Origin of the sequence: Pseudarthrobacter sp. GA104, from assembly GCF_009741265.1 — a bacterium.
Lineage (GTDB): Bacteria > Actinomycetota > Actinomycetes > Actinomycetales > Micrococcaceae > Arthrobacter.
Map to the genome: position 1 here is coordinate 863,361 of NZ_WOWL01000001.1, position 225,698 is coordinate 1,089,058.

214 protein-coding genes, 1 tRNA gene and 2 pseudogenes (2 of these 217 cut by a window edge) are annotated in these 225,698 nt (G+C 65.1%); 101 read left to right on the top strand and 116 right to left on the bottom strand.

The genetic code is table 11. The features are described 5' to 3' along the window. Both GK109_RS03790 and GK109_RS03795 read right to left on the bottom strand, forming a co-directional pair. Positions 1-126: the 5' end (the start) of a glycosyltransferase family 2 protein gene (locus tag GK109_RS03790; protein ID WP_370460382.1), read on the bottom strand. The gene continues 3,243 nt to the left of window position 1, outside the view; the window shows 126 of its 3,369 coding nt (coding positions 1-126); its start codon is at positions 124-126; its stop codon lies beyond the left edge, outside the window. 29 nt (positions 127-155) lie between these two features. Continuing rightward, entirely contained in the window at positions 156-689 is a 534-nt protein-coding gene (locus GK109_RS03795; protein WP_157238719.1) for a WhiB family transcriptional regulator, read from the bottom strand. 406 nt (positions 690-1,095) lie between these two features. On the opposite strand from GK109_RS03795, the gene GK109_RS03800 reads away from it, so the two are divergent. Further along, positions 1,096-1,794 carry a TIGR03089 family protein gene (locus tag GK109_RS03800; protein WP_157238720.1) on the top strand — a complete coding sequence of 233 codons (699 nt, stop codon included), beginning with the start codon at positions 1,096-1,098 and terminating at the stop codon, positions 1,792-1,794. Positions 1,795-1,807: 13 nt separating this feature from the next. On the opposite strand, the gene GK109_RS03805 is transcribed toward GK109_RS03800, so the two are convergent. After that, positions 1,808-2,386: a GtrA family protein gene (locus GK109_RS03805; protein ID WP_157238721.1), complete on the bottom strand. Its 579-nt coding sequence runs from the start codon at positions 2,384-2,386 to the stop codon at positions 1,808-1,810. Between the two features lie 220 nt (positions 2,387-2,606). Here GK109_RS03805 and GK109_RS03810 point away from each other — a divergent pair, with 220 nt between their 5' ends. The 4 genes from GK109_RS03810 to manA are packed head-to-tail and all read left to right on the top strand — an operon-like array spanning position 2,607 to position 7,273. Beyond that, entirely contained in the window at positions 2,607-3,755 is a 1,149-nt protein-coding gene (locus GK109_RS03810) for a 5-(carboxyamino)imidazole ribonucleotide synthase (protein WP_157242612.1), read from the top strand. Further along, positions 3,752-4,336 (top strand): 5-(carboxyamino)imidazole ribonucleotide mutase, encoded by a 585-nt coding sequence (purE, locus tag GK109_RS03815; protein WP_157238722.1) that lies wholly within the window; start codon positions 3,752-3,754, stop codon positions 4,334-4,336. Before GK109_RS03810 ends, purE begins: the two co-directional genes overlap by 4 nt. A 10-nt stretch (positions 4,337-4,346) precedes the next feature. After that, entirely contained in the window at positions 4,347-5,993 is a 1,647-nt protein-coding gene (locus GK109_RS03820; protein WP_157238723.1) for an LCP family protein, read from the top strand. Positions 5,994-6,022: 29 nt separating this feature from the next. Next, positions 6,023-7,273 carry a mannose-6-phosphate isomerase, class I gene (gene manA, locus GK109_RS03825; RefSeq protein ID WP_157238724.1) on the top strand — a complete coding sequence of 417 codons (1,251 nt, stop codon included), beginning with the start codon at positions 6,023-6,025 and terminating at the stop codon, positions 7,271-7,273. A gap of 90 nt (positions 7,274-7,363) precedes the next feature. On the opposite strand, the gene GK109_RS03830 is transcribed toward manA, so the two are convergent. Next, positions 7,364-8,419 carry a peptidoglycan bridge formation glycyltransferase FemA/FemB family protein gene (locus tag GK109_RS03830; protein WP_157238725.1) on the bottom strand — a complete coding sequence of 352 codons (1,056 nt, stop codon included), beginning with the start codon at positions 8,417-8,419 and terminating at the stop codon, positions 7,364-7,366. A gap of 86 nt (positions 8,420-8,505) precedes the next feature. Continuing rightward, positions 8,506-9,528, bottom strand: coding sequence for a class II fructose-bisphosphatase (glpX, locus tag GK109_RS03835; protein ID WP_157242613.1), 1,023 nt, complete (start codon positions 9,526-9,528; stop codon positions 8,506-8,508). A 225-nt stretch (positions 9,529-9,753) separates the two neighbouring features. Between glpX and GK109_RS03840 the strand changes: the two genes are divergently transcribed. The 3 genes from GK109_RS03840 to GK109_RS03850 all read left to right on the top strand — a co-directional run bounded on the left by GK109_RS03840 (position 9,754) and on the right by GK109_RS03850 (position 12,573). After that, on the top strand, positions 9,754-10,434 hold the full coding sequence (locus GK109_RS03840; protein ID WP_157242614.1) for a DUF4245 domain-containing protein: 681 nt from the start codon (positions 9,754-9,756) through the stop codon (positions 10,432-10,434). 9 nt (positions 10,435-10,443) lie between these two features. Next, positions 10,444-11,058: a carbonic anhydrase gene (locus GK109_RS03845; RefSeq protein WP_321215736.1), complete on the top strand. Its 615-nt coding sequence runs from the start codon at positions 10,444-10,446 to the stop codon at positions 11,056-11,058. An 87-nt stretch (positions 11,059-11,145) separates the two neighbouring features. Next, positions 11,146-12,573 carry a class II fumarate hydratase gene (locus GK109_RS03850; protein ID WP_091418460.1) on the top strand — a complete coding sequence of 476 codons (1,428 nt, stop codon included), beginning with the start codon at positions 11,146-11,148 and terminating at the stop codon, positions 12,571-12,573. 156 nt (positions 12,574-12,729) lie between these two features. Here GK109_RS03850 and GK109_RS03855 read toward each other — a convergent pair whose 3' ends face one another. Next, positions 12,730-13,200 (bottom strand): NUDIX domain-containing protein, encoded by a 471-nt coding sequence (locus GK109_RS03855; RefSeq protein ID WP_157238726.1) that lies wholly within the window; start codon positions 13,198-13,200, stop codon positions 12,730-12,732. 72 nt (positions 13,201-13,272) lie between these two features. Continuing rightward, a complete protein-coding gene (locus GK109_RS03860) occupies positions 13,273-13,827 on the bottom strand; it encodes an A24 family peptidase (RefSeq protein ID WP_321215734.1) in 555 nt (184 codons plus the stop codon). 59 nt (positions 13,828-13,886) lie between these two features. Between GK109_RS03860 and GK109_RS03865 the strand changes: the two genes are divergently transcribed. Together GK109_RS03865 and GK109_RS03870 are read left to right on the top strand one after the other, a co-directional pair. After that, a complete protein-coding gene (locus GK109_RS03865) occupies positions 13,887-14,681 on the top strand; it encodes a hypothetical protein (protein ID WP_157238727.1) in 795 nt (264 codons plus the stop codon). Positions 14,682-14,724: 43 nt separating this feature from the next. Beyond that, positions 14,725-15,372 (top strand): GNAT family N-acetyltransferase, encoded by a 648-nt coding sequence (locus GK109_RS03870; RefSeq protein ID WP_157238728.1) that lies wholly within the window; start codon positions 14,725-14,727, stop codon positions 15,370-15,372. Positions 15,373-15,530: 158 nt separating this feature from the next. On the opposite strand, the gene GK109_RS03875 is transcribed toward GK109_RS03870, so the two are convergent. Then, positions 15,531-16,949 (bottom strand): PhoH family protein, encoded by a 1,419-nt coding sequence (locus GK109_RS03875; protein ID WP_370460383.1) that lies wholly within the window; start codon positions 16,947-16,949, stop codon positions 15,531-15,533. A 239-nt stretch (positions 16,950-17,188) separates the two neighbouring features. Then, positions 17,189-17,950 carry an isoprenyl transferase gene (locus GK109_RS03880; RefSeq protein WP_321216230.1) on the bottom strand — a complete coding sequence of 254 codons (762 nt, stop codon included), beginning with the start codon at positions 17,948-17,950 and terminating at the stop codon, positions 17,189-17,191. A 150-nt stretch (positions 17,951-18,100) separates the two neighbouring features. On the opposite strand from GK109_RS03880, the gene GK109_RS03885 reads away from it, so the two are divergent. Then, on the top strand, positions 18,101-18,844 hold the full coding sequence (locus tag GK109_RS03885) for a hemolysin III family protein (protein ID WP_370460384.1): 744 nt from the start codon (positions 18,101-18,103) through the stop codon (positions 18,842-18,844). Between the two features lie 58 nt (positions 18,845-18,902). Here GK109_RS03885 and GK109_RS03890 read toward each other — a convergent pair whose 3' ends face one another. Both GK109_RS03890 and mca read right to left on the bottom strand, forming a co-directional pair. After that, positions 18,903-19,247 carry a hypothetical protein gene (locus GK109_RS03890; protein ID WP_321215727.1) on the bottom strand — a complete coding sequence of 115 codons (345 nt, stop codon included), beginning with the start codon at positions 19,245-19,247 and terminating at the stop codon, positions 18,903-18,905. Positions 19,248-19,345: 98 nt separating this feature from the next. Beyond that, positions 19,346-20,251 carry a mycothiol conjugate amidase Mca gene (gene mca, locus GK109_RS03895; RefSeq protein WP_157238730.1) on the bottom strand — a complete coding sequence of 302 codons (906 nt, stop codon included), beginning with the start codon at positions 20,249-20,251 and terminating at the stop codon, positions 19,346-19,348. Positions 20,252-20,374: 123 nt separating this feature from the next. Here mca and GK109_RS03900 point away from each other — a divergent pair, with 123 nt between their 5' ends. Together GK109_RS03900 and greA are read left to right on the top strand one after the other, a co-directional pair. Then, entirely contained in the window at positions 20,375-20,827 is a 453-nt protein-coding gene (locus tag GK109_RS03900) for a DUF4307 domain-containing protein (RefSeq protein WP_370460385.1), read from the top strand. A 192-nt stretch (positions 20,828-21,019) separates the two neighbouring features. Next, positions 21,020-21,514 (top strand): transcription elongation factor GreA, encoded by a 495-nt coding sequence (greA, locus tag GK109_RS03905; RefSeq protein WP_321215725.1) that lies wholly within the window; start codon positions 21,020-21,022, stop codon positions 21,512-21,514. Positions 21,515-21,584: 70 nt separating this feature from the next. Here the strand turns inward: greA and GK109_RS03910 are convergent, their stop codons facing one another. From GK109_RS03910 to GK109_RS03925, 4 genes and pseudogenes are all read right to left on the bottom strand, one after another. Continuing rightward, positions 21,585-22,205 (bottom strand): rhomboid family intramembrane serine protease, encoded by a 621-nt coding sequence (locus GK109_RS03910; RefSeq protein ID WP_157238733.1) that lies wholly within the window; start codon positions 22,203-22,205, stop codon positions 21,585-21,587. A gap of 8 nt (positions 22,206-22,213) precedes the next feature. Next, a pseudogene (ilvA, locus tag GK109_RS03915) lies at positions 22,214-23,451 on the bottom strand (threonine ammonia-lyase). Between the two features lie 3 nt (positions 23,452-23,454). Continuing rightward, a complete protein-coding gene (locus GK109_RS03920; RefSeq protein ID WP_197432395.1) occupies positions 23,455-24,789 on the bottom strand; it encodes an AI-2E family transporter in 1,335 nt (444 codons plus the stop codon). A 39-nt stretch (positions 24,790-24,828) separates the two neighbouring features. Then, the gene (locus GK109_RS03925) at positions 24,829-25,788 is read right to left on the bottom strand and encodes an aldose 1-epimerase family protein (protein ID WP_157238734.1); all 960 of its coding nucleotides are present in this window, start codon (positions 25,786-25,788) and stop codon (positions 24,829-24,831) included. Positions 25,789-25,889: 101 nt separating this feature from the next. On the opposite strand from GK109_RS03925, the gene galT reads away from it, so the two are divergent. Together galT and galK are read left to right on the top strand one after the other, a co-directional pair. Then, positions 25,890-27,044, top strand: coding sequence for a galactose-1-phosphate uridylyltransferase (galT, locus tag GK109_RS03930; RefSeq protein ID WP_157238735.1), 1,155 nt, complete (start codon positions 25,890-25,892; stop codon positions 27,042-27,044). Next, positions 27,041-28,222, top strand: a complete 1,182-nt coding sequence (gene galK / locus GK109_RS03935; RefSeq protein WP_370460386.1) for a galactokinase — start codon at positions 27,041-27,043, stop codon at positions 28,220-28,222. Before galT ends, galK begins: the two co-directional genes overlap by 4 nt. A 94-nt stretch (positions 28,223-28,316) precedes the next feature. Here galK and GK109_RS03940 read toward each other — a convergent pair whose 3' ends face one another. Continuing rightward, positions 28,317-29,201, bottom strand: coding sequence for a Bax inhibitor-1/YccA family protein (locus GK109_RS03940; RefSeq protein WP_157238736.1), 885 nt, complete (start codon positions 29,199-29,201; stop codon positions 28,317-28,319). 360 nt (positions 29,202-29,561) lie between these two features. Here GK109_RS03940 and GK109_RS03945 point away from each other — a divergent pair, with 360 nt between their 5' ends. The 4 genes from GK109_RS03945 to GK109_RS03960 are packed head-to-tail and all read left to right on the top strand — an operon-like array spanning position 29,562 to position 33,660. Next, on the top strand, positions 29,562-30,845 hold the full coding sequence (locus GK109_RS03945; RefSeq protein WP_157238737.1) for a branched-chain amino acid ABC transporter permease: 1,284 nt from the start codon (positions 29,562-29,564) through the stop codon (positions 30,843-30,845). A 9-nt stretch (positions 30,846-30,854) separates the two neighbouring features. Next, complete coding sequence (locus GK109_RS03950; protein ID WP_157238738.1) at positions 30,855-31,823, top strand: branched-chain amino acid ABC transporter permease; 969 nt, start codon at positions 30,855-30,857, stop codon at positions 31,821-31,823. Then, positions 31,820-32,890, top strand: a complete 1,071-nt coding sequence (locus tag GK109_RS03955; RefSeq protein ID WP_157238739.1) for an ABC transporter ATP-binding protein — start codon at positions 31,820-31,822, stop codon at positions 32,888-32,890. Before GK109_RS03950 ends, GK109_RS03955 begins: the two co-directional genes overlap by 4 nt. Beyond that, entirely contained in the window at positions 32,887-33,660 is a 774-nt protein-coding gene (locus tag GK109_RS03960) for an ABC transporter ATP-binding protein (RefSeq protein ID WP_157238740.1), read from the top strand. The genes GK109_RS03955 and GK109_RS03960 overlap by 4 nt, the downstream gene beginning before the upstream one ends. A gap of 65 nt (positions 33,661-33,725) precedes the next feature. Here the strand turns inward: GK109_RS03960 and GK109_RS03965 are convergent, their stop codons facing one another. The 24 genes from GK109_RS03965 to GK109_RS04080 all read right to left on the bottom strand — a co-directional run bounded on the left by GK109_RS03965 (position 33,726) and on the right by GK109_RS04080 (position 58,605). After that, positions 33,726-35,081 (bottom strand): ABC transporter substrate-binding protein, encoded by a 1,356-nt coding sequence (locus tag GK109_RS03965; RefSeq protein ID WP_157238741.1) that lies wholly within the window; start codon positions 35,079-35,081, stop codon positions 33,726-33,728. 212 nt (positions 35,082-35,293) lie between these two features. Further along, positions 35,294-35,367: transfer RNA gene (locus GK109_RS03970), tRNA-Leu, on the bottom strand. Positions 35,368-35,387: 20 nt separating this feature from the next. Further along, a complete protein-coding gene (locus GK109_RS03975; protein WP_157238742.1) occupies positions 35,388-36,332 on the bottom strand; it encodes an N-acetyltransferase in 945 nt (314 codons plus the stop codon). A 145-nt stretch (positions 36,333-36,477) separates the two neighbouring features. Further along, positions 36,478-37,977, bottom strand: coding sequence for an NAD(P)/FAD-dependent oxidoreductase (locus tag GK109_RS03980; RefSeq protein ID WP_157238743.1), 1,500 nt, complete (start codon positions 37,975-37,977; stop codon positions 36,478-36,480). A 35-nt stretch (positions 37,978-38,012) separates the two neighbouring features. Then, positions 38,013-39,422, bottom strand: coding sequence for a S8 family serine peptidase (locus GK109_RS03985; RefSeq protein ID WP_157238744.1), 1,410 nt, complete (start codon positions 39,420-39,422; stop codon positions 38,013-38,015). A 4-nt stretch (positions 39,423-39,426) separates the two neighbouring features. Then, entirely contained in the window at positions 39,427-40,374 is a 948-nt protein-coding gene (locus GK109_RS03990) for an exopolyphosphatase (protein ID WP_370460387.1), read from the bottom strand. Continuing rightward, positions 40,371-41,042 carry a DUF501 domain-containing protein gene (locus GK109_RS03995; RefSeq protein ID WP_370460388.1) on the bottom strand — a complete coding sequence of 224 codons (672 nt, stop codon included), beginning with the start codon at positions 41,040-41,042 and terminating at the stop codon, positions 40,371-40,373. Before GK109_RS03995 ends, GK109_RS03990 begins: the two co-directional genes overlap by 4 nt. A 28-nt stretch (positions 41,043-41,070) precedes the next feature. Continuing rightward, complete coding sequence (locus tag GK109_RS04000) at positions 41,071-41,730, bottom strand: septum formation initiator family protein (protein WP_157238745.1); 660 nt, start codon at positions 41,728-41,730, stop codon at positions 41,071-41,073. Positions 41,731-41,854: 124 nt separating this feature from the next. Further along, complete coding sequence (gene eno, locus GK109_RS04005) at positions 41,855-43,135, bottom strand: phosphopyruvate hydratase (protein WP_157238746.1); 1,281 nt, start codon at positions 43,133-43,135, stop codon at positions 41,855-41,857. Between the two features lie 133 nt (positions 43,136-43,268). Then, positions 43,269-43,868, bottom strand: a complete 600-nt coding sequence (locus GK109_RS04010) for a MazG nucleotide pyrophosphohydrolase domain-containing protein (protein WP_157242625.1) — start codon at positions 43,866-43,868, stop codon at positions 43,269-43,271. Positions 43,869-43,926: 58 nt separating this feature from the next. Next, positions 43,927-45,057, bottom strand: a complete 1,131-nt coding sequence (locus GK109_RS04015; protein ID WP_370460389.1) for an adenosine deaminase — start codon at positions 45,055-45,057, stop codon at positions 43,927-43,929. A gap of 39 nt (positions 45,058-45,096) precedes the next feature. After that, the gene (locus tag GK109_RS04020) at positions 45,097-45,825 is read right to left on the bottom strand and encodes a DedA family protein (protein ID WP_323056237.1); all 729 of its coding nucleotides are present in this window, start codon (positions 45,823-45,825) and stop codon (positions 45,097-45,099) included. A gap of 127 nt (positions 45,826-45,952) precedes the next feature. Beyond that, a complete protein-coding gene (locus GK109_RS04025) occupies positions 45,953-46,582 on the bottom strand; it encodes a DedA family protein (RefSeq protein ID WP_157238748.1) in 630 nt (209 codons plus the stop codon). A 6-nt stretch (positions 46,583-46,588) separates the two neighbouring features. Continuing rightward, positions 46,589-47,932 (bottom strand): thymidine phosphorylase, encoded by a 1,344-nt coding sequence (locus GK109_RS04030; RefSeq protein ID WP_157238749.1) that lies wholly within the window; start codon positions 47,930-47,932, stop codon positions 46,589-46,591. Then, on the bottom strand, positions 47,932-48,348 hold the full coding sequence (locus GK109_RS04035; RefSeq protein ID WP_323056238.1) for a cytidine deaminase: 417 nt from the start codon (positions 48,346-48,348) through the stop codon (positions 47,932-47,934). The genes GK109_RS04030 and GK109_RS04035 overlap by 1 nt, the downstream gene beginning before the upstream one ends. Before the next feature lie 4 nt (positions 48,349-48,352). Further along, complete coding sequence (locus GK109_RS04040; protein WP_157238751.1) at positions 48,353-49,675, bottom strand: ABC transporter permease; 1,323 nt, start codon at positions 49,673-49,675, stop codon at positions 48,353-48,355. After that, positions 49,672-51,045 carry an ABC transporter permease gene (locus tag GK109_RS04045; RefSeq protein WP_157238752.1) on the bottom strand — a complete coding sequence of 458 codons (1,374 nt, stop codon included), beginning with the start codon at positions 51,043-51,045 and terminating at the stop codon, positions 49,672-49,674. Before GK109_RS04045 ends, GK109_RS04040 begins: the two co-directional genes overlap by 4 nt. Next, complete coding sequence (locus GK109_RS04050) at positions 51,038-52,624, bottom strand: ABC transporter ATP-binding protein (RefSeq protein WP_157238753.1); 1,587 nt, start codon at positions 52,622-52,624, stop codon at positions 51,038-51,040. Before GK109_RS04050 ends, GK109_RS04045 begins: the two co-directional genes overlap by 8 nt. Positions 52,625-52,801: 177 nt before the next feature. Next, on the bottom strand, positions 52,802-53,872 hold the full coding sequence (locus GK109_RS04055) for a BMP family protein (RefSeq protein WP_157242626.1): 1,071 nt from the start codon (positions 53,870-53,872) through the stop codon (positions 52,802-52,804). Between the two features lie 306 nt (positions 53,873-54,178). Then, positions 54,179-55,198 carry an NADP-dependent oxidoreductase gene (locus tag GK109_RS04060; protein ID WP_157238754.1) on the bottom strand — a complete coding sequence of 340 codons (1,020 nt, stop codon included), beginning with the start codon at positions 55,196-55,198 and terminating at the stop codon, positions 54,179-54,181. Continuing rightward, the gene (locus tag GK109_RS04065; protein ID WP_323056241.1) at positions 55,195-55,623 is read right to left on the bottom strand and encodes an organic hydroperoxide resistance protein; all 429 of its coding nucleotides are present in this window, start codon (positions 55,621-55,623) and stop codon (positions 55,195-55,197) included. The genes GK109_RS04060 and GK109_RS04065 overlap by 4 nt, the downstream gene beginning before the upstream one ends. A 49-nt stretch (positions 55,624-55,672) precedes the next feature. Beyond that, complete coding sequence (locus GK109_RS04070) at positions 55,673-56,107, bottom strand: MarR family winged helix-turn-helix transcriptional regulator (RefSeq protein WP_157238755.1); 435 nt, start codon at positions 56,105-56,107, stop codon at positions 55,673-55,675. Positions 56,108-56,215: 108 nt separating this feature from the next. Next, positions 56,216-57,415, bottom strand: coding sequence for an amidohydrolase (locus GK109_RS04075; protein ID WP_321215706.1), 1,200 nt, complete (start codon positions 57,413-57,415; stop codon positions 56,216-56,218). Between the two features lie 56 nt (positions 57,416-57,471). Further along, positions 57,472-58,605: a mannose-1-phosphate guanylyltransferase gene (locus GK109_RS04080; protein ID WP_157238756.1), complete on the bottom strand. Its 1,134-nt coding sequence runs from the start codon at positions 58,603-58,605 to the stop codon at positions 57,472-57,474. A gap of 284 nt (positions 58,606-58,889) precedes the next feature. Between GK109_RS04080 and sdhC the strand changes: the two genes are divergently transcribed. From sdhC to GK109_RS04105, 5 genes are all read left to right on the top strand, one after another. Then, complete coding sequence (sdhC, locus tag GK109_RS04085) at positions 58,890-59,270, top strand: succinate dehydrogenase, cytochrome b556 subunit (protein ID WP_104997177.1); 381 nt, start codon at positions 58,890-58,892, stop codon at positions 59,268-59,270. 3 nt (positions 59,271-59,273) lie between these two features. Further along, positions 59,274-59,735 carry a succinate dehydrogenase hydrophobic membrane anchor subunit gene (locus GK109_RS04090; protein ID WP_157238757.1) on the top strand — a complete coding sequence of 154 codons (462 nt, stop codon included), beginning with the start codon at positions 59,274-59,276 and terminating at the stop codon, positions 59,733-59,735. A 108-nt stretch (positions 59,736-59,843) separates the two neighbouring features. After that, positions 59,844-61,643: a succinate dehydrogenase flavoprotein subunit gene (gene sdhA / locus GK109_RS04095; RefSeq protein WP_157238758.1), complete on the top strand. Its 1,800-nt coding sequence runs from the start codon at positions 59,844-59,846 to the stop codon at positions 61,641-61,643. Positions 61,644-61,645: 2 nt separating this feature from the next. Then, positions 61,646-62,428 carry a succinate dehydrogenase iron-sulfur subunit gene (locus GK109_RS04100; protein WP_157238759.1) on the top strand — a complete coding sequence of 261 codons (783 nt, stop codon included), beginning with the start codon at positions 61,646-61,648 and terminating at the stop codon, positions 62,426-62,428. 94 nt (positions 62,429-62,522) lie between these two features. Continuing rightward, a complete protein-coding gene (locus GK109_RS04105; protein WP_321215705.1) occupies positions 62,523-63,293 on the top strand; it encodes an alpha/beta fold hydrolase in 771 nt (256 codons plus the stop codon). Here the strand turns inward: GK109_RS04105 and GK109_RS04110 are convergent. The 10 genes from GK109_RS04110 to glyA all read right to left on the bottom strand — a co-directional run bounded on the left by GK109_RS04110 (position 63,250) and on the right by glyA (position 72,698). Further along, entirely contained in the window at positions 63,250-64,299 is a 1,050-nt protein-coding gene (locus GK109_RS04110; RefSeq protein WP_157242630.1) for a YihY/virulence factor BrkB family protein, read from the bottom strand. The two genes, GK109_RS04105 and GK109_RS04110, sit on opposite strands and share 44 nt — an antisense overlap. 97 nt (positions 64,300-64,396) lie before the next feature. Further along, positions 64,397-65,059: a 2'-5' RNA ligase family protein gene (locus GK109_RS04115; protein WP_231754792.1), complete on the bottom strand. Its 663-nt coding sequence runs from the start codon at positions 65,057-65,059 to the stop codon at positions 64,397-64,399. A gap of 4 nt (positions 65,060-65,063) precedes the next feature. Then, positions 65,064-66,107 (bottom strand): tryptophan--tRNA ligase, encoded by a 1,044-nt coding sequence (trpS, locus tag GK109_RS04120; protein WP_157238760.1) that lies wholly within the window; start codon positions 66,105-66,107, stop codon positions 65,064-65,066. 21 nt (positions 66,108-66,128) lie between these two features. Next, the gene (locus GK109_RS04125; protein ID WP_321215704.1) at positions 66,129-66,962 is read right to left on the bottom strand and encodes an exodeoxyribonuclease III; all 834 of its coding nucleotides are present in this window, start codon (positions 66,960-66,962) and stop codon (positions 66,129-66,131) included. 10 nt (positions 66,963-66,972) lie between these two features. Then, entirely contained in the window at positions 66,973-67,533 is a 561-nt protein-coding gene (locus GK109_RS04130) for a hypothetical protein (protein ID WP_157238761.1), read from the bottom strand. Positions 67,534-67,672: 139 nt separating this feature from the next. Continuing rightward, entirely contained in the window at positions 67,673-68,506 is an 834-nt protein-coding gene (locus tag GK109_RS04135) for an ABC transporter permease (protein WP_370460390.1), read from the bottom strand. Next, on the bottom strand, positions 68,503-69,348 hold the full coding sequence (locus GK109_RS04140; protein WP_157238762.1) for an ABC transporter permease: 846 nt from the start codon (positions 69,346-69,348) through the stop codon (positions 68,503-68,505). Before GK109_RS04140 ends, GK109_RS04135 begins: the two co-directional genes overlap by 4 nt. Then, positions 69,341-70,342 (bottom strand): ABC transporter ATP-binding protein, encoded by a 1,002-nt coding sequence (locus tag GK109_RS04145; protein WP_370460391.1) that lies wholly within the window; start codon positions 70,340-70,342, stop codon positions 69,341-69,343. Before GK109_RS04145 ends, GK109_RS04140 begins: the two co-directional genes overlap by 8 nt. 136 nt (positions 70,343-70,478) lie before the next feature. Beyond that, on the bottom strand, positions 70,479-71,399 hold the full coding sequence (locus tag GK109_RS04150; protein WP_157238763.1) for a bifunctional methylenetetrahydrofolate dehydrogenase/methenyltetrahydrofolate cyclohydrolase: 921 nt from the start codon (positions 71,397-71,399) through the stop codon (positions 70,479-70,481). A gap of 3 nt (positions 71,400-71,402) precedes the next feature. After that, entirely contained in the window at positions 71,403-72,698 is a 1,296-nt protein-coding gene (glyA, locus tag GK109_RS04155; RefSeq protein WP_321215701.1) for a serine hydroxymethyltransferase, read from the bottom strand. Between the two features lie 279 nt (positions 72,699-72,977). On the opposite strand from glyA, the gene purU reads away from it, so the two are divergent. From purU to GK109_RS04170, 3 genes are all read left to right on the top strand, one after another. Next, positions 72,978-73,838 carry a formyltetrahydrofolate deformylase gene (gene purU / locus GK109_RS04160; RefSeq protein WP_321215700.1) on the top strand — a complete coding sequence of 287 codons (861 nt, stop codon included), beginning with the start codon at positions 72,978-72,980 and terminating at the stop codon, positions 73,836-73,838. Positions 73,839-73,868: 30 nt separating this feature from the next. Further along, entirely contained in the window at positions 73,869-74,531 is a 663-nt protein-coding gene (locus GK109_RS04165) for a class I SAM-dependent methyltransferase (protein WP_157238764.1), read from the top strand. Positions 74,532-74,633: 102 nt separating this feature from the next. Next, positions 74,634-75,152, top strand: coding sequence for a gamma carbonic anhydrase family protein (locus GK109_RS04170; protein WP_157238765.1), 519 nt, complete (start codon positions 74,634-74,636; stop codon positions 75,150-75,152). On the opposite strand, the gene GK109_RS04175 is transcribed toward GK109_RS04170, so the two are convergent. Further along, positions 75,149-76,882 carry an NAD(P)/FAD-dependent oxidoreductase gene (locus tag GK109_RS04175; protein ID WP_197432396.1) on the bottom strand — a complete coding sequence of 578 codons (1,734 nt, stop codon included), beginning with the start codon at positions 76,880-76,882 and terminating at the stop codon, positions 75,149-75,151. The genes GK109_RS04170 and GK109_RS04175 overlap by 4 nt on opposite strands. Then, complete coding sequence (locus GK109_RS04180) at positions 76,879-78,426, bottom strand: amino acid permease (RefSeq protein WP_157238766.1); 1,548 nt, start codon at positions 78,424-78,426, stop codon at positions 76,879-76,881. Before GK109_RS04180 ends, GK109_RS04175 begins: the two co-directional genes overlap by 4 nt. A gap of 109 nt (positions 78,427-78,535) precedes the next feature. Here GK109_RS04180 and GK109_RS04185 point away from each other — a divergent pair, with 109 nt between their 5' ends. Further along, the gene (locus GK109_RS04185) at positions 78,536-80,161 is read left to right on the top strand and encodes a PucR family transcriptional regulator (protein WP_157238767.1); all 1,626 of its coding nucleotides are present in this window, start codon (positions 78,536-78,538) and stop codon (positions 80,159-80,161) included. 13 nt (positions 80,162-80,174) lie between these two features. Here the strand turns inward: GK109_RS04185 and GK109_RS04190 are convergent, their stop codons facing one another. Continuing rightward, positions 80,175-80,969 carry a carbon-nitrogen hydrolase family protein gene (locus GK109_RS04190; protein WP_370460392.1) on the bottom strand — a complete coding sequence of 265 codons (795 nt, stop codon included), beginning with the start codon at positions 80,967-80,969 and terminating at the stop codon, positions 80,175-80,177. Positions 80,970-81,169: 200 nt separating this feature from the next. On the opposite strand from GK109_RS04190, the gene GK109_RS04195 reads away from it, so the two are divergent. From GK109_RS04195 to GK109_RS04235, 9 genes are all read left to right on the top strand, one after another. Then, complete coding sequence (locus GK109_RS04195; RefSeq protein ID WP_157238769.1) at positions 81,170-82,360, top strand: ROK family transcriptional regulator; 1,191 nt, start codon at positions 81,170-81,172, stop codon at positions 82,358-82,360. 131 nt (positions 82,361-82,491) lie between these two features. Then, positions 82,492-84,048 (top strand): multiple monosaccharide ABC transporter ATP-binding protein, encoded by a 1,557-nt coding sequence (mmsA, locus tag GK109_RS04200; protein WP_157238770.1) that lies wholly within the window; start codon positions 82,492-82,494, stop codon positions 84,046-84,048. 45 nt (positions 84,049-84,093) lie between these two features. Continuing rightward, complete coding sequence (mmsB, locus tag GK109_RS04205) at positions 84,094-85,377, top strand: multiple monosaccharide ABC transporter permease (protein WP_157238771.1); 1,284 nt, start codon at positions 84,094-84,096, stop codon at positions 85,375-85,377. Positions 85,378-85,425: 48 nt separating this feature from the next. Then, positions 85,426-86,523 (top strand): sugar-binding protein, encoded by a 1,098-nt coding sequence (locus tag GK109_RS04210; protein WP_157238772.1) that lies wholly within the window; start codon positions 85,426-85,428, stop codon positions 86,521-86,523. A 212-nt stretch (positions 86,524-86,735) separates the two neighbouring features. Then, a complete protein-coding gene (locus GK109_RS04215; protein ID WP_157238773.1) occupies positions 86,736-87,806 on the top strand; it encodes a Gfo/Idh/MocA family protein in 1,071 nt (356 codons plus the stop codon). Between the two features lie 184 nt (positions 87,807-87,990). After that, positions 87,991-88,905 (top strand): hypothetical protein, encoded by a 915-nt coding sequence (locus GK109_RS04220; RefSeq protein ID WP_157238774.1) that lies wholly within the window; start codon positions 87,991-87,993, stop codon positions 88,903-88,905. Positions 88,906-88,999: 94 nt separating this feature from the next. Then, positions 89,000-90,643: a hypothetical protein gene (locus GK109_RS04225; protein ID WP_157238775.1), complete on the top strand. Its 1,644-nt coding sequence runs from the start codon at positions 89,000-89,002 to the stop codon at positions 90,641-90,643. Between the two features lie 278 nt (positions 90,644-90,921). After that, positions 90,922-92,142, top strand: a complete 1,221-nt coding sequence (locus GK109_RS04230) for a serine/threonine-protein kinase (protein WP_157238776.1) — start codon at positions 90,922-90,924, stop codon at positions 92,140-92,142. Then, entirely contained in the window at positions 92,139-92,618 is a 480-nt protein-coding gene (locus GK109_RS04235; RefSeq protein ID WP_370460393.1) for a hypothetical protein, read from the top strand. Before GK109_RS04230 ends, GK109_RS04235 begins: the two co-directional genes overlap by 4 nt. A 36-nt stretch (positions 92,619-92,654) precedes the next feature. Here the strand turns inward: GK109_RS04235 and GK109_RS04240 are convergent, their stop codons facing one another. Further along, complete coding sequence (locus GK109_RS04240) at positions 92,655-93,578, bottom strand: LysR family transcriptional regulator (protein ID WP_157238777.1); 924 nt, start codon at positions 93,576-93,578, stop codon at positions 92,655-92,657. An 83-nt stretch (positions 93,579-93,661) separates the two neighbouring features. On the opposite strand from GK109_RS04240, the gene GK109_RS04245 reads away from it, so the two are divergent. After that, positions 93,662-94,585, top strand: a complete 924-nt coding sequence (locus GK109_RS04245; RefSeq protein ID WP_231754794.1) for a DMT family transporter — start codon at positions 93,662-93,664, stop codon at positions 94,583-94,585. A gap of 88 nt (positions 94,586-94,673) precedes the next feature. Here the strand turns inward: GK109_RS04245 and GK109_RS04250 are convergent, their stop codons facing one another. Continuing rightward, the gene (locus GK109_RS04250) at positions 94,674-96,893 is read right to left on the bottom strand and encodes an NADP-dependent isocitrate dehydrogenase (protein WP_157238778.1); all 2,220 of its coding nucleotides are present in this window, start codon (positions 96,891-96,893) and stop codon (positions 94,674-94,676) included. Positions 96,894-97,222: 329 nt separating this feature from the next. Between GK109_RS04250 and GK109_RS04255 the strand changes: the two genes are divergently transcribed. Continuing rightward, positions 97,223-98,188: a serine protease gene (locus GK109_RS04255; protein WP_157238779.1), complete on the top strand. Its 966-nt coding sequence runs from the start codon at positions 97,223-97,225 to the stop codon at positions 98,186-98,188. Then, on the top strand, positions 98,172-98,378 hold the full coding sequence (locus GK109_RS04260) for a hypothetical protein (RefSeq protein ID WP_157238780.1): 207 nt from the start codon (positions 98,172-98,174) through the stop codon (positions 98,376-98,378). Before GK109_RS04255 ends, GK109_RS04260 begins: the two co-directional genes overlap by 17 nt. A 130-nt stretch (positions 98,379-98,508) precedes the next feature. Here GK109_RS04260 and purH read toward each other — a convergent pair whose 3' ends face one another. Continuing rightward, positions 98,509-100,206: a bifunctional phosphoribosylaminoimidazolecarboxamide formyltransferase/IMP cyclohydrolase gene (gene purH / locus GK109_RS04265; protein WP_370460394.1), complete on the bottom strand. Its 1,698-nt coding sequence runs from the start codon at positions 100,204-100,206 to the stop codon at positions 98,509-98,511. 142 nt (positions 100,207-100,348) lie between these two features. On the opposite strand from purH, the gene GK109_RS04270 reads away from it, so the two are divergent. Next, positions 100,349-101,701 carry an MFS transporter gene (locus tag GK109_RS04270; RefSeq protein ID WP_157238782.1) on the top strand — a complete coding sequence of 451 codons (1,353 nt, stop codon included), beginning with the start codon at positions 100,349-100,351 and terminating at the stop codon, positions 101,699-101,701. Positions 101,702-101,771: 70 nt separating this feature from the next. Here GK109_RS04270 and GK109_RS04275 read toward each other — a convergent pair whose 3' ends face one another. Both GK109_RS04275 and purN read right to left on the bottom strand, forming a co-directional pair. Beyond that, positions 101,772-102,407, bottom strand: coding sequence for an endonuclease domain-containing protein (locus tag GK109_RS04275; protein ID WP_231754795.1), 636 nt, complete (start codon positions 102,405-102,407; stop codon positions 101,772-101,774). 429 nt (positions 102,408-102,836) lie between these two features. Further along, on the bottom strand, positions 102,837-103,427 hold the full coding sequence (gene purN / locus GK109_RS04280; RefSeq protein ID WP_157238784.1) for a phosphoribosylglycinamide formyltransferase: 591 nt from the start codon (positions 103,425-103,427) through the stop codon (positions 102,837-102,839). Between the two features lie 39 nt (positions 103,428-103,466). Here purN and GK109_RS04285 point away from each other — a divergent pair, with 39 nt between their 5' ends. Beyond that, a complete protein-coding gene (locus GK109_RS04285) occupies positions 103,467-103,898 on the top strand; it encodes a hypothetical protein (RefSeq protein ID WP_157238785.1) in 432 nt (143 codons plus the stop codon). A 22-nt stretch (positions 103,899-103,920) separates the two neighbouring features. On the opposite strand, the gene GK109_RS04290 is transcribed toward GK109_RS04285, so the two are convergent. Next, positions 103,921-105,234, bottom strand: a complete 1,314-nt coding sequence (locus tag GK109_RS04290; RefSeq protein WP_157238786.1) for a DUF6350 family protein — start codon at positions 105,232-105,234, stop codon at positions 103,921-103,923. Between the two features lie 155 nt (positions 105,235-105,389). Here GK109_RS04290 and GK109_RS04295 point away from each other — a divergent pair, with 155 nt between their 5' ends. Beyond that, positions 105,390-105,848 (top strand): DUF4383 domain-containing protein, encoded by a 459-nt coding sequence (locus GK109_RS04295; protein ID WP_157238787.1) that lies wholly within the window; start codon positions 105,390-105,392, stop codon positions 105,846-105,848. A gap of 241 nt (positions 105,849-106,089) precedes the next feature. On the opposite strand, the gene GK109_RS04300 is transcribed toward GK109_RS04295, so the two are convergent. Then, positions 106,090-106,926, bottom strand: coding sequence for a DUF2382 domain-containing protein (locus GK109_RS04300; RefSeq protein WP_157238788.1), 837 nt, complete (start codon positions 106,924-106,926; stop codon positions 106,090-106,092). Positions 106,927-107,185: 259 nt separating this feature from the next. Here GK109_RS04300 and GK109_RS04305 point away from each other — a divergent pair, with 259 nt between their 5' ends. Next, positions 107,186-108,343, top strand: a complete 1,158-nt coding sequence (locus tag GK109_RS04305) for a glycosyltransferase family 1 protein (RefSeq protein WP_321215674.1) — start codon at positions 107,186-107,188, stop codon at positions 108,341-108,343. Further along, positions 108,340-109,719 (top strand): UDP-glucose/GDP-mannose dehydrogenase family protein, encoded by a 1,380-nt coding sequence (locus tag GK109_RS04310; RefSeq protein WP_370460395.1) that lies wholly within the window; start codon positions 108,340-108,342, stop codon positions 109,717-109,719. The genes GK109_RS04305 and GK109_RS04310 overlap by 4 nt, the downstream gene beginning before the upstream one ends. On the opposite strand, the gene GK109_RS04315 is transcribed toward GK109_RS04310, so the two are convergent. Next, on the bottom strand, positions 109,716-110,582 hold the full coding sequence (locus GK109_RS04315; RefSeq protein WP_157238789.1) for an HAD family hydrolase: 867 nt from the start codon (positions 110,580-110,582) through the stop codon (positions 109,716-109,718). The two genes, GK109_RS04310 and GK109_RS04315, sit on opposite strands and share 4 nt — an antisense overlap. Positions 110,583-110,747: 165 nt before the next feature. Between GK109_RS04315 and GK109_RS04320 the strand changes: the two genes are divergently transcribed. The 4 genes from GK109_RS04320 (at position 110,748) to GK109_RS04335 (ending at position 117,454) form a co-directional block, all read left to right on the top strand. After that, entirely contained in the window at positions 110,748-111,017 is a 270-nt protein-coding gene (locus tag GK109_RS04320; RefSeq protein ID WP_104997136.1) for a GlsB/YeaQ/YmgE family stress response membrane protein, read from the top strand. A 183-nt stretch (positions 111,018-111,200) separates the two neighbouring features. After that, a complete protein-coding gene (locus tag GK109_RS04325) occupies positions 111,201-113,342 on the top strand; it encodes a bifunctional diguanylate cyclase/phosphodiesterase (protein ID WP_157238790.1) in 2,142 nt (713 codons plus the stop codon). A 144-nt stretch (positions 113,343-113,486) separates the two neighbouring features. Beyond that, the gene (locus GK109_RS04330; protein WP_370460396.1) at positions 113,487-116,540 is read left to right on the top strand and encodes a response regulator; all 3,054 of its coding nucleotides are present in this window, start codon (positions 113,487-113,489) and stop codon (positions 116,538-116,540) included. Next, a complete protein-coding gene (locus GK109_RS04335) occupies positions 116,537-117,454 on the top strand; it encodes a diguanylate cyclase (protein WP_321215669.1) in 918 nt (305 codons plus the stop codon). Before GK109_RS04330 ends, GK109_RS04335 begins: the two co-directional genes overlap by 4 nt. Here GK109_RS04335 and GK109_RS04340 read toward each other — a convergent pair. Beyond that, complete coding sequence (locus GK109_RS04340; protein ID WP_157238791.1) at positions 117,451-117,891, bottom strand: hypothetical protein; 441 nt, start codon at positions 117,889-117,891, stop codon at positions 117,451-117,453. The genes GK109_RS04335 and GK109_RS04340 overlap by 4 nt on opposite strands. Before the next feature lie 209 nt (positions 117,892-118,100). Between GK109_RS04340 and GK109_RS04345 the strand changes: the two genes are divergently transcribed. Both GK109_RS04345 and GK109_RS04350 read left to right on the top strand, forming a co-directional pair. After that, complete coding sequence (locus GK109_RS04345) at positions 118,101-118,652, top strand: dihydrofolate reductase family protein (RefSeq protein ID WP_157238792.1); 552 nt, start codon at positions 118,101-118,103, stop codon at positions 118,650-118,652. 39 nt (positions 118,653-118,691) lie between these two features. Continuing rightward, the gene (locus GK109_RS04350; protein WP_157238793.1) at positions 118,692-118,913 is read left to right on the top strand and encodes a hypothetical protein; all 222 of its coding nucleotides are present in this window, start codon (positions 118,692-118,694) and stop codon (positions 118,911-118,913) included. A gap of 36 nt (positions 118,914-118,949) precedes the next feature. On the opposite strand, the gene GK109_RS04355 is transcribed toward GK109_RS04350, so the two are convergent. Then, entirely contained in the window at positions 118,950-121,916 is a 2,967-nt protein-coding gene (locus GK109_RS04355) for a BTAD domain-containing putative transcriptional regulator (RefSeq protein WP_157238794.1), read from the bottom strand. A gap of 238 nt (positions 121,917-122,154) precedes the next feature. Here GK109_RS04355 and GK109_RS04360 point away from each other — a divergent pair, with 238 nt between their 5' ends. Beyond that, positions 122,155-122,667 (top strand): hypothetical protein, encoded by a 513-nt coding sequence (locus GK109_RS04360; protein ID WP_157238795.1) that lies wholly within the window; start codon positions 122,155-122,157, stop codon positions 122,665-122,667. A 3-nt stretch (positions 122,668-122,670) separates the two neighbouring features. Here the strand turns inward: GK109_RS04360 and GK109_RS04365 are convergent, their stop codons facing one another. Further along, the gene (locus GK109_RS04365) at positions 122,671-124,083 is read right to left on the bottom strand and encodes a PLP-dependent aminotransferase family protein (RefSeq protein ID WP_157238796.1); all 1,413 of its coding nucleotides are present in this window, start codon (positions 124,081-124,083) and stop codon (positions 122,671-122,673) included. Between GK109_RS04365 and GK109_RS04370 the strand changes: the two genes are divergently transcribed. Together GK109_RS04370 and GK109_RS04375 are read left to right on the top strand one after the other, a co-directional pair. Further along, positions 124,082-125,056, top strand: coding sequence for a DMT family transporter (locus GK109_RS04370; protein ID WP_157238797.1), 975 nt, complete (start codon positions 124,082-124,084; stop codon positions 125,054-125,056). The two genes, GK109_RS04365 and GK109_RS04370, sit on opposite strands and share 2 nt — an antisense overlap. 2 nt (positions 125,057-125,058) lie before the next feature. Continuing rightward, the gene (locus GK109_RS04375) at positions 125,059-125,676 is read left to right on the top strand and encodes an FMN-binding negative transcriptional regulator (RefSeq protein ID WP_157238798.1); all 618 of its coding nucleotides are present in this window, start codon (positions 125,059-125,061) and stop codon (positions 125,674-125,676) included. 118 nt (positions 125,677-125,794) lie between these two features. On the opposite strand, the gene GK109_RS04380 is transcribed toward GK109_RS04375, so the two are convergent. Further along, positions 125,795-126,613, bottom strand: a complete 819-nt coding sequence (locus tag GK109_RS04380) for an SDR family NAD(P)-dependent oxidoreductase (protein WP_157238799.1) — start codon at positions 126,611-126,613, stop codon at positions 125,795-125,797. A gap of 147 nt (positions 126,614-126,760) precedes the next feature. On the opposite strand from GK109_RS04380, the gene GK109_RS04385 reads away from it, so the two are divergent. Together GK109_RS04385 and GK109_RS04390 are read left to right on the top strand one after the other, a co-directional pair. Continuing rightward, on the top strand, positions 126,761-127,147 hold the full coding sequence (locus GK109_RS04385) for a TfoX/Sxy family protein (RefSeq protein ID WP_157238800.1): 387 nt from the start codon (positions 126,761-126,763) through the stop codon (positions 127,145-127,147). Positions 127,148-127,262: 115 nt separating this feature from the next. Continuing rightward, the gene (locus GK109_RS04390; protein WP_157238801.1) at positions 127,263-128,852 is read left to right on the top strand and encodes an alkaline phosphatase; all 1,590 of its coding nucleotides are present in this window, start codon (positions 127,263-127,265) and stop codon (positions 128,850-128,852) included. An 80-nt stretch (positions 128,853-128,932) separates the two neighbouring features. Here the strand turns inward: GK109_RS04390 and GK109_RS04395 are convergent, their stop codons facing one another. From GK109_RS04395 to GK109_RS04405, 3 genes are all read right to left on the bottom strand, one after another. After that, the gene (locus GK109_RS04395; RefSeq protein WP_157238802.1) at positions 128,933-129,670 is read right to left on the bottom strand and encodes a hypothetical protein; all 738 of its coding nucleotides are present in this window, start codon (positions 129,668-129,670) and stop codon (positions 128,933-128,935) included. A gap of 260 nt (positions 129,671-129,930) precedes the next feature. Beyond that, positions 129,931-131,334, bottom strand: a complete 1,404-nt coding sequence (locus tag GK109_RS04400) for a GntP family permease (RefSeq protein ID WP_157238803.1) — start codon at positions 131,332-131,334, stop codon at positions 129,931-129,933. Between the two features lie 41 nt (positions 131,335-131,375). Next, positions 131,376-131,921 (bottom strand): gluconokinase, encoded by a 546-nt coding sequence (locus GK109_RS04405; protein WP_157238804.1) that lies wholly within the window; start codon positions 131,919-131,921, stop codon positions 131,376-131,378. Between the two features lie 190 nt (positions 131,922-132,111). On the opposite strand from GK109_RS04405, the gene GK109_RS04410 reads away from it, so the two are divergent. Together GK109_RS04410 and ctaD are read left to right on the top strand one after the other, a co-directional pair. Continuing rightward, positions 132,112-132,846 carry a FadR/GntR family transcriptional regulator gene (locus GK109_RS04410; protein WP_157238805.1) on the top strand — a complete coding sequence of 245 codons (735 nt, stop codon included), beginning with the start codon at positions 132,112-132,114 and terminating at the stop codon, positions 132,844-132,846. Positions 132,847-132,960: 114 nt separating this feature from the next. Next, entirely contained in the window at positions 132,961-134,715 is a 1,755-nt protein-coding gene (ctaD, locus tag GK109_RS04415; protein WP_157238806.1) for a cytochrome c oxidase subunit I, read from the top strand. 19 nt (positions 134,716-134,734) lie between these two features. On the opposite strand, the gene GK109_RS04420 is transcribed toward ctaD, so the two are convergent. The 3 genes from GK109_RS04420 to GK109_RS04430 all read right to left on the bottom strand — a co-directional run bounded on the left by GK109_RS04420 (position 134,735) and on the right by GK109_RS04430 (position 137,490). Then, on the bottom strand, positions 134,735-135,583 hold the full coding sequence (locus tag GK109_RS04420) for a triacylglycerol lipase (RefSeq protein ID WP_157238807.1): 849 nt from the start codon (positions 135,581-135,583) through the stop codon (positions 134,735-134,737). Between the two features lie 290 nt (positions 135,584-135,873). Then, the gene (locus tag GK109_RS04425) at positions 135,874-137,145 is read right to left on the bottom strand and encodes a plasmid pRiA4b ORF-3 family protein (RefSeq protein WP_197432397.1); all 1,272 of its coding nucleotides are present in this window, start codon (positions 137,143-137,145) and stop codon (positions 135,874-135,876) included. Positions 137,146-137,286: 141 nt separating this feature from the next. Further along, positions 137,287-137,490: a cold-shock protein gene (locus GK109_RS04430; RefSeq protein ID WP_009372930.1), complete on the bottom strand. Its 204-nt coding sequence runs from the start codon at positions 137,488-137,490 to the stop codon at positions 137,287-137,289. Positions 137,491-137,737: 247 nt separating this feature from the next. Here GK109_RS04430 and GK109_RS04435 point away from each other — a divergent pair, with 247 nt between their 5' ends. Both GK109_RS04435 and GK109_RS04440 read left to right on the top strand, forming a co-directional pair. Beyond that, positions 137,738-138,994, top strand: a complete 1,257-nt coding sequence (locus GK109_RS04435; protein WP_157238809.1) for an NAD(P)/FAD-dependent oxidoreductase — start codon at positions 137,738-137,740, stop codon at positions 138,992-138,994. A 54-nt stretch (positions 138,995-139,048) separates the two neighbouring features. Next, a complete protein-coding gene (locus GK109_RS04440; protein WP_157238810.1) occupies positions 139,049-139,825 on the top strand; it encodes an alpha/beta fold hydrolase in 777 nt (258 codons plus the stop codon). Between the two features lie 27 nt (positions 139,826-139,852). Here GK109_RS04440 and mgtA read toward each other — a convergent pair whose 3' ends face one another. The 3 genes from mgtA to GK109_RS04455 all read right to left on the bottom strand — a co-directional run bounded on the left by mgtA (position 139,853) and on the right by GK109_RS04455 (position 144,571). Next, positions 139,853-142,552 carry a magnesium-translocating P-type ATPase gene (mgtA, locus tag GK109_RS04445; protein WP_157238811.1) on the bottom strand — a complete coding sequence of 900 codons (2,700 nt, stop codon included), beginning with the start codon at positions 142,550-142,552 and terminating at the stop codon, positions 139,853-139,855. A gap of 6 nt (positions 142,553-142,558) precedes the next feature. Beyond that, complete coding sequence (locus GK109_RS04450) at positions 142,559-143,239, bottom strand: hypothetical protein (protein WP_157238812.1); 681 nt, start codon at positions 143,237-143,239, stop codon at positions 142,559-142,561. An 81-nt stretch (positions 143,240-143,320) separates the two neighbouring features. Next, positions 143,321-144,571 carry a S8 family serine peptidase gene (locus GK109_RS04455; RefSeq protein ID WP_157238813.1) on the bottom strand — a complete coding sequence of 417 codons (1,251 nt, stop codon included), beginning with the start codon at positions 144,569-144,571 and terminating at the stop codon, positions 143,321-143,323. A 172-nt stretch (positions 144,572-144,743) separates the two neighbouring features. On the opposite strand from GK109_RS04455, the gene GK109_RS04460 reads away from it, so the two are divergent. Further along, positions 144,744-145,196: a DUF4383 domain-containing protein gene (locus GK109_RS04460; RefSeq protein WP_157238814.1), complete on the top strand. Its 453-nt coding sequence runs from the start codon at positions 144,744-144,746 to the stop codon at positions 145,194-145,196. A 102-nt stretch (positions 145,197-145,298) separates the two neighbouring features. Here the strand turns inward: GK109_RS04460 and GK109_RS21870 are convergent, their stop codons facing one another. Further along, entirely contained in the window at positions 145,299-145,967 is a 669-nt protein-coding gene (locus GK109_RS21870; RefSeq protein ID WP_197432398.1) for a hypothetical protein, read from the bottom strand. A 252-nt stretch (positions 145,968-146,219) separates the two neighbouring features. Between GK109_RS21870 and GK109_RS04470 the strand changes: the two genes are divergently transcribed. From GK109_RS04470 to GK109_RS04485, 4 genes are all read left to right on the top strand, one after another. Then, the gene (locus GK109_RS04470) at positions 146,220-146,723 is read left to right on the top strand and encodes a hypothetical protein (RefSeq protein WP_231754796.1); all 504 of its coding nucleotides are present in this window, start codon (positions 146,220-146,222) and stop codon (positions 146,721-146,723) included. 82 nt (positions 146,724-146,805) lie between these two features. After that, entirely contained in the window at positions 146,806-147,903 is a 1,098-nt protein-coding gene (locus tag GK109_RS04475) for a C2 family cysteine protease (protein ID WP_197432399.1), read from the top strand. 8 nt (positions 147,904-147,911) lie between these two features. After that, positions 147,912-148,199 (top strand): hypothetical protein, encoded by a 288-nt coding sequence (locus tag GK109_RS04480; protein ID WP_157238816.1) that lies wholly within the window; start codon positions 147,912-147,914, stop codon positions 148,197-148,199. A 117-nt stretch (positions 148,200-148,316) separates the two neighbouring features. Continuing rightward, entirely contained in the window at positions 148,317-149,042 is a 726-nt protein-coding gene (locus tag GK109_RS04485) for a hemerythrin domain-containing protein (protein WP_321215647.1), read from the top strand. Positions 149,043-149,065: 23 nt separating this feature from the next. Here GK109_RS04485 and GK109_RS04490 read toward each other — a convergent pair whose 3' ends face one another. Beyond that, the gene (locus GK109_RS04490; RefSeq protein ID WP_157238817.1) at positions 149,066-149,296 is read right to left on the bottom strand and encodes a hypothetical protein; all 231 of its coding nucleotides are present in this window, start codon (positions 149,294-149,296) and stop codon (positions 149,066-149,068) included. Positions 149,297-149,486: 190 nt separating this feature from the next. On the opposite strand from GK109_RS04490, the gene GK109_RS21875 reads away from it, so the two are divergent. Continuing rightward, on the top strand, positions 149,487-151,442 hold the full coding sequence (locus GK109_RS21875; RefSeq protein ID WP_197432400.1) for a S8 family serine peptidase: 1,956 nt from the start codon (positions 149,487-149,489) through the stop codon (positions 151,440-151,442). 36 nt (positions 151,443-151,478) lie between these two features. Here GK109_RS21875 and GK109_RS04500 read toward each other — a convergent pair whose 3' ends face one another. Beyond that, on the bottom strand, positions 151,479-152,495 hold the full coding sequence (locus GK109_RS04500; protein ID WP_157238818.1) for a hypothetical protein: 1,017 nt from the start codon (positions 152,493-152,495) through the stop codon (positions 151,479-151,481). Positions 152,496-152,623: 128 nt separating this feature from the next. Continuing rightward, positions 152,624-153,379 carry a FadR/GntR family transcriptional regulator gene (locus tag GK109_RS04505; RefSeq protein ID WP_157238819.1) on the bottom strand — a complete coding sequence of 252 codons (756 nt, stop codon included), beginning with the start codon at positions 153,377-153,379 and terminating at the stop codon, positions 152,624-152,626. Positions 153,380-153,571: 192 nt separating this feature from the next. Here GK109_RS04505 and eat point away from each other — a divergent pair, with 192 nt between their 5' ends. The 6 genes from eat to GK109_RS04535 all read left to right on the top strand — a co-directional run bounded on the left by eat (position 153,572) and on the right by GK109_RS04535 (position 159,933). Continuing rightward, the gene (gene eat, locus GK109_RS04510; RefSeq protein WP_157238820.1) at positions 153,572-155,011 is read left to right on the top strand and encodes an ethanolamine permease; all 1,440 of its coding nucleotides are present in this window, start codon (positions 153,572-153,574) and stop codon (positions 155,009-155,011) included. Between the two features lie 67 nt (positions 155,012-155,078). Further along, positions 155,079-156,461: a glutamine synthetase family protein gene (locus GK109_RS04515; RefSeq protein WP_157238821.1), complete on the top strand. Its 1,383-nt coding sequence runs from the start codon at positions 155,079-155,081 to the stop codon at positions 156,459-156,461. Then, positions 156,442-157,206 carry a gamma-glutamyl-gamma-aminobutyrate hydrolase family protein gene (locus GK109_RS04520; RefSeq protein ID WP_370460397.1) on the top strand — a complete coding sequence of 255 codons (765 nt, stop codon included), beginning with the start codon at positions 156,442-156,444 and terminating at the stop codon, positions 157,204-157,206. The genes GK109_RS04515 and GK109_RS04520 overlap by 20 nt, the downstream gene beginning before the upstream one ends. After that, a complete protein-coding gene (locus GK109_RS04525) occupies positions 157,187-158,554 on the top strand; it encodes an aldehyde dehydrogenase (RefSeq protein ID WP_157238822.1) in 1,368 nt (455 codons plus the stop codon). Before GK109_RS04520 ends, GK109_RS04525 begins: the two co-directional genes overlap by 20 nt. 24 nt (positions 158,555-158,578) lie before the next feature. Then, complete coding sequence (locus tag GK109_RS04530; RefSeq protein WP_157238823.1) at positions 158,579-159,358, top strand: 3-oxoacyl-ACP reductase; 780 nt, start codon at positions 158,579-158,581, stop codon at positions 159,356-159,358. 164 nt (positions 159,359-159,522) lie between these two features. Continuing rightward, on the top strand, positions 159,523-159,933 hold the full coding sequence (locus tag GK109_RS04535) for a hypothetical protein (RefSeq protein ID WP_157238824.1): 411 nt from the start codon (positions 159,523-159,525) through the stop codon (positions 159,931-159,933). Positions 159,934-159,977: 44 nt separating this feature from the next. On the opposite strand, the gene GK109_RS04540 is transcribed toward GK109_RS04535, so the two are convergent. Further along, entirely contained in the window at positions 159,978-162,218 is a 2,241-nt protein-coding gene (locus tag GK109_RS04540) for a bifunctional diguanylate cyclase/phosphodiesterase (protein ID WP_157238825.1), read from the bottom strand. A gap of 150 nt (positions 162,219-162,368) precedes the next feature. Between GK109_RS04540 and GK109_RS04545 the strand changes: the two genes are divergently transcribed. Beyond that, on the top strand, positions 162,369-163,151 hold the full coding sequence (locus GK109_RS04545) for a GntR family transcriptional regulator (RefSeq protein WP_104997112.1): 783 nt from the start codon (positions 162,369-162,371) through the stop codon (positions 163,149-163,151). 53 nt (positions 163,152-163,204) lie between these two features. Here GK109_RS04545 and GK109_RS04550 read toward each other — a convergent pair whose 3' ends face one another. From GK109_RS04550 to GK109_RS04565, 4 genes are all read right to left on the bottom strand, one after another. Then, the gene (locus GK109_RS04550) at positions 163,205-163,636 is read right to left on the bottom strand and encodes an SRPBCC family protein (protein ID WP_197432401.1); all 432 of its coding nucleotides are present in this window, start codon (positions 163,634-163,636) and stop codon (positions 163,205-163,207) included. 167 nt (positions 163,637-163,803) lie between these two features. After that, positions 163,804-164,115, bottom strand: coding sequence for a hypothetical protein (locus GK109_RS04555; RefSeq protein ID WP_157238827.1), 312 nt, complete (start codon positions 164,113-164,115; stop codon positions 163,804-163,806). Positions 164,116-164,342: 227 nt separating this feature from the next. Further along, the gene (locus GK109_RS04560) at positions 164,343-165,515 is read right to left on the bottom strand and encodes a Gfo/Idh/MocA family protein (protein ID WP_157238828.1); all 1,173 of its coding nucleotides are present in this window, start codon (positions 165,513-165,515) and stop codon (positions 164,343-164,345) included. Positions 165,516-165,582: 67 nt separating this feature from the next. Beyond that, a complete protein-coding gene (locus GK109_RS04565; RefSeq protein WP_157238829.1) occupies positions 165,583-166,398 on the bottom strand; it encodes a sugar phosphate isomerase/epimerase in 816 nt (271 codons plus the stop codon). Positions 166,399-166,518: 120 nt separating this feature from the next. Here GK109_RS04565 and pdxA point away from each other — a divergent pair, with 120 nt between their 5' ends. Further along, a complete protein-coding gene (gene pdxA, locus GK109_RS04570) occupies positions 166,519-168,822 on the top strand; it encodes a 4-hydroxythreonine-4-phosphate dehydrogenase PdxA (protein WP_370460398.1) in 2,304 nt (767 codons plus the stop codon). A gap of 70 nt (positions 168,823-168,892) precedes the next feature. Next, positions 168,893-169,681 carry a DeoR/GlpR family DNA-binding transcription regulator gene (locus tag GK109_RS04575; protein ID WP_157238831.1) on the top strand — a complete coding sequence of 263 codons (789 nt, stop codon included), beginning with the start codon at positions 168,893-168,895 and terminating at the stop codon, positions 169,679-169,681. Between the two features lie 62 nt (positions 169,682-169,743). Here the strand turns inward: GK109_RS04575 and GK109_RS04580 are convergent, their stop codons facing one another. After that, positions 169,744-170,532 carry an IclR family transcriptional regulator gene (locus GK109_RS04580; RefSeq protein ID WP_370460399.1) on the bottom strand — a complete coding sequence of 263 codons (789 nt, stop codon included), beginning with the start codon at positions 170,530-170,532 and terminating at the stop codon, positions 169,744-169,746. Positions 170,533-170,707: 175 nt separating this feature from the next. On the opposite strand from GK109_RS04580, the gene GK109_RS04585 reads away from it, so the two are divergent. Together GK109_RS04585 and GK109_RS04590 are read left to right on the top strand one after the other, a co-directional pair. Continuing rightward, a complete protein-coding gene (locus tag GK109_RS04585) occupies positions 170,708-171,526 on the top strand; it encodes an Asp/Glu racemase (protein ID WP_157238833.1) in 819 nt (272 codons plus the stop codon). Between the two features lie 12 nt (positions 171,527-171,538). Beyond that, positions 171,539-172,924 carry an SLC13 family permease gene (locus tag GK109_RS04590; protein ID WP_157238834.1) on the top strand — a complete coding sequence of 462 codons (1,386 nt, stop codon included), beginning with the start codon at positions 171,539-171,541 and terminating at the stop codon, positions 172,922-172,924. Between the two features lie 96 nt (positions 172,925-173,020). Here GK109_RS04590 and GK109_RS04595 read toward each other — a convergent pair whose 3' ends face one another. Then, entirely contained in the window at positions 173,021-173,641 is a 621-nt protein-coding gene (locus tag GK109_RS04595; protein WP_157238835.1) for a flavin reductase family protein, read from the bottom strand. A 44-nt stretch (positions 173,642-173,685) separates the two neighbouring features. On the opposite strand from GK109_RS04595, the gene GK109_RS04600 reads away from it, so the two are divergent. Next, positions 173,686-174,432 (top strand): haloacid dehalogenase type II, encoded by a 747-nt coding sequence (locus tag GK109_RS04600; protein ID WP_157238836.1) that lies wholly within the window; start codon positions 173,686-173,688, stop codon positions 174,430-174,432. Between the two features lie 46 nt (positions 174,433-174,478). Here GK109_RS04600 and GK109_RS04605 read toward each other — a convergent pair whose 3' ends face one another. After that, positions 174,479-174,856 carry a VOC family protein gene (locus GK109_RS04605; protein WP_157238837.1) on the bottom strand — a complete coding sequence of 126 codons (378 nt, stop codon included), beginning with the start codon at positions 174,854-174,856 and terminating at the stop codon, positions 174,479-174,481. 127 nt (positions 174,857-174,983) lie between these two features. Between GK109_RS04605 and GK109_RS04610 the strand changes: the two genes are divergently transcribed. Next, complete coding sequence (locus tag GK109_RS04610) at positions 174,984-175,349, top strand: hypothetical protein (protein WP_157238838.1); 366 nt, start codon at positions 174,984-174,986, stop codon at positions 175,347-175,349. A gap of 11 nt (positions 175,350-175,360) precedes the next feature. Here the strand turns inward: GK109_RS04610 and GK109_RS04615 are convergent, their stop codons facing one another. Then, entirely contained in the window at positions 175,361-175,693 is a 333-nt protein-coding gene (locus GK109_RS04615; RefSeq protein ID WP_157238839.1) for a hypothetical protein, read from the bottom strand. A 202-nt stretch (positions 175,694-175,895) separates the two neighbouring features. Here GK109_RS04615 and GK109_RS04620 point away from each other — a divergent pair, with 202 nt between their 5' ends. Then, positions 175,896-176,198, top strand: a complete 303-nt coding sequence (locus GK109_RS04620) for a YciI-like protein (RefSeq protein WP_157238840.1) — start codon at positions 175,896-175,898, stop codon at positions 176,196-176,198. 37 nt (positions 176,199-176,235) lie between these two features. Here GK109_RS04620 and GK109_RS04625 read toward each other — a convergent pair whose 3' ends face one another. From GK109_RS04625 to GK109_RS04635, 3 genes are read right to left on the bottom strand one after another with little or no spacing between them, the layout of a single operon-like run. After that, a complete protein-coding gene (locus tag GK109_RS04625) occupies positions 176,236-176,715 on the bottom strand; it encodes a nucleoside deaminase (RefSeq protein ID WP_157238841.1) in 480 nt (159 codons plus the stop codon). Positions 176,716-176,769: 54 nt separating this feature from the next. Further along, positions 176,770-177,270, bottom strand: coding sequence for an SRPBCC family protein (locus GK109_RS04630; RefSeq protein WP_157238842.1), 501 nt, complete (start codon positions 177,268-177,270; stop codon positions 176,770-176,772). A gap of 20 nt (positions 177,271-177,290) precedes the next feature. Further along, the gene (locus GK109_RS04635; protein ID WP_370460400.1) at positions 177,291-178,028 is read right to left on the bottom strand and encodes a hypothetical protein; all 738 of its coding nucleotides are present in this window, start codon (positions 178,026-178,028) and stop codon (positions 177,291-177,293) included. Positions 178,029-178,271: 243 nt separating this feature from the next. On the opposite strand from GK109_RS04635, the gene GK109_RS04640 reads away from it, so the two are divergent. Then, positions 178,272-178,844: an HNH endonuclease gene (locus GK109_RS04640; RefSeq protein WP_157238843.1), complete on the top strand. Its 573-nt coding sequence runs from the start codon at positions 178,272-178,274 to the stop codon at positions 178,842-178,844. Between the two features lie 16 nt (positions 178,845-178,860). On the opposite strand, the pseudogene GK109_RS04645 reads toward GK109_RS04640, so the two are convergent. From GK109_RS04645 to GK109_RS22315, 3 genes and pseudogenes are all read right to left on the bottom strand, one after another. Continuing rightward, positions 178,861-179,048: pseudogene (locus GK109_RS04645) on the bottom strand (2,3-butanediol dehydrogenase); the annotation flags it as partial. A gap of 486 nt (positions 179,049-179,534) precedes the next feature. After that, positions 179,535-180,710: a hypothetical protein gene (locus GK109_RS04650; protein WP_157238844.1), complete on the bottom strand. Its 1,176-nt coding sequence runs from the start codon at positions 180,708-180,710 to the stop codon at positions 179,535-179,537. A gap of 758 nt (positions 180,711-181,468) precedes the next feature. Then, positions 181,469-181,723 carry a hypothetical protein gene (locus GK109_RS22315; RefSeq protein ID WP_370460798.1) on the bottom strand — a complete coding sequence of 85 codons (255 nt, stop codon included), beginning with the start codon at positions 181,721-181,723 and terminating at the stop codon, positions 181,469-181,471. Here GK109_RS22315 and GK109_RS22320 point away from each other — a divergent pair. Further along, positions 181,659-181,871: a GNAT family N-acetyltransferase gene (locus GK109_RS22320; RefSeq protein WP_370460767.1), complete on the top strand. Its 213-nt coding sequence runs from the start codon at positions 181,659-181,661 to the stop codon at positions 181,869-181,871. The two genes, GK109_RS22315 and GK109_RS22320, sit on opposite strands and share 65 nt — an antisense overlap. Positions 181,872-182,405: 534 nt before the next feature. After that, a complete protein-coding gene (locus GK109_RS04660) occupies positions 182,406-184,478 on the top strand; it encodes a P-loop NTPase fold protein (protein ID WP_197432402.1) in 2,073 nt (690 codons plus the stop codon). Positions 184,479-185,357: 879 nt separating this feature from the next. On the opposite strand, the gene GK109_RS04665 is transcribed toward GK109_RS04660, so the two are convergent. The 3 genes from GK109_RS04665 to GK109_RS04675 all read right to left on the bottom strand — a co-directional run bounded on the left by GK109_RS04665 (position 185,358) and on the right by GK109_RS04675 (position 186,636). After that, positions 185,358-185,870: a hypothetical protein gene (locus GK109_RS04665; RefSeq protein ID WP_157238846.1), complete on the bottom strand. Its 513-nt coding sequence runs from the start codon at positions 185,868-185,870 to the stop codon at positions 185,358-185,360. Positions 185,871-186,047: 177 nt separating this feature from the next. Continuing rightward, positions 186,048-186,293 carry a helix-turn-helix domain-containing protein gene (locus tag GK109_RS04670; RefSeq protein ID WP_157242650.1) on the bottom strand — a complete coding sequence of 82 codons (246 nt, stop codon included), beginning with the start codon at positions 186,291-186,293 and terminating at the stop codon, positions 186,048-186,050. 163 nt (positions 186,294-186,456) lie between these two features. Further along, entirely contained in the window at positions 186,457-186,636 is a 180-nt protein-coding gene (locus GK109_RS04675; protein WP_157238847.1) for a helix-turn-helix domain-containing protein, read from the bottom strand. Positions 186,637-186,644: 8 nt separating this feature from the next. Between GK109_RS04675 and istA the strand changes: the two genes are divergently transcribed. The 3 genes from istA (at position 186,645) to GK109_RS22030 (ending at position 189,029) form a co-directional block, all read left to right on the top strand. Further along, the gene (gene istA / locus GK109_RS04680; protein WP_370460401.1) at positions 186,645-187,880 is read left to right on the top strand and encodes an IS21 family transposase; all 1,236 of its coding nucleotides are present in this window, start codon (positions 186,645-186,647) and stop codon (positions 187,878-187,880) included. Then, positions 187,877-188,698, top strand: coding sequence for an IS21-like element helper ATPase IstB (istB, locus tag GK109_RS04685; RefSeq protein ID WP_370460402.1), 822 nt, complete (start codon positions 187,877-187,879; stop codon positions 188,696-188,698). The genes istA and istB overlap by 4 nt, the downstream gene beginning before the upstream one ends. Before the next feature lie 184 nt (positions 188,699-188,882). Beyond that, the gene (locus GK109_RS22030; RefSeq protein ID WP_231754797.1) at positions 188,883-189,029 is read left to right on the top strand and encodes a hypothetical protein; all 147 of its coding nucleotides are present in this window, start codon (positions 188,883-188,885) and stop codon (positions 189,027-189,029) included. A gap of 369 nt (positions 189,030-189,398) precedes the next feature. Here GK109_RS22030 and GK109_RS04695 read toward each other — a convergent pair whose 3' ends face one another. From GK109_RS04695 to GK109_RS04725, 7 genes are all read right to left on the bottom strand, one after another. Continuing rightward, complete coding sequence (locus GK109_RS04695) at positions 189,399-190,814, bottom strand: AAA family ATPase (protein WP_157238849.1); 1,416 nt, start codon at positions 190,812-190,814, stop codon at positions 189,399-189,401. 1,099 nt (positions 190,815-191,913) lie between these two features. Next, on the bottom strand, positions 191,914-192,603 hold the full coding sequence (locus GK109_RS04705) for a helicase associated domain-containing protein (RefSeq protein ID WP_157238851.1): 690 nt from the start codon (positions 192,601-192,603) through the stop codon (positions 191,914-191,916). A gap of 16 nt (positions 192,604-192,619) precedes the next feature. Then, the gene (locus GK109_RS21880; RefSeq protein WP_197432403.1) at positions 192,620-192,787 is read right to left on the bottom strand and encodes a hypothetical protein; all 168 of its coding nucleotides are present in this window, start codon (positions 192,785-192,787) and stop codon (positions 192,620-192,622) included. 468 nt (positions 192,788-193,255) lie between these two features. Further along, positions 193,256-193,846, bottom strand: coding sequence for a hypothetical protein (locus tag GK109_RS04710; protein WP_157238852.1), 591 nt, complete (start codon positions 193,844-193,846; stop codon positions 193,256-193,258). A 14-nt stretch (positions 193,847-193,860) separates the two neighbouring features. Beyond that, entirely contained in the window at positions 193,861-195,723 is a 1,863-nt protein-coding gene (locus GK109_RS04715; protein WP_157238853.1) for a DEAD/DEAH box helicase family protein, read from the bottom strand. Then, on the bottom strand, positions 195,618-198,140 hold the full coding sequence (locus GK109_RS04720) for an ATP-binding protein (RefSeq protein WP_197432405.1): 2,523 nt from the start codon (positions 198,138-198,140) through the stop codon (positions 195,618-195,620). Before GK109_RS04720 ends, GK109_RS04715 begins: the two co-directional genes overlap by 106 nt. 277 nt (positions 198,141-198,417) lie before the next feature. Continuing rightward, on the bottom strand, positions 198,418-199,266 hold the full coding sequence (locus GK109_RS04725) for a DUF3883 domain-containing protein (RefSeq protein ID WP_157238855.1): 849 nt from the start codon (positions 199,264-199,266) through the stop codon (positions 198,418-198,420). A gap of 540 nt (positions 199,267-199,806) precedes the next feature. On the opposite strand from GK109_RS04725, the gene GK109_RS04730 reads away from it, so the two are divergent. Then, positions 199,807-200,532 carry a DNA (cytosine-5-)-methyltransferase gene (locus GK109_RS04730; RefSeq protein ID WP_197432406.1) on the top strand — a complete coding sequence of 242 codons (726 nt, stop codon included), beginning with the start codon at positions 199,807-199,809 and terminating at the stop codon, positions 200,530-200,532. A gap of 68 nt (positions 200,533-200,600) precedes the next feature. Continuing rightward, positions 200,601-200,699, top strand: a complete 99-nt coding sequence (locus tag GK109_RS21885) for a DNA cytosine methyltransferase (protein ID WP_231754798.1) — start codon at positions 200,601-200,603, stop codon at positions 200,697-200,699. Between the two features lie 358 nt (positions 200,700-201,057). On the opposite strand, the gene GK109_RS04735 is transcribed toward GK109_RS21885, so the two are convergent. From GK109_RS04735 to GK109_RS04745, 3 genes are read right to left on the bottom strand one after another with little or no spacing between them, the layout of a single operon-like run. Then, on the bottom strand, positions 201,058-201,837 hold the full coding sequence (locus GK109_RS04735) for a carbon-nitrogen hydrolase family protein (protein ID WP_370460403.1): 780 nt from the start codon (positions 201,835-201,837) through the stop codon (positions 201,058-201,060). A 47-nt stretch (positions 201,838-201,884) separates the two neighbouring features. Then, a complete protein-coding gene (locus GK109_RS04740) occupies positions 201,885-203,234 on the bottom strand; it encodes an APC family permease (protein ID WP_370460404.1) in 1,350 nt (449 codons plus the stop codon). A gap of 9 nt (positions 203,235-203,243) precedes the next feature. Next, positions 203,244-204,122 (bottom strand): carbon-nitrogen hydrolase family protein, encoded by an 879-nt coding sequence (locus GK109_RS04745; RefSeq protein ID WP_157238856.1) that lies wholly within the window; start codon positions 204,120-204,122, stop codon positions 203,244-203,246. A gap of 96 nt (positions 204,123-204,218) precedes the next feature. Between GK109_RS04745 and GK109_RS04750 the strand changes: the two genes are divergently transcribed. From GK109_RS04750 to GK109_RS04780, 7 genes are all read left to right on the top strand, one after another. Continuing rightward, on the top strand, positions 204,219-204,986 hold the full coding sequence (locus GK109_RS04750) for a FadR/GntR family transcriptional regulator (RefSeq protein ID WP_157238857.1): 768 nt from the start codon (positions 204,219-204,221) through the stop codon (positions 204,984-204,986). Positions 204,987-205,335: 349 nt separating this feature from the next. After that, positions 205,336-206,229 carry an Ltp family lipoprotein gene (locus tag GK109_RS04755; protein WP_157238858.1) on the top strand — a complete coding sequence of 298 codons (894 nt, stop codon included), beginning with the start codon at positions 205,336-205,338 and terminating at the stop codon, positions 206,227-206,229. A 259-nt stretch (positions 206,230-206,488) separates the two neighbouring features. After that, a complete protein-coding gene (locus GK109_RS04760) occupies positions 206,489-206,779 on the top strand; it encodes a hypothetical protein (protein ID WP_157238859.1) in 291 nt (96 codons plus the stop codon). A gap of 420 nt (positions 206,780-207,199) precedes the next feature. Continuing rightward, complete coding sequence (locus GK109_RS04765) at positions 207,200-208,378, top strand: ROK family protein (RefSeq protein WP_157238860.1); 1,179 nt, start codon at positions 207,200-207,202, stop codon at positions 208,376-208,378. Between the two features lie 113 nt (positions 208,379-208,491). Then, positions 208,492-208,950: a PTS sugar transporter subunit IIA gene (locus GK109_RS04770; RefSeq protein ID WP_370460405.1), complete on the top strand. Its 459-nt coding sequence runs from the start codon at positions 208,492-208,494 to the stop codon at positions 208,948-208,950. A 40-nt stretch (positions 208,951-208,990) separates the two neighbouring features. Further along, the gene (locus tag GK109_RS04775; protein ID WP_157238861.1) at positions 208,991-209,263 is read left to right on the top strand and encodes a PTS sugar transporter subunit IIB; all 273 of its coding nucleotides are present in this window, start codon (positions 208,991-208,993) and stop codon (positions 209,261-209,263) included. 75 nt (positions 209,264-209,338) lie between these two features. Beyond that, a complete protein-coding gene (locus GK109_RS04780) occupies positions 209,339-210,832 on the top strand; it encodes a PTS ascorbate transporter subunit IIC (RefSeq protein WP_157238862.1) in 1,494 nt (497 codons plus the stop codon). A gap of 234 nt (positions 210,833-211,066) precedes the next feature. Here GK109_RS04780 and GK109_RS04785 read toward each other — a convergent pair whose 3' ends face one another. The 8 genes from GK109_RS04785 to GK109_RS04820 form a co-directional block, all read right to left on the bottom strand. Next, a complete protein-coding gene (locus tag GK109_RS04785; protein WP_157242654.1) occupies positions 211,067-212,143 on the bottom strand; it encodes a class I SAM-dependent methyltransferase in 1,077 nt (358 codons plus the stop codon). Positions 212,144-212,523: 380 nt separating this feature from the next. Beyond that, positions 212,524-213,636, bottom strand: a complete 1,113-nt coding sequence (locus tag GK109_RS04790) for an NADH:flavin oxidoreductase (protein ID WP_157238863.1) — start codon at positions 213,634-213,636, stop codon at positions 212,524-212,526. Then, complete coding sequence (locus GK109_RS04795) at positions 213,629-213,946, bottom strand: hypothetical protein (RefSeq protein WP_157238864.1); 318 nt, start codon at positions 213,944-213,946, stop codon at positions 213,629-213,631. Before GK109_RS04795 ends, GK109_RS04790 begins: the two co-directional genes overlap by 8 nt. Before the next feature lie 75 nt (positions 213,947-214,021). Then, positions 214,022-214,768, bottom strand: a complete 747-nt coding sequence (locus GK109_RS04800) for an SDR family NAD(P)-dependent oxidoreductase (RefSeq protein WP_157238865.1) — start codon at positions 214,766-214,768, stop codon at positions 214,022-214,024. A 15-nt stretch (positions 214,769-214,783) separates the two neighbouring features. Next, positions 214,784-215,551, bottom strand: a complete 768-nt coding sequence (locus tag GK109_RS04805; protein ID WP_157238866.1) for an SDR family NAD(P)-dependent oxidoreductase — start codon at positions 215,549-215,551, stop codon at positions 214,784-214,786. Next, positions 215,538-216,929 carry an MFS transporter gene (locus tag GK109_RS04810; RefSeq protein ID WP_157238867.1) on the bottom strand — a complete coding sequence of 464 codons (1,392 nt, stop codon included), beginning with the start codon at positions 216,927-216,929 and terminating at the stop codon, positions 215,538-215,540. The genes GK109_RS04805 and GK109_RS04810 overlap by 14 nt, the downstream gene beginning before the upstream one ends. Then, entirely contained in the window at positions 216,926-217,816 is an 891-nt protein-coding gene (locus GK109_RS04815) for a polysaccharide deacetylase (RefSeq protein WP_157238868.1), read from the bottom strand. Before GK109_RS04815 ends, GK109_RS04810 begins: the two co-directional genes overlap by 4 nt. Positions 217,817-217,861: 45 nt before the next feature. Beyond that, complete coding sequence (locus GK109_RS04820; protein WP_157238869.1) at positions 217,862-218,881, bottom strand: asparaginase; 1,020 nt, start codon at positions 218,879-218,881, stop codon at positions 217,862-217,864. A 258-nt stretch (positions 218,882-219,139) separates the two neighbouring features. Between GK109_RS04820 and GK109_RS04825 the strand changes: the two genes are divergently transcribed. Beyond that, on the top strand, positions 219,140-220,195 hold the full coding sequence (locus GK109_RS04825; RefSeq protein WP_157238870.1) for a LacI family DNA-binding transcriptional regulator: 1,056 nt from the start codon (positions 219,140-219,142) through the stop codon (positions 220,193-220,195). On the opposite strand, the gene GK109_RS04830 is transcribed toward GK109_RS04825, so the two are convergent. Both GK109_RS04830 and GK109_RS04835 read right to left on the bottom strand, forming a co-directional pair. Then, the gene (locus tag GK109_RS04830) at positions 220,192-220,995 is read right to left on the bottom strand and encodes a PucR family transcriptional regulator (RefSeq protein ID WP_157238871.1); all 804 of its coding nucleotides are present in this window, start codon (positions 220,993-220,995) and stop codon (positions 220,192-220,194) included. The two genes, GK109_RS04825 and GK109_RS04830, sit on opposite strands and share 4 nt — an antisense overlap. A 59-nt stretch (positions 220,996-221,054) precedes the next feature. Beyond that, on the bottom strand, positions 221,055-221,636 hold the full coding sequence (locus GK109_RS04835) for a PucR family transcriptional regulator ligand-binding domain-containing protein (RefSeq protein ID WP_197432408.1): 582 nt from the start codon (positions 221,634-221,636) through the stop codon (positions 221,055-221,057). A 102-nt stretch (positions 221,637-221,738) separates the two neighbouring features. Here GK109_RS04835 and pxpA point away from each other — a divergent pair, with 102 nt between their 5' ends. The 5 genes in view from pxpA to GK109_RS04860 are tightly spaced (at most 13 nt apart) and all read left to right on the top strand, a layout consistent with a single transcriptional unit that may run on beyond the window. Then, a complete protein-coding gene (pxpA, locus tag GK109_RS04840; RefSeq protein ID WP_157238873.1) occupies positions 221,739-222,503 on the top strand; it encodes a 5-oxoprolinase subunit PxpA in 765 nt (254 codons plus the stop codon). Positions 222,504-222,516: 13 nt separating this feature from the next. Further along, positions 222,517-222,756, top strand: a complete 240-nt coding sequence (locus GK109_RS04845) for an acetyl-CoA carboxylase (protein WP_018770516.1) — start codon at positions 222,517-222,519, stop codon at positions 222,754-222,756. Between the two features lie 8 nt (positions 222,757-222,764). Next, positions 222,765-224,114, top strand: coding sequence for an acetyl/propionyl/methylcrotonyl-CoA carboxylase subunit alpha (locus GK109_RS04850; protein ID WP_157238874.1), 1,350 nt, complete (start codon positions 222,765-222,767; stop codon positions 224,112-224,114). After that, positions 224,111-225,016 carry an allophanate hydrolase subunit 1 gene (locus GK109_RS04855; RefSeq protein ID WP_157238875.1) on the top strand — a complete coding sequence of 302 codons (906 nt, stop codon included), beginning with the start codon at positions 224,111-224,113 and terminating at the stop codon, positions 225,014-225,016. The genes GK109_RS04850 and GK109_RS04855 overlap by 4 nt, the downstream gene beginning before the upstream one ends. Continuing rightward, a protein-coding gene (locus GK109_RS04860) for a biotin-dependent carboxyltransferase family protein (RefSeq protein WP_157238876.1) crosses the window boundary here: on the top strand, positions 225,006-225,698 show its 5' portion. Its footprint extends 294 nt past the window's final position; the window shows 693 of its 987 coding nt (coding positions 1-693); its start codon is at positions 225,006-225,008; its stop codon lies beyond the right edge, outside the window. Before GK109_RS04855 ends, GK109_RS04860 begins: the two co-directional genes overlap by 11 nt.

Genomic DNA, 225,698 nt, shown 5'->3' on the forward strand with positions numbered 1-225,698 from the left:
GAGAAGGGCCTTGGAATCATCCCGGGAGCCGGTGTCGACGCCAATGGCGTAGTCCACGGGCCGGGTCTGGTCCGCTAGGGCTGCGAGGGTTCTGGGCAGATAGGCACTGCCGTTGTGGGCGACCACAACGGCAGTGACATGGACATCCTGGTGAATTAGATTGCTCGCTTCCTAAGCCGCCGGCGCTCGCGCTCGGAAAGGCCTCCCCAAATGCCAAACCGTTCGTCGTTCGCCAACGCGTACTCCAGGCATTGCGAACGCACGTTGCAGGCCCCGCAAACCTTTTTTGCGTCGCGGGTGGAGCCGCCTTTTTCAGGGAAGAATGCCTCGGGGTCAGTTTGGGCGCACAACGCGTCTGTTTGCCAGCCCAGCTCGCCCTCGTCGTCGAAATCCTGCTGGAAAGGCAGTCCGATCCATACGGGCTGGGTGGCGCCTCCTGCGGCAAGCTCCATGGGAGGGTCGAGTTCATCCTCCGGCTCGGCGCCGCCGTCCAGCAGGGCCTCGTGCGCGGCGAGGAAGGCAGTGGCCTGGTCCTCAAGGGCGCCCCCGGCGTTCCTGTTGTACCGCTCGGCGGCATGGGGGTCGGCCGGGTCAACGTACCAGTCGCTCGGCACCCCCCGCGCGCGGTATTTTGCCGTTGCCTGGCCGGCCACGACGGCATCTTCCTGGATACGCTCTGCTTGCCCCATGGCGACCCTCCTGATGTTGCAGCCCCTGCCTGGATACGTGGCACTCGGTTGTGTGCCGGCATTTACGCAGTTGCCTTTAGTTATCTAATTACACGTGTGTAACTTGGGCGAGTCAAGCCGCTGCCGGATAGTAATCACTCTGGATCACGAATAAGGCGTACGCCACGCCCGGTAATTTATTACGAGCGCGCGGTGCAGAAGTCCGGCAGCCCGAACCGACGGCCCTGAACCCTCAAATTCACCGCCGTTTGCCGGAAAATAGCCGCAATCCCAAGAAATAGCAAGCACGCTGAGCATCTGGTGTGAGATATCTCACGCCGTGTTACGGGACGGGCCCTTGTGCGCTGCGCCGGCGGAGGCCGGCAAACCGTGGTCCAAAGACCTTCGCCGGTGGCAGGATGTAGCCATGACCAACCCGGCAGCCGACCTCATGGCAACCCTTCGTTCAGGCAACTCCACCGCCCCGCGCCTCACCTGGTACGGCCCCGGCGACGAGCGCGTCGAGTTATCCGGCCGGGTGCTGGACAACTGGGTTGCCAAGACCAGCAACCTGCTTCAGGACGAACTGGACGCCGCCCCCGGCATGCGGCTCGGCCTGGAACTGCCGGCGCACTGGAAGTCGATGGTCTGGGCACTTGCCGCCTGGCAGCTCGGGATGCAGACGGTCCTTGACGGCAGCTCGGCGGATTACCTGGTCACCGCCGATCCGGGAACAGTCGAGGGAAGGTACGACGCCGTCATCGCCGTCGCGCTGCCTGCGCTGGCCATGCGCTGGCCGGGTGAGCTGGGCACTGGCTATATCGACTACGCGGCGGAAGTCCGCTCCCACGGCGACGTGTTCATGGCCCACGCCGAAGCTGATCCTTCAGGCTGCGCGATCGTGGCCAGCGACGGCCGGCGCCACCTTCACCGGGACCTGCTCGACGGCTTCGCGGCACCCCATGAAGAGGGCGTGCGGCTGCACATCCCTGCCGGGAACGGCCTTGAGGCTGCCCTGTCAAACGCCCTCGGCGCCTGGCGGCGCGACGGCTCGGTGGTGGTAACCCACCCGGACGTGCAGCTGACGGACAAACTGCTCGCAGCGGAACGCATCCACGGCAGCTGAGCTGCCGGGCCGGCTAAGCCTTGCCCTGGCCTTCGGCCGAGGTTTCCCGCTCGACGGCGACGGCGTGCTCCGTGGTGCGGCGGTCGTGCTCCTTGGCGTGGTGGTGCAGCTCGATGAGCTCGTGGTCGTGGGAAAACTCCGGCTCCTGGTCCAGTTCCTGGTTGAACACCAGGAACCGGTAGGCGAAGAAGCGGACAACAGTGGCTACCAGGATGCCTACTATTCCAGCGAAGAACAGCATGTTCTTGTCCGTCACGCCCATACCGTACTTGGCGAGCGCCGTGAAGCCGGTGGAGATGCCGATGCCGATCCCGTTGATGAGGACGAACATCAGGAATTCCCGGAGCACGTTGGCCTGCCGGCGGTGCCGGAAGGTCCAGAGCCGGTTGGCAATCCAGGAGAACACCGTGGCCACCGAGGCGCCGACAAACCTTGCCTTGGCCTCGCTGTCGGTCATGGGGCCGTGCATGAGGTAGTAGGTCAGGCCGTTGTCGATGACGAACGCAACGCCGCCAACAGCTCCGAATTTGGCTACTTCACGCCAAAAAAGGGACGCGAGCCCCCGGATACGGTCTGCAAGTGCGGTAAACATGGCCCTCCATGGCTGTCTGAAATGTGGGCCATCGGGCCAGACGCCTATTTTAGCCCCCAAACCTGCGTGGCAGCCTCCCCAACCTGCGCCGGGGCCTTCGGCGGCCGAAACACTCCTGCCCGCCGCGGACCGGAAACGTGGGATACCGGGCGGTCTTCGGTAGGCTGGCAATGTGACTTTTCCAGTAATAGGCGTGGTGGGCGGCGGCCAGCTTGCCCGCATGATGGCCCCGGCCGCAACCGCACTTGGCTTTGAACTACGCGTCCTTGCCGAAGGTGACGATGTCTCCGCTGTCTCGGCGGTGCCGTCCTCGCCCGTGGGTGACTACAAGGACCTGCAGACCCTCCTGGACTTCGCAGAAGGCCTGGACGTCATGACCTTTGACCATGAGCACGTCCCAACGGCCCACCTTCGTGCCCTGCAGGATGCCGGCGTCAATATCCAGCCCGGACCCGACGCGCTCGTCAACGCCCAGGACAAGCTGGTAATGCGTGCAGCCATCGACCGGCTGGAACTTCCCAATCCTGCCTGGGCCGCCGTGAAGGATGTGGCCGGCCTCGTCAGCTTCGGGGAACAAACCGGCTGGCCGGTTGTGCTGAAGATGCCGCGCGGCGGCTACGACGGCAAGGGTGTCCGCATGGTGGGCTCGGCGGAAGAGGCTGCGGACACAGAGGAATGGTTTGACGCCATGAGCCCCCTCCTCGCCGAGGCCAAAGTCGAGTTCACGCGGGAACTGTCTGCGTTGGTGGCACGGACGCCCGACGGCGAGGCCCGGGCATGGCCCGTGGTGCACACCATCCAGGTGGACGGCGTGTGTGACGAGGTCATAGCGCCCGCGCTGGATATCCCCGTGGAGGTTGCCGCGGCAGCGGAAGACGCCGCACTGCGGATTGCCGGCGAGCTGGGAGTGACGGGCGTGCTGGCCGTTGAACTCTTCGAGACGCCGGGCTCCGGGGCAGGGTTCCTGATCAACGAACTCGCCATGCGCCCCCATAACACCGGCCACTGGACGCAGGACGGCTCGGTGACCAGCCAGTTCGAGCAGCACCTCCGGGCGGTACTGAACCTTCCCCTTGGCGCCACCGATGTCCTTGCACCGGTGGTGGTGATGAAGAACTTCCTGGGCGGCGAGAACCAGGACCTGTATTCCGCCTTCCCGCTGGCGCTTGCCAGCGAACCTGCCGCGAAGGTGCATTGCTACGGCAAGTCCGTCCGGCCCGGCCGCAAGATCGGCCACGTGAACCTGGTGGGTTCATCAACCGCGGACGTCGAGTCCGTTCGCCGCCGTGCCACCATGGTGGCCAACATCATCCGCGACGGGCGGGTGGCGGCGGAGGAAACGCCAAGCACTTTCGAGGAGAACGCATGAGCGCCCAAGCCACACCAGCCACCGCTTCGGAGACAGCGCCCCTGGTAGGCCTGGTCATGGGCTCCGACTCGGACTGGCCTGTCATGGAAGCCGCCGCGGACGCGCTGGCGGAGTTCGGCATTCCGTTCGAAGCCGACGTCGTGTCAGCCCACCGCATGCCTACGGAAATGATCCGCTACGGGCAGACGGCCCATGAGCGGGGCCTGAGGGTCATCATTGCCGGCGCCGGGGGCGCGGCCCACCTGCCGGGCATGCTGGCCAGCGTTACGCCGCTTCCGGTCATCGGCGTGCCTGTCCCCCTGAAAACCCTGGACGGCATGGACTCACTCCTGTCCATCGTCCAGATGCCGGCCGGCGTTCCGGTGGCTACCGTTTCAATCGCCGGGGCACGCAACGCGGGACTCCTGGCGGTGCGGATACTGGCAGCCGGCACGGACGAGCTTGCCGCATCGCTTCGCGCAGACCTCCTTGATTTCGCCGCGGACCTCAACGCCGTCGCAACCCGCAAGGGTGCGAACCTGCGGCAAAAGGTCAGCGAAGTCTTCGCCGAAGGCAACGGCGCCCTGCGGGGCAGCCGCTAGGGCGGCGCGTATGTCCAGCAGCAAGCTGCATGACTCCGCTCCCGGCGGCGCAATGACAGACCCCGTCCGGTACCCGGTCAGCGCCTCTCCGCACGTCCGCACCAAGCGGGCCTTCGTGCTTGTCCTCCTGACTCTCCTGGTCCCGGGCAGTGCCCAGATTGTGGCCGGCGACCGCAGGCTGGGCCGCGCCGCACTGGCCGTAACGCTCTCCGTCTGGGCAGTGCTGGCGCTCACCCTGCTCCTGCTGCTCCTCAACCGGCCCCTCCTGATCAACATCATCACCAACCCCTTCGCCTCCCTGGCGATCGTGATCCTGCTGGTAGCGCTGGCCGTCGGCTGGGCGGCACTGTTCATCAACACCCTGCGGCTGATCCGCCCCGTACTGCTGGAGCCCTCGGTACGGCCCGCCGTCGGGTTTGCCCTGGTACTGGCCCTGGTCCTCGGGAGCGGGTCGCTCGGCTACGCCGCCTACCTCCTCAATGTGGGCCGTAACGCGATCGGCAACATTTTTTCCGCCGGGCCCGCTATCGACCCCGTGGACGGGCGCTACAACTTCCTGATGATGGGCGGCGACGCCGGTGAGGACCGTACCGGACGGCGTCCGGACAGCCTCTCCGTGCTGAGCGTTGACGCCGAAACCGGCCAGACCGCCATCATTTCCGTCCCCCGCAACTTCCAGAACGCGCAGTTCAGCAAAGACTCGCCGATGCGGGAGATCTATCCCGACGGCTACAACTGCGGCGACGAATGCCTGATCAATGCCATTAACACCGAAGTCACCAACCAGCATGCGGACCTTTACCCGGGGGTGGCCGATCCAGGCGCGCAGGCAACCATGGAAGCCGTCTCCGGAACGCTGGGAATGACAATCCAGGCCTATGTCCTGGTGGACATGGAGGGCTTTGCCACGCTCATCGACGCCATGGGCGGCATCAAGATCAAGGCCGGCGGCTGGGTACCCATGAGCGGCTACTTCGACGATTACAGCCAAACCCACGGCATGCCCCTCGGGTGGATCCCGGCCGGAGAGCAGACACTCGACGGCAACCAGGCGCTCTGGTACGGACGGTCACGCGAGTATGTGGATGACTACGCCCGCATCCAGCGCCAGCAATGCGTCCAGCAGGCCATGCTGAAGCAACTGGACCCGGCCACGCTGCTGGCCAAGTTCGAAGACATCGCCAACGCGGGCACCCAGGTTGTGGAATCCAACATTTCCTCCTCCCAGCTTGGCAGCTTCCTGGACCTCGCGATCAAGGCGAAGGGCCAGGACGTCAAGCGGCTTACGATCGGCCCCCCGGACTTCGACGCCTCCTTCTCCACCGTCCCGGACTTCGACCAGATCCACCAGCGCGTGGACCAGTTGCTGGCGTCGGCCTCCGCCAAGGGCGCCCAGTCGGCAGGAATTCCCGACGACGCCATCGCCGTCCCGAAGGCGGGCGCCGGGCACATCCAGGCGGCCGGGGCCTCCCCCGCCGCCCTGCCGGCCGGCGGCCGCGCCCCGCAGCAGCCCACGCCGTCGGACTTCACCCCGGTGACCACAACCCCCGACGGCGAGCCGATCACCGAAGAGATGCTGAACCAGCTCAAGCGCAATGGCGATGAAGAAACCATCCGCCAGCTCGTGGCCACCAACGGCCAGTGCGCCCCGCTCTAGCGGCCAACCCACCAAGGAACGGAACGGTTTTGTACCAGATTGACAACGTCCTCCGGGATTACGCCTGGGGTTCGACGACGGCCATCGCCGCCCTCCTGGGACGCCCGGAATCCGGCGGCCCCGAAGCGGAACTGTGGATCGGCGCGCACCCCGATTCCCCGTCGGTTGCCCGCGTTCCCGAGGACGGTTCGGCGACTACGGGCCTGGACGCCCTGATCTCGCGCGATCCGGAGCATTTCCTTGGCGCGGACTCCGTGGCCCGCTTTGGTCCGCGGCTGCCGTTCCTGGCCAAGATCCTGGCGGCAGCCCAGCCACTGTCCCTGCAGGTCCATCCGAGCCTGGAGCAGGCACGGGCGGGGTTTGCGCGGGAAAACGCAGCGGGCCTGGCTCCGGATGCACCCAACCGGAACTACCGCGACGACAACCACAAGCCGGAGATGATTCTCGCCCTGACGCCGTTTGAGGCGCTGTGCGGTTTCCGTCCGGCAGCCCGGACCGTGGACATCCTGCAGCATGTTGCGGCCGCCTTCGACTCCGTGGAGGGCGGGGCTCCCGCGCTGGTCAATGGGCTGCTTGCGGACCTCCAGTCCCCCGGTGAAAGCACGGGCCTGCGGAAGGCCTTCGAGCGCCTGATCAGCGGCGGCCAGCCCGTGGCTGATGCTACTGCGCTGGTGGTGGCTGCGCTCCTCTCCGGAGCGCCCCTTGCCCCCTACGAGGCCGAACTCAACACAGTGATCAGCCTGAACGAAAAGTACCCCGGCGATCCCGGGGTCCTGATCTCCCTGCTGCTGAACCGCATTTCGCTGGCACCGGGTGAGGCGGTATACCTCCCCGCCGGAAACGTCCATGCCTACCTGCACGGCCTGGGCGTGGAGGTCATGGCATCCTCCGACAATGTCCTGCGCGGCGGCCTCACCCCCAAGTTCGTGGATGTGCCCGAACTCCTGCGGACTGTCGATTTCCAGCCAGTGGCCGTGCCCAGGCTCGCGGCCGAAAGGACGGTCCTGGACCAGGAACTGTTCCGCCCGCCGTTCGAGGAATTCCAGCTCCAGCGCATCGAGCTCTCACCCGGCGCGGGACCGGTACCGCTGGCACAGTCCGGCGCGGCCGTGGTCATTGTTGTGGCCGGCAACATCTACCTGGATTCGCCCAAGGGCGACCTGGAGCTCTCCCGGGGCGGCAGCGCCTTCCTGGCCGCAGCCGAGGCTCCGGTCAACGTTCACCCGGTGGCAGGGAGCACGGAACCTGCGCTTGCTTTCGCCGTGACCACGGGCCTTTAGCAGGCTGCGCCCCGCGGCTTACTGGCGGCATGGGCAAAGGGCGACGGCGGCACCCGGGCGGGTGCCGCCGTCGCCCTTTGCCTGCCGGGGCTAGCTGCCCGGGCGCAGCTTCTTGAGTACGGGCCGGACCCTGCCGGCAGCAGCCTTCAGCAGCCGCCGGCCGGTCTGCAGCCCGCGCCGCGCCAGTGGCATGGCCTGGGCATAGGCCGGGTAGAACGGCGAGAGCGGTTTTTCCCAGGTGCCCAGCAGCATGTTCTCGTGCTTGGCGAACTGCTTCTTGAAGTCGGAGATGCCGTCGTTGAGCAGCCCGTTGAAGTCGTAGCGGGAGCATCCGTCCTCGCGCATCGCCTGCAGCGCCGCCCATTTCACGCCGTAGTTGACGCGCTGCTTCTGCCCCTCGCCGGACACGCCGCCGTAGAGCTCGAAGGCGGTGGCGCCGCTCCTGGCGAGCCAGACAAACGCCAGCAGCTGCTCGCCGTCGAACGCCCCGATGATCGGCGAGCCGTCCGCCATGTTCCTGAAGATGTCCCGGTAGTACTGGTCCTCGTGGATCCCGAAACCGGCCCGGTCCGCGGTTTCGTGGTAGACGGCCAGTACCTGCTCAAGTTCGGCGTCGTTCTTCACTTTGCGGAACTCAACGTCGCTGCGCATGGCCTTGCGGATGTTGGCCCGGGTGGACTTGGACATGTCCGCCATGAGCTCGTCATCGGTCCTGGTGAGGTCAAGGATCAGGGTCCGCGGGATAAGCACCGTATTGCTGGATGACCGGAACCCGGCGGCCGCCACTGCACCGGCGAAAACTGAATCCTGGTCCCAGTCCGGTTCGATGCTCAGGGCCACTCCCCGGTGGCGGACGGCGGCATGGCGGGCCAGGCTGTTGAGGACCGCCTGCGCATTCTCCGGTGCGCACATGGGGCCACGGGGAATGTACACCAGCGCACGGAACGGAAGGGGAAGGCGCCGGACCAGCAGCTGGGCGCAGCCAATGGTGTTCCCGCCGTCATTGATGAGCACACGGTCCACGGACCAGCCGTGCATGGCCTTGGTCTCGCCCCACCCCCAGAGCTGTTGGGGATGTCCCTGGAACCGGTCAACGTGGTCGTCCCAGAGGGCGCGGTCAGTACAGGGCACAACAGCAGGAATCATGGCTTCAACCCTATACCAACGGCTTAAACGCCAGGCCCCCGGAACGCGGTGCGCTCCGGGGGCCTGGGATCACAACGCGGCCGGGGTCAGCTCTTGCGGGCGTAGCCTTCCCACTTGTCAGCCCGGTGCTCGCCGTCAACGAAGCGGATGGTGCCGGACTTGGAACGCATGACGATGGACTGGGTGAGGACCCTGTCCTTGGAGTAGCGGACGCCTTTCAGGAGGTCGCCGTCGGTGATGCCGGTGGCGGCAAAGTAGCAGTTGTCACTGGAGACGAGGTCGTTGGTGGACAGGACCCGCTCGAGGTCGTGGCCGGCGTCGATGGCCTTCTGCTTCTCTTCGTCGCTGGTGGGCCACAGGCGGCCCTGGATGACACCGCCGAGGGACTTGATGGCGCAGGCGGCCACGATGCCCTCCGGGGTCCCGCCGATGCCCATCAGTGCGTCGACGCCGGTGCCCGAGCGGGCGGCCGCGATGGCGCCTGCCACGTCGCCGTCCATGATGAACTTGGTGCGCGCGCCTGCCTGCCGGATTTCCTCTACCAGCGGCTTGTGGCGGTCACGGTCGAGGATCATGACGTTGAGCTGGTTGACCTTGACGCCCTTGGCCTTCGCGATCAGGTGGAGGTTCTGCTTGACCGGGAGGCGGAGGTCCACCATGTCAGCGGCTTCCGGGCCAGTGACGAGCTTCTCCATGTAGAACACGGCGGAGGGGTCGAACATGGAGCCGCGCTCTGCCACTGCCAGGACGGCGAGGGCGTTGTTGATGCCCAGCGCGGTCAGCCTGGTTCCATCGATGGGGTCAACGGCCACATCGCATTCGGGCCCCGTACCGTCACCGACGCGTTCGCCGTTGAAGAGCATGGGAGCTTCGTCTTTTTCGCCTTCACCGATGACCACGACACCGTTGAAGTGGACGGTCTGCAGGAAGGAGCGCATGGCGTCAACGGCGGCACCGTCAGCCTTGTTCTTGTCGCCGAAGCCAACCCAGTGGCCGCCGGCGATGGCGGCTGCTTCGGTGACGCGGACGAGCTCGAGGGCAAGGTTCCGGTCCGGCTCATCATTGCCCACCGCCAGGGACGGGGAGAGCGTGGAGTACTTCTGGGTCATGGACGCTGGTGACACGTGAACCTCTTCTTCGAGTGGCGATCATTGAACCCACCCCGCCGGTGCAGCAGGGCGGTGATTCCTCTGATATCGATCATAGTCGCGGCACCGCCTTCGGAGCGGCGGATGACGCAACACCGCAATGTGCCAGGAGGCCGTGCCAGGGAGCCCGCGGAGGCCAAATGGAAGTTGACTGCCGCGATGGGCGACTATAGAGGGGTGAATGACATGCAGGAAAAGACCACCCCCAGTCCCGAGCCGCACGGATCCGGAGGCAGCAGCGTGTCCGGCGCCACGGCAGGACAGGGGCAGGTTAAGCCCGTCATTCCGGCGGCAGCCGCCAAGCGCGCCAACGCCTCGGTGATTGGAATGGTCATCGCCCTGGTGGTGAGCATCGCCGCGTTCCTGCCCATCATCCTCATGAATCCGCTTCCCAAAAGCGAGGGCTACCGTCCGAACATCGATGTGGGAGCCACCGCACGCAACGCCACGGATGTGGCGGGATTCACACCCGTGGCCCCGGACACCGGCAATACTTTCCGGCCGAACTACGCCCGGTGGGAAGCCGGAACCGGCAGCGGTGTCCCCACCTGGGAAGTGGGCTACCTGACGCCCAGGGAGTCCTTCATCAGCCTGGTCCAGACCAGGAGCGCCAACCCCACCTGGCTTCTTCAGCAAACCAGGAACGCGCCCGTCACCGGATCCCGGAACGCCGGCGGGCAGGACTGGCAGCTTCGGGACACCGGCAAGGGCGAAAAGTCCCTGGTGCTGGACTACCGCGGCACCACCGTTGTCCTGTCCGGGGAGGCCCAGCTGGACGAGATCGCCGTGCTGGCGGACGCCGTCGTCAGGTCCCTGGAAAGCAACCCGGCTGTCACAGTTTCACCCTCCGCGCCCGCCGCACCGTAAGGTAGGCGCGTGGCTACCTATCTGACTCCTGCACTCGCCTGGCGCCGTCTGCGCGAAGGCAATGAACGATTTGTTAACGGTGAGACCTCGCACCCCAACCAGGATGCGTCACGGCGGTCGTCCCTCGTGGAGAACCAGCACCCCTTCGCCGTCATCTTCGGTTGCTCCGACTCGCGGCTCGCCGCAGAGATCATCTTCGATGTGGGTCTCGGCGACGTCTTCGTCGTCAGGACGGCCGGCCAGGTCATTGACGACGCCGTCCTGGGCTCGCTGGAATACAGCGTGGCAGTGCTGGGGGTGCCCTTGATCGTGATCCTGGGGCACGACAGCTGCGGGGCCGTCAGCGCCACGAAGTCCGCGGTGGAAACCGGAGAGATGCCGACAGGTTTCATCCGGGACCTGGTGGAACGGATTACGCCGTCGGTGCTCACCTCCCTGCGCAATGACGAAACCGAGGTCAATGACATGGTGGTGGAACACGTCAAGCAGACATCGCAGCGCCTCGTGGACAGCTCCCGTGTGATTTCCGACGCAATCGGCTCGGGCAAGACCGCGGTCATCGGCCTCTCGTACAGCCTGGCCGAAGGCCGCGCCAACCTGGTTTCCGGAATCGGCGAGCACTAGGAGCTTCCCAAAACTGCCGCGGCGGTGGGCCTGTAGCAAGCAGTTCACGGTTTTCGATGCGGCGCCCGTGCGTCCTAAGCTAGCCCCATGACTTCCACTGAAGAGTTCCGCATTGAACATGACACGATGGGCGAAGTCCGCGTCCCCGTGAACGCACTGTACCGCGCGCAGACGCAGCGGGCAGTGGAGAACTTCCCCATTTCCGGCAAGACCCTGGAACGTGCGCACATTGAAGCACTGGCCCGGGTCAAGAAGGCTGCCGCCCAGGCCAACGCTGAACTGGGTGTGCTCGACGGCGAGCTGGCCAAGGCGATCGCAGATGCAGCCGATGAGGTGGCCGCCGGCAAGTATGACGGCGACTTCCCCATCGACGTCTTCCAGACGGGCTCCGGCACGTCCTCGAACATGAACACCAACGAGGTCATCGCCGAGCTCGCCTCGCGCGCCCTCAAGGCCGCCGGCAGTGACAAGGTTGTCCACCCGAACGACCACGTCAACGCCTCACAGTCCTCCAACGACGTCTTCCCCACATCGGTCCATGTCGCCGCCACCTCGGCCCTGATCAACGACCTCATTCCGGCCCTCGGCTACCTTGCCGAGTCCCTGGAGCGGAAGGCTGTCGAGTTCAAGGACGTCGTCAAGTCCGGCCGCACCCACCTGATGGACGCCACCCCGGTGATGCTCGGCCAGGAGTTCGGCGGCTACGCCGCGCAGGTCCGCTACGGCATCGAGCGGATCAACGCCTCGCTCCCCCGCGTCGCTGAGGTTCCGCTCGGCGGCACGGCCGTGGGCACCGGCATCAACACCCCGGCGGGCTTCCCGGAGCGCGTCATCGAACTGCTTGCAACCGACACGGGGCTTCCCCTGACGGAGGCCCGCGACCACTTCGAGGCCCAGGCCAACCGCGACGGCCTGATCGAGGCGTCCAGCCAGCTGCGCAACATCGCCATCTCGTTCATGAAGATCAACAACGATCTCCGCTGGATGGGCTCGGGCCCCAACACGGGCCTTGGCGAAATCGCCATCCCGGACCTGCAGCCGGGTTCCTCGATCATGCCGGGCAAGGTCAACCCGGTCATCTGCGAGGCATCCATCATGGTGGCGGCACAGGTCATCGGCAACGACACCGCCATCGCCTGGTCCGGCACCAACGGCGCGTTCGAGCTTAACGTCGGCATCCCGGTCATGGCGTCCAACCTGCTGGAATCCATCCGCCTGCTCGCCAACACCAGCCGCGTCATGGCGGACAAGATGATTGACGGCATCACCGCGAACGTGGAGCGCGCCCGCTTCCTGGCCGAGGCCTCACCGTCCATCGTGACCCCGCTGAACAAGTACATCGGCTACGAGAACGCGGCCAAGATCGCCAAGACGGCCGTGGCTGAGGGCCTTACCGTGCGCCAGGCAACCGAGAAGCTGGGCTTCGTCGGGGACGGCGAGGGCAAGGTGTCCGAAGCCGATCTGGACAAGGCACTGGATGTCACCACCATGACGGCTCCGGCCCACAAGGCCTAGGTCCCCTTCCCCGCCAGGTCCGCCTGGCGGTGGCAAGCACGACGGCGGCCGCCCATCTTCCCAGCGAAGGCGGGCGGCCGGCGTCTTTAAGGCCAGCTGCGAGCGCCGGGATTTCCCGCGAAGGCGGGCGGCCGTCGCATGAACGCCCGGGAGGGCTCAGGGTTCGAAGTGGGCGGCTTCCGCCGGAGCCAGGGCACGGTGGATGCTGGTGAGGTGGCCGGCCATGAGCTCAGGCAGTTCATTAATGCCGAACCACCCGACGGCCAGGGATTCGTCGTCATTCACCCGGGCGGTTCCGGAAACGTAGCGGCAGAGGAACACCACATCAAGGAACTCGCACACGTCTCCGTTCGGGTAGGTAAAGGGACCAACGGCCCCGACGGAGACCACCCGCTCGGGTTCGGCCACCACTGCCGTTTCCTCGAAAATCTCCCGCACCACGCCGCGGGCCGGCTGCTCCCCGGGCTCCAGCATCCCGCTGACCAGGGCCCATTGTTTGTTGTCCGCCCGCTGTGCGAGCAGGACACGTCCCAGCGCGTCCACCACCACGCCGCGGACCCCGGGAACCCACAGGGGATCATTGCCGATTTTCTTACGGAGCTTCAGGACGTAGTCAGGCGCTGGCATCCCGCCAGCCTACCGAAGTGTCTGCCCCCTTTGCCCGCTGGAAGCTGTCCCCGGGCCCCTTGCTGCCGAGGGTCAGGCCGGAAGCAGCATGGCCGCAGCAGTTCCTGCGAGCATAAACGGCCCGAACGGGATGGAGGATTTCAATGTCCCCCTGCGCGCGGCCAGGAGCACGATGGACCACACGCCGCCCAGCAGGAAGGCCAGGAAGGTACCGGCAAACAGGTGGCCCCAGCCAAGGTAGCCGAGGTACATACCCAGGACTCCTGCGAGTTTCACATCGCCAAATCCCATTCCGGGTGGGTAGGCCGCCCGGAGAATGAAGTAGAAGAGCCACAGGATGGCGGCTCCGGCCACTACCCGGAGCACCGGAAGGGCCAGGATGCCTGCGGGAGATCCGGGAGAATCCGGGGCCCCGCCGTCGCCGGTTCCGGGAAAGGCCGACGCCGCGAGGAGGAGTACACCGGCAACGGCGTAGGACGGGAAGACAATCCGGTTTGGCAGGAGGTGGTGGCGGACGTCAATCACTGTGAGCCGCACGGCCATCACCGCGAAGTAGGCGCAGGCAGCCAGCACCAGCCAGAAGGCCAGCGGGGTGTGCTGCCACAGTTCGCCCAGTCGTTGGATCACCCTCGGATGCTACTGGATTTCCGCTCCGTGGCAGTACTGGCCGCGCGTAAACTGTGGATATGGCGACGTGGGAATCCCGGCACCGGCCGGATCCGGACAGTGGTGCTGCCTCGACGGACCTCGCGGCCATGTTCCGGGACCTGTGCCGGTCCTCTCCCTGGAAGTGGCAGTCGCTGCGCTTTGAATACTGGGACGAGCCGTTTGCAGAGGCCCCCAGTCCTGCTGCTCCGCTTGTCCGCGCCTGGCTGCGCCGGCCCGGGGCACTCCGCCTCGAAAGCCCTGAGGGACTGGTCCTCCACAGCACCACGGGAATTAACGATTCAAAGGACGGCCTTTACACCAGCTCCACCCGGAGATCCTGGCTCCTCCCGCCCCATCTGGTGACGCCCGTCTACGACGACCTGGGGCTGGTGCGGCGCCGCCCGGAAGCAGCCTACGGCGAGCCGGGCTTCGGCAACGGACGCTTCTCCGCCGCCCTGGACCCGGTGGAACTCGCAGGCAACGCCCCTGTGCCCCTCGAGTTCCCGGGCAGTAACGCCATGGAACTCCACGACATCCACCGTAGGGAGCATGAGGGCCGGCCCGCGCTCGAGGCCGTCGTCTCCCCCACTGCCGCCTACCATCCCGTGGATCCTGCCGCTCCCCTGTGCCTGCCGGGCCGCAGCCGGATCCGGGTGGACCTGGGAACGGGTGTGTGTGTTTCCAGCCGCTCCCTTGAATCCGACACGGACCAGTACGGGCACTGGCTGCGGATCCTCGCCGTAGATGAGTACATGCTGGACGACCTGTTCCTGGCCGAGTCCATGAACCTTACGGACGTCCGGCGCCACATCAGCTGGGATGTCCCCGCCTGACTGTGACAGGCCGCAATGCGGGCTCATCGGCTAGGCTTCGCGGATGACGACGCTGAACACCGTGTGGCCGCTCTTCGATCTCACGCTGGCAACGCCCCGGCTGGAGCTGCGCCCCATCCAGGACCATGAGATTCCGGCGGCAGTTGCAGCGGCGCAGAGCGGGATTCATGCCCGTGACAGAAACCCCTTCAGCACTCCATGGACTGAGCTTCCGGCCGAAGAGCTTGGACCGAACATGGCCCGCTGGTACTGGCGCTGCCGCGCGGAGTGCACCCCCGAGTCGTGGACCCTCCTGCTGGGCATCTGGCACGGGGGTGAGTTCATCGGCTGCCAGGACGTCGGGGCCAAGGACTTCGCCACCCTCAAGACGGTCAGCACGGGATCGTGGCTCAAGCAGTCAGTGCAGGGCCGCGGCTTTGGCAAGGAGATGCGTGCCGCCGTCGCCCTTTACGCGTTTGACTGGCTGGGCGCAGAAGTAGCCGAGTCCGAGGCCGCCAGCTGGAACGAAGCCTCCCTCGGCGTCTCCCGCTCCCTCGGCTACGAGCTCAACGGCATCACCAGAAAGGCCTGGGGCACGCAAGTCGAAACAGTCCGGCACGTCCGCCTCACCCCGGACTCCTTCAAGCGCCCCGACTGGACCCTCAAGGTGGAGGGCCACGAAGCAGCCGCGAACTTCCTGAAGGTGACCTGACCACGAGGCGGGTTACGGTCCTTCGCGTAGGAGCGCATCGCCGACCAGAGCGATGCGCAGGTCGCCCAGCGACCGTAGCGGCGCGCCGGGAGGTGTCTAAGCGACGGCGAAGGGCCGTGGCCCGCCGAACGGAACCACGGCCCTCCAGCCACCCCCGCTTAGCCTTCGAGGAGTTCGGTGACCAGGGCTGCGATCGGGGACCTTTCGGAGCGGGTCAGGGTGATGTGGCCGAAGAGCGGGTGTCCTTTCAGGGTTTCGACGACGGCGGCGATGCCGTCATGGCGTCCGACGCGGAGGTTGTCGCGCTGGGCGACGTCGTGGGTCAGCACGACCTTTGAGTTCTGGCCCATGCGGCTCATGACGGTGAGCAGGACGTTCTTCTCGAGGGACTGGGCTTCGTCAACGATCACGAAGGCGTCGTGGAGGGAGCGTCCGCGGATGTGGGTGAGCGGCATGACCTCGAGCATGCCGCGGTCCATGACCTCCTCCACTACTTCCTGGCTGACCAGTGCGCCGAGGGTGTCGAAAACCGCCTGCGCCCAAGGGTTCATTTTTTCGGATTCGGAGCCGGGCAGGTAGCCCAGTTCCTGGCCGCCCACCGCGTAGAGGGGCCGGAACACGATGACCTTGCGGTGCTCGCGGCGTTCCAGCACTGCTTCCAGGCCGGCGCACAAAGCAAGGGCGGACTTGCCGGTGCCTGCCCTGCCGCCGATGGAGACGATGCCGACGGCGGGATCCATCAGCAGGTCGATGGCCAGCCGCTGCTCCGCGGACCGTCCGTGGAGCCCGAACACGTCGCGGTCGCCTTTGACGAGCCGGACCTGCTTGTCTGCCCCCACCCTGCCCAGGGCGGAGCCGCGGTTGGAGAGCAGCACGAGTCCGGTGTTGACCGGCATCTCCGCGGCGGCGGGGATGAAGACGGGCTCGTGGCCGTACAGCGTGGAGATCTCCTGTTCGCCGACTTCCACTTCGGCGATGCCGGTCCAGCCTGAATCCTTCACCAGCTCGTTGCGGTATTCGTCGGCGGTGAGGCCCATGGCGGAAGCCTTGACGCGCATCGGAAGGTCCTTGGACACAACGGTGACGTTGCGGCCCTCGTTGGCGAGGTTCTTCGCCACGGCGAGGATCCGGCTGTCGTTGTCGCCGCTGCGGAATCCCAGCGGAAGGACCTCGGAGGAGATGTGGTTGAGCTCCACCATCAGGGAGCCGCCGTCGTCGCCGATGGGAATGGGCTGGTTGAGTCCGCCGTGTTTGACCCGAAGGTCGTCGAGCAGCCGGAGCGCCTTCCGGGCGAAGTAGCCAAGCTCGGGGTCGTGCCGTTTCGCTTCCAGTTCCGTGATGACTACCACCGGGACGATCACCTCGTGTTCCGCAAAGCGGAGCAGCGCACGGGGGTCGGAGAGCAGGACGGAGGTGTCGATGACGAAGGTGTTAATGGCGGATTCCCTTCCGGAGACAGCAAAACCGGCCGCGGCATCTTCTGCCGCACCGGTTTGTATGGTGGCTCGCATGGCGCGAGAGGTAGCTTTCTCTCCCTGGTCGGAAAGGACCTCGGGCAGTTGTTCAGAAGTAGCCACATCGACTCCAGCCCCGGGCACCAGCCCGGAATTGTTATTGGTGAGGCGGCTCGGCCACGAGGCCGGGTCCGGCCTCCCATACAACCGGTGCGATGTTTCGCTCCATGTACTGGCCTCCCCGATCAGCCGGCGGTTTTGCCTGCTGATGGATATAACGTAAATCCACGCCAACTAATTTCCGCAACCATTACGCGGCGATTCCTGTTGCGGGACTATGAACTCGTGATTAACCGGATGTGTCAGGAGCCGAAGCGGCGCTGCCGCCCCGCGTAGTCGCGCAGGGCCCGCAGGAAGTCCACCTTGCGGAATGCGGGCCACAGGGCCTCGCAGAAGTAGAACTCGCTGTAGGCGCTCTGCCACATCAGGAAGCCTGAGAGCCGCTGCTCCCCCGATGTGCGGATCACCAGGTCCGGGTCCGGCTGGCCGCGGGTGTACAGGAACCGGGAAATGTCGTCCACGCAGAGGTCGTCGGCCAGTTGGGAGATGTCCGCTCCCCTCGCCACGGCATCGTGGAGGAGTTCCCGCACCGCGTCGACGATCTCCCGCCGGCCGCCGTATCCCACGGCCACGTTGACATGGATCTTCTCCCTGACGGGAGTCCGCGCCGTCAGCTTGTTGAGCCGTTCTGCCAGGTAATCGGGCAGGAGCTCCGGGGCTCCCATCGCATGGACCGAGATGTTGGCGTCCTCGTCCAGGCGGTCCAGGGTGTTGGCGATGATGCCCATCAGCAGGTCCAGTTCCTCACTGGACCTGTTCATGTTGTCGGTGGACAGCATGTACAGGGTGACCACTTTGACCCCGAGCTCCTGGCACCAGCCAAGGAACTCGTGGATCTTGTCTGCGCCCGCCTGGTGGCCCTGGCTGGTGGGGGCATTGAACTGCTTCGCCCACCGGCGGTTCCCGTCCACCATCACGCCGATGTGCCGGGGTATCCGGTCACGCGGAAGGTCCTTGAGCAGCCTGCGCTCGTAGAAGCCGTAGAGGAACCCGGGCAACTCCACGCGCTCACTCACCTGACTTCCTTGCTGTACGTACTTGCACATCCTAGGCTACCGTCCGGAGCGGCCAGCACCTGCAGACGTGCTCCGGAAGGCCGTTCCGCACATAGCTACTCATCAGTAACTTACTGCGGCGTAGGTTATTCTGGGAGCATGAACAGCGACACCCCGGACGCCCCGCGGACGCCGCAGCGCAAGGAAAGCAGGGCGGAATCAGGCCACGAAACAAACGCTGTGGACGACGCCGCCGTCCGGCTGGCCGAACTCCTGATGATCAAGCCGAAATGGCGGGGCTGGATCCATACCGTTACGGCGCCGCTCGCCCTGGCGGCAGGAATCGTGCTGGTGCTTCTTGCCCCCACGACGGACCGCAAAATTACGTCCGCCGTCTACGCGGCAACGGGCGTCCTGCTGTTCGGAGTCAGCGCGGTGTACCACCGGGGCAACTGGTCGCCAAGGGTTAAGATCGTCCTCAAGCGGCTGGACCATACGAACATCATGCTGGTGATTGCCGGCAGCTACACGCCCCTGGCCTGGACCCTGCTGGAGCGCCCCCAGGCGGTCCTCCTGCTGTGGGTCATCTGGTCCGGGGCCATCCTCGGGGTGCTGTTCCGGCTTCTGTGGACGGATGCCCCGCGCTGGCTCTACGTACCCATCTACATAGCCCTGGGCTGCGGCGCCCTCGTTTACCTGCCGCAATTTTTCCAGGCCAGCATTCCATCGGCTGTCCTCATCTGCGTGGGCGGCATCCTGTACATCACCGGAGCCGTGTTCTATGCGCTGAAAAAACCGAACATCAGCTACCACCACTTCGGCTTCCACGAGCTGTTCCACGCCCTGACCGTGGTGGCCTTCGCGGCACACTTCACGGCCATAGCCATGGCGGTCCTCAGCTAGCGCGGCCGAACACCGCGGGCGAAAGGCTCCGCACTCCATGGGAAGCCGGTGCGGATGGTCAGTGCCGCTGGTCTCCCTGCACGGGCCCTGTCCCGCCGTCGGCCGTTCCCTGCACGGTGCCGGGCACCTGCCCGCCGGACGCATCCTGGGCGGCGTCCGCCGCCTCCACGTCCGCCGCGGCTGCGGCAGCAATGCGGTCCTCTTCCACCTGTGCCCGGTACCGCACGCGCCGGATGCGCCGGACCATGTCCACGATCAGCAGTGCGGTGGCAACCACGAAGAACGCCGTCATGATGAAGCCCAGCAGGCCGGGCGTCACCTGGTCCTCTGAAATGCCCTCACGCAGCGTGGGCGTGGGCAGGGGCGTGGGGGTGGTGGCCAGGCTGAGGAGCAGGTGATGCACGGTTGTATACCTTCTGTGGTGCGGGTGGCAGAAGCCGCGGCGGGACGGCGAGGCGCCGGACCCTATCTTCTACGCGACATAGAAATTGCCGGCTGCTTCTATCTTAGCCCCGCGAACAGATCCCGCTCGGGGAGCTCCGAGGGAACCCTGGAGTGAATCAGGGAGTAGTCCTCCCACGGCCAGGCCCGGCGCTGCATCTCGGGCGAGACGGCGAAAAAGAACCCCAACGGGTCCACCTGGGTCCTGTGGGCCCGGAGCGCGTCGTCGCGTACTTCGAAGAAGTCCCCGCAGTCCACCTGGGTAGTGGTGGGGTGGGTGGCGGGAGGCGGGGTATGGCCCTCCGCGTCCGCTTCGAGCCACGCTGCAAGCCGCTCGGCGTACGGAGACTGGAGGCCGGCCTCCTCCAGGGCAAAATGCAGTGCCCGGAAACGCTCCGGACTGAATGCCCTGTCGTAGTAGAGCTTGCTGGGTTCCCAGGGCTCGCCGGCGTCCGGATAGCGCGAACCGTCACCGGCGGACTCGAAGGCTTCCACTGCCACCCGGTGGGCCATGATGTGGTCCGGATGGGGGTATCCGCCGTTTTCGTCGTAGCTGAGGATGACATGCGGCTTGAAGGACCGGACCAGCCGCACCAGGGGCGCAGCCGCTTGGTGCAGGGGCAGGGTGGCGAAGGATCCGGCGGGAAGCGGCGGAAGCGGGTCGCCCTCGGGCAGGCCCGAGTCCACGAAGCCCAGCCACCGCTGCCTGATGCCCAGGATGGCCGCTGCCCGTTCCATTTCCAGGCGCCTGGCGCCGGCCATGTCCCGCTTGGGGTGCGGCTCCCCCTCAACTGCCGGGTTCTGGATGTCTCCCCGGGACCCGTCGGTGCACGTGGCCACCAGGACGTCCACGCCGGACGCGGCGTATTTGGCCATCGTCGCAGCGCCCTTGCTGGACTCATCGTCCGGATGGGCGTGGACCGCGAGCAGCCGTAGCGGCGCCGGGGAGGTGCTGGACGCTGTCATCGAGGGACGGCTCCTTATTCTTTTCTGCGGCCTGTGGGCGCTTGACGGATCACTTGGGCGGGCGGACGCTGGCCCGGGCTGGGACCAACAAGCGTCCGCCGGAAAGGGCACTAAACTGGTCTGGTGACTTCCCCGGACCAGCCGGCCCAATCCGCGCCCGCAAACACTAGCCTAGCCAATCGCTATGGTGCTAAAAAGCGCAGGCTGAAGCCAGGAGCCAGGCGCGCCGTCGGCGGTGCGGCGCTGGCCGCGGGAATCGGGTTCCTCGCCTGGGTTTCCACCTCCCAGTCGCTGTCCGACGTTTCGTTCAAGGACATTGGCTACAGCACCACGGACGCCACGCTTGCGGAAGTTGACTTCCAGGTGACGCGCGAGCCCGGAACCGCCGTCAAGTGCGCCGTCAAGGCACTGGACTCCAAGTTCGCGGTGGTGGGGTGGAAGGTTGTGGACATTCCGCCCGCACAGGCCGACGGAACAGCCGACGGCGGCCGCACAGTTGCGCAGAGGGTGCCCGTACGCACGGAGTCACTGTCCGTCTCCGGGGTGGTGGACAGCTGCTGGGCCGCTGACACATAAGTCCGGTGTTGCCTGGGGCCGGCGCCTGAAAAAGTGGCCGGAGCATGTGACGTGCGCCGCTTCGTTGTTGGGTTAACTCCAAGGGATTGACTACAATGAAGGCATACCTTTACCCCGCTGAGCTGGTTACTGTTCCACAAGTGGCCACCGTGGCGGGGTCTTTTGCATGTAGGACCACAAGAGGAGAAGTCCGTGTCTACCACCAACAGCGCAGCTGCAGCCTGGCTCACCCAGGAAGCTTTTGACCGCCTGAAGGCAGAGCTGGACCACCTTTCCGGCGCTGGCCGGGCAGAGATCGTCCAGAAGATTGAAGCGGCCCGGCAGGAGGGTGACCTCAAGGAGAACGGCGGCTACCACGCAGCCAAGGAGGAGCAGGGCAAGATCGAGGCCCGCATCCGCCAGCTGACCGCGCTGCTCCGTGACGCCCACGTCGGCGCGGCTCCCGCGGACGACGGGATCGTGGAGCCCGGCATGATCGTCGTTGCCAGGATCGCGGGCGACGAAGAGACTTTCCTGCTCGGTTCCCGCGAAATCGCCGGTGATTCCGATCTTGACGTGTTCAGCGAGAAGTCACCCCTGGGGGCAGCCATTCTTGGACACAAGGAAGGCGAAACCCTGAGCTACACGGCTCCCAACGGCAAGGACATCAAGGTGGAGATCCTCTCCGCCAAGCCTTACGCTGCATAGCCGTCCATATCCTGGAAACGCCGGCCGTCCCGAAAGGGGCGGCCGGCGTTTCCCGTTAAGCGGCAGGAACCTAGATCGCCGGACCCATGGCCTGGCTGCGGCGGCGAAGCAGGAGGGCGGCCACCACTCCCCCGGCCGCCCCGCCGAGGTGCGCCTGCCATGAGATGTAGCCTGCCACGATGGGCAGGACCCCCAGCAGTATGCTCCCGTACCCCATGAAGAGGACCACGGCCAGGAGGATCTGCCGCCAGCTGCGGTTTATGAATCCCCGGACCAGGAGAAAGGCAAACAGGCCGAACACCAGGCCTGACGCTCCCACCGTGATGCCGCCGTCGCCAATCAGCCACACGGTGAGGCCGGATCCCAGCCAGCTGAAGGCCAGGGCAGTCAGGAATACCCGGAGCCCCGAAAGGAACACCAGGAAGCCAAAGATGACCAGGGGCAGGCTGTTGGACAGGAGATGGTTCAGGTTGGCGTGCAGGAGCGGGAAAGTGAAGATGTCCAGCAGCCCGTCGGCGGTCCTGGGCCGGAGTCCGAACGTCGCGTTGAGCGAGCGCAGCATCACCATGTTGAACAGTTCGATGACGAAGAGGAACACCACGAAGCTGCCCAGCACGAGCAGCCCGCCCTTGGCCCGGGCGGCGACTGTCCGCCGCTGCCCGAGGCTCCCGTTTCCCGCCAGTCCGGCCATGGGGCGTCCTAGTGCACCACGATGGGCTGGAAGCCCTCGGCACGCAGGGCGCTGAGCACCTGTTCCCCGTGCTCGTGGCCCTTGGTTTCAAGGTTCACCGTGATGGACACGTCCCCATGCTGATGGCGCCACCCACGCGGGTGTGGTCCAGGCCGGTGACGTTGGCATCGTTCTCGGCGATGATCCTGGCGATGGTGGCCAGCGAACCGGGCCGGTCATCGAGCATCATGCGGACCGTCATGTAGCGCCCAGCCGCGGAGAGGCCCCGCTGGATGACCTTGAGCATGAGCATGGGGTCGATGTTGCCGCCGGACAGGACCGCGACCGTGGTTCCCGGGTTCTCGATCTTGCCGTCCATCAGCGCTGCCACGCCAACTGCACCCGCGGGCTCCACCACCATCTTGGCGCGCTCCAGCAGGAAGATCAGTGCGCGGGCCAGCGAGTCTTCACTGACCGTCACCACGTCATCGACGAGCTCACGGATGATGCTGAAGGGGAGCTGCCCGGGCCGGCCGACGGCGATGCCGTCAGCCATGGTGGAGACCTTCTTCAGGGGCACCAGGGCATCCGCGGCGAGGGAGGGAGGATAGGCGGCGGCGTTTTCGGCCTGGACCCCGATGATGCGGATGTTCCGCCCGAGCTCCTTGGCCCTGGCCTTGACAGCGACGGCGACCCCGGCCAGGAGCCCTCCGCCGCCGACGCCCATGAGGATGGTGTCCACGTTGGGAACCTGCTCGAGGATTTCCAGGCCCAGCGTGCCCTGGCCCGCCACCACGTCCACGTTGTCGAAGGGGTGGACAAAAACGGTTCCCGTCTCGTTGCTGTAGCGCTGGGCCTCGGCGAGCGCCTCGTCAACGTTGTGGCCGTGGAGGATCACCTCGGCGCCGTGGCTGCGGGTGGCCGCCAGCTTAGGCAGCGCCACGCCCAGCGGCATGTAGATGCGGGCTTTGATTCCCAGGCTCTTGGCGGCAACGGCCACGCCTTGGGCATGGTTGCCGGCAGAAGCAGCCACCACTCCGCGCTTCTTTTCCTCGGGGGAAAGCCGCGCCATGCGCACGTACGCGCCGCGGACCTTGAACGATCCGGCCCGCTGGAGGTTTTCGCACTTGAAGAAGACATCCCCGCCCACCATGGTTCCAAGGGCGCGGGATGATTCCACCGGCGTCCGCGCAATAATCCCGTCGAGCAGCTTCTGCGCCTCCAGGACATCGTCCAGCGTGACGGGAAGGGTTTCGAGGATGTTCACGGACTATTCTCCTTTGGGTTCGGCCCCGGCGCCCCGTTCCGCAGCGGGAGGGGCATCAGGTTGTTCTGCTTTCGTGCCGGCGGCGGCGCCCTTGCCGCGGCTGAGTACTGCCGGCGGCTGGACGTCCCGGATGGTGTTGTCCACTCCGGCGCCCGCCGTCAAAGGCTCTCCGGCGAATGCCGGCACTTGTTCATGTTCCCACGTTCTGGCGGCGATGTAGCGAATGGCAGTGTTTGCGACGGCGAGGATGGGCACCGAAAAGAGCGCGCCCGGAATGCCGGCAAGGTAGGATCCCGCTGCCACCGAGAGGATCACTGCCACCGGGTGCAGTGCCACGGCCTTGCCCATGACGAGCGGTTGGAGGATGTGGCTTTCCAACTGCTGGACGAGCAGGACGATGCCGAGCATGATCAGGGCGTTGATGGGGCCGTTGGCCACCAGTGCCAGCAGGACCGCGATGGCGCCGGTCACGAGGGCGCCGACGATCGGGATGAACGAACCGATGAAAACGAGCACGCTCAAGGGAAGCGCCAGGGGGACGCCGATAATGGCGGCGCCCACTCCGATCCCTACCGCGTCAACGAAGGCCACAAACATCTGGATGCGGGCGTAGCTGACCATTGATGCCCAACCCTTGCGCCCGGCACCGAACGTTGCTGCCCTGGCCTTCCTGGGGAGCAAGCGGACCAGGAACGCCCAGATCCGGTCCCCCTCCAGGAGGAAGAAAATCAGGATGAACAGCGCCAGGATAAGACCGGCAGCAAAGTGCCCCGCCGTGCTGCCGAAGGACAGGGCCCCGCTGACAATGCTGCTGGTGTTGTTTTGCAGGGCGGTGGTGGCTTCCCTCAGGTACTGGTCCATCTGGTCTGCCGTGACATGGAGCGGCCCGTCAGCCAGCCAGTCCTGGATCTGCTTGACCCCGGCGAGCGCCTCGGACCAGAGCTCCCCGAAACCGGCGACCAGTTGCCTGCCCACCAGCGCCAGGGATCCTGCGATCAGGCCGATGAAGCCCAGCACGGTGACGGCCACAGCCAGCCCGGACGGCAGCCTGTTTTTCTTGAGCCATCGCACCACCGGGCTCAGGAGCCCGGCGAGCAAGGCAGCCACCATGACCGGAATGATAAGGAAGCTGATCCTGCTCAGCAGCCAGACCAGCGCACCTCCCACCAGGAGGATCAGTCCCAGGCGCCAGGCCCAGGACGCCGCGATCCGCACGCCGTAGGGTATGTCGCGGTCCAGTTCACGGTCCGCAAGGACCCGCAGGGGCTGGTTCAATGCAGGCAGTTGCTGGCTTGGGGAAGGGCTGGGGGAGGTAACGGCATCCTCTGCTGGCGTCATAGCACAATACTTCCCCAGCCGGGGCTTATTCGGAAACCGCTACCCTTCGCTGCCCGGAGTGTAGTCAATCCCCCATTCGATGGTGAAGGACTCACCCGGGTTCAGCCAGCGCAGGCCGTCCCCGGAGTTGAAGGCGTTGGCCGGTCCGGTCATGGGTTCAACGGCCACCGCGCGGCTGCGCCCCGGATACTCGGTGCTGACGAAGACGTGGACGTATTGGCAGGCTTCGTCCTGCCAGAGGCTCACGTTCCTGCCGTCCTTCCCCGCGAGCGTGTGGCGGGCTTTCCCTGCTTCGAAGTGCAGGCCTGTCAGCGCGACGTCCACGGCGAGGGCCGCGATGTTCTGCCCGGCCCGGAAATCGGTCTCGCCCTGGACGGCTGCCGTGCTGCGCGGGATGAGGCGCTCGTCAGCCACCAGGCGCGTGTCGGCAGCAACGGTCAGCACCAGGTCCTCGACGGGCGTGTCACCCAGCCGCAGGTAAGGGTGGGCGCCCAGGACGAAGGGTGCCGGCTCCCTGGCATCGTTGAGCAGGGTCTGGCGGACCACCAGCCCCAGCTCATCCCCGAGCTGGTACTGCACGCGGTGCCGCGCCAGGAAGGGGTACCCGTGCTGCGGAAAGATGGTGGCCTCCAAGGTAACCGAGTGCTCTGACTCGTCCACAAGGGCATAGGCGGAATTGCGGAGCAGCCCGTGGCTGGCGTTGTTCCTGGCCACCTCGGTGATGTCCAGCTGCTGCTTTTTCCCGTTCAGGAACCACTTGCCGTCCTCCACGCGGTTGGCCCACGGCGCCAACGTAATGCCGGCAGCGCCGGGTGCGATCTGGTCGTCACCGTAGGTTTCCGTCAGGAGCGTTCCTCCCCTGCTGAAAGACCGCAGGCCGGCGGCAAGTTCGGTGACCACGGCCAGGGCATCGCCGCGGCGGAGCTCATACTGCCTGCCGGTGGCATAGCTCCGCAGGCCAGGCTCGCTGTTGGATTCATGGGGATAGCTGGAAGTCATGGGCAACACCGTACCCCGGCCGGACACGTGCCCGCAGCAGGGTCGATGTTAGATTTTGTTGCTAACTATTCTTTTTTGATCGAACGTGTCACACTTTTTTCATGACAGCTATCACGAGCACCACGCTCTCCGACGGCAGGGAGCTCATCTATTTCGATGACGCCGGGACTCCCAAGCCGCGAGCCGCCGAATTCACCACCGACCACCGGGGACTTCCCCCGAGGGGGGAACCGGGCGAGGTCCGCTACGACGCACTGACGGATGAGTGGGTTGCCGTCGCCGCGCACCGGCAGACCCGAACGCACCTCCCGCCGGCGGACCAGTGCCCGATCTGCCCCACCACCCCCGGCAACCCCTCTGAAATCCCGGCTTCGGACTACGACGTGGTGGTGTTTGAAAACCGTTTCCCCTCACTGGGCCCCGCGCTGGGCCCGATACCGGGCGAGGCATCGTGGGGTACCAAGGGTCCCGCGTACGGACGCTGCGAGGTAGTGGCGTTCACCCCCGCCCACACCGGATCATTCAGCGAACTGGGCGAAGAGCGGTCCCGTACCGTCATAGAGGCCTGGGCGCAGCGAACGCAGGCCCTGAGCGAGCTGCCCGGAATCAAGCAGGTCTTCCCCTTCGAAAACCGTGGGGCGGACATTGGAGTAACGCTCCACCACCCCCACGGACAAATCTACGCCTACCCTTACATCACCCCCCGCGCGGGCGTCCTCGGCGCCGCAGCACGAAGGTTCTACGATGCCCAGGGCGGCGGCGACACCCTCACCGGCTCACTGCTGCGTTCCGAGCGGGATGACGGAAGCAGGATGGTCCTGGAAGGGGAGAACTTCAGCGCGTATGTTCCCTTTGCCGCCCGCTGGCCGCTCGAAATCCACCTGGTGCCCCACCGCCAGGTCCCGGACCTCGCGGCGCTGAGCGGCGAGGAGAAGGACGAACTCGCGTGCGTCTACCTCGATCTGCTCCGGCGGGTGGACGGCCTCTACCCCACGCCAACCCCGTACATTTCGGCCTGGCACCAGGCTCCCCTGGATCCGGTCCTGCGGCCCGCCGGCTACCTCCACCTCCAGCTGACCTCCCCGCGGAGGGCGGCCGATAAGCTGAAGTACCTGGCCGGATCGGAGGCGGCCATGGGCGCTTTCATCAATGACACCACCCCGGAAAGCGTCGCGGAGCGGCTGCGCGCGGTGACCCTTCCGCTTTCCACCACCCCCGCCGCCGCAGCGGCCGCACCCGAAGGAGCGCACGCGTGAACCTCGCACCGGATCCCCTGGCCACGGGCGCGCCGACCCAGGACCTTGCAGCACGGTTTTCGCGGGAGTTCGGCGGCGCTCCGGACGGAATCTGGCAAGCGCCGGGCCGCGTAAACCTGATCGGCGAGCACACGGACTACAACGAGGGTTTCGTCCTGCCCTTCGCCATCGACCGCACCGCCCGGGTGGCCGTCAGGGTCCGCCCCGATTCCTCCGTGCGCCTGCTCTCCACCTACGGCGACCAAGGCATGGTAAGCACCACGCTGGATTCCCTGGAGCCGGGCTCCGCCAAAGGATGGACCAAATACCCGCTCGGCGTGATGTGGGCCCTGCAACAGCGAGGCATCGCTGTCCCGGGCGTTGACCTGCTGCTGGACTCGGATGTCCCCCTCGGAGCCGGACTGTCCTCCTCCCACGCGATTGAATGTGCGGTCATCTCGGCACTGAACGATCTGACCGGGGCCGGGCTCGAAGCCCGGGAAATGGTGCTTGCCACACAGCGTGCCGAGAATGAGTTCGTCGGCGCTCCCACAGGGATCATGGACCAGTCCGCCTCGCTCCGCGGTTCGGAAGGCCACGCGGTCTTCCTCGACTGCCGCGACCAGAACGTGCGCCTGGTTCCCTTCGAGACAGGGCCGGCGGACCTGGTGATGCTCGTGATCGACACCAAGGTCTCGCACTCGCATGCCGACGGCGGCTACGCCTCCCGGCGGGCATCCTGCGAACTCGGCGCGGAGGTGCTGGGGGTCAAGGCGCTCCGTGACGTGCAGGTGGGCGATCTGGAGGAAGCCAGCGGCCTCCTGGATGACGTGACGTTCCGGCGCGTCCGCCACGTGGTCACGGAAAACGATCGGGTACTCCAGACCGTGGAGCTCCTGGCAAGCCAAGGGCCAGCGGCCATTGGTCCCCTGCTGGATGCCAGCCACACGTCCATGCGGGACGACTTCGAGATCTCCTGCCCCGAGCTGGACCTGGCAGTGGACGCTTCCCGCGCCGGCGGCGCCATCGGTGCACGGATGACCGGGGGCGGATTCGGCGGGGCGGCCATAGCGCTCACCCCGGTGGCCCTGGAACAAAAGGTGCGTGACGCCGTCGCCACTGCTTTCGCGGATGCCGGCTTCAAGGCGCCGGACATCTTCGCAGTCTCGCCCGCGGCGGGAGCCCGGCGGATCGCCTAGCGCCGGCCCCAGTACGGTTAACTGCTGAGGGCCCCACCATACGGTGGGGCCCTCAGCTATTGGGAAGGTCCGACGGCGGTTGCCGCCTTGTGCGCTACTCTTCCCCGCGCAGGATGGACAGCAGGCGGATGATCTCCACGTAGAGCCATACCAGCGTGACCGTCAGGCCGAATGCGGCCGTCCAGGAGAAGCGCTGGGGAGCGCCGTTGCGGACGCCCTCCTCGATGCTGGTGAAGTCCATGACCAGGGAGAATGCCGCGAGGCCGATGGCCAGGATGCCGATGGCGACGCCGATGATGCCGCTGCGCAGCCCGAAGGGTTCCGATGTCAGGCCGGTCATCATCATGACGAGGTTCACGACGGAGAAGAGGGCGTAGCCAACCAAAGCGATCATGAAGAACTTCATGGCCTTCGGGGTGGCGCGCACCTTGCCGCTCTTGAACAGGAGCAGCGTCACCGTGAACACGGACAGCGTGCCGAGCACAGCCTGAAGCCCCACTCCCGGGTACATGGTGTCCAGGACCCGGGTGAGGCCGCCGAGGAAGAGGCCTTCAAGGCCTGCGTAGGCAAGAATCAGTGCCGGCGACGGCTGCTTCTTGAAAGTGTTGACCAGGGCAAGCACGAAGCCGCCCAGCGCGCCAACGATCATCAGGAGCGAAGCCAGGCCCATGCTGACGAACATTGTCACCGCGGCACCGGCGAGCAGCACTCCGAGGCAGGCGGCGGTCTTGACGATGACGTCGTCGAAGGTCATCCTGCCGGTGTCCGCCGGGCCCGCAGCGGGCTGGCTGTACATCTGCTGCAGCTGCTCAGTGGTCATGTTCTGTGGCTGGCCGTATGCCTGCTGGCCGTAGGGTGCCTGCCCGTACGGCTGCTGGCCATAGGGCGCGTGTCCGTAGGGAGCCTGCGGGACAGGCGGTGCCTGGGTGGCTCCACGGAAGCTTTTTCCGTTGAAGATCGGGTTGCCGCCAAGTGCCATTGCTGGATTCCTCCATAGGGATGTGTTGAAACCTTAAGGTTTACGGTACCAATTCTCACGTAATTGCACCCGTGAAAGTTCCCCGCCCCCGTCATGACGGCGGAGTTGTTATCCGATCGCTACCATCGGCGCCTGAACCTCGGCATTTCCCGCAACATCCGCGCTGTACCATAAGCCAAGCAGGGTGACGGAACTCACACACGTGCGGTGCCGCGCCAGATTGGCACCATCCCCTCCCTGCATCCGTTCGCAACGGCTGCAAAGGCGCAGCCGAGACCGCCCCCCAAGTGGAGGTTTTTCAATTTGAGAAGTACACCCCAAGGCCGGCCGGCCGGAGGACGCCGTGGGTTGCTGAGGTTAATGGGAGCCGTAAGCGCCTCCATCCTGGCAATCCTTCTCGCGGCAGCACCGGCATCGCAGGCCACTTCCCCGGCTCCGACACCATCCCCGTCGAACCAGACATTCCAAAACAACATCAGTGGATTTCTCCGCGATGACACCCGCGCACCCCTGGCGGATGTGACCATCACGGCCAAGAAGGACGGCTTCACCGGTACGGCCAAATCGTCCGCGAACGGATCCTGGAACATCGGCGTCCCCGATCAGGGCACGTACACGGTGGAACTGGACGAATCGACCCTTCCCGAGGGCATCAAACTGGCTGATGGCCAGGAGAATCCGCGCCAGGTGACCTTCAGCCAGACCTCAAACCTGTCTGTGATCTTCGCCTTCGGCAAGGGCATCGTGGTGCAGCAGCAGGACTTCGGCCAAAACCTGCTCAACCGCCTCGTGGCCGGCCTGAGCTTCGGCCTTCTCCTTGCCCTCGCCTCAGTTGGCCTGTCCCTGATTTTCGGCACCACCGGGCTCACCAACTTCGCCCACGGCGAGATGGTCACCCTTGGAGCGGTGCTGGTGTTTGCCTTTAACGCCATCGGTCTTCCCTTCTGGCTGGCCCTGATCCTGTCCCTGTTGGGCGGTGGCCTGTTCGGATATGCCCAGGACCGGGGCCTGTGGCGGCCGCTGCGCCGGCGCGGCACCGGCCTGGTGCCCATGATGATCGTCAGCATCGGACTTGCACTTGCCGTCCGGTACGTCATCCAGTTCTACTTCGGCGGCGCCACCCAGCAGCTGCCGTTCGCCCAGAGCCCCGAAATCCAGCTGGGCCCGGTTTCCATCTCGCCCAACAACCTCTGGTCCCTCGGGATCAGCGCGGTAGTGATCGCCCTGATCGGCATCGTGCTGCTGAAGACCAGGCTGGGCAAGGCAACCCGTGCGGTAGCCGACAACCCTGCCCTTGCGGCCGCCTCGGGCATCGACGTCGACTCCGTCATCCGGATCGTCTGGATCACCGGCGGCATGCTGGCCTCCCTGGGTGGCATCCTCTGGGCCTACTACCGTCCCGGCGTCACCTTCGACATGGGCTCGGCCATCCTCCTGCTGATCTTCGCCGGCGTCACCCTGGGCGGCCTCGGCACGGTCTTCGGCGCCCTGATCGGTTCCGTCATCGTGGGCATCTTCGTGGAGCTGACCACCGTGTTCGGCCTTGCCGCGGACCTTAAGTACGTGGGTGCCCTGTTCATCATGATCGTTGTCCTATTGTTCCGGCCGCAGGGAATCCTGGGCCGGCGCGAGCGCGTGGGTTAGGAGACAGCCATGGATTTTGGATTCATTCTTGCCAGCGCTGCAAGTGAAATTTTCAGCCCGACGACGGCCGCATACGCCCTGGCCGCGCTCGGCCTCGCCGTGCACTTCGGCTACTCCGGCCTGCTGAACTTCGGCCAGGCCGGCTTCATGGCGGTGGGAGCCTACGGCTTCGCCATCTCCACCCTCACCTTCGGTGTCCCGTTCTTCGTGGGACTGCTGATCGCCATCATTGCCTCCGCAATTTTTGCGCTGCTTCTCGGCATTCCCACCCTGCGGCTCCGGGCAGACTACCTCGCCATCGTGACCATTGCAGCGGCGGAAATCGTCCGGTACATCGTGACCACCAACCAGCTCACCTCGGTGACCGGATCGGCCAACGGGCTGGCGGCCTTCGAAGGCGGGTTCTACGCAATGAACCCGTTCCCTGAGGGCTCCTATTTCGGCATGAACAACCGCGACTTCTTCATCCGCGTGGTGGGCTGGGCACTGGTGGCCCTCTGCTGCACCCTGGTGTGGCTGCTGATGCGCAGCCCCTGGGGACGCGTCCTCAAGGGCATCCGCGAAGACGAGAACGCGGTCCGGTCCCTGGGCAAGAACGTCTATGCCTACAAGATGCAGGCACTCATTATCGGCGGCGTCCTTGGCGCACTCGCCGGCATGATCTTCACCCTCCCCCGCGGAGCGGTGCAGCCGGCCAACTACGGCACTGAGCTGACGTTCTTCCTCTATACCTGCCTCCTGCTGGGAGGCCTGGGCACCGTGCTCGGACCGGTCATCGGCGCGATGATCTTCTGGGTCGTGCTGTCACTGACCCAAGGCATCCTCTACGGCCTGATCGAGTCAGGGGCCATCACGTGGCTGAACACGGTCCAGGCCGGCCAGCTGCGCTACATCCTGGTTGGCGTCGCCCTGATGCTGCTGATGATCTTCAGGCCCCAGGGCGTCTTTGGAAACAAGAAGGAGCTGGCGTTCGCATGAGCATGCACAGCGAAGAACCCACACCGGCCGGTACGGGCGAGTTGGACTACATGACCGACACCCGGCCCATCGCGGCCGGAGAAGTGGGGCCCGGCTGCAAAAAGCGCGACCCCATCGTGGTGGCGGAAAACGTGACCCGCAGCTTCGGCGGCATCAATGCGGTGGACGTCGAGTACCTCGAAATCCCCCGCCACAAGATCACGGCGCTCATCGGCCCCAACGGCGCAGGCAAGACCACCCTCTTCAACCTGCTCACCGGCTTTGACACACCCAATACCGGTAAGTGGCAGTTCGAAGGCAAGAGCCTCGCCGGAGTGTCTCCCTACAAGGTGGCGCGGATGGGCATGGTGCGCACCTTCCAGCTCACCAAGGTCATGGGCAAGCTGACCGTGATGGAAAACATGCGCCTCGGTGCGGCAAACCAGCCCGGCGAGCGGCTGTCCAAGGCGCTGTTCAAAGGCATGTGGGGCGGCCGGGAGAAACAAATCACCGGCGAAGCCGACGTGCTGCTGGAGAAGTTCAAGCTCGACGCCAAGAAGGACGACTACGCGGCGTCGCTGTCCGGCGGCCAGCGCAAGCTCCTGGAGATGGCCAGGTCCCTCATGGTGCGGCCCAAGCTGGTGATGCTTGACGAACCCATGGCAGGCGTCAACCCGGCCCTGACACAGTCGCTGCTGGACCACATCAAGAACCTCAAAGCCGAAGGCATGACAGTCCTGTTCGTGGAACACGACATGCATATGGTCCGCCACATCGCAGACTGGGTTGTGGTCATGGCCGAGGGAAAGGTGGTCGCGGAAGGCCCGCCCGGCGAAGTGATGAAGAACCCTGCCGTCATCGACGCCTACCTGGGTGCACACCACGACGTCGACCTCGGTGACTCCGAAGGCCTCAAGGAGCTTGCAGCCGAACTGGTTGCGGACGAGGAATCGATCGTCGGAACGGAAAATGCGGGCATCATCTCGCTCGACGTTGTGGCCAAGGAGGCGGACGAGGACCGCCCGGGCGGGGCCCGGGGCCGCCACGGCAGCACGGACACAGGCAACACAGGGAAGGACAGCCAATGAGCAGCACCAGCGCGGCACCGGCCGCACACCCGGTCATTGACGGGGATTCGGTGGTCAAGGTCACCGACCTTGTGGCGGGATACCTGCCGGGAGTCAATATCCTCAACGGCTGCAGCATCGAGGCCCGCAAAGGCGAACTGATCGGCATCATCGGCCCCAACGGCGCCGGCAAGTCCACCCTCCTGAAGGCGATGTTCGGCCTGGTGAAGGTCCATTCGGGCACGGTGGTGGTCCGCGGCCAGGACATCACCGGGCTGAAGGCTAACAAGCTGGTGTCCCGCGGGGTGGGCTTCGTCCCGCAAACCAACAATGTGTTCGCCACGCTGACCATCGAGGAAAACCTGCAGATGGGCATGTTCCAGCGGCCCAAGGATTTCGCCGAACGGTTCGACTTCGTGGCCGGCCTGTTCCCGGAACTGGGCAAGCGGCGCGCGCAGCGGGCCGGCTCGCTCTCCGGCGGCGAACGCCAGATGGTGGCCATGGGCCGTGCCCTGATGATGGACCCGGCCGTGCTGCTGCTTGATGAGCCCTCCGCGGGCCTCTCCCCCGTCAAACAGGACGAGACCTTCCTGCGCGTCCATGAGATCAACCGCGCAGGGGTCTCGGTGATCATGGTGGAACAGAACGCCCGGCGCTGCCTGCAGATCTGCGACCGCGCCTACGTCCTGGACCAGGGCCGGGACGCCTACACCGGCACCGGCCGCGAGCTGATGAAGGACCCCAAAGTCATCCAGCTCTACCTCGGGACGCTGGCCGACACCGTCGAATAGCACCACCGCGCAAAGGAGCCCCCGTCCTCTTGGACGGGGGCTCCTTTGTGTATCAGGCGGGGCTGTTAGAGCTTGCCGAACTCTTCCTTGACTGCCTTGTACTTGTTGTCATCCTGGTACTCGTAGATGCCGATGTAGGCTTCCGTCGGGTCACCGGCGTCAGAGAACGTCACCGGGCCGGACTGGCCGTCATAGTCCGCATCCTTGCCCGCACGGATCAGCGTGACGCAGGAGGCGTAGGACGTGCACTTCTCGCCGCCTTGAGAGACTTCCTTGAGCTTGGCTGCAATATCCACGCCCTTGGTGCTCTTCGCCGACTCGGCTGCCAGCGCGATCAGGTTGACGGCATCGTAGGATTCACCGGCGTAGCTGTAGTCCTTCAGGGCGGGGTCGATGGCCAGCAACTTCTTCTTGAAGTTCTCCTGGGCGAAGGTGCCCGGGATGGTGCCCCGCGCGCCCTTCAGGGTGCCCGCCTGGAAGTCCTTGCTGTAGTCGGAGGTGTTGCCGTCCACCAGGAACATCTGGGTGGGCTTGACGCCCTTGCCCGTCATCAGCGGGACGATGCTCTTGGCCTGGTCAAAGGTGATCAGGGCGATGGCGTCCGGCTTGGCGGCAATGACCTTGTCCACCTGGCTGCTGAACTGGGTATCGCCCTCATTGAAGAGCTCCTCCGCCACAACCTGGCCGCCGGCCGATTCAAAGGCCGACTTGATGTTCTTGGCCAGCCCGGTTCCGTACGCGTCATTGAGGACGATCATGCCCACGGTCTGGGCGCCGCAGGTGGCCATGTAGTTGCCGAGCACCTTGCCCTGGAGAACGTCGGAAGGCGCTGTACGCCAGTACAGGCCCTTGTCATCCCACGTGGTGAAGTCCGGGGAGGTGTTGGCCGGTGAGAACTGGATGACACCGGCGCCGGTGATCTGGTTGATGACCGTCTTGGATACACCTGAGGACGCTGCACCGATGATGGCACTGACCCCCTGGCCCAGCAACGCGGACGTGGACTGCGTGGCGATGTCGGTCTTGGTGTCACCGGAGTCGCGGTGGATTACTTCGACCGGCTTGCCCAGGACGCCGCCCGCCTTGTTGACTTCCTCGATGCCAAGGTTGACGCCGGCGATTTCGGGCGGGCCGAGGAAGGCCAGCGAGCCGGTGGTGGGAAGGAGCGAGCCAATCCGCAGCGGGGTTTCAGTAGTGGCGGTTGACGGCGGCACCGAGGGGGTGTCGGCAGCCTGGCTGGCGGCCGCGCCTCCGCCGCCCTCAGCTGCCGGACACGCGATTCCTGCCGCAGATCCGGTGGCGGAAGATTCGGTTGCCGTGGGTGTGGACGAACCGCCGCATGCCGTTGCCATGAAGGCAACGCCGATGCCAAGCGCTGTCAGCTTGGCAACACGGGTTCCCGCCTGGGGGAATAAAGTCATTTACGAGCTCCTCGATCTAAAGGTGCGAACGGCCTTTGACACGAAAAAACCAGGTGTTCCTGATTTAGTTTCAAGCTAATGCATATACACGGGGAAGATAAGTGACTGAGGTCACATCCTTATAACAGTAGTTGCATATGTGGAATTAAACGCCGGAAGCCGCCCGCTGCGTGCGGACGGCTTCCGTTTCTTGGGCCTTTGGCCTGCTTTTGTACCCCAGGTGGGACTCGAACCCACAACACGCGGATTTTAAGTCCGCTGCCTCTGCCAATTGGGCTACTGGGGCGCCCGGTCAATGGTATCCCGTCAGACGAGCCTGAACGGTTCGGCGTACCGGAAGGTGCCGTGGACTCCACCCGGCCAGAGCGCGAGCGGCAGCAGCTGGAAGTGGTCTCCCCACGATTCCTCGGGCGGCAGGACCCCCAGCGACGTGGCGGGGACAAAACCAAACCGGGAGTAATACGCGGGGCTGCCAAGGAGGGCGATGCCGCTCTCCCCGGCAGCGTTCGCCCGGCTGATTGTCTCCTTCATGAGCGCCGAACCGATACCGTGCCGCTGGAGCCGCGGCGTGACCCCGAGGGGACCCAGGCCCAGCAGCGGGTGGTCGCCCACCCAGCCCCGGGTGCTGATGACGTGGCCCACCACTTTGCCGTCCTGGACCGCCACCACACTGAACTCCGGCAGGTACTCCTCCGACCCGAAAAGCCCGCGCAGTACCCGCACCTCCGCCGGCTCACCCTCCACGGGCAACTCCGTGACCGGCGAGACGGCGAAGGCATCAGCCGTGAGGGCCAGGATCGCTTCCCGGTCCTCCGGCGTTTCGTCGCGCAGCACCAGCTCCGACGGCGGCGCCTGCCGGCTCCGCGCGGAAAGATCGGCAAGGACCTCCAGGGCCCGGGGCGCATCCGCCACCGGCACCAGCAGGTGGTCATGGTGGAAGCCGGCCAGCACGTTGCAGCTGATCGTTGCCTCGGTGAGCGCTTTGCTGACGGCGGCGGTGAGGCCTACAGCCTCCAGGGCGGAATGCACCTGCAGGGTGATCCACGCACCCACGAAGTCGTAGGGCAGGCCTTCCCTGTCCGCCACCGCCCGGGGCAGCACCACCGTCAGGCCTTCCGCCTCGCGGACTGCCGCCTCGATGCCCTCCACCAGCGCCCTCCCGTAGGGCCACAGCACGTAGACGTATTCGCCGTCGCGCTGTACCGGATGCATCCCGGCCAACAGTGCCTCGAGGTTTTTTTCGCCAGTCATGGTGCCAGTCTAGAAGCCGGGCAACGCCGTCGGCGGGAAGTGCGGCCGGCCCGGACACATCCTGCGGGGCCCACGCAAACGGCGGCTGCCCCCTGGAAGGGGACAGCCGCCGTCGGACGTTGCAGCGCAGGGCGCGGCGCAGGCGCTATTTGGCCTTGGCCGAAACGGTTTCCTTGGCTTCGGCAGCGGCAGGTGCCGTCGCCGTGGAACCGGATCCGGCGGGCACAGCGGCGGGCTCCGGAGCGGGTGCCGGAGCCGGCGCAGCCGCCGGCTTGGGTGCCGGGGCGGCTGCTGCCACGAAGGCGCCCCGGGGGTTGTCCAGGTCCATGAGCTGGGTGGTGTCGCGGCCGGCAAAGAAGGCGATGACCCAGTTCAGGATCACGCGGAACTTGCGCTCGAACGTGGGCATGGCGAGGCCGTGGTAGCCACGGTGCGCAAGCCACGCGAGGCCGCCCTTGAGGCCGATGCTGCCAACCAGGTTGATGTTGGCGACGCCCTTCCACTCACCGAAGCCGGCTACAGCGCCCAGGTTCTTGTGCTTGTAGTCCTTGAGCGGCTTGTCCCAGCGGGAAGCCCACAGGTTCTTGGCGAGGCGCTTGGCCTGGCGGAGGGCGTGCTGGGCGTTGGGGACGCAGGTGCCGTCCGGGAGGCCCTTGCCGGTGAGGTCCGGAACAGCCGCGACGTCGCCGGCGGCCCAGGCGTTCTCGATGATGCCTTCGTCACCGGCGATGCGGAGGTCCGGCAGGACGCGGACGCGGCCGCGGGGCTCGAGCGGGAAATCGGTGGAGCGGACCATGGGGTTGGCCTGCACGCCGGCGGTCCACACGAGGGTGTCCGCTTCGAACTCCTGGGCCGGGGACTTGTCCGGAAGGTTGATGAGCTTGAGGGTGCCTTCGGCACTGTCCAGCGAGGTGTTCAGGAGCACCTCGATGCCGCGGCTGCGGAGGTGCTCCACAACCCACTCAGCCTGCTTGGCGGTGACCTCGGGCATGATCCGGCCCATGGCCTCAACCAGGACGAAGCGGACTTCCTCCTGCTTGATGCGCGGGTTGTTCCGGACGGCGGCCCGGGCGAGGTCCTCCATCTCGGTGATGCATTCGATGCCGGCAAAGCCGCCGCCGACCACCACGAAGGTGAGGGCCTTGGCGCGGGCAGCGGGATCGGTCATGGTGGAGGCCAGTTCGATGCGCTCCAGGACCTTGTTGCGGAGGGCAACCGCTTCCTCGATGGTCTTCAGGCCGATGCCCTTGTCCGCGAGTCCCTTGATGGGGAACGTACGCGTGATGGCGCCGGCCGCCAGGACGACGTCGAAGTACGGAACCTCGAAGGGAGCCCCGCCGTCGGCGGGAGCCACAACCGCGGTGCGGTTCTCGTGGTCGATCGAGGTAACGCGGCCCTGGATCAGTTCGGTCTGCTGGAGGTGCTTGCGGTGGGAGACCACAGCGTGGCGGGCCTCGATGTTTCCGCCGGCTACCTCAGGGAGGAAGGGCTGGTAGGTCATGTAGGGCAGTGGATCCACGAGGGTGACGATGCCACCGGCATTCGCGATCTTCTTCTGCAGTTTGAGTGCTACGTACAGGCCGACGTACCCGCCGCCGACGACGAGTACCCTGGGACGGTCCTGGAGCTCTGGGGTGGTTGCCATGGGTTTAAGAATACAACAGTTTGTGAAAATCTTCACTAACTGGGAGTTCGGCCCGTAATCTCAGGTTTTCCGCGGGATTCCACCCTTTGGACAGCCCCCGTTTCCGCTTCTTCACTGAGCAGGGCGGGGTTCCTGGCGGCCCGGCGCAGCTGGACCGCGGCGGCCGCGATGATCGCCACGAACAGCACGGCAAAGCCAATGACGACGGCGGCGCCGATGGCACTGTCACGCTTCGAGGGCGCCTCAGCTGCAGGCACCGTTGCTTCGGGCAGCGTGGGGACTGCGCTGGGAACGTCGGTGGTGGGCAGCGGCGCGGGAGAAGCCAGGTTTCCCCTGCGGTGGACCCTGATCCATTCGGCGATGGACCCCAGCGGGTTGCCGGTGACTTCCGGGACATCGTCCTTCAGCGCCGCCTCGGCGTTCAGCACGCCAAAGCCGTACAGCGGATCCTTCCCTGGCGCCCCGGCATCCTTGGCCGTGGACACAATCCTGTTGATCACCTGCTCTGCGCTCATGGCCGGCCACTTGGAGCGGATCAGTGCCGCCACGCCGGAAACAATGGGGGCACTGCCGGACGTTCCGGCCCATTCGGCGTAGCCACCGCCCGGAAGGCCGCCCAGCAGGTTCTCCGCCGGGGCGGCCACGCCGATACTGATGCCCTGGGAGGAGGCGTCAACGCTGGCCACGCCTTTGCGGTCCAGGCCGGCGACCGTGAGGACGCCGGGGATGGTGGCCGGAGCCCCCACCTGGATGTTGCCGCCCACCCGGTTTCCGGCAGCCGCAACGATGACCACGTCCTTCTGCTCGGCGTAAAGGAACGCCGCATCCCAGCTCTGGGGCCACTGCGGAGTAGTGCTGCCGAGCGAGATATTGATGACCTTTGCCCCGTTGTCCACCGCCCAGCGGACAGCTTCCGGGATCTGGTCCTGGTCGCTCTTGCCGGAGGGGTTGGTGGAACCCAGCCACGTGGAGACGGAGAGGAGCTGCGCCTCGGGTGCCACGCCTACGATTCCTTCCGGGGGCAGGCCGGCCGGGCCGGGCGCCGGGCTGGGGCTGGCACTGGCCGGCTGGTGTCCGCGTCCGGCAAGCATCGTGGCCACCAGGGTGCCGTGTTCCGGCTTCACGCCCACGCTTTTCTGTCCGTCCGGCTGGCCCGAGCCGGAGGCGTCGTAGCCGCCGATCACGGCGCCCTTCAGGTCAGGGTGCTGCGCGTCAATGCCGCTGTCGATGATGGCCACCTTGACCCCCGCACCCTTGGAAACTTCCCAGGCCTTGGTGATGCCGGACTCAGGAAGCCAGTACTGCTTGTCCCGCCATTCGTCCGCGTGCGCTGCGGGAGCGGCGAAAAGGCCGGTACCCAGGCAGCAGGCAGCCAGGAGCAGGGCAAGCAGCGCTGCGGCGGCACGGCGAAGCGGGGGCGTTGCCCGTGGAATGAAGTAGTGCATCCGTTCAGCCGATGCTCAGGGCGATGCCGTCGAGGATGTCGTGCTCACTGGCGGTAGCTGTGGCGACGCGGCCGCCGGTCAGCTCCCCCAGCTGTTCCAGGATGCGCCGCCACACCAGCCCTCCGGCACCGATCACGTCGACCCGCCCGGGGTGCATGTAGGGCAGCGCGGCCCGCTCCGACCTGGTCATCTCCAGAAGGCCGGTGGAGGCCGCCCGGACGGTTTCCAGGGGCAGTTCGGTGCCGTGGATTGCAGCCGGCGAGTACTCGGCCAGTCCGAGCGCGTGTGCGGTGATGGTGGTGATGGACCCGGCAACACCGACGACGGCGGTGGCGCGTTCCAGCGGCACGTCGCGGCGGGCGCGGGCGATGACTGCGTCCACGTCCGCTTCGGCGTCCGCTATCTGTTGGGCAGTGGGGGGATCGTCCTGGAGGTGCCGCTCAGTAAGGCGGACGCAACCGATATCCACGGACTTTGCGGCCGTGACCCCGGCAGCCGTACCCAGGACGAACTCGGTGCTGCCGCCGCCCAGGTCCACCACCAGCACCTCGTGCCCGTCCAGGATGGGCAGCACGCTGCTGGCTCCGGCGAAGGACAAGGCGGCTTCCTCGTCGCCGGAGATCACTTCGGGCTCCACGCCAAGCAGGTCGCGGATCCCGTCCACGAAGACCTGCCGGTTGCGTGCGTCGCGGCTGGCCGAGGTTGCAACAAAACGGACCCTGGCGGCGCCGTGGTCGCGGATGAGCGCAGCATAGTCAGCGGTTGCCGCAAACGTGCGCTCCAGCGCCTCCGGTGCCAGCTCGCCCGTTGCGTCCACCCCCTGGCCCAGCCGCACCACGCGCATTTCCCGCACCACGTCCTTGAGCGAGGTGGTGCCGTTGGTCCGTTCAACGTCGGCAATCAGGAGGCGGATGGAGTTGGTGCCGCAGTCAATGGCCGCAACGCGTGTCACTCCGCGGCTCCAGCCGTGTCGGCGGATTTCCGCACCGGGGCCGGCCGGCCCACGATGTCCGGCAAACCCTGCGGCCCGTGGCGGCTCAGGTCCCTGGACGGTGCCTCGCCCGTGGTGTCCCAGGCGCCGTCGCAGTAGCACCTGTCCGCGGTCCACCATTCGGTGATGCCGGCCAGCGCCTGGTCCCCGAGCGGGTTGACCCCGGGCCCGGCGGCCAGGGAGTGCCCCACCAGGACGTGCAGGCATTTGACGCGCGTGGGCATGCCTCCGGCGGAGATACCGTCAATCTCGGGGACAGCCCCGATGCCGGACCGCTCCCCGATGGCGTCGCGGGCCGCGAGGTAGTCTTCGTGTGCTGCGCGGTAGGCCGCGGACAGTTCTTCATCACCGGCCAGCTGCTCATTCATCTCGTTCATGACGCCTGCGGCTTCGAGCCGCGACACCGCTGAGGTGATGACCGGGTGTGTCAGGTAAAAGGTGGTGGGAAACGGAGTCCCGTTGCTGAGCCGGGGAGCCGTGGCGGCCACGAGCGGATTGCCGCAGACGCAGCGGGCAGGAATTTCCACCACATCACGGATCGGCCGTCCCAGCTGGCGGCTCAGGACTTCAAGATCGTGCGCTGATGGTTGGCGGGATTCGTCCCGGGCGGCTGCCGTGTTGTGTTCCACTGTGGCGGGCCGTCCTTCCTGTTGCGGTTCAGTCTGTAGCCGCGCGCGTGATGGACTCCCACAGGGAATCCACCCACGGCAGATCGGCGGGGTCTTGTGTTGCTGCACCGGCCTGGCTGCTGGTTTCTCCGGCCGGCAGATCGCTGCCGAAGACCCAGTAGCCGGTTTCTCCCGGCATAACCATGTTAATGCGGTCGCGGGCCTGCTGCTTCACGTAGTTGGGGTCCTGCCAGCGGGACACCTGCTGCCGCAGGGTGTCGCCTTCCGCCTGGCGGGCGGCAATATCGGCATTCAGCGCGTCAATCTCGGCCTTCTTGTCGAAGAAGATCTTCACTGTGGGCGCAAGCATGATGGTGATGGCAATCATCACCACGGCCAGCGCCAGCATCCGCCCGGAGAACGCCTTGGCCGGTACCGGCTGCTGGTCTTCGTCGTCTGCGGGAGCCGCCGGGCCTGCCTTGCCGTCGGTGGCGCTGCTGCCCTTGCGGCGGGCCTGTTCAGGCCCCTTGCGGGAGGCCTGGTCCCGGCGCCCGGCTGCGGTGCCGGCCGGTTGTGCGCCGGCCGCGTCTCCTGCCGTCGTGTCCTTGCCCGGGCCGAAGTCCGCGAGGATGACGTCCGCGCCCTCGGGGGCTTCCTTTGCGGCGCGGGATGGGGCGACCTTGGGAACTTTGGGACGGCGGGTAGCCATGACACTCCTGAAACGCGCAGCCTGCCTGGGCCGCCACTATCTGGGCTGAAACAAATGCTGCCGAAACAGCAACGGTGGCTATGGTCTTTCAACCATAGCCACCGTTGTTTGCTTTACGCGGCTACTAGCCCTTGAAACGCGGGAACGCGCTGCGGCCTGCGTAGCGGGCGGCGTCGTCGAGTTCCTCTTCGATGCGCAGCAGCTGGTTGTACTTGGCCACGCGCTCGGAGCGGGCGGGGGCGCCGGTCTTGATCTGGCCGGCGTTGGTGGCCACCGAGATGTCGGCGATGGTGGTGTCCTCGGTTTCGCCGGAGCGGTGCGAGGTAATGGTGGTGTAGCCGGCACGCTGGGCCAGGCTGACGGCGTCGAGCGTCTCGGTCAGGGAACCGATCTGGTTGACCTTCACCAGGAGAGAGTTGGCGGTCTTGGTGTCGATGCCGCGCTGCAGGATGGAGGGGTTGGTGACGAAGAGGTCGTCGCCCACCAGCTGCACCTTGTCGCCGATGGAGTCGGTGAGGGTCTTCCAGCCGTCCCAGTCGTTCTCGTCCAGCGGGTCCTCGATGGAGACCAGCGGGTAGTCCGCCACGAGTTCGGCGTAGTAGGCGCTCATCTCGGCGGAGGTCAGGGACTTGCCTTCGAACTGGTAGGCGCCGTCGGTGAAGAACTCCGAGGAGGCCACGTCCAGGGCCAGCGCGATGTCCTTGCCCGGGGTGTAGCCGGCGTTCTTGATGGCTTCCTGGATCAGGTCCAGTGCTGCACGGTTGGACGGCAGGTTCGGCGCGAAGCCGCCTTCGTCGCCCAGGCCGGTAGCGAGGCCCTTTTCCTTCAGGACGGACTTGAGCGCGTGGTAGACCTCAACGCCCCAGCGGAGGCCCTCGGAGAAGGTTTCGGCACCCAGCGGCACAACCATGAATTCCTGGATATCGACGTCGGAATCCGCGTGGGAGCCGCCGTTGAGGATGTTCATGAGCGGCACGGGCAGGACGTGCGCGTTCGGTCCGCCGAGGTACTTGTAGAGGGGCAGGTCCGCGGAGGCGGCGGCTGCGTTGGCAACGGCCAGGGAAACGCCCAGGATGGCGTTGGCGCCCAGCTTGCCCTTGTTCGGGGTACCGTCCAGGTCCAGCATGGCCTGGTCGATGCTGCGCTGGTCGGTGGCGTCGAAGCCGGTCAGGGCCGGAGCGATCTGGTCGATGATCGCGTCCACGGCCTTCTGGACGCCCTTGCCGAGGTAACGGCCCTTGTCGCCGTCGCGCAGTTCAACAGCCTCGTGCTCACCGGTGGAAGCACCGGAGGGAACTGCGGCGCGGCCGATCTGGCCGTCGGAGAGCAGTACCTCAACTTCTACGGTCGGGTTGCCACGGGAATCGAGGATCTCGCGGGCGTGGATGGCATCGATAAGCGCCATGAATTTTGCTCCTTATGGGCGATTAACGGGGGGATCTTGCAGAAAGACTCGACGTACTCGTCACAGACCAGCGTAGTCGAGAGTGGTCCGGGTTACGGAAAACTATCCACCCCCGGACGTCATGATGGTGCGGCTAACTTTGTTGGTGCTGCTGCGGGACGTGCTGCTGGTAGTTCCGCACGGCGCCGCGGAGGGCGCGCTCAGCGTCGAATCCGTTGGCGTGTGCGGCGCGTACGACGGCGAGCAGCAGCTCGCCGAGTTCTTCTTCCGTTTCCGGGATGGGAGCCTGTGCAGGCAGTTCGACGCCTGCCCTTGCCGCGCGGTCGATGGACTTCTGCGCCCTCGCGAGCGCCGGCAGGGCCAGCGGGATCCCTTCGAACGGATCCTGCCGCTCCGGCCGCTCCGCCCGCTTCACCGCATCCCACTTCTGCACGATCTCCTCGACCGTTGCGGGAAAGCTGTCCTGCAGTGAGCCGTCCGGGCGGAACACGTGCGGGTTGCGGCGGACCATCTTGGCACCCAGGCCGCGCGCGACGTCGTCGAACGTGAAGGCGCCGCGTTCCTCAGCGAGGCGGGCATGCAGGACCACCTGAAGCAGGACGTCGCCCAGCTCGCCCTGGAGCTCGACGTCGAAATCCTTCTCCGCCGGCACGCTGGCCTCGATGGTCTCGGCCACCTCGAACGCCTCTTCCAGCAGGTATTCCACCAGGGAGGCGTGCGTCAGGGCGCCCATCCACGGGCAGTGTTCCCGCAGTTGCGCTATGACCGCCACCAGTCCTTCGGCGGGAGTTTCAGCCAAGGTTCGCGTAGGTGTCGTTGATGTACTCCACCAGGGCTTCCTTCTCCTCGAGCGGCAGGAAGGCAGCCTCGGCCGCGTTGAGCGTCAGCTCCAGCAGGTCATCGAGGTCGTAGTCGAAGGTTTCCACCAGCAGTTCGAACTCGTCGGTCAGGGTGACACCGCTCATCAGCCGGTTGTCGGTGTTGATGGTGACGTTGAAGCCGAGCTGGTAGAGCATGTCCAGGGGATGGCTTTCGATGCCCTCGCCGAACCCGGCGATCGCACCGGTCTGGAGGTTGGAGGAGGGGCAGATTTCCAGGGCGATGCCGCGGTCGCGGATCCAGCTGGAGAGGTCGCCCAGGGTGACCAGGCCAATCGTGTCCTCTGCATCGTCGTCGAACTCCACCATGATGTCCTCGGCAATCCGGACGCCGTGTCCCAGCCGCAGGGCGCGGCCGTCCACCAGGGCGGACTGGATGCTGTCCAGCCCGGCGGCCTCGCCGGCGTGCACGGTGGCCGGGAAGTTCTGCTGGGCCAGGTAGGTGAAGGCGTCCCGGAAACGGGAAGGCAGGAAGCCGTCCTCGGCTCCGGCGATGTCGAAGCCGACTACGCCCTTGTTGCGGTGGCGGACGGCGAGTTCAGCGATCTCCTGCCCGCGGTCCGCGTGGCGCATGGCGGTGATGAGCTGGCCCACCTGGATCTCGCGTCCGCTCTCCCCTACGGCTTCGACGCCGGCTTCGAGTCCTTCCTGCACGGCCTCCACCGCCTGGTCCAGCGTGAGGCCCTTCTGGAGGTGCTGCTCGGGCGCCCACCGGACTTCGCCGTACACCACGCCGTCGTCAGCGAGGTCCTCAACGAACTCCTTGGCCACCCGGAACAGGCCTTCGTGGGTCTGCATGACGGCAACGGTGTGGTCAAACGTTTCCAGGTAGCGGACCAGCGAGCCGGAGTTGGCGGACTCCCGGAACCATTCGCCCAGCGCCACGGGATCGGTGGAAGGCAGCGTGTGGCCAACGGCCTCGGCCAGTTCGATGATGGTGGCCGGACGCAGTCCTCCGTCCAGGTGGTCGTGGAGGGAGACCTTCGGCAGGTTCTTCAGGTCGAAATCGATGGCAGGGGCAGCGTCAACAATGGGCTCAGTCACCTTCCCACCTTAGGGTGGGCGGGAGTTCAAAGCCAGCCGCTAATTAGCGGCTGGCTTGCCGTCCCGGGCCGCAGGAGCGAGGATGGCCGAGCTGCCGTTACCGGGGCCCCGGGCGCCGGAGGGACCGCCGTCAAGCCACTCATCAACCTCTTCGGCGTCGTTGCGGGCAAGGTGCTTGTGCCACCAGCGCAGGACGTGGTCGATGAGGATGCCGAGCACGATGGCGAAGACCACGGCTATGCCCGCGCTGAGCAGCGGATTGTGGTGGAGCCAGGGGAACGAACTGGCCAGCAGGCCGATGCCAATCGAATAGCCCACCCACGTGATGCAGGCGAAGGCATCCAGCAGGAAGAAGCGCCGGTGGGCGAAGCCCGTGCTGCCGGCCACGTAGTTGACGGCCACCCGGCCCCACGGAATGTAGCGGGCAGTAAAGATCAGCACGGCGCCGCGCTTTTCGAGCTCGTAGCGGGCCCAGCCGAAGGCTTTCTGGACCTTGGGGCGGCGCATCCACTTCCACCGGTCCAGGCCAATCCGCCGTCCGAGCATAAACGCCATATTGTCCCCGGCAATGGCCCCAACCAGGGCTGTCAGGCCGAGGATCCAAAGATTGGGCTCCCCGCTGTGCCGGGAAAAGGCCGCCAGTGCCACGATCAGGGTCTCGCTGGGGACCACCATCGCGAAGCCGTCAACGAAGAAGAACACGAGCAGTATCGGGTAAATCCACCACTGACCAGCTGCATGGAGCACGGCCTCATTAATAAACTCCACGCGGGTCTTGCTCCTATGCAAAATGGCATAGCCGTAAGTGGCGCAGCCAAAGCGGAAATCGTTCCTAAGTGTCCCATGGCCAAGGCGCGATTCGCTACGCCCTGGCCTTCCTGGAACAACGCTTCAACTACGCTTCCGGTTCCTTCATCCGTTCCACCATCGGAGGTCGGCGACGGAGGCGGTTGATGCCCAGGTCCACGAGGATCCCCAGCGCCACGGCGCAGATGATGGCGATGGCGGCGCCCAAAAGGTGGTTGTCCTCGAACCACTGCCCGAAAAACAGCCCGATCCCCACGGAGTAGCCGGCCCAGAGGGTCGCGGACAGAACGGTGAGGCCGATGAAACGCACGTGGGGATAATGCGTGAAGCCCGCTGTCAGGTTCACTGCCACCCTCCCGATCGGAACGAACCTCGCCACGAGGATGAGCGAGGCCGGACGCTTCCGCAGTTCCCTGCCCGCCCACCGGAAGGCGCTCTGCATCCGGGGGTTACGCATCCACCCCCATCTCCTGGTGCCCACCTTGCGGCCGATCAGATAGGCAATGTTGTCCCCCGAGAATGCCCCCAGTGCAGCCACCAGCATCAGGACCCAGGGGTTGGGGACGTCCGCGGTGGCGGCAACGGCGGCGAGGCCCACCACCACCGACTCGCTGGGGATGGGCGGAAAGAAGCCGTCAATGACGCAGCAGGCCAGCACCAGGACCAGCACCCAAGGCTGCCCGGCTGCGGCGAGGATGAAGTCATTGATGGCCTGCATGGATCCCTATGCTATTCGGTCGATGATCAGCCGCTGCGCCGGCCGCGATCCCTCGGGCGCAATGACCACTGCGTGCTCCAGCGCTTCCTTCGCCCGCGCGAACCGTTCCGGGGTGTCCGTGAGCAGCGTCATCAGGGGCTCGCCGGCCCGGACCACGGCGCCGGGCTTGGCGTGCATCCGGACCCCGGCACCGGCCTGCACGGCGTCCTCCTTGCGGGCACGGCCGGCGCCCAGGCGCCAGGCTGCAACACCGACGGCCAGGGCATCAAGTTCCACGAGCACGCCGTCCGCCGGGGCGTAGACCACCTCGGACTCCCGGGCCGCCGGAAGCTTGGCCCGCGGATCGCCGCCCTGGGCTTCGATCATGCGGTTCCAGACATCCATGGCGCGGCCGTCCTTGAGGGCGGCGGCCGGATCTGCGTCGTTCACTCCCGCCGAGGCCAGCATTTCCTCGGCGAGCCTGACGGTCAGCTCCACCACGTCCTCCGGGCCGCCGCCGGCAAGCACCTCCAAGGATTCTTCGACCTCGATGGCGTTGCCCGCGGTCAGTCCCAGCGGGGTATCCATGTTGGTGAGCAGTGCCACGGTGTTCACTCCTGCGTCCTTGCCCAGCGCCACCATGGTCTCGGCAAGCTCCCGGGCCCTGGCCTCATCCTTCATGAAGGCGCCGCTGCCCACCTTCACGTCCAGGACCAGGGAGCCGGTCCCTTCCGCGATTTTCTTGCTCATGATGGAGGAGGCAATCAAGGGAATGGCTTCAACCGTGCCCGTGACGTCCCGCAGTGCGTACAGCTTCCGGTCCGCCGGGGCCAGGCCGGCGCCGGCGGCGCAGATCACCGCGCCCACGTCCTGGAGCTGGGCCAGGATTTCCTCATTGCTGAGGGAGGCACGCCAGCCAGGGATGGATTCAAGCTTGTCCAGGGTGCCGCCGGTGTGGCCAAGGCCCCGGCCGGAGAGCTGCGGTACGGCGACCCCGAAAACCGCAACCAACGGCGCGAGCGGCAGGGTGATCTTGTCCCCCACGCCCCCCGTGGAATGCTTGTCAGACGTGTACTTCAGGCCGCCGTCAGGCCGGCGAAGGCTGGAGAAGTCCATGCGTTCGCCGGACGCGATCATCGCAGCGGTCCACCGGGCGATCTCGGTGCGGTCCATGCCGTTGAGCAGGATGGCCATGTTCAGGGCTGCCATCTGTTCGTCCGCGATGGCGCCGCGGGTGTAGGCATCGATGGTCCAGTCGATCTGTTCCGGGCTGAGGGTGCCCTTGTCCCGCTTTACGCGGATGATGTCGACGGCGTCGAAGGGTTCGGCAATGTTGTCCACTGCGCGGGTCTCTGTCACCTTGTCAGTCATTATGTTTCCTTCAGGTGTTCGGGACCGAAGGCGTCAGGCAACACCTGGTCCATGGACTTGATGCCTTGGGTCGTCATGAGCTCCATGTCCGGGGCGCGGAACTCGTACAGCAGCTGGCGGCAGCGTCCACAGGGCATGAGGATGTTGCCGCTGCCGTCCACGCAGTAGAAGGCGCGGAGCAGCCCGCCGCCGGTCATGTGCAGGTTGCCCACCAGCGCGCACTCGGCGCAGAGGGTAAGGCCGTAGCTGGCGTTCTCTACATTGCAGCCGCTGACAATACGGCCGTCGTGGGTCAGTGCCGCCGCTCCCACCGGGAACTTCGAGTAGGGAACGTAGGCGTGGCGCATGGCGGCGACGGCGGATGCCTCCAGCGCGGCCCAGTCAACCGGCCGCGCGGCGCCCGCAGTGCTGTCCACGACGTCAGCCCTTGACATAGGGGATGCCGCTGGCCGCCGGTCCCCGGGATTTGCCCACCAGCCCGGCCACTGCGAGGACCGTCACCAGGTACGGGAGCATGGCCATGAACTGGCTTGGAACGGGTGTGCCGATGATCGTGACGATGCTCTGGAGGTTGTCCGCGAAACCGAACAGGAGCGCTGCGAAGAAGGCTCCGATCGGGTTCCACCGGCCAAAGATCAGGGCCGCCAGGGCGATGAAGCCGCGGCCGCCGGAGATCTCCTTGGTGAAGCTGTCGATGGCCACCAGGGTGAAGAAGGAGCCGCCGATGCCGGCCACGGCGCCGCCAAGGGTGACGTTCCAGAACCGGGTGGCATTCACGTTGATGCCCAGGGTGTCCGCGGCCTGCGGGTGTTCGCCCACGGCGCGCACCCGGAGGCCCCAACGTGTCTTGAACAGGCCCACCCAGACCACCAGGACGGCGATGTACATGAGGTAGCCCACCAGGGACTGCCGGAAGAGGATGGGGCCGATCACGGGGATGCTGGACAGGACGGGGATTTCGATGATGTCCAGCCCCGGGGGCGAGTTGAACTGCGCCTTGTTGGCCTGCATCACCGTGCTGAACAGAAACCCGGTCACACCCGAAACCAGCACATTCAGGACCACGCCGACGATGATCTGGTTCACCAGGTACTTGATGCTGAAGAGTGCCAGCACCATGGACACCACTGCACCGGCCACGGCAGCAGCCAGCAGCCCGATGAAGGGGTTCTGCGTCATGCTGGCCACAATGGCGGCGGTGAACGCACCGCCCAGCAGTTGGCCCTCAATGGCGATGTTTACCACGCCCACCCGTTCGCAGAGGACGCCGGACAGTGATCCGAACACCAGCGGAACGGCGAGGGTCACCGAGCCGGCGATGAGGCCGGCCAGCGAAATGTTCGGGGTGCGGGCGCCGCCCACCACCCAGATGAGGAAGGCGGCCGTAAACAGGACGATGAAGGTCACCGTCAGCCAGCCCGGGGCCGGCATGTCCTTGGTCTTGAGGTACACCGCATAGGCGGCGAGCCCCAGCAGGAGGACGGACAGCACGATGCCGCCGGCAGCCGCGTTGACCGCCAGGGCCGGCAGCTGGAAGAAGTCTTCCCCTGTGGAGATGCCGAAGCTGGCCGTCTGGTTGGGGGCCATCAGGCCGAAGAACACCAGGGCGATCAGGCCGAAGGCCGTGAGCATCGCCGGCGTCCGCCAGCTGACGGGTTTGCTGGAGAGGGCGGAACCTGCCTTCGCTGAGGCGTCCTCCGGCTGCGGTTTTCCGGAGCGGGGCGAGGAAACTGTTGTGCTCATGCTGCACCTCCGGTGGTTGCTGCCTTACGGGACTTGCCGGCTTTGGCCGGCTTCCTGCGCCGCGGGTTGAGGCCGAATACGGCCCTGACGAGGGGTGGTGCTGCAATGAAGAGCACGATCAGGGACTGGACCACCAGGACGATGTCGATGGGCGTGCCGGTCTGGATCTGCATCTGGACCGCCCCGGCCCGGAAGGCGCCGAACAGCAGGCCGGCTGCGAAGGTGCCCCACGGCGTCGAACGCCCCAGCAGGGCCACTGTGATGGCGTCGAAGCCATAGGTGGCGGCAACGCCGTCGGTAAGGACCTTCTCCGTGCCCGCCACCTGGGCGACGCCGGACATGCCCGCCAGCCCTCCGGCGAGTGCCATCACCAGGATGGTGGAGCGGGATACGTTGATGCCCGCTGTCTGCGCCGCCTTGGGGTTTGCGCCGACTGCGCGGAATTCGAAGCCCACGGTGGAGCGGTTGAGGAGCCACCAGACCAGGACAGTGGTGGCTATGGCCAGGAGGAAGCCGAGGTGGAGCCGGTACTGGGTGCCGAAGATCTGCGGGTAGACAGCGGTAGGGTCCAGGATGGGCGAGATGGGGTTCGACTCCCCCGGCCGCTGGAACGCCGGAGTGTTCAGCAGGTACCGCAGGAAGTAGAGCGCGATGTAGTTGAACATGATGGTCAGGATGACTTCGTGGGCCCCCGTGCGGGCCTTGAGGAGGCCGACGAGCCCGCCCCAGAAGGCGCCGCCGATGATGCCTGCCGCCAGGACCAGGAGCAGGTGCAGGCCCACGGGAAGGTCGAGCGCGAAACCCACCCAGGCGGCCAGGATGCCGGCCACGATGATCTGGCCCTGGGCGCCGATGTTGAACAGCCCCGCGCGGAAGGCCAGCGCTACGCCCAGGCCGGCCGTGATGAGCGGGGTGGCGATGGTGAGGGTCTCCATGAACGGCGCGAACTGGGCCGCAACGCTGTTGCCGCGGGGGTTGAAGACCGAACCCTGGAACAGGGCGATGTAGGAACGCGTGGCCGCGTTCCAGACGGCGGACAGGAAGTCAGTGGGCCGTGCGAAGAAGTACGTGGAGGTGGTGGCCACCTGCTTGTCGGTGCTGGCGATCAGCAGCCCGCCGATGATGAGGGCCAGCAGGACCGCCAGGACGGAGACCATGCCGCTGCCGGTGAAGATTTTGCGCAGCAGGGTGTCGGGACCGCCGGGGATCTTTCCGCTTTGGGCGGTGGCCGGAACGGCGGATGGTTCCATGACCCCGCCGGCAGTATCAACGGCCACGACGGCGGCCGTCCGCTCGTCCGGGACGGCGGACTCCTGCGCCTCGGGGCCAGGCTCGCCGGCCGCGTGCTTGGGGGGATGCGTGTCAGACATGGTCGCCTCCTTCGGCGTCGGATACGGAAGCCGTGGTGGCGGCGGGACCCTGTTCACTGCCTGTCGTGGACGTGTGTTCCTCCGGCGGGATGCCCGCCATCATGAGGCCCAGGACGTCGCGGCTGGTTCCGGCCGGAACCACGCCCACCAGTTTGCCCTTGTAGAGCACGGCGATCCTGTCGGCCAGTTCCATCACTTCGTCAAGTTCGGTGGAGACGATCATGACGGGCGTGCCCTGGTCGCGTTCAGCCACGATCCGCTTGTGCAGGAATTCGATGGACCCCACGTCCACGCCGCGGGTGGGCTGGGAGGCGATGAACAGGCGCAGCGGACGGGACAGCTCGCGGGCCATCACCACCTTCTGCTGGTTGCCGCCGGAAAGCGTTCCGGCGGCAAGGGCTCCTGAAGGGGTCCGGACGTCAAACTCTTCGATCCGGGAAGTTGCGTTTTCCAGCACCTTGGCAGGGCTCATGCTGATGCCCTTTGCGAAGGGGGCCTGATCGTACCGGTCCAGGATCAGGTTCTCGGCAATCGAAAAAGTGCCGATAAGGCCGTCAACGGAACGGTCCTCGGGCACGAAGCCCACTCCTGCGTTCAGGACCTCTTTGACGCTGCGGCCCACGAGCTCCTGCCCGTCCAGCAGGATGGAGCCGTGGACCCGCTCCTGCAGGCCGAGGATCGCCTCCGTCAGCTCGGTTTGGCCGTTCCCCTGGACGCCGGCAATTGCAAGGATCTCTCCCCTGGCTATCTCAAAACTCAGGCCGTCCACGACGTGCTGGCCGTTGGGAGCGATGACGGTAAGGTCCCGGACCTCGAACGTCTTTTCCTTCGGCCGGGCCGGTGCTTTATCCAGTTTGAGGTTGACGGCACGGCCCACCATCATGGAGGCCAGTTCGGTAGTGGACGCAGCGGGGTCAGCCGTCCCCACCACCTTGCCGCGGCGGATCACCGTAATGGTGTCCGAGACTGCTTTCACTTCCCGCAGCTTGTGGGATATGAAGACGATGGACGTTCCGCCGGACTTGAGCTGGCGCATGATGTCCAGCAGTTCGTCCGTTTCCTGCGGTGTCAGGACGGCGGTGGGTTCGTCCAGGATGAGGACCCTGGCATTGCGGACCAGCGCCTTGATGATTTCCACCCGCTGCTGGACGCCCACCGGCAGGTCCTCCACCAGCGCGTCCGGGTCCACGTCGAAGCCGTACTGGTCCGAGATCTCCTTGATCCGGCGGCGCGTTTCGTCAAGGTTGAGGAAGCCCGCGGCCTTGGTGGGCTCGGCGCCCAACGCCACGTTCTCGGCGACCGTGAAGACGGGAACCAGCATGAAGTGCTGGTGCACCATCCCGATGCCCGCCGCCATGGCGTCTCCCGGTCCGCGGAAGGAAACTGGCGTGCCGTCAACCAGGATCTCGCCCTCAGACGGTTCGTAGAGCCCGTACAGCACATTCATGAGGGTGGATTTTCCGGCCCCGTTCTCACCCAGCAGGCAGTGGATCTGTCCGGATTCCACCACCACGTTGATGTGGTCGTTCGCCACCAGGGTGCCAAAGCGTTTTGTGATCCCTCGGAGTTCAAGTTTCAAAACTCTGACCAATCTCGAAGCGTCCAGTGATCGACCGGACGGGATATGTGGCTGCAGCACCAAGCCTAGTGGGTGCAGTCATGGGAAAGGCAGGCTGCGGCCAGGTGGGGGCAGCCAGCAAAAAAGCGCCACCGCCCGGCCAGTCGGTTACCGGCCGGGGGTGGCGCTCAGGCGGGGTCAGGCCTTGGGGCTTGCCGCGGACTCGACCTTCAGTTTCCCGTCGATGATGTCCTTCTTGATCTGGTCCAGCTCGGACTTCAGTTCGGCCGGGACCTGGGAGTCGAGGTCGTGGAACGGGGCCAGCTGGACGCCCTCGTTGGCCAGGGTGCCAACGTACGGCGTGTTGCTGAACTTGCCTTCCTTGTCCTCCTTGACGACTGCCTCCACGGCGTCGCCCATCTGCTTCATGACCGAGGACAGCATGATGTCCTTGTAGTCAGGTGCCGTCAGGAACCCGTCGGAGTCCACCCAGATCAGCTTGACGTCCTTGCCTGCTGCCTTGGCCTCCTTGAGCGCAGAGCCTGCACCCTTGCCTACCGGACCGGCCACGGGCATCACGATGTCCGCGCCCTGGTCCAGGAAGTTCTGGGTGAGCTGCTTGCCGACGTCCTGCTTCTCGAAGTCACCGGTGAAGCTGCCGTCCTGGGCTTCCTTGTTCCAGCCAAGGAGCTTGACGTCCTTGCCCTTCTTTTCGTTGTAGTACTTCACGCCGTCCGCATAGCCGTCCATGAAGATGGTGACGGTGGGAAGCTTGATGCCGCCGAAGGTGGCAACCGTTCCGGTCTTGGTGGTCCCTGCAGCGAGGTAGCCGGCAAGGAAGGCTGCCTGGGCGGTGTCGTAGATGATCGGCTTGACGTTGCTGATGGGCGTCGCGTAGCCGAAGTCGATGATGGCGAAGTGGCTGTCCGGGTTGGCCGTTGCCTGCGCCTTGGTGGCGTCGCCGAGCAGGAAGCCCACGGTGACGGTGAGGTCGCAGCCGGCCGTAACCATCGCCCTGAGGTTGGGTTCGAAGTCGTTGTTGGTCTTTGACTCCACCTGGTTGACCTTGATGCCCAGGTCCTTCTCGGCCTTCTTGAGACCCTCGTAGGAGGACTGGTTGAAGGACTGGTCATCGAACCCGCCGGAGTCGGAAACGATGCAGCCGGTGTAGTCGCTGACTCCTGCAGTTGAGGTGCTTCCGGCTTCCGGGGCTGCGCCACAGGCGGTCAACACGAGCGCCGAAGCACCGAGGGTAGCCACGCCGGCCATTGAACCGCGCTTGAAACTTGCACGCAGTGATTTCTTCAATTTTCCTCCAGGATGAAGAGAGTGGCGCTACGGCTCGAATTCAATGAGTGTCCGTTTCTACACTGAAATTCTGTTGTCACTGAGGGCACGCAGCACTGCGCCGGAGCGCACTGATGGCACCCACTTTAGTGGCCTGCGCCACGTCCCGTAGCACAGCCGCAGGGTATCCCGAAGATTGTTTACAAGTTGTTACCAACCAGTAGGGGCACCGCCTGTTAGCGGCACCCCTATCGGTTGGCCATGGCGGCCGCAGGTCGCGGCGCCTGGCTAAAGGCGCACCAGCATCTTTCCGGTGTTGGCCCCGTCCAGGAGGTCCATGAACGCCTGCGGGGCGTTTTCCAGCCCGTCCACGATCGTCTCGTCATAGCGGACCGTGCCGTCAGCCAGCCAGCCCGCCATCTTTTCGGCGAATTCCGCGGCGTGTTGCCGCTGGCCGCCCACCAGGAACCCCTTTAGCGTGAGCTGCTTGCCGATGGCCAGCATCAGGTTGCGGGGCGCAGGCGTCGGTTCGGTGGAGTTGTATTGGGCTATGGCCCCGCACATCGCCACCCGCCCGCCCACGTTGAGGACGGCCAGTGCGGCCTCGAGGTGCTCTCCGCCCACATTGTCGAAGTAGACATCAATGCCGCCGGGGCCGGCGGCCTGTTCCAGCTGGCCGCGCACAGGCCCGTCGTGGTAGTCGAAGGCGGCGTCGAAGCCCAGCTCCAGGAGCCGTGCCACCTTGGCCGGGGAACCTGCCGAGCCGATGACGCGGGAAGCGCCCATCGCCTTCGCGATCTGGCCTACGAGCGAACCGACGGCCCCTGCGGCGCCGGAGACGAAGACGGCATCTCCCGGAGCGAACCGGGCAACCTTGAGCAGCCCGGCATAGGCGGTAAGGCCGGTCATGCCCAGGGCGCCGAGGAACGCGGACGCCGGGGCAAGTGTGGTGCGGGCAGGCGTGGCGGCCGCGGCGTCCACCACCGCATAGTCCCGCCAGCCGAGTGAATGCACGACGACGTCCCCCTCCTTTCGCTCATCGGAACGGGACGCGATCACCTCACCCACCGCGCCGCCGTCGAGCGCCTTGCCCAGGGCGAACGGCGCTGAATAGGACTTCACGTCATTCATGCGGCCGCGCATGTAGGGGTCCACGGAGATGAACAGGTTGCGCACCAGGACCTGTCCGTCACCAAGTTCAGGCAGCGGGGACTCGGCCAGCCGGAAGTTATCCGGGGTTGGCCGCCCTACCGGGCGGGAGGCGAGTTGGATTTCGCGGGTGCTGGCGGGCAAGGTTCCGGCGCTCATGCGGCGAACTCCAGAATCCTGATGTCCACACTGATGTTGCCGCGGGTGGCGTTGGAGTAGGGGCAGATCTCGTGAGCCTTGGCCACCAGCGCCTCGGCGGCTGCCAGGTCCAGGGCAGGGAGCGCCACCTCCAGTTCAGCGGCGAGTCCGAACCCGGCGCCGTCCAGCTGGCCCAGGTGCACCTTGGCCGCGACGGCGGAATCCGTCAGGTCGGCCTGCTCCTTGCGGCCCACCAATCGGAGTGCTGAGTGGAAGCACGCGGCGTAGCCCGCCGCGAAGAGCTGCTCGGGATTGGTGCCCTGGCCCGTTCCGCCCAGCTCCACGGGGCTGGACAGGGTAACGTCCAGCCTCCCGTCGTTCGTCCGCGCATTGCCGTCGCGGCCTTCGCCCGAAGCGAGTGCCTCGGCAGTGTATAGAGGTTTCACGGGTGGTATCCGTCCTGTAGGGGTTGAATAAGTTCTTTTGACTGAACTGTCAGTTCGCCTTGTGGAGGGCGTCCGTCAGCCGGTCCAGCGTGTTGCGCAGCTGATCCAGTTCCTCGGCAGTAAGTCCCGCGGCCTGGGCGAGGCGCTGCGGGATGGCGCCCGCTTTGCCGCTAAGCTTCCGCCCGGCGGAGGTGAGATGGATGGCGACACGGCGCTCATCCTCGCCAGACCGGCGCCGCTCACACAGGCCAAGGGCTTCCAGCCGCTTCAGCAACGGCGACAAGGTGCCGGAGTCCAGTCCGAGCTCCTCGCCGATCTCCTTCACGCCGCGCGGTTCGTTTTCCCACAGCACCAGCATCACCAGGTACTGCGGATAGGTCAGGCCCAGGTCCTCGAGGACCGGGCGGTATACCGCGGTGGCAGCCCGGGAGGCGGAATAGAGCGCAAAGCAGACCTGGTGGTTTAGCCGGGGTGCGTCAGTCATGACAGAAACGATAGTACACAAGTAAGTTGTGCACAACTTACTTGTGCCGGCACGGAAGTGGTCTTGGGGGTGTGCCCGACGCAATCGGGCACACCCCGCTTCCCGGAATTAGATGTCGCGGATGGTGCGCAGCGCGGCTGCAGTGAGAACGCGGATGCCCAGGCCCAGGGCCCGCTCGTCCACGATGTAGTCCCCGCGGTGCAGGTCGTATTCCTCGCCGCCGGGAGTCTTGGTGCCCAAGCGCATCATGGCTCCGGGAAGTTCCGCAAGGAACCACGCGAAGTCCTCCCCGCCCATGGACTGCGGGGTCAGGACCACGGCGCTTTCCCCGATTTCGGCGCGTGCGGCCGCTTCGATGATGGCCGTCTCATGCTCCGAGTTCACTACCGGCGGCACTCCCCTGGTGTGCTCCAGCCGCACGTCCACGCCATAGGGCGCGGCCACCTGGTGGACCACCTCGTCCAAGAGTTCGCCGGCCTCGTGCCACGCGTCGCGGTCCAGGCACCGCATGGTTCCCGCCATGTAGCCGGTGCCGGGAATGGCGTTGGGTGCCGAACCCGCGGAGATCTGCCCCCACACCACGGACACCCCGCTGCGGACATCCAGCCGGCGCGAGAGCACCGCGGGCACGCTCACTGCGATCTGTGCCAGCGCAAAGACCAGTTCTTCCGTCAGGTGCGGCCGGGACGTGTGCCCGCCGCGGCCGGACAGCTCGATCCGGATGGTGTCGGAGGCTGAGGTGATGGCGCCGATGCGCGTCCCGATCTTGCCCACGTCGATCCGGGGATCACAGTGCAGGGCCAGGATCCTCGGCACGCCGTCCAGGACGCCCTGCTCGATGCAGGCATGGGCTCCGCCTGGCATGGTTTCCTCAGCCGGCTGGAAGATGATGCGGACAGTGGCGCCGAGCGGCTCGTCCTGGTGCATCCGGTGCAGCACCAGGGCGATGCCCAGCATGGTGGTGGTGTGGACGTCGTGGCCGCAGGCGTGGGTGACGCCGTGGTTCTTCGAGGCGAACGGCAGGCCGGTCTCCTCGATGATGGGCAGGGCATCGATGTCACCGCGCAGTGCCGTGGCAATGGGCCCCTCCCCCACGTCCACCGTGAGGCCGGTGCCCTCCAGGCGGCGCGGCGTGAGGCCGGCAGCTTCAAGCCGCTCGGCGAGCTTGTCCGTGGTGCGGAATTCCTTGAAGGAGAGTTCCGGGTGTGCGTGGAGGTCCCTGCGGAAGTCGATCAGTTCCGGCAGGAGCGGCTCGAGCCACGGAGCCACCAGGGCGGTGGGCTCGGCTTCAGTAGTGTAATTGCGCACTGTTTCACTCTAGCGAGAGTGTCGGCATTAGCGGCCATCACGGTCGCCGCGTTACATCAGAGGACGTCGGTATCCCCGCTGGCTTTGAGGGCGTCGACGGCGGCCTTGACCCGCTGGGAGTTGGCCATGGTGGTCACCAGCAGCGCGTCCGGCGTGTCCACGATGACAACATCCTGGATTCCGATCAGGGCGATCACGCGCTTGGTGTCGGTGACCACCACGCCGCTGGAGTTTTCCGTGAAGACGCGCGCGCCTTCCCCCAGCACAGTGACGTCGTCAACTTCCTTGGCACTGTTGAGCCGGCCCACGGAGGCGAAGTCGCCGACGTCGTCCCAGCGGAAGGAGCCAGGCACGACGGCGACGTCCCCGGCTTCGGCGGCAGGCTCGGCCACCGCGTAGTCAATGGCGATCTTCGGCAGGGTGGGCCAGACGCGGGCGGTGACCTCGTCCCGCTCGGGAGTGTCCCAGGCCCGTGCGATTTCCTGCAGGCCGCCGAACAGTTCGGGCTGGTTGGCTTCCAGGTGCTTGAGCAGCAGCGCCACGGGCGCCACGAACATGCCGGCGTTCCATACGTAGTTGCCGCTGTCCACGTACTGCTGGGCCACTTGCTCGTCCGGCTTTTCGACGAACTCCACCACGTCCTGGGCGCTCGGAGCACCGTCGATGTGAAGGGCCTGGCCGGAGCGGATGTAGCCGAACCCCGTGGACGGGTGGGTGGGCTTGATGCCGATGGTCACGATCTTGCCGGCAGCCGCAGTGTGGATTGCCTCGCGGACTGCCTCCTGGAAGAGGTGGTCCGGGCTGATCACCTGGTCCGCAGCGAAGGAACCCATGATCGTGTCGGGGTCGCGCTCGTGGAGGATCGCGGCGGCAAGGCCGATCGCTGCCGCGGAATCCTTTGGCTCGGACTCGAGGACGAGATCCGAATCCTCGAGTTCCGGAAGCTGGCGGCACACCGCATCGCGGTGGGCCTTCCCGGTAACCACCAGCACCTTGCTTCCGGCAAGCGGGTGCAGCCGGTCATAGGTGGCACGCAACAGGGTGCTGCCGGAGCCGGTGAGGTCGTGCAGGAATTTGGGAGCTGCGGCGCGTGACAGGGGCCAGAGGCGGGTCCCCACGCCGCCGGCCGGGATCACCGCGATGAAGCGGTCAAGGGGTGATGCCGGGCTTGTCACTTTGTCTGTACTCATCACCGCCTACTTTAGCGGAACGGGCAATGCACCCTCCGTCAAGCGGTTCAGGCCCCTGCCGGACGGCAAATTGGCAGCCATGCCCGGCACTGGCCGCGGCGAGTGTGTCCTTTGTCTCAAAATTTCGCGGGATCCGCGCAACTGCTGGTCACCAAGGAACTCCTAAATTGAATAAGCTGTCAGCGAAGCCTAGATTTAGGCCTGAGCTACGAGTGCTCTCGCAGCAGGCGTTCCCCCCGCGTGGATCTCATGCCAGCGCCGCTGTGTTGCAGGGAGGTTTATCAGTGCCGACAAAACCAGCTGGCACCTTGTACCGCGGCCGTGAAGGCATGTGGTCTTGGGTAGGACACCGCATTACCGGTGTAGTGATCTTTTTCTTCTTGTTGGTCCACGTTTTGGACACCTCCTTGGTGCGCGTGTCTCCAGAGGCCTACACCACCGTGATCGGTGCCTACAAGAACCCCCTCATGGCCCTGGGTGAGACGGGCCTTGTTGCCGCCATTGTCTTCCACGCCTTCAACGGCCTGCGGATCATCGCGGTTGACTTCTGGAAGAAGGGCGCCAAGTACCAGCGGCAGATGCTGTGGGCAGTCCTTGCACTCTGGCTTGTCACCATGGTCGCCTTCTCCATCCGCCACCTGTCCCTCGCCCTCGGAGGTCACTAAGCCATGAGTGCAACAATCGAAAGTCCGCGCAGCGGGCGGATCGCCCCGCAGTACCGCCGTCACGGCGGGAGCAAGGGCAACTTCGAGATGCTCGCATGGCTCTTCATGCGGCTCTCCGGCGTGGTCCTTGTGGTCCTGATCTTCGGGCACCTCTTTGTGAACCTCCTGGTGGGCGAGGGCATCCACGCCATCGACTTCGGTTTTGTGGCCGGCAAGTGGGCCGACCCGTTCTGGCAGTTCTGGGACCTCGCCATGCTGTGGCTGGCCATGCTGCACGGAACCAACGGCGTCCGCACCATCATTAACGACTACGCCGAAAAGGACTCAACCCGCCGCTGGCTGAAGACGGTCCTCTACTCGGCCACCGTCGTCATCATCGTCCTGGGCACCCTGGTGATCTTCACCTTCGACCCTTGCCCCGTCGTCGACGGCGTGCCCCTGCCTGGCGGATTCTGCCCTGCCTAGCACCGGCACCGCCCCGGGCCCGCGGGTACAACCGCGGGCCCTGTTTTGCGGCGCAGGCCACGCCGGCCCGTTGTTTTATAGCGAATTTTGAGAGAAAGAGCATCTGGTATGCAGGTCCATAAGTACGACGTCGTCATCGTCGGTGCCGGTGGCGCTGGCATGCGCGCCGCGATCGAATCAGGTCAGCGCGCGCGCACAGCAGTACTGACCAAGCTCTACCCCACCCGCTCGCACACCGGTGCGGCGCAGGGTGGCATGTGTGCGGCCCTTGCCAACGTCGAAGAAGACAACTGGGAATGGCACACGTTCGACACCATTAAGGGCGGCGACTACCTGGTTGACCAGGACGCCGCTGAGGTCATGGCGAAGGAAGCCATCGACGCCGTGCTTGACCTCGAAAAGATGGGCCTGCCGTTCAACCGCACGCCCGAAGGCCGGATTGACCAGCGCCGGTTCGGCGGGCACACCCGCGACCACGGCAAGGCCCCTGTCCGCCGCGCCTGCTACGCCGCGGACCGCACCGGCCACATGATCCTGCAGACCCTCTACCAGAACTGCGTCAAGCACAACGTTGAGTTCTACAACGAGTACTACGTCCTGGACCTGCTGACGGTCGAAGAGGATGCTGTCCGCGCGGACGGTACGCCCTACAAGCAGAAGCGCGTTGCCGGCGTCGTCTCCTACGACCTCGCCTCGGGCGAACTGCACGTCTTCCAGGCCAAGTCCGTGGTGTTCGCCTCCGGCGGCGCAGGCAAGGTCTTCAAGACCACCTCCAACGCGCATACCCTGACCGGCGACGGCATGGGCATCGCCTTCCGCCGCGGCATCCCCCTGGAGGACATGGAGTTCTTCCAGTTCCACCCGACCGGCCTGGCCGGCCTGGGCATCCTCCTTTCCGAGGCTGCCCGCGGTGAGGGTGCCATCCTGCGCAACTCCGAGGGTGAGCGCTTCATGGAGCGTTACGCCCCCACCATCAAGGACCTGGCGCCCCGCGACATCGTGGCACGCTCCATGGCCAACGAGGTCCGCGAGGGCCGAGGCTGCGGCCCGAACAAGGACTACGTCCTCCTGGACCTTACGCACCTCGAGCCCGCGCACATCGATGCCAAGCTCCCGGACATCACCGAGTTCGCCCGCACTTACCTGGGTGTGGAGCCGTACACGGAGCCCGTCCCCGTGTTCCCCACCGCGCACTACGCCATGGGCGGCATTCCCACCAACATCACCACCGAGGTCCTGCAGGACAACGACACCGTGGTCCCGGGCCTGTACGCAGCCGGCGAAGTTGCGTGCGTGTCCGTTCACGGCTCCAACCGCCTCGGCACCAACTCGCTGCTGGACATCAATGTGTTCGGCAAGCGTGCCGGCATCGCCGCGGCAGAATACGCCAAGACGGCTGACTTCGTGGAACTGCCCGAGAACCCGCTGGCGTACACCACCGAACTGCTGGATATAGCCCGCAACGGCAGCGGTGACGAGAAGGTGGCTGTGATCCGCAAGGAACTCCAGGACACCATGGACGCCAACATGCAGGTGTTCCGCACGGCGGAGACGCTGAACCAGGTCCTCCGCGACATCGCTTCCTTCGAGGAGCGGTACAGGCGCATCAACGTCCAGGACAAGGGCAAGCGCTTCAACCTGGACCTGCTTGAGGCCGTTGAGCTCGGCTTCCTGCTGGAACTGGCCAAGGTCATGACCGTGGCCGCCCTGCACCGTGAGGAATCCCGGGGCGGACACTTCCGCGAGGACTTCCCCGAGCGTGACGACGAGAAATTCATGAAGCACTCCATGGCGTACAAGGATGACCACGCGCCGGCGGACGGATCGGCTGAGTCAATTGCCGGCATCCGCCTGGCCACCAAGCCGGTCGTCTTTACCCGCTACGAGCCGATGGTGAGGAAGTACTAAAGATGACCGCTGAAATCGCTGAGCCAGCCTCAAAGATTGAACTGCCTGCCGGCGTCGGCGGTGGCGGCGAGATCCCCACGTTCGATGTGCACCTGCGCGTCCGGCGGTACAACCCGGAGGTTTCCGAGGAAGCCACGTGGGACGATTTCCACCTGACCATGTACGGCACGGACCGTGTCCTGGACGCCCTGCACAAGGTCAAGTGGGAAACGGACGGCACGCTGTCCTTCCGCCGCTCCTGCGCCCACGGTGTGTGCGGCTCCGATGCCATGCGCATCAACGGCCGCAACCGCCTGGCCTGCAAGACGCTCCTCAAGGACCTGGACACGTCCAAGCCCATCACGGTGGAGCCCATCAAGGGCCTGCCGGTGGAAAAGGACCTCATCGTGGACATGGAGCCCTTCTTCCAGTCGTACCGCGAAGTCATGCCCTTCCTGATCAACAAGGGCCACGAGCCCACCCGGGAACGCCTCCAGTCCGCCGAGGACCGTGAGCGCTTTGACGACACCACCAAGTGCATCCTCTGCGCCGCGTGCACGTCCTCCTGCCCCGTGTTCTGGACCGACGGGCAGTACTTCGGCCCCGCCGCGATCGTCAACGCACACCGCTTCATCTTCGATTCCCGCGATGATGCCGGCGACATGCGCCTGGAGATCCTCAACGACAAGGAAGGCGTGTGGCGCTGCCGCACCACCTTCAACTGCTCGGAGGCATGCCCCCGCGGCATCCAGGTGACCCAGGCAATCGCCGAGGTCAAGCAGGCCATCCTGGCCCGCAAGATCTGACAAAGAATTTAGCTGACGACGGCGCCGTCCCCCACTTAGGGGGAGGGCGCCGTCGTTGTTTACAGGTTTAGACGCACAGCAGAAAGGGGACGCGGTGTCCCGCTCCGAAAAAGTAAGCTTTGAAGGCTCAACCGGCGAGATGCTCTCGGGAATCATCGACGTTCCGGAGGGGCCCGTCAAGGGTTGGGGAGTGTTCTCCCACGGTTTCACGCTGGGAAAGGACAGCCCGTCCGCGTCCCGGATGTGCAAGGCACTGGCGGACAGCGGGGTTGGCATGCTCCGGTTCGACAACCTTGGCCTGGGCGGCTCCGCGGGAGAATGGTCCGCCGGCTCCTTCAGCCACAAGGTGGCGGACACTGTGAAGGCCGCGGAGTTCATGCGCAGCGAAGGGAAGCCGATTTCCCTGTTGGTGGGCCATTCCTTCGGCGGCGCCGCGGTCCTGGCGGCGGCCCGGGAAATTCCAGAGCTCGACGCCGTCGCTACCGTGGGTGCGCCGTTTTCACCGAAGCACGTGGCACATGTCTTCGACGCGGCTTTGGACAAGATCCTGAGTGAAGGCAGCGCCGAAGTGGACCTCGGCGGAAAGCGGGTGGAGATCCGCAAGCACTTCGTGGAAGACCTGGAGAATGCCGACCTGACGGACTGCATCAAACAGCTTCACAAGCCGCTGATGGTGCTCCACTCCCCCACGGACAACACCGTGGGAATCGAAAATGCCAGCACCATCTTCCAGACGGCCCGGCATCCAAGGAACTTTGTGTCGCTCGAAGGCAGCGACCACCTGCTGACCGGCAAAGGCCAGGCAGCCAGGGCCGCGCGCATCATTGCTGCCTGGGCCGACCAGTACCTCGACGCCGGGCAGTAGCCGGGAAGCCCGCATCAGGATGCACGGGCACCTTCCCGGGCTGCACCTGGCGGGCACCCCACGTGCCCTTGTCATGGCCGGCGGAGGTGCCGTGCAGGTCCGCCTCCCGAATCGCGGCCCAGCCGGCTGAGACCAGGTAGACCTGGCTCACCAGGTTGAACCAGATCAGCAGGCCGATGATGATCGCGAACGGCGCCAGGATGGGATTGCGCCCTGCCCCGGCCAGCAGTTCGGTGCTGAAGATCTGCAATGTGGTGGTGCCCAGTGCCGCCAGGATGGTGCCTTCCAGCAGGGCCCGGCGCTCCAGCTTCAGGCTCCCCGCGAGCCGGAACATGATGAGCGCGGTAGCCCAGTTCAGGACCAGCGGGACAGCGATCTTGATCGACGTGGTCAGCGGACCGGCAACAGCATCATCGAGCCGCAGGAAGTCGGAAACCCAGCCGGCGGCGGTTCCAAACACCAGGGAAGCTCCGGCGCTGATCACCAGGGCCACGCCCAGTAGCAGCAACGTGCCTGCATCCCGGAGTTTCATGAGTATGGGGTTGACCAGCAGCGGTGGCAGCTCCAGCACGCCGCGCAGCCCGTCCCGGAGGCCGGCGATCCAGCCCAGGGACGTGATGACCGTGACCACGGCACCGATCAGCGCCGTCCAGCCGAGACCGTCCGGGTTCAGCAGGTCCTGGGGGTCAACCAGGCCATTGCCCCCGTTTAGCTTCAAGAGTCCCGGCGCGCTTTGGGCGACGCTGCTGATGATCGTGTCCAGGAGTGCCGGCTGTCCGCGCAGGACCAGGCCGGCAATGGAGAAGCCGGTGGTGAGGAGGCCGGTGATGGAGAAGAACATGTTGAAGCCGATGCCGGCGCTCATCAGCGGGCCGTGCTGAAGTGTGTAGTGCCGGAAGGCGCGCATGGGACGAAGGGCGTTAAGGCGGGCCAGAAGCCACTGGACCATGGCCATCAGGCCTGCCAGGGGCCCGTTGCCGGCCCTCCGTGCCTTGTTCCACGCCATCTGCTTCTGGATGACCGCGAGCTTCAGGTGGGCGTGGTCTGTGGGAAGGGGCTGCCGTTCGGGCTGCCTCGCCTGGTGCCGCAACGGGGTCCGTGAGTCAGGCGCCGCCGTCGTTGTCAGTTTGGGTCCCAAAGTCCAGCTCTTCCCGTAGCTGCCAGATGCCGTTGGCATCGTGCTCGTAAAGTCCCATGCTAACCACGGGGAAGGTGGCTCTGTAGTTCCGCAGCACCGTTTCGGCTTCGTCGAGGCTTTCCGGGGCCACATCATGGGCGATGGTGACGTGCGGGTGGTAGGCAAACGGCAACTCGCGGTGCAGGGGACCCTGCTGGAGCTTTTCGTGCAGGTCGACGCAGTCTTCGAAGCCGTCCTCAACGTTGATGAACACCACCGGCGAGACCGGACGGAAAGTTCCCGTTCCCGCGATGGTGACGGTGAAGGGCCGCTGCCGGCGGGCGACGTCCCTCACGTGCTCGCGGGTGGCCTCCCAATCCTTCGTAGGGGTAGTGGTCACCAGGGTGATGTGGGCCGGAACCACGTCCGCGAGGGGATCACCGAAGGACGCCCGCCAACGCTGCAGCTCCGCCGCGATGTCGGCCGGAAAGCCAAGGATGACGCCGACGCTGATGTCCTCCGTCCGGGATGGGCGGGCATGCGGCGCAACGCGACGATCTGCTGGGTCTCCGTGGGGGTTGGCTGCTGTCCCCGCCGTCCGGCGGGGGGAACGGGTGCCTTCCCTAGCGGTGACTTTGCTGGAGGACATAGCGCTAGTGGACTCCGGCGAGGCTGAGGGACGGAAGGAAACCCATGCGCTCGTACACCTGGGCGAGGGTCACTGAGGCAATTTCCCGGGCGCGCTCTGCCCCGTGTGCGAGCAGGCGGTCCAGCTCGGCCGGATCCGCCATCAGCTCGTTGGTGCGGTTCCGCAGGGGCGTGATGAAGTCCACCATTACCTCCGCAAGGTCCACTTTAAGATGGCCGTACATCTTGCCCTGGTACTCGGCTTCGAGCTCGGCCACCGTTTTTCCGGTCAAGGAAGAGTAAATAGTGAGCAGGTTGGAGACGCCGGGTTTCTCCTCCGGGTCAAACCGGATTTCAGTTCCGGCATCCGTCACTGCCGATTTGATGCGCTTGGCCGCGATCTTCGGGTCCTCCAGGAGCTGGATGATCCCGTTAGGTGATTCCCCGGTCTTGGACATCTTGGCGCTGGGGTTCTGCAGGTCGTAGATCTTGGCGCTTTCCTTGACGATGGTCGCCTCGGGAACGGTGAAGGTGGGACCAAAGCGGGTATTGAAGCGCTGCGCCAGGTTCCGGGTGAGCTCCAGGTGCTGCCGCTGGTCCTCGCCTACCGGCACCAGGTCCGTCTGGTACAGCAGGATGTCCGCAGCCATGAGGGTGGGATAGGCAAAAAGCCCCAGGGTGGCGGCGTCGGCGCCGGACTTCTGGGTCTTGTCCTTGAACTGGGTCATGCGCGAGGCTTCGCCGAAACCGGTGATGCAGTTCAATGCCCAGGCCAGCTGCGCATGTTCGGGCACGTGGGACTGGACGAAAAAGATGCTCTTGTCCGGATCGATGCCCGCTGCGATGTACTGCGCGGCAACGATCCGGGTGCGCTTGGCCAGCTCGGCCGGATCGAAGTCCACGGTGATGGCGTGCAGGTCCGGGATGAAGAAGACGGCGTCGTACTCAGCCTGCATGTCCACCCAGTTGCGGACGGCGCCGATGTAGTTGCCCAGGTGCAGGGAATCGGCCGTTGGCTTGGCGCCGGAGAGGATGCGCTTCTTTGCGGCTGGCGAAGTTGGGGTAGTCATGTGGGAGGAAACCTTCGGGGCTTAGAGCTGGTAATCCACTACCAGCGGGGCATGGTCGGAGAAGCGGGTATCCCACGACGCCGCACGGTCCACCACCGCTGAGATCGCGGAGGCGGCCAGCGCCGGGGTGGCCAGGTGGTAGTCGATGCGCCAGCCGGTGTCATTGTCAAAGGCCTTGCCGCGCTGCGACCACCAGGTGTATGGCCCGTCAACCGGTCCAGCCAGGTTGCGGTGCACGTCATGCCAGCCGATTTCCTCGCCGAAGAACCTGTCAAAGTACGCGCGTTCTTCCGGCAGGTGGCCCGCCCTCTTGACGTTGGCTTTTGAGTTGCGGATGTCCAGCGGCGTGTGGGCCACGTTAAGGTCGCCCACCACCAGGGCGTGGTCGCTGTGCTTGGTCAGTTCCGGGAGCCTGGTGCTCATGACCTCCAGGAACCTGAATTTGTCATCCTGCTTCGCCGTGCCCACCTCGCCGGAGTGGACGTAGGCACTGGCCACGGTGAGCTGCACGGGTTCTCCCGCCGCATCCCGTAAGCGGAAGTCGGCCTCAACCCAGCGCCCGGCGGTGGCGAAGTAGTCGTCACCGATGCCGTTGCGGGTTTCCAGCGGCTCCTCACGCGATGCGATAGCGACGCCGGCCCGGCCCTTGGCCTCAGCCTCGGCGTGCAGGATGTGCCAGCCTTCGCCCAGCAGCTGGCGCACGATGGCGTCAGGGGCGCGGACTTCCTGCAGGCAGAGGATGTCCACTCCGCGCGGCTCCAGCCATGCCGCCATGCCGTTCTTGAAGGCAGCCCGGAGGCCGTTGACGTTGACGGATGCGATGCGAAGGTGGTCCTTGTTCAATGCCGAGCTCACCCGCTCCACTCTAGTCGATGATGGTTCCGGTGACCGGCTCTCCACTGCCGCCCGAGGACTTGATCATGTCCCTGGCGTTGGTGGCCGTGATCTCAATGGTTTCGAGTGCCCGGTGGATGGTGTCCTGGTTGGCGGCGGCACCCTTGGCGCGCTCCTCCTCCACCACGCGGACCTGGACCTGGACAATCTTGAATGAGTGGTCCAGCTTGAGGTCGCGGACCTCCTCAGCCTGGCTGCGCTCGGCAACAACCCGGGTTCCACCCTGGTCTGCTGCGGCGTAGGGGCCGCGCCCTGCAGCGGACGTGAACGCGTTCTGGGCTTCGCTGAGCTTGGCGCCGGCCCTCTTTGCCGCCTTCTGGATGCTGAACACCACAAAGCAGGCCAGCGCGAGCCAGAAGGCTGCGATGACCGCAACAACCCAGCCCACGACGTCGTTCTGGTTGGCGGCGAAGATCACGGCCACAACGAACGCGGTGACCAGGACCATCAGTCCCGGGCCGCTGATGCGGAACATGGAGAATCCGCCCCTGGCGGGTTTGGAGGATGACTTGGAGCTGCCCAGAGATTGCATGCACCCATTCTCTCAAACCCCCGGGTGTGCTCCTGCCGCCTTCCACCTCCGGCGAACAGCGCCCCTCCCTCCCAACTAGGTAGCGCCAAGTGTCGTTTTGAACCCCCAAAACGACACTTAGCGCTACCTAGTTGGGGGGCTACTTCAGGAAGAGCTGGCGCAGGCGGACCGTGGTGAGCAGCATGCCGACGGCGGTCATCACCAGGTAGTAGCCGATGTGGACGGGGGTGGCAGCGGTGAAGGCGCCCACGCTGATCTGGCGCAGCAGTTCGACGCCGTGCCAGAGCGGCATGGCCTGGATCAGCCACTGGATGGGCTGCGGGTAGACGCTCAGCGGGTAGAACGTGGCGCTGAACAGGAACATGGGCAGCATCACGAAGTTGACCCAGTCCATCTGCTGGAAGGTCTTCAGGAAACTGGTGATCCCCATCCCGATGCTCGCGAAGCCGAAGGCGATCAGCACGGAGGCAGGCACCATCAGGAGCGCCCAGGGTGTGGTGATCAATCCCATGACCCCCATCACCGCCGTGAAACCCATGGCGTAGAGCAGGCCGCGCAGGAGCGCCAGGAAGATCTCCCCGAGGACAACGTCCAGCGGCCCCAGCGAGGTGTACAGCATGCCCTGGTACAGCTTCGCGAAGTTCATTTTGAAGAACACGTTCCAGGTGGAGTCGTAGACCGCGCCGTTCATCGCCGAGACTGCCAGCAGGGCCGGGGCAATGTATGCGGCGTAGCTGATCTCCCCGCCGCCCGGGCCCTGGACGGAGCCCACGATTGCGCCGAGCCCCACCCCCATGGAGATGAGGAACAGGACCGGCTCGAAGAACCCGGAGAGCATCACCAGCCAGTTTGTGCTCCGGGTGGCCAGCAGGCCGCGCGAAATGACGGCCCTGGCGTTGCGCGAATACAGCGGCCCGAACGTCCTGCTGCGGGCCTGGTCCGGCGCGCTTTTCACTGGCAGCCCGGCGCTCACCTGCCCATCCTTGCCGCGAACTGCCGCCGGGTCAGGAACCAGCCCAGCGCCGCCGGGGCCACGAGCACCACCGCGTGGAGGACGGTGAGCAGCGGCGGCTGCTGGTACCCGTAGCTGAACACCCGTCCCAGTTCGGTGCCATGCCAGATGGGCGAGATCCAGCCCACCCAGCGCACCGCCAGGGGAAGGCTGTCCAGCGGAAAGAAGGTCCCGGAGAACAGGAAGAGCGGCATCACGATAAACCGCATCACCAGCGCAAACTGGCCCTTGTCCTCGGTGATGGAGGCCGAGTAGGCCATCAGCGGCAGGCCAAAGGAAAGGCCCGCGAGCGTTGCCACCAGGATGGTGGCCCAGCCCCAGCCGCCGGGCGCGGCACCGAAGAGGACAACAGCGGCGAAGTAGACGGCGGACTGCAGCAGGAGGCGCAGGGTCACCGCCATGATGTGGCCCGCCGCAATCTGCTGGGGAGTCAGCGGCGAGGCGTGCGGCCCGTAGTAGGTGCGGCGCCATTTGAACCCGTCCATCACGGGGAACGTGAACTCGTTGGTGGCCGTCATCACGGACGCGGACACCAGCAGCGCCGGGGCCACAAAGGTCACGTAGCCCACTCCCCCGAAGGCCTCCGCGCCCTGCGCGTCTACAAGGGTGGCCAGGCCCACGCCCATGGCAAACAGGTACGCCACCGGGTGGCCCACGCTGTACATGATGATGGACCAGCCGTAGCCCTTCATCACCCGCAGCACCTGCTCTGCGTAATAGAACGCGCCCCACCGCCGCGCCCTGGCAGCCGCAATGTCCGGGCTGTGGGCCCGCAACGCCTCCCTTGCCGTGCCGTCAGTCAACAAGGCTTCTGCCCGTCAACCGCAGGAACACGTCCTCCAGCGAGGACCTCCGCACCAGCGATGTCAGCGGCCGCAGGCCGCGGGACGCCACCTGCTCAAGGGTGGACTCGCCGTCGTGCGCGTAAATCAGCACCCGGTCCGGGAGGACCTCCAGCCGCTCCCCGATGCCCTGCAGCTCCGAGGCGATCGTGGTGTTCCGCTCGGATCCGAACCGCAGCTCAACCACCTCGCGGGTGGAGTGCTCGCGGATCAGCTGCGCGGGCGATCCCTCAGCCATGATCCTGCCCTTGTCCACCACGATCAGCCGGTCGCAAAGCTGCTCGGCCTCGTCCATGTAGTGGGTTGTCAGGATAAGGGTGACGCCCTGTTCCTTGAGCCGGAACAGGCGGTCCCAGAGGATGTGCCGGGCCTGCGGATCCAGGCCGGTGGTGGGCTCGTCCAGCAAAAGGATCCGGGGTTCGTTGATCAACGAACGCGCGATGGTCAGCCGCCGCTTCATGCCGCCGGACAGCGCGTCCACTTTGGATTTCGCCTTGTCCGTCAGCTGCGCGAATTCCAGCAGTTCGTCGGCCTTCGGCTTCAGGTAACTCATGGGCAGGCCGAAGTAGCGCCCGTAGACCAGGAGGTTGTCCCGGACCCGGAGCTCCTCATCCAGGTTGTCCTGCTGCGGCACCACGCCCAGGTGCGCCCGCACTTCGGGCCCGTGCGAGTCCGGGTCGAGGCCCAGGATGCGGAGGTTTCCGGAGGTGCGCCGGGTGACGCCGCCGATCATTTTCATGGTGGTGGATTTGCCGGCACCGTTCGGGCCCAGCAGGCCAAAGGACTCCCCCGCCGCGACGCTGAAGGAGATTCCGTCCACGGCGGCCACGTCGCCGTAGGTCTTGGTCAGGTTCTCTGCCGTAATGACCGTACGGTGGTCTTCGCTTCGCGGCCCGGCGGCAGGCTGGGCAGGGCCGACTGCTGCGCCCGGCGGCACGGCGGCTTTGTTGTGCACCCTCCGCAGACTAGTAGAGCTGCGGCGCAGGTGGAAGGGGACTGCCACTTCTGCGCTTAAAAGTCCGACGGCGGCACGGCCGCGTTCGTGTGAAAGGTGCCGTGCCGCCGTCGTGCTTTGCTGTTTTGGCCTGGTGCTAGGCGCTTCCCGGGCCGCTCTTCTGTGCCACCTGGCGTTCCGCGGCTTCCACCACGTTCGTCATCAGCAGCGCCACGGTCATGGGACCGACGCCTCCGGGGTTCGGTGAAATCCAGCCGGCCACCTCAGCCACGGCGGGGTCGATATCACCGTAAACCCGGCTCTTGCCGGTCTCGGGATCGGTTTCCCGGGTGACGCCCACGTCCAGCACGGCCGCGCCGGGCTTCACGTCGGAGGCCTTGACGATGTGCTTGGCACCGGCCGCGCCCACAATGACGTCCGCCTGCCGCAGCAGTTCCGGGAGGTTCTCGGTTCCCGTGTGCGTCAGCGTCACCGTGGCATTGACGGCGCGCCGGGTGAGCAGCAGCCCGATCGAGCGGCCGATGGTGACGCCGCGGCCCACCACCACAACATGCTTGCCTTTGAGGCTGTAGCCGTTGCGCTCCAGGAGCTCGATCACGCCGCGGGGCGTGCACGGCAGCGGCGAGGTGATCTCCCCGTTGACGTTGAGCACCAGCTTGCCAAGGTTGGTGGGGTGCAGGCCGTCGGCATCCTTGGCGGGGTCGATGCGCTCCAGGATCGCATCGGTGTCCAGGTGCTTGGGCAGCGGCAGCTGGACGATGTATCCGTGGCAGGCGGGGTCCGCATTGAGTTCGTCAATGAGGGCCTCGACCTGCTCCTGGGTGGCATCGGCCGGCAGCTCGCGCTGGATCGAGTTCATCCCGATTTCCGCGGACTGCTTGTGCTTCATGGACACGTACAGCTGCGAGGCCGGATCCGCTCCCACGAGGACGGTTGCGATGCCGGGCGTTACGCCCTTGGCCTTGAGTGCGGCCACGCGTTCGGCCAGCTCGGCCTTGATGGCGGCGGCGGCAAGCTTGCCGTCAAGGACCTTTGCGGTCTGGGTGGTTTCAGTCATGGGTCACCACTGCTCGTGCTGCGGGTACAGCGGGAAGTCGGCGGCCAGCTTGTCCACGCGCGCCTGCAGGGACTCGACGTCGGCACCGGTGCCGGCCTTCAGGGCGGTGGCGATGATCTCGGCAACCTCGGTGAACTCGGCGGCCCCGAAGCCGCGGGTGGCCAGTGCCGGGGTGCCGATGCGCAGGCCGGAGGTGACCATCGGGGGGCGGGGGTCGAACGGAACGGCGTTGCGGTTCACGGTGATGCCCACCGAGTGCAGGAGGTCTTCGGCCTGCTGTCCGTCCAGCTGGGAGTTGCGGAGGTCGACAAGGACCAGGTGCACGTCAGTGCCGCCGGTCAGGACGGAGACGCCGGCGTCGGCGACGTCCGCCTGGTTGAGGCGGTCGGCGATGATCCTGGCGCCTTCCAGGACGCGCTCCTGGCGCTCCTTGAATTCCTCGGTGCCGGCGATCTTGAAGGCCACGGCCTTGGCTGCGATCACGTGCATCAGCGGGCCGCCCTGCTGGCCCGGGAAGACGCTGGAGTTGAGCTTCTTGGCCCACTCCTGCTTGGCCAGGATCACGCCGGAGCGCGGCCCGGCGAGGGTCTTGTGCACTGTGGAGGTGACGACGTCGGAGTGCGGAACCGGGCTCGGGTGCAGTCCGGCGGCAACCAGGCCGGCGAAGTGGGCCATGTCGGTCCAGAGAAGGGCCCCGACCTCGTCGGCGATGGAGCGGAAGGCAGCGAAGTCCAGGTGGCGCGGGTAGGCGGACCAGCCGGCGATGATGACCTGCGGCTTCTCGGCGATGGCCTGTTCGCGGAGCTTGTCCATGTCGATGCGGAAGTTGTCTTCCTCAACCTGGTAGGCAGCAACTTTGTACAGCTTGCCGGAGAAGTTCAGCTTCATGCCGTGGGTCAGGTGGCCGCCGTGCGCCAGGGACAGGCCCAGGATCTTGTCGCCGGGAGTGATCATGGCGGACAGGGCCGCGGCGTTGGCCTGGGCGCCTGAGTGCGGCTGGACGTTTGCGTACTCGGCGCCGAACAGGGCCTTGACCCTGTCGATGGCCAGCTGCTCGGCAATGTCCACGTATTCGCAGCCGCCGTAGTAGCGGCGGCCCGGGTAGCCCTCGGCATACTTGTTCGTGAGGACGGAGCCCTGGGCTTCCATGACGGCGCGGGGGGCGAAGTTCTCGGAGGCGATCATTTCCAGGGTGCCGCGCTGGCGGCCGAGCTCCTGGTCAAGGACTGCTGCGATTTCGGGGTCGAGCTCGGCCAGCGGCTGGTTGCTGACGGCGGTAGTGGAGGTGGCTGTAGTCACGAAAGAACTCCTGGCTAGGCGTACGGGCACTGCTAAGGTCAGGCTACCGGCTGGCGCACCTTCACACCGCACTGATGACAGCGCGCTGGAAGCTGCAGGCATGGTGCTGCAGTACTGACGCAGGTGCAGCCCCGAATCCGGCAAGACATGACCCTCGGCCCAGGCGTACGATCCGTGGTCTTCGTGATTGCCGCTCCCTGGTGGTTAGCCACCCAACGCCAGTTGCGACCCTCTCAGCGTACCAAACCCGGGCGCCGCAGCGCGGGTAGGCTTGTACGCGTGAGTGAAGAGCAGCTGAACCAAGCCTACGTAGTTACCCTGTCCTGCCCGGACCGTCCCGGAATTGTCCACGCGGTGGCCGGCGCCCTGCTGGTGGCGGGCTGCAATATTACGGATTCGCAGCAGTACGGCAGCCCTGCCACGGGCAACTTCTTCATGCGGGTAGAGGTGACGACGGCGGCGGCCAAGTCCGAGCTGCGCGCTGCCCTTGAGCCGGTGGCCGAGGCGTTCGGGATGCAGTGGAGCCTCAACACCGTGGGCCAGAAAGTGCGCACCCTGGTCATGGCCAGTACCTCTGCCCACTGCCTCAACGACCTCCTGTTCCAGCAGCGCTCCGGGACGCTGCCCATCGAGATCCCCGCCATCGTCTCCAACCACCAGGACCTCGCCGGGCTCGCTGAGTTCTACGGCATCCCGTTCCACTACATCCCGGTCACCCCGGACACCAAGGCCCAGGCGGAGGACAAACTCCGGGCCATCATGGCCGAGCACGACATCGAGCTGACCGTCCTGGCCCGTTACATGCAGATCCTCTCCGATGAGCTCTGCACGGAGCTGACCGGCAAGGCCATCAACATCCACCACTCCTTCCTGCCGTCCTTCAAGGGTGCCAAGCCCTACCACCAGGCGCATGCCCGCGGTGTGAAGCTCATCGGCGCCACCGCCCACTACGTGACAGCGGCGCTGGACGAGGGTCCCATCATCGAGCAGGAAGTCATCCGGGTGGACCACGCGCGGACGCCGGAACAGTTCGTGCAGATGGGCAGGGACGTGGAAGGCCGCACCCTGGTCCAGGCGGTGCAGTGGCACGCAGAGCACCGCGTGCTCCTGGACGGCAACCGGACCGTCGTCTTTAACTGACGGCCGTCTTAAGGAAGGCGGGGAGGCGGGATGGATCCGGCCACTACGGATGCCGAGCGGCGCCTCGCCGACTTCTACAACCGCCGTGCCGCCTCCGGGGCTGACTACCCGCCGTCGCATAGCCGTGTGGAGCAACGCGACCGCTTTATTGCCCTGCTGAAGTCCGAAGGGCGGCATTCCGTCCTGGAAGTGGGGACCGGGACCGGGCTCGACGGCCTGAAGTTCGTTGAGGCCGGCATCCACTACACGGGCGTGGACCTCGCCGAAGGGCAGGTCCGCCGGGCCAGGGCGCGGGGCCTTGACGTCTCGGTGGCCAGCGTCCGGGCCCTGCCGTTCCCCAGCGGCGCCTTCCCTGCCCTGTGGACCATGAGCACGCTGCTGCACATTCCCGCCAGCGAGATCGATGCCGTCCTGGCCGAGCTGGTGCGGGTCGCCGCGCCCGGCGCCCCGATCGCCGTCGGCCTCTGGTCCGGTGAGGATGAAGAGGTGCTGAATCCGGAGGACGACGACGGCGAGCCCCGCTTTTTCAGCCGCCGCAGCGACGCCACGGTCCGGGAAGTCTTTGGCCGCCACGGCAGGGTCGAGGACTTTGTCACGTGGCCGGAGGGAACAGGCGCCGAGTCCGGCCCCGGCGCCGGGCACTGGACGCAGCACTACCAGTTCCTGGTCCTGCGCACCCCTCACCGCAGGTAACCCCGAACCCAACCAGGTAGCGCCAAGTGTCGTTTTGAGGTTTCAAAACGACACTTGGCGCTACCTGGTTGGGGTGGGGCGTAGGTGTCCTAGGCTTGGCGCATGGCTCCTCTTTACCCTTTCGCCGGAAACACCCCGGCTGTCCACGATTCCGCCTTTGTCGCACCCACGGCGTCGATCATCGGCAACGCCACCCTCGCCCGGGATTCCAGCGCCTTTTACGGTGTCTCCGTGCGGGCTGACACCGCCGTCATCACCGTCGGCGAGGGCAGCAACCTGCAGGACAATGTGGTGCTGCACGCGGACCCAGGCTTCCCCTGCACGGTGGGCGAACGCGTCAGCGTGGGGCACGCCGCCGTCGTCCATGGCTGCACTGTGGAGGACGACTGCCTGATCGGCATGGGCGCAACAGTGCTCAACGGCGCAGTGATCGGCGCCGGCTCGCTGGTAGCGGCCGGCGCCGTGGTGCTCGAAGGCACCGTTGTCCCGCCCCGCTCGCTCGTGGCGGGCGTTCCGGGAAAGGTCCGCCGGGAACTCACCGACGAAGAGTACGACGGCGTCCGGGCCAACGCCGCGCGCTACGTTGAACTGGCCCGGGCCCACCGGGAGCTGCACGCCTAATCGAGGCTGATCGGCCCGATCGCGTCCAGCAGCTCGCCCGGACCCGGGTTGCCCGGCGCTGACGAGCCGCCCAGGTGGTTCACCACGCCCCACACGGCGTTAAGGCCGGTGGTCACGGCGCCTTCCGCCCAGCCGGCGGTGAAGGAGACGTCGTCGCCGGCCAGGAAGATCCCGCGCTGGGAGGCCGGCAGCGCGTCCTGCTTGAAGTGGGTGAACAGCCGCTGCTGGTACCGGTAATGGCCGGGCAGGTTTGCCTTGAAGGCGCCCATGAAGTTGGGGTCGGCCTCCCAGGACACCGTAATGGGCTGGCCCACGATGTGGCCGGCAATGTCCACGCCCGGGTAGATCTGCTCGAGCGAGTGCAGCATCAGTTCCACGCGTTCGTCAGCGTCCAGCGCCAGCCACTTCAGTGCGTCGTCGTTCCACGTGTAGGAGAGCAGGATGACGGCGGGCTTGTCCGGGCCGTTGTCCAACAGGTAGGTGGCGCGGTTGAGCCGGTCGGTCAGCGTCATGGACAGGACCTCGTTGCCGGTGTCCGGGTCGATGTCCTTCCAGAACGGCCGGTCCACCATGACGAACGTCTTGGAGGACTGCATGTAGTGCGAGCGTTCGATCGCTGTCCACAGTTCGGCGGGGAACAGCGCCTCCTCGGTGTGGATGCGCGTGGACAGCAGCCAGGACTGGCATGTGGCCACCACTGCGGGGTAGGTGGCTTCGCGGCCCCACCGTTCGCGGATCCGCAGGTTGCCGTCGGCGTCGCGGCTGATCCGGCCGACTGCGCCGCGGGGCGAACCGGAGTGCAGGGAGGCCAGGGACGTTCCTTCCGGCCAGTGCACCATGCCCGACGGCGCGTGCTGCCACAGTGCCTCGGGCAGCCTCTGCGCTCCGCCGCTGATGAGGCGGTGCTGGTCGTCCGCGTCGGTGTAGACCACGCGGAGGATCTCCAGGATGGAGTTCGGGAAGTCGGTGTCCCATCCGCCGGTGCCGAAACCCACCTGGCCGAAGGCCTCCCGGTGTGCGAAGCCCGCCTCCTTGAAGGACTCGCTGGCCGCAATGAAGCCGTAGAAGGTCTGTTCGTCCATCAGCGGCAGCAGGCCGTTCCAGAGTTCCTTGATCCGGGCCGTGTCGCGGGCTCGGATGGCTTCCTGCATCTCGACGAACTTGGCGCCGTCGTTGACGGCGGCCTTCCAGGCGTCCGCCACTTCCCTGAAGAACGGCGGCAGGTCGCCGGGCTTTTCCGCATAGTGCTTCTTGCCGGCCAGCTCAATCACGGTGCTGGACGTGGCCGGGGACAGCGGGTTGGGGAACTCCTGGGTGTCCAGCCCCAGCAGGTCCACGTAGTGGTAGAACGCCTTGCCGGATTCCGGGAACCGCATGCCGCCGAGGTCCGCCACCACTCCGGGCGCCGCGGGGAATGAGGCGGTGCGGAGGCGCCCGCCGATCTGGTCCGCTTCATAGACCACCGGCCGCAGTCCGAGCTTCATGAGCTCGTAGGCGGCGACCAGGCCGGACAGGCCCGCCCCGATGACGGCCACCTCGGTCCCCAGCAGTTCAGGTGGAACAGAGCCCAGTCCGTCCGGGTGGGCCAGGTAATGGTCGTAGCTGAACGGAAAGTCCGGGTTCAGCATGGTGATGGGGCCGGCGGCGGCGCCGTCTCCCGTAGGGCCGGCGGCCCGGGTGGCCGTGGTGCTGGACGGATCTGAGGCCGGCAGTTCGGTGGCGGTGGTCATGGAAGTTCTGCCTTTGACGGTTCGGGGGTGGGCTGTGGTGAAAGTTGCGGTCCGGCAAGTCCACGGTATTCCTCGTTGCTGAGGGCCGCCAGTCGCGAGTTCCGCCGGCCGTAGCCGAAGTAGGCGGCAGCGCCCACCAGCATCCAGAGGGCAAAGACCACCCAGGTGTCTGCGCCGAGGTTGACCATCAGGTAGGCGCACATGGCGGCCCCGAGGATGGGCGTGAGCGGGAAGAGCGGCACGCGGAAGGTCCGCTCCAGCTCCGGCCGGGTACGGCGGAGGTAGACGACGGCGACGTTCACCAGTGCGAAGGCGAACAGGGTGCCGATGCTGGTGGCGTCCGCGAGCGCGCCGAGCGGCACAAGGCCGGCAGTGAGCGCGACGGCGATGCCCACCAGGAGCGTGCCGGCAACGGGGGTGCCGGTGCGGCGGGAAACGCGGCCGAAGATTTTCGGAATGAGGCCGTCGCGGGCCATCGACAGCAGGATGCGCGTCTGCCCGTACAGCACGGTGAGGACGATGCTGGCAATGGCCAGGACGGCGCCCACCGCGAAGACCAGGGCAATCCATGGCTGGCCTGTGGTTTCCTCAAGGATCTTCACCAGGGCGGCCTCGGTCCCGTCGAACCAGCCCCACGGCCGGGCGCCGATGGCGGCAACCGCAACCAGGACGTAGATGGTGGTGACGATCAGCATGGAGAGCATGATGGCGCGGGGCAGGTCGCGCTTGGGGTCGCGGGCTTCTTCGCCTGCGGTGGAGGCGGCATCGAACCCGATGTAGGAGAAGAACACCCGGGAGGCGGCGGCTGAGACGCCGGCTGCGCCCATCGGCAGCAGCGGCTCGAAGTTTCCGGCGTTGAACGCAGTGAAGGCTACGACGCAGAAGAACAGCAGGATGCCCACCTTCACCACCACGATGGACGTGTTGATCCAGGCGCTCTCCTTCGCGCCGCGGACCAGGAGGATCGTTGCGAGCACCACGATGACCATGGCCGGGACGTTGACCAGGCCGCCGTCCCCGGGCGGCTGGGACACCGCGTCCGGGAGGACGGAACCGAACACCGCCAGCGCTTCATTCACATACTGCCCCGCGCCCACGGCGACTGCGGCGACGGACACCGCGTACTCCAGCACCAGGCACCAGCCGCAGATCCACGCCATCCCCTCGCCCATGGTGGCGTAGGTATAGGAGTAGCTGGAGCCTGCCACCGGGACCATCCCTGCCATCTCGGCATACGAAACAGCGGACAGCAGCGCTGCCAGGCCGGCGATCGCGAAGGAAATCCAGATGGCGGGCCCGGCCAGCGGAACGGATTCGCCCAGGATCACCAGGATGCCGGTGCCAAGGGTTGCGCCCACGGAGATCATGGTCAGCTGAAGCACCCCGAAACTGCGGACCAGGCGGGGGCCGCCGTCGTTGCTTGCCGCCTCGCTGACCATCTGGGCGATGGGTTTGCGGCGCAGCAGTTGCGCGGCCAGGGTCGGGCGGCCGCTTGTTCCGCTGCTGCCGGCCGGTGCGTGACCGGAGAGTGTAGGCACAGTCATCGTTGACGTCCGTTCGTGTCGGTGAATGGTTGAACTGGTTTCCCCTCCCCCAGCGTAGGGTTGTGAGGAGCATCTCAACGATGTGCAAAGTGACCTATAGTCTTCATTCATGAGACGCAATGCACCATCCGCCAGTGACCGCCCGGACCAGCTGGACGCCGTAACGCTGGAACGGTTCCTGGCAGCCCTGCCGCGCGAAGTGGTGGTGCTGAACGACGCCGGCAACGGGCAGGCACCGCTGCGCTGGGTGGAACCCAGCGAACTGGAGGACCCCACGCCGTACCTGCTCGACGGCGAATTCGTCCTCACGGCCGGACTGCCCTTCCGTGAGGGCGGCGGCAGCGGCCCCGCGAGAGCGGATGAGTACGTCCGGCGGCTCGTGGCTGCCGGGGTTGCGGCCCTGGGCTTCGGCCTGGAGCCGTATTACGACGCCGTACCCGCCCACGTGGTGGCGGCCTGCCGGCAGCACGGGCTCACCCTCGTGGAGGTCCCGGCCACCGTTCCCTTCGCCGCCCTGGGCCTTGAGTTTTCCAAGCTCCTCGAATCCGGCAACGCGCAGGTGTTCCGCCAGTTGGCGGAGACCAACCGGCACCTCATGAGGGCGGTCCTTTCCGCCCGGCCGGAACACGAGCTGCTGGCGGCGCTGATCCAGCGTGTTCCCGTATGGGCCGTCCTTGTGGGCACGGACGGGAGGGTGCGCGCCCGGGCGGGGGCCGCCGTCGGGCTCTCCCAGCTGCAGCCGCTGCTCAAACGGCTCCTCAGCGGCAGCGGCCCCCGCGTGGAGACGGAAACACTGGAAACGTCCGAAGGATCTACCTTGGTGTTCGGCCACCCGCTCCGGAGCACCAGGGACGCCACGCTCGGCAGCCTGGTGCTGGGCACGGGCAGGCCGCTCACCCCGGCGCAGAACAATGTGGTGTCCTCCGTGGTGGGCCTGCTGGAGTTGCTCGTGCGGCAGCGGACCAGCGGCTCCCTGGCCCCCAGCCAGCTGGCCACAGCCCTGCTCCTCCACCCGGAGAGCCTGACCGACGGCAACAGCCGCGGGCTGGGCAGCCTTCAGGACTTGCTGGCCCAAAGCGTCTCGGGAACCAGGCAAGGCCAGGTCCGGGTGGTCCAGGGGGTCCGGGCACAGGCCGCTGCCGCCCCTGCAGCCGACGGGCCGGTGCGGGAGCTGCTCCAATGGCGCAGGCTGTTCGACACCAAAATGGTGGAGCTCACCGATTATGGGTTCACGGCCGTGACGAGGCTCAAAGTTGACGAGCCACTGCTGTCCGAGGTGGAACAGCTGGGCTGGCGGCTGGTGGTGGGTGAACCCACGGGGCTGCCAGGCCTCGCCGACGCGTACCGGAGGGCCAGCGCCCTGCGCCCGCGCGTGGCGGCGGCAGGAAGGAGCCTCAGGGAAGAGGAGCTGACGTGGTCCGTTACCGGCCTGCTGGGCAGCGATGCGGGCGCCCTGCTGGCCGCGCGCATTCTCGCGCCCGTCCTGGAGCTCGACGCCGAACGCCGGGCCTCGCAGCTACGGCTCCTTCGGTCCTGGCTGGCCGCCCACGGAAGCTGGGACGCCACCGCCAAGGACCTTGGGCTGCACCGGAACAGCGTGCGCCGCCAGATCAATGCCGTGGCGGAGCTGCTGGGCATGGATCTGGGGCAGGCCCAGGCCAGGGCCGAGCTGTGGATCGCGCTGCAGTATGCGGAGGACGCTGCACCGGACGGCCAGGTGCGGGACAGCGCGTAGCTGTGGGCCCGGTTCAGAGGCCCCAGGACCGGTAGACGTCCGGGCGGCGCTCATCCAGGTACGGAACGGCCCGGCGCTCACGGGCGGCGGCGCCAGGATCCACCTCGGCATAAAGAAGCTGCGGCTCCCCGCCTGCCTCCGCCAGCAGCCCGCCGTCGGGCCCTGCAACAACGCTGCCGCCGAGGAACCTGCACCCGTCCTCCTCCCCGGAGTGGTTGGCGTAGGCGATGGTCAGCTGGCTCTCGAGTGCCCGCGCACGGAGCAGGACCTGCGGGACGTCGTCGAAGCCGTGCGCCAGCGCGGTGGGGACCAGCAGCAGCTCCGCCCCGCCCACGGCCGCGGCCCGCACGGACTCCGGAAATTCGACGTCGTAGCAGATCACCATCGAGGTGGGTATCCCGTTGAAATCCACCACACCGGGCCGTTCCCCGGCGGGGCTGAAGGCCGCCCGCTCGTCGGGGCCGAACAGGTGCACCTTGCCATAGCTGAGCAGGTTCTTGCCCCTTGCGTCCACAAGGGTGGCGCTGATCTGCCAGTCCCCCTGCCCGGAGAGGCGGGGAAGGCTGTAGACCAGTGCGATGCCGTTGTCGCGTGCGATCCCGGCCAGCCGCTCCTGGAGCGCCGGCAGGAGGGAAGGCTCCAGTTCCGTGCGCACCCGGCGCGGGGCATAGCCCACGGGGAAGAGCTCAGGGGTGACCAGGACTGCCGCCCCACGGGCAGCCGCATCCCGGGCAGCAGCGGTGATAGTGCGGCAGTTGGCCTCAATGTCGAGGACCGCGGAGTTAGCCTGCAGAACTGCCAGCAGCACTGGCCCACCTTCCATATCCGGGGCCCCCGGGTGGGGCCCTCTGTCCAGAGTAGCGAGGCCTCAGCCGCGCCCCCAGGACTGTTTGCACCCTCCCACACCCGTCCGAGGGCGGATTGACTTACCCGTCCACAAAAGGATCAAACCCATCCGATGCGTTAACTTCTTGACTACAAGACTGGGGATAGGGCAATCTTCTTAGCATGTCCGCAATCCCGCGCTCAACGAGGAGCAAGCCCAAGAATCCCGGCTCCCAATCCGCCCTGCGGCAGCTGAACCAACAACGGATCATTGAAACGCTGATGGTCGGCCCCGCCACGCAGGCCGAACTTGCCCGGCAGACAGGCCTCTCCACGGCGACGGTTTCCAACATCGTCAAGATCATGCTGGATTCCGGCCTGGCATCGGCGGAACCTACCACCAGTTCCGGCCGCCGCGCACTGAACGTCCGGCTGAATAGCAACGGTGCCGTGGCCGTAGGCATCGACTTCGGGCGACGGCACCTCCGCGTGGTCCTGGCCTCGCTCAGTTACCACGTGATCGCGGAGGAATCCGTGATGCTTCCCCTTGGCCACCAGGCCGAAGAAGGGGTCCAGGCGGCAATGGCCCTGTTGGAGAAACTGCTGCGGGAAAGCGGTGTCGAACGCACCGCCGTGGTGGGTGCCGGCGTCGGAATTCCCGGTCCCATCGACCGGCGCACCGGGACGGTGGCGCAGGGGGCCATCCTGCCGGAATGGGTGGGCATCAACATCCTCCAATACCTTGAAGAAACGCTAAAAATCCCGGTTTTTGTTGACAACGACGCCAATCTGGGCGCCTGGTCAGAGGTGACCTGGGGGCACCATTCGGGGGTCAGTAACCTGCTCTTCCTCAAGATCGGATCCGGCATCGGTGCCGGACTTATCCTCAACGGCGCCCCCTACTACGGGAACGTGGGAATCACCGGCGAAATTGGCCACGCCACCATCCACGAACAGGGATTGGTGTGCCGCTGCGGCAACCGCGGATGCCTGGAGACCATCGCCTCCACCACCACCATGATCGAACTCCTCAGCCGCGGCGAAGACCGGCCGCTGACGCCCGCGGACATCGTGCGCAAGGCCCTGGCACGGGACTCCGCCACGCTCCGGGTGATCGACGATGCAGGCCTCGCCGTAGGCCGCGCCCTGGGCAACGTGGCCAACCTGATCAACCCGGAAGTGATAGTGGTGGGAGGCCCGCTGGCAGGCCTCGGCGACATTCTCCTGGACCCGATCAGGCGGGGTCTCATCAGGCACGCGGTGCCTGTCATCGGCGAGACCACAACCCTTGCCATGTCCTCCCTGGGGGACCGGGCGGAAGCGCTCGGGGCGGCCGCCCTGGTGTTCCAGCATGCCGGAATCCGCAAGACGTAGACCGTTTCGTTATGCCCGGTTTGCGTTAAAGACTTGACGACAACAGCAGTGATCCAGTTTACTTTTGGATCAGACGGCCCTGCGCTTTGCCGGCCGGACAAAGAAGTCATTGCATTGGAGGGTTAGGGTTCATGACGTCCCAGACCACGCAAACGGAACCGATCATCCTTGAGATGCGGTCCATCACCAAGGAATTCCCCGGCGTTAAAGCGTTGGACAACGTGAGCCTGCGCGTGAAGGCCGGGGAAATCCACGCCATCTGCGGCGAAAACGGCGCCGGCAAATCCACCCTGATGAAGGTCCTCTCCGGCGTCTACCCGTACGGCAGCTACGACGGCGACATCGTCTACCAGGGCCAGGTGCAGCAGTTCCGGGACATCCGGGCCAGCGAACATGCCGGCATCGTGATCATCCACCAGGAACTCGCGCTGATCCCGGAACTGTCCATTATGGAGAACATCTTCCTGGGCAACGAGCCCACCAAGCGCGGCGTCATCGACTGGGCAGAAGCGCGGCTTCGTTCCCTTGACCTGCTGGCCCGCGTGGGCCTGCGGGAGGACCCGGAAACGCCCATCAAGGAAATCGGCGTAGGCAAGCAGCAGCTGGTGGAAATCGCCAAGGCCCTGAACAAGTCCGTGAAGATCCTCATCCTGGACGAGCCCACGGCCGCTTTGAACGAGTCTGATTCCCAGCACCTGCTGGACCTGATGCTGGGCCTGAAAGCCAAGGGCATCACCAGCATCATCATTTCCCACAAGCTCAACGAGATCGAGCAGATCGCCGATGAGATCACCATCATCCGTGACGGCAAGTCCATCGAAACGCTGAACGTGAAGGCCGACGGCGTGGACGAGGACCGCATCATCAAGGGCATGGTGGGCCGCGCGCTCGAATCCCGGTTCCCGGACCACACGCCCAAAATCGGCGACGTGTTCTTCGAGGTCAAGGACTGGACCGTTGCACATCCCAATGTGCAGGACCGGCTGGTCTGCAAGAACTCAAGCTTCTTCGTCCGCCGCGGCGAGATCGTGGGGTTCGCCGGCCTGATGGGCGCGGGCCGCACCGAACTCGCCCGCTCCGTTTTCGGCCGTTCCTACGGCCGCTTCATCAGCGGCCACATCTACAAGGACGGAAAGGAAATCACCCTTAAGTCCGTCCGGCAGGCCATCGATGCCGGGCTGGGCTACGTCACCGAAGACCGCAAGTCGCTGGGACTGAACCTGCTGGACGACATCAAGACCACCACCGTGTCGGCCAACCTTCGCAAGATCAGCCGTAATTTCGTAGTGGACCCGAACCAGGAATTCACCGTGGCGGAGCAGTACCGCAAGTCGCTGCGCACCAAGACTCCGTCGGTGGAGGAAGGAGTCGCGAAACTTTCCGGCGGCAACCAGCAGAAGGTGGTCCTCGCCAAGTGGATGTTCACCGACCCCGACCTCCTGATCCTGGACGAACCCACCCGCGGCATCGACGTTGGCGCCAAGTACGAGATCTACGGCATCATCCAGCAACTGGCCAACCAGGGCAAGGGAGTCATCGTGATCTCCTCGGAACTCCCGGAACTCCTTGGCCTGTCAGACCGCATCTACACCATTTTCGAAGGCGCCATCACAGGTGTCCTGAACAAAGACGAGGCCAGCCAGGAAAGCCTGATGAAACTGATGACCTCCGCCCGTAAAGCCGCCTGATCCCCTGGATCATCCCAGAACCTTCCGGACACAAGGACTGACACCATGAACGCCCTCAAAAAGCTGTTTGGCGGAAACACCCGTCAATTCGGCATGATCTTCGCCCTGGTGGCACTGATCGTCTTCTTCCAGATCGCCACCGAAGGCCGGACCCTCACCCCCGGCAACGTCATCAACCTCTTCAACGGCAACTCCTACATCCTGATCCTGGCCATCGGCATGGTCCTGGTGATCATCGCCGGCCACATCGATCTTTCGGTGGGCTCCGTGGCTGCGTTTGTCGGCGTCACCGTAGCCCTGGCCATCCGCGACTGGGGCATCCCCTGGTACGCCGGCGTGCTGCTTGGCCTGGTACTGGGCGCGGTGATCGGCGCCTGGCAAGGCTGGTGGACCGCCTACGTGGGCATTCCGGCCTTCATCGTGACCCTGGCAGGCATGCTCCTGTTCCGCGGCTTCAACCAGTTTGTGGGCAAGTCCAACACCATTCCGGTCCCCGCCGATTTCCAGTACCTCGGCTCCGGCTACCTCCCCGAGGTGGGCCCCAACTTCGGCTACAACAACCTCACCCTGCTGCTGGGCATCGCGGCCGTCGCATTCGTAGTGTGGGGCGAGCTCCGCTCCCGGGCCCGGGCCAAGGCACTCGGCGCCGAAGTACCCGAAATGTGGGTCATGGCCCTCAAGCTGGTCCTGATCTGCGGCGCCATCCTCTACGCCACGTACCTGTTCGCCACGGGCCGTCCCGGCACTTCGTTCCCCATCCCGGGCCTGATCCTGGCCGTACTGGTACTGCTGTACGGCTTCATCTCCTCCCGCACCATCCTGGGCCGCCATGTCTATGCCGTGGGTGGCAACCGGCATGCTGCCGAGCTCTCAGGTGTCCAGTCCAAGAAGGTCAACTTCCTGGTCATGATGAACATGTCCATCCTCGCCGGACTGGCCGGCATGATCTTCGTGGGCCGCTCCACCGCTTCAGGACCGTTCGACGGCGTCGGCTGGGAACTTGACGCGATCGCCGCCGTTTTCATCGGCGGCGCCGCGGTGACGGGCGGCGTGGGCACCGTCGTCGGCTCCATCATTGGTGGCCTGGTCATGGCTGTACTGAACAACGGCCTCCAACTGCTCGGCGTCGGCGCGGACCTCACCCAGATCATCAAGGGGCTGGTGCTCCTGATCGCCGTCGCTTTCGACGTCTACAACAAGAGCCAGGGCAAGAAGTCCATCATTGGCCTGCTGATGAGGGGCGGCCGTCCCTCCGGCGGCGGCCCCAGCACCCCTCTCCAGCCCGACGAAACCACCTCCACCAAGGAAGCGATCGCCAGGGAAGCCTAGCAATTAAGCCTGAACAGCGTTACACCACTAAAAGAAAGAGAACCAACAATGCGAATGATTGGCAAAGCAGGGAAGGCAGCAGCAGTAGCTGCCATTGCAGCACTGGCGCTGACAGGCTGCGGACGGTCTGAAACCCCGACAGGCGGCGGCACCGCAGGCGCCGGCGGCTTCGAACAGAATTCCTCCATCGGTGTCGCGCTCCCGCAGAAAACCAGTGAAAACTGGGTCCTCGCCGAGAAGTTGTTCAATGACGGCCTTAACGGTGCCGGGTTCAAGGCTGACGTCCAGTTCGCCAACGGCGGCGTGTCCGAACAGCAGAACCAGATCAGCGCCATGGTCACCAAGGGCGCCAAGGTGATCATCGTGGGAGCCATCGACGGCTCGCAGCTGGGCACCCAGCTGAAGCAGGCCAAAGACGCCGGCGCCACGATCATCGCCTACGACCGCCTGTTGCTGAACACCGAGAACGTGGACTACTACGTGGCCTACGACAACTTCAAGGTTGGCGAGCTCCAGGGCCAGGCGCTGCTGGAAGGCCTCAAGGCGAAGAAGCCCTCGGGCCCGTACAACATCGAACTGTTCGCCGGCTCCCCCGACGATGCCAACGCGAAGGTCTTCTTCGACGGCGCCATGAGCGTCCTGAAGCCCAAGATCGACGACGGCACCCTCAAGGTGCTCTCCGGCCAGACCACCTTCGAGCAGGCAGTGACCCAGGGCTGGAAGGCTGAAAACGCCCAGCGCCGCGCTGACACGCTGCTTACCGGCAGCTACGGCAGCGCGTCCCTGGACGGCGTCCTTTCCCCGAATGACACCTTGGCCCGCGCAGTCCTGACTGCCGTCAAGGGCGCCGGCAAGCCGCTTCCGGTGGTGACCGGACAGGACTCCGAGGTTGAATCCGTCAAGTCCATCATGGCCGGCGAGCAGTACTCCACGATCAACAAGGACACCCGCAAGCTCGTTGAACACGCCATCACCATGGTGAAGGACCTCCAGGCAGGCAAGACGCCTGAGATCAACGACAAGGACTCCTACAAGAACGGCGTCAAGACCGTTCCCGCATACCTGCTGGAACCGGTCATCGTCACGGCCGCCAACGTGAAGAGCGCCTACGTCGGCGATCCGGTCCTGGAACCGATCACCAAGTAAGCAACCTTTTTGCAGGAAAGCCCGGCCTCCACACGTTGGAGGCCGGGCTTTCCTGTGCCACAAGGGATACGGCTTCGTGGCACGCTCATAACAGCCGCTGACGGAGGAGCCAGTGCGCAGCCGGAGTGCCGTGCCCGCCACCCGCGAACCCCTTATCACTTTCCGCAGGTCATAGCGGATCCCTCCAGCACTGCAATGAGAGGATGGGCACCATGAGTGCGCCCATCGCGAAGCCGTGGTTGTTCAGCCAGCCAGACCAGGATCCCCGTTCCGCCACCGGAGCCCCCCTCCGCTGGGGAATCATCGCCACCGGCGGCATTGCCCGCTCCGTGTCCCAGGACCTGGCCTTGCTCGCAGATGCCGAACTGTATGCCGTCAGCTCGAGGGCCCAGGATACGGCCGACGCCTTTGCGGTTGCATATGACTTCGCGAAGGCCTACGGCGAGGACGGCGGTGTGCCCGGATACCAGCGGCTGCTCGCAGATGAGGAGGTGGACGTTGTCTACGTGGCGACGCCCCACGCGCAGCACTACGAAATGGTGCTTGCGGCGCTTAACGCCGGTAAGCACGTCCTGTGCGAAAAAGCCTTCACCATCAACGCCCGCGAGGCAGCCGAACTCATCGACCTCGCCCGAAGCCGCAAGCTTTTCCTCATGGAGGCTGTCTGGAGCCGCTTCCTGCCGAGCATGCAGCGGGCCTTTGAGATCGCAGCGTCCGGAGAGCTCGGCGAAGTCCACTGGGTAACCGCGGACCTTGGCTTTCCGGCCCCCTACTCCCCCACATCCAGGCTGTGGGCCAGGCAGGACGGAGGCGGAGCGCTGCTGGACATTACGGTTTATCCGCTGCTCTGGGCCCTGGGCACCCTCGGTTTTCCGCAGACGGTTAGCGCCACCGGCTTCATTAACGACGACGGCGTGGATGCCCAGAACGCCCTGACGCTGGGCTACAACCACGGAGCGCAGGTGCAGCTTACGTCCTCATTGTTGGCCCACGGTCCCCGGACCGCCACAGTTGCGGGCAGCCTCGGCTTCCTCCAGAGCGTGGGCTCCATCAATAACCCCGGGGAACTGACGGTGTCCACAGGTTGGGACGAGCGCCGGACCGAAGCTTTTGATGTGGTGGGCCGAGGGTACGCATACGAACTGCGTGAAGTAACCCGCTGCATCCAGCAGGGCTTGACCGAGAGCCCGGTCATGCCACTGGAGGACACGTTGAACACCATGCGGCTCTTTGACGGGGTCCGCGCGCAGCTCGGCGTCAGCTATCCAAATGACCGGCACTGACCAGCGCACACCGGGAACCCTTTGATCGCCGCGTCAACTCTGTGACCGGGCCGCGACCGTCTGTGATTCCTTCGACCTGAGGTTTTCGATTTTGTCGAGTTGTTTTAGCAGCCCCTAGACTTCCTGCAACATTCGGTCTTAGGCTATAGCCACTCGAATGCAATCAGTACTGGGGGTGGTACGCATGGCTGGTGATCGCTCGCCGTTGCGTGCCCTTCGGCCGGTGTTCCTTGCCGGTGCTGCCGCCCTCACGTGGCTGACGTTTTCGGCATCCACGGCTTCGGCCGATACCCTTTCGGACGCAACTACGCTGTTGGGGGGCGTCACCGGTTCAGTTTCGTCGGTGACGGAAAAGCTGCCTGTTGCTCCCGCACCCGCCACGCCCAAACCTGAGCCGGTTTCCTCACCGGGGCTGCTGACGCCCCTCGTGGGAGACGCCTCGGGCCTTGCAGACCAGCTGGTTTACTCGGTACCCGTTGTAAACCATGTGGTGCCGGCCGAGGCGGTATCGGTCATCTCCGTTCCTATTGCTCAGGCAGCCGACGCCGCGGCGGCGGAATTGACGGAGGCAGTAATTTCACCTGTCGCCGAGGCGCTGCCGGTGCTTGATCCTGTGCTGCAGCCTGTTTTGGACTTGGTAACAGGCTCGGCACCGCTGGCCGTTGAGCTTCCCGACCTGCCCCTCGTGAGCGGCGACGGGGAAAGTCCCGCCAGCGCCGGAACTGTCCCGGCAGGCGTCGAAGCTGCCTCCACGGCGCCTACGTCGGCCATTCCGTTTGTTGAGGCTGCTTTTGCTACTGGTGCCGCGCCTGTTGGTGGGGTTGCCCCTGCTTCTTCAGCGTCGTGGACGTCTGTTGACCGCCCCGATTCTGCCCAGGATCAGCCGACGGCGGACCCCTCGCCCGCCCCTTCCCAGGCTCCGGCCGTACCCGCTTCGGGCACGGGAAGCAGCGCGGCCTCCGTGGGATCGTACGGTGCGGCGGCCTGGTTAAGCGCCTTCAATTTTGACACTTCAGCGCCCGGCGCCATCCGCGCCGCGGATATTTCTGATCACGCTCCTGCACCGGTGTCCTTCGACCCCGGTTCCCGTCCTGACTAGTTGAGACCCGTCTGCCCTCTCGAGGCAGAACACGGACAACGCGGGTTGCTGTCCAAGCAGCCCGACACCTCAACTTCTTTCAGGAGACATCATCATGAGTGCGAACCTTCGCAGGGGGCTGCTTGGCACCCTCTTCGCCGGCGGGCTATTAGCCCTCGGCTGCACCGCGGCGAACGCCGCGGACACCACCAGCGGATCGGATCTCTCCGCATCCGCCCTTATCTCGGCGGCGGCCGCTGATTCGGCGTCGTTGGACCTGCTGGGTGGCCCAACGCCGTCCGATTCAACGGCCGTCGCCGCGGTCGTGGACGCGGCAGTCAACCTTGGAACGGTCACCGGAACCGACAACGGCACCACAACCGATCTCACTGCGGCAGCCGCCGTCGACCTTGGCACCGGCACCAACGGCACCGGCACAACCACCACCGATGTGGTTGTCGCCGCGGACGCAAGCCTGGGACTCGGAAACACCGCAACGGCCGACTCAACCACCGCGGACGTGGCCCTCGCCGCCGACGCAGCCCTCGGCCTCGGAACAGTCACCGAAACCGGCAACGGCACCGCAGACCTCACCGCGGCAGCCGCCGTTAACCTCGGCACCGGCACCACCGGCACGGATACGGCCGCAACCGATCTGGCCGTCGCTGCGGATGCCGTCGTCGTCCTCGGCACCGGCACAACCACTGCCGACGCGGCCCTCGCCGCAGAAGCAAGCCTGGGACTCGGAAACACCGCAACGGCCGGCTCAACCACCGCAGACGTGGCCCTCGCCGCCGACGCAGCCCTCGGCCTCGGAACAGACACCGAAACCGGCAACGGCACCGCGGACCTCACCGCAGCAGCAGCTGTCAACCTCGGCACCGGCACCAACGGCACCGGCACAACCACAGCCGACGCGGTTGTGGCCGCAGACGCGGCCCTCGGCCTCGGAAACACCGCACCCGCCGGCTCAACCACCGCGGATGTGGCCCTCGTCGCCGACGCAGCCCTGGGCCTCGGAACAGTCACCGAAACGGGCAACGGCACCGCGGACCTCACCGCGGCAGCCGCCGTCAGCCTCGGCCTCGGCACCACCGGCACGGATACGGCCGCAGCCGATCTGGCCGTCGCTGCGGATGCCCTCGTCGACCTCGGCACCGGCAACACCGGCACCACCGGCGGGCTCGCCGCCGCCATTGACGCAGCCGTAGACCTCGGCCTTGGCGGCAACAGCACTGAAGGCACCAGCGGTGGCCTCGACACCGTAGTGGATGCCGTCGTCGGCCTTGGCACCGGCACCAACGGCACCACCGGCGGAGCTGATGCCGTCATCGGCCTCGGCATCGACCTTGGACTGGGCGGTGGCAGCACCCCCGGAACTGACAACCCGGGCACCGTAGATCCCGGGACCGACGGCAACACCGGAGGCGCCGGCACCATAGACCCCGGCACCAGCACCCCCTCCACTGACACGGGCACGGGTACGGGCACGGGCACGGGTACGGGTACGGACAACGGAACCGGTGCCGGCACCTCCAACACCGATGGTTTCCCGGCAGCCCCTGCTGCCGGCTCCACGGCAGTTGGCGGCGTCATCGCCGTCGACACCGCAGCGGGCAGCACCGGTCTCCGCAGCGTCCCGGCCCAGGGCAGCGCCACCGCCCTGGCCAAGACGGGCGTGGACACCTCACTGGTCCCCCTCGCCCTGCTGCTCCTCGTGGCAGGACTCCTGATGTTCCGTAAGCGGAAAGTGTCCTGACCTGAACGCTCTGATGGTGCCTGCGCCACGCGCCTGAAGCGGCAGCAGCGAGCAGGCTGAGGGAAAGGAGGTGAGACAGGAAAGAACGCAAGACCTTACACAACATGTCTTCAGCACACATGTCCTTGTGACCGATGGTCCGGCAGCGAAAGGCTCGTCTTTCGCTGCCGGGCCGTCGGTGTGCCCTGCCGTGAAGCACGGCATTATCCCCGGCTGAACCAGCGCGCCCGTATAATTTGACGTACGAGAGTGCCGCAGCGCACCGGGAGGAACGGGACATGGTGGCGGAATCGCCTAGCTCCATCAAGAATGAAGTGGTTGGCGGACGTTATCGGTTGGGTGAGGTTATTGGCCGCGGCGGTATGTCATCGGTTTACTGTGCCCGGGACGAAAATCTGGGCCGGGACGTAGCACTCAAGCTCTTCGCACCGCAGGCCCCCGACGCCGACGAACTGAAACGCCAGGAAGCAGAAATCCGGCTTCTTGCCACACTGAACCACCCGGGACTGGTGACACTTTTCGACGCCGGGATCGATACCCGGATACCGGACGAACCGCGCCCGTTCCTGACCATGGAACTCGTGGAAGGCCAGGACCTCAGAAGCCGGATCCGGCACAGCACGGTTCCCCTTGATGAGTTGGCCGTCATCGGCGCGGGGATCGCCGACGCACTGGCCTACGTCCACGGACTCGGCATCATCCATCGGGACATCAAGCCCGGCAACATCCTGCTGGTTCAGATACGTCCCGGCGAACCCCTGCGGCCAAAGCTGACCGACTTCGGCATCGCACGGATTGTTGATTCAACCCGGCTGACCGCCACGGGAACCATGGTGGGCACCGCTGCCTACCTCAGTCCCGAGCAGGCACTGGGCCAGCCCCTTGCGCCGTCGACGGACATCTATTCGCTGGGCCTGGTGCTGCTCGAATGCATCAAGGGAACCGTGGAGTATCCTGGCAGCGCGGTGGAATCGGCCGTGGCGAGGCTTCACCGTGCACCGGAAATTCCCGAGGACCTGCCATCAGAATGGGCTGACCTCATCCGGTCCATGACCGCCATAGAACCGCTTGAACGGCCGCATGCCGCGGACATCGAAACTGCCCTGCGGCAGGCCTTGGTTTCGCCCGCGTCAACGCCCGGGGAAATTGCGCCCGAAACCACGCGGGTACTGCCTGCCATGCCATTCCGCCCTCCCTCCATTACCGCCGAGGAATCGGTGGAGGAGATTCTGGAGGCCGCAGGGCCCGGTGCTGCCGGGGACCGGGAACCGGCCGGGACGACGGACGCCCTGAACCGGGACCGCGCGAAAGGCATAAAGCCCAGGACCAAGCGGTTCTGGCTGGCAGCCATCCTTGGCCTTGTGGTGATTGTGGCCGCTATAGCGGCAGTGATCTTGACCTTGTCCACTCAGTCCACACCCGACGTCGTGCCCTATCCCACGGTGACCGGGGTCCTCGGCGAGCATCTGGAGCAACTCCAGAAGAGCGTGGAGCCGTGACGTTTCCTTCGGACCGCGGACGCCAGTCTGTGCTGGGATTTTCCGCGGTCCTGCTGGCTGCCGGACTGCTGAGCGGCTGCGGCACAGCGGATACGGGGCTTCAGCGTTCAGCCGCACGGCAACTGCAGGCCCGCGTGCTTGAAGTGACGCAGGCTTCGTCGCAGGACAACCCCGCCGCCGCACTGAAGGCACTCGAGGGGCTCGAGGCTGAGTTGGAAGCGGCACAGACCGGGGGCCGGATTTCGGAAGAACGGCGCCGGAGCATCACCACGATCGCCGCGGCCGTCCGGGCAGACCTTAATGATGCCGTTGCGGCGGCTGCAGCAGACAAGGCAGCGGCAGAGGAGCAGGCCGCCAAGGAAACACAGGCCGCCGAGACCCGAGCGCCCGCCGTCGAAACTCCTGCACCGGCTCCTGTACCCGAAACCAGCACCGGCAAGAAGGACAACGAGGGCAAGGGAAAGGGAAACGGCTGACGCGGAGGGTACCTGGCGCTGCCCCAGGACAACGGCTCAAGCCGCTCCGTGGGCGGCAGCGGCACCCGGCAGCGCCGCGGCCTTACCGGTGATCTGGTTCAGGACCGCGGCGAGCGCGGCCCAGGTACTGTTGCCGCGCCGGGTACGGGCGTAGGCGCGCACGCGGACATCCGGGGAACTCAGCGGAACAAGGGCGACGCCGGCCCGCGGTTCCCGGTCGGCAGGCAGCAGCCCCACGCCCATCCCGGCCAGGATGAGGTCCTCAACCAGCTCGAGGCTGTCGGCCTGATGCCTCACCCGCGGCTCAAAGTCCCCCATCGATGCGAGCAGCCGGAGGACTTCCTCGTCCGCCCTGTTCCGTGAGTTGCCGATCCAGTCGCGGTCCCGGAAGGCCGCTAGGACCTCCGGAGCGGTGCCGGCAACGGGTGCCGCTGCCTCGGGGACGCCGAGGCTCCAGGGTGTGCTCCACAAGTGGATGGAATCGAAGGCGGCGCCGGTGCTGTCCGGGGCAAGGTTGTAGTCGTACGTCAAAGCCAGATCCACTGAATCGGCAGCAAGCAGTGCCAGGGCTTCGGCAGGCTCGTGCTCCCGGACTTCGAGTTTGACGCCAGGGTGGGTGACGGCGAGCTCCCCGACGATGGGCATCAGGATCTTACGGACAGCCGTGACGAAGCCGGCAACCCGGACTGTTCCGGCTGGCTCGGCACCCGGGTCGAGCTCGGCAGTGGCCGCCTCCACCGCCGCCAGGATGGTCACCGCGTGATCGGCGAGCCGCCGCCCGGCAGGGGTGAGGCGCACGCGCCGGCCGGCGGGTTCGAGCAGCGCGGTGCCGGTTTCCCGCGCCAGCGCCGCGATCTGCTGGGAGACGGTCGACGTCGTCGTGCCCAGTGAGTCTGCCACGTTCCGCATGGAGCCCTGCCGGGCCAGTTCAAGCAGGACTTCCAAGCGACGCGTCTCCATACAGTTATTGTCCATATTTTACGGACAATATGTGAAGAATTATCACGTGGACGTAGACGTTTTACGTACGGTCTACTGGCTCCATGCCATTTTCACAACAACACTTCAACGGTGTGCGCTCCGGAACAGCAATGGCCGGCGCCGCCATGTGCTGCGTCCAGCTGGGCCTGGCCGCTTCAGTAGGCCTGTCCGACCGCCTCGGCTCCGACGGCGTGGCGTGGCTGCGCCTCATCTGGGCCGCTCTGATCCTGGTGGCCTTCACCCGACCGTGGCGCTCCCGGTTCAGCCGGCGGGGCCTGGTCACGTGCATCCTGCTCGGCCTGGTGACGGCGGGCATGACGCTGATGTACATGGCCGCCGCCGTCCGGATTCCGCTCGGCACCGCCACCGCCCTGGAGTTCCTGGGTCCCCTCTCCGTCGCAGTCCTCCGCGGACGCAAGGCGGGACGCTGGTGGGCGCTTGTTGCCGCTGCCGGCGTGGCCGCCCTGACCGAACCGTGGCACGGCGGGACAGACCCCGCCGGTGTCCTCTTTGCCTTGGGCGCCGCCGCATGCTGGGCAGGCTATATCCTCCTGACCCAGCGGGCCGGTGATGAAGTCAACGGCCTCCAGGCACTGGCAGTTTCCATGCCGGTGGCCGCAGTGGCAACCACGCTGCTTGTCGGGCCGGCTCCACTGGCGCATCTTGACTGGCCGCTGCTCCTGGTGGGAGCAGGCCTGGCCCTGCTGATGCCGGTGATCCCCTTCAGCCTCGAACTGCTCGCCCTGCGCCGCCTGAAGGCCTCCGCATTCGGAACACTGATGAGCCTGGAGCCGGCCATCGCCGTGGTGATTGGATTCCTGGTCCTGGGCCAGCTGCCCGGGCCGGCCGCCTTCCTGGGCATCGGGCTGGTCGTCGCGGCAGGCATCGGGGTGACGCTTCAGGCAGGCAGGGAAAGGCCGGCGGACATTGGAGTGATGGACGACGGCGGGCCGGTAGCGGCGAAGGGGGCGGCGTCCCGCTCCTGACCAAGCGACGCAAAAGGGGCGGCGTCCCGGAAGTTGAACATTTCAACTCCGGGGCGCCGCCCCTTTCGCAGTGCTGGTTCCAGGTGGGCTAGCTCAGCGTGGCGAGAACCTTGTTGAGCGTGGCGGACGGACGCATCACGGCCGAAACCTTGGCCTCGTCCGGGTGGTAGTAGCCGCCGATGTCCACCGGCGAGCCCTGGACCTCGGCCAGTTCGCCAACAATTGTTTCCTCCTTCGAGGAAAGCTCTCCGGCGATGGAAATGAAGGAGGCGGCCAGGTCGGCGTCGTCCGTCTGCTTGGCCAGTTCCTCGGCCCAGTAGCGGGCCAGGAAGTAGTGGCTGCCGCGGTTGTCCAGCTCGCCGGCACGGCGGCTGGGCGACTTGTTCTCCAGCAGGAAGGTTCCGGTGGCGCGGTCCAGTGTGTCGGCCAGGACCTGGGCGCGCTTGTTGTCCGTGGTGGTGGCCAGGTGCTCGAAGCTGACGGCCAGGGCCAGGAACTCACCCAGGCTGTCCCACCGGAGGTGGTTTTCCTTGAGCAGCTGCTGGACGTGCTTCGGGGCGGAGCCGCCGGCGCCGGTTTCGAAGAGCCCGCCGCCGTTCATCAGCGGAACAACGGAGAGCATCTTGGCGCTGGTGCCCAGCTCCAGGATGGGGAACAGGTCCGTGAGGTAGTCGCGCAGGACGTTGCCGGACACTGAGATGGTGTCCTCGCCCTTGCGGATGCGCTCCAGGGTGAAGGCGATGGCCTTGACCGGGGACATGATCTGGATGTCCAGGCCCTCGGTGTCGTGCTCCTTCAGGTACTCGTTGACCTTGGCGATGAGGTTGGCGTCGTGGGCACGCTCTTCGTCCAGCCAGAACACGGCGGGGGTCTGGGAGGCGCGGGCGCGGGTGACGGCCAGCTTGACCCAGTCGCGGATGGGCAGGTCCTTCGTCTGGCAGGCGCGCCAGATGTCGCCTTCGGAAACCTGGTGCTCAATCAGGACGTTTCCGGAACCGTCAACGATCTGGACGATGCCGGCTTCCTGGATTTCGAAGGTCTTGTCGTGGCTGCCGTATTCCTCGGCGGCCTGTGCCATGAGGCCCACGTTCGGGACGGTGCCCATGGTGGTGGGGTCGTAGGCGCCGTTGGCGCGGCAGTCATCGATGACCACCTGGTAGATGCCGGCGTAGGAGCTGTCCGGCAGGACGGCCAGGGTGTCGGCTTCCTTGCCGTCCGGGCCCCACATGTGGCCGGAGCTGCGGATCATGGCGGGCATGGAGGCGTCCACGATGACGTCGCTGGGGACGTTCAGGGTGGTGATTCCCTTGTCCGAGTCCACCATGGCCAGGGCGGGGCCCTCTTCGAGGCCCTTCTTGATGAGGGCCTGCACGCCTTCGCGGACGTCCTCTGGCAGGTCCTCGAGGCTGCTCAGGATGGCGGCCAGGCCGTTGTTGGGGCTGATGCCGGCGGCGGAGAGCTGCTTGCCGTAGGTCTCGAAGAGTTCGGAGAAGTAGGCCTTGACCACGTGGCCGAAGATGATGGGGTCCGAAACCTTCATCATGGTGGCCTTGAGGTGGGCGGAGAACAGCACGCCCTCTTCCTTGGCGCGGGCAACCTGTGCCTTCAGGAATTCGTCCAGGGCGGCGGCGCGCATCACGGTGCCGTCGATGACCTCTCCGGCCAGGACCGGGAATGCCTTCTTCAGGACCTTCACGGAGCCGTCTTCCCGCACGAGCTGGATGGCGATGGTGCCCTCGGACCCGATGACAACCGACTTCTCGTTGGAGCGGAAGTCGTCCTGGCCCATGGTGGCCACATTGGTCTTGGAATCCGGGGTCCAGGCGCCCATGGAGTGCGGGTTCTGGCGGGCGTAGTTCTTGACGGACAGCGGTGCGCGGCGGTCCGAGTTGCCTTCGCGCAGGACCGGGTTCACGGCGGAGCCCTTGATCTTGTCGTAGCGCGAGCGGATGGCCGTTTCCTCGTCCGAGGACGGGTTGTCCGGGTAGTCCGGAAGGGCGTAGCCCTGGCCCTGCAGTTCGGCGATGGCTGCCTTCAGCTGCGGGATGGAGGCGCTGATGTTGGGCAGCTTGATGATGTTGGCTTCCGGCGTCTTCGCCAGCTCGCCGAGTTCAGCAAGGGCGTCACCGATCTGCTGCTCGGGGGTCAGGTAGTCACCGAAGACGGCGATGATGCGGCCGGCGAGCGAAATGTCGCGGGTCTCCACCTCCACACCTGCTGTCGAGGCGAACGCCTCGATGATGGGCAGGAACGAATAGGTAGCCAGCATCGGCGCTTCGTCGGTGTGGGTGTAGATAATCTTGGACATGCGCGGGCGTCTCCCTGTGGGTCGGCTTGGTTGTGAAAAATTCGGTCTATTTCACCATGTACAACTTACCCGAGCGCGCGAATTTCAACCCTACCGGAGCCCCTGCGTTACCCTCACGGTGAGCAGGATTACAGCGATGGAGAACCTACGACGCCGGGACGCACCAAGGGACCGGCCGCCGTCGCGCATTTCATGCCGCACCTGTCCGCCGCTGCGGGCGGCGGCCATACGTGATACGTCACTACTATTTACAAACTTGTCATGTAGCGATAAATTCGCAGGGTCACTCTGGGGCCTTCGGGGCCTTTCCACGTTCAGACAGGACAACAATGACACGCACCAGGTCCCTTGCTTCCGGCCTCCTGAGCCTCTCTGCTGCCGCCGTTCTGGCACTTACCTCTGCTGGCGGGGCCACCGCTGCACCGACCGCAACCGAGGATAACAAGAATCCCTCCGTGACCAGTGCGATCCTTGATACCAGCGGCGTGGCAGATTACTGGACGGCTGACCGGATGCGCAGCGCGGTCCCCGGAGATGTCCTGGCCGGCAAGGCCCTGGAACGGGGCAACCGGTCAAGCACCGACGTTGTGGAGAAGGGCAAGGACACCACGGTCAAGGCCACCAAGGGCAAACCCACCATCGCCCAGAGTGAGGCGCCGGTAAAACACATCGGCAAGGTCTTCTTCAGCATGGGCGGCTCCAACTACGTCTGCTCGGGCAATGCCGTTTCGTCGGGGAACAACAGCACCGTGGCCACCGCCGGCCACTGCGTGAATGAGGGGCCGGGCGCGAACGCCACCAACTTCATCTTTGTTCCTGCGTATGAGAACGGCGCGGCACCCTACGGCAAATGGACTGCCAAGGCCCTCTACTCCCCCACTGCGTGGAGCCGGGACGGGAACATGGCCTACGACACGGGCTTCGCCGTCATGAGCCCCTTGAACGGCAAGACCCTTACTGCCGTGGTGGGCGGGTCCGGCGTTGCCTTCAACCAGGCGTACGGCCTCACTTATAAGTCCTTCGGCTACCCGGCGGCAGCCCCCTTCAACGGCGAGACCCTCAAGAGCTGCACCGGCACGGCAACACGAGATACCATCAACCCCCAGTTTGAAACCCAGGGAATCCGCTGCGACATGACCGGCGGTTCCTCCGGCGGGCCCTGGTTCATCGGCACTAGCTCCGATGGCATACAGAACTCCATCAACAGCTACGGCTACAACCGCTCCGCCGTCATGTACGGCCCGTACTGGGGCTCCGTCATCCAGGCCACCTACGTCAGTGCATCAGCATCCTAAGGACATTCCCGGCCGCGATTCCGTCAGCCACGTCGAGCTGAACCAGACTCACGAGGAGGTCCTCGAGTACTGGACAGAGGAACGGATGGCGGAAGCCAATCCCCGGGAGCTGCGGCTTCCGGGAGAGGGTCCGCGTCTCAAGCAGGGGGACGCGGACACCGGTAAACCGGAGTCCGGGCCTTCTGACTGACAAAGCAAGGAGCTAACGACGGCGCCCGTCCCCTTCGCGGGGCGGGTGCCGTCGTCGTTAACTCATCGACTGCTCCGTAGGTGTCGTATTCACCCGGCAAAACGACACCTACGGAGCACTCGATTGGGGATCAGTGGAAGAAGTGCCGGGCCCCGGTGAAGTACATGGTGATCCCTGCGGCGTTGGCCGCCGCGATGACTTCCTCGTCCCGGACGGAACCGCCGGGCTGGACCACGGCGCGGACGCCGGCGTCGATCAGGATCTGCAGGCCATCAGCGAACGGGAAGAACGCGTCGGAAGCTGCAACGGCGCCGCGGGCACGCTGGGGTGCGCCGGCACCGCCGGTGTTGGTGGCACCCCCGGGTGCGTCGCTCCCACCGGCACTGCCGGACTCCACCTCCACGCCCAGCGTGTTGGCCCGCTCTACGGCCAGGCGGCAGGAGTCCAGGCGGTTGACCTGGCCCATGCCGATACCGACGGCGGCGCCGTTCGAGGCGAGCAGGATGGCGTTGGACTTGGCGGCGCGGCAGGCCGTCCAGGCGAACGCAAGGTCCGCAAGGGTTTTCTCATCGGCGGCGTCACCGGCGGCGAGGGTCCAGTTGGCCGGGTTGTCGCCCTCGGCATCCACCTTGTCGCTGACTTGGACCAGCATGCCGCCGGAGACCTGGCGGAACTCCGTGGGGTAGCGGCCGTAGCCTTCCGGCAGGGTAAGCAGCCGGATGTTCTTCTTCCTGGACAAAATTTCCACAGCTTCGGGTTCGAAGCCCGGAGCGATGACGACCTCGGTGAAGATGTCCTTGACGGTGTTGGCCATTCCAGCGGTGATGGTGCGGTTGGCCGCGATCACGCCGCCGAACGCGGAAACCGGATCACAGGCGTGGGCCTTGGCATGGGCATCGGCGATGGGGTCGGCGGCATCTGCGGAACCGACGGCCACGCCGCACGGGTTGGCGTGCTTGATGATGGCCACGGCCGGTTCGCTGAAATCGTAGGCGGCGCGGAGGGCGGCGTCGGCGTCAACGAAGTTGTTGTAGCTCATGGCCTTGCCGTGCAGCTGGTCGGCCTGGGCGATGCCAACGGGCGCGGCCTTGTCCACGTACAGGGCAGCCTGCTGGTGCGGGTTCTCGCCGTAGCGCAGCACCTCGGAGCGCTCCAGCGAAAGGCCGGCGTAGGCGGGCCAGTCGATGACGCCGTCGCCGTCCTCGTCCAGGAACTGGCTCGCCGTCCAGGTGGCCACGGCGTTGTCGTAGGACGCGGTGTGGGCGAACGCCTTGGCGGCCAGCCGCCGTCGTGTCTTCAGGTCAAAGCCGCCTTCAGCGGCCGCTGTGACCACCTGGCCGTAGAAGGACGGGTCCACCACAATGGCGACGGCGGCATGGTTCTTCGCAGCAGAGCGCACCATGGCGGGGCCGCCGATGTCGATCTGTTCGACGACGTCGTCCTGGGCCGCGCCGGACTTCACGGTCTCCACGAACGGGTAGAGGTTCACCACCACCAGGTCGAAGGGCTCGATCTCCATCCGGGTGAGCGTGTCCATGTGGGCTGCCACGCGGCGGTCAGCCAGGATGCCGCCGTGGACGCGCGGATGCAGCGTCTTGACCCGGCCGTCCAGCATCTCCGGGGAACCGGTGACCTCCTCGACCTCCTGGACGGGAATGCCCGCCGCGGCGATCTTCTTGGCGGTGGACCCGGTGGATACAAGCTTGACTCCCGCTGCGTGCAGGCCCTGGGCGAGCTCCTCCAGACCGGTCTTGTCGTAAACCGAGATCAGCGCCCGGCGGATGGGAACACGGTCGATGGATACGCGCTCATGCTGCGTGAAGCTCACAAATGTCTCCGTCTTATCTCGCGGAACAACGCCGCGGTTGGTGGGGATAGGGCCCAGTTTATCCCGAAGCGGAGGTTGCCCCGCGAGTCGGGCTGAGTGTGAACGCCGGTGCGCCCGGCTAGAGTTTTCCCAGGAGGCTGCGATGAATACTTACACCACTGTGCCGAGCGGCGAACAGGTGGTCCAGGAACTGCCCTGGCGATGGAAAGTCCAGGGCAGGATCTTTCTGATCGGCGGCCTCGGCTTCATGTTCGATGCGTGGGACGTGACGCTGAACGGCATCCTGATCCCGTTGCTCTCAACGCACTGGGCCCTCACCCCGGGTGAAGTGGCATGGGTGGGCACATCGAACCTGATTGGCATGGCCCTGGGCGCGTTCGTGTGGGGCACCATCGCTGACACGATCGGGCGCAAGAAAGCCTTCACGGCCACGCTGCTGATCTTTTCGCTCTTTACCGTGCTTGGCGCGTTCTCCCCCGACTTCATCTGGTTCTGCGTGTTCCGGTTCATGGCCGGTTTCGGCCTGGGCGGCTGCATCCCCGTGGACTATGCCCTGGTGGGTGAGTTCACTCCCCGCAAGCAACGCGGGCGCGTCCTAACGGCCATGGACGGCTGGTGGCCGGTGGGCGCAGCCCTGGCGGGCTTCGTCTCCGCCGCGCTGGTAGCCGCTTTCGGCGACTGGCGGCTGACCATGCTGGTGATGGTCCTGCCTGCCCTGTTGGTGTTCTGGGTCCGGCGCAGCGTGCCGGAGTCCCCGCTGTTCCTGATCCGTAAAGGCAGGCGGGAAGAAGCAGCCAACGTCATCGACGGCCTGGTGGCCGCGACCGGAGCGGAGGCCCGCGCCTACAGCCTGCCCGATGCCCAGGAGGTGCCACGGTTGTCGGCCGGCAGCGCCTGGCACCAGCTGCGCCTCGTGTGGCAGTACAACTGGAAGATCACGGCCGCGGCCTGGTCCCTGTTCTTCAGCATCCTGCTGGTGTACTACCTGTCCCTGACGTGGATGCCGCGGATCCTCATCGGCGCCGGCTTTGCCGAGTACAAGGCGTTTGTCACCACGGCGTCCATGGCGGCGGTGGGGCTTTTGGGCGTGATCGTGGCGGCCCTGCTGGTGGAGCGGGTTGGCCGCAAGTGGATCCTGGCAATCACCGGTCCGCTGTCCGCACTGACCCTGGTGATCGTGGCGATCGTGGTGGACATCCCCACGGCGGCCGTGTTCTGGCTGCTGGTGTTCGGGTTCGTGGTTCAGGTGGCCATTCCGGTGCTCTACGCCTACGTTTCCGAGCTCTACCCCACGGAACTGCGCGGCACCGGCTTCGGCTGGGCATCCACATTTTCACGGCTGGGCGCCGGGTTCGGGCCGTTGATCTTCGCCAACTACTTCTGGCCCGAACTGGGCCTGGCCACGAGCTTCGCTTTGGCCGGCGGGCTGGTGCTGCTGGCCGTGCTCTGGATGGCGTTCTTCTCCCCCGAGACCAAACAGCGCCGCCTCGAATAACGCCCCCGCCTCGCCCAACTAGGTAGCGCCAAGTGTCGTTTTGAGCCCTCGTAACGACACTTGGCGCTACCTAGTTTTCATTCTTGGGGTACCAGCCCCGGCTCAGGAGCGCTGAACGGATTTTGGCCACCGCCGGCCGGGCATCCCTCTCCATGTGCCGCTTCGAAATCCTCACCAGAATCCAGCCTGCCCGGACGAAGTCCTCCTCGCGGGTGATGTCCCTGATGATTTGGCCGGCCTCGGAGTGCCCGTCGCCGTCGTATTCCACCGCCACCTTCTGTTCCGGATAACCCAGGTCAGGTTGGCGAACGACGCCGGCTCCCAGTTCCGTGGGCAGGTTCAGCAGAGGCTCGGGCAGGCCTGCGTCCTCGAGCGCCAGCCGCAGCCTGGTCTCAGGGGCCGAGTCAGACCCCACCCGTGCACGCTCAAGGGCAACCCGCGCCTTCCTTATGCCCGGTGTTCCCTTGTGCCGGTCAAGCATGTCCTCGAGGGCCTCCCGGGTTGCATAGGGCTCGGACCTGCCCTCGAAGCCGGTCCGCGGAATGCGAAGCAAGTGGTCTGCAACCACGGTCAGCTCCTCGATGCTCATCTTGCGGGCGCAATCCAACCATGTCCTCACCCGGGAAGTGACCAGCAGTCCGGCAAGATTTTCGATCTCGTCCGCAAAGAACTGCCCGCGGTGTCCCTTCACACCGGGCCGACGCATGATGGCAACGGTGTCAGGTCGCGAGATGTGCAGCAGTGGCTCATCACTGCCCGGGAGGAAGCCTGGAAATTCCCAAAGGAGAAAGGCCGAGGCGTGCGACGCGGCGGCAAACTCAGTGACCAAAGTATAGGGACGGATGCGGGGGGCGAGGCGTGATGCATCGTCGCCGTCCGGCACCCGGACTCCCCGGCTTGGCCAGAGCAAACCAGGGTGGCGTAGGCGTCGGCGGCTGATTCCGGCGTCGACCGCTTCCTGGAAAGTAAAAGGGAGGGACGCCAACTGGTCGGGTAATTGACTCGGTACCTTCATCCGCCCATCGTGGCAGGCGGGGCGGGATGCCGCAGAGGTTATCCACAGGCCCGCCCGCCCATGCCCAACTAGGTAGCGCTAAGTGTCGTTATGAGCCCTCATAACGACACTTAGCGCTACCTAGTTGGGTGGGGAGGAGGGGTCAGGGGCGGCCGCGGCCAAGGCGGCCAGGGTAGACACCAGGAGCCGGCGTTCCACCACCTTGATGCGTTCGTGCAGGGTCTCCTCCGTGTCCGATTCCTCGATGGCCACGGCTTCCTGCGCAATGATGGGGCCGGTGTCCACGCCGGCGTCGGCCCAGTGCACCGTGCAGCCGGTGACCTTCACGCCGTAGGCCAGCGCGTCCCGCACGCCATGGGCACCCGGGAAGGCGGGGAGCAACGCGGGGTGCGTGTTGAGGTACCTGCCGTTAAAAGCCTCGATGAACTCCGGGCTGACGATCCGCATGAACCCCGAGGAGACCACCACGTCCGGCTCAAACCCTGCCACGGCCTCCGTCAACGCCGCGTTCCAGTGCGCCCGGTCCGGGTACGCCTTGAAGTCCACCACAAACGTGGGAATGCCGGCGGCGGCGGACCGTTCCACCCCGTACGTGCCCGGGCGGTCGGCCCCCACGGCAGCGATTTCCACGTCCAGATCCCCTGCCTTGACTGCGTCGATGACGGCCTGGAGGTTGGACCCGGTACCGGAGACGAGGACTACGATGCGCATGGCTCTAGCTTATGGGCAGGCTCGCGTAGGCTGGAAAACATGAACACCACACCGGGACCGGCTGGGCAGCAGCGGGCCAAACCGCGGCTCAGCGAGGCGGCCAAGGCCTCGCTCGCTAAGACCCACACCCTGTTCCGGATGTTCGTCGTCTCGGTGCTGGGCTCCTTCTTCGTCTACCAGCTGGACGTCACTTACCTGTGGCTGACGGGCGTCCTGACGGCCGCCAGCATCACGTTGGGAATCGTCCTGCTGGTGCGGGCGGCGCGCTTGAAGGAATCGAAACTGGTCCTGGTGGGCACCATCTCCGGCCTGGTGGTGTCCGCAATCATGGTGCTGCTGATCCTTGTCACGGCGGTGTTCTTCGACGAAGTCCGCGAATACCAGGCGTGTGTTGGCCGTGCGCTCACGGACAAGGCCCAGTCCGCATGCCGGATCCAGCTGCAGGATTCGTTGCCCCGGCAGGTTCCCTAGCCGGGCCACGAGCGGCGGCAGCCTAGGAAACCAGCTCCTCTTCCCGTTCCTTTGCGGCGTGCTCACGTTCCAGCCACGGTCCGGCGGCGTAACCGATGACGACGCCGGCACCCACCTCCGCGGCCAGCCAGACTCCCGTCCAGAACGGGTCCGGCCCGATGTCCGTCAGGCGTCCAATTCCGGCTGACCCGCGGGCCAGCCAGGCCAGCCCAAAAGCCAGCAGCCCGGCGGCCACCCCGGTCAGCACCCCGAGCACCAGGGTGGAAAGGCTGGCCGTGAACCAGCGCGCACGGATCTTGATGGCCAGCCACTCGTCAAAATGGTTTTCACCCTCCCGCAGGAACCACCAGCCGGCCAGGACCCCGGCCAGGACCGGGACGATCAGGGCAACGAAGGCGTAGTCCAGGGGCCCGGAGGGAATGGCGGCCAGCACCGGGATGGAAGGCAGCGGTCCGACGGCAGTCCCCAGCGGGCCCACCTGGGAACCGGCACCCATGGCAAAGCCTGCCCCGGATGTCCAGGCCAGGGCAAAGACCGCGAGGTTGGGCAGGAACCCAAGCTGCGCGATGGTCAGGGCGGCACCGCCGACTGCACCGGCGTCGAGCGCTTCATAGACGGCGACCACCAGGTTCCAGTGAATAAACAGGTCAACGGCCAGCAGCACCGCCGCCAGGGCAAGCGCCGAAACAGCTGCGACGAACCCCGCCTTCGCGGCGGAACCGAGATAGGAGCCGGCCCACCGCGAATGCTGGCTGGTGCGGGAGATCCAGTCCACTGCGTCGACGCCGATCAGCCGGCTCCAGGAACCGGCTTCGCGCCGCGCGCCGACCACCATGCCGAGCGCATAGGGAATAAGGGGTATGAACATGGCGTGCCAGGGATTGATGCCGACGTCGGGCGTGCGGCAGACGAAGCCGGTGGCTGTGCCGAAGGCGGCGTAGACAACCCATGAACCGAGCAGGGCCTGCCAAAGCTGGTCCGTGTAGGAGGCGCGGGCCAGGCGCCGGCCGGCCCGCCAGGCAAGCAGGAACGGCAGCAGGGTCAGGCCCAACGGGATGAGCGAAAGGACCCCGGAGTTCCCGTTGGCCGCGGCGTTCGGACCCGCGGCAGTGAGTCCCAGCGGCACACCGTGGACCAGCAGCCAGGACTGCCCGGCCAGTCGGGCCAGGACATCGAAGGCACTGTCATGGAAACCGGCGGTTGCCCAGACGGCGATGATCGGGGCGATCACAACCAGTGCCGAAATGACGGCTGCCTGTGCCGTTTCAAGGGCACCCTGCAGCCACAAGGGCATGGGAAGGCCACGGTCTCCGGTCTGGTCAGCACGCAGTTTCATCGTGCCCCATGGTGTCACGGCCAGCCCGCCCGGGCCGGGAACGACAGGCTCAACCGCCTGATCATGAGGAAACTTCAGGGGCGCCCGCACCGGCGCTTTTCAGAGGCGTCCGCCGTAAGATTTAACTGTCCACAACGAGTGGATTGGAGGAGAAAATGACTACCGCATCCCCACATGCACACGGCGTTCACTTTGGCCGGGCAGACGTCCAAAACGCGGGCATGGGAGTGGGAATTGTTTTGATGCTGGTGGGTATCCTGGGGTTCATCCCCGGCGTCACCACCCAATACAGCGAACTGTTGTTCCTCGGACCGGCGTCACACGCCATGTTCCTTGGACTGTTCCAAGTATCCATGCTGCTTAACATCGTGCAGCTGGCCATCGGCGCTACCGGCTGGGCAATGTCCCGCACCGAACATGGGGCACGGAACTTCCTCCTGGGAGCGGGCGCACTGTACATGGTCCTTGCCGTCTACGGCCTGATTGTCGGAGTGGATTCAGCGGCGAACTTCCTCTCGCTGAACATGCTGGACAACTGGACCCACCTGGCACTGGGCGCAGTGATGATTGTTGCCGGCTGGCTGTTCTCGAGGAACCGGGCCAGCAGGACATAACCCGGAATCCGTAAGCCGGGAAACAGGAGCCGCGAATGAAAGAAGAACCTAAGTTCTGACGATATTCGTCCTACTGGCTGGTGCAGTCGCCGCCCTGAGCGGGGGCTGCACCAGCGTTTTAACCAGGTCGGCATGCAGAAACGACGCCGGGAGTCCCCAAGGGGGACTCCCGGCGTCGTTCGCTGTGCTGTTGCCTCGGCGCCGGTCCGTTCAGCGGCGCTTCAGCCTCCGCACTGCCTCGCTAGCGGCGCCCGTCCCGGTCGACGCCGTCAGCGTCGATGTGCTCCTTGCGGACTTCCTCATTGACCGTCACGTCGTCGTGGACAACGTCCTTGTCGAGGCGGACCCGCTCGACGGGAACGGCTTCCTTCTGCACCACGGGGCGTTCCTCATGCAGGACCACCTCATGCTCTTCCTCGCTGATGTCCGGTCCGCTGAGGGCCGAACCCCTGTTGTCATCTGTGATGGGCTCGCGTTCAAGCCGGACTTCTTCACGCTGCACGGGAACGGTCTTGGTGACGTTTTCCGTGGTGACGTATTTCCGCAGCCGTGCCCGGCCCGTGGTTTCCCGCTCGGTCCCGACGTGGAGCCGCTCCTCGGAGCGCGTCATGGCGTCATCCGTGGTGGGGCCTGAGGTGTCGTGGCCCACGGTGCCGCGGTCAGCGCGGCGGTCCGAATCGATACCTGCCGTGGGAGTGCCTGCGTTCAGGTCGGCGTCGCCCTGCAGGTCCACATCGTTTTGGGACTCGGAGTAGGTCCGGGCGCCGCGCTCATAGTATGTGTAGAGCCGGTCCTCTTCCTCGGGGGTGAGGTGGCCGTCCACGTCCACCCGCGGGGCGTCCTTGACGTGCTCCTTGCTGTAGGGCACCACCAGGTCGTCGCCCTGGCTGTGCGCACCCTCGACGGGCACGAAGGACTGGGAGGTGCCAAAAAGGCCGGTCTTGGCGGTGACCCAGGTGGGCTCGCCGGTGTCGTCGTCCGCATAAAGCTGGCCGATGGAGCCGATCTTCTCGCCATCGGAGCCGATTACGTTGCCGCCCTTGGTGAGCAGGTTCTCAATGTTTTCCCGGTTGAGCATGACGTCTCCTTGGATGTGTCGTTGCGCTGGGCTTAGCTAACCAATGGATGCACCGGCACGGCGTTCCCGTGGCGCGGCCTCCGCCCCGACTGCTTGAGGCTTCGCGTTAGCTGCACCCATACCGTAAGCATGCTTAGCATCAAAAGGGAAGCCTACTTAGTAATTTTTTCGAAACACGGCGGTTCCTGTTCACCCAGCCTTTTCCTGCGGGTAACGCTTTCTCCCCCGCCATTTCAAGCCCCCCGCCCATCGTGGAGGGGTGAGGATCGCAATTGTTGCTGAATCATTCCTGCCGCTGATGAACGGGGTCACCCATTCCATCCTGAGGGTGCTGGACCATCTCCAGGACCGGGGCGACGACGTCCTGGTCATCGCACCCTCTGCGCAGGACGCCCAAGCGCCGGACCACGTCAAGGGCGCAGAGATCCACCGGCTGCCGGCGGTTCCGCTGGCCGGCTACACAAACGTCCGGGTGGCGATGGGCGGTGTGTACCGGGTCAAGCGAATCCTTGCCGATTACGCACCGGACGTCGTCCACCTGGCTTCGCCGTTCATCCTGGGCTGGCGTGCCGTCCAGGCCGCCCACCAGCTGGGCATCCCCACCGTGGCGATCTACCAGACCGAGGTTCCCAGCTACGCGGGGAGGTACGGGGTTCCGTTCCTGGAAAACTGGGCGTGGAACCGGGTGGAGAACATCCATTTGCTCGCCTCCCGCACCCTGGTGCCGTCAACGTTCGCGCTGAACCAGTTGCGCGGCCGCGGCATTCCACGGGTGCGGATGTGGCGGCGCGGGGTGGACACTGCCAGGTTTTCACCGGAAAAGCGCGACGACGGGTGGCGGGCCGGGGTGGCTCCCGGCGGCAGGCGGATCATCGGCTACGTGGGCAGGCTCGCGATGGAGAAGCAGGTGGAGGACCTCGCTGCCCTGGCCGGCGTCCCCAACACCAGGCTGGTCATCGTGGGCGACGGACCGCAGCGTGCGGCGCTGGAGGAGGCCTTACCGGACGCGGTCTTCACCGGGTTCCTGGGCGGCGAAGAATTGGCACGCGCCGTGGCGTCCTTCGACCTCTTCGTCCACCCGGGTGAGTTCGAGACCTTCTGCCAGACCATCCAGGAGGCGATGGCATCGGGCGTGCCGGTGGTGGCCACCGGCCGCGGGGGCCCGCTGGACCTGGTGGAGAACTCGCGGACGGGCTGGCTCTACGAGCCCGGCGACCTGTCCGCCATGCGGAGCCAGGTTCTCGACCTGATGGGCGACGACGCCAAGCGCCGCGCGTTCGCCGCCGCGGCGCATGCCTCCGTGCAGGACAGGACCTGGCCTGCCCTCTGCGCCGAACTGGTGCGCCACTACGAAGACGCCATTGCCGGAGTCCCGGTTTCCCTGGGCTCTGGCAGCACTGAAGGAGCAGCATTGTGAAAATTTCCGTGATTGGCTGCGGTTACCTGGGCGCCGTGCATGCCGCCACCCTCGCTTCCATGGGCCACACCGTGGTGGGGATCGACGTCGATCCCGGCAAAGTGGAGCAGCTGGCGCGCGGTGCCGCCCCCTTCCACGAACCGGGCCTGGACGAACTGCTGCGGGACGGCCGGCAAACCGGCAGGCTCACCTTTTCCACCAGCGCCGCCGCTGCGAAGGACGCGCAAGTGCACTTCCTGTGTGTGGGCACCCCGCAGGACAAAACGTCCGACGCCGCCGACCTCACCTTCCTGGTCTCCGCCACCGAAGCCCTGCTGCCGCACCTGGCGGCGGGCGCCGTCGTCGTCGGCAAATCCACCGTCCCCGTGGGCACGGTGCAGATGCTCCGCGGGGTGCTGGCCCCCCGGCCGGACGTGCTGCTCGCCTGGAACCCGGAATTCCTCCGGCAGGGAACCGCGGTGAAGGACTCGCTGGTGCCGGACCGGCTGGTGTACGGGGTCGACGGCGGGCGCGCAGCCGCCTTTCACAGCGGCACCGGCGCGCCGCTCGGGGAGACAGCGGTCCTGGACACCGTCTACGAACCGCTCCTCCGGGCAGGCATTCCCCGCCTGGTCTGCAACTTTGCCACTGCAGAGCTCATCAAGTCGGCCGCCAACGCCTACCTGGCCACCAAAATCAGCTTCATCAATGCCGTGTCCGAACTGTGCGACGCCTCGGGCGCGGACGTGGCGGAACTCAGCGAGGCGATGGGGATGGACCCGCGCATCGGCGGACGGTACCTGCATGCCGGACTCGGGTTTGGGGGCGGCTGCCTGCCCAAAGACATCCGCAGCTTCCGGGCGCAGGCCGCGGACCTGGGGGTCACGGCCGTGGACGACTGGATGCGCCTCGTTGATTCGGTCAACCTGGGCCAGCGCGAACGGACGGTCGGCCTGGCCGACGAACTCTGCGGCGGCAGCGTTGCCGGCCGCTCCATCACCGTGCTGGGCGCTTCCTTCAAACCGGACACCGACGACATCCGGGACTCCCCCGCCCTGGACGTGGCCGACCGGCTGGCCGCGGCCGGGGCGCACGTCACGGTCACGGATCCCAAGGCGGTGAACCACGCCTGGCGGCGCTACCCGCGCCTGCGGTTCGAGGCCGCCGCCGGGCGGGCGCTCGAAGGCGCCGAGTTGGTCCTGCTGCTCACGGAGTGGGATGAATACCGGCGGCTGTCCCCTGAGGCTGCGGGTGCGGCCGTACGACGGCGGGTGGTGCTGGACGCGCGCAACGTGCTGGACGCGGCGGAATGGCAGGCCCACGGCTGGGTGGTGCGCGGCCTGGGCACCAGGGGCGCCGACGTGCCGGCTGTGGAGAGGGCCCTGCCCCGGGTTTAGTCCAGCAGGCCCAGCTCGGCGAAGGCGAGGGCCACGCCGTTGCCGGCCGGGCCGGCCGTAAACCGGTCGGCAACGGCCAGCACGGCAGGGTGCCCGCCTTCCACGGCGATCCCCACCCCGGCGTATTCAAGCATTTCAATGTCGTTGGCGCTGTCGCCGATAGCCACGATGTCCGCCCGGTCAAGGCCCAGATGCTCCTCCACCACCTGGATGCCCACCGCCTTGTGGGTCCCGGCCATGAAGATCTCCCCGGCACGGTCCCCCAGGGCGGAGAGGGAGCTGGGGATGAGCCCCACCTGCGGACCGAGCAGGTCCACCAGCTTCTTCAGTGGCACGTCAGAATCGAAACAGGAGATCTTGGCGTAGGAGACGGCGCGGAGGTCGTCGCTGTACTGCATGGGTCCCAGGATGTCCTCAAGGGGATCCACATCGGTCCCGAGGACGCCGTCATGCTGCGGGCGGTCGGCAAAAATGGGCCCAAGCACCTCCCTCAGCCGCCGGTCCACGCCCGTGCGGCCGTGAAGGGATTCCGGGGCTTCGAGGATGTAGGCCACGTCATGGGCATCCAGGGCGTCAACGATGCGGCCGGCCAGGTCCTGGTCGAAGCGCGTGTCCTTGAGGACCTGGCCGTCCAGCTCCACCCTGGCGCCGGCGCCGGTGATGGTCCCGTCAAAACCGGCTTCAAGGATGTGGGCGGGGACCATGGCCAGCGGCCGGCCGGTGCACACAAAGACGAGGTGTCCCAGCCGGCGTGCGGTGCGGACTGCCTCCACATGGGCGTCCGGAGCGAGCCCATGGTCTGCGTAAGTGCCGTCGATATCGAGGAACACGGCACGCGGCCGGACGGTCTGCTGGCTGCACATGCGGGAACTCCTTGGTGGATGGCGGGGTCACCCAATCCTATCGATACGGGAAAACTGACAGTCATCCCGTGACAATCAAACCCTTGCAGAGCAGTAAGCACACTGATTGAATTATGGAACCGGAAATGGGGGCCCGGCACAACTTACCGATTAAGGAGTGGCAACATGGGTATTCTCGGATTTCTCATTTTGGGCCTGATCGCCGGCGCCATCGCAAAGGCCATCTTGCCTGGCCGCCAAGGCGGAGGCTGGGTGGTCACCCTGGTCCTCGGCGTTGTCGGCGCCCTTTTGGGCGGCTGGATCGGCTCGCTGATTTTCGGCGGCGGACTGGCTGAATTCTTCGACCTCCGCACCTGGCTGCTGGCAATTCTTGGTTCAGTCATCGTGCTCCTGGTTTACGGTGCGGTTGCCAACCGCAGCGGCCGCCGGGTGTAGCAACCCCACATATTCCTCAACAAGAAAATAGCGCCGCCCCTCCGAGGGGGCGGCGCTATTTGCGTTCCCGGGGAACCCGGCAACCGGGCCGCACACAGGGCGCCGGCCGGCCTGTAACCGATTCCTGCTGTTCCGCCACCAATTCAGCATCCGCGCTTTATGATGTGCGAGGGGGGTGGCGCAATGACTGATGACTGGAGCCACAGAAAAAATCCGGCAGCACTGATGTTCGGCACGGTCCTGGACGCCAGCCCGGACGCTCTCCTGGCCATTGCGGCCGACGGCAGCATCACTATGGCCAACGCCGCCGCCGGGAGGATGTTCGGGTACGCCAGCGGGGACCTGGCCGGGCGGGACCACCGGACGCTCCTGGCCGAGGGCTTCCGCGGCGAGGTGGCGCAGCTTCTCGCCAGGCTCCTTGCCGGGCCCCGGGAGCACCTCCCGCCGCGCGAAATCTACGGCGTGCGCAGGGATGGAACGGAGTTCCCCGCTGAAGCAGCGGGTTCCCTGGTGCCGGGATCCGACGACGTCGTTCCCGCCGTGCCGCTACTGCTGCTGTCCGTCCGGGGTACTTCCCACCGCCAGGACGCGGATGCGGACCTGCGGGAGGCGATGTCCCTGCTGACCGCCACGCTGGAGTCAACCGCGGACGGCATCCTGGTGATGAGCTCCGCCGGCCACGTGGCCGGTTTCAACGACCAGTTCCTCTCCATGTGGGGTATCCCGCCGGAGCTTATGGCGGGCGACAGCGAGGAACCGGTGATGGAGCTGGTCATGGCCCAGATCGCGGATCCGGTTGCCTTCACTGCCCGGCTCGCAGAGCTGGCGGACAGCCCTTCGGCGGAGAGCCATGATGTGGTGGACCTGACGGACGGCCGGACCTTCGAACGGTATTCGCGGCCCCAGCGGGTGGGCAATGACGTGGTCGGCCGGGTGTGGAGCTTCCGGGATGTGACGCCGCGGCGGAAGGCCCAGGAGCAGGCTCATCAGGCCATGGTGGATCTGGCGGCCCAGGCCGAGAAACTGCGCACGATGGCGTTCCAGGACCCCCTCACGGGACTGGCCAACAGGGCGGTGTTCAATGATGCACTGGCCGGTTCCGTGGAGGAGCCCCGGCTGAAGACAGTGGACGTCCTGCTCCTGGACCTGGACGACTTCAAGGAAGTCAATGACATCCTGGGGCACCAGGCCGGCGATGAGATGCTCATCGAGGTGTCCCGCAGGCTCCGCGGCTGCGCCCCGACTGCCGACGTCGTAGCCCGGCTGGGCGGTGACGAATTCGTGGTCCTCCTGACAGCCTGCCCGGACGCCGATGCCATTGCCGAATGCATTGTCCGGTGCCTGAACGTCCCGGTCACCATCCAGGGCACGGTCCTGCGGCCCAGCCTCAGCCTGGGGCTCGCCTCAATGGCCCGGGACAATGTGGGCGCCTCCGAGCTCCTGCGCCAGGCCGACATCGCCATGTACGCGGCGAAAGCCGCAGGCAAGAACCGATTCCTGCGCTTCCACCCGGACATGATGACGGCCCTGGTGCAAAGGACCTACATGGAGGGCGGGCTGCAGCTCGCCGTAGCCCGGAGCGAGATCTCGGTGGATTTCCAGCCCATCGTTTCCCACCGCATGGACCAGGTGGTCACGTTTGAGGCGCTGGCGAGGTGGGACTGCGACGGCACCCGCGTCCCGCCGTCGGTCTTCATCCCGCTGGCGGAACGCACGGGACTGATCAACGAGATCGGTGCCGAAGTGATGGCACGGGGCATGGCGGAGCTGGCACCCTGGCTGAGCCGGGACCCGTCCCGGTCGCTCGCCGTGAACGTCTCCGGCGTCCAGCTCCAGGACCCGGGTTTCGCGCAGACGGTCCTGGGGCTCGCGGAGGCCAAGGGCGTTGCCGCCTACCAGCTCGTCCTGGAGGTCACCGAGAGCGTGTTCTTCGACGCTGACTGCACCCTGATCAAACAGCTCAGCACCCTGCGGGACGCGGGCGCCAGGGTTGCCCTGGACGACTTCGGCACCGGCTATTCCTCGCTGGGCAGGCTTCAGGACCTGCCGGTGGACACTGTGAAGATCGACAGGACGTTCGTGTCCATGGTGCATACCGGCAATGAGCGGCTTCCCATCCTCAGCTCCATGATCAACATGGCCCACAGCCTTGGCCTGACTGTCACCGCGGAAGGTGTGGAAACGGCAGCGCAGGCGGACTACCTCACGGCACTGGAATGCGACACGCTCCAGGGGTACCTGTTCTCGCTGCCGCAGCCCGGCCCGCGGCTGGAGCAGGCGCTGCAGCACGCGGAGGAAGCCCTCAATGCCCTCAAGGGGCGGTAGCGCCGCCCCGGACAGGAGCGCCTTCCGCCCTGAGGGGATAGCATGGGAGGGCGTCTCCCACCCAGGTCTCGGGCGGGCTCCGGTCAGGGTTTTTTCAGGGGTAAAGGCCTTCGGAGTACGGGCGCACACAGGGGGAGGTTCCGCGTGTCTCAGACTGGTCTCCCGCAGCGGCGGTCCGCCGGCGGCAGCAGCATGGCGCCGCTAAAATGGCCGGCGCTGTGCACGGCCGCAGCCTTGGCTGCGCTCGGGCTGTTCCTTGCCGTGAACAGCGGATCTCCGGCCGCCCTCGTGACCGGTGACTTCCTGATCCTCGCAGCTTCCCTGCTTGCCGGAGCAAGCTGCACCCGCGCCGCGCTGCGCGGGGGCGTCAATGCCAGGGCCTGGACCTTCATGGCTGTCGCGGCCTTTTTGTGGGCCGCCGGGATGGCCCTCTACGCCTTCTACGGCCTCGCGAACAACCACGTATATCCGTTCCCCTCCCTGGCGGATGCCCTGTTCATCGGTTACTCGGTGCCCGCAGTCGCGGCCCTTTTTGCCTTCAGGAGGCGCAGCGGCAACCACGCGGTGGCGCTGTACCGGGCGGTCATGGACGCTGCGGTCATTGCCGGTTCCGTCCTGGTGGTCAGCTGGTACATGGTGCTGGGGCAGGCCTTCGAGGCCGAGGGCGATCCGCTGGCGCGGCTCACCGGGATGGCCTACCCCGTGGCGGACCTGGTGATTACGTCCCTGGTGCTGGTCCTTGCCATGCGGCGCCAGCCGGGCGAGCGGCGGCCGTGGCTGTTCCTGGGGAGCGGCCTGCTGGTACTGGCCGTGACGGACAGCATCTACGTGCGGATGACGTTCGACGGCGTTACCGGCACCACCGGGTCGCCCCTCGCCCTGGGATGGATCATCGCCTTCCTCCTGGTTGCCCTTGCCCCGCTGGCACCGTACGAGGAAAGCGCGGGGACGGACCGGACTGGCTACACCCTCGCCCTGGAGTTGCTGCCGTACGTCCCGCTCCTCATGGCGGTGGTGCTGTTCGCGGAGCCCCACATTGACGAACTCGAGCCGTTCCTGCTGGTGGTGGGCGCTGCCGTGCTGGTGTTTGTCCTGGTCCGGCAGGTGCTGATCATTTTTGAGAACATCACCCTCACCACGCGGCTGGAGGACGAGGTGGCCGTCCGCACAAAGGAGCTCGAAGCGGCCCGGGAGGCAGCGATGGAGTCCAGCCGCCTGAAGTCGGAGTTCCTGGCCACCATGAGCCATGAAATCCGTACCCCCATGAACGGCGTGGTGGGCCTGACAGCCCTGTTGCTGGAGACCCGGCTGGACCAGACCCAGAAGCAGTACGCGGAAGGCGTCAAGAGCGCGGGTGAGGCATTGCTGGCCCTGATCAACGACATCCTCGATTTCTCCAAGCTGGAGGCCGGCAAGGTTGACCTGGAGTCGCGTCCCTTTGATCCGCGCACGTTGGTGGAGGAGGTGGCCGGGCTCCTGGCGGAACCGGCACAGGCCAAGAGCCTGGAGCTGATCGCCTACTGCGAGCCGGACGTCCCGGTACGGCTGGTGGGTGACTCCGGCCGGATCCGGCAGGTCCTCCTTAATCTTGCCTCCAACGCGGTGAAATTCACGGCGTCGGGCGAGGTGTCCATCAGAGTCACAACGGAGAACCCCGGAGCGGCACCCGGAAGCACCGCCATGGCGTGCTTCGAAGTGCGTGACACCGGCATCGGGATCCACCCTTCCCAGCACCGCAGGCTTTTCCAGTCGTTCTCCCAGGCCGATGCCTCCACCACCCGGAGATACGGCGGTACCGGACTGGGCCTTGCCATCTGCCGCCGCCTGGCCGATGCGATGGATGGCGAGATTGCCGTGGAGAGCGCTCCGGGGAAGGGCAGCACCTTCCGGTTCCGGCTGCCCTTGCCAGTGGCGCCGCCGTCCACGGACCCGGTTCCGGCGGCCGGCTTCCTGAGCGGCCTTCGGGTTTTGGTGGTGGATGACAACGCCACCAACAGGCTGGTCCTCGAATCCCAGTTGCGCGGCTGGCTGCTGCAACCGGAAGTATTCCCCGACGCGGCCTCAGCCTTGGCGCGTGCCCGCGAGGCGCACACCGCCGGGAACCCGTTCCATCTGGCGGTCCTGGACTTGTGCATGCCGGGCATGGACGGGCTGGCGCTGGCGCGGCGCCTGAAGGCCGAATCCGGACTGGCGGACATCGAGTTGATTGTGCTCACGTCCACCATGCAGGTCAACGCGGCCGAGATCACGGATGCCGGGGTGCGCGAATGGCTCATGAAGCCGGTCCGGAGCTCCGAGTTCTACAACCGGCTGGTCCGGCTGATGTCCACGCACGAGCCTTCCGTTCCGGCCGCCGGTTCAGCACAGCCGGCGCCGGTGGCGGACGGGCCGTCGAAGGGACGCATCCTGGTGGTGGAGGACAACGAGGTGAACCAGCTCGTCGCCCGCGCAACGGTCAGCGGGCTCGGCTATGCCGTGGACGTGGTGTCCAACGGCGCCGAGGCCCTCAGCGCCACGGCGGATTCCAGGTACTCAGCCGTGCTGATGGACTGCCACATGCCGGTGATGGACGGTTTCGAGGCAACGCGGCAGATCCGCGGCAGGGCAGGCACCCATACCCGCCTGCCGATCATTGCCATGACGGCGGGGGCGCTGGACGGCGACCGGGAACGCTGCCTGGCAGCCGGCATGGACGACTACCTCGCCAAGCCCGTTGATGCCGCCGCGCTGGAAGCCACGCTGGCACGCTGGGTTCCGGAACCCGAGCCCAGGCCGGTCCCCCAACCTGCCCCGCACCCGCTTGCCGTCACCGGGGTCCGGGCTCCTGCCGCCCCCGAAGCCACTCCGGTCCTGGACCACGACAGGCTTGCCATCCTGCGGGACCTGGGGCCCGGCGACGGCCTGGGCCTGCTGCCCGAGGCGGCGGCCGCGTTCAGGCGGGCTGTCCCCGGACGCCTCGCGGCTCTGAACGCAGCAGTAACCGACGGCGACGGGCCCGCACTTGCCAGTGCGGCTCACGCGCTGAAGGGGGCGGCTGCCAATATCGGGGCGGCACAAGTAGCAGGGACCTGTGCAGAACTCGAACGGATAGGTCGCAGCGGAAGGGACGGAGACGGCCCGGTACTGATCCGCCGTCTCGAGGCGGAACTGCGGCTGCTGGACGCAGGACTGGACGCGGCGTTGAAGGCGGCAACGTGAAGGTGCTGGTGGCTGACGACGATCCGGGATCGCTGATGGTGGCAAGGGCCGCCGTCGAGCGTTCCGGGCATGACTGCCTGGCAGCCGCCGACGGCGACCAGGCCTGGGCCCTGTACCTGGAGCACCAACCCGATGTGGTGGTAACGGACAGGGTGATGCCTGGAATGGACGGGTTGGCCTTGTGCCGGGCCATCCGGGAGCGCGAGGAGGACCTTTACACCTACGTCGTCCTGCTGACGTCGCAGGGGTCCCGCGAGGACATCCTGGCCGGGCTCAAGGCCGGGGCAGACGATTACGTCACCAAGCCGTTGGACCCTTTTGTGCTGCAGGCCCGGCTGCTGGTGGCGCTGCGCGTCACCACCCTCCATGCGGACCTGGCGCATTACCGCAGGGTCCTTGCCCGGCAGGCGCGCACAGATCCGCTGACAGGCCTGCACAACCGGCTGAAGCTCTCGGAGGATCTGGAACAGCTCCACCAGTGGAGCGTTCGGTACGGGGAAAGGTACAGCCTGGCCATGTGCGATGTGGACAACTTCAAGACCTATAACGACCTGTACGGCCACCCTGCAGGAGACCAGGCCCTGCGGGCGGTGGCGGAAGCGCTGCTCGGCTCCGTTCGCAAGAGCGACGGCGTGTACCGCTTCGGCGGGGAGGAGTTCCTGCTGGTCCTGCCCAAGCAGTCGGTATCCGGCGCGAAGGCACTCATGGAGCGGGCACTGGATGCTGTTCGGAACCTGGCGATCGAGCACGCCGGCGATCCGTCCGGCCAACTGCGGCTCAGTGCGGGGATCTCCGCGTTCACGGCAGAGCACCGGGTGGATGCGGTTACCCTCCTGGGCGAGGCCGATGCGGCCCTATATGCGGCCAAAGCCCGGGGGCGTAACCGGGTGGAACTGGCCCGGCAGTCCGGCTAGGCAGCTTTCTTGGAGCCAGGCTTCTGCTGGACCGGCTTCTGCTGTATTGGGCGCTGCTGTCCCGGCTGGTCCTGAACCGGCTGGTCCTGAACCGGCACGGGCTGGGCGGCAGATCCTTCTTCGGCTGGAACATCCGGCTCCGATGCCGGCGCAGCTTCAATGGCGCCCGATGCTTCAGCTGCGCCCGATGCTTCAGTTGTGCGGTTGCGCCGCCAGCGCCGGACCAGGTCGACGGCGGCCGCTGCGCCGGCGAGAGGGGTGAGCACCGCAGCCATGTAGACAAACAGCATCCAGGTGAGCGTTGTCAGCGGCGGCTGGTTGTTGTTCAGGAGGGACAGCCCGCCCAAGAGTCCCACGGCCCAGAAGAGCAGGACGGCAGTAAGGACTGCACCGGCCGGGAAATACTGGTTGGTCACGATTTTTTTCAGGGTTTCCATGCACTTCCTCCTGCCTGGCCGGGGGCGCGGCAACGGCCGCTCACCACAAGTATGGGGCCCGGAATCGGCGAAACCGCGCAAGACGCCGCGGCGAGTGACGAACGTAACTGGAGCGGCCGGCGTCGTGCATTCCAGCAGGGATCTTCCGCGTGGCGGGAGGGCGCACTAGCGTGGTGCCTGTCCACTCGAAAGCCACTCTGGAGGTCCCCATGCGCAAAGTCACTGCCGGCTTGTTCCACTCAGTGGACGGGGTGGTCTCCGATCCGTACAAGTTCCAGTTCGACAGCTTCGACGACGAGCTGGGAGCCGGCCTGACCACCATGATGGAAACAGTGGACACGGTGGTGCTGGGCCGGGTCAGCTACCAGGAGTGGGCCGCCTACTGGCCAAACGCGTCCGTGGACGAGGACTTCGCCGCGTTCATCAACCCGGTGGAGAAGTTCGTGGCGTCCCGGACGCTGGCGGCGCCGCTGGAATGGCAGAACTCGCAGCTGATGGACGCGCCGCTGGAGGAGTTCGTGGCGGGGTTGAAGGAGCGCGACGGCGGCGAGATAGCCGTGTGCGGCAGCATTTCGGTGACCCGTCAGCTGCTGTTCGCCGGGCTGCTGGACTCGCTGACCCTCATGACCCACCCGGTGATCGCGGGAACCGGCCGGCGCCTGTTCCAGGACGGCGACCCCGCCACCCGGCTGGTACTGCAGGACGCGTCCCGGACCAGCAAAGGCAACGTGATCAGCACCTACGGGCGGCTCGGGGCGTAGGCCCTACTATCCGCACCGGGACTGTGAAAGGGTTTGAATATGGATGAAGAAGCCAACAATCCTGATGACGAGGTAGTCCCCGGTACCGGCGTCAACGACCACGCCTGGGAACGGGAGCACCGGCATCCCACCCCTGAACAGGCCCGGTCCATCGGCTACCGGCGCAGGGATGCCGAAGCGAAACTTGAGCAGCACCAGCAGGAGGCCCGGGAGAAGGCGGCACACGCGGAGGAAGAGGGCACCGAGGACACGAAGGACTGACCCGACTGGTTACGACACCGGCGCCAGGACCATGAGTCAGGACCACGGGGCCGGGTCCACGACGCTCTCCGGGGTTGACGGATACCGGTCTGCTGGGTGGGCAGCGCCCGGTGGGACTCCGGTGTGGCGCGCGCCCTGCAGCACCTCGTTGACCGCCTGCGTTATGGTGAGGCTTCTTCCGCCAGCCCAGGCAAGGCCGAAGCGGATCGGGCCGGCTTCCGCCCGGACTCTTGCAATGATGGCTGCTACGCGTTTCCCTTCCTCCGCGTCCAGGGGCCGTACGTGATCCGTACGGTAAGCGTCAGCTGCCGCAAGCAACCTGATGGCGAACTCCAGGCGGTTCTGCCGGGCATAAACTCCGGCCAATGATTCAAGAAATGCAACGAGGTTGCCGTGGGCACCAAGTTCCAGCGACGCGTTGACAGCCTCCAGCAGAAGCCGTTCCGCTGCCTCGTAGTCGCCTTCCTGTTCGTTGCAGTCCGCAAGATTGATGAGCACCACACCCAGCAGCGACCGGTCACTGAGTGGCCGGCCGAGCTCTACGCACTGCCGGGACAACTCCAGTGCCCGCGCCCGCTCGCCAGCGTAGAAGGCCATGCGGGACAGGAGAATTAGTGCGTACAGTCGGGTGCGGTGGCTGGCAGATGGAGAGGACAACGCTTCCGCAGCAAGCCGCTCTGCGGCGACACTGTCTCCAAGGTATGCAGACTGAACGGCAAGGCACATGGTCGTCCAGGCGCTGGCAGAAGCGTTTGCGGTCTCGCGGAACGCGTTTAGCGCCAAGCCATGAAGGGTGGCCGCCTTGGCATAGCATCCCAAAGCCCAGCTCAAGGTAGCGGCCCCGCTTAGTGCCGGGCCTCGAAGCTCCGGTGGAGCATCCGGCACTGCCTCTACCAGCGCAACTGCAGTCCGCTGCTGTTCGGCAAAGTCTCCGGTGAGCTCCCAGTAGTGCCAGAGCTGACCCACAAGGCGAAAGGCCAGTTCCGTTGAACCATGCGGTGCTGCCGCCCACAGCAGTGCCGCACGGAGGTCGAGCGCATCGGAGTGCAGCGTCCGGAAAGCGTCCACCTGGTCCCGGCCCCACAACCGCGGGCATACGGCCTCGGCCAAGGCAACGTAGTGCTCGGCGTGCCGGCGCCGCACTTCAGGCTCTGCTGGAAGCAGCGCCAGCCGGTCGCGGGCAAACTCGCGGATGGACTGCAGCAGGGACACACGCCGCCGTCCTGACTGGTCCGTGTAGCGCCGCAGCAGGCTCTGGTCCGCGAGCGCGGACAGCAGTTCCTGCGTGGATGGCGCATCGGAGGGGACGGGGCCGCGCACAGCGTCGATCGCGGCCAGGGTTGGATCGCTGGCGAAAACTCCGAGTTGGCACAAAAGCACGCGTTCCGCATCCGCCAGTAGTTGATAACTCCACTCCATCGTGGCTGTGAGGGTCCGCTGCCGGTCCGGAAGGTCCTGGAAACTGGCCGGCAACGCAGCCAGGCTGACCTCCAGGTCGGCGAGGAGATCGTGTTCGCTGAGCTGCCGCAGCTGGGCCGCCGCCAGTTCGATGGCCAAGGGCAGGCCGTCCAGCCGGTGGCACAGGCGTGTTAACACAAGTGCGTTTCCGGGATCCACGGTGAAATGCGGGCGGACGGCCCTGCCCCGGCTCAGGAGCAGCTTCATAGCGGGCACCTCCCGCAGCTGCGCCGGCGGCAGGGGCGGGTCGAGGGGCGGCAGTTCAAGCGGCTCAAGCTCAAACTCGTACTCGGGACGCAACCCCAGCCGCCTCCGGCTGGTGGTAAGGATCCGGAGTTCGGGAGCTGCGGTGAGCAGGTCCAGCACCACCGGCCATGCGCCTTCCAGATGCTCGAAGTTGTCCAGGACCAGGAGCAGGGTTCGGGCTTGGAGAAACCGGGATGCGATTCTCAACGGGTCTTCGCCGGCTGGAGCCTCCAGTCCGAGTGCCGCCGTGATGGCACCCGGAACCTGCTCAGCCTGGGTGAGCGGGGACAGGTTGACCCAGCCCGCGCCGTCAGCCATGTGCTCGCCCAGGCGGCTGGCAGCCGCCATGGCGAGGCGGGTCTTCCCTGCCCCGCCCGCCCCCGTGACGGTGACAAGCCGGCACCCCTCGGAGCGGTAGAGCGAGCAAACCTCCCCCAGTTCAGCATCCCGGCCCACCATGGGGGTGAGTGCGGCAGGCAGGTTGTCGAGGCGCTGCCTGGTGCGGCGGTTTTCGTTGGCGGTGGGCGGCGCAAGGGAGGCATCCTGCCGCAGCACCTGGGATTCGAGCTCCTGCAGGCGCACGCCGGGATCAATGCCCAGCTCCGCCGCAAAGGTTTTCCGCGCCGTCCGGCATGCGGCCAGGGCGTCTGCCTGCCGGTCGGAGCGGTACAAGGCGAGCACCAGCGACGCCCACAGGCGTTCCCGGAACGGATGCTGCGATACTAGCCGCTGGAGCTCCCCCACCACGTTGGCATGCCGGCCCAGGGCCAGTTCCACGTCGAAGAGGCCCTGGCACGTGTCCAGCCGGGCCTCCTCCACCTCTTCCAGGTCCGGGACCAGCAGCTCAATGTCGGCCAGGTCAGGAAACGCAGGGCACTCGAACAGGTCCAGGGCCTGGCGCAGGCGGACCGCGCCGCCGGCAAGTTGTCCCGCTCCCACCTCATGCTCGCCGGCGGCAAGGTGCGCGCGGAACTGCAGCAGGTCGAGTTCGTCGTCGGCAACAGCCAGGAGGTAGCCGCCGGGCCTGCTGGCCAGGCGGCGCGAGGCAACCCCCTTGGGGCGGTTAGGCTCCAGCAAGTTCCTCAGGTTCGCCACGTAGACCTGGAGTTGCGGTCCGGGATGCGCCGGCGGATGGCCTTCCCACACCGCTTCAGCCAAAAAGTCAGCTGCTACTACCGAGTTTGCGCGCAGTGCCAGGCATTCTAGGACAATCCGCAGGTTGCGGCTGCTGACGGGAACCTGGACGCCGTCGGCAATCACCTGCAACGGACCCAGGGCCCTGATCCACAAAGCGCTCATCGGCAAGCCCCCTACTGACCGGCCACGGAAGCGGGACACTCCCGATCCTGTGGACTCCTCGACCAGCGGCCCCTAGCGCCCGCCATGCCACATGATGAGCCCCCTGGGGAACTGCATCAACCCCATCATGCTCCCGGGCACGCGGAGGGTCCATAGCTTGCGCCGTGATTAAGGCTCCCTTAAGCGCCCGGAGTCAGCCTGTACTTGCACGATCCGGTACACCTGAAAGGAAAATCCCATGAAAACCACCAGCATTGCTCGAAGCCTTGCCGCGTCCAGCCTGGCAGTCGGCGCCCTGGTGGCGTCGACGCAATCCGCACATGCAGACGGCGCCATGACGTTTTTGGCCGGTGAGGCCTGTGACTTCAGCCTTGAATGGGCATGGTCTGGCGGCAACCTCACGACCAAGGAGTTCAAGGACGAAAATGGAAACCCTGTTCGAGTCCTGACGGCCGGTAAGGGCACGGTGAACACCTCCACCAACCTGGGACCCGGCCCCGGCGAGGGCGAATCCATTTCCATCCGCACTGATGGCTCAGTAGCCCAAACGGTCTTTAACCGGGACGGCAGCTACACCGTTACAGCCACGGGCCACAACGGCCTCATCCTGTACCCCGGCGATGTGCCGGCGGGACCTTCCACTGTCCAGTACGTCGGCAAAATCGTCTACACGGTAGGAACAAACGGCGTGTGGACCCTGGTCAGTACCTCTGGAACCGCCGTCGACGTCTGCGCGGCACTGGCCGGCTGACTGCTAGGCCAGGTTCAGCTCCAGCATCCGGCCAATGATCCGGGCGCCTTCCGGGAAGGCGCCCGGATTCGTGCCGGAGTAGTTGAGCCGGACGAAAGGACCCGCAGGCTCAGCCGGGAACCACTCGTCGCCAGGGGCAATGATGACCCCTGCGGCTTCGCAGTCCCGGGTCAGGCGCGCCAGGTCCGTCCCGTCCGGAAGCCGCAACCACAGGTGAAGCCCGCCTCTCGGCACCTGCTCAAGGTGCGCCTGGGGGATGTGCTCCCGCACGCTGGTGACCAGCAGGTCCCTGCGGGATTCAAGCTGGTGGCGCAGGCTGCGCAGGTGCGTCTGCCACCCTGGCTGCGTGACGACGTCGAGCGCTGCGGCCTGCAGCAGTCCGCTGACGTACATCGATTCGGCGGCACGGTCCGCAAGGATGCGCTCCCGCGCCGGCCCGCGGGCAATGAGGGCCGCCACCCGGATGGAAGTGGACACGCTCTTGGTCAGCGAGCGCAGGTAGACGACGTGCCCGCAATCGTCGCGGGAAGCCACAGGCACGGGGCTGGAGGTGATGCCGAAGTCGTGTGCCCAGTCGTCCTCCACCAGGAACGCGCCCTTCGCGCGGACCACGTCCAGGACCTCGTCGCGCCGTTCCGGAGTCCACTGCGCGCCGGTGGGATTTGAATAGTTGGGCTGTGCGTAGAAAACCCGGGCGCCAGACTCGTCAAAGGCGCGGGCAAGCTCCCCGGCGTCCGGCCCTTCCGGGCCGCTGGGCACCGGGACGACGCGGACGCCCGCCTGCGCGGCCGCGAGGATGGCGCCCCAGTAGGACGGCGACTCCATCAGCAACGGCTGCCCCCTGCCCACCAGCGCGCTGAAGACGGAGCTCAGCCCGCTCTGGCTCCCGGGGAGTACGACGACGTCGCTTGGGTTCGGCGGCGAAATTCCGGCCGGCGTCGACGCGCCGAGCTCGTGGGCGAACCACGACTGCAGCTCCGGCAGGCCGGCCGCGGGCGGCCTGGACAGTGCCGCGTCACCGCGGGAGGCACGCGTAAGGGCTGCCCGCACCAGCCGCTCGGGGAGGAGCTCGCGGGCAGGATAGCCGGAGTGGAAGGCGATGGCCCCGAGCGGCACGTCCCGCATGGTGGAGGAGGCCGGCGGCAGCGCCACCAGCGGCGAGCGGAGCGCCGCCGTCTGCCAGCCGTAGTCGGACGGGCGCGCCATCCGGGCAGCCCGCACGAACGTCCCCACACCGGGGCGGCTCTCAATGAGGCCCTGCGCCGCGAGGGTCTGCAGGGCCTTCTGAACGGTGACCGGGCTGGCCTGGTACTCGGCCACCAGGGAACGGGTGGACGGCAGTTTCGCTCCCGGCGCGGCTGCGGACAGCCAGGATTTCAGGTGCGCCGCTATCCGCGAACTGCTATCGTTGTTCATGAAAGACAATAGTAGCGCTACTCATTCTTCCGGCACAGCGATACTGAGCCCGCAGCCATCCGGACTGCTGCTCGGCCTGGTTGGCGTGGCAGCCTTTTCGTTCACCGTACCGTTCACGAAGGTTGCCGTTGCCGGCCTGTCCCCGCTGTTCATAGGCTCCGGCCGGGCCGTGGTGGCGGGAGTCCTGGCCGCGTCCGCCCTGGCACTTAGCCGGCAACTGCTCCCCCGCGGGACGCAGTGGGCGCGCCTGGCGGTGGTTGCGGCCGGCGTCGTGATCGGCTTCCCGCTACTGACCTCCTTTGCCCTGACCAGCACCCCGGCAGGCCACGGCGCCGTGGTCATCGCTCTCCTCCCTGCGGCAACGGCCACGGCCGCCGTTATCCGCGGGCGGGAACGCCCGCCGCTTGCTTTCTGGCTGGTCAGCGGCCTCGGCGCCTTCGCGGTCATCGCCTTCGCGTCCCTGCAGTCCGCCGGCCTGGGTGTCCTGCACTGGACGGACCTGTTGCTCCTCGGCTCGGTGGTGGCTGCGGCTGTGGGCTACGCAGAGGGCGGCCTGCTGGCCCGCGAACTGGGATCCTGGCAGACCATTTCCTGGGCGCTGGTCCTCGCTTTGCCGCTGATGCTGGCCCTGGCCGCCGTCTCCGCCATCCAGCAGCCGCCGTCCGCAACCCCGGCGCAGTGGGCCGCCTTCGCGTACCTCGCCGTGGTGAGCATGTTCCTGGGCTTCTTCGCCTGGTACCGGGGCCTGGCCATCGGCCCCATCGCCCGTGTCAGCCAGATCCAGCTCATCCAGCCCGTGCTCACCATCTGCTGGGCGGCGCTCCTGCTGGGCGAAGCCCTGACATGGTCCACGGTCCTCGGCGGGCTGGCGGTCATCCTGTGCGCCGGGGCCGCCGTCCGGGTCCGGCTCAGGCCCGCGGCCGCCCACATTGCCGCCCTCCCCGGCCCCGTCCTCCAGCCAGCAAAGGATTAGCCATGTACGTTCCAGCCCACTTTGCCGCGGTCCCCGACACCGTCCAGGACCTCCTCACCCGCCCGGGAGCAGCGAACCTCATCACCATGACCCCGCACGGCCTCATCGCCACGCTCCTGCCCTTCGTTTACGATCCCGATGCCGGCGAGCACGGCGCGCTGCAGGGGCACGTTGCGCGGACCAACACGCAGTGGTCCCAACCCGCCGTCGGGGACGCGCTGGCCATCATCCAGGGTGCGGACGCCTACGTTTCCCCGTCCTGGTACGCGTCCAAGGCCGAGCACGGACGCGTTGTGCCCACCTGGAACTACACCACGGCGCACGTGTACGGACGGCTGGTGATCCACGACGACCTTGCATGGCTGGACCGGCAGGTCCGGCGCCTCACCGGTGTGCACGAGGCCGGCTTTGACCACCCGTGGAGCGTGGATGACGCGCCTGGCCGGTACATCGCCGGGCAACTGCGGGCCATCGTGGGCGTCGAACTGGTCATCACCCGGATTGAGGCCAAGGCCAAGCTGAGCCAGAACCGGCCCGAAGCGGACGTGGACGGCGTAGTTGCGGGGCTTACTGCCCGAGGCCAGTCAGAGGCCGCGGCGGATGTAGAGCGCGCCCGCTGACGCAAATGCGTGACTTTTGGGCGCTGCAAGGAGCCAAGGCCCCGAAAGCACGCGGGCTCCGCCTACGGGAAACCCAAAAGTCACGCATTTCCGGCCCAGCCGGGCGGCCGTGGGCCTCTCAGGCAGCCACGAGCTCCTCGCTCTGCTCCCACAGGCCGCGCGCCAGCTCGGCGTCGTAGGCCTGGGGATTGGCCTTGGCCAGGGCGCGCTTGTAGTAGTACGCACCGGAGATCCAGTCCTTGCCCGCGGTGCCGTTGACCAGCCAGAGCAGGGTGTCTGCGCCCTGGTCCGGCGTGAGCATGAAGCGGTTCAGCAGCGTCTTGTAGGCGTGCCGGAACGGGCTGCTGGACTCGGCCGCAAAGTTGGTGCGGACCACGCCCGGGTGGAATGCCGCCGTCGTGATTCCCTGCTCGCCGAAGCGGCGGTGCAGCTCGGAGGTGAAGAGGATGTTGGCGAGCTTGCCGGTGCCGTAGGCGCGGTTGGTGGAGTAGCCGTGCTCGGCCGTGAGGTCGAACAGGTCCAGCTTCCCGAAGTTGTTGGCGCCGCTGGAGGTGTTGATGACTTTGGCGTTGCTGGCAACCAGGGTGTCCATCAGCAGCGTGGTGAGCAGGAACGGCGCCAGGTGGTTGACCTGGAACGTGGATTCGTTGCCGTCCACGGTGAGGGTGCGCTTGCCCATGATGCCGCCGGCGTTGTTGGCCAGGACGTCGATGCGCGGGTAGTCGGACTTCAGCTGGGCGGCGAGGGTGCGGACCTGAGCGAGCTCCGCGAAGTCACTGACAAAGTAGTCGGCGTCCAGTTCCTTGGCCATGGCGCGGGTCTTCTCCGCGGAACGGCCGACGACGACCACCTGCTCCCCTGCCTTGGCCAGCGTCCGGGCGGCTGCTGCGCCGATGCCGTCGCTGGCGCCGGTGATCACGATGGTGCGAGGAGTCAAGGGGTGTCCTTTGGTTGGGGAAGTCGCGGCGCCCTGGCTGGGCATGTTGCCTACCGGCACAACGACGGCGGCACGGCAGGTGTTCCCCGGCGCGGACAAGAGGGCATATCCTGCACAGACCAGCCAGCCGAACCCGGGGGGAGAGCCATGGAGATGCCCAAAGCGTCAGACGCGGACAAGGAGCGCTTCCGGTCCCTGGTGCCGGACGGCCCCGGCGTGGTGGTGAAGCCGATGTTCGGCAACCTCGGTGCGTTCGTCAACGGCAACATGTTCGCCGGCCTGTTCGGCTCCACCGTCGGGATCAAGCTCTCGCCTGAGGACAGGCAGCAGCTCGAAGGCGGGGAGCGGACCGTCCCCTTCGGCCCGGCGGAGCGGCCCATGGGCGGCTACACGGGATTGCCGGAAGTCTGGAACGAGGAAGGCGACGGCGACGACGCCCGCGCCAGGGCATGGATCCACAAGGCCTTCGAGTACGTGGCGGGGCTGCCGCCGAAGGAGCCGAAGGCCGCGAAGTCCCGGGCGGCAGGTACGTAGCTAGTGGGCGGGTTCGAGGGGCCCGCACCAGGCAAGACAGTTTTTGTCACGCAGTTAACCAGTCATTCATGCCGCCCTCAGCATCCGTCCAACCGGCCTCCCTACGGTCGGACCCATGGACAACATCTCACGCAGATCCCTCATTTCCGCCGGCCTCGGGGCCGGCCTCGTCGCCGCCCTGCCGGGTGCCGCAGTCGCCGTTTCAACAGCGGACGACGCCGGCCTCCGCACCGATCCGTTCATGCTGGGCATCGCCTCCGGCGAGCCGTGGCCGGACGGCTTCGTGATCTGGACCCGCCTGGCATTGGACCCCCTGGCCGAGGACGGCCTGGGCGGCATGCCCTCCCGCCAGGCCCCGGTGGCCTGGGAGGTGGCCGAGGACGAGGGCATGCGCACTGTGGTAGCCCGCGGCGTCGAACAGGCCGGAATCGAAACCGCCCACTCGGTGCACGTGGAACTGAAGGGCCTCAAGCCGGGCCGCGAATACTTCTACCGGTTCCGCAGCGGCCGCCACATCAGCGCAACCGGCCGAACCCTGACCGCCCCGGCGCTGCACGAGACGCCTGCCGCCCTGGCCATGGCGTTTGCCAGCTGCTCCCAGTACGAGCACGGCTACTTCACCGCCTACACGCGCCTCGCCGAGGACCACCCGGACCTGGTGCTGCACCTGGGCGACTACCTGTACGAGTACAAGAAGGGCAGCTACGTGATCGGCGGCGGCAACCCGCGCGACCACCAGGGCCCCGAGACTGTGAGCCTCGCCGGCTACCGCCAGCGGCACGCCCAGTACAAGTCCGACGCCGACCTGCAGGCGGCGCACGCGATCGCGCCGTGGCTTGTGGTGTGGGATGACCACGAGGTGGACAACAACTGGGCGGACGAGGTCCCCGAGAACCGCGACCCCAACCAGATGAACGACACCACGGAGCGTTTCCGGCAGCGGCGGGCCGCCGCGTTCCAGGCGTATTACGAGAACATGCCGCTGCGGGCCTCGTCCGTGCCGGCCGGGTTCGACATGAAGATCTACCGCACCATCCAGTGGGGCCAGCTCGCCAATTTCCACATGATGGACACCCGGCAGTACCGCGACGACCAGCTCGCCGGCGACGGCTGGAAGAAGAACGTGGCCGAGCGCCTGGCCGAGAACCGCACCATCACCGGTGCCGAGCAGGAGACATGGCTGCTGGACGGCTTCCGGAACTCCACCCAGCGCTGGGACATCCTGGGCCAGCAGGTCTTCTTCGCCGAGCGTGACCGCGCCCAGGCGCCGGAGATCGACGACGTCTCGATGGACGGCTGGGACGGGTACGCCGCATCCCGCCGCCGCATCACCCAAGGCTGGGTGGACGCCAACGTACGCAACGCCGTGGTACTCACCGGCGACGTGCACCGCAACTGGGCCAACGACCTCAAGGTGGACTACAAGGACCCGGCCTCGCCCGTGGTGGGCTCGGAACTGGTGTGCACGTCCATCACCTCCACCGGCAATGGCACCGGCTCCACCACGGAACCCACCATGGCGTGGAACCCGCACCTGAAGTTCTTCAACGACAACCGCGGCTACGTGAACACCAGGATCACCAAGGACGCCATGACGGCGGACTTCCGGACGCTGGACTATGTCACGACGCCGGGAGCCCCCGTTTCGACGAAGGCCTCGTTCGCGATCCAGGACGGCATGCCCGGGCTGCAGGCGCGCGGTTAGGCTCGAAAACCGGTTCCAGCGGAAGGTCCGGCCGGCACACCGGCCGGACCTTCCGGTGCCGGGTGTTCCGCTGCCGGAGGCTACGGGGCGACGACTTTCACGAGTTCTGACCGGCTTCCAGACTGCAGGTCCTCGGTGAGGACCAGAGCGGCAACCTCCGGGCAGTAGTACTTGTGCTCCCGGGCATTCTTTTCAAGGGGCGACCAGTCGTAAACCTTGACGCAGCCGGTGTAGGTCCGGGCCTTCGTGGAGACGGTCTCGCCGGTGGCCGCCGTCTCCCGCATGTCTTCGGCATAGCCCGCGTAGAATTCCTGCCGGTAGGAATCCCCCACGCGCTGCTCGGCTTTCATCCAGATCCCCGCTTGTGCCCCGTCTTTCCCGTGGAGAAAGCTGCCCGAGTGGTTGATCAGGATCCCGTTCCAGAAGTTGTTCACGTCCTCGCCGAAATACCACACGTCGCCGTTTTTGTGCTGCGCCAGATAATCCCGGGTTTCCTCCACGAGCTGCCCGTTCTTGAATTCCTTGTCCAGGTAAATGACGGTCTCAACGCCCTCGATGGTCTTGGTTTCCTGCAGGATTTCGATTTCGATCGTCTCGGTGACCTTCCCCTGCTCAACGGTTTCATAGGTCAACTTCTTGCCCACCGGAAGGGCAAAGTATTTGTTCGTGATCTTGGTGCTGAAATCTGCGGGGTTAACCTGGGGGGTGTACTCGGCGGCCCTGCTCTTCCTGGTGCTTTCAGTGACGAAAAGTGCCACTCCTGCAGCTACGAGCAGCACGACGAGGACGGCCAGGAAAATCTTGGTTGGTTGATTCATGACCTTTCCCACTCCTTCTGAGTAGAAATTCCTATTGGGGGTCCGAGCACGTTTGCTTGCCCATGGCCATAGGAGAAAGTTAGTGCAGTCCGTCGCCAACCTGAACCCCTTCGGCTACCCCTTACCAAGCAGGGTGAATCATCGAAAGCTGGGTATCTCCGGCACGCACTTAGAAAGCAAGTAGCGCCAGGTGTCGTTTTGGGGTTTCAAAACGACACCTGGCGCTACTTAGTTGGGGAGGGGCGCCATAGTTCGGCAGGCTAACCCGCCAGGCCTGCCACCAGGAAGATCACTGCGGCGATGGCAAAGCCCATCACGCCGATGAGGGTCTCCATGACGGTCCACGTCTTCAGGGTGGTCTTGACGTCCATGCCGAAGAAGCGGCCCACCAGCCAGAACCCGGAGTCGTTGACGTGGGAGACCACCACGGAACCGGCGGCCACGGCAATCACCAGGGCGGCAACCTGCATCCCGTTCAGCCCCGCCAGGGCAACAGCGGGGGCGATCAGGCCGGCGGTGGTGGTCAGCGCCACGGTGGCCGAACCCTGGGCGATGCGCAGGATGGCGGAGATCAGGAAGCCTGCGAGGATGAGCGGGATGCCCAGGTCGCCCAGGACGTCGGCCAGGGCCTGGCCAATGCCGGAGGTGCGCAGGACGCCGCCGAACATGCCGCCGGCGCCGGTGATCAGGATGACGGAGCAGACCGGGCCCAGGGATGATTCGAGCAGCCTCTCGAGCGCGCCCGCGTCCCTGCCCCGCCTGGCGCCGAGCACGAACAAGGCCACCAGCACGGCGATCAGCAGTGCCACCGGAGTTTCGCCGAGGGTGCGCAGGACCTGGTACCACTGCTCCTTCTTGACGCCTTCGGCGAGTACACCGGAGGTAGCCAGGGTGTTCAGCCCGGTGTTCATGAAGATCAGGAGCAGCGGCAGGAGCAGCAGGCCCACGATGGTGCGGAAGCGCGGCGGGTGCGACTCGGCTTCGGCGGTGGCGTGGCCCAGGATTTCCGGCACGGGCAGGACCAGCTTCTTGCCGGTGTAGAGGCCGTACAGGTAGGCGGTGACGTACCAGGTGGGGATGGCGACGATGAGGCCGGCGATGGTCACCAGGCCGATGTTGGCGTCGAAGAAGGCCGCTGCGGACACCGGGCCCGGGTGCGGCGGCAGGAAGATGTGCATCACGGAAAATGCGCCGGCGGCGGGCAGGCCGTAGCGGAGCACTCCCCCGCCCAGGCGGTGGGCCACCGCGAAGACCACGGGCAGCATGACAACCAGGCCGGCGTCGAAGAAGATGGGGAAGCCGAAGATCAGCGAGGCCAGGCCCAGGGCGAACGGGGCGCGCTTTTCGCCGAAGACGCCGATGAGGTAGTCGGCCAGCACCTTGGCGCCGCCGCTGGTTTCGACGATGCGGCCGAGCATCGCGCCCAGGCCCACCAGGAGTGCCACCGTGCCGAGCGTGGTGCCGAAGCCGTTGATCAGCACCGGGACCACCTGGCTGGCGGGGATGCCGGTGGCGAAGGCAGTGGCGAGGCTGATCAGGATCAGCGCGACCAGGGCGTGCATGCGCAGCCTGATGATCAGGAACAGCAGGACGAGGATCGCTGCGGCGGCGATGAGCAGCAGCGGCCCTGCGCCCAGTGTTTGGGTCCATCCTTCGATGGTCATGGTTCTCCTTTGAAGCAGGATTTGTTGGGGGTCAGGGGTGGTCAGGACGCGCTGGGCGCCTGGCCGGAGGAAAGGTGAAGGGCCTGCACGACGGCGGCGACCAGCTGCCCGGGTGACTGCGCGATGTCCAGGCGGAGGCTGCCGGCGTCGAGCTCTTCCTGGCTGAGCGCCTCGAGGGTGGCCAGCTGGCTCGGCAGCAGGGCGGGCGGCATGAAGTGGCCCTCCCGGCCCTGCATGCGCCGGCTGATCAGGTCCGCGCCGCCGTCGAGGTGGAGGAAGATGACGCGTCCCTCCGCTTCGGACAGGAGCTGACGGTAGCTTTTCTTCAGGGCGGAGCAGGTGATGACCGTGCTGCAGCCGGCCTGGGCCTGGGCGCTCATCCAGGCCTGGATTTCCCGGAGCCACGGCCAGCGGTCCTCGTCCTGCAGCGGGATGCCCTGGGTCATCTTGGCGATGTTCGCGTCCGGGTGGAACTCGTCCGCTTCGGCGCAGGCCCATCCCAGCTGTCCGGACAGGGCCGCCGCCAGGGTGGTTTTGCCGGACCCGGCGACGCCCATCACCACAAGATGCGTGGGGGGATTCTGCATGTTCATACCTCCGGAGAAGACGTCTTTGGCTTTCGAAGAAGCTCGCTGTGTGCCCGTCGTTGCGTGGGCTACGCCATAAGGTATCACCTTTGAGGCTAATAAATACTATCTTTGCGTGTCACAGGTCATACCTTACTGTTTTTGTTCGCTATTCTGGAGGTGCGCTCCGGCGCGGAGAGAGGCGGAAAATATGTCGACGGCGACAGGTGCGGGCGCGGATGATGCGCACGACGGCGGGGCCTCCCCCGCAATGCACGAGCGCGTTTTGGAGGCGGTCGGCGTCGCCATCGCCTCCGCAAAGCTGGCCCCGGGCAGCAGGCTCACCCTGGAAGGCCTGCAGCAGGAGTACGGAATTTCCCGCACCGTTGCGCGGGACACCATGAAGGTGTTGGAGTCGATGAACCTGGTCTATTCGCGGCGGCGGGTTGGCATCGTGGTGCAGGAGCGCCGGTGCTGGAACGTCTTCGACCCCAAGCTGGTGCGCTGGCGGCTTGCCTCGGACCGGCGCGACGTCCAGTACAGCAGCCTCACGGAGCTGCGCATCGCCGTCGAGCCCATTGCCGCCGCAGGCGCCGCCCGCCGTGCCAGCGCCGCGGAACGCGCACAGCTTGTTGCCCTTGCGGCGGAGCTGCGGCGGCTGGGTGAGGCCGGCGACCTCCAGGGGTTCCTGGCGGCCGATATCGAGTTCCACCAGCTGCTGCTGCGAAGCTGCGGAAACGAGATGTTCCAGGCACTCGAGGGCATGGTGGCGGAAGTGCTCACCAGCCGGACGCAGCAGGGGCTGATGCCGTTCAAGCCCCGGAACGAGGCGCTGCAGGCGCATGAGGACGTGGCTGCAGCCGTGGCGGCCGGGGACACGGCGGTGGCGGAATCAGCAATGCACCACATCCTGGACGAGGTCCGGAACGCGATGGGGCTGCACTAGCGCCCCGGCGCCTCATCAAAGCCCTTCCCGGACACCGCGATCCTGAGTAGCCTTCAAAGTAGGGCTTACGCAAGGGGCCTTCAGCGCCATCCAGGAGATCTGCGAGGTGGAACGATGACCACTACCGGACGTTCAGGTGAAGGGCTCGCCGCTACCGCTGCGCCGGCCGTGGTACCCCGGCGCAAGGGCAGCATCGTGGTCAACTGGCTCACCACCACGGACCACAAGACCATCGGGTACATGTACCTGATCACGTCCTTTGCGTTCTTCTGCATGGGCGGCGTGATGGCGCTGCTCATCCGGGCGGAACTGTTCGAGCCGGGCATGCAGGTGCTGCAGACGAAGGAGCAGTACAACCAGCTGTTCACCATGCACGGCATCATCATGCTGCTGATGTTTGCCACCCCGCTCTTCGCGGGCTTCGCGAACGTGATCATGCCGCTGCAGATCGGCGCGCCGGACGTCGCGTTCCCGCGGCTGAACGCGCTGGCATTCTGGTTCTTCCTCTTCGGTTCCACCATTGCGGTGTCCGGCTTCATCACCCCGCAGGGTGCGGCATCGTTTGGCTGGTTCGCTTACGCGCCGCTGTCCGATACCACCTTCAGTCCCGGCATCGGCGGGGACCTGTGGGTGTTCGGCCTGGCGCTGTCCGGTTTCGGCACCATCCTGGGTGCGGTCAACTTCATCACCACCATCATCTGCATGCGCGCCCCCGGCCTGACCATGTGGCGGATGCCGATCTTCACCTGGAATACCCTGGTGACGGCCATCCTGGTCATCATGGCCTTCCCGCCGCTGGCAGCAGCACTGTTCGCCCTCGGCGCGGACCGCCGCTTCGGAGCCCACATCTACGATCCGGAAAACGGCGGCGCCGTCCTCTGGCAGCACCTGTTCTGGTTCTTCGGCCACCCCGAGGTGTACATCATCGCGCTGCCGTTCTTCGGCATCGTTTCGGAGATCTTCCCGGTCTTCAGCCGCAAACCGATCTTCGGCTACAAGGGCCTGGTCTACGCCACCATCTCCATCGCCGCGCTGTCCATGACGGTGTGGGCACACCACATGTACGTCACCGGATCCGTGCTGCTGCCGTTCTTCGCGTTCATGACCATGCTGATCGCAGTCCCCACCGGCGTGAAGTTCTTCAACTGGATCGGCACCATGTGGGGCGGTTCGCTGACGTTTGAGACCCCGATGCTCTGGAGCATCGGCTTCCTGATCACCTTCCTGTTCGGCGGCCTGACCGGCATCATCCTGGCGTCCCCGCCGCTGGACTTCCACGTCTCGGACTCCTACTTCGTGGTGGCACACTTCCACTACGTGGTGTTCGGCACCGTGGTGTTCGCGATGTTCGCCGGCTTCTACTTCTGGTGGCCCAAATTCACCGGCACCATGCTCAATGAACGCCTGGGCAAGATCCACTTCTGGATGCTGCTCGTTGGCTTCCACGGGACGTTCCTCATCCAGCACTGGCTGGGCGTCATGGGAATGCCCCGCCGGTATGCGGACTACCTGGTGGAGGACAACTTCACCTTGATGAACCAGTTCTCCACCTTCAGTTCCTTCCTGCTGGGCGCCTCCCTGATTCCGTTCTTCTGGAACGTCTACATCACCTGGCGGGCGGGCAAGAAGGTCACCGTGGACGATCCCTGGGGCTTCGGCGCCTCGCTGGAATGGGCCACGTCCTGCCCGCCGCCGCGGCACAACTTCACGTCCCTGCCCCGGATCCGTTCCGAGCGGCCGGCCCTGGACCTGCACCACCCAGAGATCCGGGTCCGCGAACATGAACCGGTCCACAGCGCAGCGGCGGCAGCCCTTGGCGCGGCGGACATCGGTGAAAAGGACGTTCGGGAGCCGAACCCGGACAAGTAGCGAGCGGGCCGGTCCGCTGCTAGATGCAGCTGGGCTGGTAAGCCGGATCCGCCGGCCCAGACGCCCTGCCCAGGGCATGGGCGACGATCTGGTGCACCACGGGGTCGTTCGGCGTCTGGTCGTGCTCAAACACATCCGCCGGGCACTTGTCCTGGATGGTGATGTTGGTGACCTGCCGCGCCGGGCCGGAGAGGAACTGGCTGTTGTAGGGAATCACCACTTCGTCGTAGACGGTGGAGATCACGGTGTAGGACGGTCCGGCCACGGTGTCACCGATGGAGTTCAGTTCCTGCATGAACGGCGAACCTGCCTGCTGGTCGGCGCAGGCAGCGCAGCCGAGAGCCGTGTAGTTCGGGTCGGCCACGACGTCCGGCGGAGGAAGGATCACGCCTTCCGTGCCGTGGTTCGAGGGGGCGATTCCGACGAGCTGGTTGACGTTCTTGGCGCCGCCGAGGAAGCCCATGTAGTAACGGGGCATCATGCCGCCCTGGCTGTGGCCCACGAGGTCCACCTTCTTTGCGCCGGTGGCTGCGCGGACAGCGTCGACAAACGGGGCGAGTTCCTTCGCGGAATCGGCTACAGGCGCGGTGGCGTAGACGCCGTTCGTCTCCCCGTAGTTGAGCGCAAAGACGCAGTACCCGGCGCTCTTGAGGTACGGCGAGAGGGTGGACCAGTTTTTTGCCATGCTTTCAAAGGTCCCGGGGACCAGGATGACAGGGTAGGGGTGCTCGGCGGACGGCTTGCAGGACCAGTCGTTGGCGCCGGGCGGGGATATTTCGACGACGTCCGCGTGGGCGGGTGCCGCGGCGAGGGAACCGGCGAGGACGGCGGTCGCGGCCAGGGACAGTGCCTTTTTGAGCAGTGACATAGAAACCTCTTCGTTTGCGTGTCAGCGGATGGGCCGGGCAGGAACCGGAGCCTGTGCTGCGGGCCAGGTTCCTCCCGGGGGTCTTCAAATGCTAGGCAGGACCGGGCGGCGGCGGCGGATTCTGCACAAACGTGCGGCCAAGACCGCCCGCCGTTTGCGCCGGGTGCGGCGGCGGATGTGAAGGGCACTCCACATCGTTGTTACTGGTCAGTAGCCAGATTGTGGCCCCGGACCGGCGGCGCATCACCGTTCACTGCCGCTGCACATCCGTGCACGGACAGCCATGGCTGTCAGCTCGCAGGACCGCCCGGAGAATGCCGGTCAGCGTCCCTGACCGCCATGAAGAACTTCACGCCGCCGTCGGTCAGCATTTGCCGGTGGAAAAGGTGGTCGCCGCGATCGAACACGCGCAGGCACATGAGGCTCCACAGCACACGCCGGTAGATGTCGGTGACCCACTCCCCGGGGATGCCGTGGCCGGACGGGGTAACGAACCCGGCGTCATCCAGGGCCAGGCTGATCACATCCCTTTCAAGGAGCCGCGGCGGCGCAATGCCACTGAGGTACCAGTGTGTGTAGAGGCGCATGGCCAGCCGTACGGCGTCGTGCTTCGGATTGGCGATCACGTCCACCATGTAGTCCCACAAGTCGCCCGGCCGTTCGAGCGCCCGCCGGCCGCGGGGTGTGAGCACCAGCCTGCCTTTGAGCTTCCGTACCAGCTTCCACGCCAGGACATGCTCCCGGAGTTCACGGACCGGCAAGACATTCGCTTCACGGTTTCCCTTGCCCAGGACGGCTCCGTCCCAGCCGATTTCCTCCACGGCGCGCGCCACCAGGAAGGGTTTCAGGTACCCGTCCTTCGTCAGTTCCAGGCCATCACCCTCGGCATTCTCCAGGAACCAGCGCACGGGCTTCAACACCGCATCGCGCTCGCCGTCAGTGAGCGGCTGCGGCCACCACTGGAGGCTGAGGATCCGCAGCCGGCGGTTGGCAGCGTCCACGTCGAAGCGGGTGGCGTCGAACCTCTGGCCAAACTCCCCGGTGGTCTCGAAGACCCATCTCCCGGCATCGCCATGCTCCGGATGGTGCCGGTCCGCGAGGATGCGGACCAGGTTGGCATATCCCTCCGGCCCGCCGGAATCCTCCACGGGACCACGGTTGGCGCCGCCCAGGCACTGGAGCTCGCCGTACGCCAGTTCAGCCGGCCCGAGCAACTCCACCTGGTGAGTCCAGCCGTCGCCGAAGTCGTACTCGTACTCGCAGGCCGTGCCCGGCTTCCGGGGATCCAACAGGTCCAAAAGGACGACGGCGGAGGCCGCCTCTGCGCCCGAGTCCTCCGTTGCGCCGCGGGGCCCTGCAACCACGCGCTGGTTCCCGCGGGGATCTACGCACCTGACGGCGTAAACGTGGCGGTCCTCCCAGCCGAAGGCCGCCTGCACGGCAAGATGGAATTCTTCCACTGTCAGGGCGGCGGGAACCCGCAGTCGGCGCCAGATCTCTGGCTCGGTGTCCTCAATGCTGATGCGGAGTTCAAAGGCGGGGACGCGTGCGGCGGACTGCATAGGGTCATCTTTCCAGAGCCGCAGGAGGTCCTGCATCGCTGATCTGGCAGCACAGCCGGGTTAAGCAAAAGCAGGGCCGGTCAGCGACCGGCCCTGCTTTTTCAAAATTCGAAACCCGAAGGCCCCAGATTCCCTAATGGATTAGAGTGCCTGGATGTTGGTGGCCTGGGGACCCTTGGGGCCCTGCTCGGTGTCGAAGGAAACCTTCTGGTTCTCTTCGAGGGAGCGGAAGCCGTTGGAGTTGATCGCAGAGTAGTGTGCGAAAACATCCTGTGAAGAATCATCGGGGGAAATGAAGCCGAAGCCCTTTTCAGCGTTAAACCATTTGACGGTACCAGTAGCCATTATTTTTGTCCTTCGTGAAGGTGGAGGGAAAGTCCCGACTTTCGGGCCCTCCGGTGTGGGGTGTTCAAAACCGCTACTTCAGAAGAACGCGGACTTTCGACCGCGCGTACTGCCTGAACTACCAACTGCATAAACACAACAACAGGAACAACACTACAGGAGATTTGGAGCAGCACTTACCACGGCGCCCATTCGGGCATATCCTGCCAGCAGATCCAGTCCGCATCCTGACCTGCGGGAGCAAACCATGGAGATACCGCAACGGGTGAACACCCTGGTGATCGGAGCCGGGCAGGCCGGCCTGGCCACCAGCTACTGGCTGGCGCGGCACGGCGTGGAGCACCAGGTGCTGGAGCGGCGGGATGCCCTGGGCGGGGCATGGCAGGACCGCTGGGATTCGTTCTACCTGAACACGCCCAACTTCTCCTTCATGTTGCCGGGCCTGACCTACGACGGTCCCGAGCCTGACGCTTTCCTTCCCCGTGACGCCGTCATCGGCCTGTTCCGTGATTATGCCCAGCGGATTGCCGCGCCGGTGCTGCTGGACACGGAAGCCACCCGGATCGGCCGGGCTGACGGCGGATTCAGCGTGGAAACCACCGGCGGGCAGTTCGCGGCACAGAACGTCGTGCTGGCCAACGGGGCCTTCCAGCTGCCGCGCATCCCGGCGGCGTCGGCCGGCCTTCCCCCGCATGTGCTCCAGCTGCACAGCCACGACTACCGCAATCCGCAGCAGCTGCCGGGCGGTGCCGTGCTGGTGGTGGGCACCGGACAGTCCGGCGGGCAGATTACCGAGGACCTGCTGGCGGCCGGCCGGGAGGTGCACCTGGCCGTCTCAACCTGCCCCGAGGCGCCGCGCCGGTACCGGGGCCAGGACGTCTTCCACTGGATCCTGCAGGTCAACCTGCACGGCCCCGAGTACGGCATCAACGGTTTCCAGGTGGACCAGCTCCCCTCCCCCGCGGCGCGTTTCCTGTGCAATCCGCTGGTTTCCGGCAACGACGGCGGCCACAGCATCCGCGTGCGGGAACTGGGCCGCCGCGGCGTCCGGCTCCACGGCCGCTTTGAGGGAATCGACGACGGCGTCCTGGCCTTCAGCGACGACCTCCCCGAACGCCTGGCGATGGTTGAGGCAGGGTTCGGCCAGCGCCTGAAGCTGATGGCGGACGCCTACATCGCGGCGGCCGGCATTGATGCGCCGGCCCCGGAAACGCCGCGGACCGATTCATGGCTCCCCCCGGAATCCGGGGCACGGCTGGACCTGGACGCCGTAGGCATCACGGCGGTCATCTGGGCCACCGGGTACGGCCTGGACTTCAGCTTCCTGGACATCCCCGTGCTGGATGAGTGGAACTACCCCCGGCACTCCCGGGGCGTCACGGACGTCACCGGCCTGTACGCCGTCGGACTGCCCTGGCTGACGAGGCACGCCTCGGCCACCCTGGCGCTGGTGGGCGACGACGCCAAATACGTGGCCGGCCACATCGCCGGCCTGGGCGGCTGAAGCCGTGCGGAAGCACCCCTTGCCAACGGCCGCCCCCGGCGTAGGGTTCCTTCCATGAAACCGATTCGGGTCATCCTGCTCCCGGGCTCCGTCCTCCCCGCCGATGAGGCCTACGGCCCGCTGATTGAAGCCCTGGGGCCCGATGTGCAGGCTGTCGCCAAGGACCTGGAGCTCTACGCGGACGACGCACCTCCCCCCGGCTGGAGCCTGGACACCGAGATTGACGGCGTGCTGCGGGAGGCCGATGCCCGGGGGTGGGACACCTTCCACCTTCTCGGGTACTCCGGCGGCGGCGCTGCTGCCCTGGCTTTTGCCGCAAAACATCCTGACAGGCTGCTCAGCCTGGCGCTGCTGGAACCCGCCTGGGCCGGGAACTGGGATTGGAGCCCTGCCCACACCGAACTCTGGAAACAGTACGAGCGGCTGGAAACGCTCCCGCCCGAGCAGTTCATGCCCGCCTTCATGAGGCTGGGAGTGAGGCACGAGGTCGTCCTTCCGCCGCCGCAGCCCGGTCCCCCGCCGCCGTGGATGGCCAAGCGGCCCGCGGGTATCAAGGCGTTCCTGCGGACCTTCAAGAGCTACGACCTGGACAGGGCCCGTTTGGCCGCCTTTAAACCGCCCGTGTTCTTCGCACTGGGGGGCCTGAGCAACCCCGACGACTACGGCGAGATTGCCGCCCGGCTGGCACGGGTGTTCTTCCCTGACTTCCATCTGGAGGTGTTCCCCAAGCGCCACCACTTCGATCCTCCCCACCGGATCGAGCCCAAGCGTCTGGCTGAGTTGCTCCGGCGGCACTGGGAGAAGGCGGAAAAGAGCCTGGGCAGGCTTTAGGAAAGCCCTCCCGGGCATACTCCGGGCTCAAGCGCGCATGCGTTGGCGCCGCCGGGGGCGAACACGGAGACGGCGGCGCGGGCGTACCCGGACCGGCGCACTGAATCTGAAGGCGCGGCGGGAGAGGTGGTGGGTGTCCGGGCGGCGGCGGACGGCCACCGGCCCGGCGGGCAGCTTCTGGGCGGCACGGGAGAAGAACCACCGCTTGGCGATCTCCACCAGCACCAGGTACACCGCGATCATGCCCAGCAGGGCCAGGAAGAACGGGACCGGCAGCGGGTCGAAGCCCAGCAGGCCCTGCAGCGGCGAGAGCGGCAGGTAGACGCCGAGCGCCACAACGCCCAGCGAGGCTGCGACCAGGCCGGCGGACGGCCGGCTGCGGAGGAACGGGACGCGGCGGGTCCTGATGGCGAAGATGATGAGGGTCTGGGTTGCGATCGACTCGATGAACCAGCCCGCCCGGAACTCCCCCGGCACGGCGTCGAATGCGAACAGCATCAGGGCGAAGGTGGCGAAGTCAAAGAGCGAGCTGATGGGCCCGAAGAGGAACATGAAACGCCGGATGAAGGCGATGTTCCAGTGCGACGGCGCCCGGAGCTGCTCCCGGTCCACCCGGTCGCCCGGGATGGCGAGCTGGCCGGCGTCGTAGAGCAGGTTGTTGAGCAGGATCTGGCCGGGCAGCATGGGCAGGAAGCTCAGCACCACGGACGCCGTGGCGGCACTGAACATGTTGCCGAAGTTGCTGGAGGTTCCCATCAGCACGTACTTGATGGTGTTCGCGAAGATCCGCCGCCCCTCCATCACCCCTTCGGCCAGGACGCCGAGGTCCTTGTCCAGCAGCACGACGTCGGCGGCGTCCTTGGCGACGTCGGTGGCACTGTCCACGGAGATGCCGATGTCCGCCTTGTGCAGGGCCAGGGCGTCGTTGACGCCGTCCCCCATGAACCCGACGGAGCCGCCGCTCTGGCGCAGCAGCGTGATGATGCGCGCCTTCTGCTCGGGGGAAACGCGGGCGAAGATGGTGGCGGTCCGGGCGGACGCGGCGAGCGCGGCGTCGGACAGCGCATCGACCTCGGCTCCCGTCAGGGTCCCCCCGGAGATCACGCCGACATCGTCGCAGACCTTCTCCGCCACCTTGGCGTTGTCCCCCGTGGCGATCTTCACCGAAATGCCCAGCGCCTCCAGTCGGTCCAGGGACTCCCTGGCGTTGGCCTTGGGCTTGTCCAAAAAGACCAGGAATCCGGCCAGTGACAGGCCGCGTTCGTCCGCCTGGGTGAGCTGGACGAGCCCGGCCGCATCCCGGGCGGCCACGGCGACAACCCGGGAGCCGGCGTCGAACTGTTCGTCCAGCATCGCCTGCACGGCGGGCGGGGTCGGGCCGCACAGGGCGAGGACGTCCTCCGGGGCGCCCTTGGTGACCAGTCGCGGGCGGCCGCCTGCCTCCCGCACCAGCACGGTGGTGCGGCGGCGCTGGTGGTCGAAGCCGATCAGGTCCAGCCGCTCGAAGCAGGCCGCATCGAAGGCGGCCGCGCCGGGGCTGTCCCACAGGGCCGCGTCCAGCGGGTTCTGCCCGGCGGAGGAGAGCTTGGCCTCGGCGTAGTCCGCCTCGGTGGCCAGCAGGCCCAGGGTGAGCAGGCCGCCGTCGGACGTCTCCGGGGCAACGGGCAGCGCGCCGGTGAAGCTGATCCGCCCCTCCGTCAGGGTGCCGGTCTTGTCGGTGACCAGGATGTCCATGTCGCCCAGGTCCTCGATGCAGACCAGGCGTTTGACCAGCACCTTCCGCCTGGCCAGCTGGCGCGTGCCGGTGGCCAGGGACGTGCTGACGACGGCGGGCAGCAGCTGCGGCGTGATGCCCACCGCGATGGCCAGCGAAAAGAGGAGCGATTCGATGAGCGGGCGCTGCAGCAGCAGGTTGGCGATGAAGATCAGGGTGGTCAGCACGATGGCCACCTGCAGCAGCAGAAAGGAGAACCGCTTGAGCCCGAGCTGGAATTCGGTCTGCGGCTGCCGTTCGCCCAGGCCCAGGGCGATCCGGCCGAACTCGGCGCGGCCGCCGGTGGCTACCACCACGCCGGTGCAGCTGCCGGACTGGATGACGGTGCCCATGAACACGCAGGAGGCGAGGTCTGCCAGGGCGGCGCCGGCGGGCACCGGCGCGGGGTCCTTCGCGGCGGGAAGGGACTCCCCGGTGAGGATGCTTTCGTCGCACAGGAGTCCGCTGGCGGTGAGGAGGCGGATGTCGGCGGGAATGATGGCGCCCAGGGAGAGGTGGACGACGTCGCCCGGCACCAGTGCGGTGACGTCCACTTCCCTGGTTGTTCCGCCGCGGAGCACCACCGCACGGTGCGTCACGCGGTCGTGCAGGGCCTCGGACGCCCGTTCGGCGCGGAATTCGTTGGTGAAGCCCAGGCCCACGCTGACCAGCAGGATCACGCCAATGACGATTGAATTGGTGGCATCCCCCAGGAACAGCGACAACCCGGCGGTGATGAGCAGCAGGATCAGGATGGGGCTGGCGAACTGGCGCCCCAGCACGGCCCAGCCATTGGCGCGGTGGGTTCGCACGGCGTTGGGCCCGAGTTCCGCCTGGCGGCGTGCCGCCTCGTTCCCGGACAGGCCCGCGGGGCTGGAGCCCAGCTGCTCCAGCACCTGCTGGGCTGCCAGGGCCGCCGCATCGCTGATGGGGAGCTGGAGCGGGCTGCGCTGCCGGACGTTCAGGTCAGTCATGCAGGACTACGCGGGGAAGCCGAAGCAGGGGTAGAAATCCTCCACGCCCGGCCGGGCCACTTCAATGCAGCGGGACTTCACCTGTTCCAGGAGCGCGCTGGTGTCCGTGCCGGAAGCGGTGACGCCGCCGACCGCCACTGACACCCCTGCCGTGGCGGTGCGCCGGAGGCTGTTGTCCGTGGAGTTGACGTTGCCCTCGCCGGGGTAGTTGTTGTGGACGTTCGTGGTCTGGTGCTCGAGCGGGCCCGTTCCGGTCCACGTTGCCGAGAGCCTGATGGTGACGGGATTGCCGTCGCCGTCCGTGCCCGGGATGTCAGTGCTGATGGAGGCGGCGGTCAGCCTCGGGTCAACCACCAGGGGCGCCATGTTCTGGCCGTCTGCCTGGAACAGCACCGCACCGCCCCCGGCGGCTGCGCTGACGCCGGATGCCTCGGCGCAGGTGTCGGTGACGCGGACAAACACTGCCGTGAGGCCCTGCTTGTTCACGGGGCCGGGCTGTCCGGCGTACATCGCCGTGCTCGAGGAGACGAAGATCTCGGTCTGCTCGCAGCCAACCGTGCTGACCACCACGGCGGCGCCGTGGGCGGACGAGATGGTGTGGTAGATATTGGGCGGAGCCGCTCCGGCCGGTGTTGCGCCCGCAGCCACCGTGGCCGCAGTGGACAGTCCCATGAGCAAGCGTTTCATGACAGCTCCTTAGTCCGCTTGCCCCCATTAAAGCCCCGGTGGCGGCAGCTCCAGTACGGGCTTTAGGCCCGATTGCCGGCGTTACGGCTGGCGGACCGCCAGGTCGGCGTTGACGCGGCCGTGCGCCCAGTATGTTTCAGAGCCGGCCTTCATCTCGGCTGTTGATTCGATGTTGAAGCGGACTGAAGCGTTGGTGGCGCCGGCATGGGACTTCCACGCAAGGGCGGCCACCGCGGCAACGATGGGCGCGGCCATCGAGGTGCCGCTGCCGATGTCGTAACCGAGGGAGCGTCCGTACTGCCTCGCGATGGCGAATTTGTGGTTGGGGAAGGTGGAGTAGACGCTGACTCCCGGTGCTGCGACGTCCACCCAGGCTCCGTAGGTTGAGAATGAGGCCTTGGCGTCCTTGTTGTCGGTGGCTCCGACGGCGATGACGTTGGCATATGCGCCGGGGTACATCATGGTTGTGTTGCCCCCGTTGCCGGCGGCGGCAACGAGCACCACGCCATCGCGCCAGGCGTTATTGACGGCGGTCTCGAGAGTGGTGGTCGCCCCCACGGCAAGGCTCATGTTAATCACCTTCGCACCGCTGTTGACCGCCCAGTTGATTCCGTTCGCGAGGCCTGAGCTGGATCCCATCCCGGTATCGTTGAGGACTTTGCCGGCCAGGATGGTACAGCCCGGGCAAACGCCGGCGACGCCTATGGAGTTCTCCGACGTGGCGGCAACGATCCCGGCAACGTGCGTGCCATGGCCGTAATTGTCCTCGTTGTTTCGTGCAGTGGTGAAGTTGGCCCGTGCAACGACCTTCGGGTTGATGTCCGGGTTGTCGGTTGCGACGCCGGAATCGAGGACGGCAACGCCTATCCCGCTGCCGGTGGTGAGAGTCCACGCTTCCACGGCGTCCACGTCGGCGTCGGCGTATTTTGGGTCACCGCTGACAGTCACGGTGCCGGCGGTGTTGGTGAACGACTGGCCATAGTTTTGCAGGGCGTATTGGCGCGGAAAGTATTGATCGTTCGTGGCGGGCCTGACGATCTTGTCCGGCTCGGCGTACTCCACCATAGGATTCCGGCTGAGGGCTTCAATAAGTTGAAGTTCCTTCCCCTCCGGCACCTTTATTAGCCGGGCACCGGTGCTGCCGATTTCAGGGCCTTCGCTGAGGCCGTGCCCGCGCAGGGCGCCCGCCGCGGCGCCATCGTCACGGAATTTCACCATAATCTGGCCCGCGACAAATGAAGGCTCGGCGGCTGCGTTGCCCTGGGCCGCAAAAGCAATTCCGCTTATTCCCATGATTGCCGCCAAGAATCCGGCGATGCCTGCTTTTTTCATGGGGTTATCTTGCTCCGATCACCACCGGCTGGATAGTGCCCCGGACAAATCTTTTTTAGCGCGCACCCATCCGTAATGCGATACAGCCCGAATTGCTGGCATAACCCTTCGGGCCGGCCGGTAAACATAACCAGCTAACCCATGAACCCCATATCGCATTCAGGAGAACACCATGGCAACACACACGCACACAGGCACGGCAACCCGCACCAACGTGCAAAAGGCATCACTGGCCGTAGGCGCAGTATTCCTGCTGGTCGGCGTCCTGGGCTTTGTTCCGGGCATCACGGCCAACTTCGAACAGCTGCACTTCGCCGGCAGCCATTCCGAGGCCATGCTGCTGGGCCTCTTCCAGGTCTCGGCCCTGCACAATATCGTCCACCTGCTCTTCGGCGCAGCCGGCATCGCCCTGGCCCGAACCGCCGGCGGAGCCCGTTCCTTCCTGCTCTACGGCGGCATCATCTACCTGGTCCTCTTCGTCTACGGCCTGGTGGTCCCCCAGGACTCCGCCGGCAACTTCGTCCCGCTGAACAGCTTCGACAACGTCCTGCACCTGCTGCTCGGCGTCGGCATGGTGGCCCTGGCCCTGGTGCTCACCAAGGGGCACAGCAAGGCCCGCGCTTAACGGCAGTTTCCGGCGGCAGCCCCGCCTGGCACCAACACGGCAATGCCCCCGTCCGCAGCCTCCCGCTGCGGCCGGGGGCATTGCCGTCAGCGCTCCCGGGCGCTACTTGAGGCTGAGCACCTCGTCGATGGGGCGGCCGTTGACGAACACCTGGGCACTCGTGGCCCCGGACGCGGCCATGGCGGTGTACTCCAGCTGGCCCTTCGCTCGCGGGATGTCGCACACGCCGCCCAGCATGAACTGCCCGGTGAGCCAGATGGTGATCGTGCTTCCGTTCAGCTCACCGCCCAGATAGCTGAGGTTCGACTGGTACAGGACGTTCACCAGCCCCGACATCCCGACGTCGCGGCTCTTGTTCGCCAGCAGCGCGCCGATGCTGGGGCCCACCTGGTCGGTGAAGCGCACGGGCGCGGTGGTGGTGGCGACGAGGCTGTCGCCGCAGCCGATCGCGGGCCCGGAGACGCCGTTGTCGTCCACCGCCACGTAGTAGATGGTCAGCGGCGCCACCTGTTCCGGGAGTCCGGTAGGGCTTGGTTCCGCCGTCGCCGGCGGCCTCGCGGGAACGGACGACGGCGGCGCTGTCGCCGTGGGGGACGCGGTCACCGGCGCGCTGGTCTGCGAGGTGGGGCTCGCCGTCGCGCTTGAAGCGGAGGGGCTCGGGGAGGCGGAGGTGCTGGTAGGCGCCGGGGACGGCGGGCCAAAACAGCCTGTGAGCATGAAAAGCGCGGAGAACCCCAGAACGCTGAGTGCCGACAGCCGAGGCCTGGCCATGTTGCCCCCTTGGGTGTGGACCCCGGTTTTTCGGGGAGCCACTTTCAAGCTACGCCTGAGGCTTCACCGTGGAACAGGGACTTAGGTCCGGGCCAGCGCGGAACGGCCGGCACAGGGTTGTTGTGCCCATCGCCGGATGCTGTGAAAGTGTGGAAGCATTCGGTGGGGCCGTTCCAGGTGCCCATGACAGCAGTTGGGGGCAAAATGGCGGGTCGGGCACAATCACGGCGGCACCTGCTGGCATCTGGTTTGATGCTGGGGACGCTTGCCGCGGCCGGCTGCGCGGCCCCCGACGGACCTGCCACCAAGACAAGCAGCGCCCCGCCGGTCACCAGCGCACCGGCATCCGTCGCGGACACTTTCCCCAGGTATGACTCCCTGCGGGCAGAGCTGATCGCCGCCCTGGAAGAGAAGCTGCCCGGCATCACCTGGGCCCGGGACAAGCCGGCCGCCCTGTCGCGGTTGGACGACGGCCGGTGCATGCTGTACCCGCAGACGATGAAAAGCAGTGCGGACGTGGTGGAACCCTCGAACCATTTCGCAGACATTTTCTCCGCCGGCGACCCCGTCCTGGCCAGGCACGGCTTCCCTGCCTTTGGCGGGACAGACGATGTCCCTGGCGGCTGGGTGGTGGCGCGCAGCACTGATGCGGCCGGCGCCACCCTGACCATCGAATCGAAGAGCCCGGCCTACCTGCGCATCAGCGTGCCGGTGAAGTCCGCGACCTGCGATCCGGCCGAGCTTCCCCAGAGCTGAGGGAAGTTCTGCCCATCGCACCAGTGGCCGCAGCAGGCCTACGATGGCGCTGGTACGGCGTCGAAACGAGGGGGACGGACGAATGCCCGGGTTTTACGGCGCAGACATTGAACAGTTAAGGGCGCTGGCCAGGTCGATGTCCCAGCAGTCCGAAAAAATGGCCTCGCTGTCCGCGGAACTGGGCCAGCTGCTTTCCAGCGTTCGCTGGGACGGGCGTGACGCCACGGTGTTCCGGGCGGCCTGGGATGCCGGGCACGGGCCCATGCTGAAGCGTGTGGCGGCGGACCTGCAGAGCCAGGCGCAGGACTTGTTTCGCGACGCGGACGAGCAGGCAAGGGCCAGTGCCGGTACAGCCGGAGGCGCGGCGAGACCTGATGGTTCAGGGACGCCGGACTCCAACCCTCCCGGAGACCCGGGGCCGCTGGACCCCGACCGCCCCGACGTGGATGTGCCGGGCGATGTCCGCGAGGATCCGGATGCCGGCGATCCGGCCGACATCAGGCAGGGACAGATCGGTGACTGCTGGCTCCTGGCGGGGATGGGGTCGGTGGCCCAGATGCTTGAACGTGAAGGCAAGGTTGATGAGTTCCTGGCTGAACACCTGCGGCCGGTGGGTGATCCGCCCACGCACTGGGTGGTGACCCTGTACCAGGACGGCGAGCCCGTGGAGGTAACGGTTGAGGCCAAGTCCACCGAGGGCGGCGTCAGGGGTGCCGACGGTGCGCCGAACTGGCTGTCCATCTACGAACGCGCTGCCGCGGAACAGCGGGGCGGTTCCTACGAGGATATCGACGGCGGGTTCAGCGATGAGGCCATGGAGCTGATGACCGGCAAGTCCGCGGACCGGGACGGCGAGATGGACCTGGCGGGAATCGAGGACAAGCTCGGTGAGGGCCAGGCGGTGTCCGTGGGGAGCCAGGACGTCAAGGACGATGACTTCGACTGGTTCTGGGAGTCCGATGAGGTCAGCCGCACCGATGTGGTGCCCAACCATGCGTACATTGTGGTGGATGTGAAAACCAACGGTGACGGTGAAAAGGTGGTGGTCCTGGCCAACCCGTGGGGACCGTCGGGCGGCTACATGGCGGGCGATGACGACCAGAAGTCGGGCACCTTGGAATTGACCGAAGACGAGTACAAGGAAAACTTTGACTCGGTGTACTCAGTGGATCTGAAGTGAGGATGGCCGTGGAAGAGCTTGTTACAGTCCGGCAGGGCATGCAGCCCAACTTCGGCGGTGTGCTCGTGGGAATCGTGAAGATCGGGTTCACCGGCGGCGCCCCTGCCATCCAGGTCTGGATCCGCGCCGGGGGCAGGAGCGCAAGCAGGCTTTCCGTGAAGGGCAGTCGGTGGTCCTGCCGGGCGCGGGCACCCTCCGGTTCGATTCCATCCGGCCTGCTGACGGGGAACGCACAGCGTCGGCGGACCTCACCTACTCCGCCTGAGCACAGCCGCCCGGGCGGAAACTGTCAGTAGGGTCCAAGGCCCGCCGCAGAGCCCCTTCCCCGCCATTGTGGCGGCGGCAGGGCGGGCGATACGATGCTCCCGGGGAGAGGTCCTGGTCTCGCGTGAGCACCGTTAGGGGACCATCCAGTGACCGACTTCTTCACCATGCAGCCCGGCGAAACCGCAGCACCCCTGCCGCCGGGGCCGGTCCTCTGCACCGGGACTGCGGCAATGCGGCGCATCCACCGTTTTTTCCTCTGGGCTTACGACGAGGCACCCGGCCTGGTGCGGTCCGTGGCGCCCGGCGATACCGGCCGGGCAGCGTATGTGGGTGAGGTGCTCGGCAACTTCGACAAGGTGCTCCACGTCCACCATGAGGGCGAAGACCTGCTCATGTACCCGCAGCTGGCGGAACGGGCACCGGCCTGCGCCCTGCACGTGGGGCTGATGCTCGAGCAGCACAGGCAGGTCACGCAGCGGCTTGAGGGCATTGAACCTGTCCGCCTGCGCTGGATGCAGAAGGCGGACGCGGAGGCGGGCGAGGAACTCGCCGGCCTTTACGAGGACCTCTCGTCCGTCCTCAAGGTGCACCTGCGGCGCGAGGTCACCGAGGTGATGCCCGTCGTGGACCGGGTGATGGACCAGAAGGAGATGGAAGGGGTGGGCCAGCACGGGATCGAGCAGTTCGACAAGAAGTTCATGGTGGCCTACCTCGGCATGGTGCTGGCCACCAATCCTCCCCAGGACCGGAAGGAACTGTTCAGGGAGATTCCACTGCCGGTCCGGCTTGCCTACCGCCTGGTCGGGCGCCGGATGTACCGCCGGCAGTATGCCACGCTCTTCCCTGGGCGCCCGATTCCCGAGACGCTCTGAAAGACAGCCATGGTGTTCCTCCGCTAATCGGCTTCCTCATCGTTTGCGGTGGTCTCGACCCAGTCGATGGCCTCGTCAGGGAAATAGTGCCCCGGGGTTTCGCCCTGGCCGGCCCACCATGAATCGTCGCCGGCCGGTCCGCCGGCCTGGGCAATTTCGGCCACCACTGCCGGGGGCACCACGTCGCCGTTGTTCTCGATCAGCCACTCCTGCGTGGATGGCTGCAGCTTTGCCCACCACTGTTCGATGCCCATGACTGAAGTCTCCCACGCCAGCAGGACTCTGGAAGGGCCCGGTGAGGTTAAATTTGGCGGCTTTGGCGGCGGACGCCGCCGGGGCTGCTCCTGTAAACTCCTTACGGCCACAACGTACGGTTTCCTGAGCGGAGTCCAAGCGTCGGGAAAGGCCCCGGGCTCAGCCGGTGTACAGGGGGGAAGCAGATTCATGCCATTGTCGAAACGACTCTCGGGCGCGTTTGGCGCCTTTGTGCTGGCGGCCGCTGTTCTGCCTGCAGCCGCGCCGGCTGTTGCGGCACCCTCTGCGGCCGCGTTCGAGCCGCAAAGTCCCGGCGGCAGCGAACGGTACCTGGTCAGCTTCGCCCCGGGCGCCGACGTCGCCAATGAGGCCCAGGGCCTACGCTCCCAAGGCGTGGCCGTGGGAAAAACCTTCTCTGCCGCGGTACGGGGTGCAGTCATCACAGCCACCCCGGGGCAGGCGGCTGCCCTCGCCCGTTCACCCCGGATCTCCGCCATCGCCCCGGATGCGCCCGTTTCCCTGTCCGAGACCCAGCAGTCGCCGCCATGGGGGTTGGACAGGATCGACCAAAAGGCGCTCCCGCTCTCCGGCACCTTCGCGCCGCCGTCCTCCGGGGCCGGCGTCAACGCCTACGTCATCGATACCGGCGTGTTCGCCGCACACACTGATTTTGGCGGACGGGTGACTGCGGGCTGGACCGCCGTTGCTGACGGCCTGGGCAGCGGTGACTGCAACGGCCACGGCACGCACGTGGCCGGCACCATCGCCGGGAAAGCGTTCGGGGTGGCGAAGGCAGCCACCATCGTCCCGGTTCGTGTCCTCGACTGCCAAGGCTCCGGCTATGACTCGGACGTCGTCGCCGGTCTTGACTGGATAGCCTCCCACCATGCCGCGGGCACACCCGCCGTCGCCAACCTCAGCCTTGGCAGCGGCGCCAACAGCGTGGTGGACGCGGCCGTCCGCGGAGTCATTAGCGACGGCGTCACAACAGTTGTGGCTTCCGGCAACACCTCGATAGATGCCTGCACCCGGTCACCGGCACGGGTGCCCGAGGCGCTGACTGTCGCAGCCAGCGATTCCTCGGACCGCCAGGCATGGTTTTCAAACTATGGAAGCTGTGTTGACCTGTATGCGCCCGGCGTCGGCATCCTGTCGGCAGGGCACACCTCGACGACGGCTACGGCCACCATGAACGGCACGTCCATGGCGGCCCCGCACGTTGCGGGTGCAGCTGCGGTTGCCCTGTCCCAGAACCCCGGGCAGACGCCGGCCGGGATCTCCGCCGAACTGACTTCAGCCGCCGCCGCGGGTGTTATCACCGGCGCGTCACCGGGCACCCCCAACCGTCTGGTCAACACGGGGCGTGAGGCGTGGCTGCCGGCTCCTGTCGTGGCAGAACGGGACTTTACCGGAGACGGCCTGCCCGACCTGCTGGCCAGGGACACCAACGGCACCCTCTGGACCTACCCCGGCACCGGCAACGGCCTCTTCGGCTGGCGCATCAAAGTCGGCGACGGCTGGAACGTCATGACCGCCATCAGCGCCGCCGGAGACCTCACCGGCGACGGCAAACCCGACCTCACCGCCCGCGACACCAGCGGCACCCTCTGGACCTACCCCGGCACCGGCAACGGCCTCTTCGGCTGGCGCATCAACGTCGGCCCCGGGTGGAACGTCATGACCGCCATCAGCGCCGCCGGCGACCTCACCGGCGACGGCAAACCCGACCTCACCGCCCGCGACAGCGACGGCACCCTCTGGACCTACCCCGGCACCGGCAACGGCCTCTTCGGCTGGCGCATCAACGTCGGCCCCGGCTGGAACGTCATGACCGCCATCAGCGCCGCCGGCGACCTCACCGGCGACGGCAAACCCGACCTCACCGCCCGCGACACCAGCGGCACCCTCTGGACCTACCCCGGCACCGGCAACGGCCTCTTCGGCTGGCGCATCAACGTCGGCCCCGGCTGGAACGTCATGACCGCCATCAGCGCAGCCGGCGACCTCACCGGCGACGGCAAACCCGACCTCACCGCCCGCGACACCAGCGGCACCCTCTGGACCTACCCCGGCACCGGCAACGGCGCCTTCGGCTGGCGCATCAACGTGGGGCCCGGCTGGAACGTCATGACCGCCATCAGCTAGCCAGCGGGCTTGATGAACCGGCGCACACGGTGGCCCTTATTTGGGTGCAGAACGCGTCCCTGAGTCCGTGCCCGGCCCCCGTGTTGCAATGAAGTTCCAGTCGAAGGAACCGTCATGGCGCAGTGTCAGCCGAAGGAAACCGTGGGTGTCGCTGAACCGGTTCTCGATATACCGCGGACTGCTGGTGAAGGGGCGGAGTCCAATGCCGCCAGTGGAAACCTGGAACGCCGTCATCCCGTCATCGACGCATTCGTCCCTGTTGTTCACCGGGCATGACCGCTCATAGTTGTGCTGCGACCCCGACAGTGTCAGGCGCACCCGGTGCTTCCACATCACGTCGATCCACGGCTTGTGGTCAGCAGCCCGGTTGTGCTCGGACGTGTTCGACGTGAAGTAGGGCTCGTGGTGCACCACCGCCAGGTGCTTCCCGGCCGCCTTCGCAGCGGCGAGATCCTTGTCCAGCCACCTTGTCATCGCCCGGGCCTGTGCCGGGTTGTACCGCCAGTGCGCTGAGGAGAGGAACGCGAAGTGCCAGTTCCCAAAGTCCTTCGAGTACGCCTCCCCGTTCTCGATGCGCCCACGCTCCCCGTTGACCGCAGCCTTCTCCGGAGACCCCGGGCACTGGCCGTTCATGAAGTTGTCGAGGTCCTCATTGCGGCCGGGTTCCCAGTCATGGTTGGGGGCCGAAACCCAGTACAGCTTGGGCATCGTGCCACTCCACAGGGTCGCCCAATAGTTCACGTAGTCGTCGCAATAGGCGGTGTCGTACTGGAAGTCACCCAGACCCAGGAACGCGTCGATCTGGTCGTCCTGCACGAGTCGGCTTATCGCAGCAGCGTTCCGGCCGGACGGGCTGTCAGGGTCAGTGTTCCCTGCGTCGTTCATGTCGCCGACGGCAGCGATCCGGACATCCGGTGCAGGGGGCGCAAACCCGTTGGGAGGCCCCGGGGGTTCCGGAGGGCGGGCGCAGCCCGCCGTGGACACCATCAGGACGGCCGCGGCAATCGCAGCCGCACTGCGAAAGGGTCTGCGACGACGGCGTGCTGACTGCATCCGATAACCCCCTTGGAGAGGCCGAGCCGGAGGTCAGCGTCCCCAGGAAGTAGCCGGGAACCGCCGGCAATGTTGATATTCCTAAGTGCTGGACCGGCTGTCAAGGGCGCGCACTGCCATGGAAAATCTCAGCGCACGGCGTTTGTAGCGGCTGACGAACCCTCCGGAGAGATAAGAAAGCCGTGAAGCAGGGAGGCCGTCCCCTGCAAATGATCGGCAGCTACCTGGTGGGCGCCCTCCGCGTCGCCACGGAGTATGGCATCGATGAGCTCCTGATGCTGCCGGTTGGAATGCTCAAGGTTGGGCTCCAGGAACGGGATGCGGTCAAGGAGGTCGCTGACCCTCGCCCGGGCGTCTGCGACGGCGGCAACGAGGCTGGGTGATCCGCACACTTCCGCGATGGCCACGTGAAACCGCGCATCCTTGGGCCTGTACAGTTCCGCGGGTGCCCCTGCCACGTCGGCGAGGGTGTCGAGCAGGTGGCGTCGCTGCCGCGGGGAGAGCATGGCCTGCGCGGCCAGCGACGCTGCAGCAGGTTCCAGCACGGCGCGGAAGGTGAGGACGTCGTTGACCTCCGCCGGGTCCAGGCCTGCGCTACCCCTCAGCTCCCCCAGCCTCCGCGCGGATACATAGGTGCCCCCGGTCCGGCCGCGGCGGACTTCCACATAGCCGGCCTTTTGGAGCTCCGCCAGGGCGTCACGCAGCGTTGCCCTGGACACGCCCAGCAGTTCCGAGAGCTCCCGCTCGGCCGGCAGCTTGTCGCCCACACCAAAAAGCCCCAGCTTGATGTTCTGGAGCAGCCGTTCGATGGTTTCCTCAAAGGCGTTCCCGTGCCGGACCGGCCGTATGAGCCTCGTGGGGACCCCAAGCAGTGACTCTTCCATGAGTCCATCCTAGCGCGGTCTAATAACAGGCCTATTGCAGCTTCCCGCGCAAGCCGAGCCCACGGGAAATTTTCCGAAATTTGAATAGAAAAACGAATATTGCTTGACTCTATGCGGTGACGTGCACCACACTGGCAAAGAACTTTTGGACTAATTACAGACCATTAGAACCCTTGAAAGAAGGGAATTCCCATGTCATTACATCCCTCGGGGCAGCCCGTCAATGACGACGAGGGCTACCTCCACCACCGGCAACTCAAACGCGGAGCGGCCGGATGGGTCCTGCTCGCCGGGCTCGGAGTTGCCTACGTGATCTCCGGAGACTTCGCCGGCTGGAACCTGGGCCTTGCCCAGGGCGGCTGGGGCGGCCTGCTCATTGCGTTCATCCTGATGGGCATCATGTACGCCTGCATGGTGTTCGGCCTGGCCGAACTTTCCTCCGCACTCCCCGCCACCGGCGCCGGCTACGGGTTCGCGCGCCGGGCGCTTGGCCCGCTGGGCGGGTTTGCCACCGGGATGGCCGTGCTGATCGAATACGCCGTGGCCCCCGCCGCCATCGCCACCTTCATCGGCGGCTATGTCGAAGCCCTGGGGCTCTTCGGCCTCACGAACTCCTGGCCGGTCTACCTTGTTGCCTTCGCCGTCTTCGTCGGGATCCACCTCCGCGGCGTCGGCGAGGCACTGAAACTGATCTTTGCGATCACCGCAATAGCCGTCATCGCCCTGGCGGCAGTGGTGGTGGGGCTGGTACCGCACTTCAACGCGGCAAACCTTTTCGATGTTGTGCCGGACGGCTCACCGACGTCCAGCGCTTTCCTTCCCATGGGCATCGGCGGTGCCGTGGCTGCCCTCGTATATGCCATCTGGTTCTTCCTCGCGGTTGAAGGCGTCCCGCTGGCAGCGGAGGAGACGGCGGACCCCAAAAGGGACATGCCCCGCGGCATCATCGCCGCCCTCGTGGTCCTGGTGGTCTTTGGTGCCCTCATGTTGGTCCTGGTTCCCGGTGCCGCCGGCTCCGAGGCGATGGGCGCCTCAAGCAACCCCCTTCCCGAAGCAATCCGCCTGGCCTACGGGGGCAATACGATCCTCGCAGACTTCGTAAATTATGCGGGGCTCGCAGGGCTGGTGGCCAGCTTCTTCTCCATCATCTACGCCTATTCCCGGCAGCTCTTCGCCCTTTCCCGCGCAGGGTACCTTCCCAAGTGGCTCTCCCTGACAGGCAAACGGCGCACTCCATACTGGGCCCTCATCGTTCCCGGCGCCCTCGGGTTCGTCCTGGCTGCCACAACGGGCAACGGCGCCCTGCTCATCAACATTGCAGTCTTCGGAGCCACGGTCTCCTACGTGCTGCTGAACCTTTCGCACATTGTCCTGCGCATCAAGGAACCCGACCTTCCCCGCGGGTACCGGACACCGGGCGGCGCCGTCACAACAACCGTTGCCCTCGTCCTGGCCGCCGTCGCCGTCGTCGCCACGTTCGTCGTCGATGTCATGGCAGCGTCCATCACCGCCGCCGTTTTTGCCGCCGCGCTCCTCTACTACTGGTTCTACAGCCGGCACCGGATTGTGGCCGGTGCGCCCGAAGAGGAATTTGCCCAGCTCGCGGCAGCGGAAGCCGAACTCAGCAACTAACACCGCCCCCGCGTCCTGCGGAGAGCACAAATCACGCAAATCATCGGATCGAAGTTACGGATATCAAATGACCAACCACACCACGGGAAACGACTCCCAGGCCGCGCTGACTGTCGAAGACCTGAAGCGGAAGGTTGCTTCGGGTGAGATCGACACGGTGGTCGTCGCAATCACCGATTCGCTGGGCCGTCTCCAGGGAAAGCGCTGCGGCGCAAGGTCGTTCCTTGAGGACGTCCTGGGACACGGAGCTGAAGGCTGCAACTACCTCCTCTCCGTCGACGTCGAAATGAACACCATCGATGGATACGCGATGTCCTCGTGGGCAACCGGCTACGGCGACATGGTCATGAAGCCCGATGTCAGCACGCTCCGGCTTGTTCCCTGGCTGGAAGGCACGGCAATGGTCCAGTGCGACATCTTCTGGCTTGACGGGCGTCCTGTAGCCCAGTCCCCCCGCCAGATCCTTCGGGCTCAGATCGAACGGCTCGAGGCCCTCGGCTACCGAGCCCACATTGGCACGGAACTCGAATTCATCATGTTTGACGACAGCTACGCCGAAGCATGGGATAAGCACTACGTCGGGCTTAAGCCCTCAACCCGCTACAACGTTGATTACTCGCTGCTCGCCACGGCAGGCCTGGAACCCGTCATCCGGGACATCCGCACGAGCATGGAGAACGCCGGGCTTGTAGTCGAGTCCTCGAAGGGCGAGTGCAACCACGGCCAGCAGGAAATCACGTTCAGGTATGCAGAGGCGCTTCGGGCCTGCGACAACCACGCGTTCTACAAGAACGGCGCAAAGGAAATCGCCGGGAAGCACGGCAAGAGCATCACGTTCATGGCCAAATACAACGAGCGGGAGGGCAGTTCCTGCCACATCCATTTCAGCCTGACGGACCTGGACGGCAACCCGGTACTGGCCGGCAGCGGGGAGCATGGATTCAGCCCCGTCATGGAGAACTTCGTCGCGGGCCAGCTGGCAGCCATGAAGGAGCTTTCGTACTTCCTGGCGCCGAACATCAACTCATTCAAGCGTTTCGTCGAGGGCAGCTTCGCACCAACCGCCATCGCGTGGGGCCTTGACAACCGCAGCTGCTCGCTGCGCGTCGTGGGCCGCGGTCCCGGCCTTCGGGTGGAAAACCGCGTGGGTGGCGGCGACGTCAACCCCTACCTTGCGGCGGCGGCCCTCATCGCTGCAGCCATCCACGGCATCGAGAATGATCTGCCTTTGGAGCCCATCATGCTGGGAAATGCCTATGAGTCCGCCGCGGACAGGATCCCCACCACTCTCAGGGAAGCGCGCGCCCTGCTGGTCACCAGCGAAATCGCCCGCAAGTCCTTCGGCGACGAGGTTGTGGACCACTATGCGCACGCTGCCGCCGTAGAACTTAAAGCCTTTGACAGTGCCGTGACGGATTGGGAGCACAAGCGTGGCTTTGAACGTCTCTAATGCTTACCGGCCGCGCATCGGCCTCACCACCTACTACCAGGAGGCGGCCTGGGGGGTCTGGAAAGCGGACGCGGCAATCCTGCCCGGAACCTACGTAGAGGCGGTTGTTGCGGCGGGCGGTACACCTGTCCTGCTGCCGCCGATCGGCACCGACCCCACCGTCGTCGAGCTTCTGGATGGGCTTATCATCGCGGGCGGCAGCGACGTCGGGCCTGAGCACTACGGTGCAGAGCCTCATGAAATGACCCGCTCGCAACCCGGCCGGGACACCCATGACATCGCGCTGACCAGGGCGGCGCTGGCCACCGGACTTCCGTTGTTTGCCATCTGCCGGGGAGCCCAAATCCTCAACGTGGCTCTGGGCGGATCCTTGATCCAGCACATCCCTGACGTCACGCCGGGTTCAGCGCAATACCAGCCGGCGCCGGGCGTATTTGGCACTGTCAAATTCACCACCAGGCCTGGCAGCATCAGCGGCCGCCTGCTCGGGGAACGCGCCAGCGCCCCCTGCTACCACCACCAGGCCATGGACCGCATTGCGGACGGCCTCTGCGTGACGGCAGCGGCGCAGGACGGAACCGTACAGGCCCTTGAGACAACAGCCGGCGGCTGGGTGCTGGGGGTGCAGTACCACCCCGAACAGAATCCGGAGGACCTGCGGCTCTTCAAGGGGTTCATTGATGCAGCCCGCACCTACCGCACAGAACGAACGGAGAACTTAGTCGATGTCCAGCAGCATGTTTGAGGTCCTGAACCCGGCCACCGAAGAAGTCATTGAAACGGTTCCGCTCAACTCATTGGAAGAAACAGACAGGGCCATCGCGAAGGCCGCCGCGGCTTTCGAAGCCTGGCGCAACGTCCCACCCGCAGACCGGGCGATGCTGCTGCGCCGCTTCGCCGCTGCCGTGGATGCGGACCTCGAGAACCTCGCCCAACTTGAAGTAATCAACGCCGGCCACACCATCGGCAACGCGCGGTGGGAGGCCGGCAATGTCCGGGACGTCCTCAACTACTACTCCGGGGCATCGGAACGCCACCTCGGACAGCAGATCCCTGTAGCCGGCGGGGTCAATATCACCTTCAACGAGCCATTGGGTGTTGTGGGCGTCATTGTCCCCTGGAACTTCCCGATGCCCATCGCCGCATGGGGCTTTGCCCCCGCCCTGGCCGCGGGCAATACCGTGGTCCTCAAGCCCGCCGAACTGACACCGCTGACTGCCCTGCGGCTTGGCCGCCTGGCACTCGAAGCCGGACTGCCGCCGGGTGTCCTGCAGATCATCCCAGGCAAGGGATCCATCGTGGGGGAACGCTTTGTGACCCACCCTGCCGTACGCAAGGTGGTTTTCACCGGGTCAACGGGCGTGGGCAAACGGATCATGGCCGGGTGCGCGGAGCAGGTCAAGCCCGTGACGCTGGAACTGGGCGGCAAAAGCGCCAACATCATCTTCGCTGATGCGGACCTGGAGGCGGCCGCCGCCGCCGCGCCGGGCGGGGCCTTCGATAATGCCGGCCAGGACTGCTGCTCCCGCTCCCGCATCCTGGTGCAGCACAACGTCTTCGAGAAGTTCCTGGAACTTCTCGAACCTGCGGTCAAGGCGCTGAAGGTCGGGAACCCCGGGGATGAAGACGCGTTCATGGGGCCTTTGATTTCCGCCGCGCAGCGCCGCACCGTGTCCGGCTTCGTGCCCGACGGGGCTCCCGTGGCGTTCCGCGGGTCGGCGCCTGAAGGGAGGGGGTTCTGGTTTCCTCCCACCGTCCTGACGCCGTCCCGCGAGGACAGGGTGATGAAGGAGGAGATCTTCGGTCCGGTGGTGGCAGTGGTGCCCTTCACGGACGAGGCTGACGCGCTCCGCCTTGCCAACGACACTGTCTACGGCCTGTCCGGCTCCATCTGGACCCGGGATGTGGGGCGGGCGCTGCGGGTTGCCCGCGGACTCGAGTCCGGAAACCTATCCGTCAACTCGCATTCATCCGTCAGGTACTCCACACCCTTTGGCGGTTTCAAGCAGTCGGGCCTTGGCCGCGAACTGGGCCCTGATGCACTGAACGCCTTCACCGAAACCAAGAACGTCTTCATTTCCACCACCGACTAAGCAGAGCAAGTAAGGAATAGCACCATGATTGAAGTCATCTCCAGCCGCCTCAAGGGCCGCAGCGCCGTCATCACCGGCGGTGCCAGCGGAATCGGGCTGGCCACGGCACGCAGGTTCGCTTCCGAAGGGGCCCACGTCGTCATCGCAGACCTCGATTCCACCGCGGGCCAGCAGGTTGCTGAGGAAGTGGACGGGCTGTTCGTAAAAGTTGACGTCACCAGCGAGGAGGAGGTCAGGAACCTCTATGCCGTCACCAATGAAACCTACGGAAGCGTGGATATCTCGTTCAACAACGCCGGGATTTCCCCGGCGGATGACGCCTCCATCATCGATACGGGAATCGACGCCTGGCGCCGGGTGCAGGAAGTAAACCTCACCTCCGTGTTTTACTGCTGCAAATACGCCCTGCCGTACATGCAGGCACAGGGCAAGGGGTCAATCATCAACACGGCGTCCTTCGTGGCGGTGATGGGTGCCGCCACGTCCCAGATTTCCTACAGCGCGTCCAAGGGCGGTGTCCTGTCGATGAGCCGTGAACTGGGGGTCCAGTTCGCCCGCGAGGGCATCCGCGTCAATGCCCTCTGCCCGGGTCCCGTCAACACGCCGCTGTTGAAGGAACTGTTTGCCAAGGATCCAGAGAAGGCTGCGCGAAGGCTGGTCCACGTTCCGCTGGGACGGTTCGCCGAGCCTGAGGAACTTGCCGCTGCCGTTGCCTTCCTGGCCAGCGACGACGCATCCTTCATCACCGCCTCCACCTTCCTGGTAGATGGCGGCATTGCCGGAGCCTACGTCACCCCCGAGTAAACCAGGAACAGGGGAAACGATTGCACCGCCGACGGCCGCCGCACCGCAGACGCGGCGGCCGTCGGCGGAGCAACGGCCAACCCGTTGACGGAAGGGTTAATCCAACGTTAGGATTTACCCACTGCGCGCTGGGGTGCCCGACCAAGATAGGGAAGGACCCCAAAATGAACCGCATGACCCGCCTCGTCCTCGCCTCCGGCGCTGGCCTGGCTCTCGCCCTCACCGCCTCGCCGGCCGTGGCCGCGCCGCCGTCTGACTCCCGCAGCAACCCCGCCCAGGTGGAACACGTCGAATACAGCTTCCCCAACGGTTCATCGTATGAGTACCGCGGCGCGACGCGCGTCACCGATGAGGGCTACTACACCACAAACACCCGCGATCAGATGACAGTGCAAAACGACGGGGGCACTGTGTCGACGTTTGACTACAAAACGCACTACATGCTGAACGACAAGGTGACAAAAATGAACAGTACGAGCACCTTTACCGAGGACGGCGACACCTGCCGCAGCGGTTCCCGGACCGTCACCACCAACGGGGAGACGCGCACGCACAGCTCGCAGTCGAGCTGCTAGCACGGCGGTCCGCACGAGTTCGAAAATGACCTGGCCGGGCGGGTTTAGTGCAGCGGCTCTGCGGACTCCATGGCCGTGAGCCGGGCAGCGAGTCCGGTGAGCCCGGAGATGGTTGCCGGCCGGGAGTAGAGATACCCCTGGGCGTGGGTGCATCCGAGGCGCCGCAGGTGATCGCGCTGGGCGGCAGTTTCGACGCCTTCGGCCGTGGTGGCCAGCCCAAGTGCGTGGGCCAGCCCGACGACGGCGCCGACGATGGCGGTGTCCTCGGCGTCGGTGCCAAGTCCGGCCACGAAGGACCTGTCGATCTTGACCACATCCACCGGGAAGCGCTTCAGGTTGGTGAGCGAGGAATAGCCCGTGCCGAAGTCATCCAGCGCGATCCGGATGCCCATGGCCCGCAGCTGCCAGACGGTGGAGATGTTGCTGCCGTTGCTGTCCAGCAGGGCGGACTCAGTGATCTCAACGCACAGGGCGCCGGGCGGAAGCCCGGCCTCGCGAAGGGCACGCGCCACGACGTTCACCATGCCGGGGCTGCTGAGTTCAACGGCGCTGACATTGACAGATACGTGCTGCGGAGCGCGTCCGGGATCTTTGCGCTGCCATGCCGCCACCTGGCGGCAGGCTTCGGGGATCATCCAGCGCCCCAGGGGAACGATCAGCCCGGTTGTTTCCGCCACGTCCAGGAACTCGGCCGGCGCGAGCAGGCCCCGGTCCGGATGGTCCCAGCGCACGAGCGCCTCCACGGAGGCAAGGCTTCCGTCGGCCAGACCAATGACGGGCTGGAAGAGAACGCGCAGTTCGCCGTTTTCAATTCCCTGCCGCAGTTCCTTCTCGGTGCGCAGCCGGTTGTCACGGATGGCGCGCAGGTTCCTGTCGTAGAACACGTACCGGCCCCGGCCTGCTTCCTTGGCCCGGTACATGGCGATGTCGGCGTTTTGCAGCAGGTCGGCCGCGGTGCTGTCCCGGCCGGACAGCGCTATGCCGATGCTGGCGCTGGTCCGGAAGACGTCGCGGTCGATTTCGTAGGGCCGCTCCAGCCCGTCCAGCAGGCGGCGGGCCGTGGCTTCAGCTGCGGCCCGGTCCTGGACGCCTTCGCAGAGCACCACGAATTCGTCTCCTGCCAGGCGGGCCACGGTATCGTCCCCGCGCCCCATGGAGCGCAGCCGCCGGCCTACTTCGATGAGGAGGAGATCGCCGGCGGCATGTCCCAACGTGTCGTTGACGGCCTTGAAGCCGTCCACGTCCACGAAGAACACGGCCACATGCGTGCTGCGGTCCTGGGTCCGCGAAAGGGCATGGCTGATCCTGTCCATCAGCAGCACCCGGTTGGGCAGGCCCGTCAGGCCGTCATGCATTGCCTGCCGGGTGAGCAGCTGTTCAGCTTCGCGGCGGCCCGTGATGTCCTCGAACTGGGCAACCAGGTACAGAGGCACGCCACGGTCATCGGCCACCACCGCGCTTGTCATCGACGTCCAGACGATGTCGCCGCCGGCGTGGAGGAAACGCCGGGAAGCGGTGTACTCAGTGACTTCTCCGCGCAGCATCTGTGCCAGCCGGTGCCGGGCCGCGGCCCGGTCCTCCGGCACAATGAAATCCAGGACACTGCCGGACTCCACGTCCGCGGGCGTGCGCCCCAGGAGGGCGTAAAAGGCGGAGTTGGCCCGCAGCACCTTGCCTGCCTCTCCGGGGTCCAGGCTGAGGAGTGCGATGCCGATCGGGGCGTGCTCAAAGGCAAGCCGGAAGCGTTTCTCACTGAGCTCAAGCTCTGCGGCGCCCTGCCGGCGCACAGCATTCAGCTCCGCTTCGGCTTCAAGTTCCGCCAGGCGCTGCCGCTCGATCAGGTCCTCGAAAATCGCCGGTCCCGCCAGCATGGAGGCGTATGCCCGGCGCAGCGTCCAGTAGTAGACGCCCACTCCCGCCGTTGTCACCTCCCACAACGCGTCATGCCAGGAGATGCCCTCCCTGGAGGCGTGGCCCTCGAGGACGTCCAGCCCCAGGAGAGGCAGCAGCGGATGGACAGCGTGGAGGCCGTGCCCGACGGAGCAGGTAAAGAAGATTGCTGCCGTAGCAGTCCCCAGCCGGTTCCGGCGCACCTGCCCGGACCGGGCCAAGGGCACAATGATTGCCACCGAAATCGCCAGGTAAGAGACAGCCACCACCGTATTGGCCGCCGACGAGAGCCACCACCAGTCCACCCGCATCCCCCTGCGCCTAGACGGAACACGTGCGTATTCGGTTCCGTGGATCACTTGATACTGGATGGGTGGCAGCTTTTCGTCAACCATGGCGCTCGGCAAGGGCGTGGTTGCACAGAATTAGCGCTCTGCCCGCACAGTCAGCAATCCCGCGCTTGTCCAACACACGCGTCCGACGTTGCACTAGGCTGGAATCCCCCGTACCGACTCCGGATCCACCCCAGACAAGCGAGGCAGATCGTGCACCAGGACGCCGCCCGGTTCCTGTCCCAGCCGGTGGCCGCCCAGCCCGGCGCCCCCCTGCGCGTCGCGGTGTACTCACGGATCGCCGCAGCCATCCGCAACGGCCTGCTCACGCCCGGGTCCATGATCCCCACCGAAACCGAACTCGGCACGGACATGAAGGTCAGCCGCACCGTGGTCCGCGAGGCCCTCATGCTGCTCGAGGAGGACGGTCTCATCAGGGCGCGGCGCGGCGTCGGGCGTTTCGTCTCGGACACGCTCCCCCGCATCGGCATCGAGCGCATCCAGCCGTTCGAGGACGTCCTCGGCAGCCCCGGGCAGCAGGTGGAGGTCAAGCGCACCCAGGTGGTCCGGCAGGCCGCCTCAGAATTCGTCGCCCCCGGCATCGGCGTCGAGCCCGGCACCGACTGCTGGCTCTGGGAATCGGTCCTGATCCGCGACGGCGAGGCGATCGCCCACCTGCAGGAAAACGTCACCGCCCAGCCGGTCAGCGTCGGCAAGGGCGCCGCCGCGCCCCTTGAGATAGAGGACGACGGCGGCGCCACCTTGCTTGCCGCGCTCAACAACCAGCTGGGCCGGCTGGCCGGGCCGGGCGAGTGCCAGATAAGCCTCAGCCAGGTGGGACCCAGCCGGGCGAAGCTGCTGGACCTGCGCCCGTCGGACCCGGTGCTGGTCCTGACGCAGTACGTGCGGAACGGCAACCGGCCCTTCTATCTGGCCAAGTGCCTGGTCTCGGCCCGGGCCGGCCACCTCTCGGTGATGCAGCAGTTCCAGTCCTGAACCCACCCGGGGCCATCCCGGCCGGCTGAAATCATGCCTGGGGAGTCCGCAATTCACGCTTCCAGTTCGCGTTTAAGGTTCCCTACCACCGCCTTGTTGTTTCGCGGCACCATGAAAGCCATTACAGGTGTCATCAGCATTTTCAACCCGGAAGGATGCAACTCCACCGAACGCGTGAACCTGGTACCTTCCCCTGCTGGTTCGACCGTGTAGGAGATAGTGGGCTTCAACCCCCCGAACTCGCCCCGGAACACGAGGCGGGCATCCTGCTGGACTTCAACCGCGGTCAAGGTGCCATCCGTTGTTCCCATGAACGGCTTGAATTTCAGCGGGTAGGTCTTGCCGACCACCGGGATGGGGTCCGTGCCCGCTGGCACCGAATCAACGTCCGTGTGCCACTTGGGTTCGTTCCGGAGGTCGGCCACGAACTGGAACACCTCGTGGGGGCTCCGGGCAAGAAAGACCGATTCTACAGACTGGACCATGATTCCCTCCTTGCGCTTCGTTCGGCGCAAACGACCCATTACTGGCGGACTGTATGGCCGAAATCTGCCCTTATCTATGGTTGTACGCCCGCCCAACCGCAGCGACAGCGGTGGCGGATTGGGGAAGAACACGATTTCCGTTTCCTTCCATTAGGGGTGAAACCGGGTCATGGCCCGGCTACCAGAATTTCGCCAATGGCGTCCTCGCAACCGGGGACGTGCGTGCCGGCATGGACCTGGGAGAACCTGCTGACGACCTGGCCCGAATTATCGAAACCGTAGGCGTCAGCAGCATCCTTAACCTCATTGATGATGGCAGGAACGGCACCGGGACCGTCTGCCACGGCATGATCTGAAATGCCAAGTCCCGTGCAGGCAGCGTGGGAGTTGGCGATATCGGCGGTGGCAGGAGCAAGCCCTGCAAAAAGCGCAACGAAGATGGCAGCCGCGGAAGAAGCGGCAGCACGTTTAACGTTCATGAATGTCTCCTGAAAATAGGGCTTCGACGAAGTTCTATTTCCACGGCGGTGAGGATATAGAACCCCGCCAGTGAGGCCATTGTGCGCTTGCAGAGTGAACCCGGCAAGAGGCCATGGCGCCGCCCGGTTCCTGTCCCGGCCGGTGGCCTCTCAGCCCAGCCGGTCGGCGTCGGCAAGGAGGCCGCCGCGCCCCTTGAGATAGAGGACGACGGCGGCGCCACCTTGCGTCAAGCCGTGATTAGCGGAACCTCCACCCAGGCCTCTTTTGCAGCGGATTCGACAATCGCGTCGTCAATGAGGGCTGTCTGGTAGCCGTCTGCGAAATTGGGGCTCACGCTTCCGCCTTCCGCAATGGCTTTGAAGAAATCGTAGGCTTCGATGATCTTCGTTTCCCCGTAGCCGATGCCAAGCGCCGGAATGGGCCAGAGACCCTCTCCGTAGGGATGAGCCGGGCCGGTGTAAACGGTGCGGAATCCGCGGCGGTCCCCTTGATCGGAGGCGAAGCAGACCTGGAGTTCATCGCGTCGTTCGTAGTTGAAGACGATGCTTCCTTCGGTTCCGTGGATTTCGAAGGTGATGTAGTTGTTCCGTCCATACGCATTGCGTGTCGCCTCAAGGGATCCCACGGCGCCGTTGGCGAAGCGGATCATCGTCATCACCTCATCGTCCACGTCAACTTCGCCGCGCGGGCCTTCGCCGCCCCGTACCGTTCCGAGTGCGTCGGCACCGCCCGCTTGGAGCGGCCGCTCAGGAATCCAGGTGGACAGGAGGGAATTGACGGCGCTGAACTCCCCCACAAGGTACCGGGCCATGTCAATGACGTGGGTGGCGATGTCACCAAGGGCGCCCGAACCTGCGATCGACTTCTGGAAACGCCAGGACAACGGGGAATTGGGGTCCGCACTCCAGTCCTGCAGGTAGGTACCCCGGAAGCTGAGGATGCGGCCGATGGAGCCTTCCTCAATGTATTTCTTGGCCAGCGCGACCGCGGGAGTGCGCCGGTAGTTGAAGGCGACCATGTGGACGATGTCGGTGTTCTTCACCGCGTCGTACATGGCTTTTGATTCTTCGCCTGTACGCGCCAGCGGCTTCTCGCAGATGATGTGCTTGCCTGCTTCGGCCGCGGCTATCGCAATTTCGGCGTGGAGGTGGTTCGGCGTGGCAATGTCTACGACGTGGATGTCCGGATCGTCGATGATGCTGCGCCAGTCCGAGGTGGAGTTCTCGAAGCCGAAGCGGCGGGCCGCTTCGGCAGCCAGTTCGGGGTTGGCCTCGGCGATGACCTTGCGGACCGGGAGGGCCGGAGCCGGCCAAAAGAACATGGGCATGGCGGCGTAAGCCAAGGAATGGGCTTTGCCCATGAAGCCGCCTCCGATGAGGCCGACATTAAGGTGCTGCATGTGAATCGTGTTCCTTTCGGAAAAGTCGGGAGCCGCCTGCGGTGGCTCTCCCTGGTGGTCAGGAGGGTCAAAGGAGTTTCTCGAGGTACTTCTTGCTGATCTCGGCGGCTTCCCGGGGATCCCCGTCGTAGCCGTCGAGTTCGACCATGAGCCAGCTGTCATATCCGCCTTCCCGGATTGCTGCGAGGATGTCCGGGAAGTCGAGTTCCCCCTGGCCCAGGGGGAGGAACGAGAAGGGGTCTTGCCGGAGGTCCTTAAGGTGGACATGCCGGATCCTGTCGGGGTACTTCCGGATGACAGCTGCCGGATCTGCGCCGCCGGCCGCAAGATGGGCCGTGTCGGGGCAGAAACCGATCCGCGTGAGCGGCATGAGCTTGTCCAGCTCGTCCGGGCTTTCCACGATGGTGGTCAGGTGCGGATGGTAGCTCGCCGAGAGCCCGAAGCCTTCGGCGATGTCCGTAACGCTGTCGAGGGCCTTGCCGAGCCGGCGGTAGTCCTCTTCGGTGGTTCCGGCAGCGCGGCGTGCTCCCCCTCCAACCACCAGGCGTTCTGCACCGAAGTTTGCGGCCAACTCGGCAGCCCGGTGAATCCGGTGCAACTCGTCCGGAAGGATGTCGGCATAGATGAAGTTGGCGCCCGTGTACACACTTGCCAGGGATACCCCGGAACTGGCGAGGATCTCTTTGAGCTCCTCGGGCTTTTCCGCGTATTCCGCGAGGTTTCCGTCGAACATCTCAACGCCCTCGTAGCCGACGGATGCGATGTCCCGGACGGCGTCCTTCATAGATCCGTGGGTGAGGTAAAAGAGGTCCTTGACGCTTGTCACGCCTTGGGCGTGGCCCACAACGCCACCCCAGGTGATGGAACAGTAACCAAGTTTCATTGCTTCTGCCTTTCAGGAGCCGAAGAAGGATTGGGAGTCATGTGTGCTACTTCTTCCGGGCCATAGCGACGGCCAGGATGATGATTGCGCCGCGGACAACCTGCTGCTGGCTGCTGCTTTGTGCAGCATGGACTGTCCGCACAGGTTTTGCTGGGAACGCACGACGAGGACAGCTCCTTTGCGGAGCCTGTCACCGACGTGGTGGTCGCTGATACGCATTCGCGTGGCCTTCCTGAAGCCGCGGCCGAGGCGGTGGCGAAGGAAGCCTTTTCCAGTGCAGCAGCCTCGGGTGCCCCTCTGGTCTTCAAGAAGATTGACTCCCTCTGGCGCGGGAACGTCCGGGCGGAAGTGGCCGCGCTGACGAACCTTGGGTTCCATGCTGTGGTTGCGGGAGCTCTCCCCCAGCTTCAGCGTTCGGTGCGGAAGGGCCAACCGCTTGTTGCCGGCACTGCCTTGGCGGAAACGGACCTTTGGCAGGCCGAACTGCACGCCCCGCCGACGGCCATTCCTTCGCTGCTGCGCCCGGAGGATCCGGCCTCAGTTCGGACGCTGGGTCTGGCCAAGGTCCGGTCGGGCTCGCTTGCCGAGAAACTTGCCGGGCTGCTCCCTTCCGAACAGCCAGCGGTGGTGGTTGCGGACGGCGAAACGATCCAGGACCTGGGGCACGTGGTGGACGCCCTGCTGGAAATGGACTTCCAGGCCGGTCACGGCCGTATCGCGCTCGTAGGCACCGGCGGAGCGGCAGACGTCCTCGCGCAGCGCCTGGCTGCACAACTTGTGCGAAATGCGCACCTTGCGGCACAGGCTAACGCAACCACCGCGGAACCGCAGGGCCCGGCCAGGCCCGTACTCGCCGTCGTCGGTTCTGCCTTGGGAACCGCGCAGGCGCAACTGGCCAAGCTGAAGGGCCGCGGATTCACAGTCATCAGGCTTCACCCACAGTACGCCGGAGCCGTCGGGGCCTATGCTTCTCAACTGGCCCAGGTTTCAGCGGATTTGCGGGCAGGCCACCGCGTAGCAATCACACTTGCCGCTTCAAAAGTGGACCCGTCCGGGTCAGCCCGCATCGTGCAGGCCCTGTCCAAGTTCGCAGCCGAGGCTGCCAAGGCAACACCAACAGACCTGATCCTCACCGGCGGCGAGACGGCCCGGGAAGTCCTGGACGCCGTCGGTCTCCACCGGCTGGTACCGCTCGCGGCCGTGCAGCACGGCGCCGTGCTCAGCAGGGCGGACGACGGAACGCTGGTGGGCACCAAACCCGGCAGCTTCGGCGACCACCTGGCCCTCCTACAGATTTACGACGAAATCCGGGAGCGCCGCGGCCGGTCCGCGCAGGCTCCCGCCACCATCCTTCCCAGCAAGACTTCCGAACGACCTGGAGCAGACATGACAACCGCCGCAGTGAGCAGCACCGAGCAGAACGCCCTCCCCTACGTGGCCGTGACCATGGGCGACGGGGCCGGGGTGGGGCCGGAGGTGGTGGTTGCCGCCGTGCTGGATCCGCAGAGCAACGCCGAGTGCCGGCCCGTGGTGATCGGCGACGCGCTGCGCCTGCGCCAGGCCGCGGACGTCCTGGGTATCCAGGCGGACATCCAGAGCATTGAGGACGTGGAGGACGCGGTGTTCACGCCGGGCCAAGTGAACGTGATCGACTTGGCGCTGCTGCCGGAGGACCTGCCGTGGGGGCAGCTCTCCCCTGTGGCCGGGCACGCCGCGTACGAATACATCCGGGTGGCCAGCGAGCTGGCGATGGCCGGGAAGGTGCAGGCGATCTGCACGGCGCCGCTGAACAAGGAGGCGCTGCACGCCGGCGGGCACATCTTCCCCGGGCACACCGAACTGCTGGCTCACCTGACGGGCACGGAGGAGGTGTCCATGATGCTCTCCACGCCCAAGATCCGGGTGATCCACGTGACCACGCACATCGGGCTGATGGACGCCATCCGCAAGATCAACCCGGACCTGGTGGAGCGCACCATCCGCCGCGGCCACGAGGCACTGGTCCGGGCGGGCATCCCGAACCCGAAGATCGGCGTGTGCGCCATCAACCCGCACGCCGGCGAGAACGGCCTGTTCGGGCAGGGCGAGGAAGCGGAGAAGATCGAGCCGGGTGTGAAGGCGGCGCAGGCGGACGGGATCAACGCGGTGGGCCCGCTGCCCGCGGACACGCTGTTCTTCCTGGCCGGCCGCGGCGATTACGACCTGGTGGTGGCCATGTACCACGACCAGGGGCACGGGCCGGTGAAGGTGCTGGGCATCGAGGCCGGCGTGAACATCACCGTGGGCCTGCCGGTGATCCGCACGTCTGTGGACCACGGCACCGCGTTCGACATTGCCGGCAAGGCGATCGCGGATTCGCGGTCCATGGTGGAGGCGCTGCACCAGGCAGCGGCGATGGCCACCCGGCCTGCCGTGGCCGTGTAGGCGGTGCTGCGGGGAGTTTCAGGCGGCCGGAACTAGCATGGGTACCACTGCCACGGGAAGGAGACCGGGAATGCTGAGCGCAAACGCGCGGCGCGAGGAGATCTACCACCTTGCCGTGACCACCGGCCTGGCGTCCGTGGAGGAACTGTCCGCCCGGTTCGAGGTGACGGCCTCCACCATCCGCCGGGACCTGGCGCTGCTGAACGGGCAGGGCCGGCTGGCCCGCACCTATGGCGGCGCCATGGCCCTGGGCGCGCACCCCGAGGCGTCGCTGCGGCAGCGCATCGGCGAGGCGTTCGAGCAGAAGCACGCGATCGCCCGCTGGGCGGCGGCTGTGATCCGGCCCGGGGAGAACATCCTGCTCGACGCCGGCTCCACCGTGGGTGCCCTGGCCCACGAGCTGCGCGGGTTCGAGAAGCTGACCGTGACCACTCCGGGCATCAACACCCTGCAGGAGCTGGCCGAGTCCGAGGGCATCGAGGTGGACTGCCTGGGCGGCCGGCTCCGCAGCGTTTCGCAAAGTTTTGTGGGGCCGCTGGCCGAGGCGTCGCTGGAGCGGATGAGCTTTGACCGGGTGTTCCTGGGCGCCGACGCCGTCACCGCCGAGGACGGCATCTGCGAAGCCGACCACGCCCAGACCCGGCTCAAGGAACTTATGGCCAGGCGCGGCCGGCAAGTCTACGTCCTGGCGGACTCGTCCAAGCTCGGGCTCCGGCCCTTCCACGCGTGGGCGCGGCTGGCTTTGCCCTGGACCCTGGTGACGGACGACGGCGCCGACCCCGCCCAGGTGCAGAAGTTCCGGGAGGCGGGGGTTGCGGTTGAGGTGGCTGAGGTCCGGGTCGACGGCCCAACTAAGTAGCGCTAAGTGTCGTTATCAGGGGTCATAACGACACTTAGCGCTACTTAGTTGGATGGGGCGGATTACAGCGGGGTGGCCTGGCTGCTGTCATACCCCAGCGCACGGCTGGCTTCCATTCCCGCCCGGGCGACCACCGGCCCCAGCCGCTCGACGTCGGCAGGCCCGATCCGCTGGGTCGGGAATCCCAGGCCGATGGCGCACGCGAGCCGTCCGGCGTGGTCGAAGACGGGCGCGCTGATGGAACCCACGTCCTCGTTCCGTTCCCCGAACGCCGCATAGAACCCCTGCTCCTTCGCCACCGCCGCCTGCTGCCGCAGGAGCTCCAGGGAGGCCGGCGTGTCGGGGGTAAAGCGGTCCAGGCCGTGCTCGTCCAGGGCGCCCCAGGCCTCGGGGTCGAACGCCAGGAAGATCTTCCCCGGGGCTCCGGCATGCAGCGGCATCACCATGCCCACCATGAACGGGCGCATCACCACGTGCCGGGTCTCGGCCACGGCAACGATGGTCCGGAACGCGCCGTCGCGGACGTACAGGCACGCCGTTTCGCCGGTCTCATCGCGCAGCTGCTGCAGGACCGGCTTCACCAGCCGGACCACGTCCAGCCCGAACGTCCCGGGGGTAGCCCAGCGGACCAGCCCGATGCCGATCCGGTAACGGTCGCCGTCGCGGTCCAGGAAGCCCTCCCGCAGCATGTTCTGCACCAGGCGCTGGCAGGTGCTGGACGGCAATCCGGTCTTCCGGATGATCTGCTGCAGCGTGGGCTCCGGCTCCTGCACCGAAAAACAATCCAGGATCTCCGCCACCTTGTGCAGGACCAGCAGGGGTGAGGCCCCGGCACCCGCTTCCGTTGCCACTGTCTTCAAATTTCCCTTCAGTACTTTTCCTCGAACAGCCTCCAGCTTAGTGAGCAGGAAGCAGGACCTGGGATGTGACCCGTTTGACATTAGACGCGAGCAACCCACATCATGGGATCAGAACCCACTCTATGGGTTGCACGCAAAATCCCCATCACAACGACGTGGAGAAGCCATGAGCACCCCCGACATCACCTGCGAAACCGCTCCCGAGCCCAAGCGCCCCGGGACCAGCCGGGTGGGACTGATCGTCCCCAGCTCCAACACCACCATGGAGACCGAACTGCCTGAACTGTTCCGGCGCCAGGCCGAAGCGACCGGCCACAAGTACACGTTCCACTCGGCCCGCGCCGGCATGAAGAAGGTCACCCGGGAAGAGCTGCTGGCCATGGTGGGCAAGGCAGCCGGCTGCGCCGAAGCAGTATCCGACGCGGACGTGGACGTCATCGCCTACGCCTGCCTCGTTGCCGTCATGGCCCAGGGCCCCGAAGCCCACGAGGGCTCGGAGAAAGTCATCGCAGAGGCCGCCGCCGGCAACGGGCACCCAGCCCCGGTCACCAGCAGCGCCGGCGCCCTGGTGCGCACCCTGCAGGAAATCGGAGCCGGCAAGGTGGCCATGATCACCCCCTACATGAAGCCGCTCACCAAGATCGTGGTGGACTACATCGAAGGCTCCGGCATCACGGTGCTGGACGCCATCAGCCTCGAGGTGGCGGACAACCTTGAGGTCGGCTGCCTTGACCCGCAGAACCTGCCCGCGCTTGCCCGCAGCCTGCAGCGCGAAGGCGCGGACGCCGTCGTACTGTCCGCCTGTGTCCAGATGCCGTCGCTGGCTGCGGTCCAGGCCGTGGAGGACGAGCTCGGACTGCCGGTCATCACGGCGGCCACGGCCACCACGTACGAGATCCTCAAGGCTCTCGGCCACCGGCCCGCCATCACCGGAGCCGGCAGCCTGCTGTCCGGCGCCGGCGTCCTCACCCCGGCGAACTCCTAGGCGGCCGGCACCATGTCTCTTTCAATCATCGCGTTCCTGGTCCTGGTGGCGGCCTTCGCCATCGGTTCCTTCACCAAGATCAATGCCGGCCTGCTGGCCACCGTTGCCGCGTTCGGCGTCGGCACCCTCCTTGCAGGCATGTCCATCAAGGACGTCATCGGCCAGTTCCCCGCCGGGCTCTTCTTCATCCTGGTAGGCGCCACCCTGCTCTTCGCCATTGTTCGGATCAACGGCACCATCGACCTGCTGGCCTACTGGGCTGAACGGCTCGCCGGCGACCGGAAGATCCTGGTCCCCATCCTGATGTTCCTGCTGACGGCCGCCCTGGCTTCAGCCGGCGCGTTCACCCCTGCCGCCATCGCCATCGTGGCCCCGGTGGGCCTGGCGCTGGGCATGCGGTTCGGCATCAGCACCCTGGCCATGGGACTGGTCATTGTCCAGGGCGCCAATGCCGGCGCCTTCTCCCCGGTCAACCCCTTCGGCGTGCTGGCCAACAAGATGCTGGACGGCGCCGGAGCCTCAGACGGTTCCTTCAAGCTCTACGCCTACTGCTTCGTCTTCAATGCCATCCTGGCCGCCATCGCCTACGTCCTGGTCCAGGCCATCATGAAGCGCCGCATGGCCAAGGCGGAGACGCGCCTCCAGGCCGGTGAGGCGGGGGATGCAAAGCACGACGGCGGCGCTGCCGCTCCCGCTGTCAGCAGCGCTTCGGCTCCATCCGGGTCCGGGACGGCTGTGCTCACCGCCCCGGCGCAGACCGTGGTGGCCGCCGGAACCAAGACCCGCCCCGAGAAGGTAGCCGCAACCCCCATGCGCATCCTCACCCTGGCGGGCATCGCCTCGCTGCTGGTGCTCACCACTGTCCTGGGCATCGACGTCGGCGTCGCTTCGCTGGTCATAGCCGCAGTGCTGATCGTCCTGGACTCGAACGTGCAGAAGCCGGCAGTGGAGAGCATGCCGTGGTCCGCGATCATCCTGGTGACCGGCATCGTCACCTACGTTGGCATGCTCGAAAAGATGGGGGCGCTGAAGGAACTGCAGGAAGGCATCGCCGGCCTGGGCAACAGCTCCCTTGCCGCCCTGATCACCAGCTATGTGGTGGCCATCGTCTCGGCCTTCGCCTCCACCACCGGCACCCTCGGCGTCATCAGCCCGGTGGTCGCACCCATCGCCATGGATCCGTTACTCACGCCCATCGGGGTAGTGACGGCCATCGCCATCAGCTCCTCCGTGGTCGACGTGAGCCCGATGTCCACCAGCGGCGCCCTGCTGATGGCGAGCGCCCAGCCCAAGGACGAGCGGATGTTCTTCCGGGCGCTGCTGCTCTGGGCCATCGCAATGATCGGCGTGGTGCCGCTCCTCGTGTGGTTCGTGTTCGTCCAGTTGGGCCTCGGCTGATCACCGTCCATCTGAAAGGGAAGGGATGCCCTGCGTGGCAGGGCATCCCTTCCCTTTCTTTACGCGGCTCTTGACGCGGCCTGGCTTCCGCCGGTCTCAGGCCTTCGGGCGGAACGGCCCCGGCCAGTCCTTGAGCCGGATCCGTTTGAGTTCCTGGACGGTACTCTGCGTGCCCCACTCGTCCAGCCCCAGCCGGGACAGCGGCTCCAGCAGGTCAATCCGAGGGTGGCTTCCCTCCAGCACCTCGTCACTCACCGCTGCGTGCGTCACTTCGCCGAAAACCAGCGTGGAGTCCCCCATCGGCAGCACGGAATGGAGGCGGCATTCGAGCACCGCCAGCGATTCCTTGACCCGCGGCGCAGCCACGGTGAGGCTCGGCTCCCGGGTGAGGCCGGCGGCGTCAAACTCACTGACATCGGGCGGAAAATTGGTGCCGGTGGCGTTGACCTCCTCCAGCAGCGCTGCCGGGGCGAGGTTCACCACGAATTCTTTGGACTCGGTGATGTTGCGGAGCGAATCCTTCTCCCCCACCGAGGTGAACTGCACGATGGGCGGATTCGTGGAGGCCACGGTGAAGAACGAGTGCGGGGCCAGGTTGTCAACGCTTTCCGGCGAGACGCTCGATACCCAGGCGATGGGCCGGGGCACCACCACCGCGGTGAGCAGCCGGTAGAAATCACCGGCGGACATGGTTGCGGGATCGAAATCAGTGCGCATACTGCCAGACTAGCGGTCAGGGAAGCTTGGGAAGGAGAGAGGATATGACGTTCCAGCCATACCGTTCACCGTCAACCGGGTGCGGGGTGCGCGCCGTCCTCTTCGACACCTTCGGCACGGTGGTGGACTGGCGCACCGGCGTCGCCCGGCAAGCGGCCGCCTTCGCCGCAACAGTTGGACAGGATCTCGACGCCGAGGCGTTCGCCGATGACTGGCGCGCACTCTACCAGCCGGCAATGGAGGCGATCCGCACCGGATCCCGCGAATTCGCCACCCTGGACACACTCCACCGCGAAAACCTGGACCAGGTGCTCCGCCACCACGGCTTCGATCCGGACCGGCTGGACGCAGGAACCCTGGAGGAGTTGAACACGTCCTGGCACCGTCTGCCCCCATGGCCGGACAGCGTGGAAGGCCTGGCCGCCGTGCGCCGCAGCTACATAGTGGGTCCCCTCTCCAATGGCAACACCTCGCTGTTACTGGACATGGCCAGAAACGCCGGCCTTCCATGGGACGTGATCATCGGCTCGGACATGACGCGCACCTACAAGCCGCTGCCCGCGGCCTACCTTCGGACTGCGGAGTTCCTGGACCTCAGACCGGGTGCCGTGATGCTCGTGGCCGCCCACAACAACGACCTGCGTGCTGCCCGGGAGGCCGGTCTGGCGACTGCGTTCATCGCCCGCCCCACCGAACACGGCCCCGGCCAGGCTGCGGATCTGACGCCGGAGAGCGACTGGGACCTCTCGGCGTCGAGCATTCCGGAGCTGGCGGACCGGCTCGGAGCCTGAACCGGCTCAAACTGCTGAAGGGTTGCCGGCCTAGCTCCGGGCCGGATCAGGCATCAAGCCGCTTGCGCAGGAGGCAGAACTCGTTGCCCTCAGGGTCGGCCAGGACGTGCCATGGCTCGTCGCCTGCCTGCCCGACGTCGGCCGGGCGGGCCCCGAGGGCAAGCAGGCGTTCCAGCTCGGCGTCCTGGTCCCGGTCGACGGGGTTGACGTCGATGTGCAGGGGGAGGCGACCGGTCCGCGGATTGCTGCTCGGGCTCAGGATGATGGTGGGCTGCAGGCCGCCGAACCCGGCGTCCGGCGGGCCGATCTCGATGGCACCGTCCTCCCGGCCGAGCTCGACATAGCCGAGGACATCGTTCCAGAACCCTGCCAGGAGTTCCGGATTGGCGCAGTTGAGGACCAGTTCGCTGATACGGGAGACCATGACGCCCAGTGTACGGAGGTCCTGGGCGCTGCGGGTGTTCACCCTCCAACTCGTGGAGGCCGGCGTCCTCTCTTAGGCAGGTGGTTTGGCCCTCCCCTTAACGGCGGCCACGTCCGTAAAATGGACCATGGTGGTAATTTTCTCCGCGATCGGGCTGCTGTTGTGGATTGCCGTCCTGTTCGCCGCGATGGTCCTGTGCGGCATCGTCTGGACGGGCTGCAAGCTGATTCTCTGGGCGATGGACCTGAAGCCCCTGCTCGCCGGGCCCGGAACCCGGCCAAAAGCGTTGGCCAGGCCAGCCGTGGGCAGCACACGGATGGTGGCGCGCGCCCCCTCCCCGCCGAAGGTCGCCCGCGTCCAGGACCGGCCGTCGGCACAAGCATTGCCCGCGTCCGGGATCTGGCCGAAATGGAGCCCGTCGCACAGGCTCTACAAGGCCCGCGAGCTGTCCCTCTGGCAGGAGCAGTTCGACGCCCTGGACTCCCGCGGCTAGGGGTCCGGTTTTCAGCCGGCCGGTTTCCCGGCGGATCCTCCGGTGCGGCCTCTGCGCCGGAGGACGAGCCGTGCGGTGACGGCAGCAATCAGGCCGGCGAGGGTCACCAGCTGCACTTCGTCAAATGACAACCCGTCAATGTTCGGCTGCAGCTCCTCCTCGGTGGCCCAGCCGAACCAGATTTCGCTGACCAGCATCCCCGCCACGAAATAGGCCAGGGCCGAATAGAGCCAGAGCCAGCGGACCACGTGCCAGCCCACGATCAGCTGCGCCACCAGGCCAAAGGCCAGCCCCATGGCCGCCAGCAGCGCCAGTCCGGCTATTCCCAAGTCCCAGCTGCTCATGCCAGCCACCTCCCTGTTTCCTCTCCTACCATCCAGCCTCCCCGGCCGGAGCACTGACGGTAACGGGCGAAGGTCCCCGGTGGTGCCGGATCCTGCCGCACGCCCGGGAGACACCCGGCAAACGGACGACGGCGGGTTGAGTCCCGGTGGGTACGCTACTTCTACAACGAGTGAAACCCCTGAACGAAACGGACGGACACCCATGCACGCCGTGCTCGAGTACACCTATGAGGACAACTATCTTCAGACCCGCGAAAAATACCGCTCGGACCACCTCAGGGCGGCGTGGGAAGCAGTGGAACGCGGCAAGCTTCTGCTGGGCGGGGCCGTTGGGGAAGGGCCCTTCAGCGGGTTGCTGATCTTCACAGGCGAGGACGCACTGGAGGAGGCAAGGGCTTTTGCAGCCGCCGATCCGTACGTCACCGCCGGCGTGGTGACGTCGTGGACCGCCCGGCCGTGGACAACGGTGGTGGGAAAAGAGGCGGCCACACCCGTCCGCCCCTGAGTCGCATCAGCGCAGCGTCACCGCACGCAGGACCGGGCTACTCAGCGATGTCCTCCGCCCACAGGCCGGGGTTCTCGGTCTGGAAGGTGCGCATCATGTCCACGCAGCGCTGATCATCCAGAACCACCACCTCCACCCCGCGTGACCGCAGGAGTTCCAGCTCGCCGTCGAACGTGCGTGCTTCGCCCACCACCACGCGGGGGATCTTGAACTGGATGATGGTCCCGGCGCACATGGCACACGGGGCCAGGGTGGTGTAGAGCGTGGTGTCCCGGTAGCTCCTCTGCCGGCCGGCGGCGCGGAGCGCGGACATTTCTCCGTGTGCGATCGGGTCGTCCTGTTGGACGCGTTCGTTGTGCCCGCTGGCAATCACCACGCCGTCCCTGGCGAGCGCCGCCCCGATGGGGATGCCGCCCTCGGCCAGGCCTTTTTGGGCGGCCTGGTAGGCGGCTTCGAAGGCGGGAAGGTCGGTGCTGTCCGGTTCCGGCACGGCGGACTGATGCTGCTCGTGGGTCATGGCGTCATTGTTGCACGCGGCTGCGTCCCTTTCGGTGATGCAGCAGTTCCAGCCCTAGGACCTGACTTCCTCATTTGCAGCGATGGACTCGGCGATCCGCTTGATTGCTGCGAGAGTTTTCGGAATGCCGTCCAGCGCCTGCCGGGTGCGGTCGGCGATCTGGGCGTCAGCCCCATCACCAAACTTCTCCTCGAACATGGCTATGCCCTCCGGCAGGAATTCCCAAGACTCGCTCAGGATGGTTCCGTCGTCTGCCGGCGTGAGGGCGAAGCCCCAGCGGACAAACCTGCCGCCCACCACCCAGGCGAACTCGCGGCCGCGCTCGGCAGCCACCACCTGCGACCTGGTCTCCCAGGACCGGTCCGGGAGCTCGTTACGGCCGGTGAACCAGGCGCCGGGCTGGCCGGCGCTGTCCTGGTCGTCCCACCAGCAGGACGTACAGACCGGGCTCCACTCACCGGTGCGGGTGACGTCGGAGACCAGGTCGTACAGCGCCTCGGCTGATGCCTTGACGGTGACCGATTCCTGGTGGTGGCGGATGCTGTTCTGATTCATGGGTCCATCCTTACAGACGGTCACTTCTTCTGCCGCCGGCTGCCGCCGTGCCAGTCCTCCTGCTCACCGACTGCACCGGAGCTAACCCCGAGGGCCGGAAGCTGCGGCTGCTCGCGCAGGCTTCGCTTGAGCTCCGCGAAACCAGGGAACCGTGCCAGCCCCACCACGTGGTCCCACAGCTCGGCGGCCGACTGGTCGTCCGGCAGCCGGCTGATCACCGGCCCGAAGAAGGCCACGCCGGCGGGCGGTTCGAAGTGGATGATGGGCGTGCCCACGTCCTTGCCCGTGAGCCCCAGCGCCTCATCCGTCTCCTGCCGGATCTCGCAGTCCCAGGAGTCGTCGTCGAGCGCCTCCGCAAGCTCCGGGGGCAGGCCGGCCTGGGCCAGGACCGGCTCCACGAACTCACGCGTCCCCCGTTCCTCACGCACCTCGGCCTCGCTGCGCTGGCCAGCCGTGTCCGGGGCAGCTTCGAAGATGTGGGTCCCGAACACCTCGTACAGCCGGGCGATCGACTCGCGGCCATGCTCCGCACGTGCCCGGGCCGCCACCCTCAGGAGCCGGAGCCCGGCCGTGTGTCCGGCCTCGTACTCAGGCGGGAACTGCGCGTCGTAGTCAACGTGGGCGTTGATCAGACGCAACGAAATGAACCGCCAGTCCACGGTGTAGTCGCGCTGCGCCTGCACCTGCCGCACCCACTTGCTTGTCATCCAGGCGAAAGGGCAGACCGGGTCGAAATAGAAGTTGATGTCGGCATTCACGCGTCCACCCTTGCACCTGCTACTGACGTGCGTCTATTCGACACGGGGGTGGACAGCAGGGTGACCGGCTGTGGCCTCGATGCCGGGGCCGGGAGCCACGTTGTTTTCATCCCGCAAAAGTGTCGCGCGGAAGGTCAGCAAAAACTGAGCTAAACCTGGGTCAGCGATCTGCGTCCGGCCTATAGGATTCCCTGGACATCCGGGGCCACGGGCTTCCGGCGAACTGAAAATTGGGGGTAATCAATGCCGGAACTCGGCCGCATCTACTGGACCCGGCAGGGGCTTCGCCTCGCGTACTCAGCGGTGATGGTTTGGCTCGCTGTCGCGGTGGTGTCGGCGCTCAGCTCGAAGGCACCACCGGCTGTCGGAGCGGGGCCGTCCGCCGCCGCAGGGGTTCTGCGCGGCATGGTGGAGAACGTCGTTGCCGCGGTTGCGCTCCCGGGCGTGGCCACCGTCGTCCTGGGCATTGCCGCCGCAGTCATCACCGGCAGGGACGTCCGCCGCCGGGATCCGCTGCGCCGTTTCACGCGCCAGCAGCGTCGTGAAGGCATGACCCGGGCCGCCGGCCTGTGCGAGCTGGCCGGCTTCGGGCGGCGCTGTGGACGCCCGGCGGAGCACGGCGACCACTTTTACCCGTGGTCCAAGGGCGGTTCCACCAGCCTGCAGAACTTTGTTGCAGTCTGTGCCAGGTGCAACCGTGCCAAGCGTGCCAGGATTCCGTCACCGGGCCAGCAGCAACGGATGGAACGACGACGGCGAGAGTACCTGCCGCCGTCGTCCTCCGTCAGCGTGGGCGAACGGCACCCGCTGCCTTGACGATCGCCCACAGCCCCTACGGGTGCACCAGCGCCTTCACCGCCGTGTCCTTGTGGTGGATCAGGGTGTCGAAGCCCTGCTCCACAGGTCCTCCAGCGCGATCCGGCCGGTGATGAACGGTTTGAGGTCCACCTTGCCCTCCTGGACCATTTTGATGACGGCGGGGTGGTCGCGGACGTAGGCGATGGTGCTGCGCAGGGTGACCGGGTGGGAAGCAGTCGAACGCGGCGATCTTTTGCTGGGCGGCGCTGCTGGAGAAACCCCTTTCAAAGGCTTGCTGATCTTTACGTGACGTCGTGGACGGCCAGCCCATGGACAACAGTGCCCGGAAACGAGGCGGCCAGCCCGGTCCGCCCCTAAACGCCGCCGACAAGAATCGGTATTTCTACAAGCCACGCGGGAATATGTCAGAGCGCACGTCCCCGGCACCGGTACGCGGATCAGCAGCAAGGGTCCGCAAATCCCTCGTCCGGCTAGCTGAATCGGCGCGGTTCAGGCGAAGTGCCTAGCGCAAAGAGCATGCCGCCGACTATCCGGCATCGAGCGGATCAGCATCCGTACATGGAGAACGCCCACAACATCTATCTCTCGCTTTACCGGCGCTGCCAAAGGGAAAGGTAGCGCGTGGCGAGGAGGTGCTCCTGCAACGTTTCAGCTGGAGGTGTTGCGTCACCTAGCCCTTCGAACTTGTCACCCCATAGAGCCCAGGTGAACTGCCAAATCTAGCATCGCCCTATTACCGCGACGAGCAGATTGACCCTTGAGGTACTCGTCGATAACTCCAATTGCGCCCGAGCCTGCAAGTATTCCTCCGACCAAAAGTGGCGATGATACGGTGGGAATTGTTGGAATTGCGGCTAGCAAGGTAGGCAGCACGGCGCCCCTCATTGACCGTATGGCAGGAGAGGAGTCCAGCGACACTTCAAGCCTCTTCAGTTCACCTACCAATCGCCCAGACACGATGGCACCCGCACGCGAGACTTGATCCGGCTGCCCCTCGACCTTTCCAGCTTCTTCCAGCACGTTTGCCAGTGCAGTTCTCCACTTCCCCAACGCTGCGGAGTCCGATCTAATTGCCAGTATCTCGGAAATTTTCGAAGACAACGTTGGTAGGGGCAGCTGAGCAAGAGTTTGTAACGTACTTGTCTCCTTGGATCGAGCAAATTCTTTCGAAAGGCGCTGCCACATCTGCCACTCAATTGGAGAACTCGAGGTAGGCGTTCCCTGCCGATCAGTAACGAGGCCAAAAGTACTCATGACCGCCATTTGAGCCTCAATTCCCAGCCTATAGATGTCGCCGGCCTCTTTTCCAGACGGCAATGTCCTGGCCAACTCGGCTACAACTGGGTAGGTAGCTCGGAACACATCCTCCATCGTCTGTTTTAGGCGGAGGTGGCCGAAAGATATGGCGCCGACTTCAATTAGTGGTCGCAAGTGATACAAAGCCAACAGTGTCTTAGCAATAAGATCCCGATTTGGAGACGACGGCATTTCTTGATCGGGTAAGGACCAATCGTCTCCATGGGCATTCAGGTGCTCCTCGGGATCACCAAATGGATAAAGTAAGTTGGCATCTAGAACGAGCTCGTCGCAATGGAGGGAGAGCAGCGCGGCCTTGCGGACGTCTCGGGTTACGTCACCTCGAAAATCTGGTGCTATCACTGGCCGGAGACCGAAGCGGTCTGTGTTCAACATCTTCCCGTCGCTTACGACATCGATCAGCGGCCATCTCTCTTGGGCGATCAGAAGATGTTCGTCTTCCGCCTGTATTATGAACTCGATAAGTTCAGGGCTTAACTCACCGCCCCAATAGTCCTTAACTTCTTGATAGACGTCCGTAGGGTTAATGATTTTTCGCTGTTGCACAATTCTCCCAAGTCAAAAAGCTTCCACACTAGCTTTCTGGCTGATCCCACTTACGTGCCAACCTTAACGGCGACCGCCAGAAAACGAATCATAGTTCAAAATGTGAGCTCCTCAGTTCAGCTTCGACATACGAGAAGCCTTTCCGGCTAGCCCTACCCGCGCAGACTCTACGAGTTCGATTGTGATGCTTTTCCGGGGAAGCGTATCCACGCCAATCACTTACTGGCTTTACCGACAGCCAGCGGATCTTGCAATGAGTTAGTCTGTCCCGCCCGGTATACCGGCTCTATGCAGGCCCTCACATCAGCTGCATCAAATGCAGTCCCACCAGTACGCTCTGGGTCCGGCCCCGGTCGCACTGGCCACGGAATCTGCCGAGTGTTGGGTATCAGCAGCTACTTCGCCGCTTCCACCCGCCTAGGACTCTTGGGGACGGCCCGGCTTTTTTGCACGGAACCTAAGGAGGACGGGGCTTTCTTGCCGTGCGACCCTACTCCGTTATGTCCTCCGCCCACAGCTCCGGATCTGCGCGGCCCTGGTTTTGGCGCTGCGGACCGGCCTGACTACGTCCGTGCACTAGAGGTGGCCAACGCGGTCGGCGGCGGCGCTGTGGGCGATCCGTCCTTGAAGCCGGATTTTGCACAGTTGAACAATTATATCGAGTGGACCGCTGTGTCCGAGGGTGCGCGGTGAGTGTTGCGCTGAGGCGGGGCGAGGCCGTCGGACTTTCCGGAGGTCAGGCGCATTACCCGCCACGCCTACCTGCGGGCCGGGCACTTCCCTGCCGACCATCCGTACATGAGCGAGCTGGAGGACGTGGAGCACCGCGCCGAGCGTGCGCAGGTGTGGGTGACGGAGGCTGCCGGGAGGGTGGTGGCGTAGGTGACGCTGACGTTCTCCGGGCAGCCGTACAGCGAGATCGCCACGGACGGGGAGCTGGAGTTACGGATGCTGGCGGTGGACCCCGCGGTCCAGGGCTGCGGCGTGGGCCGGGCTGTGGTGCGCGGGATCATGGAGCATGTCCGGCACCTGCCGGGCATCGAGACGATCAACATGACCAGTGCGACGTTATGGAACGCGCCCACGCCCTTTGTGAGTCGCTGGGCTTCCGCCGGGCGCCGGAGCGGGACTGGTACGTGCCGGGCGAAGACGTGCTGCTGAGGGTGTTCAGGCTGGGGCTTCAGGGCACGACGGCCCGGAACCCCTTTTTCCTAGTTACTGCTCGCCGTTGCAAGTCAGGGATTGGCTGGCAGCGGCATGAGTGTCAGGGCATGCAGCCGTTCAGTGATCGCTTCATATTCTTTTGTCGCTGCCACCAACTCGTTCACGGCTCCATCCGCTGTTTCACGTATGATCCGCCCTAGCGCCTCAGAGTAGAGATGGTGGAGCGCCACAAGCCTTCGTGAATCTTCGTGAGACCCCAGCCAGGTGCTGGCTGCTCCGGGCAAACACAGCCGGTACAACAGCTCGGACAAAGGATGTCTTGACGGCGGACTTCCGGATCCTGAACTACGGCACGACGCCGAGATCCCTTGTCAGCACGAAAGTCTCCTTCGCGATCCAGAACGGGATGCCAGAGCTGCAAGTGCGGTAGCAGCCTCAGTGGTTGATCCTGTCGAAACCCGTGCCTATCGAAACAGGTGGGCGGTACGAGGCACGCGTTGACGCGTTCATCGAATGGCATACGATTTGGTCGTGAATAGCCTCTGGTCAGACGTTGAAGTGAAGACCTCCGCTGCCGACCGTTTGAATCGCGAACCCTTCAGCCGAAAAGCAGCGGACCTCATCAACAGCGTCCCGCATGGTGCCGAAAGCACAGTCTTTGGAATCATTGGGGCGTGGGGCAGCGGCAAATCCTCAGTGCTAAACCTCATTGAAGAGCATCTCTCAGACGATATTCAGGCAGTGAGATTTAGCCCGTGGGCAGTGACAGACACCAGCGGCCTCTTGGCTGAGTTCTACTCGACATTGCTTTCTGCCAGCCCTCACTTGAGTAAAAAGAAGAACCGCGAAGTAGTGGCTGCTCTCGTGAGAAAAGGGCTCCCTGCATTAGGAGCGATCCCCGGGGCAGGAACAGCCCTTAGGGATACGGCAAACTCACTTCTTACCCCAGAGAACTGGAACGCTCAATTTGAAAAAGTGCAAAGGATCCTTGAGTCGGAAGGAGCTCGCATCCTGATGATCGTTGACGATGTGGATCGGTTGCATGGCGAAGAAGCTCTTACACTCATGAAGACGATCCGGATGCTTGGACGCTTCAGCAATGTGCATTACCTCCTGGCATACGATCATGAAGCATTGTGCGATGCCTTGGAACCAAAAGTAGGCAGTCGAGATCGTGCGGCTGCATACCTTGAGAAGATTGTGCAGTATCCGCTGACCATTCCTGCCGCCCAGCGACGGCATCTGAAGCTTCTCTTGGATGAGGGTCTGGATGACCTACCGGCGGGGACACTGTTGGACCGGAACTCAGGTGCGCGGATCCGCTTTGAGTGGTTTTACGAAGAAACTGCTTCCAAACTCATCACGACGGTGCGCTCTGTCAAACGCTTCGTCTCGCAGGCTTCTCACTACATCACGCTCGTCGGCGTCGATGAGGTCGATGTCGGCGACTTTCTCACCCTGACCTTTCTTCGGCTGCATTTTCCGCATGTTTACGAGAAGCTCCGTCTGTGGAAAGTGGATTTGACAGGCCAAGGGGGTGCACTGGATCCGAACTACAAAGCACCCGACAAAAATGAATGGCTGGAACGACTGGGCTCGCTCCTTGGCGATACGACGAGAGCCAGATGGGCTGCTGAGACGATGAAGTCCCTGTTCCCGGCGATCTACCATGGCAATGCTTCACCTGAAGTTCCGCGTTTAAGCCATCCGGACTATTTTGACCGGTACTTCCTTTTTGGTGTTCCTGAGGGGGACGTCTCTGACCTTCAGGTAAATGCAGACATTCAGCGAGTGCTAGGTTACGGTTCCGAGGAATTCTCCGTCGATGACTTCCGAGCCACGTTCACATCAGAAACTCCCGGTACGTCGTATGCCTCGGTCGAGAAAGCTGCGAGCATTACTCGGCCAATGGCAGATGATCCAGCCACCGCGGTCCGTCTGACGTCCTTCGCCCTTTGGCTTGCTTCAGTCAACTCCGATGCAACCTCCCCAGTAGCCTTCGATACGTGGACTGGGGAATTACTGGCAAAGCATCCAGGATTTGACGATCTCAGCCAACTCAATGCTCGTCTTGGCGGTCTGCGGGAAATTCGGATGCTCAGCGGTGGTCTGAACAGGGCTTCCACGCTCCTTGAACATGTGTACGACCAGGGGGAGCTAGCCGTACCGGCGGGTGCCGCCCTTTCACAGATCAAGCCTGCTGTCGTCGAGGTGGCCATTCGCGAGTTGATTGACTACGCAAAGTCAATGCCTAGCCCGGTAAACACGAGGCGATTCTTCGACACTTACGGCTTGATTAGGGACTGCGAAGGACTTCAGGTCGCGCGGAGGAAAGTCTCTGACGCGTTAGAAAGCGGAGACATCAATGCCGTCCTGTTGGTCTCCTTCTTCGCAACTGTCGACTCAGACTCTGGCGGCATGGGGAATGGAGGTGGTTCCCTCTCACCCGACGGGCTAGTACAACTTGTGGACCTAGATACACTGCGGGCTCTTGAAATCCGAGCACCCTCTCAAGATGGGTACACTGTCACAGCAGACTTACAACGCCACTTCGACAAGGTAACTTCTTTGTTCTCGCATTGGCGTGAAGGCTTGGAGAAATAGCCAACGGCTGCTCGACCGGCAACCCCGCCTGCTTCCAGCACTGACTCCACCCGGCATTAAAACTGCACCTGAACTTCGACACGACAATCGCGGCTACGCGAGCACCAAGATCGCCGGGGACGCTTGGACCGCCGACTTTCCCGGGGCTGGACTAGGTCACGGCGCCGGGTACCCGTCAGCAAAAAAGCCTCCTTCGCGGTCCAGCACGAGGTGGTGGGGATCCCACCCCGGCCGGGTCACAGACAACATTTGAGGCGAGATCCGTCAGTTCGTGGGTGCCGCCGCAATAGTTGGAGCCGTCATAGGACCGTGGTGCTCGCGGGCACTGACAGTCTTGGGGAAGAAGGTGGGCGTGCCTGTGAGCAGGGGGTATTCACGGGTTAGGCTGGCCGAAAGAGGGCCGGATTCGGATTAGCTACTGCTGGTCCCCGCCCTCTGCCCCATCTTCAAGTTCGCCAGCTGCAATCCGTTCGGCGGCGCGCCGATAGGCCTCAGCGATGTAGTCCTCGACGTCCTGTCGTCCAACCCTCCACAGGCCCCTCTTATCTTCACTCTTCTCAGGTGTAGGAATTGTTTGTCCAGGCACTCTGCTGCTCGTTCCTAACACTTTTCAGGTTTGGTGTGAGGAGGACTGTTCAGCATCCAACTGAAACTTATGGCCCGCGAGGGACCTGCTCCAATCGTGCAGTCAGCACCGACAATATGATGATGGCCCTCGCCCAGTCCCTGAAGGAAGCATTGGTCACGGAACAGGCCCTTTGACCTCGGTGCTGGCAATTACAGGCATGGTGGCCCTTTGAATGACAACCGGAGTCTTGAATGGCTGCGGGCCAAGGCGTTTTCCGTGCGTCCGCCTTGGCCCGCAGGTCTGGTAAAGGGTTAGTTCACTTTGCTGCCGCCGGAGAGGGTCCCGGGTATGGAGAGCGTAGCCCCGCTGGTCTCGTCAGTGACGGAGATGTTGCTGTAGGACCACGTCGTCAGGGTTGCCCTCTGTCCGTTTGGGCAGTCGAGAACCGTGTTGGCGGCCGGTGGAGTCACTGTCAGTGTCCCAGTGATGTTGCCATTCTTGTCTGCCGTGAATTGGCCGCTCTCGGAAACATCAACGTTGACCGTTGTCTTCTTGGGATCGTTCGGGTTGCTTCCGCCGTTGTTGATGCACTGGTAGGTCGCTGTCAGGCTCGCCGACGCGGTGACTGTCTCGACGGACCCGGACTGCAGGCCTGTTTCCTTGAATTTGACCACCAAGCTCGAACCGGACAGGCTCGCACTTGTGGCGTTCTTAATGAAGTGCGGGTTGCCACCTGAGCCGTCAGGGGCGGCTTGGGCCGGGCCTCCAATCAGGAAGAACGCCGTGAAAACGGCAGCAAGAATTACGAGGATGCGCTTGAACATTTGTTGTCTCCTGGAAAAGACACGAGATGTATTAGAACCCGCCGGTCAAGATGCCAGGCGGACAGAGACTGGGTTCCCCAGCCAGGCCCTGCGCTAAGGTTCACGTCGCATCGTCGCGGCGCCCCACGGGGGTATCTTAGATCCCATGCGGCCGGCGAAACCCGTTACTGGTCGGTATTAGGGGCCCCTAATCTGAGCCCGACCGCGTGGCGGGTCCTCAGCCCCGCCCTCGTCCTGAAGATCGCCGGCTACGATCCGTTCAGCTGTGCGCCGGTACGCCTGCTCGATGTAGTCTTCGACGTCCTGGCGGCCAATGCGCCACAGGCCCCTTCCGCCGACCTGAAAAGCGCGCAACTCCCCCGTCCTGATAAGACCTTGAACAAGACTTTGCTTCACGTTCAACTCATCTGCGACCTGCGCCATCGTCAGGAAACGGGGCTGGTGTGGTTCAGCAATCACCCGCCTATCCTATTCGGGGTTAGTTCCCGGCGCTGGAACCACCCAACCTCACAAACCTCGCAAAAACCAGACGCAGCTCGAGAGGCTCTTCCCCCGTCATTCCGGGAACGAACCGCACCAGCCCCGGTTATCGGGCAAGATAACCGCGGCCCCCGACTTGGAGGGCGCGCAGATCCCCCGCCTTGATGAGGCCGCGGATGAGGCTCTCCTTTACGTTGAGCTCTTCTGCAGCCTGCTCGATCGTCAGTGTTGACGCCAACCGAAAATAGAGCCAAAAATGCCAACTGAAAATGAGGACACTGACCATTATGGAAGGTGATCACATTGGATGTTTGGGCGCAGATACGCCACCGATACGCGACGGAGAAAATCTCCAAGAGGGAGCTGGCTAAACAGCTCGGAGTTTCCCGGGGGACGGTGGACCGGGCGTTGGAGGCGGAGCGTCCGCCGAAGTATGAGCGGAAGCCAGCCGGTTCGAGCTTTGATGCTTACGCGGCGGAGGTGCGGGCCCTGTTGGTTCAGACGCCGACGATGATGCCGGCCTCGGTACTGGCCGAACGCGTGGGCTGGACGGGCTCTGCGTCCTTATTCCGGGACAAGATCCGTGGACTCCGGCCCGAATATGTGCCGGCGGATCCGGTGGACAGGCTCCATGAACCGGGCCAAGCGATGCAATGTGATTTGTGGTTTCCGCATGAGCCGCTTCCTCTGGGGCACGGGCAGGAGGGCAAGCCTCCGGTATTGGTGATGACGAGCGCGTTCTCCGGATACATCCAGGCCAGGATGCTGCCGACCCGTACGACCTTTGATCTGCTGGGTGGGATGTGGTCGCTGCTGCAAGAGGCCGGTGCAGTCCCCACGCAGCTGGTCTGGGACAACGAATCAGGGATCGGCCAGGACCGGCTGACCGAGCCGACGGCGGCGTTCGCGGGCGTGCTGGGCTGCGAGATCCGGCAGTTGCCGCCACGGGATCCAGAATCCAAGGGCATCGTGGAGCGGATGAACCGTTACTTCCGCCAAGGCTTCATGCCCGGCCGGACGTTCGCGTCCCCGCTGGATTTCAACGACCAGCTCGCGGACTGGCTGCCACGCGCGAACGCCCGCTACTCCCGGACCCGGCACGGACGCCCGGCCGAGCTCTTCGTCCGAGACCGGGACGCGATGCGGCCGTTGACGCCGGTGGCGCCCGAGTTCGCATTCCGCAGCAGCGTCCGGCTGCCACGGGACTACTACGTGCGGGTCTTTTCTAACGACTATTCCGTGGACCCAGGAGCGATTGGGCGGATCGTGGACGTCGAAGCAGACCTGGAAAAGGTGACCGTGAGCGCAGACGGCCGGCTGCTGGCCAGGCACGAGCGGCGGTGGGCCAGACACCAAATCTTCACCGACCCCGGGCACGTGGACAAAGCCGCCTCGCTCCGACGGATCCACCGCAGCATCAAGGCCGGACGATCCACGGTGGTAGAGGAACGGGACCTGTCGATCTATGACGAACTGTTCGGTGTCGCCATCCCCGACGATGCCCGCGAGCTCTCCGGAGCAGGCCGGTGAACGGGGCAGTGAAGGACATCGAGTACTACGCCCGCGCACTGCGCGCCCCGCGAATTGCCGGCGGCTACCGATCCCTCGGCGACCGGGCACGGGAGGCAGGCTGGTCACACGAGGAATACCTCGCCGCTGTCCTCTCCCGCGAGGTCGCCGAACGCGAAGCCTCCGGGGCCGCCCTGCGGATCAGGGCCGCGAGGTTCCCCGGACACAAGCACCTGGAAGAGTTCAACTTCGACCACCAGCCTGCTGCGGACCGGAACCTCGTCGCGCATCTCGGCACCGGAGTCTTCCTGGAAGAAGCCAAGAACGTGGTCCTGCTCGGCCCGCCCGGCACCGGGAAAACCCATCTGGCCGTCGGGATCGGGATCCGGGCCGCACGCGCCGGGCACCGCGTGCTGTTCGACACCGCGACCGGGTGGGTATCGAGACTGGCCGAAGCCCACGACCGCGGCCGCCTGCCCCAGGAACTGGCCAAGCTCCGCCGCTACAAGCTGCTCATCGTTGACGAAGTCGGCTACATCCCCTTCGACCAGGACTCGGCCAACCTGTTCTTCCAGCTGGTCTCATCCCGCTATGAACACGCCTCCCTGGTGCTTACCAGCAACCTCGCCTTCAGCAGGTGGGGCGAAGTCTTCAGCGACGCGACAGTGGCATCGGCGATGATCGACCGGATCGTCCACCACGCAGAAGTCCTGAACCTCACCGGCAGCAGCTACCGGGCTCCGGAACAAGACCAGAACACAGCTTCAGGCACAATAGAACAGCAACCCGTGGCCCTGTTTTCAGTCGGCAAAACTGGCCCTATTTTCGGTTGGCGTTAACAGCCGGCGTCCGAGTTCGCTGCACCCGGTGTCGGCGTCGAGCCGGGCACGGATTGCTGGCTCTAGGAATCGGTCCTGATCCGCGACGGCGAAGCCATCGCCCACCTGCAGGAAAACATCTCGGCCCAGCCCGTCAGCCTCGCAAAAAGCGCCGCCGCGCCCCTTCACGTCAAAAACGACGGCGGTGCACCCCTTGCTTGCCGCGCTCAACAACCAGCTGGGTCGACTGCCCGGACCGTGCGAGTGCCAGATCAGCCTCAGGCAGGTAGGGCTCAGCCGTGCGAAGCTGCTGGACCTGCGCCCCTCGGATCCCGTCCTGGTCCTCACCTAGTACTTTCGATACGGCAACCAGCCCTTCTACCTAGCCAAATGCCTGATCACTGCCAGGGCCTGAGCGCTTTCTCGGCATCAGATCCGCCGGGTGATCGATGAGGAGAGTGGCCCTCCCCTAGAAGGCAGCAGCCACGTTACTTCCGAGCCCCGGCCTGTGTCCCATCTCCTGCAAGTCCCGTGAAACATTGCTTGGCGTACGCCCCGAAAATGATGGCAATGAACGTCGGCAGGTGATACCGCGATAAAGGGCCGATCCTGCCCTTGTCCGGTCGGGCTGTGCAATCCGGCCATGGTCGAGCCCGACGTCCTCTCAGACACCCCGCCCGGAACGTTGATGGCGCTCCCGGCCAGAATCCTAGACGGCCCCCTAGGGAAGAGTCATTGGGAAACCTGCCGACGTGAGGATATTGGATAAATGCAGGCGAACAGGAGGGCGACGATGGGCACCTGCCGCCAAAGCACCTGCAAGCCAAGCATCCCCTTTACCCAAGTTAATTTCCGGTGCAAATCGTTCTAGTTCCCCTACATGTACTGGCACTATGCCTCGCTCCGCTAGCTTGCTTAGAAACTCATCTGCTTTGCCTCGCTGAGCTCTAAAGCCGCTAACTCCGAAGTCTTTGAGTCTCTGCCATTCGCTATCGACCCTCAGGACGTTCGTAATGTCTCTCTTGGTATTGCCTGTGTAGTCATCGCCTAGGTTTTGCCCTAAGACCACTTGAACGAGACGGAGCACTTCTTCATTTTTTCTGATTACGCGGGGCGTTCTGAACTCTGCCGTAGCAGCAGCGTACGTGCTTTGAATGTCACTCCAGTTACCTTGAAATAGCGCGAACAGCTTTTGGATGGTCTGCTCATCGTTGACTATGTCCAAGTCAGGAGAAGCGACAACCGGCACACCCGAAGCGAGCAGCACGCGGGACAGGGCGCTGATGTGTCCCTTGCCTGAAGATGAAATGAAAAGGACATCATGCGGACGAATAGGCAATGTGGTTTCTTCATCCAACGCTTCCAGGGCAGCAGCATAGAAACGGCAATCCCTTTCATTCTCGGTCACAACCACCACACGATGAAAAAGGCCGTCCAAGAGGTTCGAATGCCGCAAAGCGGCGGAACTCCAAGCACTTCGAAGAGTGTTGGATTCTAAGTGGGTAGCAACGGACGTGTCCCGGTCTCTGCTAAGGCGAATAACGGAGACAGCCACCTCGTCTGCGTCCAAGAGCCCAGTGAGAAAGTGCCTATCGTGCGTGGCGACGACAAGTTGGATGGCGCGTGAATGGGCCAACCGGGCGAGAGTTGAGCCTAAAATTCTGGCTTGAGGCGGGTGGAGAAAAGCCTCCGGCTCATCCACGAGGATTATAGGGAAACTTGCCGTAATGACTGGCAGAAGAAGCGCAAGCGCGCTCTGCATGCCATCACCTTGGGTATGCAAGGCAGGAAGGGACTTCAGTTCTTCCTTGTAAGCGCCACCACCGCTGTATAGCTGATCCACTGGTGGAGCCTCGGCGGATGGCTTACCCACTCGAAAGAAGACGTTTCCGCTCAGCGGGTCGAGCGTAAGGTCAATCCCAAAGATGCTCTTAGCTGCCGATAGGAACTGTTCGTGCAGTTCCGCCCTATCCTCCAGATAGTGCACAGCATGGATTGCAGGATCACCGAAATCCAGTCTCCGTTGAACTGGTTGAATGTGCTCGAAGCGTTGCTGTGCCACAGCTAGATAGGCCAAGTACGGCGCCAGCGCACCTAAAGGGTTTCCGCCTTGCTCACTGCCCTTGCGGTATTGCACTATATCGCCTGCACTTGTTCTGCCTCCCCCTGCACCCCCGGTGACATGAAACCAACTGGTGCGTTCGGCGCATCTGAGTACGCGTAGTTCTGCCCTATCCACTCCAGCATGTCGGCAATGGAGCCCTCCCACTCATAAGAACACTTCTGGAGGACGTGATGAACCGGGGTGGGCTGCCCATAGTGGCTGTGAATGACTCCATAAATCTCCCGAAGTAACGTCGATTTCCCGACGTTGTTGCCACCCACAATTGCAGTTACACCTGTCTTCGCGATGGGAACTTGTTCCCCGGAGATGAGCTCTAGGGACGAGAGACGAAAGCCGAATTTGTTTGCTTCCCCTCCCGCCAATTCATCGCCTAGGTCCGTAAGCCAAGGCCGAGTGGATCGTTCACTATTGTGCATAGCGATGAGCTTATACAAGGGGACCGCCACTGCCACAGGGACCGTGCATGATGCAGGGTTGAGTTGAAAGCCGCCTGAACCTGCAGCCGCTTCGAAACTTAGCCGTCCGCACACACGAACCTCCGCTAGAAGTTAAGACGTGCCTAAAGTTGCTTGGTTGTCTGACACGGCCCTTGCTTTGCTACGGCAGAACGCCTCCAAATCGTGCTGCTGACAAGATGTGCGACCACTATAGGGTCCCTTCATCCCTAGTAAACAGTTACGTCCTCGAAACCCTCCACGCACACTAGGCGGTCAAGCAGCAGACTGGTTAAGGGACGAGAAGACGCAATTTGGCACCAGCTCGAACAAACCACCAACCACGGCCTCGAAAGGAAAACAACGCCCTCGTGCAGAAGCTATGGCACTAGCCGTGATTCATTGCATATCTTCAACGCTCCGGACGCGTGGGACTACTAGATTGCGCGCCATCTTCGCCAGCTCAATACAGGGGCAGGCGCAGGGGCGAGTGGCGGGTTGAGGCACTCATTTTCGAGGAGTACATCTCCCTGGAAAAGACTACGGACTGAGTCTGCCCACTCAGCGAGCGTTGGCCTGGCGCAACGAGACTGCGCCCGGCGGCGGGCTGTTTGGTTTGGCGCGAGACTGCTCATTTATCCCCCCAGATTTCGCCGCATAACGGGCCCCGGCAGGGTTTACCCGGAGGAGGACGAACCTGAAGTCCCTGGGGTGCACGGTCGGCTGTTCGGGCCTCGTCGCGGCCTGCCCTGCCGCCATCCCGGGATTACCTCGTCAAGCTGCGCCTTCTTGGCTGGATCCAGCTTCCCGGCGCGCTCGTTCATGCGTTGGACGTGCAGCCACACACCCAGTACCCGTTCTCCTTGGTCATCGGTCTTGTTGTGCCGGGGCCAATCGTTGCCAACAGCCCTGTAGGCAGAGACCTCAGCCAGACGCTGCTTCCAGCGCGCCTGGTCATCAGCCTGTTTTGTGGAAGGCCTGCTCCAGCCCGGAATCTCGTCGAGAGCCTCAGCGTAGATGGGGGACAGAGTGCCCTCTGCTGCTTCCTGACGGCGATGGTGCAGCCATGCAGTCAGAGCTTTTTCGCGGGCTGAGCGCCTTGTCGGCAACCGGCCCACGGCTTGGTAGAAGGCAATGATGTCTTCCAGGTTCCGCCGTCCCGCTGCTGTCAGCCGCTGCCGGGCTACAGGAAGCGCCGCCTGGTGCTCAGCCCTGATACCGGGTTCCTGCTTGGCGGCGATGGCCAGGTGATACCTGACCGTGGTTTCAGCGACGCCGGCGCCCGCGGCGATCTTCGGTGTGGGAATGCCGCGCCGGTACATCAGGACCCACTCAGGATCGGGGGCGGTGCGTCGGGTCTGGGTCATGAGTATGGCGATGCCATCAGCGCAGGGGTTCGTCGTTGGGCCGTGCGGCCTTATTCAATTCATTGATCCGCACCCGAAGGAACACGATGACGAGGACCAGGGCGTACACCGCAAGTCCGGCCAGCAAGGTCATGAAGATCGCGTAGAGAACACCGATAACACCGAAGGCAGGACTGAGATTCATTGTTTCCCCCGAAAGTCGTTAGCCCTAGGTTACGCGGGCCGCAGCAGTTATCAAGGCAGGAAGAGGCAGCCCTGTGGGTAGTGTGAACCGGGTGAGCTTCTCCCGCGAACTCGCTGATGGCATCGCCCTGCGACCCGTTCAAGATTCTGATGCCCAGGCTCTGATGGCGGTATTTCAAAGGAACCGGGAGTACCTAGCACCGTGGGAGCCGATCTGGCCTGAGGAGTTCTACACCGCCCCGGGTCAGCAATAGGTGATTGACCGGCGGCGGGCTGAGTTGGACGCCGGAACAGCACTTCGGATGGTGCTGGCAGGAATGGGGCAGCATCCTCGGTCTGCTGAACCTCAGTTCAATCATGCGTGGTGCTTCCAAAACGCCCACTTCGGTTACTGGCGCTAGTTTCCTCGTCCTTTATCAGACTTCCGCTGGCATCTGTCCAAGAACTCATAGTGTGCTTGGGCATCAAATTACTCCTGCTCCGGGGGGATTCCTATTCCAGCCAAGCGTAGTAGACGGGCTCGGCTGTTTTCGCTCAAAGTCTTGTCTTGCCGGATGTTGCGGTGGATCAGAATGACCGCGGCCGTCTGAGCGGCCGGGACTGAATCCACGAGGGTATAAGCCTGCCCTCCTGGGTGATCAGACGCGAGCAGTGCAAAGCCTAGGTCCCTCAGGTCTCTCGCCCGGCGCTCGGTGTGCACGGCATCTCCCGTCAACATCCGGAGCTCGTCTGCATAAACAGCGGTGCCAACGCGCGGCACTAAGTAGGCCAGCAACATGGCGTGAACTCGGCTAAAGCCGCTTACTCGGAGGTACTTCTCAGGTATCTGAGTGAAAGTAGACCTCATAGCGTGCTCAATCATTATTTTTGCCGATTCTAGGTGACTATTGTCACTGTACTTTTCAACAGCCAGCTGTTCGAATGCACGTGCCAGCACACGTTTCGCCTCGAGGTATCCCGCTATCAGGCGACGGTCGGTTGTATCCTCATCTCGCAGCAACACAGCCAGGGCCTCTACTTCTTCCTGGGCGGCGTGTCGCTCCTGCTTCCAATTAGTCACAACTATTGGTCCTTTCAGCTCGTCGGCAGGTTTTCGACGGGGGGAAATCGCAGTACACTGACGTCCTCGCCGACGTCCTCAATTTCCTTGATATCACCCAGCCATTCCCGTAGGAAGCTTGCTCCGTCCATATCTGGTTCATTGGCCCGCAAGAAACTAATACGCGACGGCAGATTCAGCCTTACGGGTGAGCCTGGCCGGGGTCCTCCTTCATCAAGGGCCCGCTGAAGGTCTAGTCCCGCTGCGAAACGACGAACATCCGAGACAAAGTCAAGAACAACTACCCGCTCCTTTCCGGGCGCGAGTCGAAGTCCTCTACCCAGCTGCTGTACGAATATTCTTCTGCTATGAGTGACTCGTTGAAAAACAACCAAGTTTACATCGGGTACGTCCACGCCTTCATTGAGCACATCAACTGCACACAGGATGCCGATTTTACCGGACGAAAAGTCCCACAAAAGCCTGTTTCGTTCTATTGGTCCCATAATGTCACCAGATGATGATCGAGAAAAAATCGGAACGGCATTTGTAAACCCCAGCGCATTTATACGCATAGCAATCTTTTCGGCATGCTCGACGGTTCCACAAAAAACAATTCCGCGTCGAAGCTCGCCCAAGTCCTCCCATGCCTCACGAGTTCTTTCAACTACAGCATCGTCCCACTGGTTTATAAACAAGGTTCTATTTATGGCACGAGGGGTAAACCGGTCGCCTTTGAGCGCCTTGAGAGCTGACCAATCCACGTTATCTGTGAACATTCGATAATCAACATTGGCCAAGAAGTCACTTCTAAGTCCCCGGACCAGGTCAATACTGACGACAGGCGCATCGAAGCGGACATCCAAGGCAGACCCGTCAGGACGCCATGGAGTGGCAGTCAGGCCAAGTAGGAAGGGCCCATGAGGGGCCCCGACGTCAAGCGAGTCCAGCAACTTTTCGTAGGTCTCCGCCCCCAAGTGGTGGCATTCGTCCACAACTACAATGTCAAAATTTGGAAGACTAACGCCGCTCGCGGCAGCGATAGAAAGGGTGTCTCTCGACGCGAAAACCGCGGAAAAGTGAGACAAATCGGCCCATCTTGGCCTCTCCACACCGTTCACGACAACTGTTGACTGCCCCTTAGCAAAAAACGGCCAAAAAGACCGTTCAAGCTGATAAATGAGGTCATTGGTGTGAGCCAAAACGAGGACACGAAGGTCCCCACGCAGAGCAGTCAGACGTCGAATCGATTCTGCTGCAACGACCGTCTTTCCTAGCCCAGTGGCCAAGACAACCAGGGCGGATGACGAGCTGTCATTGACCCAAGTATTGATGATCCTGGAAACTGCCTCCGCCTGATATTCCCGAAGGCGAAATTTCTCCGGCTCCCTTACTACAAGGGCGTTTTCAGGTAGCCTCTGAACTCGACGAGCAAGCGCTGCACGATCCCAGAGCTGAATGTTGATCCCTTCGGCCGCCAGCTTCCGCCGTTGATTATGCAGATCACTGGTGAAACCCGATTTGCTAACAATCACGGGAACATCAGCATCGTAGCTCTTAGCAGCAGCAACCGTTCGGTCAATCACCTCAGATCCTACTGGGGAGCTCCATCGCTTCACTTGAAAGAGCCAACGCTTACCTGCTTTCACAGCTAATACGTCAGCGCCGCCGTCGCCTGAAGTCCCAACCACTGTGGGATATTTGAATCCCTCGGCCGTAAGCAACCTCGCAACAAGCCTTTCGAAACCTTGCCAGCTAGATGAAGCAATAGCTCTGTCACTCAAAAAGTCATTCACAGGAGGTGGGTTTCCAAGTACTCCCTCGATGCCGCTGCACGGGTAATGATCAAGGGATCTTGATACCGGAATCTCAAGAAAGCAGCACAATCTTCGAGACATCGAGAAAAAATACCCACGTATTGTTCGCGAGCATTTTCCGCTGCACTCTCACCGACAATAGACGCATCGGGAAGTTGAACGGACCAAACAGTACCAAACCAGCCGTCCGGATTTCGTGCGAAAAAGCGGGCTGAAACACCAGGGCCAGCAAATCGAAGGTAGGCGCCGTTATGCCGGAGATCAGACAACTCGTGCAAGCGCCCCAGACTAATAAGACGGTCAGCGAGCTCTCTTTGCTCAAACTGATCTAGCTGGTCATAGAAGTCAGCTGCATCCGTACTAAGTTCAAGACGTTCGGAGATCTTATCGAATAGAGCGCGGATAGAGTCTATGACCTTGTCGGGCCCGGACGAAAGCTGCTCTCCCCACACCTCTGTTAGCACCTGAGCTGCAATATTCCCTACTGAGTGTCCAGGTCGCCCAGCAAGATCTAGCCGCATATTGTACAAATACTGGGCAGCCTCAACTGCTGCAGCTTCTTCAGGTCTCATGCCAAGCTGAACAAACGAAGCATGAGACAAATCCATAAACATTTCGATTGTTCCGGCAGACTTCCGTGCAACCGAAGGGACCGCGGGTCCATCAAAAACGGGCTTGAGCTGACCCACCCTATAAACTGTCAAGTCCAGCGGTTCTGTCCTACGAAGATCTGCCATCACGAAGGACTTATTAGAAAACGACAGATCGTCAACGATCTCACCTGTACGCTTGAGTACGTCTACGCTTAGAGGGTTCTCAGCACCCCGAATTGCAGCGCATTTTACGCACACCTCATCATCGATCCCATTCCAGGAAGCGCAAACTTCGCACTTCCAAGGCTCCTGAACCTCTGGGATCTGAGAAGCTGAACAGGCTGGACAGGAAACCGCAGAGAGCGGTATCTCAGTTGAGCATTCGACGCAAGCTTTACCATGAATTATACGCCCACAATCACCACAAAGTTCCTCATCAGGTCTGTTCTGAAATCCGCAGTCCGGGCATTCCTCCATAGCGAGAACGGGAGGTGTTGAGGCTGTTTCGATGAGATCCCACCAGCGAGCGTCATCGTAAAAGCCGACTTCCCGTGCCATGAATCTCCTGTAGAGATCAGCTTCTACTTCCCTACTAACGCGTACGGCCTTCCCCGTAGCCTCGTCGTAGCGTCCCATGTACATGTCGGCTCGCCCGTAGTTGCGCACCTTACGGTAGCCCTGAAAAATTCTGGACACCGGAGACTCATTCCGAGTCCCATCCTTCCAGTTACTAGGCAACAGTGAGCCGCCCCGGAGAAATTCGATCGCCCGCTGCCACTCTTCGCTGCTCCGCTGGAAGTCCTGCTTTTGGAAGTCTACAGGCACATGGTCCAAGTGAATTTCGCCTACAATTCTGCCCGTCTGTTGGTCCGTGGGATATTCTTTGACCGATTCCCCCAGATCATTCACAAAACTGAAAAAGGCGTCCTTCTCGCCAACACGAATAACACGTCCATTTCTGACGAGGTCTATTCCAAACTTGTTATTGTCATCGAATCGCTGTACTCCCACCCATCCCCGGACACGCTCTTCTACAGTCCTGAACTCCGACTCCCCGCACTCCAGGCATACAGGTGAGGCGGGATCTATAACAGACCCATCTTGCATGCATCGGCGCTGGGAAAGCAGGACCCGGTCAATGTCGATCCTGGCAGGAATCAATCCCCACCCTTGACGCTCGACACTTCGCTCGGCACTCCAAGTGCAGTGCTCAAAGCCAGTTACTCGGTCTTGGTTTAATACGATGCGTGCGGTTGAGGAGGTTTTGAGCAGACTCGCATATCTGCGTCCGATTTGGGCGGCCAGCGTCCCTTTGGGAATACTGGCAAGTTGGTAGGCAAAGCCCGCATTAGGGTGGCCTTCCGGCCACCATGCTGTTACCTCAACCATTGTGCCGTGATCAAAATTTGGGGGCTTGGGAACCTTATCGACTGGGACTTCGAAAACGCGGTTCTTAACGAGCTTTGGGAGGTCGATGACTACTCGTAAGGCAAAATCATCAGCTCTTCTTGCAGTCGTTACAGTCGTCTTCTGTCCCAATTTTCCTGTAGCGATATTGAACCCCATGCCGAACAACCCGAGGGTGTCATACCGATTTTTTCCGCTGAAACCTGCACGGAGCGTATTAGCAAGCCCGAACCGGTCAAGACCAGCTCCGTTGTCGACCACACGAATCATCCCGTCTCCACGCTTCGCCTGCGTCGCCCCGGGGATGGTTATCTCAAGGTGCGGATGACGTATAGGCTCTCCAGCGATTTCCGCAGCGCGAAAGGCATCAATACCGTTGTCGATCAACTCACACAATGCTTCAAGGGGCTTCAACGGAGTATGTGTGAGCGCTAGAAGGACCTTTGTGTCCGGCGTTATGTCAAGGACCTCACCAAGCGCCGATTCAGTACTGTTCACATTTCCCCCTGCATCTACCGAAGCCGGGGGCTGAAGCCCCCCGCCACTGGTTTTCGATTGTAAGGGCGCCAGCAGCATGCGCCGTGACACCACGAGGTTGTTTCGCAAATCCTTCGGTTTCCAAAGCGCATGAACTCGGAACGGCCATGGTCGAGTAGTCATTAACTGCTGTCGACTCGAGCCTCCTTGTAACCGTTACTCTTCCTCTCAGTAAGGGTGCCCTGGGCCTCAACCCAGCCTTAGCTATGCTGCACAACTATCCCCACCGAGAAGCAGGCTAGGCGGGACGGGGCAGGGCTGTAAAACCGTTCGATTTGAGAACGCAACTGGCGTCGAGGCTTCCCGTAAGCGAAAACCAAGCTGGATTCTGGTCAAAGTCATATACACGAAATAGGTGGAAGCTATCCGAGTACTTCCTTGACACTTGCAGTTCATTGGGAGTGACAAAAAACGGGGTTTCCGCGCGTGATCGTGTGGTTTTTACTTCTATCAACTTTTCTTCACCGGTCTCCTCAAAGGAAAGGATGTCGTAGCCGTCACCGTCACCCCGTGACTGGCTAACGTGCTCGATCCGGTCGGCCAGATTCCCTTTGCCAGCCCTAACGAGGCGCCGATACTCGAGATCAGCCACGGCCAGCTCACCGGCCAGCCCGAGAGCACGATTTCTTGCTTCTATCAAGGCGTAGTCCGGGCGTACTGTTTGTGTCCCCGTCCACTGCGATGGTTCCGGCAGAATGATCGAGGGGATGCTTGCACTTTCGAATCCCAGAGCACTGTTAGGGCTTTTTTGAGGCGCTTGCAGCGCTTCGGCCAAGACGAGCTGGATTAGGGATAGGTCGGACCCCACCTGGCGCTGCACCTCGGCCACCAACGACTGCTGATAGTTCTGAGCCGGCTGATATCCGCGGATCGGCCGTAACCCGAGCTTCATCAGCACGGCGGAAATGTTCTGATGTTTAAATTCGATGGCTGATTCAGATCGGTTCGAGAGCAGCGGCAGAAGAGCCTTCCTGAAGTGGCTCTTCACGTACCGTTGTCCCGACACCTCCATTCGCAACATCTCTAAATAACTTCGGACCGTTACGGTCACTTCAGCCTGGGACCAATCCTTTGATTTGCCTGCCACTGTTCCCCGATCCAAATGTCGTTTGATCCGCCAGGCTACATTAGGAGAGTTGGGCAATGTGGGTCGGCGCTGGGAAAATGTGGATCTCCCGGAATCATCAGTTCGGCTAAGTGCCCGTGCTATGCAGGTCCAGCGGCTACTGCTGTCCTACTTCTGTCGGTTGCTTGTACAAGCTGACGTTTACCTGTTCCGCAACTTGTGACTGGGTGGTTGAGTGGCTCTGACCGCAAAGGTCCAGACCGTACATGCCCGGCAATAAGCCTGTTCGCAAGAATTCCGTGTCGAACGCTTCCTAAAATATCCCGGTTCTATCCAACGTCAGGAGGGATGAGGAAGTATTTCACAAGCCGATTGCCAAGCACCACAGTCGGGAAAGGCTCGACGTCATTCAAGAGGCTTGTCGGCACAGCGCTTCGGAGGCGTATGAAGCCGAAGGATAAGTTCCGCATCATAGTCGGCGCCATGGCGTAGCAGTGTCGGCGCAAGGTCTTAGGTTCTCCCCAAGGTAGTCTTAGAGGCGTAATCAGCGGGAGGAATACAGTGGCCGAAGAGTTAACGTCAGTCGAGATCTGTGCAGGGGCCGGGGGGCAGGCGCTAGGACTGGAAATGGCAGGTTTCGGGCATGAAGCCTTGGTCGAGATTGAACCTCCAGCATGCGCGACACTTCGGCTCAACCGCCCCAAATGGAACATCCTCGAGCAAGATCTCCTGGAGTGGTCGGGCAAGGCATACAAGGGCGTGGATCTCTTCGCCGGCGGAGTTCCTTGCCCTCCATTTTCAAAAGCAGGCAAACAGCTCGGTGCCGAAGACGAACGTAACTTGTTCCCGAAGGCAATAGACCTAATTGATGAGATCCGCCCTAAAGCTGTGATGCTGGAGAATGTCCGTGGCCTTCTGGACGCTGTCTTCGACACGTACCGGCGAGACGTCGAGACGCAGCTACAGAAGCTCGGCTACACGCCAGGCTGGCGCCTCCTCAACGCGTCAGACTACGGAGTTTCACAGCTGCGCCCACGAGTCATTTTCGTAGGCATCCGCAAAGACCTGGCAGAGCACTTCCATTGGCCTGTGCCCAATGAACTAATGCCCCCAACTGTCGGCGAACTCCTAAAGGACCTTATGGCTGCCAAGGGATGGAGCGGTGCCGATGAGTGGGCAGCCCGGGCTTCCGCCATCGCACCCACTTTGGTTGGTGGCTCGAAAAAGCACGGGGACCTGATCTGGGGCCAACGCGAGCCCGTGCCGCATGGGCTTCGCTGGGTGTAGAAGGGCGAACCATTGCCGACGACGTACCTGCAGAGGACCACGTGGGTATGCCCCGTCTCACTGTTCGCATGGCTGCGCGGATCCAAGGATTCCCCGACGACTGGCAGATTTCCGGTCGTAAGACTGCCGCTTACCGGCAGATAGGGAACGCCTTTCCGCCCCCGTAGCCGCGGCCGTCGGTAGGGAAATCCATAAGGCCATCTCCGTGCGCCGTCTTCACGCAGTCGCGTAGCAGAGCGATGCAAGAGGTAACGAACCAACTAGGCTTCCGCGGGTTTTCAGCGAGCTATTGACGCGTACCTTGAGGAGCAATGCCGGATCTGGGTGAAATAGGCGAGAACTGTGGTAAGCGGCGGGTAGAGAATAAGCGGCGCTACCTGCTTCGAACGCCTCAACGTCCGTTTCACCCACGACTTTCCTCTTTTGTCCTAAAGTTATGATGTTTGTCGTGTCTACCTATTGAGCAGCCCGGGAAACCAGGGAGTCTAATCCTATCCCGCCCCCGACGAAGTGCGGCAGCGACCCCTACAGCCGCCGCTGCCGGAACATCGGGAACGACTCGCGCACCCGCTCCACCGCTTCCATCGAAACCTCAACACCCAGGACGCCCGGCTCCAGCCCGAGGTCGGCCTCAACCACCCCCATTGGATCAACCAGGACGCTCCGCCCCACCGACACCGGCGGCGCCTGGCACACCCCGGCGACGTAGATGCTGTTCTCAATCGCCCGTGCCGCATTCAAAGCGAGCCACTGCTCCGTCTTGTGCTCTCCCGGCACCCAGGACGAGCAGACCAGGAGAACCTGCGCGCCGGCGTCGGCCAGGCACCTGGCCAGCTCCGGGAACCGCAGGTCGTAACAGGTCATCAGACCGAACCGCACTCCCCCGTACACGAACACCACAGGATCGGTGGACGGGCCGGGCGTGATGAACGTCGACTCCCCGAAGCCCTGCGCGTCGAACAGGTGGATCTTCCGGTAGGAAGCCAGTCGGCCGCCGTCGGGCCCGAAAGCCACCAGCGTGTTGTACGCCCTTTCCGGCTCGTTCGAGGTTTCCACCACGCCCGCCACCAGCGCGATGCGGTGGCGGCGGGCAATGGCGGCCAGTTCCTGGCAGACGGGGCCGTCCAGCGGCTCGGCGACCTCGGGGAAGGTCGCGTCCACCTTCTTCTTCTCGTAGGTGGCGTACTCCGGGAAGGCGACCAGCGCGGCGCCGTCGGCCGCTGCCTCAGAGGCGAACCGGTCGATCGCGGCGAGGTTGGCCCGGATGTCGGCGCCCGACTCCAGCTGCCCCAGCGCTATCCTCACGGCTGTTCCTTCCCTCGGGCCGGCGGCCACACTACAAATTGCCAGGGTTAGGCGGCCGCCTCGACCGTCGCCTTCTCCGTGGCCGTCATCTCCGGCGGTGACGCCTTGAAGCCACGCGTGATCAGGGCCAGGACCAGCACGCCCAGCACCAGCCAGGACACACCAAGCGTAATGGCGTTGCTGTCCAGCCGGGAGAGCAGGTAGGCGCAGATGACGGCGCCGATCACCGGGACCACCACGTAGGACACCGGGTTCAGCTGCTGCCCTGCCCGGCGCTGGCGCACATAGTGGAACACCACCGCGGCGTTCACCAGCGTGAAGGCGGTGAAGGCACCAAAGTTGATGAACGACGTCGACGTGGCCACGTCCAGGAAGATCGCGATCAGGCCCACGATGCCGGTGACCACCAGGTTCGCCACCGGGGTGTGGAACTTCTCGCTCAGCCGGCCGAAGACCGCCTTGGGCAGGACCGAGTCGCGGCCCATCGCGTACAGCAGGCGGGAGGCGCTGGCCTGCGCGGCGAGGCCGGAGGCAAACTGCGCCACCACCAGGCCGGCCAGGAACACGGCGCCGAACAGCTGCCCGCCGATCTGCAGGGCGATGGAACTGGCCGCGGAGGCCGAGTCCTCGAACACGCCGCCGGGGTGGACCAGCTGGGTCACGTAGGAGACCGCCACGAAGATGCCGCCGCCGATCAGGGCCACCAGCATGATGGCGCGCGGCACGGTCCGGCGCGGGTTGATGGTTTCCTCGGTGAGGGTGGTGACGGCGTCGAACCCCAGGAACGAGTACGCGGCGATGGCCGCGCCTGCGGAGATGGTGGCGAAGCTGGCGGTGTCGTTGAAGAACGGCTGGCCGCTGGCCAGTCCCCCGGCGCCGTTGGCGGACACCACGCTGCCGATGGCCAGTGCCACGAAGAACACGAGGACCAGCAGCTGGAACGCCATCAGCACGTAGTTGGCTTTGTCCGCCACCTTGATGCCCAGGATGTTCAGCAGCGTGGTGATGACGATGAAGCCCACGATCCAGACGCCGATGGGGATGCCGGGGAACTGGGCGCTCAGGTAGGAGCCGCCGATGAGCCAGATGACCATGGGGAGGAAGAGGTAGTCGAGCAGCACGGCCCAGCCCACCAGGAACCCCACCCGGGAATCGATGGAGCGGCGGACGTAGGTGTAGGCGGAACCGGCCACGGGGTGGGCGACGGCCATCCGTCCGTAGCTGTGCGCGGTGAACAGCATGGCCACGAGCGCCACCAGGTAGGCGGCGGGCGCGGCGCCGCCGGTGGTTTCGGCGATGATGCCGAAGATCCCCAGGACGATGATTGGGGTCAGGTACGCCAGCCCGAACAGGACCAGCGAGGGCAGCTTCAGCGTGCGGGTGAGGGTGGTTGTCACGGTGTTTCCTTAGGGCTTGTAGGACGGCGGTGTCCAGGTGGCCGGGTTGATGCGGCCTTGGTAGACGGAAAGTTCGACGGCGGGCTCCCCCTCGCGGAACTGCGACCAAGGGCGGTTGAGGTTCTCCGTGCCGTGCGTGCGGACGCGCTCGACGGCGGCAAGGTCCAGTTCCGCGGCGAGCAGCCGGGGTGCGTCGTCAGGTGCCTGGGCGAGGGTGTTGCCCTCCGGGTCGACGATGATGCTCCGGCCCATTCCGGTGGGGCCGGCGCAGTTGACGCTGACCACAAAGACCTGGTTGACGATGGCGTTGGCCTCGGCGAGGATCAGTTCCTGTTTGCGGTCCGGGGTGGTGGTTTTGACGACGTTGAGGATCACCTCGGCGCCCATCCAGGCGAGCTGGCGGGACACCTCCGGGTACCAGGCGTCGTAGCAGATGTTCAGGCCCACCCTGCCGATGCCGGGCAGGTCCACGGTGGTGAACCGGTCGCCGGGATCGTAGGGCTCGAACGGGCGCCAGGGGAAGATCTTCCGGTAGTAGCCGGCCAGCTCCCCGTCCGGGGACAGGACCAGCTGGGTGTTGAACAACTGCCCTTCCGGGCCGCGTTCGCAGACGCTGCCGGGGACCAGCCAGACGTTGAGGTCTTTCGCGAGCTGCTGCAGCTCTTTTACCCGGGGGCCGTCCAGCGGCTCGGCGCTCGCCTGGAGCATTTCGGTTCTTTGCAGGTCCGGGTTTTGGTCGCCGAAGAGATGCAGCTCGGGGAAGACCACCAGCTTGCTGTGCGGTTGCACCTCGAGTGCCGCTTTGACCTCATCGGCGAAGGCCGAGACGGGCTCGCCGATGAGCCGCGGCCGGGCCTGGGCGGCGATGAGGGGAAGGATGCGTTGCATGGGTTTTTCTCCGCGTTGGGGTGTGATCCGGGTTATATTAGATCAGAATGATCCAATAAAGGGAAGGGGGCCGGCGTGGGCCGTAAAGTAGCGGATATGACCCGTCAGCTGGAGGACACCGTCGAGCCCCCGCCCCTCGGCGCCGGCAGGATGCCCGGCATGGAGCGCCGGAGTGCCATGGACGCCGTGCGGATGCGGATCGGCATGGCGATATCTCTGGGGCTGCTGAAACCGGGCGAACGGCTGCCTGACCAGGAGGACGTTGCCCTGGGCCTTTCGGTCAGTCCGATCACCGCCCGCCGCGCTTTGGCGAGCCTGGCGGAGCAGGGCGTGGTGGTTCGCCGGCGCGGGCGGGCCGGGGGAACGTTTGTGGCGGAGGCGCCGCCTACGGATGTTTTGGCTTCACTGTCGGCGTCGCCGGCCGAGTCCCAGGCGGTGAACCGGCTGGTGGACCGGAGGCTTTTGTTTGAATGCGCCGTGACGCACTACGCGGCAGTCAACGCCACCGCTGAGCAGCTGGATGAGCTGGAGCGGCTGACCCGGGAAATGGCCGAGGCGACTGACTGGTCCTACTACCACCGGATGGACGAGCAGTTCCATGAACTGGTGGGTACTGCGTCATGCCTGGACTCCGCCGTCGAGGTTTATCACGAGACGCTCGCCGAGCTCTACGACTACTTCATCCCCTACCCCATCGAGAAGCTGCACAAATCCAACCAGGACCACATCGCCCTGGTGGCAGCCCTCCGCGCCGGAGATGTCCAGGACGCCGTGGAAGTTGCCAGGAAGCACGTGGACATCCTGCACCGGACGATGTTTATGGGACTAGCTAAGGGCGAACCCTCAGCCCCGATCTCGGACTGATAGGGGCTGCGATGGCCACTATCAGTCGGCTATCGACGTACGAATTTCCAACCAAGGCTTGGAATGAGGACCCAAAAAAGCATCAATAAATCGTCAAGATTCGCGACTAAATATCAGGATTAGCGCAGTTTTCTCCCAGAAACCAAAAAAGGCGGCATTTTCTCAGATCTAATGAAATGACTTTGACGCTATTGGGGGAAGCGAAAATGTTGTTTCTGTCGGCTGGCTCGGTGTACCGCTTTTGCGGTCCACGCTCCACGCTGGATTTCCTCCATGTGTGTCCATCACCGCACCCAACCCCGCACGCTTTTTATCGCACGTCGGTCAGGTGTCCTATGGAAGGACTCTCATGAGCCAGCAACCCTACACCGCCCCCTATCCTCCGAACTACGGCTATGGTCAACCGCCGGTAAGCAACAAGTCGTTCCTGGCGACCTGGCTGCTCTCGCTGCTCCTTGGCGTCTTCGGCGTTGACCGCTTCTACCTCGGCAAGGTGGGAACCGGCATCCTGAAGCTCGTCACCTTTGGTGGGCTCGGCATCTGGGCATTGATTGACCTCATCTTGGTGCTGGCTAACAAGACACGCGACAAGCGTGGGCTTCCGCTGGAAGGTTATGACAGGCACAAGAAAGTGGCCCTGATCGTCACCGGCGTTGTCATTCTCCTCAGCATCGTCGTCAACTCGGCCCGCGCGGGCTCTGCACCCTCGTCAGCGCCCGTCGCCTCCTCTCCCAAGGTCGCCACTGCAGGTCAGACCGCGTCTGCCACTCCAGCTCCCACAAAGGACCCCGCTGTTGCAGCGGCCGAAGCTGAGGCCGCTGCGAAAGCCAAGGCTGAGGCTGACGCAGCGGCTAAGGCAAAAGCCGAAGCCGACGCTGCCGCCAAAGCTCAGGCTGCCGCTGACGCGGCTGCTGCGAAGGCTGCGGCCGAAGCTGAGGCTGCTGCCAAGAAGGGCACCGTCAGTCAACAGAATGCTCTACGGAAAGCTGAAAGCTACCTCAAATACAGCGCCTTTTCACGCACCGATTTGATCGGGCAGCTGGAATACAACAAATTCTCGACGGAAGATGCAACGTGGGCTGTGGACCGTGTGACCGTCGACTGGAACGAGCAGGCGGCCAAGAAAGCCGCGAGCTATCTCAAGTACAGTTCCTTCTCCCGGGGGGATCTGGTCGATCAGCTGCTCTTCAACGGGTTCACCCCGGAACAGGCCGAGTACGGAGTAAGCACCACCGGCCTCTAGCTGGTCCAAAGACAATCCGTCCCATCGCGGCGTCGCGAAGAGGCTTCGGTGCCGAACTGGACAGCGAGCCGCAACGGGGCATCCAGATTTGCCAATACATTTCGAGGGGAAATTAGGTTTGAAACTCACCACAACACTGGCCAGCGGCGCGCTCCTGTGCTTGGCCCTTTCAAGCTGCGCGGGATCCCCGCAAGCAGCTCCAACCGTCACGCATACCGTTACCCAAACGGCCACGGCAACCGTTACTGCAACGGCAACAGTGACGGCGACCGCCACGGTCACAGCCGAACCTGTTGCTCCTGCCGTTGTGGCAGCCCCGGCACCGGCTCCTGCTGCACCAGCGACCGCCGTGATCCCGGCCAACGCCGCTGGAATGAATGCGGAAGCACTCGACGATGAATTGACCGCGCTTGGCTTCAAAAAGATCGTCTATAACTCTGACACCGGAAAGACCGTGCTGTTGCTCAGCAACTGGACAGTTACTGGAATCGACAACGCAGGAGCGGAACAAGCCGTCGGGAAGGCAGTGGTAGTGCACGTAACCAAATAGCCTCTGTCTCACGAGGGGGCGCGCCCGGCCAAAGCCGGACGCGCCCCTCGTGGGCTCTGAACCCGCAAACCGGGTCAACTCCACGACTACTTCATCCCCTACCTCATCGAGAAGCTGCACAAATCCAACCAGCACCGCATCGCCCTCGTGGCCGCCCTCCGCGCCGGAGATGTCCCTGGCAGCGCGCTCCCGGCCCGCGTCCGCCGTCGTACCTTCCGCCGTAAGGCGTGCTGCTGCCGACAAGTCCCGCCTACCGCCTTCCATGCAGATGCCACCACGGGACAATGCCGCTCTCCGTGCACAGAAAACGGTCATCCAGACAGCGACCAGGTGTCCTGAGTCACGATAGACTTTCGGTTACTAGTATGCATAAACGGTATCCGCTCGGATTCCTGCGTGGCGACCAAACGAGAGGTTGGAATGGCACAATCACTTTCGACAGGATCGGGCGTTGTCCTGGACCTGATCAGGTCCGGCCAGGCAACTACCAGGAATGACCTTCTGGAGCGGCTGGGGTGGTCGCGAATCACCCTTGCCCGGCGGCTCGAAGAGCTGCTGAACGCCTCCATCATCATGAGCGTAGGTCAACTGGACTCCCGCGGCGGACGCCCACCCGAAACGTTTGCGGTCAAGCCGGATTCTGGCGTGCTTCTGGCCCTCGATATCAGCGGTTCACACAGCATGGTGGCCATCACGGACCTTGTCTCCACCATCCTCAGCGTTGACGAGGCAGACATCGGGCCAAGCCAGGGGCCTGCTGAGATTTTCGAATGGGCAGGCCAGGTTTTCGACCACATGCTGCTCCGCCTGGGGAAGACCAGGGCTGACGTCGTGGGGATCGGCGTCGGCGTCCCCGGCCCCGTGGATGTCACAACCGGATGCCTGGCATCACCGCAGGTCGATAAGCAATGGGACGGCGTGGCTGTCCGCGACTACTTCTTGAGCAGATATGGACATGCCGTCCTGGCAGTTGACCGGGACGTAAACACCATGGCCCTGGCGGAAGCAAGGCGGGGCAGGGTGGGATACCGGGACATCGTGGGCGTGAAAGCCGGCATCGGGATCGGGCTGGGGTTTGTGCTGGACGGGGCCGTGTACCGCGGAGCGCGCGGAGGAGCCGGCGACCTGAGCCGGCCCCGAATCGGTGGCGGCCGCCTCCAACGGCTCGAAACCGTAGCCAGCGGAGCGGTGATACGCGCCGAACTAGTGGCCCGCGGCTACAAAGTCAGGACAGGAGCGGACATTGTTGAGCTCGCGAACAACGGGGACCACCGAACCCTGACCCTCCTGGAGGAAACGGGAACCGCCCTTGGCCAGACGCTGGCCGACATCGTTGGACTGATCAATCCCGAGGCCGTCATTATCGGCGGAAGTCTCGCAGCAGCGGGCGAACCCTTCCTCACACCCATCCGCGAGGCTATCTTCGCCGGTGCGCGTGAATTCGCCACCCGGGAGCTCGTCGTCGAACGCTCCGGCCTTGGAGATGTGGCCGGCCTGACCGGAGCATCGCTGCTTGCCCAGGACACACTCTTCGCGCCCGACAGAATCAGCCGGCTTACCCACAGCGGAGCCAACTCTCTTGTCCTGGCATCCAGCTAGGAAGACCCGCCAACGAAAATACTTTGGTCTACTAATAGACTTAAGCCACCAATCCTTGCTACGGTGATATACCTCACATCGTCGTGATGTGATCCGTTACCTGAAGGATCCCCGTGGCTTTAAACCTCGCTGAAGAACTCTCGTCCATCGCCACCAATGTCGCCGCTTCCGACTGGAGGGAAGCCATCCGCTGTGCCGGAGATGGCCTGGTGGCAGGCGGAGTCACAACAGAGGACTACACCGAACAGATGATCGAGGCCGTCGAAGAGCACGGCCCCTACATCGTCATCGCCCCCGGAGTCGCCCTCGCCCACGCACGCCCCTCCGAATCCGTCAAAAAGGGAGGGCTCAGTTGGGTCAGCCTGGCCTCCCCTGTGGAGTTCGGGCACAAATCCAACGACCCCGTCTCGCTGGTCATAGGCCTCGCAGCTCTTGACCACACTGCCCACATCGAAGTCCTCAGGGCAGTCGCCGGAATCCTTTCGAATCCGGCCACCCGCAGTGGCCTTGACGCCGCGGCGAGTCCGGAAGAAGTGCGCTCCCTCCTGGCACGCGCCGCCTCACCGAAATAAGCAACTCCAACATCACCCCTGAATTGAAAGGCAACGAACCATGAAGATCGTCGCTGTATGTGGAATGGGCATTGGGACATCAGTGCTTTTGAAAATGAACGCAGAAAAAGTTCTCCAGGATCTCGGCATCGATGCCGATATTGAGGCCGCTGACATTGGAGTTGCCCGCGGCGCCGCCCAGACGGCGCAGATCGTGCTTACTTCCGAGGAGCTCGCACCTGAAATTGGCGATGTCCCCGCAGAGGTCATCGTTATCGAAAACTTCTTTGACCTCGATGAGATCCATAAAAAACTGTCTGCCGCTGTTCGATAGTCAATGCCGGTGGTACCTCCACCTGCAACACCACAAGACCAACCAACATTTCAGCAATAAGGGAGTGCCTACGGCATGGACTGGCTCGTAGTAGTACTGAATTTCATAGGGCAGCAGATTCTCAATGTGCCCGCGTACCTGATCGGCATCATTACCGCAGCAGGCCTAATCGCATTGCGGCGCAACTCGGGCCAGGTCATCGGAGGTGCGCTCAAGGCAACCTTGGGCTTCTTCATCCTTGGCGTGGGCGCCACCGTCGTCACCGGATCACTTGATCCCCTCGGGCAACTGATCCTCACCGTTACCGGCGCCCAGGGTGTCATCCCGACGAACGAGGTCATTACCGCAATGGCCCAGGAACAGTTCGGCGCCCAGAGCGCATACGTCCTGACACTTGGCTTTCTCATCATGCTGGTTCTGGCGCGCTTCACTCCGTTGAAGTACGTCTTCCTGACCGGTCACCACATGGTGTTCATGGCCACCATGCTCACCGTTATTCTGTCCGTCGGCCTGGGACAGGGCCTCGACTGGCTGGTGGTGCTCCTCGGGGCTGTCCTGCTGGGCGTGATCATGGTGGTCATGCCGGCGTTCCTTCACCCGTGGACGAAGAAAATCACCGGCAATGACACCATCGCGATCGGTCACTTCGGGTCCCTGGGTTACATCGCAGCCGGCGCAGTTGGACAGGCCGCAGGCAAGCGCAGCAAATCAGCCGAAGACATCCAGTTCCCCCAGGGGCTGAAATTCCTACGCGACTCCATGGTTGCAACCTCGCTGTCCATGGTCCTCATTTACATGGTTTTCGCCATCTGGGGTCTGATCGCCCTCCCGCTTGCCGACGCGCTGGCAATCTTTGACGCCCCTGACGCGGGAGCCTTCCTCATGGCGGGCTTCGAACAGGCGCTGCTGTTCGGCGTCGGCGTGGCCGTGATCCTCTATGGCGTGCGGACAGTGCTGGGCGAGCTCGTTCCCGCCTTCCAGGGCATTGCAGCCAAGGTCGTCCCCGGAGCCAAAGCCGCCCTTGACATCCCCATCGTTTTCCCGTTCGGCGCCAATGCCGTGCTCATCGGCTTCCTGAGCTCCTTCACAGGCGGCCTGATCGCCCTTGGCATCCTGGCTCTGTGGCTAAACCCCGCCTTCGGCCTGGCCCTGATCCTTCCCGGAATGGTGCCACACTTCTTTACCGGCGGCGGCGCCGGCGTGTACGGCAACGCAACAGGCGGGCGCCGGGGAGCCATGCTCGGCGGTTTCGTGAACGGCATCATCATCACCATCCTGCCCGCCGTCCTGTTGCTCGTCCTGGGCCAGTTCGGGCTCGCAAACAGCACCTTCGGTGACGCCGATTTCGGCTGGTTCGGCACCCTCATCGGCGTTAGCCTGACCGGCGGCCCAGCACTTGGCGCCGTCCTTGCCATTCTTATCGCTACCATCCTCGTTGCAGCCGCCATCGTCTTCCAACGGCGGGTTGTCGATACCGGATGGGTCCCTGGCGCGAGGCGCGATGCCTGGCTCGCCGAGGCCCAGGAAAGCGAAAAGGCTAAAGCCAAGCAGGAAAGTCCCACTGCATAACGGGGCGCCCGGAACCGTTCTGAGTGAGGTTCGCGCAACCCCCTGAGGGCGCGTCCGGCCAACGCCGGACGCGCCCTCAGCACGAAGTGAACCGGCAAACGGCTCGCAGCCCCTGGGTCAGTCGACGAGCACCGGCAAACACTTGGTCCCCCGGCGCCGCCGTCGTAACGTCCGACGGCGGCCGCTGGCCAGGTCCGCCGGCCACGCCTGATTGTCCCGGGACTATCTGCGGGACTAGCGGCGAACCAGCCGCCACAGGGACGTGACCTCGGCCGCGCGCGCCTCGAACAGGGGATCGTCGCGGTCCGATGCCTTCGGGTGCGTTGGCTTGGTGTCGAGCCGTTCCGCCACCTTCAGCCCCGCCGCCCCGATGGCGGCCAGCAGGTCCTCACGCGAGCGCAGGCCAAGGTGCTCGGCCAGGTCGGAGAGGACCAGCCAGCCCTCGCCGCCCGGCTCCAGATGGTCGGGCAGTCCGTTGAGGAAGCGGAACAGCATCCTGCTCCCGGGGTCGTAGACCGCGCTGTCCAGGCTGGAATGCGGCGTGGCCGGGATCCAGGGCGGGTTGCACACGATCAGCGGCGCCCGGCCCGGCGGGAACATATCGGTCAGGACCGCCTCGACACGGTCCGCAACACCGAGGTTCCGGAAATTCTCCCCGGCGCAGGCGACGGCGCGCGGCTCGTTGTCCGTCGCCACCACGCGGCGGACGCCGCGGCGGGCGAGGACGGCAGCGAGCACCCCGGTGCCGGTTCCGACGTCGAACGCCAGCGTCTCAGTGGGCAGCGCGGCGGCCGCCACGAGATCCACATACTCGCTCCGGGTGGGGAAGAACGTGCCGTAGTGCGGGTGGATGCGGCCTTGCAGGGCATCGACGTAGACGCCGTTCCGCCGCCACTCGTGGGCGCCAACGGCCCCGACCAGTTCATGCAGGGACACCACGGACGGTTCGCCGATGCCACCGTACGCCTCGGCGGCGGCGTCCCGGATGTCCGGGGCGCGGCGCAGCGGCACCACCGGGCCCGGATCAAGGGGAATCAGCAGCAGACCGAGAATGCGGGCACGGTGCGAGGCGGACTGGCGGTGCCGGTAGAACCTCTCGGCACCGGTTCCGGTGGTCCCTTTCTTACCGCCGCCCACCCGCCGGTCCAGGGCGTTGAGGAGCTGCCGCCCGTTGTGGAAGTCACCGTGCCAGAGCATCGCGATCCCCTGTGACGCCATCCGGTACGCCTCATCGGCCGTAAGGGAATCGTCCACCACGTCGACCCGCGCAGGCGCCGGCCTGCCGTTGGCCGACCGCCAGCGCGCGGTCATGCTGGTCCCGGCCTCAACCCAGGTCACAACGGCCGGCTCATCCGCCGCAGCAGCGCGCACGGGATTGGGGACCGGCGTCGGGATTACCGCGGGTGCTGGCGGGTCAATGCTGATGAAGGATCCATTCCGAAAATTCGGGAGCCGGCCGGAGTGACGATTGCGGCGGCTGTTCGACGACGTCCAAGGCTGCGGCCCAGCTTCCAGACCCCTCATCCGGCTGCGCGCCGGGCTTGGTCGATGGCCGCCGGGGCCCTTGAACTAGATACTCAGGATACAGGTGTGCTGCGGCCGCCGGATCCCCTCCTCCCGACACCCAACGCGAGGCCCGGACAGCTACAGTCCCGGGCTCCGCGTTGACCATCAGTTGCTTCGGGCGGGCGCTACTTCATCTCCGCTGGATCCTCGAGTTCCCAGTCCTTAACATCTGCCAGAGGAGCGAAGACGGAAGGATCGAGGTCGTCGAATTCCAGGTTGTTCCGGACAAGATGCGGCCAGTTCCGGTTGGCCAGTGCGGCTTTGCCCAGCGCAATGACGTCCGCTGAGCCTCCTGCCAGCATGGACACGGCCATGTCCGGATCGTCGAGGTTGCCGTTGGCAATCACCGGCAGGCCCGAGTACTTCTTCGCCAGGGCAGCCAGGCTTTCCTCCGCATCCTTGAACGCGGGCTCGGTGGCGCGGTATTCAGTCGTGTGGACAAAATCGATGCCAGTCGCGCCCAGCGTGCCGAAAATGACTTCGGCCTCTTCCACTCCCCCGCTCCACTTGTGGTCAGTGTCGCTGACCTTGGCCTGCGAGATGCGGATCCCCACCGTCATGCCCGGGCCAACTGCCTCGCGGACGTCGTGGCAGATTTCAGCGGCAAGCCGCACCCTGTTTTCCGGTGAACCGCCGTAGTGGTCGCCGCGCCGGTTCAGGTAGTCCGTGAGGAACTGGTCCAGCAGGTACCCGTTGGCACCATGGATCTCAACGCCGTCGAAGCCGGCCTGCTGCGCGTGCAGCGCGGCTGTCACGAAGCCATCCCGCACCTCTTTCATCTGGGACAAGGTGATCTCGGAAGGAACGGGATAGGGACCTTCGCCGCGGTAGAACCCCAACTGCTCCCCCTTGGGCGCCACCGCGGATGGTCCCACCGAGGAGGCAACAAACCGATTCCCCTGGCTTTGCGCCCCCGCATGCATCAGCTGCGCGAAGATCTTTGAACCCGCCCCGTGGACGCCGTCGACGACTTTCGCCCACGACCGGGCCTGCTCCTCCGTAGCGATGCCCGGCTGGAAGTGGTAGCCCTGGCTGTGGGCGGTGTCCGGATAAATGCCTTCCGTGATCAGCAGCCCGAAGCCGCCGCGCGCGAACGTCCGGTAATAGGAAGCCATTCTCTCCGTGGCGTGCCCGTCCTCGGTTGCGCTAATCCTTGTCATGGGAGCCAGCGCAACCCGGTTGTCCAATTCCATGGAACCGATCCGGATGGGCGACCATAGCGGGGTGTAATCAGTCATTCAAAATCTCCTTGGAAGTATTAATTGCAGCCGGGTCCGGCAGCATTCCCGCCGCAATCGCGGGCAGGCCCGCATTGGCCGGATCAGCTGCGTACGCCTTCCGGCGCCTGAGCAGGCGGCCGAGGACCGTCGGGTCGGTAAAGCAGCCGAGCACAGCGGACCACAGGTTTTCGAGGGTCGCGCACTGCCTGGAAACCCCGGAAGGTCCGGTCATCAGCCAGCCGTCCTTGAGTGCAGTCACCTTCGGGGCTCCCGGGAGGCCAGTGCAGACGGCGTTGACCGTGGCTGCCACGATCAGATGCTGGCGCATGGTCCGCACCGGCCCCAAGGCAGGGTCGGCGACAGTTGTCCTCCCGCAGGCACCACACATGTCGTTCCCCTTTCGTTACGGCATGACATCGCCGGAGTTGGGCCCCAGCGTCTGTCCCACAAACAGGTTTCCGCCCGGATCGCTGGCCAGCAGCACGGCCGTCGGAGCCACTTCCGCCGGCGTGCCGAAGCGCCGGAGCGGCAGCTCGGCCCGTTTCGCGGCCTTCCAGCTTTCGGAGATGCCCTCCACCAGGGGCGTCTCGATGGGGCCCGGGGCGATGCAGTTGACCAGGACGTTGTCCGCCGCCGTTTCCAGGGCAAGGGCCTTGGAGAAACCGACCACGCCGGCCTTGGCCGCACTGTAATGGGTCAGCCCCACACCGCCCTTGATGGCCAGCTGGGAAGCGATGTTGATGATGCGGCCCCACTTCCGCTGCCGCATCTCCCCCACCACCTCCCTGCAGCACAGGAACACACCTGTCAGATCCACCGTGAGCGTCTCGTTCCACATCGCCAGGGACATGTCCTCCAGCGGGGACTCCGTCAGCAGGCCCGCGCTGTTGACCAGGACGTCGATGCCGCCCAGCCTCTCCCGTGCCTCGGCGAAGGCTGCCCGCACGCTGGCTTCATCCGCAACGTCCACGCGGACGGTGCCGTCCCCTCCGGCCCGGTCCAGCACGGCAACCCTGTCCCCGTTGGCCAGGAAGGCCTCGGCGATGGCCTTGCCGATCCCGCTGGAACCGCCGGTAACCACCACCCCGCGGCCGTTCCCTGGTTGAGCGTTCCCGGAGGCCTGGTCAGCAGCATGGGTCGATGTGTTCATGGTGTCCTTTCCTTCTCAGGCGCGCATCTTGACGGTGAGTCCGCCGTCAACCACCAGGGCCTGCCCCGTGATGTAGCGGGACTCATCGGAAGTGAGGAACCCGATGACGCTGGCAACTTCCTCCGGCTTTCCCACCCGGCCCCACGGAATGTCCTTGCCGGCCCGCCGCAGCCCCTCCGGGCCCAATGAATTCACCGGGTCCAGTGACTGCGGGGTCTCGATGAGGCCCGGGATCACCGCGTTGGCGCGGATCTGCCGCGGGCCGAGCTCCACGGCCACGCTGCGGACCAGGCCCAGGACGCCGGCCTTGGCGGCCGCATAATGGGCGTGCTCCTCCCAGCCGTAGACCCCGCCGGCGATCGAGGAAACCGCAACCAGCGCGCCGCCGTCGGTCATCCTTTCCGCCCCGGCACGCAGGGTGCGCAGCACGCCGGTGAGGTCCACGTTGAGCATGTCGTGCCAGCGCTCGTCCGTCATCTCCCCCAGCGGGGAGTTGCGGAGGATTCCGGCGTTGGCAACGGCGTAGTCCAGCCGGCCGTACTCGTCCACGGCCCGCTGGGCCAGGGCGTCCACGGACGCGGTGGTGCGGACGTCCACTTCGTGGATCACCGCTTCGCCGCTGGCTTCCTTGACCAGGCGGAGTGTCTCCTCCGGGTCGTGCGGATCGCCGGGGAAGGTGCCAATTACTGACACCACTCCCTGGCGGGCGTAGTGGACGGCGAGGGCGCGGCCGATGCCGCTCGCAGCGCCGGTGATGATGGCGACTTTGTTAGGGGACGTCATGGGGGTGGTCCTCCAGCAGGGCTTCAGCGGGGGGCTTGGCGGCAATCATCAGCAGTCCGGAGAACAGTGTTCCCGCGGCACCGACCCACAACGCGGCGGACCCGGTTCCGGCCGCGGCTGCTGCAGCGGTGAACAGTGCGCCGCCGAGGATCACGCCGGGCTGGCTCATGGCACCGATGAAGGAGGTTCCGGTGGCCCGGCAGCTCACCGGGTAGCACTCGGCCATAAAGTACTGGATGGCCGCATACGGGCCCACCAGGAAGAACAGCCCGGCGCCGTAGGTCAGGATGATCATGAACGGGCTGGTGGCGATCGGGCTGAGCATGATGGTGAAGGAGATGCCGGAGAGGATCCAGCCGCCGATGATGGTCCGCTTGCGGCCGATCTTGTCCCCCAGCCAGCCGTGGAAGACGTAACCGAAGTAGGCCAGCATGTTGATGACGATCAGCATCCAGAAAGCGTCGGAGAGCTCAACGCCCTTGGCATTCTTCAGGACTGAGCTACCCAGGATGCTGAAGATCATGATTCCGAAGAAGTTGAAGATCCAGGCCAGGGAAAACACGATCGTGTTCCGGCGCAGGTGGGGTTCCCAGATGCGCTTCAGCGGGGCCGCAGAGGAGTGCTCCACGCCGTAGGACCGGGCGAGGGCGTGCGCTTCCTCGGTCTGGCCACTCTTTTCAAGCTGGGTCAGTTTGTGATGCAGCTCGAACTGCGGGGTTTCCTTCAGCTTTTTGGCGATGAGCCACACGATGATGGCGGCCGGAACAGTAGCCACGAGATAAAGAGCACGCCACCCCAGCGACGGAAGGAACGCCAAAGCCAACGCGCTGGCAAGCAGGAACCCCAGCGGCCAACCGCCCTGGATGAAGGAGTAATGGAACCCCGGCCGCTTACGCTTATCAGCCACTTCAGTGACTTGGTAGACCTCGTTCATGTACGTGGCGTTCACCGCCTGCTCGGAGAAGCCAAGCCCGCCGAACGAACGGATGATAATCACCATCAGGTTGCTCAGGATCGGAATACCGGTGGGGATAAGTGCGGTCAGGCCGGAAACAACCGCCGTTCCGCCGATGGTGACCATCATGCCTTTACGGCGTCCCAAGCGGTCAATAACCGGTCCGATGCCAAAACAGACAATGGCTGTACCAACAGCGATCCACGTGTTGATGGCGTAGGACTCAGTTTCGGTCCAGCCAAACTCCTCCTGCATAGCGGGCAAAAGCGTGCCGAAAAGGCCGTAGTCAAAGACAGCGACAGTCCATGCCAGCAAGGCGAGAACAGTGGCAGTAGTGGTGTGCCGCTTGCTGAAAACCGGGAACCGGCGCTTCTCGCCCGGTTGAGGCTGGGAAAGATCAACGTCCGTCTGTTGCGTTGTCATGAGTTGTTGTCCTTTCGGGGGCTGCGGGCGAGGAACGAATCGGCAATCTGGTCGAAGGTCAGCCAGCTCACGCCCTCATGGGAGTTGATGTGTTCAATCAGCCGCTCGAGCATGAGCAGCACTTGGGGGCGCCCGGAGACGTCCGGGTGGATGGTCATGGTGAAGACGGCCTGGTCCATTTCCCTGTAGACCCAGTCGAACTGGTCCCGCCACATCTGTTCGATGTCGCGGGGACTGACGAACCCGTGCGAGTTGGGTGCTGCCTTGATGAACATCATGGGAGGCAGGTCATCCAGGTACCAGTTGGCCGGTATCTCCACCAGGTCCGTTTCCTCGCCTCGAACCAGGGGCTCCATCCATGTTTCGGCGTCCTTGGCGTAGTCGATCTTTTTCCACGAGTCGCCCACGCGGACGTAATACGGTTCGAAATCGCGGTGCATCAGGGAGTGGTCATACTTGATGCCGCGTTCAAGGAGGATTTCGTTCGTCACGGGCGAGAATTCCCACCACGGTGCGACGTAGCCTGTGGGCCGGCGCCCGGAAACCTTCTCGATCAGTTCGATTGAGCGGTCCAGGATGGCGGTCTCCTGTTCCCGGGTCATGGCGATCGGGTTTTCGTGCGAGTACCCGTGGACGCCGATCTCGTGCCCTGCATCCACGATCATCTGCGTCAGTTCCGGGAAGGTCTCGATCGAGTGGCCCGGCACGAACCAGGTTGCCGGAAGGTTGTACTTCTCGAACAACCGGATCAGCCGGGGTCCCCCGACTTCGCCGCTGAACAGGCCCCGGGAGATGTCACACGGGGAGTCCTCGCCTCCATAGGAACCGAGCATGCCCGCCACTGCATCAACGTCCACGCCGAAGGCAACTTGAATGTCCTTAGCCATTAGATTTTCCTTTCAATTCGGATAAAACGGGGGTGTTCGTGGGTGTCAGTCGGAAGGTTCAGGAGGCCTCCCTCGTTGGGTGAAGATTTCGGTGATCCGCTCCCGGTCGGGGTTGATCCTGAGCAGGAGGCTGAGCAGAATGAGCGACTGTGACGGACGGAGGTGGCCGGATCCGATGGCCCCCGCGATGCGGAGGTCTTCACCGCCCCCGCCGGCGCCGTAAATCGGGACCACGGGTCCGGCATCCACGCGGGTGCTGGTAACTACCACGACGCCGGATGCCACCGCGGCGGCGACTTCGGAGCAGAGGCCGGGGTTGGCATTGCCGCTTCCGGTCCCTTGCAGGATGATGCCCGCCGCTCCCGCTTCAAGGGCGGCGTGCATCAGAGTGGAGTCGGCACCGGGGTAGGCCGCAACGACGTCCACCCGGGGTGAACCGTTGACCGGCCAGGGCAGCGGGAGGGCCTCAAGCCTGCTGATGCTGCCCTCCAGTGCAACTTTCCCCTGGTCTGACACCTGGCCGAGTACCCCAAAATCGGGGTTCGAAAAAGCACTGAGCCGAATAGTTTGGCTTTTCCGGACGCCGGCGGCAGGGAAGATGGTGCCCGCGAACTGCACCATGACGCCCTTTCGCCTTCCTTCCTTCGAGCCCGCGACGGCGATGGCGCGGGCCAGGTTGTCCGGCCCGTCGGGGGCCGCAGAGTCAGCGGCGCGCTGGGAGCCGGTGAAGACAACCGGCCGCTCGTCGCTGTGGGTCAGGTCCGCAAGGTAGGCGGTTTCCTCCATGGTGTCCGTCCCATGGGTCACCACCACGCCCAGAACGTTGGGGTCCTCAAGGACTTCCTTGATGGTGGCGCAGATCCTCAGCATGTCTTCGAATGTCAGGAGGTAGGACCCCTTCTGGAACACATCCAGCACCCGCACGGGGTGGGATACGGGGGAGCCTAGTGCTTTGAACACCTGCTCGCCGGTATCGGAGGCGACGGCGCCGCCGGCATCGGAAGAACGGGACGAGATGGTGCCTCCAGTGGCCAGCAGCACGACGTGGGAGTCGGTAACAGTCATTTCAGCTCCGGTGGTTTTCTTTGAGGTCTGCAACCCAATCGATTGGGTTATCTTCCACGGAAAGGCTCATGTGCGTGGACAAGGGAGTTCGGCATCAATGATGGCGGCGCCGGGAGGGGTTTTTGGTCAACTACCCAAACGTTTGGGTGACGTTGAAAACGACTATAGGATGTGAAGCGGGTCACGTCAAGGGCCGCCTGTTTCATCCGGGGCGGAAAGACCTGGGCTACAGTGACCCAGTTGGGGCAGGAGAGGGACATGGAAGAAAAGGCAGACGGCAGCCGCACTGTCACGCTGAAGGATCTGGCCAGGGAGTTGGGCGTCCATCCTTCGACCGTGTCCAGGGTCCTGCATTCGGGCTCGGATGTGGCGAAAGGCGCCGCTTCCGCCGCGACTGCCGAGCGCGTCCGGGAACTGGCCCGCAAGCTCGGCTACTCCCCTGATCCCCAGGCCGCCAGCCTGCGGACCCGGCGCACTAAACTGCTCGGTGTCATCGTGCCGCGTCTTTCGGACCTGGTCCTGGCCATCATGTATGAGGGCATCGATGAGGCGACAGCGGAGGTCGGCTACTCCGCGTTCGTGATGAACTCGCGCGACGATCCTGAAGAACAGCGGCGGAAGATAGACCTCATGCTCGCCCGCCGGGTTGACGGCCTGATTATCGGTGATGCCCACCTTGACGGCAGCCTCCTGCAGGAGTTGACCGACCGGAAGGTACCGTTCGTACTGATGAACCGCAGGGTGCCGGGCTACCCTTCTGCCACCTGCGACGACGTGGTGGGCGGCGAACTGGTGGCCGCGCACCTGTGGGAGATGGGCCACCGGAAGGTGGCGGTGATTGCGGGCGAGCCATACGCGAGCACCGCCGTCGACCGGACCGCCGGTTTCCTGGACCGCTGGCATTCCCTGGGCGGGACCATCTCCGACGACGACGTGGTGTGGTCAAGGTTCGACACGGCCGGCGGCCGGGAGGCCGCCGAGAAGATCCTCGCCCGCGGCAAGCCGCGCCCCACCGCCCTGTTCGCCGTCAACGACTTCGCAGCCATTGGAGCGATGGGAGCCCTGCGCTCCCACGGCCTCACCGTGGGAATGGACGTTGCCGTGGTGGGATACAACGACACCTCCCTGGCCGCAGAACTTCCCATTCCGCTAACCTCGGTCCACTCTCCCATGGCGGACATCGGACGGACCGCGGTGGAGCTCATGCAGCGTGTGCTCAAGGGCGAAAAACCCGAGCCTGCGAGGCTGACGCCCACACTGTACGTGCGGGAGAGCAGCGCCGCCCGGGTACCGGCGGAAGCGCCCGCCCACTAGCTCCCGCCCGCCACGATCTTCAACGCCAGCAGGCAGGTGGCGCGGACTTCGCCGTCACCGAGGTCGAGCCGGAGCATCTCCTCGATCTTGCGGAGCCTGTAGGTGAGGGTATTGCGGTGGATGAAAAGCTCCCCGCAGGCCTCGCGCGTATTCCCGCTGTGCCGCAGGTACACCTCAAGCGTTTCGCGCAAGGCTGGGCCGCCGTCGGACATCAACGGGGCCAGGAGGCGCCGCGCCATTGCCACAAGCCCCGGCCCGGGCAGGCCCTCCACCACTCCGGCAAGGTCTGCAACGGGTGCCTGATGGAGACCCGGTTCGCCCACCCGGCGGCGGGCCAGCTGCAGCACCAGCGGCAGTTCGCCCAGGCTCCCGCACTCGGAGACGACGGCGGACAGCTCCCGCGCGTCCTGAAATGACTTCCGGACCGCGTCCATGAGGTCCATGCCGGCCTCGCCGCGCTGCACCAGCAGGGTGGTGAGGCCGGCCTCTTCCATGAACCGCACTGTCCTGTATTCAGCCTGCAGGCCAACCCGCACCCGCCAGGCGATCGTCCTCAGTTTGACCGGCGCAACCTCCCCCGCGCCGCCGATCAGCACCGCGCCCCACTCGCCGTCCGGCTCGAACCCGGCCTCCACCGCGTAGCGCTCCAGGGCCGGCGTCGGCGTTCCCCTCGCCTCGTACAGCCCCTCCATGAAGCGTGCGGCCTCACGCGAATGCAGGGGCGACCGCGAACCAAGGGTGTAGCTCAGCTGCATGGCAATGACCGCAGCCACCGGCCCCAGCAGAGGCTGCAGCACCACGCTGCTCTTGATTCCCTCGATGGCCAGCTTGAACCGGAGGGATCCGCCGCTTGGCAGGCTCAGGGTTGTCCGGGCCGTCCCGCCCCTGCTGTTCCCGCAGACATGAGTTCAAAACCGTTATGGTCCAGGACCGCCACCCGCGCATTGATGGCGGTGGCCACCCGCTCCAGTACCTGCGCTAGGGAATGGCCGCCCGCTGCCAGCCTTGTGCACTCATCCGCGAGCTCCCATCCGGTACGCAGCTCGGCATAACGTTCGGCCGCAATGAGCTGGTCCACATGCCTCATCACCAGGACAAACGGCACCTCCGGCGGCAGTTCAAGCAACGGAAGGCCATGGGCTTCACAGGCCTGCACCAGGCCTGCAGGCAGCTCGCGGTGCGCCGCGCCCAAGCCGAAAACCAGCCCAGAAACGGGCACGGACATCAGGCGTTCAACGTAGGCATCCCAGATTCGGTAGTCCTTGACGTTGAGGCCCATCCCGTTGGTCAGCAGCAGGGCGTTGACGCTGAGGAAGGGGGTAGGGTCCATGTGCTCCGAGGGCGCGCACCAGGCGATGGGGCGGGCGAGTCGTCCCGGACCGCCCGGTGCGGCAAGGCGGATGTTCAATGCGGGGTCTGCTAGGAGATCGGCAACACGCATGGGGAAATTCCTTCTGGTTAGTGCAAGAAGCATAATCTGCCTGCCCATATTCGGCGATCCGCCCAATTCCGGCACGGTCACCGCCTCTGTACCGTTGCCTGCATGCAAAAAAACGTGATGGAAACCACGGCTGCCCAGGTACTCCTGAATTCGGACATGGGCGAAGGCTTCGGATTGCACGAGTTCGGAAACGACGCTGCGCTCATGGAGATTATCGACGTCGCCAATGTCGCCTGCGGATATCACGCCGGCGACCCGGATGTGATGAACCGGACCGTGGCCCTTGCCGCCGAACACGGGGTGGCCGTCGGAGCGCATCCCGGACTCCCTGATCCCATGGGTTTCGGCCGCCGCCGCATGGTCCTCACCCCCGGGGAGGTTGAATCGATCATCCTCTACCAGACGGGGGCCTTGACTGCATTCCTGGCGAAGAACGGCCTGTCCCTGAACCACATCAAACCCCACGGAGCCCTCTACGGCATGCTCGCCGGAGACGAAGACCTCATGCAGGCGGCCGCAGGCACGGCGAAGCAGTTCGGTGTTCCGTTCTACGGCCTCGCGGGCACAGCCCACGAATCGGTGTGCCGGGCCATGGGCGTGGAGTTCGTTGCGGAACTGTACGTTGACCTCAACTACGGTCCGGCGGGCGAGCTCCTCATCCAGCGCCGGCCCGCGCCCACGGACCCGGCCGCCGCGGCGGAACGCGTCAGCCGGGCCGTGGCAGGCGGGCCCGTTTCCGCGGTCGACGGCACTCCGCTGGACATCACGTTCCAGAGCATTTGTGTCCATTCCGATGCCCCGAATGCCGTCGCCGTCGCCACTGCCGTGCGGAACGCCCTCAACTCATCCCGCCCCACCCACTCCTGAAAGCGAGCAGCACATGGCCACGATCGTTTCACCCCTTCCCGGAGTCTTCTACCGCAAGCCCGGACCGGGCAAACCGCCCTTCGCCAATGAAGGCGACACCATCGAAGTCGGGCAGACCATCGGCATCGTGGAAATCATGAAACAGTTCACCGAGATCCAGTCCGATGTCGCCGGGACCCTTGAATCCTTCGAGGTCAACGAGGGCGACATGGTCAACCCGGGCGACTCCATCGTCGTCATCCGGGAAGGATAAGGGCGCCCATGAAACTGTTCATCGCAAACCGCGGCGAGATCGCCGTACGGATCGCCAGGACCGCCCGGGAGATGGGCATCGAGACTGTCTTGGGGGTCAGCGAGCCCGATGCGGAATCGCTGGCGGCCCGGACAGCGGACCACTACGTGGTGGTTGGTCCGGCCCAGGCAGCGGCCAGCTACCTGAACCAGGACGCCCTCGTCGCCGCAGCCCGGGAACAGGGGTGCGACGCCGTGCACCCGGGCTACGGCTTCCTCTCGGAGAACGCCGACTTCGCCCGGAAAGTGGCGGACGCCGGCCTGACCTGGGTTGGCCCCAGCGCTGACACCATCGCCATGATGGGCAACAAGTCCCTGGCACGGGAGTCGGCAGCCAAGGCCGGCGTCCCCGTGCTCCGGGGATCGGACGGTCCCCTGGACCCGGAGGCAGACGCCGTGGAAATTGCGCGCGGCATCGGGTATCCGCTGGTGGTAAAGGCTTCCGCCGGCGGCGGCGGCAGGGGCATCCGCTTCGTGCACGACGAAAGCGAACTCCTGGCGACCATCGAAATGGCACGCGGCGAAGCCGGTGCTGTTTTCGGCGATGCCACTGTCTACCTGGAGCGGTTCGTGGAGCATGCCCGCCACGTTGAGGTGCAGGTCCTCGGTGACGGGACCAACTTCATCCACCTTGGTGACCGCGACTGCTCCATGCAGCGCCGTTCCCAGAAGGTGCTGGAGGAAGCCCCTGCCCCGGACCTTCCGGAGACCGTCCGCACCACCATCCGGGAGTCTTCCGTGGCTCTTGCCCGCGAGTGCGGCTACCACGGAGCGGGGACGGTGGAGTTCCTGTACGACCCCGCCAACCACGAGGCCGCGTTCATTGAGATGAACACGCGCATCCAGGTGGAGCACCCCATCACCGAGCAGATCACGGGCGTGGACCTGGTCCGCGAGCAGCTGCTGATTGCCTCCACCGGATCCATGTCCATTTCCCAGGACGATGTGCACTTCACCGGCCATGCCATCGAATGCCGCATCAACGCGGAAGACCCCAACCACCAGTTCTTCCCCAGCCCGGGGGTCATCCGGTCCCTGGAATGGCCATCCGGCGAGGGAATCCGGGTGGACACCGGCGTGGAGGCAGGCTCGGTTGTGAGCCCCTACTACGACTCCCTCCTGGCCAAGCTGATCGTCCATGCCTCCGACCGGGACGCCGCCATCGCAGCTACCCTGGCGGCTTTGGAGGCAACCCGCATTGAGGGGGTCAAGACCACCGTCCCCGTCCACAAGGCGCTGCTGGCGCGGCCTGAATTTGCCGACGTCAGCCATCACTCCAAGTTCATTGAAACCGCAGCCGACCTGATGGGGGCAAAATGACCACCGAAGCCGCCGTCCTCCCGGGTGCGCGCTACACCTGGGGCGGGGACGAATTCCTGTTCGTGGAAGTCTCCGAGGCCATGAGCCTGCCCGCCAACTTCAAGGTGATGACCATTGCCGGCAGGCTGTCCGAGGCCCACCTTGAGGGAATCGTGGATATCTGTCCTGCCAATGCGTCCCTGCTGGTGCGCTTTGATCCTGACATCCTGCCGCCGCAGGAACTGGAAAATGCCGTCCGCGACATCGAACGGGATTTGATGAGCCACCAGGAGCGGCCCCTGGAAACCAGGATTATTGAGGTTCCGGTCTGGTACGAGGATCCCTTCACCGCCGAAGTGGCGCAGCGGTTCCGGGAAGGCTTCCACCAGGAGCCTGAGGGCAGCGACATCGACTACGCCGCCAAGGTCAACCACCTGAAGGACGCCGCGGAGTTTATCCAGCGTCACCACGAACAGCCGTGGCTGGTTTCCATGGTTGGCTTCGTGGCCGGGCTGCCGTTCCTGTTCCAACTGGTAGACCGTGACAAGCAGCTGGAAGTCCCCAAGTACCTGAGCCCCCGTACCGACACCCCCAAGCTGACCGTCGGGCACGGCGGATGCTTCGGCTGCATCTACTCCGTACGGGGCGCGGGCGGGTACCAGATGTTTGGCGTAGCGGCTGCGCCCATCTTCGATCCCTCGCAGGAACTGGCGGACTTCAAGGATTTCATGGTGTTTTTCCGCCCGGGAGACATCGTGAAATTCACGCCCGTCACTGAAGCTGAGTACAACGCAATCCAGGCGGAGATTACCGCCGGAACCTTCCGCTACCGGCAGGCCCCCGTGACCTTCGAACTGTCAAAGGCACTGGCCGATCCCGAAGGCTACAACCGTCAGCTCATGGAGGCCCTCAATGGCATTTGAAATTGTGAACCCCGGCCTGGCCACTACCGTGCAGGACCAAGGGCGGACGGGCCATTACAACGTGGGCATCCCCCAAAGCGGTTCCATGGACCAGTACTCCGCTGAACTCGGAAACGCCCTGGTGGGAAACACTGCACGGGAAGCCGTTCTGGAGTGCACCTACCTCGGCCCCGTCCTGACCACCGGCGGCGACGCCATCATCGCCGTCACCGGCGCTCCGGTGGAGGTAAAGGTCAACGGGGAGGCACGGCCCCAGTGGAGCCGCCTGCTGCTCAAGGCCGGAGACCAGCTCTCCTTCGGGGTCATCCAAGGCGGCACCCGCTACTACATCGCCGTCCAGGGCGGCATCGACGTCCCGAAGGTGCTCGGAAGCCGGTCCACGTACAGCCTCGGCGGGATCGGGGGGTTCAAGGGCCGGAAGCTAGAGGCGGGCGACGTCGTACCCGTGGGCGCTCCCCTCAACGACGGGAAGCTCCCCCACGGAGAGAGTCTCCCGGAGGAATTCCGGCCCGACTATGCCAAGGAGCAGGAAGTCCGGATCGTGCTGGGCTTGTACGACCACCGGCTCACCGATGAGGGCCGGGGAAATCTGCTGAACGAAGAGTGGAAGGTGACTCCGGTGGCTGACCGGATGGGACTGCGCTACTCCGGTCCGGGCGTGACATGGAAGGAGCGGAAACAG

Excerpts from the sequence above, each read along its gene's own strand:
- GK109_RS03795 (WP_157238719.1), bottom strand. The coding sequence starts at position 689 with ATGGGGCAAGCAGAGCGTATCCAGGAAGATGCCGTCGTGGCCGGCCAG.
- GK109_RS03800 (WP_157238720.1), top strand. The coding sequence starts at position 1,096 with ATGACCAACCCGGCAGCCGACCTCATGGCAACCCTTCGTTCAGGCAAC.
- GK109_RS03805 (WP_157238721.1), bottom strand. The coding sequence starts at position 2,386 with ATGTTTACCGCACTTGCAGACCGTATCCGGGGGCTCGCGTCCCTTTTT.
- GK109_RS03810 (WP_157242612.1), top strand. The coding sequence starts at position 2,607 with ATGATGGCCCCGGCCGCAACCGCACTTGGCTTTGAACTACGCGTCCTT.
- purE (WP_157238722.1), top strand. The coding sequence starts at position 3,752 with ATGAGCGCCCAAGCCACACCAGCCACCGCTTCGGAGACAGCGCCCCTG.
- GK109_RS03820 (WP_157238723.1), top strand. The coding sequence starts at position 4,347 with ATGTCCAGCAGCAAGCTGCATGACTCCGCTCCCGGCGGCGCAATGACA.
- GK109_RS03830 (WP_157238725.1), bottom strand. The coding sequence starts at position 8,419 with ATGATTCCTGCTGTTGTGCCCTGTACTGACCGCGCCCTCTGGGACGAC.
- glpX (WP_157242613.1), bottom strand. The coding sequence starts at position 9,528 with ATGACCCAGAAGTACTCCACGCTCTCCCCGTCCCTGGCGGTGGGCAAT.
- GK109_RS03840 (WP_157242614.1), top strand. The coding sequence starts at position 9,754 with ATGCAGGAAAAGACCACCCCCAGTCCCGAGCCGCACGGATCCGGAGGC.
- GK109_RS03850 (WP_091418460.1), top strand. The coding sequence starts at position 11,146 with ATGACTTCCACTGAAGAGTTCCGCATTGAACATGACACGATGGGCGAA.
- GK109_RS03855 (WP_157238726.1), bottom strand. The coding sequence starts at position 13,200 with ATGCCAGCGCCTGACTACGTCCTGAAGCTCCGTAAGAAAATCGGCAAT.
- GK109_RS03865 (WP_157238727.1), top strand. The coding sequence starts at position 13,887 with ATGGCGACGTGGGAATCCCGGCACCGGCCGGATCCGGACAGTGGTGCT.
- GK109_RS03870 (WP_157238728.1), top strand. The coding sequence starts at position 14,725 with ATGACGACGCTGAACACCGTGTGGCCGCTCTTCGATCTCACGCTGGCA.
- GK109_RS03885 (WP_370460384.1), top strand. The coding sequence starts at position 18,101 with ATGAACAGCGACACCCCGGACGCCCCGCGGACGCCGCAGCGCAAGGAA.
- mca (WP_157238730.1), bottom strand. The coding sequence starts at position 20,251 with ATGACAGCGTCCAGCACCTCCCCGGCGCCGCTACGGCTGCTCGCGGTC.
- GK109_RS03910 (WP_157238733.1), bottom strand. The coding sequence starts at position 22,205 with ATGGCCGGACTGGCGGGAAACGGGAGCCTCGGGCAGCGGCGGACAGTC.
- GK109_RS03920 (WP_197432395.1), bottom strand. The coding sequence starts at position 24,789 with ATGACGCCAGCAGAGGATGCCGTTACCTCCCCCAGCCCTTCCCCAAGC.
- GK109_RS03925 (WP_157238734.1), bottom strand. The coding sequence starts at position 25,788 with ATGACTTCCAGCTATCCCCATGAATCCAACAGCGAGCCTGGCCTGCGG.
- galT (WP_157238735.1), top strand. The coding sequence starts at position 25,890 with ATGACAGCTATCACGAGCACCACGCTCTCCGACGGCAGGGAGCTCATC.
- GK109_RS03940 (WP_157238736.1), bottom strand. The coding sequence starts at position 29,201 with ATGGCACTTGGCGGCAACCCGATCTTCAACGGAAAAAGCTTCCGTGGA.
- GK109_RS03945 (WP_157238737.1), top strand. The coding sequence starts at position 29,562 with ATGGGAGCCGTAAGCGCCTCCATCCTGGCAATCCTTCTCGCGGCAGCA.
- GK109_RS03950 (WP_157238738.1), top strand. The coding sequence starts at position 30,855 with ATGGATTTTGGATTCATTCTTGCCAGCGCTGCAAGTGAAATTTTCAGC.
- GK109_RS03955 (WP_157238739.1), top strand. The coding sequence starts at position 31,820 with ATGAGCATGCACAGCGAAGAACCCACACCGGCCGGTACGGGCGAGTTG.
- GK109_RS03960 (WP_157238740.1), top strand. The coding sequence starts at position 32,887 with ATGAGCAGCACCAGCGCGGCACCGGCCGCACACCCGGTCATTGACGGG.
- GK109_RS03965 (WP_157238741.1), bottom strand. The coding sequence starts at position 35,081 with ATGACTTTATTCCCCCAGGCGGGAACCCGTGTTGCCAAGCTGACAGCG.
- GK109_RS03975 (WP_157238742.1), bottom strand. The coding sequence starts at position 36,332 with ATGACTGGCGAAAAAAACCTCGAGGCACTGTTGGCCGGGATGCATCCG.
- GK109_RS03980 (WP_157238743.1), bottom strand. The coding sequence starts at position 37,977 with ATGGCAACCACCCCAGAGCTCCAGGACCGTCCCAGGGTACTCGTCGTC.
- GK109_RS03985 (WP_157238744.1), bottom strand. The coding sequence starts at position 39,422 with ATGCACTACTTCATTCCACGGGCAACGCCCCCGCTTCGCCGTGCCGCC.
- GK109_RS04000 (WP_157238745.1), bottom strand. The coding sequence starts at position 41,730 with ATGGCTACCCGCCGTCCCAAAGTTCCCAAGGTCGCCCCATCCCGCGCC.
- eno (WP_157238746.1), bottom strand. The coding sequence starts at position 43,135 with ATGGCGCTTATCGATGCCATCCACGCCCGCGAGATCCTCGATTCCCGT.
- GK109_RS04010 (WP_157242625.1), bottom strand. The coding sequence starts at position 43,868 with ATGGGCGCCCTGACGCACGCCTCCCTGGTGGAATACCTGCTGGAAGAG.
- GK109_RS04025 (WP_157238748.1), bottom strand. The coding sequence starts at position 46,582 with ATGCAGGCCATCAATGACTTCATCCTCGCCGCAGCCGGGCAGCCTTGG.
- GK109_RS04030 (WP_157238749.1), bottom strand. The coding sequence starts at position 47,932 with ATGACTGACAAGGTGACAGAGACCCGCGCAGTGGACAACATTGCCGAA.
- GK109_RS04040 (WP_157238751.1), bottom strand. The coding sequence starts at position 49,675 with ATGAGCACAACAGTTTCCTCGCCCCGCTCCGGAAAACCGCAGCCGGAG.
- GK109_RS04045 (WP_157238752.1), bottom strand. The coding sequence starts at position 51,045 with ATGTCTGACACGCATCCCCCCAAGCACGCGGCCGGCGAGCCTGGCCCC.
- GK109_RS04055 (WP_157242626.1), bottom strand. The coding sequence starts at position 53,872 with ATGGCCGGCGTGGCTACCCTCGGTGCTTCGGCGCTCGTGTTGACCGCC.
- GK109_RS04060 (WP_157238754.1), bottom strand. The coding sequence starts at position 55,198 with ATGAGCGCCGGAACCTTGCCCGCCAGCACCCGCGAAATCCAACTCGCC.
- GK109_RS04070 (WP_157238755.1), bottom strand. The coding sequence starts at position 56,107 with ATGACTGACGCACCCCGGCTAAACCACCAGGTCTGCTTTGCGCTCTAT.
- GK109_RS04080 (WP_157238756.1), bottom strand. The coding sequence starts at position 58,605 with ATGAGTACAGACAAAGTGACAAGCCCGGCATCACCCCTTGACCGCTTC.
- GK109_RS04090 (WP_157238757.1), top strand. The coding sequence starts at position 59,274 with ATGAGTGCAACAATCGAAAGTCCGCGCAGCGGGCGGATCGCCCCGCAG.
- sdhA (WP_157238758.1), top strand. The coding sequence starts at position 59,844 with ATGCAGGTCCATAAGTACGACGTCGTCATCGTCGGTGCCGGTGGCGCT.
- GK109_RS04100 (WP_157238759.1), top strand. The coding sequence starts at position 61,646 with ATGACCGCTGAAATCGCTGAGCCAGCCTCAAAGATTGAACTGCCTGCC.
- GK109_RS04110 (WP_157242630.1), bottom strand. The coding sequence starts at position 64,299 with ATGGCGTGGAACAAGGCACGGAGGGCCGGCAACGGGCCCCTGGCAGGC.
- GK109_RS04115 (WP_231754792.1), bottom strand. The coding sequence starts at position 65,059 with ATGTCCTCCAGCAAAGTCACCGCTAGGGAAGGCACCCGTTCCCCCCGC.
- trpS (WP_157238760.1), bottom strand. The coding sequence starts at position 66,107 with ATGACTACCCCAACTTCGCCAGCCGCAAAGAAGCGCATCCTCTCCGGC.
- GK109_RS04130 (WP_157238761.1), bottom strand. The coding sequence starts at position 67,533 with ATGCAATCTCTGGGCAGCTCCAAGTCATCCTCCAAACCCGCCAGGGGC.
- GK109_RS04150 (WP_157238763.1), bottom strand. The coding sequence starts at position 71,399 with ATGACTGAAACCACCCAGACCGCAAAGGTCCTTGACGGCAAGCTTGCC.
- GK109_RS04165 (WP_157238764.1), top strand. The coding sequence starts at position 73,869 with ATGGATCCGGCCACTACGGATGCCGAGCGGCGCCTCGCCGACTTCTAC.
- GK109_RS04170 (WP_157238765.1), top strand. The coding sequence starts at position 74,634 with ATGGCTCCTCTTTACCCTTTCGCCGGAAACACCCCGGCTGTCCACGAT.
- GK109_RS04175 (WP_197432396.1), bottom strand. The coding sequence starts at position 76,882 with ATGACCACCGCCACCGAACTGCCGGCCTCAGATCCGTCCAGCACCACG.
- GK109_RS04180 (WP_157238766.1), bottom strand. The coding sequence starts at position 78,426 with ATGACTGTGCCTACACTCTCCGGTCACGCACCGGCCGGCAGCAGCGGA.
- GK109_RS04185 (WP_157238767.1), top strand. The coding sequence starts at position 78,536 with ATGAGACGCAATGCACCATCCGCCAGTGACCGCCCGGACCAGCTGGAC.
- GK109_RS04195 (WP_157238769.1), top strand. The coding sequence starts at position 81,170 with ATGTCCGCAATCCCGCGCTCAACGAGGAGCAAGCCCAAGAATCCCGGC.
- mmsA (WP_157238770.1), top strand. The coding sequence starts at position 82,492 with ATGACGTCCCAGACCACGCAAACGGAACCGATCATCCTTGAGATGCGG.
- mmsB (WP_157238771.1), top strand. The coding sequence starts at position 84,094 with ATGAACGCCCTCAAAAAGCTGTTTGGCGGAAACACCCGTCAATTCGGC.
- GK109_RS04210 (WP_157238772.1), top strand. The coding sequence starts at position 85,426 with ATGCGAATGATTGGCAAAGCAGGGAAGGCAGCAGCAGTAGCTGCCATT.
- GK109_RS04215 (WP_157238773.1), top strand. The coding sequence starts at position 86,736 with ATGAGTGCGCCCATCGCGAAGCCGTGGTTGTTCAGCCAGCCAGACCAG.
- GK109_RS04220 (WP_157238774.1), top strand. The coding sequence starts at position 87,991 with ATGGCTGGTGATCGCTCGCCGTTGCGTGCCCTTCGGCCGGTGTTCCTT.
- GK109_RS04225 (WP_157238775.1), top strand. The coding sequence starts at position 89,000 with ATGAGTGCGAACCTTCGCAGGGGGCTGCTTGGCACCCTCTTCGCCGGC.
- GK109_RS04230 (WP_157238776.1), top strand. The coding sequence starts at position 90,922 with ATGGTGGCGGAATCGCCTAGCTCCATCAAGAATGAAGTGGTTGGCGGA.
- GK109_RS04240 (WP_157238777.1), bottom strand. The coding sequence starts at position 93,578 with ATGGAGACGCGTCGCTTGGAAGTCCTGCTTGAACTGGCCCGGCAGGGC.
- GK109_RS04245 (WP_231754794.1), top strand. The coding sequence starts at position 93,662 with ATGCCATTTTCACAACAACACTTCAACGGTGTGCGCTCCGGAACAGCA.
- GK109_RS04250 (WP_157238778.1), bottom strand. The coding sequence starts at position 96,893 with ATGTCCAAGATTATCTACACCCACACCGACGAAGCGCCGATGCTGGCT.
- GK109_RS04255 (WP_157238779.1), top strand. The coding sequence starts at position 97,223 with ATGACACGCACCAGGTCCCTTGCTTCCGGCCTCCTGAGCCTCTCTGCT.
- GK109_RS04270 (WP_157238782.1), top strand. The coding sequence starts at position 100,349 with ATGAATACTTACACCACTGTGCCGAGCGGCGAACAGGTGGTCCAGGAA.
- GK109_RS04275 (WP_231754795.1), bottom strand. The coding sequence starts at position 102,407 with ATGCGTCGGCCCGGTGTGAAGGGACACCGCGGGCAGTTCTTTGCGGAC.
- purN (WP_157238784.1), bottom strand. The coding sequence starts at position 103,427 with ATGCGCATCGTAGTCCTCGTCTCCGGTACCGGGTCCAACCTCCAGGCC.
- GK109_RS04285 (WP_157238785.1), top strand. The coding sequence starts at position 103,467 with ATGAACACCACACCGGGACCGGCTGGGCAGCAGCGGGCCAAACCGCGG.
- GK109_RS04290 (WP_157238786.1), bottom strand. The coding sequence starts at position 105,234 with ATGAAACTGCGTGCTGACCAGACCGGAGACCGTGGCCTTCCCATGCCC.
- GK109_RS04295 (WP_157238787.1), top strand. The coding sequence starts at position 105,390 with ATGACTACCGCATCCCCACATGCACACGGCGTTCACTTTGGCCGGGCA.
- GK109_RS04300 (WP_157238788.1), bottom strand. The coding sequence starts at position 106,926 with ATGCTCAACCGGGAAAACATTGAGAACCTGCTCACCAAGGGCGGCAAC.
- GK109_RS04315 (WP_157238789.1), bottom strand. The coding sequence starts at position 110,582 with ATGTGCAGCCAGCAGACCGTCCGGCCGCGTGCCGTGTTCCTCGATATC.
- GK109_RS04320 (WP_104997136.1), top strand. The coding sequence starts at position 110,748 with ATGGGTATTCTCGGATTTCTCATTTTGGGCCTGATCGCCGGCGCCATC.
- GK109_RS04325 (WP_157238790.1), top strand. The coding sequence starts at position 111,201 with ATGACTGATGACTGGAGCCACAGAAAAAATCCGGCAGCACTGATGTTC.
- GK109_RS04340 (WP_157238791.1), bottom strand. The coding sequence starts at position 117,891 with ATGGAAACCCTGAAAAAAATCGTGACCAACCAGTATTTCCCGGCCGGT.
- GK109_RS04345 (WP_157238792.1), top strand. The coding sequence starts at position 118,101 with ATGCGCAAAGTCACTGCCGGCTTGTTCCACTCAGTGGACGGGGTGGTC.
- GK109_RS04350 (WP_157238793.1), top strand. The coding sequence starts at position 118,692 with ATGGATGAAGAAGCCAACAATCCTGATGACGAGGTAGTCCCCGGTACC.
- GK109_RS04355 (WP_157238794.1), bottom strand. The coding sequence starts at position 121,916 with ATGAGCGCTTTGTGGATCAGGGCCCTGGGTCCGTTGCAGGTGATTGCC.
- GK109_RS04360 (WP_157238795.1), top strand. The coding sequence starts at position 122,155 with ATGAAAACCACCAGCATTGCTCGAAGCCTTGCCGCGTCCAGCCTGGCA.
- GK109_RS04370 (WP_157238797.1), top strand. The coding sequence starts at position 124,082 with ATGAAAGACAATAGTAGCGCTACTCATTCTTCCGGCACAGCGATACTG.
- GK109_RS04365 (WP_157238796.1), bottom strand. The coding sequence starts at position 124,083 with ATGAACAACGATAGCAGTTCGCGGATAGCGGCGCACCTGAAATCCTGG.
- GK109_RS04375 (WP_157238798.1), top strand. The coding sequence starts at position 125,059 with ATGTACGTTCCAGCCCACTTTGCCGCGGTCCCCGACACCGTCCAGGAC.
- GK109_RS04385 (WP_157238800.1), top strand. The coding sequence starts at position 126,761 with ATGGAGATGCCCAAAGCGTCAGACGCGGACAAGGAGCGCTTCCGGTCC.
- GK109_RS04390 (WP_157238801.1), top strand. The coding sequence starts at position 127,263 with ATGGACAACATCTCACGCAGATCCCTCATTTCCGCCGGCCTCGGGGCC.
- GK109_RS04395 (WP_157238802.1), bottom strand. The coding sequence starts at position 129,670 with ATGAATCAACCAACCAAGATTTTCCTGGCCGTCCTCGTCGTGCTGCTC.
- GK109_RS04400 (WP_157238803.1), bottom strand. The coding sequence starts at position 131,334 with ATGACCATCGAAGGATGGACCCAAACACTGGGCGCAGGGCCGCTGCTG.
- GK109_RS04405 (WP_157238804.1), bottom strand. The coding sequence starts at position 131,921 with ATGCAGAATCCCCCCACGCATCTTGTGGTGATGGGCGTCGCCGGGTCC.
- GK109_RS04410 (WP_157238805.1), top strand. The coding sequence starts at position 132,112 with ATGTCGACGGCGACAGGTGCGGGCGCGGATGATGCGCACGACGGCGGG.
- ctaD (WP_157238806.1), top strand. The coding sequence starts at position 132,961 with ATGACCACTACCGGACGTTCAGGTGAAGGGCTCGCCGCTACCGCTGCG.
- GK109_RS04420 (WP_157238807.1), bottom strand. The coding sequence starts at position 135,583 with ATGTCACTGCTCAAAAAGGCACTGTCCCTGGCCGCGACCGCCGTCCTC.
- GK109_RS04425 (WP_197432397.1), bottom strand. The coding sequence starts at position 137,145 with ATGCAGTCCGCCGCACGCGTCCCCGCCTTTGAACTCCGCATCAGCATT.
- GK109_RS04430 (WP_009372930.1), bottom strand. The coding sequence starts at position 137,490 with ATGGCTACTGGTACCGTCAAATGGTTTAACGCTGAAAAGGGCTTCGGC.
- GK109_RS04435 (WP_157238809.1), top strand. The coding sequence starts at position 137,738 with ATGGAGATACCGCAACGGGTGAACACCCTGGTGATCGGAGCCGGGCAG.
- GK109_RS04440 (WP_157238810.1), top strand. The coding sequence starts at position 139,049 with ATGAAACCGATTCGGGTCATCCTGCTCCCGGGCTCCGTCCTCCCCGCC.
- mgtA (WP_157238811.1), bottom strand. The coding sequence starts at position 142,552 with ATGACTGACCTGAACGTCCGGCAGCGCAGCCCGCTCCAGCTCCCCATC.
- GK109_RS04450 (WP_157238812.1), bottom strand. The coding sequence starts at position 143,239 with ATGAAACGCTTGCTCATGGGACTGTCCACTGCGGCCACGGTGGCTGCG.
- GK109_RS04455 (WP_157238813.1), bottom strand. The coding sequence starts at position 144,571 with ATGAAAAAAGCAGGCATCGCCGGATTCTTGGCGGCAATCATGGGAATA.
- GK109_RS04460 (WP_157238814.1), top strand. The coding sequence starts at position 144,744 with ATGGCAACACACACGCACACAGGCACGGCAACCCGCACCAACGTGCAA.
- GK109_RS21870 (WP_197432398.1), bottom strand. The coding sequence starts at position 145,967 with ATGGCCAGGCCTCGGCTGTCGGCACTCAGCGTTCTGGGGTTCTCCGCG.
- GK109_RS04470 (WP_231754796.1), top strand. The coding sequence starts at position 146,220 with ATGCTGGGGACGCTTGCCGCGGCCGGCTGCGCGGCCCCCGACGGACCT.
- GK109_RS04475 (WP_197432399.1), top strand. The coding sequence starts at position 146,806 with ATGCCCGGGTTTTACGGCGCAGACATTGAACAGTTAAGGGCGCTGGCC.
- GK109_RS04490 (WP_157238817.1), bottom strand. The coding sequence starts at position 149,296 with ATGGGCATCGAACAGTGGTGGGCAAAGCTGCAGCCATCCACGCAGGAG.
- GK109_RS21875 (WP_197432400.1), top strand. The coding sequence starts at position 149,487 with ATGCCATTGTCGAAACGACTCTCGGGCGCGTTTGGCGCCTTTGTGCTG.
- GK109_RS04500 (WP_157238818.1), bottom strand. The coding sequence starts at position 152,495 with ATGCAGTCAGCACGCCGTCGTCGCAGACCCTTTCGCAGTGCGGCTGCG.
- GK109_RS04505 (WP_157238819.1), bottom strand. The coding sequence starts at position 153,379 with ATGGAAGAGTCACTGCTTGGGGTCCCCACGAGGCTCATACGGCCGGTC.
- eat (WP_157238820.1), top strand. The coding sequence starts at position 153,572 with ATGTCATTACATCCCTCGGGGCAGCCCGTCAATGACGACGAGGGCTAC.
- GK109_RS04515 (WP_157238821.1), top strand. The coding sequence starts at position 155,079 with ATGACCAACCACACCACGGGAAACGACTCCCAGGCCGCGCTGACTGTC.
- GK109_RS04525 (WP_157238822.1), top strand. The coding sequence starts at position 157,187 with ATGTCCAGCAGCATGTTTGAGGTCCTGAACCCGGCCACCGAAGAAGTC.
- GK109_RS04530 (WP_157238823.1), top strand. The coding sequence starts at position 158,579 with ATGATTGAAGTCATCTCCAGCCGCCTCAAGGGCCGCAGCGCCGTCATC.
- GK109_RS04535 (WP_157238824.1), top strand. The coding sequence starts at position 159,523 with ATGAACCGCATGACCCGCCTCGTCCTCGCCTCCGGCGCTGGCCTGGCT.
- GK109_RS04540 (WP_157238825.1), bottom strand. The coding sequence starts at position 162,218 with ATGGTTGACGAAAAGCTGCCACCCATCCAGTATCAAGTGATCCACGGA.
- GK109_RS04550 (WP_197432401.1), bottom strand. The coding sequence starts at position 163,636 with ATGGTCCAGTCTGTAGAATCGGTCTTTCTTGCCCGGAGCCCCCACGAG.
- GK109_RS04555 (WP_157238827.1), bottom strand. The coding sequence starts at position 164,115 with ATGAACGTTAAACGTGCTGCCGCTTCTTCCGCGGCTGCCATCTTCGTT.
- GK109_RS04560 (WP_157238828.1), bottom strand. The coding sequence starts at position 165,515 with ATGCAGCACCTTAATGTCGGCCTCATCGGAGGCGGCTTCATGGGCAAA.
- GK109_RS04565 (WP_157238829.1), bottom strand. The coding sequence starts at position 166,398 with ATGAAACTTGGTTACTGTTCCATCACCTGGGGTGGCGTTGTGGGCCAC.
- GK109_RS04575 (WP_157238831.1), top strand. The coding sequence starts at position 168,893 with ATGCTGAGCGCAAACGCGCGGCGCGAGGAGATCTACCACCTTGCCGTG.
- GK109_RS04585 (WP_157238833.1), top strand. The coding sequence starts at position 170,708 with ATGAGCACCCCCGACATCACCTGCGAAACCGCTCCCGAGCCCAAGCGC.
- GK109_RS04590 (WP_157238834.1), top strand. The coding sequence starts at position 171,539 with ATGTCTCTTTCAATCATCGCGTTCCTGGTCCTGGTGGCGGCCTTCGCC.
- GK109_RS04595 (WP_157238835.1), bottom strand. The coding sequence starts at position 173,641 with ATGCGCACTGATTTCGATCCCGCAACCATGTCCGCCGGTGATTTCTAC.
- GK109_RS04600 (WP_157238836.1), top strand. The coding sequence starts at position 173,686 with ATGACGTTCCAGCCATACCGTTCACCGTCAACCGGGTGCGGGGTGCGC.
- GK109_RS04605 (WP_157238837.1), bottom strand. The coding sequence starts at position 174,856 with ATGGTCTCCCGTATCAGCGAACTGGTCCTCAACTGCGCCAATCCGGAA.
- GK109_RS04610 (WP_157238838.1), top strand. The coding sequence starts at position 174,984 with ATGGTGGTAATTTTCTCCGCGATCGGGCTGCTGTTGTGGATTGCCGTC.
- GK109_RS04615 (WP_157238839.1), bottom strand. The coding sequence starts at position 175,693 with ATGAGCAGCTGGGACTTGGGAATAGCCGGACTGGCGCTGCTGGCGGCC.
- GK109_RS04620 (WP_157238840.1), top strand. The coding sequence starts at position 175,896 with ATGCACGCCGTGCTCGAGTACACCTATGAGGACAACTATCTTCAGACC.
- GK109_RS04625 (WP_157238841.1), bottom strand. The coding sequence starts at position 176,715 with ATGACCCACGAGCAGCATCAGTCCGCCGTGCCGGAACCGGACAGCACC.
- GK109_RS04630 (WP_157238842.1), bottom strand. The coding sequence starts at position 177,270 with ATGAATCAGAACAGCATCCGCCACCACCAGGAATCGGTCACCGTCAAG.
- GK109_RS04640 (WP_157238843.1), top strand. The coding sequence starts at position 178,272 with ATGCCGGAACTCGGCCGCATCTACTGGACCCGGCAGGGGCTTCGCCTC.
- GK109_RS22320 (WP_370460767.1), top strand. The coding sequence starts at position 181,659 with ATGCTGGCGGTGGACCCCGCGGTCCAGGGCTGCGGCGTGGGCCGGGCT.
- GK109_RS22315 (WP_370460798.1), bottom strand. The coding sequence starts at position 181,723 with ATGATCCCGCGCACCACAGCCCGGCCCACGCCGCAGCCCTGGACCGCG.
- GK109_RS04665 (WP_157238846.1), bottom strand. The coding sequence starts at position 185,870 with ATGTTCAAGCGCATCCTCGTAATTCTTGCTGCCGTTTTCACGGCGTTC.
- GK109_RS04670 (WP_157242650.1), bottom strand. The coding sequence starts at position 186,293 with ATGGCGCAGGTCGCAGATGAGTTGAACGTGAAGCAAAGTCTTGTTCAA.
- GK109_RS04675 (WP_157238847.1), bottom strand. The coding sequence starts at position 186,636 with ATGGTCAGTGTCCTCATTTTCAGTTGGCATTTTTGGCTCTATTTTCGG.
- GK109_RS04705 (WP_157238851.1), bottom strand. The coding sequence starts at position 192,603 with ATGACCCAGACCCGACGCACCGCCCCCGATCCTGAGTGGGTCCTGATG.
- GK109_RS21880 (WP_197432403.1), bottom strand. The coding sequence starts at position 192,787 with ATGAATCTCAGTCCTGCCTTCGGTGTTATCGGTGTTCTCTACGCGATC.
- GK109_RS04715 (WP_157238853.1), bottom strand. The coding sequence starts at position 195,723 with ATGTCTCGAAGATTGTGCTGCTTTCTTGAGATTCCGGTATCAAGATCC.
- GK109_RS21885 (WP_231754798.1), top strand. The coding sequence starts at position 200,601 with ATGGCTGCGCGGATCCAAGGATTCCCCGACGACTGGCAGATTTCCGGT.
- GK109_RS04745 (WP_157238856.1), bottom strand. The coding sequence starts at position 204,122 with ATGCAACGCATCCTTCCCCTCATCGCCGCCCAGGCCCGGCCGCGGCTC.
- GK109_RS04750 (WP_157238857.1), top strand. The coding sequence starts at position 204,219 with ATGACCCGTCAGCTGGAGGACACCGTCGAGCCCCCGCCCCTCGGCGCC.
- GK109_RS04755 (WP_157238858.1), top strand. The coding sequence starts at position 205,336 with ATGAGCCAGCAACCCTACACCGCCCCCTATCCTCCGAACTACGGCTAT.
- GK109_RS04765 (WP_157238860.1), top strand. The coding sequence starts at position 207,200 with ATGGCACAATCACTTTCGACAGGATCGGGCGTTGTCCTGGACCTGATC.
- GK109_RS04775 (WP_157238861.1), top strand. The coding sequence starts at position 208,991 with ATGAAGATCGTCGCTGTATGTGGAATGGGCATTGGGACATCAGTGCTT.
- GK109_RS04780 (WP_157238862.1), top strand. The coding sequence starts at position 209,339 with ATGGACTGGCTCGTAGTAGTACTGAATTTCATAGGGCAGCAGATTCTC.
- GK109_RS04785 (WP_157242654.1), bottom strand. The coding sequence starts at position 212,143 with ATGACCGCGCGCTGGCGGTCGGCCAACGGCAGGCCGGCGCCTGCGCGG.
- GK109_RS04790 (WP_157238863.1), bottom strand. The coding sequence starts at position 213,636 with ATGACTGATTACACCCCGCTATGGTCGCCCATCCGGATCGGTTCCATG.
- GK109_RS04795 (WP_157238864.1), bottom strand. The coding sequence starts at position 213,946 with ATGCGCCAGCATCTGATCGTGGCAGCCACGGTCAACGCCGTCTGCACT.
- GK109_RS04800 (WP_157238865.1), bottom strand. The coding sequence starts at position 214,768 with ATGAACACATCGACCCATGCTGCTGACCAGGCCTCCGGGAACGCTCAA.
- GK109_RS04805 (WP_157238866.1), bottom strand. The coding sequence starts at position 215,551 with ATGACGTCCCCTAACAAAGTCGCCATCATCACCGGCGCTGCGAGCGGC.
- GK109_RS04810 (WP_157238867.1), bottom strand. The coding sequence starts at position 216,929 with ATGACAACGCAACAGACGGACGTTGATCTTTCCCAGCCTCAACCGGGC.
- GK109_RS04815 (WP_157238868.1), bottom strand. The coding sequence starts at position 217,816 with ATGGCTAAGGACATTCAAGTTGCCTTCGGCGTGGACGTTGATGCAGTG.
- GK109_RS04820 (WP_157238869.1), bottom strand. The coding sequence starts at position 218,881 with ATGACTGTTACCGACTCCCACGTCGTGCTGCTGGCCACTGGAGGCACC.
- GK109_RS04825 (WP_157238870.1), top strand. The coding sequence starts at position 219,140 with ATGGAAGAAAAGGCAGACGGCAGCCGCACTGTCACGCTGAAGGATCTG.
- GK109_RS04835 (WP_197432408.1), bottom strand. The coding sequence starts at position 221,636 with ATGCGTGTTGCCGATCTCCTAGCAGACCCCGCATTGAACATCCGCCTT.
- pxpA (WP_157238873.1), top strand. The coding sequence starts at position 221,739 with ATGCAAAAAAACGTGATGGAAACCACGGCTGCCCAGGTACTCCTGAAT.
- GK109_RS04845 (WP_018770516.1), top strand. The coding sequence starts at position 222,517 with ATGGCCACGATCGTTTCACCCCTTCCCGGAGTCTTCTACCGCAAGCCC.
- GK109_RS04850 (WP_157238874.1), top strand. The coding sequence starts at position 222,765 with ATGAAACTGTTCATCGCAAACCGCGGCGAGATCGCCGTACGGATCGCC.
- GK109_RS04855 (WP_157238875.1), top strand. The coding sequence starts at position 224,111 with ATGACCACCGAAGCCGCCGTCCTCCCGGGTGCGCGCTACACCTGGGGC.